This window comes from Escherichia sp. E2661 (genome assembly GCF_004745185.1).
Taxonomy (GTDB): Bacteria; Pseudomonadota; Gammaproteobacteria; order Enterobacterales; family Enterobacteriaceae; genus Escherichia.
Genome location: NZ_PDIG01000014.1, coordinates 1 through 207571, shown reverse-complemented (window position 1 = coordinate 207571; position 207571 = coordinate 1). Strand labels below are relative to the sequence as shown.

The 207571-nt window shown below is 51.7% G+C and carries 164 protein-coding genes, 3 tRNA genes and 37 pseudogenes; 102 read left to right on the top strand and 102 right to left on the bottom strand.

Features of this window, described 5'->3' with window-relative positions:
- Positions 1–222 precede the first annotated feature (222 nt).
- Positions 223–2180: pseudogene (gene acs / locus CRI63_RS08175) on the bottom strand (acetate--CoA ligase).
- A 393-nt stretch (positions 2181–2573) separates the two neighbouring features.
- Here acs and nrfA point away from each other — a divergent pair.
- The 8 genes and pseudogenes from nrfA to gltP all read left to right on the top strand — a co-directional run bounded on the left by nrfA (position 2574) and on the right by gltP (position 10606).
- On the top strand, positions 2574–4010 hold the full coding sequence (gene nrfA, locus CRI63_RS08165; RefSeq protein WP_135519176.1) for an ammonia-forming nitrite reductase cytochrome c552 subunit: 1437 nt from the start codon (positions 2574–2576) through the stop codon (positions 4008–4010).
- A 44-nt stretch (positions 4011–4054) separates the two neighbouring features.
- On the top strand, positions 4055–4621 hold the full coding sequence (nrfB, locus tag CRI63_RS08160; RefSeq protein ID WP_001296647.1) for a cytochrome c nitrite reductase pentaheme subunit: 567 nt from the start codon (positions 4055–4057) through the stop codon (positions 4619–4621).
- A complete protein-coding gene (gene nrfC / locus CRI63_RS08155) occupies positions 4618–5289 on the top strand; it encodes a cytochrome c nitrite reductase Fe-S protein (protein WP_000220281.1) in 672 nt (223 codons plus the stop codon). The genes nrfB and nrfC overlap by 4 nt, the downstream gene beginning before the upstream one ends.
- Positions 5286–6243: pseudogene (gene nrfD / locus CRI63_RS08150) on the top strand (cytochrome c nitrite reductase subunit NrfD). Before nrfC ends, nrfD begins: the two are co-directional and overlap by 4 nt.
- A 19-nt stretch (positions 6244–6262) precedes the next feature.
- Positions 6263–7982 (top strand): annotated as a pseudogene (locus CRI63_RS08145) (heme lyase CcmF/NrfE family subunit).
- Positions 7975–8358, top strand: coding sequence for a heme lyase NrfEFG subunit NrfF (gene nrfF / locus CRI63_RS08140; RefSeq protein ID WP_135519173.1), 384 nt, complete (start codon positions 7975–7977; stop codon positions 8356–8358). Before CRI63_RS08145 ends, nrfF begins: the two are co-directional and overlap by 8 nt.
- Complete coding sequence (nrfG, locus tag CRI63_RS08135; RefSeq protein ID WP_135519170.1) at positions 8355–8951, top strand: heme lyase NrfEFG subunit NrfG; 597 nt, start codon at positions 8355–8357, stop codon at positions 8949–8951. The genes nrfF and nrfG overlap by 4 nt, the downstream gene beginning before the upstream one ends.
- Before the next feature lie 341 nt (positions 8952–9292).
- Positions 9293–10606, top strand: a complete 1314-nt coding sequence (gene gltP / locus CRI63_RS08130; RefSeq protein ID WP_130218549.1) for a glutamate/aspartate:proton symporter GltP — start codon at positions 9293–9295, stop codon at positions 10604–10606.
- Positions 10607–11023: 417 nt separating this feature from the next.
- Here the strand turns inward: gltP and yjcO are convergent, their stop codons facing one another.
- The 7 genes and pseudogenes from yjcO to yjcS all read right to left on the bottom strand — a co-directional run bounded on the left by yjcO (position 11024) and on the right by yjcS (position 21186).
- Positions 11024–11713, bottom strand: coding sequence for a Sel1 family TPR-like repeat protein YjcO (yjcO, locus tag CRI63_RS08125; RefSeq protein ID WP_064525643.1), 690 nt, complete (start codon positions 11711–11713; stop codon positions 11024–11026).
- A gap of 93 nt (positions 11714–11806) precedes the next feature.
- A pseudogene (fdhF, locus tag CRI63_RS08120) lies at positions 11807–13955 on the bottom strand (formate dehydrogenase subunit alpha).
- A gap of 197 nt (positions 13956–14152) precedes the next feature.
- Positions 14153–15619: a multidrug efflux transporter outer membrane subunit MdtP gene (mdtP, locus tag CRI63_RS08115; RefSeq protein ID WP_135519167.1), complete on the bottom strand. Its 1467-nt coding sequence runs from the start codon at positions 15617–15619 to the stop codon at positions 14153–14155.
- Complete coding sequence (gene mdtO / locus CRI63_RS08110; protein WP_135519164.1) at positions 15616–17667, bottom strand: multidrug efflux transporter permease subunit MdtO; 2052 nt, start codon at positions 17665–17667, stop codon at positions 15616–15618. Before mdtO ends, mdtP begins: the two co-directional genes overlap by 4 nt.
- A complete protein-coding gene (gene mdtN / locus CRI63_RS08105; RefSeq protein WP_135519161.1) occupies positions 17667–18698 on the bottom strand; it encodes a multidrug efflux transporter periplasmic adaptor subunit MdtN in 1032 nt (343 codons plus the stop codon). Before mdtN ends, mdtO begins: the two co-directional genes overlap by 1 nt.
- A gap of 18 nt (positions 18699–18716) precedes the next feature.
- Entirely contained in the window at positions 18717–18992 is a 276-nt protein-coding gene (locus CRI63_RS08100) for a YtcA family lipoprotein (RefSeq protein WP_001308208.1), read from the bottom strand.
- 208 nt (positions 18993–19200) lie between these two features.
- Complete coding sequence (gene yjcS, locus CRI63_RS08095; RefSeq protein WP_130215622.1) at positions 19201–21186, bottom strand: alkyl sulfatase YjcS; 1986 nt, start codon at positions 21184–21186, stop codon at positions 19201–19203.
- Between the two features lie 290 nt (positions 21187–21476).
- Between yjcS and CRI63_RS08090 the strand changes: the two are divergent.
- Positions 21477–22183: pseudogene (locus tag CRI63_RS08090) on the top strand (response regulator transcription factor).
- On the opposite strand, the gene CRI63_RS08085 reads toward CRI63_RS08090, so the two are convergent.
- Genes CRI63_RS08085 through CRI63_RS08060 form a run of 6 tightly spaced genes read right to left on the bottom strand, consistent with a single transcriptional unit; the run spans position 22180 to position 28254 of the window.
- Positions 22180–23181 carry a carbohydrate kinase family protein gene (locus CRI63_RS08085; RefSeq protein WP_135519158.1) on the bottom strand — a complete coding sequence of 334 codons (1002 nt, stop codon included), beginning with the start codon at positions 23179–23181 and terminating at the stop codon, positions 22180–22182. The pseudogene CRI63_RS08090 and the gene CRI63_RS08085 sit on opposite strands and share 4 nt — an antisense overlap.
- A complete protein-coding gene (locus CRI63_RS08080) occupies positions 23178–24038 on the bottom strand; it encodes a ketose 1,6-bisphosphate aldolase (RefSeq protein WP_135486790.1) in 861 nt (286 codons plus the stop codon). The genes CRI63_RS08085 and CRI63_RS08080 overlap by 4 nt, the downstream gene beginning before the upstream one ends.
- A 14-nt stretch (positions 24039–24052) precedes the next feature.
- Positions 24053–24736, bottom strand: a complete 684-nt coding sequence (locus CRI63_RS08075) for a D-lyxose/D-mannose family sugar isomerase (RefSeq protein ID WP_130215628.1) — start codon at positions 24734–24736, stop codon at positions 24053–24055.
- Between the two features lie 54 nt (positions 24737–24790).
- Positions 24791–25732: an ABC transporter substrate-binding protein gene (locus CRI63_RS08070; protein WP_130205867.1), complete on the bottom strand. Its 942-nt coding sequence runs from the start codon at positions 25730–25732 to the stop codon at positions 24791–24793.
- A 30-nt stretch (positions 25733–25762) separates the two neighbouring features.
- The gene (locus tag CRI63_RS08065; RefSeq protein WP_021557441.1) at positions 25763–26737 is read right to left on the bottom strand and encodes a hypothetical protein; all 975 of its coding nucleotides are present in this window, start codon (positions 26735–26737) and stop codon (positions 25763–25765) included.
- Complete coding sequence (locus tag CRI63_RS08060; RefSeq protein ID WP_130215632.1) at positions 26734–28254, bottom strand: sugar ABC transporter ATP-binding protein; 1521 nt, start codon at positions 28252–28254, stop codon at positions 26734–26736. The genes CRI63_RS08065 and CRI63_RS08060 overlap by 4 nt, the downstream gene beginning before the upstream one ends.
- Before the next feature lie 113 nt (positions 28255–28367).
- Between CRI63_RS08060 and CRI63_RS08050 the strand changes: the two genes are divergently transcribed.
- From CRI63_RS08050 to yjdP, 3 genes and pseudogenes are all read left to right on the top strand, one after another.
- Positions 28368–30632 (top strand): hybrid sensor histidine kinase/response regulator, encoded by a 2265-nt coding sequence (locus CRI63_RS08050; RefSeq protein WP_135519155.1) that lies wholly within the window; start codon positions 28368–28370, stop codon positions 30630–30632.
- Positions 30633–30712: 80 nt separating this feature from the next.
- A pseudogene (locus CRI63_RS08045) lies at positions 30713–31346 on the top strand (N-acetyltransferase).
- 68 nt (positions 31347–31414) lie between these two features.
- A complete protein-coding gene (yjdP, locus tag CRI63_RS08040) occupies positions 31415–31744 on the top strand; it encodes a DDRRRQL repeat protein YjdP (RefSeq protein ID WP_130215636.1) in 330 nt (109 codons plus the stop codon).
- 30 nt (positions 31745–31774) lie between these two features.
- On the opposite strand, the gene phnP is transcribed toward yjdP, so the two are convergent.
- The 16 genes and pseudogenes from phnP to CRI63_RS07960 all read right to left on the bottom strand — a co-directional run bounded on the left by phnP (position 31775) and on the right by CRI63_RS07960 (position 43684).
- Positions 31775–32533, bottom strand: coding sequence for a phosphonate metabolism protein PhnP (phnP, locus tag CRI63_RS08035; protein ID WP_135519152.1), 759 nt, complete (start codon positions 32531–32533; stop codon positions 31775–31777).
- A gap of 1 nt (position 32534) precedes the next feature.
- Positions 32535–32969 carry an aminoalkylphosphonate N-acetyltransferase gene (phnO, locus tag CRI63_RS08030; RefSeq protein ID WP_001110490.1) on the bottom strand — a complete coding sequence of 145 codons (435 nt, stop codon included), beginning with the start codon at positions 32967–32969 and terminating at the stop codon, positions 32535–32537.
- Positions 32956–33512, bottom strand: a pseudogene (gene phnN / locus CRI63_RS08025) (ribose 1,5-bisphosphokinase). The gene phnO and the pseudogene phnN overlap by 14 nt, the downstream one beginning before the upstream one ends.
- A pseudogene (gene phnM, locus CRI63_RS08020) lies at positions 33512–34647 on the bottom strand (alpha-D-ribose 1-methylphosphonate 5-triphosphate diphosphatase). Before phnM ends, phnN begins: the two co-directional pseudogenes overlap by 1 nt.
- Complete coding sequence (phnL, locus tag CRI63_RS08015) at positions 34644–35324, bottom strand: phosphonate C-P lyase system protein PhnL (RefSeq protein WP_135519150.1); 681 nt, start codon at positions 35322–35324, stop codon at positions 34644–34646. Before phnL ends, phnM begins: the two are co-directional and overlap by 4 nt.
- Positions 35325–35434: 110 nt before the next feature.
- A complete protein-coding gene (phnK, locus tag CRI63_RS08010) occupies positions 35435–36193 on the bottom strand; it encodes a phosphonate C-P lyase system protein PhnK (RefSeq protein ID WP_135519147.1) in 759 nt (252 codons plus the stop codon).
- Positions 36190–37035, bottom strand: coding sequence for an alpha-D-ribose 1-methylphosphonate 5-phosphate C-P-lyase PhnJ (gene phnJ / locus CRI63_RS08005; RefSeq protein WP_000002284.1), 846 nt, complete (start codon positions 37033–37035; stop codon positions 36190–36192). The genes phnK and phnJ overlap by 4 nt, the downstream gene beginning before the upstream one ends.
- Positions 37028–38092, bottom strand: a complete 1065-nt coding sequence (gene phnI / locus CRI63_RS08000; RefSeq protein WP_135519145.1) for an alpha-D-ribose 1-methylphosphonate 5-triphosphate synthase subunit PhnI — start codon at positions 38090–38092, stop codon at positions 37028–37030. The genes phnJ and phnI overlap by 8 nt, the downstream gene beginning before the upstream one ends.
- The gene (gene phnH / locus CRI63_RS07995; RefSeq protein ID WP_107236291.1) at positions 38092–38676 is read right to left on the bottom strand and encodes a phosphonate C-P lyase system protein PhnH; all 585 of its coding nucleotides are present in this window, start codon (positions 38674–38676) and stop codon (positions 38092–38094) included. Before phnH ends, phnI begins: the two co-directional genes overlap by 1 nt.
- Positions 38673–39091 (bottom strand): annotated as a pseudogene (gene phnG / locus CRI63_RS07990) (phosphonate C-P lyase system protein PhnG). The gene phnH and the pseudogene phnG overlap by 4 nt, the downstream one beginning before the upstream one ends.
- Positions 39092–39124: 33 nt before the next feature.
- Complete coding sequence (gene phnF / locus CRI63_RS07985; protein WP_135519142.1) at positions 39125–39850, bottom strand: phosphonate metabolism transcriptional regulator PhnF; 726 nt, start codon at positions 39848–39850, stop codon at positions 39125–39127.
- A gap of 20 nt (positions 39851–39870) precedes the next feature.
- Entirely contained in the window at positions 39871–40650 is a 780-nt protein-coding gene (gene phnE / locus CRI63_RS07980; protein ID WP_001193500.1) for a phosphonate ABC transporter, permease protein PhnE, read from the bottom strand.
- Positions 40651–40755: 105 nt separating this feature from the next.
- Entirely contained in the window at positions 40756–41772 is a 1017-nt protein-coding gene (gene phnD, locus CRI63_RS07975; protein ID WP_135490061.1) for a phosphonate ABC transporter substrate-binding protein, read from the bottom strand.
- A gap of 24 nt (positions 41773–41796) precedes the next feature.
- Positions 41797–42585 (bottom strand): phosphonate ABC transporter ATP-binding protein, encoded by a 789-nt coding sequence (gene phnC, locus CRI63_RS07970; RefSeq protein WP_112043037.1) that lies wholly within the window; start codon positions 42583–42585, stop codon positions 41797–41799.
- Positions 42586–42717: 132 nt separating this feature from the next.
- The gene (gene yjdN, locus CRI63_RS07965) at positions 42718–43161 is read right to left on the bottom strand and encodes a VOC family metalloprotein YjdN (RefSeq protein WP_135519140.1); all 444 of its coding nucleotides are present in this window, start codon (positions 43159–43161) and stop codon (positions 42718–42720) included.
- Positions 43162–43348: 187 nt separating this feature from the next.
- Positions 43349–43684 carry a zinc ribbon domain-containing protein YjdM gene (locus CRI63_RS07960; RefSeq protein WP_001300891.1) on the bottom strand — a complete coding sequence of 112 codons (336 nt, stop codon included), beginning with the start codon at positions 43682–43684 and terminating at the stop codon, positions 43349–43351.
- Positions 43685–44080: 396 nt separating this feature from the next.
- Between CRI63_RS07960 and crfC the strand changes: the two are divergent.
- From crfC to pmrR, 4 genes and pseudogenes are all read left to right on the top strand, one after another.
- Positions 44081–46308: pseudogene (gene crfC, locus CRI63_RS07955) on the top strand (clamp-binding protein CrfC).
- Positions 46305–47183 (top strand): annotated as a pseudogene (locus CRI63_RS07950) (diguanylate cyclase regulator RdcB family protein). Before crfC ends, CRI63_RS07950 begins: the two co-directional pseudogenes overlap by 4 nt.
- A gap of 262 nt (positions 47184–47445) precedes the next feature.
- The gene (proP, locus tag CRI63_RS07945; protein WP_130216781.1) at positions 47446–48948 is read left to right on the top strand and encodes a glycine betaine/L-proline transporter ProP; all 1503 of its coding nucleotides are present in this window, start codon (positions 47446–47448) and stop codon (positions 48946–48948) included.
- Positions 48949–49062: 114 nt separating this feature from the next.
- Entirely contained in the window at positions 49063–49152 is a 90-nt protein-coding gene (gene pmrR, locus CRI63_RS07940; protein WP_074399408.1) for an LpxT activity modulator PmrR, read from the top strand.
- On the opposite strand, the pseudogene pmrB reads toward pmrR, so the two are convergent.
- From pmrB to melR, 7 genes and pseudogenes are all read right to left on the bottom strand, one after another.
- Positions 49128–50227, bottom strand: a pseudogene (gene pmrB, locus CRI63_RS07935) (two-component system sensor histidine kinase PmrB). The gene pmrR and the pseudogene pmrB sit on opposite strands and share 25 nt — an antisense overlap.
- On the bottom strand, positions 50228–50896 hold the full coding sequence (gene basR / locus CRI63_RS07930; RefSeq protein WP_064525700.1) for a two-component system response regulator BasR: 669 nt from the start codon (positions 50894–50896) through the stop codon (positions 50228–50230).
- Complete coding sequence (gene eptA, locus CRI63_RS07925) at positions 50893–52536, bottom strand: phosphoethanolamine transferase EptA (protein ID WP_135519133.1); 1644 nt, start codon at positions 52534–52536, stop codon at positions 50893–50895. Before eptA ends, basR begins: the two co-directional genes overlap by 4 nt.
- Positions 52537–52641: 105 nt before the next feature.
- Positions 52642–53978 (bottom strand): annotated as a pseudogene (adiC, locus tag CRI63_RS07920) (arginine/agmatine antiporter).
- A gap of 136 nt (positions 53979–54114) precedes the next feature.
- Positions 54115–54878: pseudogene (gene adiY, locus CRI63_RS23905) on the bottom strand (DNA-binding transcriptional activator AdiY).
- A gap of 335 nt (positions 54879–55213) precedes the next feature.
- Positions 55214–57482 (bottom strand): annotated as a pseudogene (adiA, locus tag CRI63_RS07905) (arginine decarboxylase).
- 197 nt (positions 57483–57679) lie between these two features.
- Positions 57680–58588: a transcriptional regulator MelR gene (gene melR, locus CRI63_RS07900; RefSeq protein WP_135519131.1), complete on the bottom strand. Its 909-nt coding sequence runs from the start codon at positions 58586–58588 to the stop codon at positions 57680–57682.
- A 282-nt stretch (positions 58589–58870) separates the two neighbouring features.
- Between melR and melA the strand changes: the two genes are divergently transcribed.
- Both melA and CRI63_RS24310 read left to right on the top strand, forming a co-directional pair.
- On the top strand, positions 58871–59830 hold the full coding sequence (melA, locus tag CRI63_RS07895) for an alpha-galactosidase (protein ID WP_240782732.1): 960 nt from the start codon (positions 58871–58873) through the stop codon (positions 59828–59830).
- Positions 59748–60227, top strand: a complete 480-nt coding sequence (locus CRI63_RS24310) for a hypothetical protein (RefSeq protein WP_240782731.1) — start codon at positions 59748–59750, stop codon at positions 60225–60227. The genes melA and CRI63_RS24310 overlap by 83 nt, the downstream gene beginning before the upstream one ends.
- On the opposite strand, the gene CRI63_RS07890 is transcribed toward CRI63_RS24310, so the two are convergent.
- The 5 genes from CRI63_RS07890 to CRI63_RS07870 all read right to left on the bottom strand — a co-directional run bounded on the left by CRI63_RS07890 (position 60224) and on the right by CRI63_RS07870 (position 66965).
- Positions 60224–60874, bottom strand: a complete 651-nt coding sequence (locus CRI63_RS07890; protein ID WP_131161354.1) for a DUF2238 domain-containing protein — start codon at positions 60872–60874, stop codon at positions 60224–60226. The two genes, CRI63_RS24310 and CRI63_RS07890, sit on opposite strands and share 4 nt — an antisense overlap.
- A 122-nt stretch (positions 60875–60996) precedes the next feature.
- A complete protein-coding gene (gene fumB, locus CRI63_RS07885) occupies positions 60997–62643 on the bottom strand; it encodes a class I fumarate hydratase (protein ID WP_130205921.1) in 1647 nt (548 codons plus the stop codon).
- 77 nt (positions 62644–62720) lie between these two features.
- Positions 62721–64061: an anaerobic C4-dicarboxylate transporter DcuB gene (gene dcuB / locus CRI63_RS07880; protein WP_000899528.1), complete on the bottom strand. Its 1341-nt coding sequence runs from the start codon at positions 64059–64061 to the stop codon at positions 62721–62723.
- A gap of 556 nt (positions 64062–64617) precedes the next feature.
- Positions 64618–65337, bottom strand: coding sequence for a two-component system response regulator DcuR (gene dcuR / locus CRI63_RS07875; RefSeq protein ID WP_073511157.1), 720 nt, complete (start codon positions 65335–65337; stop codon positions 64618–64620).
- Positions 65334–66965: a sensor histidine kinase gene (locus CRI63_RS07870; RefSeq protein ID WP_135519128.1), complete on the bottom strand. Its 1632-nt coding sequence runs from the start codon at positions 66963–66965 to the stop codon at positions 65334–65336. Before CRI63_RS07870 ends, dcuR begins: the two co-directional genes overlap by 4 nt.
- 179 nt (positions 66966–67144) lie before the next feature.
- Here CRI63_RS07870 and yjdI point away from each other — a divergent pair, with 179 nt between their 5' ends.
- The 4 genes and pseudogenes from yjdI to ghoT all read left to right on the top strand — a co-directional run bounded on the left by yjdI (position 67145) and on the right by ghoT (position 68374).
- A complete protein-coding gene (gene yjdI / locus CRI63_RS07865; RefSeq protein ID WP_130216765.1) occupies positions 67145–67375 on the top strand; it encodes a 4Fe-4S mono-cluster protein YjdI in 231 nt (76 codons plus the stop codon).
- Between the two features lie 11 nt (positions 67376–67386).
- Positions 67387–67659, top strand: coding sequence for a GNAT family N-acetyltransferase (locus CRI63_RS07860; RefSeq protein ID WP_000405647.1), 273 nt, complete (start codon positions 67387–67389; stop codon positions 67657–67659).
- A 216-nt stretch (positions 67660–67875) separates the two neighbouring features.
- The gene (gene ghoS / locus CRI63_RS07855; protein ID WP_130205929.1) at positions 67876–68172 is read left to right on the top strand and encodes a type V toxin-antitoxin system endoribonuclease antitoxin GhoS; all 297 of its coding nucleotides are present in this window, start codon (positions 67876–67878) and stop codon (positions 68170–68172) included.
- A gap of 27 nt (positions 68173–68199) precedes the next feature.
- Positions 68200–68374: pseudogene (gene ghoT / locus CRI63_RS07850) on the top strand (type V toxin-antitoxin system toxin GhoT).
- A gap of 118 nt (positions 68375–68492) precedes the next feature.
- On the opposite strand, the gene lysS reads toward ghoT, so the two are convergent.
- The 11 genes and pseudogenes from lysS to aspA form a co-directional block, all read right to left on the bottom strand.
- Positions 68493–70010, bottom strand: a complete 1518-nt coding sequence (gene lysS, locus CRI63_RS07845; RefSeq protein ID WP_130216763.1) for a lysine--tRNA ligase — start codon at positions 70008–70010, stop codon at positions 68493–68495.
- A 237-nt stretch (positions 70011–70247) separates the two neighbouring features.
- Complete coding sequence (dtpC, locus tag CRI63_RS07840) at positions 70248–71705, bottom strand: dipeptide/tripeptide permease DtpC (protein ID WP_135405679.1); 1458 nt, start codon at positions 71703–71705, stop codon at positions 70248–70250.
- A gap of 58 nt (positions 71706–71763) precedes the next feature.
- The gene (cadA, locus tag CRI63_RS07835) at positions 71764–73911 is read right to left on the bottom strand and encodes a lysine decarboxylase CadA (protein WP_135519126.1); all 2148 of its coding nucleotides are present in this window, start codon (positions 73909–73911) and stop codon (positions 71764–71766) included.
- 79 nt (positions 73912–73990) lie between these two features.
- Positions 73991–75325: a cadaverine/lysine antiporter gene (gene cadB / locus CRI63_RS07830; protein WP_130216759.1), complete on the bottom strand. Its 1335-nt coding sequence runs from the start codon at positions 75323–75325 to the stop codon at positions 73991–73993.
- A gap of 361 nt (positions 75326–75686) precedes the next feature.
- Positions 75687–77226: pseudogene (cadC, locus tag CRI63_RS07825) on the bottom strand (lysine decarboxylation/transport transcriptional activator CadC).
- Between the two features lie 602 nt (positions 77227–77828).
- Positions 77829–77904, bottom strand: a tRNA-Phe gene (locus tag CRI63_RS07820).
- Positions 77905–78010: 106 nt separating this feature from the next.
- Complete coding sequence (locus CRI63_RS07815) at positions 78011–78586, bottom strand: transcriptional regulator (RefSeq protein ID WP_001188520.1); 576 nt, start codon at positions 78584–78586, stop codon at positions 78011–78013.
- 35 nt (positions 78587–78621) lie between these two features.
- A pseudogene (gene dsbD / locus CRI63_RS07810) lies at positions 78622–80320 on the bottom strand (protein-disulfide reductase DsbD).
- Positions 80296–80628 (bottom strand): divalent cation tolerance protein CutA, encoded by a 333-nt coding sequence (cutA, locus tag CRI63_RS07805; protein WP_135408705.1) that lies wholly within the window; start codon positions 80626–80628, stop codon positions 80296–80298. Before cutA ends, dsbD begins: the two are co-directional and overlap by 25 nt.
- A gap of 122 nt (positions 80629–80750) precedes the next feature.
- Positions 80751–82052, bottom strand: a complete 1302-nt coding sequence (gene dcuA, locus CRI63_RS07800; protein ID WP_130216753.1) for an anaerobic C4-dicarboxylate transporter DcuA — start codon at positions 82050–82052, stop codon at positions 80751–80753.
- A 117-nt stretch (positions 82053–82169) separates the two neighbouring features.
- Positions 82170–83606: an aspartate ammonia-lyase gene (gene aspA / locus CRI63_RS07795; RefSeq protein WP_130205949.1), complete on the bottom strand. Its 1437-nt coding sequence runs from the start codon at positions 83604–83606 to the stop codon at positions 82170–82172.
- Positions 83607–83942: 336 nt separating this feature from the next.
- Here aspA and CRI63_RS07790 point away from each other — a divergent pair, with 336 nt between their 5' ends.
- Positions 83943–84419 (top strand): FxsA family protein, encoded by a 477-nt coding sequence (locus CRI63_RS07790; RefSeq protein WP_135385148.1) that lies wholly within the window; start codon positions 83943–83945, stop codon positions 84417–84419.
- Between the two features lie 15 nt (positions 84420–84434).
- Here the strand turns inward: CRI63_RS07790 and yjeH are convergent.
- Positions 84435–85690, bottom strand: a pseudogene (yjeH, locus tag CRI63_RS07785) (L-methionine/branched-chain amino acid transporter).
- A gap of 275 nt (positions 85691–85965) precedes the next feature.
- Between yjeH and CRI63_RS07780 the strand changes: the two are divergent.
- The 5 genes from CRI63_RS07780 to CRI63_RS07755 all read left to right on the top strand — a co-directional run bounded on the left by CRI63_RS07780 (position 85966) and on the right by CRI63_RS07755 (position 91618).
- Positions 85966–86259 (top strand): co-chaperone GroES, encoded by a 294-nt coding sequence (locus CRI63_RS07780; RefSeq protein ID WP_001026276.1) that lies wholly within the window; start codon positions 85966–85968, stop codon positions 86257–86259.
- 43 nt (positions 86260–86302) lie between these two features.
- Positions 86303–87949, top strand: a complete 1647-nt coding sequence (gene groL / locus CRI63_RS07775) for a chaperonin GroEL (RefSeq protein ID WP_000729132.1) — start codon at positions 86303–86305, stop codon at positions 87947–87949.
- A 1097-nt stretch (positions 87950–89046) separates the two neighbouring features.
- Positions 89047–90717 (top strand): group II intron reverse transcriptase/maturase, encoded by a 1671-nt coding sequence (gene ltrA / locus CRI63_RS07770; RefSeq protein ID WP_135519123.1) that lies wholly within the window; start codon positions 89047–89049, stop codon positions 90715–90717.
- 68 nt (positions 90718–90785) lie between these two features.
- Positions 90786–91007, top strand: a complete 222-nt coding sequence (locus tag CRI63_RS07765; protein ID WP_205713402.1) for a DUF2188 domain-containing protein — start codon at positions 90786–90788, stop codon at positions 91005–91007.
- 257 nt (positions 91008–91264) lie between these two features.
- Complete coding sequence (locus CRI63_RS07755) at positions 91265–91618, top strand: DUF4156 domain-containing protein (RefSeq protein ID WP_000558209.1); 354 nt, start codon at positions 91265–91267, stop codon at positions 91616–91618.
- A gap of 202 nt (positions 91619–91820) precedes the next feature.
- Here the strand turns inward: CRI63_RS07755 and CRI63_RS07750 are convergent, their stop codons facing one another.
- The gene (locus tag CRI63_RS07750) at positions 91821–92690 is read right to left on the bottom strand and encodes a YjeJ family protein (RefSeq protein WP_130258492.1); all 870 of its coding nucleotides are present in this window, start codon (positions 92688–92690) and stop codon (positions 91821–91823) included.
- A gap of 393 nt (positions 92691–93083) precedes the next feature.
- Positions 93084–94112, bottom strand: a complete 1029-nt coding sequence (gene epmB / locus CRI63_RS07745) for an EF-P beta-lysylation protein EpmB (RefSeq protein WP_130221786.1) — start codon at positions 94110–94112, stop codon at positions 93084–93086.
- A gap of 41 nt (positions 94113–94153) precedes the next feature.
- Between epmB and efp the strand changes: the two genes are divergently transcribed.
- The 4 genes from efp to sugE all read left to right on the top strand — a co-directional run bounded on the left by efp (position 94154) and on the right by sugE (position 95647).
- Positions 94154–94720 (top strand): elongation factor P, encoded by a 567-nt coding sequence (efp, locus tag CRI63_RS07740; protein WP_000257278.1) that lies wholly within the window; start codon positions 94154–94156, stop codon positions 94718–94720.
- A 51-nt stretch (positions 94721–94771) separates the two neighbouring features.
- Entirely contained in the window at positions 94772–94897 is a 126-nt protein-coding gene (ecnA, locus tag CRI63_RS07735; protein WP_064525758.1) for a lipoprotein antitoxin entericidin A, read from the top strand.
- A gap of 110 nt (positions 94898–95007) precedes the next feature.
- Complete coding sequence (ecnB, locus tag CRI63_RS07730; RefSeq protein WP_000239596.1) at positions 95008–95154, top strand: lipoprotein toxin entericidin B; 147 nt, start codon at positions 95008–95010, stop codon at positions 95152–95154.
- 175 nt (positions 95155–95329) lie between these two features.
- Positions 95330–95647 (top strand): quaternary ammonium compound efflux SMR transporter SugE, encoded by a 318-nt coding sequence (sugE, locus tag CRI63_RS07725; protein ID WP_130205961.1) that lies wholly within the window; start codon positions 95330–95332, stop codon positions 95645–95647.
- Here sugE and blc read toward each other — a convergent pair.
- From blc to frdA, 6 genes are all read right to left on the bottom strand, one after another.
- Entirely contained in the window at positions 95644–96177 is a 534-nt protein-coding gene (gene blc / locus CRI63_RS07720; RefSeq protein WP_130216743.1) for a lipocalin Blc, read from the bottom strand. The genes sugE and blc overlap by 4 nt on opposite strands.
- Before the next feature lie 87 nt (positions 96178–96264).
- A complete protein-coding gene (locus CRI63_RS07715) occupies positions 96265–97407 on the bottom strand; it encodes a BlaEC family class C beta-lactamase (RefSeq protein ID WP_135519120.1) in 1143 nt (380 codons plus the stop codon).
- Positions 97408–97469: 62 nt separating this feature from the next.
- The gene (gene frdD, locus CRI63_RS07710; RefSeq protein WP_000609663.1) at positions 97470–97829 is read right to left on the bottom strand and encodes a fumarate reductase subunit FrdD; all 360 of its coding nucleotides are present in this window, start codon (positions 97827–97829) and stop codon (positions 97470–97472) included.
- A 10-nt stretch (positions 97830–97839) separates the two neighbouring features.
- Complete coding sequence (gene frdC / locus CRI63_RS07705) at positions 97840–98235, bottom strand: fumarate reductase subunit FrdC (RefSeq protein ID WP_001568431.1); 396 nt, start codon at positions 98233–98235, stop codon at positions 97840–97842.
- Positions 98236–98245: 10 nt separating this feature from the next.
- A complete protein-coding gene (frdB, locus tag CRI63_RS07700; RefSeq protein ID WP_064525766.1) occupies positions 98246–98980 on the bottom strand; it encodes a fumarate reductase iron-sulfur protein in 735 nt (244 codons plus the stop codon).
- Positions 98973–100781: a fumarate reductase (quinol) flavoprotein subunit gene (gene frdA, locus CRI63_RS07695; RefSeq protein WP_130205969.1), complete on the bottom strand. Its 1809-nt coding sequence runs from the start codon at positions 100779–100781 to the stop codon at positions 98973–98975. Before frdA ends, frdB begins: the two co-directional genes overlap by 8 nt.
- A gap of 324 nt (positions 100782–101105) precedes the next feature.
- Here frdA and epmA point away from each other — a divergent pair, with 324 nt between their 5' ends.
- The 4 genes from epmA (at position 101106) to CRI63_RS07675 (ending at position 104481) form a co-directional block, all read left to right on the top strand.
- Positions 101106–102083, top strand: coding sequence for an elongation factor P--(R)-beta-lysine ligase (gene epmA, locus CRI63_RS07690; RefSeq protein ID WP_000004771.1), 978 nt, complete (start codon positions 101106–101108; stop codon positions 102081–102083).
- A 218-nt stretch (positions 102084–102301) separates the two neighbouring features.
- Entirely contained in the window at positions 102302–103804 is a 1503-nt protein-coding gene (gene yjeM / locus CRI63_RS07685) for a glutamate/gamma-aminobutyrate family transporter YjeM (protein WP_130205971.1), read from the top strand.
- 51 nt (positions 103805–103855) lie between these two features.
- Entirely contained in the window at positions 103856–104170 is a 315-nt protein-coding gene (gene yjeN, locus CRI63_RS07680) for a protein YjeN (RefSeq protein WP_135519117.1), read from the top strand.
- Complete coding sequence (locus CRI63_RS07675) at positions 104167–104481, top strand: YjeO family protein (RefSeq protein WP_135519114.1); 315 nt, start codon at positions 104167–104169, stop codon at positions 104479–104481. Before yjeN ends, CRI63_RS07675 begins: the two co-directional genes overlap by 4 nt.
- Before the next feature lie 30 nt (positions 104482–104511).
- Here CRI63_RS07675 and mscM read toward each other — a convergent pair whose 3' ends face one another.
- From mscM to rsgA, 3 genes are all read right to left on the bottom strand, one after another.
- Entirely contained in the window at positions 104512–107835 is a 3324-nt protein-coding gene (gene mscM, locus CRI63_RS07670; RefSeq protein ID WP_135486761.1) for a miniconductance mechanosensitive channel MscM, read from the bottom strand.
- A gap of 21 nt (positions 107836–107856) precedes the next feature.
- A complete protein-coding gene (asd, locus tag CRI63_RS07665) occupies positions 107857–108825 on the bottom strand; it encodes an archaetidylserine decarboxylase (RefSeq protein ID WP_130259511.1) in 969 nt (322 codons plus the stop codon).
- 96 nt (positions 108826–108921) lie between these two features.
- Positions 108922–109974, bottom strand: coding sequence for a small ribosomal subunit biogenesis GTPase RsgA (gene rsgA / locus CRI63_RS07660; protein WP_130205979.1), 1053 nt, complete (start codon positions 109972–109974; stop codon positions 108922–108924).
- A gap of 94 nt (positions 109975–110068) precedes the next feature.
- Here rsgA and orn point away from each other — a divergent pair, with 94 nt between their 5' ends.
- The 4 genes from orn to CRI63_RS07640 all read left to right on the top strand — a co-directional run bounded on the left by orn (position 110069) and on the right by CRI63_RS07640 (position 111298).
- Positions 110069–110614 carry an oligoribonuclease gene (gene orn / locus CRI63_RS07655; RefSeq protein ID WP_064525781.1) on the top strand — a complete coding sequence of 182 codons (546 nt, stop codon included), beginning with the start codon at positions 110069–110071 and terminating at the stop codon, positions 110612–110614.
- Positions 110615–110824: 210 nt separating this feature from the next.
- Positions 110825–110900: transfer RNA gene (locus CRI63_RS07650), tRNA-Gly, on the top strand.
- Positions 110901–110935: 35 nt separating this feature from the next.
- Positions 110936–111011, top strand: a tRNA-Gly gene (locus CRI63_RS07645).
- Between the two features lie 233 nt (positions 111012–111244).
- Positions 111245–111298, top strand: a complete 54-nt coding sequence (locus CRI63_RS07640; RefSeq protein WP_100699686.1) for a hypothetical protein — start codon at positions 111245–111247, stop codon at positions 111296–111298.
- Here CRI63_RS07640 and queG read toward each other — a convergent pair.
- The gene (queG, locus tag CRI63_RS07635) at positions 111281–112420 is read right to left on the bottom strand and encodes a tRNA epoxyqueuosine(34) reductase QueG (protein WP_135519112.1); all 1140 of its coding nucleotides are present in this window, start codon (positions 112418–112420) and stop codon (positions 111281–111283) included. The two genes, CRI63_RS07640 and queG, sit on opposite strands and share 18 nt — an antisense overlap.
- Here queG and nnr point away from each other — a divergent pair.
- The 21 genes and pseudogenes from nnr to CRI63_RS07530 all read left to right on the top strand — a co-directional run bounded on the left by nnr (position 112419) and on the right by CRI63_RS07530 (position 134277).
- Positions 112419–113967, top strand: a pseudogene (gene nnr / locus CRI63_RS07630) (bifunctional ADP-dependent NAD(P)H-hydrate dehydratase/NAD(P)H-hydrate epimerase). The gene queG and the pseudogene nnr sit on opposite strands and share 2 nt — an antisense overlap.
- Entirely contained in the window at positions 113939–114400 is a 462-nt protein-coding gene (gene tsaE / locus CRI63_RS07625) for a tRNA (adenosine(37)-N6)-threonylcarbamoyltransferase complex ATPase subunit type 1 TsaE (RefSeq protein ID WP_135490000.1), read from the top strand. Before nnr ends, tsaE begins: the two are co-directional and overlap by 29 nt.
- 18 nt (positions 114401–114418) lie before the next feature.
- Positions 114419–115756, top strand: a complete 1338-nt coding sequence (amiB, locus tag CRI63_RS07620) for an N-acetylmuramoyl-L-alanine amidase AmiB (RefSeq protein WP_135519106.1) — start codon at positions 114419–114421, stop codon at positions 115754–115756.
- Between the two features lie 9 nt (positions 115757–115765).
- Positions 115766–117631 carry a DNA mismatch repair endonuclease MutL gene (gene mutL / locus CRI63_RS07615; protein ID WP_135519103.1) on the top strand — a complete coding sequence of 622 codons (1866 nt, stop codon included), beginning with the start codon at positions 115766–115768 and terminating at the stop codon, positions 117629–117631.
- Positions 117624–118573 (top strand): annotated as a pseudogene (gene miaA, locus CRI63_RS07610) (tRNA (adenosine(37)-N6)-dimethylallyltransferase MiaA). Before mutL ends, miaA begins: the two are co-directional and overlap by 8 nt.
- An 85-nt stretch (positions 118574–118658) precedes the next feature.
- Positions 118659–118967, top strand: coding sequence for an RNA chaperone Hfq (hfq, locus tag CRI63_RS07605; RefSeq protein ID WP_001051883.1), 309 nt, complete (start codon positions 118659–118661; stop codon positions 118965–118967).
- Between the two features lie 76 nt (positions 118968–119043).
- On the top strand, positions 119044–120324 hold the full coding sequence (hflX, locus tag CRI63_RS07600) for a ribosome rescue GTPase HflX (protein WP_135519101.1): 1281 nt from the start codon (positions 119044–119046) through the stop codon (positions 120322–120324).
- An 85-nt stretch (positions 120325–120409) separates the two neighbouring features.
- Entirely contained in the window at positions 120410–121669 is a 1260-nt protein-coding gene (gene hflK, locus CRI63_RS07595) for an FtsH protease activity modulator HflK (RefSeq protein WP_000312488.1), read from the top strand.
- Between the two features lie 2 nt (positions 121670–121671).
- Positions 121672–122676: a protease modulator HflC gene (gene hflC / locus CRI63_RS07590; protein ID WP_001232411.1), complete on the top strand. Its 1005-nt coding sequence runs from the start codon at positions 121672–121674 to the stop codon at positions 122674–122676.
- A gap of 81 nt (positions 122677–122757) precedes the next feature.
- Positions 122758–122956 (top strand): annotated as a pseudogene (locus CRI63_RS07585) (DUF2065 domain-containing protein).
- A gap of 103 nt (positions 122957–123059) precedes the next feature.
- Positions 123060–124358, top strand: a complete 1299-nt coding sequence (purA, locus tag CRI63_RS07580; RefSeq protein WP_000527963.1) for an adenylosuccinate synthase — start codon at positions 123060–123062, stop codon at positions 124356–124358.
- Positions 124359–124564: 206 nt separating this feature from the next.
- Positions 124565–124989, top strand: a pseudogene (nsrR, locus tag CRI63_RS07575) (nitric oxide-sensing transcriptional repressor NsrR).
- A 38-nt stretch (positions 124990–125027) separates the two neighbouring features.
- Positions 125028–127457: pseudogene (gene rnr / locus CRI63_RS07570) on the top strand (ribonuclease R); the annotation flags it as partial.
- A 193-nt stretch (positions 127458–127650) separates the two neighbouring features.
- Positions 127651–128382 carry a 23S rRNA (guanosine(2251)-2'-O)-methyltransferase RlmB gene (rlmB, locus tag CRI63_RS07565; protein ID WP_001293282.1) on the top strand — a complete coding sequence of 244 codons (732 nt, stop codon included), beginning with the start codon at positions 127651–127653 and terminating at the stop codon, positions 128380–128382.
- 127 nt (positions 128383–128509) lie between these two features.
- A complete protein-coding gene (locus tag CRI63_RS07560; RefSeq protein WP_130205993.1) occupies positions 128510–128911 on the top strand; it encodes a DUF2170 family protein in 402 nt (133 codons plus the stop codon).
- Between the two features lie 18 nt (positions 128912–128929).
- Positions 128930–129628 carry a PspA/IM30 family protein gene (locus CRI63_RS07555; RefSeq protein WP_135519098.1) on the top strand — a complete coding sequence of 233 codons (699 nt, stop codon included), beginning with the start codon at positions 128930–128932 and terminating at the stop codon, positions 129626–129628.
- Positions 129629–129678: 50 nt separating this feature from the next.
- Positions 129679–130338 carry a YjfK family protein gene (locus tag CRI63_RS07550; protein WP_135519095.1) on the top strand — a complete coding sequence of 220 codons (660 nt, stop codon included), beginning with the start codon at positions 129679–129681 and terminating at the stop codon, positions 130336–130338.
- A 17-nt stretch (positions 130339–130355) separates the two neighbouring features.
- Positions 130356–130755: pseudogene (locus CRI63_RS07545) on the top strand (DUF350 domain-containing protein).
- A 9-nt stretch (positions 130756–130764) separates the two neighbouring features.
- Positions 130765–131402, top strand: a pseudogene (locus CRI63_RS07540) (DUF1190 domain-containing protein).
- 2 nt (positions 131403–131404) lie between these two features.
- Positions 131405–132568, top strand: coding sequence for a glutathionylspermidine synthase family protein (locus tag CRI63_RS07535; RefSeq protein WP_135519092.1), 1164 nt, complete (start codon positions 131405–131407; stop codon positions 132566–132568).
- 83 nt (positions 132569–132651) lie between these two features.
- Entirely contained in the window at positions 132652–134277 is a 1626-nt protein-coding gene (locus CRI63_RS07530; protein WP_135489983.1) for an isovaleryl-CoA dehydrogenase, read from the top strand.
- Between the two features lie 107 nt (positions 134278–134384).
- Here CRI63_RS07530 and yjfN read toward each other — a convergent pair whose 3' ends face one another.
- Together yjfN and bsmA are read right to left on the bottom strand one after the other, a co-directional pair.
- Positions 134385–134660: a DUF1471 family protease activator YjfN gene (gene yjfN / locus CRI63_RS07525; protein WP_001517630.1), complete on the bottom strand. Its 276-nt coding sequence runs from the start codon at positions 134658–134660 to the stop codon at positions 134385–134387.
- 273 nt (positions 134661–134933) lie between these two features.
- The gene (gene bsmA, locus CRI63_RS07520; RefSeq protein ID WP_064525807.1) at positions 134934–135263 is read right to left on the bottom strand and encodes a biofilm peroxide resistance protein BsmA; all 330 of its coding nucleotides are present in this window, start codon (positions 135261–135263) and stop codon (positions 134934–134936) included.
- 181 nt (positions 135264–135444) lie between these two features.
- On the opposite strand from bsmA, the gene yjfP reads away from it, so the two are divergent.
- Entirely contained in the window at positions 135445–136194 is a 750-nt protein-coding gene (gene yjfP / locus CRI63_RS07515; protein ID WP_135519089.1) for an esterase, read from the top strand.
- Here the strand turns inward: yjfP and ulaR are convergent.
- Both ulaR and ulaG read right to left on the bottom strand, forming a co-directional pair.
- Complete coding sequence (ulaR, locus tag CRI63_RS07510; RefSeq protein WP_000133631.1) at positions 136191–136946, bottom strand: HTH-type transcriptional regulator UlaR; 756 nt, start codon at positions 136944–136946, stop codon at positions 136191–136193. The genes yjfP and ulaR overlap by 4 nt on opposite strands.
- Before the next feature lie 107 nt (positions 136947–137053).
- Positions 137054–138118 carry an L-ascorbate 6-phosphate lactonase gene (gene ulaG, locus CRI63_RS07505; RefSeq protein ID WP_135519086.1) on the bottom strand — a complete coding sequence of 355 codons (1065 nt, stop codon included), beginning with the start codon at positions 138116–138118 and terminating at the stop codon, positions 137054–137056.
- A gap of 353 nt (positions 138119–138471) precedes the next feature.
- On the opposite strand from ulaG, the gene ulaA reads away from it, so the two are divergent.
- From ulaA to ulaF, 6 genes and pseudogenes are all read left to right on the top strand, one after another.
- Positions 138472–139869 carry a PTS ascorbate transporter subunit IIC gene (ulaA, locus tag CRI63_RS07500; protein WP_000404886.1) on the top strand — a complete coding sequence of 466 codons (1398 nt, stop codon included), beginning with the start codon at positions 138472–138474 and terminating at the stop codon, positions 139867–139869.
- A gap of 15 nt (positions 139870–139884) precedes the next feature.
- On the top strand, positions 139885–140190 hold the full coding sequence (gene ulaB, locus CRI63_RS07495; RefSeq protein WP_000218362.1) for a PTS ascorbate transporter subunit IIB: 306 nt from the start codon (positions 139885–139887) through the stop codon (positions 140188–140190).
- A 9-nt stretch (positions 140191–140199) separates the two neighbouring features.
- Entirely contained in the window at positions 140200–140664 is a 465-nt protein-coding gene (gene ulaC, locus CRI63_RS07490) for a PTS ascorbate transporter subunit IIA (RefSeq protein WP_135519083.1), read from the top strand.
- Between the two features lie 13 nt (positions 140665–140677).
- The gene (gene ulaD / locus CRI63_RS07485) at positions 140678–141328 is read left to right on the top strand and encodes a 3-keto-L-gulonate-6-phosphate decarboxylase UlaD (RefSeq protein ID WP_130257940.1); all 651 of its coding nucleotides are present in this window, start codon (positions 140678–140680) and stop codon (positions 141326–141328) included.
- A gap of 9 nt (positions 141329–141337) precedes the next feature.
- Positions 141338–142193, top strand: a pseudogene (ulaE, locus tag CRI63_RS07480) (L-ribulose-5-phosphate 3-epimerase UlaE).
- Positions 142193–142879 carry an L-ribulose-5-phosphate 4-epimerase UlaF gene (ulaF, locus tag CRI63_RS07475; RefSeq protein ID WP_130221762.1) on the top strand — a complete coding sequence of 229 codons (687 nt, stop codon included), beginning with the start codon at positions 142193–142195 and terminating at the stop codon, positions 142877–142879. The pseudogene ulaE and the gene ulaF overlap by 1 nt, the downstream one beginning before the upstream one ends.
- Positions 142880–143008: 129 nt before the next feature.
- On the opposite strand, the gene yjfY is transcribed toward ulaF, so the two are convergent.
- Positions 143009–143284: a DUF1471 family protein YjfY gene (gene yjfY / locus CRI63_RS07470; protein WP_000492914.1), complete on the bottom strand. Its 276-nt coding sequence runs from the start codon at positions 143282–143284 to the stop codon at positions 143009–143011.
- A gap of 326 nt (positions 143285–143610) precedes the next feature.
- Between yjfY and rpsF the strand changes: the two genes are divergently transcribed.
- From rpsF to CRI63_RS07435, 6 genes are all read left to right on the top strand, one after another.
- Complete coding sequence (rpsF, locus tag CRI63_RS07465) at positions 143611–144006, top strand: 30S ribosomal protein S6 (RefSeq protein WP_001216676.1); 396 nt, start codon at positions 143611–143613, stop codon at positions 144004–144006.
- A 6-nt stretch (positions 144007–144012) separates the two neighbouring features.
- Positions 144013–144327, top strand: coding sequence for a primosomal replication protein N (gene priB / locus CRI63_RS07460; protein WP_089615903.1), 315 nt, complete (start codon positions 144013–144015; stop codon positions 144325–144327).
- A 4-nt stretch (positions 144328–144331) separates the two neighbouring features.
- Positions 144332–144559 (top strand): 30S ribosomal protein S18, encoded by a 228-nt coding sequence (gene rpsR, locus CRI63_RS07455; protein WP_000135199.1) that lies wholly within the window; start codon positions 144332–144334, stop codon positions 144557–144559.
- Between the two features lie 41 nt (positions 144560–144600).
- Positions 144601–145050, top strand: coding sequence for a 50S ribosomal protein L9 (gene rplI / locus CRI63_RS07450; protein WP_001196062.1), 450 nt, complete (start codon positions 144601–144603; stop codon positions 145048–145050).
- A 409-nt stretch (positions 145051–145459) separates the two neighbouring features.
- Positions 145460–145951, top strand: a complete 492-nt coding sequence (locus CRI63_RS07440) for a helix-turn-helix transcriptional regulator (protein WP_021516697.1) — start codon at positions 145460–145462, stop codon at positions 145949–145951.
- A 2-nt stretch (positions 145952–145953) separates the two neighbouring features.
- Complete coding sequence (locus CRI63_RS07435) at positions 145954–147222, top strand: HipA domain-containing protein (RefSeq protein ID WP_135519080.1); 1269 nt, start codon at positions 145954–145956, stop codon at positions 147220–147222.
- A gap of 56 nt (positions 147223–147278) precedes the next feature.
- Here the strand turns inward: CRI63_RS07435 and CRI63_RS07430 are convergent, their stop codons facing one another.
- The 8 genes and pseudogenes from CRI63_RS07430 to CRI63_RS07395 form a co-directional block, all read right to left on the bottom strand.
- Positions 147279–148250, bottom strand: coding sequence for a TRAP transporter substrate-binding protein (locus tag CRI63_RS07430; RefSeq protein ID WP_135381107.1), 972 nt, complete (start codon positions 148248–148250; stop codon positions 147279–147281).
- Positions 148251–148302: 52 nt separating this feature from the next.
- Positions 148303–149604 (bottom strand): TRAP transporter large permease, encoded by a 1302-nt coding sequence (locus CRI63_RS07425; protein WP_130216703.1) that lies wholly within the window; start codon positions 149602–149604, stop codon positions 148303–148305.
- Between the two features lie 42 nt (positions 149605–149646).
- Complete coding sequence (locus tag CRI63_RS07420; protein WP_135519077.1) at positions 149647–150123, bottom strand: TRAP transporter small permease; 477 nt, start codon at positions 150121–150123, stop codon at positions 149647–149649.
- A 20-nt stretch (positions 150124–150143) separates the two neighbouring features.
- Entirely contained in the window at positions 150144–152225 is a 2082-nt protein-coding gene (locus CRI63_RS07415; RefSeq protein WP_135519075.1) for an FAD-binding protein, read from the bottom strand.
- Positions 152222–153763 (bottom strand): CoA-transferase, encoded by a 1542-nt coding sequence (locus CRI63_RS07410; protein WP_135519073.1) that lies wholly within the window; start codon positions 153761–153763, stop codon positions 152222–152224. Before CRI63_RS07410 ends, CRI63_RS07415 begins: the two co-directional genes overlap by 4 nt.
- Before the next feature lie 9 nt (positions 153764–153772).
- Positions 153773–154550 (bottom strand): annotated as a pseudogene (locus tag CRI63_RS07405) (enoyl-CoA hydratase/isomerase family protein).
- 9 nt (positions 154551–154559) lie between these two features.
- Positions 154560–155402: a sugar phosphate isomerase/epimerase family protein gene (locus CRI63_RS07400; RefSeq protein WP_130221759.1), complete on the bottom strand. Its 843-nt coding sequence runs from the start codon at positions 155400–155402 to the stop codon at positions 154560–154562.
- A gap of 9 nt (positions 155403–155411) precedes the next feature.
- Positions 155412–156204, bottom strand: a pseudogene (locus tag CRI63_RS07395) (3-ketoacyl-ACP reductase).
- A gap of 211 nt (positions 156205–156415) precedes the next feature.
- Between CRI63_RS07395 and CRI63_RS07390 the strand changes: the two are divergent.
- Positions 156416–157063, top strand: coding sequence for a TetR/AcrR family transcriptional regulator (locus CRI63_RS07390; protein ID WP_130216693.1), 648 nt, complete (start codon positions 156416–156418; stop codon positions 157061–157063).
- On the opposite strand, the gene ytfB is transcribed toward CRI63_RS07390, so the two are convergent.
- Positions 157047–157685: a cell division protein YtfB gene (gene ytfB, locus CRI63_RS07385; protein ID WP_130216691.1), complete on the bottom strand. Its 639-nt coding sequence runs from the start codon at positions 157683–157685 to the stop codon at positions 157047–157049. The genes CRI63_RS07390 and ytfB overlap by 17 nt on opposite strands.
- Positions 157686–157902: 217 nt before the next feature.
- On the opposite strand from ytfB, the gene fklB reads away from it, so the two are divergent.
- The 4 genes from fklB to CRI63_RS07365 all read left to right on the top strand — a co-directional run bounded on the left by fklB (position 157903) and on the right by CRI63_RS07365 (position 163187).
- On the top strand, positions 157903–158523 hold the full coding sequence (gene fklB, locus CRI63_RS07380) for an FKBP-type peptidyl-prolyl cis-trans isomerase (protein ID WP_064525832.1): 621 nt from the start codon (positions 157903–157905) through the stop codon (positions 158521–158523).
- Positions 158524–158826: 303 nt separating this feature from the next.
- A complete protein-coding gene (gene cycA / locus CRI63_RS07375) occupies positions 158827–160230 on the top strand; it encodes a D-serine/D-alanine/glycine transporter (protein WP_130216689.1) in 1404 nt (467 codons plus the stop codon).
- A gap of 266 nt (positions 160231–160496) precedes the next feature.
- A complete protein-coding gene (locus CRI63_RS07370) occupies positions 160497–161660 on the top strand; it encodes a hypothetical protein (protein WP_135519070.1) in 1164 nt (387 codons plus the stop codon).
- A gap of 33 nt (positions 161661–161693) precedes the next feature.
- On the top strand, positions 161694–163187 hold the full coding sequence (locus tag CRI63_RS07365) for a hypothetical protein (RefSeq protein WP_135519067.1): 1494 nt from the start codon (positions 161694–161696) through the stop codon (positions 163185–163187).
- Positions 163188–163239: 52 nt separating this feature from the next.
- Here CRI63_RS07365 and ytfE read toward each other — a convergent pair whose 3' ends face one another.
- A complete protein-coding gene (gene ytfE / locus CRI63_RS07360) occupies positions 163240–163902 on the bottom strand; it encodes an iron-sulfur cluster repair protein YtfE (protein ID WP_000331451.1) in 663 nt (220 codons plus the stop codon).
- Positions 163903–164009: 107 nt separating this feature from the next.
- Complete coding sequence (locus tag CRI63_RS07355; protein ID WP_135385165.1) at positions 164010–164975, bottom strand: DMT family transporter; 966 nt, start codon at positions 164973–164975, stop codon at positions 164010–164012.
- Positions 164976–165113: 138 nt separating this feature from the next.
- Here CRI63_RS07355 and CRI63_RS07350 point away from each other — a divergent pair.
- Positions 165114–165221: pseudogene (locus CRI63_RS07350) on the top strand (transcriptional regulator); the annotation flags it as partial.
- A gap of 128 nt (positions 165222–165349) precedes the next feature.
- Here CRI63_RS07350 and cpdB read toward each other — a convergent pair.
- Positions 165350–167293: a 2',3'-cyclic-nucleotide 2'-phosphodiesterase gene (gene cpdB, locus CRI63_RS07345; RefSeq protein WP_135519064.1), complete on the bottom strand. Its 1944-nt coding sequence runs from the start codon at positions 167291–167293 to the stop codon at positions 165350–165352.
- Between the two features lie 171 nt (positions 167294–167464).
- Here cpdB and cysQ point away from each other — a divergent pair, with 171 nt between their 5' ends.
- A complete protein-coding gene (gene cysQ / locus CRI63_RS07340; RefSeq protein ID WP_130206045.1) occupies positions 167465–168205 on the top strand; it encodes a 3'(2'),5'-bisphosphate nucleotidase CysQ in 741 nt (246 codons plus the stop codon).
- Here the strand turns inward: cysQ and CRI63_RS07335 are convergent.
- Entirely contained in the window at positions 168195–168752 is a 558-nt protein-coding gene (locus CRI63_RS07335; RefSeq protein ID WP_064525852.1) for a YtfJ family protein, read from the bottom strand. The genes cysQ and CRI63_RS07335 overlap by 11 nt on opposite strands.
- 324 nt (positions 168753–169076) lie before the next feature.
- On the opposite strand from CRI63_RS07335, the gene CRI63_RS07330 reads away from it, so the two are divergent.
- A complete protein-coding gene (locus CRI63_RS07330) occupies positions 169077–169283 on the top strand; it encodes a DUF1107 domain-containing protein (RefSeq protein ID WP_000689228.1) in 207 nt (68 codons plus the stop codon).
- A 60-nt stretch (positions 169284–169343) separates the two neighbouring features.
- On the opposite strand, the gene CRI63_RS07325 is transcribed toward CRI63_RS07330, so the two are convergent.
- Together CRI63_RS07325 and msrA are read right to left on the bottom strand one after the other, a co-directional pair.
- Positions 169344–170699: a hemolysin family protein gene (locus CRI63_RS07325; protein WP_130206047.1), complete on the bottom strand. Its 1356-nt coding sequence runs from the start codon at positions 170697–170699 to the stop codon at positions 169344–169346.
- Between the two features lie 187 nt (positions 170700–170886).
- Positions 170887–171525: a peptide-methionine (S)-S-oxide reductase MsrA gene (msrA, locus tag CRI63_RS07320; protein WP_130206049.1), complete on the bottom strand. Its 639-nt coding sequence runs from the start codon at positions 171523–171525 to the stop codon at positions 170887–170889.
- Between the two features lie 205 nt (positions 171526–171730).
- Between msrA and tamA the strand changes: the two genes are divergently transcribed.
- From tamA to CRI63_RS07305, 3 genes and pseudogenes are all read left to right on the top strand, one after another.
- Entirely contained in the window at positions 171731–173464 is a 1734-nt protein-coding gene (tamA, locus tag CRI63_RS07315) for an autotransporter assembly complex protein TamA (RefSeq protein ID WP_130221754.1), read from the top strand.
- A pseudogene (gene tamB, locus CRI63_RS07310) lies at positions 173461–177238 on the top strand (autotransporter assembly complex protein TamB). The gene tamA and the pseudogene tamB overlap by 4 nt, the downstream one beginning before the upstream one ends.
- Before the next feature lie 2 nt (positions 177239–177240).
- A complete protein-coding gene (locus tag CRI63_RS07305; RefSeq protein WP_130206055.1) occupies positions 177241–177585 on the top strand; it encodes a gamma-glutamylcyclotransferase in 345 nt (114 codons plus the stop codon).
- Between the two features lie 376 nt (positions 177586–177961).
- On the opposite strand, the gene ppa is transcribed toward CRI63_RS07305, so the two are convergent.
- Positions 177962–178492: an inorganic diphosphatase gene (ppa, locus tag CRI63_RS07300; protein ID WP_064525871.1), complete on the bottom strand. Its 531-nt coding sequence runs from the start codon at positions 178490–178492 to the stop codon at positions 177962–177964.
- A 308-nt stretch (positions 178493–178800) separates the two neighbouring features.
- Here ppa and ytfQ point away from each other — a divergent pair.
- The 5 genes and pseudogenes from ytfQ to CRI63_RS07275 all read left to right on the top strand — a co-directional run bounded on the left by ytfQ (position 178801) and on the right by CRI63_RS07275 (position 184177).
- Positions 178801–179758 (top strand): annotated as a pseudogene (gene ytfQ, locus CRI63_RS07295) (galactofuranose ABC transporter substrate-binding protein YtfQ).
- Positions 179759–180104: 346 nt separating this feature from the next.
- Positions 180105–181607: a galactofuranose ABC transporter, ATP-binding protein YtfR gene (gene ytfR / locus CRI63_RS07290; RefSeq protein ID WP_135519062.1), complete on the top strand. Its 1503-nt coding sequence runs from the start codon at positions 180105–180107 to the stop codon at positions 181605–181607.
- A 13-nt stretch (positions 181608–181620) separates the two neighbouring features.
- Positions 181621–182643, top strand: coding sequence for a galactofuranose ABC transporter, ATP-binding protein YtfT (ytfT, locus tag CRI63_RS07285; RefSeq protein ID WP_135519059.1), 1023 nt, complete (start codon positions 181621–181623; stop codon positions 182641–182643).
- Entirely contained in the window at positions 182630–183634 is a 1005-nt protein-coding gene (gene yjfF, locus CRI63_RS07280) for a galactofuranose ABC transporter, permease protein YjfF (protein ID WP_130216669.1), read from the top strand. The genes ytfT and yjfF overlap by 14 nt, the downstream gene beginning before the upstream one ends.
- A gap of 27 nt (positions 183635–183661) precedes the next feature.
- Positions 183662–184177: a DUF2569 domain-containing protein gene (locus CRI63_RS07275; protein WP_130221747.1), complete on the top strand. Its 516-nt coding sequence runs from the start codon at positions 183662–183664 to the stop codon at positions 184175–184177.
- Positions 184178–184217: 40 nt separating this feature from the next.
- Here CRI63_RS07275 and fbp read toward each other — a convergent pair whose 3' ends face one another.
- Positions 184218–185216, bottom strand: coding sequence for a class 1 fructose-bisphosphatase (gene fbp / locus CRI63_RS07270; protein WP_000853753.1), 999 nt, complete (start codon positions 185214–185216; stop codon positions 184218–184220).
- 175 nt (positions 185217–185391) lie between these two features.
- Here fbp and mpl point away from each other — a divergent pair, with 175 nt between their 5' ends.
- Positions 185392–186771, top strand: a complete 1380-nt coding sequence (gene mpl, locus CRI63_RS07265) for a UDP-N-acetylmuramate:L-alanyl-gamma-D-glutamyl-meso-diaminopimelate ligase (protein WP_135519025.1) — start codon at positions 185392–185394, stop codon at positions 186769–186771.
- 160 nt (positions 186772–186931) lie between these two features.
- Here mpl and yjgA read toward each other — a convergent pair whose 3' ends face one another.
- Positions 186932–187483, bottom strand: a complete 552-nt coding sequence (gene yjgA / locus CRI63_RS07260) for a ribosome biogenesis factor YjgA (protein ID WP_000166270.1) — start codon at positions 187481–187483, stop codon at positions 186932–186934.
- 94 nt (positions 187484–187577) lie between these two features.
- Here yjgA and pmbA point away from each other — a divergent pair, with 94 nt between their 5' ends.
- The 4 genes from pmbA to CRI63_RS07235 all read left to right on the top strand — a co-directional run bounded on the left by pmbA (position 187578) and on the right by CRI63_RS07235 (position 190216).
- On the top strand, positions 187578–188930 hold the full coding sequence (gene pmbA / locus CRI63_RS07255; protein WP_001162191.1) for a metalloprotease PmbA: 1353 nt from the start codon (positions 187578–187580) through the stop codon (positions 188928–188930).
- Between the two features lie 184 nt (positions 188931–189114).
- Complete coding sequence (gene cybC / locus CRI63_RS07250) at positions 189115–189501, top strand: cytochrome b562 (RefSeq protein ID WP_130206066.1); 387 nt, start codon at positions 189115–189117, stop codon at positions 189499–189501.
- A gap of 192 nt (positions 189502–189693) precedes the next feature.
- Positions 189694–189936: a type II toxin-antitoxin system RelB/DinJ family antitoxin gene (locus CRI63_RS07240; RefSeq protein ID WP_000212715.1), complete on the top strand. Its 243-nt coding sequence runs from the start codon at positions 189694–189696 to the stop codon at positions 189934–189936.
- Positions 189926–190216: a type II toxin-antitoxin system RelE/ParE family toxin gene (locus tag CRI63_RS07235; RefSeq protein WP_135519023.1), complete on the top strand. Its 291-nt coding sequence runs from the start codon at positions 189926–189928 to the stop codon at positions 190214–190216. Before CRI63_RS07240 ends, CRI63_RS07235 begins: the two co-directional genes overlap by 11 nt.
- On the opposite strand, the gene nrdG is transcribed toward CRI63_RS07235, so the two are convergent.
- From nrdG to treR, 4 genes and pseudogenes are all read right to left on the bottom strand, one after another.
- Positions 190217–190681: an anaerobic ribonucleoside-triphosphate reductase-activating protein gene (nrdG, locus tag CRI63_RS07230; protein ID WP_064530204.1), complete on the bottom strand. Its 465-nt coding sequence runs from the start codon at positions 190679–190681 to the stop codon at positions 190217–190219.
- A gap of 104 nt (positions 190682–190785) precedes the next feature.
- Positions 190786–192925 (bottom strand): annotated as a pseudogene (nrdD, locus tag CRI63_RS07225) (anaerobic ribonucleoside-triphosphate reductase).
- A 393-nt stretch (positions 192926–193318) separates the two neighbouring features.
- A pseudogene (locus tag CRI63_RS24305) lies at positions 193319–193414 on the bottom strand (hypothetical protein); the annotation flags it as partial.
- Between the two features lie 46 nt (positions 193415–193460).
- Positions 193461–194435: a trehalose operon repressor TreR gene (gene treR / locus CRI63_RS07220; protein ID WP_276606367.1), complete on the bottom strand. Its 975-nt coding sequence runs from the start codon at positions 194433–194435 to the stop codon at positions 193461–193463.
- A gap of 157 nt (positions 194436–194592) precedes the next feature.
- Here treR and mgtL point away from each other — a divergent pair, with 157 nt between their 5' ends.
- The 3 genes from mgtL to mgtA (CRI63_RS24295) all read left to right on the top strand — a co-directional run bounded on the left by mgtL (position 194593) and on the right by mgtA (CRI63_RS24295) (position 197486).
- Positions 194593–194646 carry a mgtA regulatory leader peptide MgtL gene (mgtL, locus tag CRI63_RS07215; protein ID WP_135519182.1) on the top strand — a complete coding sequence of 18 codons (54 nt, stop codon included), beginning with the start codon at positions 194593–194595 and terminating at the stop codon, positions 194644–194646.
- A 142-nt stretch (positions 194647–194788) separates the two neighbouring features.
- A complete protein-coding gene (gene mgtA, locus CRI63_RS24300) occupies positions 194789–196111 on the top strand; it encodes a magnesium-translocating P-type ATPase (protein ID WP_240782730.1) in 1323 nt (440 codons plus the stop codon).
- Complete coding sequence (mgtA, locus tag CRI63_RS24295; RefSeq protein ID WP_240782729.1) at positions 196065–197486, top strand: magnesium-translocating P-type ATPase; 1422 nt, start codon at positions 196065–196067, stop codon at positions 197484–197486. Before mgtA (CRI63_RS24300) ends, mgtA (CRI63_RS24295) begins: the two co-directional genes overlap by 47 nt.
- A gap of 205 nt (positions 197487–197691) precedes the next feature.
- On the opposite strand, the gene CRI63_RS07205 is transcribed toward mgtA (CRI63_RS24295), so the two are convergent.
- The 4 genes from CRI63_RS07205 to pyrL all read right to left on the bottom strand — a co-directional run bounded on the left by CRI63_RS07205 (position 197692) and on the right by pyrL (position 199698).
- The gene (locus tag CRI63_RS07205; RefSeq protein WP_000047542.1) at positions 197692–198078 is read right to left on the bottom strand and encodes an enamine/imine deaminase; all 387 of its coding nucleotides are present in this window, start codon (positions 198076–198078) and stop codon (positions 197692–197694) included.
- A gap of 72 nt (positions 198079–198150) precedes the next feature.
- Positions 198151–198612: an aspartate carbamoyltransferase regulatory subunit gene (gene pyrI / locus CRI63_RS07200; protein WP_097748119.1), complete on the bottom strand. Its 462-nt coding sequence runs from the start codon at positions 198610–198612 to the stop codon at positions 198151–198153.
- Between the two features lie 12 nt (positions 198613–198624).
- Positions 198625–199560, bottom strand: a complete 936-nt coding sequence (gene pyrB / locus CRI63_RS07195) for an aspartate carbamoyltransferase (protein WP_000013052.1) — start codon at positions 199558–199560, stop codon at positions 198625–198627.
- Positions 199561–199563: 3 nt separating this feature from the next.
- Positions 199564–199698 carry a pyr operon leader peptide gene (gene pyrL / locus CRI63_RS07190; protein WP_032341226.1) on the bottom strand — a complete coding sequence of 45 codons (135 nt, stop codon included), beginning with the start codon at positions 199696–199698 and terminating at the stop codon, positions 199564–199566.
- Here pyrL and CRI63_RS24290 point away from each other — a divergent pair.
- Positions 199678–199761, top strand: a pseudogene (locus CRI63_RS24290) (hypothetical protein); the annotation flags it as partial. The gene pyrL and the pseudogene CRI63_RS24290 sit on opposite strands and share 21 nt — an antisense overlap.
- 197 nt (positions 199762–199958) lie before the next feature.
- Positions 199959–200411 carry a toxin-antitoxin biofilm protein TabA gene (gene tabA, locus CRI63_RS07180; protein WP_130216649.1) on the top strand — a complete coding sequence of 151 codons (453 nt, stop codon included), beginning with the start codon at positions 199959–199961 and terminating at the stop codon, positions 200409–200411.
- A 46-nt stretch (positions 200412–200457) separates the two neighbouring features.
- Here tabA and argF read toward each other — a convergent pair.
- Positions 200458–201463 (bottom strand): annotated as a pseudogene (gene argF / locus CRI63_RS07175) (ornithine carbamoyltransferase).
- 161 nt (positions 201464–201624) lie between these two features.
- Between argF and rraB the strand changes: the two are divergent.
- Complete coding sequence (gene rraB / locus CRI63_RS07170; protein WP_000002947.1) at positions 201625–202041, top strand: ribonuclease E inhibitor RraB; 417 nt, start codon at positions 201625–201627, stop codon at positions 202039–202041.
- Between the two features lie 45 nt (positions 202042–202086).
- Here rraB and CRI63_RS07165 read toward each other — a convergent pair whose 3' ends face one another.
- The gene (locus CRI63_RS07165) at positions 202087–202590 is read right to left on the bottom strand and encodes a GNAT family N-acetyltransferase (protein WP_135408771.1); all 504 of its coding nucleotides are present in this window, start codon (positions 202588–202590) and stop codon (positions 202087–202089) included.
- A 192-nt stretch (positions 202591–202782) separates the two neighbouring features.
- On the opposite strand from CRI63_RS07165, the gene CRI63_RS07160 reads away from it, so the two are divergent.
- Positions 202783–203970: a DUF898 family protein gene (locus CRI63_RS07160; RefSeq protein ID WP_135519017.1), complete on the top strand. Its 1188-nt coding sequence runs from the start codon at positions 202783–202785 to the stop codon at positions 203968–203970.
- A 49-nt stretch (positions 203971–204019) separates the two neighbouring features.
- Here CRI63_RS07160 and valS read toward each other — a convergent pair.
- The 3 genes and pseudogenes from valS to CRI63_RS24090 all read right to left on the bottom strand — a co-directional run.
- Positions 204020–206874 (bottom strand): annotated as a pseudogene (valS, locus tag CRI63_RS07155) (valine--tRNA ligase).
- Positions 206874–207317: a DNA polymerase III subunit chi gene (holC, locus tag CRI63_RS07150; RefSeq protein WP_000786399.1), complete on the bottom strand. Its 444-nt coding sequence runs from the start codon at positions 207315–207317 to the stop codon at positions 206874–206876. Before holC ends, valS begins: the two are co-directional and overlap by 1 nt.
- A 23-nt stretch (positions 207318–207340) precedes the next feature.
- Positions 207341–207571: hypothetical protein (locus tag CRI63_RS24090; protein WP_205713400.1), on the bottom strand; the 231-nt coding region annotated here is incomplete at its 5' end.

The following is a 207571-nucleotide window of genomic DNA, read 5'->3' as shown; positions in this document are numbered from 1 at the left end:
GCCTACAACTGTTGCCGAATGTAGGCCGGATAAGGCGTTTACGCCGCATCCGGCAATCAACGCCTGATGCGTCGCTGTCGCGTCTTATCAGGCCTACAGCCGTTGCCGAATGTAGGCCGGATAAGGCGTTCACGCCGCATCCGGCAATCAACGCCTGATGCGCCGCTGTCGCGTCTTATCAGGCCTACAAACCGTTACCGACTCGCATCGGGCAATTGTGGGTTACGATGGCATCGCGATAGCCTGCTTCTCTTCAAGCAGCTTCTCGACCACGCCAGGATCGGCAAGCGTCGAGGTATCGCCCAGGTTGCTGGTATCGCCCGCCGCAATTTTGCGCAGAATACGGCGCATAATTTTGCCGGAGCGGGTTTAGGCAGGGAGTCGGTCCAGTGCAGCACGTCTGGCGTCGCCAGCGGGCCAATCTCTTTACGCACCCAGTTGCGGACTTCTGCGTACAGTTCTGGTGACGGTTCCTCCCCGTGATTAAGCGTGACGTAGGCGTAGATCGCCTGACCTTTAATATTGTGCGGAATACCCACCACGGCGGCTTCGGCAATCTTCGGATGCGCCACCAGCGCCGACTCAATCTCTGCCGTCCCCAGACGGTGACCAGAGACGTTCAGCACGTCGTCCACGCGCCCGGTGATCCAGTAATAGCCATCTTCATCGCGACGCGCGCCGTCGCCGCTGAAATACATATTTTTGAAGGTGGAGAAGTAGGTCTGCTCAAAACGTTCGTGATCGCCAAACAGCGTACGCGCCTGACCCGGCCAGGAATCGGTGATCACCAGACTGCCTTCAGCGGCACCTTCTTGTGGATTACCTTCGTTATCCACCAGCGCCGGTTGCACGCCGAAAAACGGACGCGTCGCCGAACCGGCTTTCAGCTCAGTAGCGCCAGGCAGCGGGGTGATCATGAAACCGCCGGTTTCGGTCTGCCACCAGGTGTCGACCACCGGGCATTTCTCGTTGCCGATCTTCTTCCAGTACCACTCCCACGCTTCCGGGTTAATTGGCTCGCCCACGGAACCGAGAATGCGTAGCGACGAACGGTCGGTGCCTTCAATCGCTTTATCGCCTTCCGCCATCAGCGCGCGAATCGCCGTGGGCGCGGTGTAAAGAATATTGACCTGATGCTTATCCACCACCTGCGCCATACGGGCAGGCGTCGGCCAGTTCGGTACACCTTCAAACATCAGCGTGGTCGCGCCGCAGGCCAGCGGGCCGTACAGCAAATAACTGTGTCCGGTAACCCAGCCCACATCAGCGGTACACCAGTAGATATCGCCCGGATGATAATCAAAGACATATTTAAAGGTCAGCGCCGCGTACACCAGATAACCGCCGGTAGTGTGCAGCACGCCTTTCGGCTTACCGGTAGAACCGGAGGTGTAGAGAATAAACAGCGGATCTTCGGCGTTTATCTCTTCCGCCTGATGCTGATCGCTGGCTTGCTCAACCAGGTCGTGCCACCACAGGTCGCGCCCTTCCTGCCAGTCGATTTTTCCGCCAGTACGCTTCAGTACCACCACATGTTCAATGCTGGTGACGTTCGGGTTTTTCAGCGCGTCATCAACGTTTTTCTTCAGCGGAATACTACGCCCGGCGCGCACACCTTCATCGGAAGTGATCACCAACCGTGAGTTAGAATCGATAATGCGTCCGGCAACGGCTTCCGGCGAGAAGCCGCCGAAAATTACCGAATGCACCGCGCCAATGCGGGCGCAGGCCAGCATCGCGACCGCAGCTTCCGGTACCATCGGCATATAAATCGCCACCACATCACCTTTTTTAATGCCCAGCTCGAGCAGGGTATTGGCGAAGCGGCAGACGTCGCGGTGCAGCTCTTTATAGCTGATATGTTTGCTCTGACTGGCGTCATCACCTTCCCAGATGATGGCGGTACGATCGCCGTTTTCTTGCAGATGGCGGTCAAGGCAGTTTGCCGCCAGATTCAGCGTGCCGTCCTCGTACCATTTAATGGACACATTACCGGGGGCAAAGGAGGTGTTTTTCACCTTCTGGTACGGTTTGATCCAGTCGAGAATTTTTCCCTGTTCGCCCCAAAAGGTATCTGGTGCGTTAATTGATTGTTGGTACATCGCCTCGTACTGCTGAGGGCTTATCAGGCAATGGTCTGCGATGTTGGCAGGAATGGTGTGTTTGTGTATTTGGCTCATGCTTTTGTTCTCCTTGTAGGATGTTAATAATATGTGTCATAAGCGTTAAATGTAGGGGTATTGGCAGTTTTGTTTAGTATTTGGGCGGCAGATCACGCAAAAGTAGAATTGTGCAAATAAACGACAGGATTATTTTTGAAGGACAGCAACAAAAGTTGGCATTTTCTTTCTGGAACATGCAGTTATGCATGTGTTTGAAATGGAGGAAATTACCAACTAACTCTAAAGTGGTATTTTACATGCACTTACAATTGATTAAAGACAACATTCCGCATGTGGTTATTTGTTACACATAGGGGCGAGCAATGTCATGACAGTGTATGTGCGGTTACTGTCATGAAAAAACAATAAAAACTGCCATTGCCTCAATGGCAAAATTTGGATAAAGCCCCTATGACAAGGATAAAAATAAACGCACGCCGTATCTTCAGCTTGTTGATTCCTTTTTTCTTTTTCACTTCTGTTCACGCTGAACAAACGGCCGCTCCCGCGAAACCTGTAACTGTGGAAGCGAAGAATGAAACCTTTGCCCCGCAGCATCCCGATCAATATATCTCCTGGAAAGCCACCTCGGAACAGTCAGAGCGTGTTGACGCCCTGGCGGAAGATCCACGACTGGTGATCCTGTGGGCGGGGTATCCCTTCTCGCGCGATTACAACAAGCCGCGTGGACATGCCTTTGCTGTGACCGATGTTCGTGAAACCCTGCGTACCGGTGCGCCGAAAAACGCCGAAGATGGTCCGCTACCGATGGCATGCTGGAGTTGTAAAAGCCCGGATGTGGCGCGTCTGATCCAGAAAGACGGCGAAGATGGCTACTTCCACGGTAAATGGGCGCGCGGCGGCCCGGAAATTGTCAACAACTTAGGTTGTGCCGATTGCCATAACACCGCCTCACCAGAGTTCGCCAAAGGCAAGCCGGAGTTAACCCTTTCCCGTCCGTATGCGGCTCGCGCGATGGAAGCCATTGGTAAACCTTTTGAGAAAGCCGGACGTTTCGACCAGCAATCGATGGTTTGCGGTCAGTGCCATGTGGAGTATTACTTCGACGGCAAAAACAAAGCGGTTAAATTCCCGTGGGATGACGGCATGAAAGTCGAAAATATGGAGCAGTATTACGACAAAATTGCCTTCTCTGACTGGACTAACTCCCTGTCAAAAACACCAATGCTGAAAGCGCAGCACCCGGAATATGAAACCTGGACAGCGGGCATTCACGGCAAAAACAACGTGACCTGTATCGACTGCCATATGCCAAAAGTGCAGAACGCCGAAGGCAAACTCTACACCGACCATAAAATTGGCAATCCGTTTGATAACTTCGCCCAGACTTGTGCGAACTGCCATACCCAGGACAAAGCCGCCTTGCAAAAAGTGGTCGCGGAACGTAAGCAGTCGATTAACGACCTGAAAATCAAGGTTGAAGATCAACTGGTTCACGCTCACTTCGAAGCGAAAGCGGCGCTGGATGCAGGCGCGACGGAAGCCGAAATGAAGCCGATTCAAGACGATATCCGTCATGCCCAGTGGCGTTGGGATCTGGCGATCGCTTCCCACGGTATTCATATGCACGCACCGGAAGAAGGTCTACGGATGCTCGGTACGGCGATGGATAAAGCGGCGGATGCGCGTACCAAACTGGCGCGTCTGCTGGCGACCAAAGGCATCACCCATGAAATCCAGATCCCGGATATCTCGACCAAAGAGAAAGCCCAGCAGGCCATTGGCCTGGACATGGAACAAATCAAGGCCGAGAAGCAGGACTTCATCAAAACGGTGATCCCGCAGTGGGAAGAACAGGCACGTAAAAACGGTCTGTTAAGCCAATAACCCCGTTCCGCCTCGCAAGGGGCGGAAAACACAATGGAGTGAATATGAGCGTATTACGTTCGTTATTAACTGCCGGGGTGCTGGCGTCGGGCCTGTTGTGGAGCCTGAACGGAATTACCGCTACCCCTGCGGCGCAGGCATCTGGTGATCGCTACGAAGTTACCCAGCAGCGTAACCCGGATGCCGCCTGTCTGGACTGTCATAAGCCAGATACCGAAGGTATGCATGGCAAACATGCTTCCGTTATCAACCCGAATAACAAACTGCCGGTCACCTGCACCAACTGTCACGGTCAGCCATCACCGCAACACCGTGAAGGGGTGAAAGATGTGATGCGCTTTAACGAGCCGATGTACAAGGTTGGTGAGCAGAACAGTGTTTGTATGTCCTGCCATCTGCCGGAACAGTTGCAAAAAGCGTTCTGGCCGCACGATGTTCACGTAACCAAAGTGGCGTGCGCCAGCTGCCATTCCCTGCATCCACAGCAAGATACGATGCAGACGTTAAGTGACAAAGGACGGATTAAGATTTGCGTCGATTGCCACAGCGATCAGCGCACCAATCCGAACTTTAACCCGGCGTCTGTTCCGTTGCTTAAGGAGCAGCCATGACCTGGTCACGTCGCCAGTTTCTCACCGGCGTCGGCGTGCTGGCAGCCGTCAGCGGCACCGCAGGGCGCGTGGTGGCGAAAACGTTGAATATCAATGGGGTGCGTTACGGCATGGTGCATGACGAGTCGTTATGTATCGGCTGTACCGCCTGTATGGATGCTTGTCGGGAAGTGAACAAGGTGCCGGAAGGTGTCTCGCGCCTGACGATTATTCGTAGCGAGCCGCAGGGCGAATTTCCTGATGTGAAATATCGCTTCTTCCGTAAGTCTTGCCAGCACTGCGATCATGCGCCGTGCGTTGACGTCTGCCCGACCGGTGCGTCTTTTCGCGATGCCGCCAGCGGGATTGTCGATGTTAACCCGGATCTCTGCGTCGGTTGTCAGTACTGCATCGCCGCCTGTCCGTACCGCGTGCGCTTTATCCATCCGGTCACGAAGACAGCGGACAAATGCGATTTCTGCCGCAAGACCAATTTGCAGGCCGGTAAGCTACCCGCGTGCGTTGAGGCTTGCCCGACGAAGGCGCTGACGTTTGGCAATCTGGACGATCCCAACAGTGAGATTTCGCAACTGCTGCGCCAGAAGCCCACTTACCGCTACAAGCTGGCGCTGGGAACCAAACCGAAGCTGTACCGCGTACCGTTTAAATACGGGGAGGTGAGCCAATGACGCAGACTTCCGCATTTCATTTTGAATCGCTGGTATGGGACTGGCCGATTGCCATCTACCTGTTTTTGATTGGTATTTCTGCCGGTCTGGTGACGCTGGCCGTGCTGTTACGTCGCGTCTACCCGCAGGCGGGTGGTGCAGACAGTACGTTGCTGCGCACCACGCTGATTGTCGGGCCTGGCGCGGTGATCCTCGGTCTGTTGATCCTCGTCTTCCACCTGACAAAGCCGTGGACCTTCTGGAAGCTGATGTTCCACTACAGTTTTACCTCGGTGATGTCGATGGGGGTGATGCTGTTTCAGCTCTACATGGTGGTGCTGGTGCTGTGGCTGGCGAAAATCTTTGAACATGATTTGCTTGCCCTGCAACAACGCTGGTTGCCGAAGCTGGGGATCGTGCAAAAGGTTCTGAGCCTGCTGACGCCCGTTCATCGCGGACTGGAAACATTGATGCTGGTGCTGGCGGTGCTGCTGGGGGCTTATACCGGCTTTCTGCTGTCGGCGCTGAAATCGTATCCGTTCCTCAATAATCCGATCCTGCCAGTGCTGTTCCTCTTCTCCGGCATCTCGTCCGGTGCGGCGGTGGCGCTGATCGCCATGGCGATACGCCAACGCAGTAACCCGCATTCCACGGAAGCGCACTTTGTACACCGTATGGAAATCCCCGTGGTATGGGGTGAAATCTTCCTGCTGGTGGCGTTTTTTTGTCGGTCTGGCGCTGGGCGATGACGGTAAAGTGCGTGCGCTGGTGGCGGCATTGGGCGGCGGTTTCTGGACGTGGTGGTTCTGGCTTGGTGTCGCCGGGCTGGGGCTGATTGTGCCAATGTTGCTCAAACCGTGGGTCAATCGCAGTTCCGGCATTCCTGCCGTGCTGGCGGCGTGTGGAGCCAGCCTGGTCGGTGTATTGATGCTGCGCTTTTTCATTCTCTACGCCGGACAGTTAACGGTGGCGTAAGCCAGAAAAGAGGTGGTTTCTGGACGTATTCCTTCCTGAAGTCGGTTTTCTGGCGTTGTTGTTAAGTCTCGGGGTCAACGTGTTGACCCCGTTGACGACCTTCGCGGGAGTGTGGTTGCGCTGGCCTGCCATGATGCGACTCACTTGCATCGGCATTCTGGCGCAGTTCGCGCTCCTGCTGCTCGGCTTTGGCGTACTGACGTATTGTTTTCTCATCAGCGATTTCTCGGTCATTTATGTCGCCCAACATAGCTACAGCCTGCTGTCGTGGGAACTCAAACTGGCGGCGGTATGGGGTGGTCATGAAGGTTCGCTGCTGCTTTGGGTGCTGCTGCTTTCCGCCTGGAGCGCGCTGTTTGCCTGGCATTATCGGCAGCAAACCGATCCGCTATTTCCGCTGACGCTAGCCGTTTTATCTCTCATGCTCGCCGCACTGCTACTGTTTGTAGTGCTGTGGTCCGATCCCTTCGTGCGGATATTTCCACCAGCAATCGAAGGCCGCGATCTCAATCCGATGCTGCAACATCCCGGTCTTATCTTCCATCCGCCGCTGCTTTATCTCGGCTATGGCGGTTTGATGGTAGCGGCGAGCGTGGCGCTGGCGAGTCTACTGCGCGGCGAGTTTGATGGTGCCAGCGCCCGAATTTGCTGGCGCTGGGCACTACCTGGCTGGAGTGCATTAACGGCGGGGATCATCCTCGGTTCCTGGTGGGCCTATTGCGAACTGGGCTGGGGCGGCTGGTGGTTCTGGGATCCGGTGGAAAACGCCTCTTTATTACCCTGGCTTTCTGCAACCGCGCTGCTGCACAGTTTGTCCCTGACTCGCCAGCGGGGGATTTTCCGTCACTGGTCGCTGCTGCTGGCGATAGTCACCCTGATGCTGTCGCTGCTGGGGACGTTGATTGTCCGTTCTGGCATTCTGGTTTCGGTTCATGCGTTCGCGCTGGATAACGTCCGCGCCGTGCCGTTGTTCAGCCTGTTTGCACTGATTAGCCTTGCGTCTCTGGCTCTGTATGGCTGGCGAGCGCGGGACGGTGGCCCGGCGGTGCGTTTTTCGGTGTTATCGCGGGAAATGTTAATCCTCGCTACGCTGTTGCTGTTTTGCGCGGTGCTACTGATCGTGCTGATGGGAACGCTTTATCCGATGATTTACGGCCTGCTGGGCTGGGGACGCCTCTCCGTTGGCGCACCGTATTTTAACCGCGCGACGTTACCGTTTGGTCTGTTGATGCTGGTGGTGATTGTGCTGGCGACGTTTGTCTCTGGCAAACGCGCGCGGCTTCCGGCGCTGTTGGCGCATGCGGGCGTGCTGTTATTTGCCGCGGGGATCGTGGTCTCCAGCATTAGCCGTCAGGAGATCAGCCTGAATTTACAGCCGGGTCAGCAGGTGACGCTGGCAGGATACACCTTCCGTTTTGAACGCCTCGATCTGCAAGCCAAAGGCAATTACACCAGCGAAAAAGCGATAGTGGCACTGTTTGACCATCAGCAACGCATTGGTGAACTGACGCCGGAGCGGCGTTTTTTACGAAGCACGCCGTCAGCAAATGATGGAGCCGTCAATTCGCTGGAACGGCATCCATGACTGGTATGCGGTCATGGGTGAAAAAAACGGAGCGGATCGTTACGCTTTTCGTTTGTATGTACAAAGCGGTGTGCGCTGGATCTGGGGGGGTGGATTGTTGATGATTGCGGGCGCGTTATTAAGCGGATGGCGGGGGAGGAAGCGCGATGAATAAAGGGCTTCTCATTTTGCTGCTGCTATTTACCTGTTTTGCGCGCGCTCAGGTCGTAGACACCTGGCAATTTGCCAATCCACAACAACAGGAACAGGCGTTAAATATTGCCAGCCAGTTACGCTGCCCGCAGTGCCAGAATCAAAACTTACTGGAATCCAACGCGCCGGTGGCGGTCAGTATGCGCCATCAGGTTTACAGCATGGTGGCGGAGGGGAAGAACGAAGCCGAAATCATTGGCTGGATGACCGAACGATACGGAGATTTTGTTCGCTATAACCCACCGTTAACGGGTCAGACGCTGGTGTTGTGGGCGCTGCCAGTGGTGTTGTTACTGCTGATGGCACTGATCCTCTGGCGAGTGAGGGCGAAGCGATGAAACAGCCTCAAATACCGGTGAAAATGCTGACAACACTCACGATATTGATGGTATTTCTCTGTGTCGGCAGTTATCTGTTAAGCCCAAAATGGCAGGCGGTACGTGCGGAGTATCAGCGTCAGCGCGATCCGCTACATCAGTTTGCCAGCCAGCAAACCCCGGAAGCGCAGCTTCAGGCATTGCAGGATAAAATCCGCGCTAATCCACAAAACAGCGAACAGTGGGCGTTACTGGGCGAGTACTATCTGTGGCAAAACGATTACAGCAATGCGCTGCTGGCGTACCGTCAGGCGTTGCAACTACGTGGTGAGAACGCTGAACTGTATGCGGCGCTGGCGACGGTGCTTTATTACCAGGCCAGCCAGCATATGACCGCCCAGACTCGCGCAATGATCGACAAAGCCCTCGCGCTGGACTCTAACGAAATCACCGCCCTGATGCTGCTGGCTTCAGATGCGTTTATGCAGGCGAACTACGCGCAAGCCATCGAACTATGGCAAAAAGTGATGGATCTCAACTCACCGCGAGTTAACCGAACACAGTTGGTTGAGTCGATTAATATGGCAAAACTGCTACAGCGGCGATCGGATTAATCATCCGGCGTTGGAGATTATGTCATTGAGCTGCATAAAAAATAATCGAATGAACATATGCCAAAAATAATCACTAATCAGTATTATTGCAGATTAAACAAATAAAAATCTTTCCATAACAAATGGTTATTCATTAATCCTGCCATAAACTCGCGTTATTATGCATTAATGCAGCGAAAAGCTCTGTTGTTAAAGGGTTGCGCAACATACCGCGCAAATGATACTGATCATAAGCGTTAAAAAAATCTACAAACCAACGCAACACAATTCATGCCCTGGCAGTATGTCACGTTCTCGCGTTTCTGAACGGGGAACGGCGCTCCATTGAGGAAGTCATTCATATGAAAAATATAAAATTCAGCCTGGCCTGGCAGATTCTGTTTGCTATGGTGCTGGGCATTCTCCTGGGAAGCTACCTGCACTACCATAGCGACAGCCGCGACTGGCTGGTCGTCAATTTGCTCTCTCCAGCGGGTGATATCTTCATCCACCTGATCAAAATGATTGTTGTGCCGATTGTAATTTCCACGCTGGTGGTCGGTATCGCAGGTGTCGGCGACGCCAAACAGCTCGGGCGAATTGGTGCGAAAACCATTATCTACTTCGAGGTGATCACCACCATCGCTATCATTTTGGGGATCACTCTGGCGAACGTCTTCCAGCCCGGTGCCGGGGTGGATATGTCGCAGCTGGCGACCGTCGATATCTCGAAATATCAGAGCACTACGGAAGCAGTCCAAAGCAGTTCCCACGGCATTATGGGCACGATTTTGTCGCTGGTGCCGACGAACATTGTGGCGTCGATGGCGAAAGGCGAAATGCTGCCAATTATCTTCTTCTCGGTACTGTTTGGTTTGGGGCTTTCCTCCCTGCCTGCGTTGCATCGTGAACCGCTGGTGACCGTGTTCCGCTCTATCTCTGAAACCATGTTTAAAGTGACGCACATGGTGATGCGCTATGCCCCAGTGGGTGTGTTTGCGTTGATTGCGGTGACAGTGGCTAACTTTGGTTTCTCTTCTCTGTGGCCACTGGCGAAACTGGTGCTGCTGGTGCATTTCGCCATTCTGTTCTTCGCGCTGGTAGTGCTGGGAATTGTGGCGCGCCTGTGCGGGTTAAGTGTCTGGATCCTGATTCGTATTCTGAAAGATGAGCTGATTCTGGCGTACTCCACTGCCAGCTCTGAAAGCGTGCTGCCGCGAATTATTGAGAAGATGGAAGCCTACGGCGCCCCGGCGTCGATCACCAGTTTCGTGGTGCCGACCGGTTACTCTTTTAACCTAGATGGTTCGACGCTGTATCAAAGTATTGCCGCTATCTTCATCGCGCAGTTGTATGGCATTGACCTGTCTATCTGGCAGGAAATCATTCTGGTGCTGACGCTGATGGTGACCTCGAAAGGGATTGCTGGCGTGCCGGGCGTGTCGTTTGTTGTGCTGCTGGCAACGCTGGGTAGCGTAGGTATTCCGCTGGAAGGTCTGGCGTTTATTGCCGGTGTTGACCGTATCCTCGACATGGCGCGTACCGCGCTGAACGTGGTAGGTAATGCGCTGGCGGTGCTGGTGATTGCCAAGTGGGAACACAAATTTGACCACAAAAAAGCGATGGCCTACGAGCGTGAAGTGCTGGGCAAATTTGATAAGACTGCGGATCAGTAATTGAAGATTGCCGGGGATATCCACCCGGCAATGTGTGGATGCCTGATGCGACGCTTACCGCGTCTTATCAGGCCTACGCAAGACTGCGCAATAGCCTGATTTAGCGTGATTTTGTAGGTCGGATAAGGCGTTTACGCCGCATCCGACATCAATGCCTGATGTGACGATTACCGCGTTTTATCAGGCCTACGCCAGACAGCGCAATAGCCTGATTTAGTGTGATTTTGTAGGTCGGATAAGGCGTTTACGCCGCATCCGACATCAGTGCCTGATGCGACGCTTACCGCGTTTTATTAGGCCTACGCCAGACAGCGCAATAGCCTGATTTAGCGTGATTTTGTAGGTCGGATAAGGCGTTTACGCCGCATCCGACATCAATGCCTGATGCGACGTTTAACGTGTTTTATCAGGGCTACCTTAACCATTGGTTAATTTTTCAAACTCTTCACACCCGGTATCAAACCCTTCCATACAGCTCAGGTTCAACCAGTGCAGCGCCTTCTGTTTGTTCTTCTCGATAAAACCTTCTTCACCGTTTAAGAACATCATTCCTGCCCAGTACTCGGAATAACCGGTACGGGAAATCGCAGAGCTACGCTTGAAATACCAGGTCGCTTTCTCATCATCGGCCTTAATGCCTATGCCGTTGGCGTAAATCAAACCAAGCAGCATCTGGGCATCGACGGCGGAGTCGTTCTCCAGATCTTCCGAGGCGTTTTCTAACAGCGAAATCGCCTTCGGATAATCCGGTTTACCTGCCTGAGTATTCACCAGAATATGTGCCAGCGTCACTTCACCTTCTTTACTGCCCGCTTGCGCTGCTTTTTCGGCGAGAATTTTTGCTTGTGGATAGTCCAGACTGACCGGATTGGTGATTTTAATCTGCGCCAGCAGCGCGCAGGCATCGGCATCACCACTGTCGGCGGCTTTCTGTGCCCAATATTCGGCTTTGCTCAAATCGCCGGAGCTAAACCAGCTGTCGGCAAGAAAATATTGTGCGCGTCTGTCTCCGGCTTCTGCCGCCTTTACATACTGGCTGCCAGGCTCAGAGTCATTCGCGTGGGCAAAGAATGTCAAAAACAACATCAATGCGATAATTTTTTTCATTTTGATAATACGATTGGGTAGGGTGTATCCAGTATAAAGAGTTCGAATGGATAAAAAAACAGCCTCCCAGAGGAGGCTGTAGGAGGGACTTATTTACGCCAGTGCCGCTTCGCGTAGGCGTAGTTTTCAACTTGTTGTACTCGTCAATCACGTACTGCTCGGCGGCGCGCTGATCGGCGATCGGCTCGACGCGCACGGCGCAGTATTTGTATTCCGGCGTTTTGGTAATTGGGCTTAAGTTTTCGGTAACCAGCTCGTTACAGGCGCCAATCCACCACTGGTAGGTCATGTAAATCGCCCCTTTGTTAGGACGATCGCTGACCTGCGCACGGGTGATAATTTTGCCTTTACGCGAGTGCACCCAAACCAATGCCTCATCTTCAATACCCAGACGTTTGGCGTCTTCGGTATTGATTTGTGCGTAGCCAGGTTCATCAGCCAGCGCCGCCAGTGCCGCACAGTTACCGGTCATCGAACGGCAAGAGTAGTGGCCAACTTCACGCACCGTTGACAGTACCATCGGGTACTCGTCGGTGAGTTTGTCGATTGGCGCAACCCAATCGCAGGTGAAGAACTGCGCCAGACCGTTCGGGGTATCAAACTTCTCTTTAAACAGATAAGAAGTCCCCTGATCGGCATCTGACGTATCGCGGCAAGGCCACTGAATGAAGCCCAGTTCGCCCATTTTCTCGTAAGTCGCACCGTAGAAATCCGGGCACAGATGACGCAACTCGTCCCAGATCTCCTGGGTGTTGTTGTAGTGCATCGGATAACCCATACGGGTGGCGATTTCACTGATAATCTGCCAGTCCGTTTTCAGATCCCACTTCGGTTCAACCGCCTTGAAGAAACGCTGGAAGCCACGGTCAGCCGCAGTATAGACACCTTCATGCTCGCCCCACGACGTTGACGGTAAAATGACATCCGCCGCCGACGCGGTTTTGGTCATAAAGATGTCCTGAACGATGACCAGTTCCAGATCTTCAAAGGCTTTACGGACTGCCGACAGTTCCGCATCCGTTTGCAGCGGATCTTCGCCCATAATGTACGCGGCACGCACTTCGCCATGCGCTGCGCGGTGCGGCAGCTCGCTGATGCGATAGCCGGTATGAGCAGGCAGGCTTTCTACGCCCCAGGCTTTGGCGAATTTCTCGCGGTTAGCCGGATCTTTCACGTACTGGTATCCCGGATACGTATCCGGCAGCGCGCCCATATCACAGGCGCCCTGCACGTTGTTCTGACCACGAACCGGGTTAACGCCCGCATGCGGCTTACCGAGGTTACCGGTCAGCATCGCGAGGCTGGTCAGAGAACGCACGGTTTCCACGCCCTGATAGAACTGGGTCACACCCATGCCCCACAGAATAGATGCGCTTTCCGCCTGGGCATACATCCGCGCCGCCTGACGAATCTCACTGGCGCTAACGCCAGTGATATCTTCAACCGACTCCGGCGTGTAGCCTTCAACGATTTTACGATATTCTTCAAAGCCTTCCGTACGGGAAGCGACGAACGCTTTGTCGTACAGATTTTCTTCAATAATGACGTGACCCATCGCATTCAACAGCGCGATGTTCGAGCCGTTTTTCAGTGCGATGTGCATGTCAGCAATGCGCGCGGTTTCAATTTTGCGCGGATCGCAGACGATAATTTTCGCCCCGTTACGTTTAGCGTTAATCACGTGATTCGCCACGATAGGGTGGGAATCCGCCGGGTTGTACCCGAAAACGAACACTAAATCGGTATTATCAATTTCGTTAATGGCATTGCTCATTGCGCCGTTACCGACCGATTGGTGCAGACCTGCAACCGATGGGCCGTGTCAGACGCGAGCGCAGCAGTCAACGTTATTGGTACCAATAACGGCGCGCGCAAATTTTTGCATTACATAGTTGGTTTCGTTACCCGTACCACGCGAGGAGCCTGTCGTCTGGATGGCATCCGGACCGTACTTCTCTTTGATGGCGCTCAGGCGCTCGGCAACGTAATTCAGTGCCTCATCCCAGGAAACAGGTTCGAGTTTGCCGCCACGCTGGCGACGGATCATGGGGGTTTTCAGGCGCGGGGTCAGGATCTGGGTATCGTTAATAAAATCCCAGCCATAATAGCCCTTCAGACACAGAGTACCCTGGTTGGTTTTCCCCTGTGCTGCCTCCGCCCGGACGATTTTGCCGTTATCGACGACCAGGTTGATTTTGCAACCTGATGCGCAATAGGGGCAAACCGTGACGACTTTTTTCATCAGTCTCGCTCCAGTTAATCAAATCACGCATACGCGCTCTCGACCACAGTATGCATCTTTTATGCCACATTTTATTTGAGGCTATTCCCTGATATTACGGGCACTATTTATTCAAAACTCTGACGAAAAACAGGCTGTCGTCAGTTTTGACGTGACGAAACGAAATACCGCGTGACAGCCATCACGCGGCAGACATTTTATTTTTTCTCAACGACGGGAGCCGCCTGATACCCGCCGCCCAGCGATTTCATCAACTGAATACTTTGAATCACCCGGCGGCTGTCCAGCATCAGTAATGACATCTCTTCGGAAAGCACCGGCAACTGAGCTTCGGTTGCCTGTAAGCGGCTGGTTAGACCGCGTTGGTAGGCGGCGTCGGCGGCGCGCTGGGTGAAGCGCGTTGCTTCCACGCGTTCTGCCTGCATCTCCCGCTCGTCGTTGAGCGTTTGCAGACGCGTGCCATTGACTGCAACGTCGCGCACCGCGTTCAGTACTGACTGGTTGTAACGTTCAATCATCATGTTGCTGGCGGCGCGAGTGCCTTCGAGATTGGCATTCAACCGTCCACCGTCAAACAGCGGCAATTTCAGACCCGGGATGAAGTTGAACTGGCGACTGGTTTTTTTGAATAAGGTATCCAGGTGGATGGAGTCCAGACCGAAAAACGCTTTGATATCAAAGCTCGGGTAGAACAGCGCCCGCGCGGAATCTACCTGATCTAATGACGCCTGAACATACCAGCGCATGGCTTGCAGATCCGGGCGTCTGGCGAGCAACTCATAAGAGAGCGTCGCCGGAATGCCGGTCTGTACTTGCGGTAATGCCACCGGCTTGATCTCCGGCATATCGCTGGCCCCCGCGCCAATCAATGCGCGCAGAGATTCTCGCGTTTCGGTGATTTGCCCTTTGACGGCAGCAATTTGTTTATCGACGGCCAGAATCTGCGCCCGCGCGCCGTGGAAAGGCACTTGCGCTTCCAGACCGTGCGCCACTTTACTCTGGTGCGCTTTCACCGCGTAATCAATCACATCGCGAGTTTGTTCTAACAGATCAAGCATCTGATAGCTGGCCTGCATACTGTAATAAAGCTGCGCTACGCCCGCGGTCAGCGATAACTCTACTGCTGCGGTTTCTGCCAGCGCGGCATTATGCGCGCCAATAGCGGCGGCAACCGCCGAGCGATGTACACCCCACAAATCGAGATCCAGTCCGGCAAACAAACCTACTGTGGCTTCCGTATAGTATGGCCCGTCCATACCCAGTGCTGGCGCATCCATTGAATAAGGGCTTAAAAAACCGTTCGCCGAGACACGTTGGCGGTTGAGCATCCCTAACGCCGCCACCTGTAATTGTGAACCGGCATCTAACAGGTCGGCCTGCGATTGCGCTTTTTCTTCCCGCAGTTTCGCTTCAGCAAGCGTGTGTGAACCTTGCAGTGTGCGCTGGATCAGGGCATCCAGTTGCGGATCGTTAAATTGTTTCCACCACTGCGCCTGCGGCCAGCCGGAACTGGCCAGATGAATATCATCGGCAAGTTTGATTTGTTCCGGTTTGAGCTGTTGATGAGGCGCAGAATCCTTACGTACCAGGGCACAGCCGGAAATCAGCGTCGTGCTGCCGAGAATGCTGCACAACAGCAGGCGTGAAAGTTGACGATTGATCATTGCGTGGCTCCTTGTGCCTGTTCCGTGGCGGGCGTTAATGCCGGGGCTGTCCAGTCTGGCAAGCGGGCGAAAAGCTGGCAGACGTGTTGCTCCTGTTTTAATAAGGTCGGCAGGATGGCCTGCGAGGCGGGTGTTTCTTCAAGCGTTATTTGAGGAGAACGGCTGAGTGCGGTTACCAGACCGGCGGCATATTTCTCCAGTGCGTCGGCAAACTGGCCTGCTCTGTCCGGCTGTAGTGCGTTATCCAGCGCCTGCGCCGAGTTCCAGGTCGCATCCCAGGCGTGAAGAATGTCGCGCCCCTGACGAATAACCGTTTGCGAACGTTCAATCAGTAATGCGCGTTCTTCGCTGTCCAGTTGACGCTCCAGCGCTACGCGTTGGCACATCTCTTCACAGGCATTAAACGCCGCATGCAGACCTATGCGAATTTGCAGATAAGTGCGCAGAGCCGTGGCTTCTTGCTGGCGTGGGATCCGCATTACTTTACTTAACATACCCAGCGCGCCAGCCAGTTTTTGCGGCAGTGTGCGCGCTTCACTTTCAGGCCAGACAAAGGTGTAAATCACCGCGGACACCACGGTACCAATGATGATACCCAGGGCGCGATCGCGAATTTCCACCAGGTCGTACACCGGGCCAAAAACGTTTTCGAGCGTGGCGAGCGCGAAGGTGACCACCATCTGTGTGCCGATATAAGAAGAACGTTCAGAGCTGGTGGCAATCCATGCGCCCAACAGGAAAATCGGTGCCAGCACAAACAGCAATTCGACAATATTGTCCAGCCAGGGCATGACCAGTAGCGTGAATAACAGCGCCAGAATCGCGCCGCAAAAAGCCCCGCCAAAACGCAGCACCATCTTCTGGTACGACGAACCGACGTTCGGGTTAGCGACGATCACGCAGGTCAGCATACAGGTATGAATACCTTCCCAGTCGACGCCGCTGTAGAAGGTGTAACAGATCAAACAGGCGAGCAGCGTTTTTACCGCGTAGCGAATATAGTCTGGATTGGTAAAAGCATCGGCGACCATTGACGGCGGTTTGGCGGCGGGCGTTGGCGGCGTATTCGGGTCCATCTGACCCAGTTGCAACAACGTCTGGCAGATATTCTCCAGGTTACATTCCCGTGCCGCCATCGCTTCATCTTCACTAAGTCGCCAGTCGCTTTGCCAGCACTGACCTTTGGCAATGGCATGTTGCAGCTTGTTGATTTCTGAGGCTAATTTTTGCCGAAATTCAATAATTGCCTGAGAATCAGCAAAAGAGGTGGGATCGTAGCGATTCAGCGTCGAGTAAATGTAGGTTACCGTTGCCACGCAGCTTTGCCACCATGCGCTCTGGGTTCGCCAGTTGGCATCGTCCGCGAGACAAAAGACATTGAGTTTTTGCAGCGCCAGCGCCTCTCTTTCAATCCGCGTTTCGGGTAGCGGTGCGAGGCTGTCTGTCAGGTGACTAATGGCATCATCAAGCCGATCATTAAGCGCCTGATGCATTTGCGTAATGGCACGACTGGGAAACCACAGCACGCCGATTAACGTCATCAATAACGTCGGGTAGAGGCCGACAACAATACACCACAGCGTTAAGCGCACGACCACTTCCGGATAGTCGAGCATGGCGGGGAAGGTTTGCCCGTAAATAGCGACAATGGCAACGGCGAAAAAGACCAGCCCCAGCCGATGGGTGCGCATCAAAAACATGCAGCCCATCAGGATCGGTCCGGCGATGATCAATCGGATCAACGGTTCGCCGTATGACCATTTGTAGATCAAAAACAGGCTGGCGATCTCCAGCACCGTGGCGACCACAAATAAGATCGCCACAAATTTGGTGTAAAACGCGTTCGACTGAATACCGTAAAACAGCACCGCTAGTGATAACGCCACGAAGGGGATCTCGAAGGTCATCGAGATCAGAATCACCAGCAGGCAGCCTACCCAGAGTTGCATGGTCTGCGGCACGCGGCCTGGTCGCCGCTCGCTTAACTCTTCATGAAAGAACGCCAGCAGCCTGACCACCGGTAATGGCAGGGAGTTGAGCGCGCTCATTATTGCGGCTCAAGATTAGCGACTGCCGAAGCACCGATGCGGAACATTTCCGGATCAGGTTTATCAACCATGATTTTGACCGGAAAACGCTGGGCGACGCGGACCCAGTTAATAGACCGTGACACTTTCGGCAGGCCGCCCAGCACCAGGCCGCCGTCATCCGGTAGCACGCCGTAGCCAATCGAATCCACTTTACCCTCGAAGGTTTTGCCGCTGTCGCTCATCAGGCGAATCGTTGCGGGTGTACCTGAGCGAATATTTTTCAGATCGGTTTCGCGGAAGTTGGCGATCACGTACCAGTGACGAGTGTCGATTAGGGTGAAAATAGGGCGCATGGCAGAAGCAAATTGCCCAACCGAGGTTTTGAGGGAAATGACCCGGCCATCAAACGGCGCGCGAACGGTCGCCATTTCCAGATGCAGTTTGGTCAGCGCGATATCCGCTTCGACCGCCGCACGTTGGGCGACCAGTGCATCGACGCCGCTGACGGCGCTGGCGGCTGACTGCGCCTGTAACAATACGGCATTAAGATCCGCTTCTGCGGCGCGCTGCGCCGTTCTTGCACGGTCAACTTCTTCCGCTGAGACAAAACCTTCTTTCAGTAATGGCTCGGTGCGGCGTAATGTATCGCTGGCCTGTTTTGCCGCGGCACGGGCTTTTTCTACCGTGGCATTAACCGAGTCGGCACCAAACTGTTGCGCGTCAACGCTACGCTGGGTGAGCATAATTTGCTTATCCAGCGCCGCGAGGGAGGCTTCGGCTTTCGCCAGATTGGCTTCGTACGGGCGCGGGTCAATGCGGAACAGCAAATCGCCCTGTTTCACCGCCTGGTTGTCGGCGACCGCCAGTTCTACAATGCGACCGCTGACTTCCGGCACCACATCAATGGTATCTGCTGACGCGTAAGCGTCATTAGTTGATGGCGCACTGTCTACGCGCCAGATAACGAAAACAAGGGCAACCAGCGCCAACGCAACCACTAACAGAGCAGGGAATTTACTGCGAGGAGCTTTTTTCGGCGTACTTTCCATGAGCGCGTCTCAAATAGATTAGAAAAATGCCAGCCAGAACAGCATGGCGTAGAGAGCAAAAAGGGCGGTATAAATAATTCCGACAAATGCCAGATTGATATTTGTCCGCTGAATAATTCGCCTCGTGATGAGCGTCAAAATAAGGCTGGCAATGGCGCAGAAAAACCAGCTGGGATAATAAGCGCCGATCACCGGGATTGCCGGAGATAATGAGCATCCCGAAACCATGAAGACGGGAATTATCCAGGCTGTTTTTTTGAGTTGCATCGCCATGCGAGAGAGAACTGTTGGCATATTAAATACATCCTGTCTGCTGCGAACAATATCTGTAGTGAATATCAATATCCATTGAAGGCGTCAGTATGGCTATTTTCTTGATGAATAAAAATAGCTTTATTCAGCCACCGCATTCATAACTTATATATTTTATGTATTAATTGGCTGTATATATATTTAAAATAAATGCTTTTGGGGGCTCACGCGCCCCCAAAAGCGAGTGGCATTAATTTGGAGTTACGATATTCACCCACAAATCGAAATTATCCAGACAGGCAATAATTTCTTCCAGTTTCGCGCCATTGCCAATAATTTTGGCTTTCTTCGCTTTTACCAGATCCGCCATTTTGGCTTGCCCGGTCAGCACGGCGTGAAGATCTTCACGGCTGATGTAGAAAGAGGCGTTGGCTTGCGGTTGCAGTGTTTTACGGTAGTTAAGCACGCTATCGTTCAGCGTCAGGTTGAGGTTATCGCCGTTGCTCATATTGAAGTTCAGGCTGATATTTTTACCCGCGGCTTTCGCGCTATCGAGGCGAACGGACATAAAGTCGAACAGCATTTCGACCGACATCCCGCGAATGGTGTCCGGGGAACCGGTGGTGCCGTGGCTGAACTTATGCACCCCTTCGCGCAGCTCCTTCGCGCCGGTCAGGTAGAAACCGCGCCAGGTGGCGGACTCGGCCTGATAGCCCAGCTGTTCAAAGTTATTCGCTTGCAGATTCTTCGCGACCTGGTCACCCGGGTTGGCGGCAATCACCTGTTTCAGCAACTCTGCGGACCAGCGATAATCACCTTGCTTGTTCGCTTCTTTCGCCAGGTTGATGACACGGGCAGAACCGCCCAGCGCCTGCACATAACGTTTACCCATCTCCACCTGACCATACGGATGTAGGTTAGCCGGGTTACCGTCGTAATAGCCAAGATAGAAGTTATACACCGCGCGGGCGTTGTGGCTGACAGAACCGTAATAGCCGCGGCTGGCCCAGTTATTGGCAAGCGCAGGCGGCAGCTTAATCATGTCGCCGATTTCATTCATGGTGTAGCCCTGGTTCGCCAGGTGCAGGGTCTGGTCGTGAATGTACTTGATAGTATCGCGATATTTACCAATATAATCATTGATATGCTTATTGCCCCAGACCGGCCAGGTGTGCGGCATAAACAGCACTTCCGCGTCATTACCCCACATATCCAGCGTTTCGTTCAGATACTCGGTCCACTTGCTGGTGTCGCGGGTTTTCGCGCCGCGCAGAGTGTAGAAGTTGTGCAGGGTATGTGTGGCGTTCTCGGCGGTACACAGGGCTTTCAGGGCCGGAATATAGAAGTGCATTTCGGCTGGCGCTTCGCTGCCTGGGGTCATCAGGAAGTCAAACTCCAGGCCGTCGATAATCATCTTCTCGCCAGTTCTGACGATAGTTTTAGTCGGTGCAATAATGCTCGGGTCGCCCGTTGCCAGCGTCACGCCAAGGCCATTACCCACGTTACCTTGCGCGTTGTGCGGCAGTAACAGACCGTAAGAGTAGAGCGCACGGCGGCTCATGATGTTACCCGCCAGCACGTTTTCACTGATGGCTTCGTCCATAAAGCCAGCCGGGGCGATCACCTGAACTTTGCCGGATTTAACATCAGCTTCAGAGATAATGCCTTTCACGCCGCCATAGTGGTCGGTGTGGCTGTGAGTGTAGATAACGGCAACAATCGGTTTTTGCGGACGATGCTGGAAGTAAAGGTCAAGTGCGGCTTTTGCGGCAGGCGGCGTTACCAGCGGGTCGATAACAATAATGCCTTTCTCACCCTCAACGAACGTAATGTTAGAGATATCCTGGCCGCGCACCTGATACATTTTATCGGTGACTTTGAACAGGCCAGAAATACCGTTGATTTGCGACTGACGCCACAGGCTGGGGTTTACGGTTTCCGGCGCAGCGGCATTAATATCAAATTTGTAATCGTCCGCGCGGTAGTAAACTTTACCGTTCGCATCACGCAGAATACCTTCATCCAGCAGCGGAGCGATAAATCCACGCTGGGCATCGTCAAAATCCTGACGATCGCTAAACGGTAATGATTTGGCGTAATTCTGATTAACCTGCTGGGTATATTGAGTGGCGCCTTTCGCTTCATCTGTTGCGTAAGCGGTATTTATCATCATGCCGCTGACGGCGGTTAAGGCAATAACAATCCTGCTCAAACGGAATAACCGAGAGTTATTCATATAAATCTCCATTTATCATTTATGTCGTAAATATGTAGTCCATGCAAAATACGTCATTTAAAGCTGGCGTTATCATAATTGGGAAACGACGAATTGAATAAGCAGAAGTGTGAACAGAATCGGCCATTTTATTAGGCATTTGTGCTGAAGAGGGAAAATTACGGCATATTTATTATTGTCATAAATAATGTGACCTGACTTATGTTTTTATTATATATATTGCTTTTCTCTTTCACTTCGGCAAGAAGTCCGCACAATGATTAATCAGGTGAATAATTCGGAGTATAACCATGAAACCTGTTGTGCTGGTGGTGGATGATGACACGGCTATCTGCGCACTGTTGCAGGACGTGTTAAGTGAACATGTCTTTACGGTTTCAGTCTGCCATACCGGGCAGGAGGCAATATCACGTGTTGAGGGCGATCCTGATATCGCGCTGGTGGTGCTGGATATGATGCTACCCGATACCAACGGCCTGAGGGTATTGCAACAATTACAGAAAATGCGTCCTGCACTGCCGGTGGTGATGCTGACCGGCCTGGGCAGTGAGTCTGATGTGGTGGTCGGGCTGGAAATGGGCGCAGATGATTACATCTGCAAGCCGTTTACCCCACGGGTCGTGGTCGCGCGACTAAAAGCGGTGCTACGGCGCGTTGGCGCGCTGGTGGTCAATGAGGAGAAAACGCCGGGCTGTCATTTAATGGCTGGTATCTCGATACCACGCGCTGCCAGTTGCACAATCCGCTACAACAACATGTCGAGCTGACCCAGGGCGAATATGGCTTGTTACTGGCCCTGGCGCAAAACGCTCGTCGGGTGTTAAGCCGCGAGCAGTTGCTGGAGTTCACCCACAGCGATAGCGTGGAGGTGTTTGATCGCACCATCGACGTATTAATCATGCGCTTACGCCGCAAAATCGAACTAAACCCGCATCAGCCGATGTTGATTAAAACTCTGCGCGGTCTGGGGTATGTCTTCGCTGCCGACGTGCACTAATCCGACAATTCTGTTTGTAGTTCTTCCAGCGTTTTTGCCCCGTCGATAGCATTGGCACATAACAGGCTTGCCCGCGCGCAGGCGTGTGCCAGTTTGATGCTCTCGGTAAGCGTCCAGCGTTCATGGCAGCCATATAAAAATCCGGCACAAAATGCATCGCCCGCGCCGACGCTGCCGATAATTTCCCGTTGTTCTAACTTTTGCGAAGGGATCCACACGCCGCCCTGTTCCGGTGTCTCTCCCCAGGCACCTTCCGGACAGTGGATCACCACTCGCTGGCGTACGCCCGCATCTAACAGTTCACGCGCGGCGGCAGCAATATGCACGATATGCGGTTCGCCGTTGGGTAAGCGAATTTCCAGCCCGCTAAACTCCCCGGCCTCCAGTTCGTTAATTACCAGATAATCCAGATGGCGCAATGCGGGCAGCACCATCGGCTGATAACGCGGATCGCCCTTGCGGGAGACAAGGTCGAGCGAGGTTTCAAAGCCATTATCACGCATTTGCGCCAGCAGGCGCGCGCTACGGGTGCCGTAAACATCGTCCGGCATATCCAGGCTATCGAGCAACAGTAAATAGCCGAGATGGAAAATCTTCATGCTGTTATCGAGCTGATCGAACGCCGGAAGATCAAGCAGTCGGTTAGCGCCCGGCGAATGGAAAAACGTCCGCTGCCCGCTTCGGTCGGTCATCACCTGCGACATCGACGTCGGGGCAAAGGTGGTGCGCTGCACATGCTGGCGATTGACGTGATATTGTTCAAGCATCGCCATGATGTAATCGCCGTCGCTGTCCTGACCGATTAGCCCGACCGCCTGTAACGGCAGCCCGGTGCGCATTTTCGCCAGCGTCAGCAGGACGTTAAGGGGCGCGCCTCCGGTAGAGCGTTCGCTGTGGGTGATCTCCGCCAGCCAGCCGCGCTCTGGCCACTGGATAATCTGATGGACGTGGTCAACCAGCATATTGCCTGCGGCGATAATCCCTTTACGTTCCATCATGCTTGCCCCGCACTGCCGAAAATACGCATCTGTTGTGCAACCGTATCGCTGATGGCGGCTTCCACTGCCAGCAGTAACTCGGCGAACTCGTCATACATCGGCTGACGGCGCGCCATTCGGGCCTCAACGGCTGCCAGCGCCGCTTGCGACATACCCGTGTAGAAATTGATTTTGTGGATACCCAGTTCTATGGCGCGGCGGAAATCGGCATCGCTAATCCCTGAGCCGCCGTGTAACACCAGCGGGATTGCCGCCTGCTGGCGGATAGCGTCGAGGCGCGGGAAATCGAGTTTCGGTTCGCCGCGATATTTGCCGTGTGCATTGCCAATCGCCACGGCCAGCGCGTCAATGCCGGTACGGTCGACAAAATCACGCGCCAGTTGCGGATCGGTAAACAGAGATTCATCGGCATGACCGTAAAGCGCACCGCCTTCGTCGCCACCTACCGCGCCCAGTTCAGCTTCTACCGATACGCCAACGGCATGGCACATTTTCACCACTTCCCGCGTCTGGCGGACATTTTCTTCATACTCCAGCGTGGAGCCGTCAAACATTACCGAGCTGAATCCCAGCCGCAACGCTTGCACCACCGATTCAAAATGCAGCCCGTGATCGAGATTTAACACCACCGGAATGGCATGGCGCGCCGCTTCAAATTTCACGGCTTCGACCAGGGAATCCAGCGAGATATATTTAAAATGTACTTCGGCAATGTTGATAATAAACGGCGAACGTTCTTGTCTGGCCGCAGCAAATAGCGCGCGTAAAAAGTGTGAGTCCAGCACATTAAACGCACCTAACGCATAGCGATGTTCGCGGGCATGAGCCAGCCCTTCAGCGAGAGAAATCAACGGCATAACGTTCTCCTTATTCAGCGGAACTGGCGGTATTCGTTACACAACACCAACTGGGCCGGTTCGTCTTCGTCAATCAGGTTGTAGCGGTCCAGCGGCTGTAAAAAGTGGTTATCGTGGTCGTCGTCATTAACAGAAGAGACTTCGCCAACCAGCACATCGCCAAAACCGGCTTCTGCCCAAAAGCTGTGATAAAGGCCTGGCGGCAGGCAGATACTTTCGCCGGGAGACAGGCGCAACTGACTGCCTGCGGTATGTTTCTGGCGGCAGCCGTCGATCACCACCGTAACGTCGCTATCAACCGTTTGCTCGTTGCTATCGGCATTCCATAGTTCAACAATCAAATTGCCGCCGCCGCGATTGATAATGTCCTCACGCTTACGCCAGTGAAAATGCATTGGCGTTACCTGCGCATCGCGCACATGCATGATCTTCTCGGCGTAACATTTCGCATACGGCATTCCTTTTGGCGAACCGTTACGCAGGGTAAACAGCGTCAGTCCCTGTGCAGCAAAGTCGTTGCCACCAAAAGCGGTAACATCCCAGCCGAGTTTGAGATCAAAAACTTCCTCCCACGCGGTGGTGTCGAGTTGTTGCCATTGGGCAGGCGTGAAACTGGCAAAGGGCGGAAGATGCACGTCATGTTGCGAAAAGAATTGCCGTGTATGGCCGAGAATGTCGTTTATAGCGGAGCGTTTCATCGAAAGCGTTCTCCTTAGCGGTGGCCGGGCAGCAGCGCCGCCCGGCGTGTGGACTTATTTCACCGTCCAGCCTTTGTAATTGCCGACGTTGTTTTTGTCGATCATCGTCACCGGGATCAGCACCGGCTCTTTCGGCGCGGGTTTGCCCTGCAAAATGTCGTAGCCAATTTCCACCGCTTTCGCTGCCATCACCTGGGGATCTTGCGCAGGGGTGGCGACAAACAACGAGTTCTCACGTTTCAGCGCCTCTTCGGCGTCCGGGCTTCCGTCAACGCCGACAATAAAGAACTCGCTACGTTGTGCCTGTTTGGCTGCCAGATCGGCACCGATCGCGGTGGGATCGTTAATGGCAAATACGCCGTCAATCTTCGGATTTGCCGCCAGCAGTCCGGTCATTACCTCCAGCCCGCCTTCACGACTGCCTTTGGCGTTCTGGTTGTCAGAGAGCACCTTGATGTCAGGATGGCGTTTAAATTCAGTCTGGCAGCCTTCAACGCGGTTTTGCACGGCGGACACCGGAGGCCCGTTGATGATCACCACGTTGCCTTTGCCTTTCAGGCGATCGGTGATGTATTTACAGGCCATTTCGCCCGCCTGGGTGTTATCGGAGGTGATGGTCGCATCGGCACCTTCTGCCGCTACGTCAACCGCGACGACCACTATCCCGGCATCTTTTGCCCGTTTCACCGCCGGGCCGATCCCTTTTGAATCGGCAGCGTTGAGGATGATCATATCGACGTTAGCGGCGATAAAGTTGTCGATCTGCGACACCTGCTGGCCCAGATCGTAGCCGCTGGACACCAGCGTCACTTTGACGTTATCGCCCGCCAGTTTGCGCGCTTCCAGCTCCGCGCCTTTGGTGATCTGCACGAAGAATGGGTTTGCCAGATCGCCTACCGTCACGCCTATCGACTTCAGTTCTTTTGCCTGGGCGAACGGTGCTGCGGCCAGCAGCGCGCCTGCACAGAGCGCGGTCACTAAGGGCTTCAATCTCATGCTTTATTCCTCATGTGTAGGGTATTGTTGTTATGCGCTTTGATGATGTCGGGTACGGTATTTATCGATCAGCACCGCAATGATGATCACCGCCCCTTTGATCACCAGTTGCCAGAAGTAAGAGACGCCCATTAGGGTCATGCCGTTGTTTAGCGTGGCGATAATCAGCGCCCCAACCAGCGTGCCGGTGATGGTGCCGATGCCGCCGACAAAACTGGTGCCGCCGAGGATCACCGCCGCAATGGCATCCAGTTCGTACCCCATGCCTAAGTTGCCGTTGGCGCTGTACAGCCGCGAGGCGCTCATAATCCCGCCAAGCCCTGAAAGCAGGCCGCTCATGCCATAAACAAACAGCAGCACCAGCCAGACCTTAATGCCGGTAAGACGCGCTGCCTGCATATTGCCGCCGACGGCGTAGATATGAACGCCAAGCGTGGTGCGGCGCAGAATAAACCAGCACAGCACAATCACTGCGAGGGCAATCACCACCAGCCACGGGACAGGCCCAAGATAGTTATTACCTATCCACTCGAAATTAATGTTGGAGTTGATGACCGTGGTGCCGTCCGCCAGCAGATACGCCGCCCCGCGTAGCGCCGTATAGGTGCCGAGCGTGACGATAAACGGTGGCAATCCGGCAAAGGCCACCAGCGCGCCGTTGAACAACCCCAGCAGCAGGCCGAGCATCAGCGCCGCTGGAATCGACAGCATGGCGAACTCCGGGCTAAGGGAGACGACCATCGCCGCCACCGCCGTGGTGCCGAGAATTGAACCTACAGAAAGATCGATTCCGCCAGTCAAAATGATGAAGGTCATTCCCGCCGCCAGAACAATGTTGATCGACGCCTGACGGGTAATATTCAGCAGGTTGCTTTCAGTAAAAAAGTTCGGTGCGATAAAGCCAAATACCGCCACGATCAGAATTAAAATGGGCAAAATGCCGACCGTTTGCATCAGATCGCTCATCAGCATTTTTTTGGCAGAGGTCTTTGCAGAGGTCGTCATGAGGGCACCGCCTGGGAATGGGCGTCGTTGACGCCAGTCGCTAAGGTCATAATGTTTTCCTGGGTGATGTTTTTGCCGTTTAACTCACCGGCAATGCTGCCTTCGCGCATCACATAAACGCGATCGCTCATGCCGACTATCTCCGGCAGTTCGCTGGAGATCATCAGGATCGCCACGCCCTTGCGCGCCATCTCGTTCATGATCCGGTAGATCTCGCTTTTTGCGCCGACGTCCACGCCGCGGGTGGGTTCGTCGAGCAGTAAAATGCGTGGGCCAATCGCCACCCAGCGGGAGATCAACAGTTTTTGCTGATTGCCGCCGGAAAGCCCGCCCGCTCGCACCTGGGCATGAGGCACGCGGATGTTGAGCAACTTGATGGCGTCATCGGAGATAGTTTGTGCTTTTTTGCGATTGAGCATTCCCCAGCTGGCATCGCGCTCCAGGGTTGCCATAGTGATGTTTTCGGCTGCCGCCATTTCAAGGAATAAGCCTTGTTCTTTGCGGTTTTCGGTGAGAAAACCAATGCCAAGATCGATAGCTTCGCGCGGGGAGTGGATCACCACCGGTTCACCATCGACTTCAATCATTCCGCCCGTCGCTTTGTGCACGCCGAAGATCAACTGCGCCAGTTCGGAACGTCCGGCGCCCACCAGCCCGGCGAGGCCGACAATTTCGCCGGAACGCACCAGCAGACTACTCGGCTGGACTTTGCCACCGTCGGTCAGGTGGTGAACATTCAGGCGGGCTTTGCCGAGTGGGATATCGCGCTCTTTATTGAACAGATCGCTCAGTGGCCTGCCGACCATCATCCGCACCAGTTCAGCGGCGTTGAGATTGTCGCGGGTCAGGCTGCCAACGTATTGCCCGTCGCGCAGCACGCTGACGCGATCGGAAAGCTCATACACTTCCGCCATGCGGTGGCTGATATAGATAATCGCCATCCCTTCATCGCGCAGCCGCATAATCAGTTCAAACAGGCGGTGAGTTTCACGCGAGGAGAGGGCAGCGGTAGGTTCGTCCATCACCAGAATGCGGCTGTTGCGATGCAGCGCGCGGGCGATTTCGACCTGTTGTTGCTCGGCAATGGTCAGCGTCATGACTTTATCGCTGGCGTTAAACTGCGCGCCGAGGCGGTCGATCACTTTTTGCGCCTGCACCAGCATCTCTTTACGCTGCACCAGCCCGCCGTGGGAAAGCTCGCTGCCGAGGAAAATATTTTCTGCCACAGTCAGATTCGGTGCCAGCTGCATCTCCTGATAAATCAGCGTAATACCGGCGCTTAAAGCATCTTTTGGCGTGCGAATGTGAAAGGGCTTGCCGTCAATCAGGATCTCGCCGCTGGTGGCGGTATACGCCCCCGCCAGCACCTTCATCAGCGTGCTTTTTCCGGCGCCGTTTTCCCCCATCAGGGCATGGATCTCGCCAGGGTAGACCGTCAAATCCACCCCCTTGAGCGCGTAAAATTTGCCGAAGGCTTTGGCAATATTGCGCATCTCCAGAACCGGCGTGCTGTTCATGGCGGACTCCTGCGAGGTTGTCGATATCAGCACTCCATCACAGGAAAGTAAATGCAAAATGTCAGAAGCCGTTCATATTTGTCATATTGCGATTTTTCTTTACGGAGCGTGATATGGCGCACCCCGGACGTCACTTTTTTGCCAGCGCGCGCGGGCGATTGCTGCTTTTGAATTTGCTGGTGGTGGCGGTGACGCTGATGGTCAGCGGCGTGGCGGTAATGGGCTTTCGCCATGCCAGCCAGATGCAGGAGCTGGTGCAGCAGCAAACGGTGGATGATATGACCGGCAGCCTGAATCTGGCGCGCGACACCGCAAACGTGGCGACGGCGGCGGTGCGATTGTCGCAGGTGGTGGGAGCGCTGGAATATAAAGGCGAGGCCGAGCGATTGCAGGAGACACAGCGGGCGTTAAAAATCTCGCTTGAGCAACTGGCGGACGCGCCTTTAGCGCAGCAGGACGCCGGGCTGGTGACGCGAATCATCACGCGTAGTAACGAACTGCAAACCAGCGTCGGCGGAATGCTGGAGCGCGGGCAAAGGCGGCATCTGGAGCGTAACGCGCTGTTAAGTTCGCTATATCAAAACTTAAGTTATCTGCGGCATTTGCAAAAAGTCACTCACGCGGAAGATGACATTTTGCTTAACGAGATGAACCGACTGATTGTTGCCGCTATTGCCACGCCCGCGCCGCAGGCGATTATTCATCAACTGGTCGGGGTGATGTCTGCGCTGCCGACCCACAGCGATACGCCATTGGTTAATACGCTACTCACTGATTTCAATGATGAACTGCGCAAGCTGGCGCCGCTTTCGGCAGCTCTCGAGCAAAGCGATCTGGCGATCAGCTGGTATATGTTCCACATCAAAGCGCTGGTGGCGATCCTCAATAGTGACATTAACCATTATGCCGAACAGGTAGCGACGCTCTCCGGTCAGCGGGTGGCGCAAAGTTACCAGGATCTGCGCTCTGGCGAGAGGGTGATCATGATTTTCGCCCTGTTAGCGGTGGTGATCACCGCGTTTGCAGGTTGGTATATCTATCGCAATCTCGGCTCTAACCTGACGGCGATTTCCCGCGCTATGAGCCGCCTGGCGCACGGCGAAGCGGACGTCACTTTTCCGGCGTTACAGCGGCGCGATGAGTTAGGTGAACTGGCGCGCGCCTTTAACGTTTTTGCCCGCAATACCGCATCACTCGAACGAACGTCACGGCTGTTGAAAGAGAAAACTACGCAGATGGAGATTGCCCAAACCGAGCGGCAGGGGCTGGAAGAGGCGCTATTGCACAGCCAGAAGTTGAAAGCGGTTGGGCAACTGACAGGCGGGCTGGCACATGATTTTAATAATCTGCTGGCGGTGATCATTGGCAGCCTGGAGCTGGTGAACACGGACTCGCCCGACGCGCCGCGAATACAGCGGGCGCTGCAAGCCGCCGAACGTGGGGCGCTACTGACCCAGCGACTGCTGGCGTTTTCCCGCAAGCAGTCCTTACACCCGCAAGCCGTTGAACTGAAAACACTGCTGGAAGAGTTAAGCGAATTAATGCGCCACTCCTTACCGACAACGCTGGCGCTGGAGATTGAAGCGCAGTCTCCGGCGTGGCCCGCGTGGATTGACGTCAGCCAGCTGGAAAACGCCATCATCAACCTGGTAGTGAACGCCCGCGATGCGATGGAAGGGCAGACGGGAATCATCAAAATTCGCACCTGGAATCAGCGCGTTACTCGCAGCAGTGGGCAGCGACAGGACATGGTGGCACTGGAGGTCATCGATCATGGCAGCGGTATGTCGCAGGCGGTGAAAAGCCAGGTATTTGAGCCGTTCTTTACCACCAAACAGACGGGCAGCGGCAGCGGGCTGGGCTTGTCGATGGTCTATGGTTTCGTGCGCCAGTCCGGCGGGCGCGTAGAAATTGAAAGCGCGCCGGGGCAGGGAACAACGGTCAGATTACAGCTTCCCCGCGCGCTGACGGCGGCGAAAAACCTATCGCCAGCGACGGTAGAGCAGACAGCTGTCAGCGGCGATAAACTGGTGTTAGTGCTGGAAGATGAAGCCGCGGTGCGCCAGACCATCTGCGAGCAGTTGCACCTGTTGGGCTATTTGACGCTGGAAGCGAGCAGCGGCGATCAGGCGCTGGACCTGCTGGCGGCATCAGCAGAAATCGATATCTTTATCAGTGATTTAATGCTCCCAGGCGGCATGAGCGGCGCAGAAGTGGTCAATGCAGCCCGCAAACTTTACCCGCACCTGACGCTGCTACTCATCAGCGGCCAGGATTTACGCCCCAGCCATAACCCCGCGCTGCCCGATGTGGCGCTACTGCGCAAACCTTTTACCCGCGCGCAGCTGGCGCAGGCGCTGGGGCAAATTGAGGGATGATTTTCAGAATTTATCAAGAGGCCTGAAGCAAACGTGCTGCTATTGTGAGCAATTCTGTTCTGAATTGAAGTGATTCACATATGATCGTGATGCCAACCACCTATAGCCCTATGACGGTTGCTCGTTCTTTTCGCGTGGTGGAAGAGATCGAGCTTTCTGGACGTCTGTTACAGGTAATTTATGACAACCAGACGCCAAGAGCGGCCATCATTGAAGCGGACATTGAAGTTTTTTGCAGGCGTGCCGCGTCATCGGGTACTTGCCGCTCTCGATCTGCAGCGTAAAAAAGAGTTCGGCAGCGATATCATTGCCGTTGAACGCTGGTGGGAAGACTCGGATCTGGTACAGGTGGAAGGTATTTGTGTCTCTCCAGGTGAGCGCGATAAGGGTCTGGCAACTCGGCTGTATGAAGCGCTAATTCTGCAATGCGGTATCACGCTAATCAGCGATTTTGATCAATATGATGGCGGGAAGATGCTCTGGCAGAAGATCGCGCGCGAGTCCGATCAGATTTCCGTGTTTGTATTAGACACTGAACAAGGGGCATTTTGGCCTTACGATGGCACGAAAGTGATCTACGATGGCGGTTGCATTCCGGAAGAGCGTATCTGGAGTATTTCACCGGATCAAAAATGTCATGGCATTGTGCTGGTGGCGGAAAATAAACAGCGAGCTAACCAGCTAATGGAAGAGTCTGCGCCTTACCGAATTTGAGATTACTCCGCTACTCCGGTCATTCACACTCAACTAACGTTAAGCCAGTCCATTGCAGAGACTGGCTTATGAAACCTTACTCCACGCTCTTTCTTTTCACCCTGCTCACGCTGTCCACCGTTCCGGCTCAGGCCGATATTATCGACGACACCATTGGCAATATTCAGCAGGCGATTAACGACGCTTATAACCCTGACCGTGGACGAGACTATGAAGATTCGCGCGACGACGGCTGGCAGCGTGAAGTGAGCGACGATCGGCGCAGACAATATGACGACCGCCACCGCCAGTTTGAAGATCGTCGCAGGCAGCTGGACGATCGCCAGCGCCAGCTTGATCAGGAGCGTCGGCAACTGGAAGATGAAGAGCGGAGAATGGAAGATGAGTATGAGCGGTGAGGGGGGCAGCGGCGCACATGACCAACCCTATCATGCTACCCCAATCTCCATCCCATCAAACCCGGCCTCAAACCCTGACGGCAGCGCGTTCTCCATCAGCCACGCATCAAATTGGTGGCTGATGTGCGTCAGAATCACGCGCGGCGAGCGGATAACCTCATTCAGCGCCAGCACGGTGTTTAAATCGCAGTGATTACGCGGCGCATCCTCGCGCGGCGGATGGCTGCAATCAATCACCATCACTTGCGGCTGGCTATTGCGTAAAAATTTCAGCGTTTTTTCCGGCAGGCCAGCGGTGTCAGACAGCCACGCCACCCGGCTATGCGCCGTTTCCAGTAAATAGCCGAAAGTGAGTTTTGAGTGGTTGAGCGGCAGGGGCGTGACCTGCAACCCCTGCAAATCAAACACCACAAACGGTTCCACCGTGTGGCTGAAATCAAGCAGCCCCGGATGTTTAAACAGATCGTCGCAGCCCTGTTCATCCGGCGGGCCGTAGACCGGGATCGAATCGCCCACGCCCCAGCGCAGCGGAAACAGCCCCTGGACGTGATCCATATGGTAGTGCGTCAGCAAAAACTGCTGGAACGATCCGGGCGACCAGCGATCGGTGAGATCGTGCCGCCCGGCGTCGATCAGGGTGATCGCCTCGTTAAACTTCACTACGCCGCTACATGGCTGGCGGCGATACTGCGGCGAGCGCCGCGCTCTGACGCAGGCCGCGCACTCGCAGCCCCATGCCGGAACGCCCTGTGCGCCGCCAGTGCCGGTGAGCGTGAGGGTCAGGCTCATGTTATAGCGCCTTCGTGAAGCGGAAGTGGCTCTGCTCGTAGCCTTCGCGCAGATAGAAACGGTGCGCGTCGTGGCGCTTGACGTTGGTGGAAAGCTCGGTCATTTCGGCCCCGGCCTGGCGGGCTTCTTCTTCTGCCCATGCCAGCAACTTGCTACCCACGTTCAAACCGCGCGCCTGCGGCATCACCACCAGTTCCTGAATTTCGCCGATCCAGTTGACATGATGCAGATGAAACTGCAAATGCAGGCCGATCATGCCGACAACTTCGCCATCCAGCAGCGCCAGATGGTAGCGCATGTTCGGGTCGCGCAGATTGGCGTTAAAGCCCACGCGAAACGCGTGATGGTCAAACTCCGCCTGTTTTAGCTCACATATCAGCGCGTAAACCGCGTCGGTATCGTACTGCGTGGCCGGGCGAAGCTCACAAGCAGGCATGGTGTTTCTCCTTCTGATGGATCAGCGTCAGCAGCGTGTCGACCGACTGGCGCAGGCTGCCGTCATTATTGAGCGTATGGCAATCCTGCGGAGTATAGCGGGCGGCGCGCGCCAGGCGGGCGTTAATTTCACCGGCGTTTTCACGGCCACGGTTTTCGAGGCGTTGGCGGAGGATCTCCGGCGAAACCTGTAAACAGATGGGCAGCAGCGCCGATTCATAGCGCGCCCGCGCCTGCGGCAAATGTGCACGTGAGCCGTTGACCACCACGTCGAATCCGGCGTGCAGCCAGAGGTCGATCTCCAGCCCGACACCGTAATAGTAGCTGTTGGCATGCCAGCTTAACGCGAAGAGTTGCTGCCCCGCGCGGGAAAAAACTCCTGCTCGCTCAGGGCGATATGATTTTCGCTTCCGGCGCTGGCATCGCGCGTGATGTAGCGATGCGCCACCAGTAACTGAGTTTGTTCCCGCAGGCGGAGTTCCGCCAGCAGGCTATCTTTCCCGGAGCCGGACGGCCCCATCAACCAAATCAGTTTTCCCATCATCAAAACACCCTTTTCCCCTGACGCCAGACGTGGTCGATGTGAATGTGATTGCCCTTGCGATGCGCCAGCACCAGGTCGGCGCGTTTGCCCTCGCCAATCACCCCGCGATCCTGAAGATTCAGCGCCTGGGCCGGTTTTTTGGTCACCAGCTTCACCGCCTGCGGCAACGTGAAGCGGTTGCTCTGGTCATCGGCGACGCGGAACGCCGCATCCAGCAGGCTGGCGGGGTAGTAGTCGGAAGAGAGGATATCCAGCAGGCCAAGCTGTGCCAGTTCACTGGCCGCCACGTTGCCGGAGTGCGAACCGCCGCGCACGATATTGGGCGCGCCCATCAGTACGTTCATGCCATGCTTGCGCGAAGCTTCCGCCGCTTCGAAGGTGGTGGGAAATTCGGCGATCACGCTGCCAAGCTGGTGGGATTCGGCAACGTGGGCTTGCGTGGCGTCATCGTGGCTGGCGAGCGCAATTTGTCGGGCGCGGCACAGGGCGGCGATGGTTTCGCGATTCGGCTGCGACCAGCGTGCGGCAAGCGCCAGCTGCTCCTCTTCATACTGCTGCATCTGCGCATCGGTGAGCGAGTATTTGCCCTGATAATATTCGCGATACTTCTCGCGGTTGGCGAACTGGCGCTGGCCCGGTGAGTGGTCCATCAGCGACACCAGCGTGACCGGCTCGCGCTGCACCAGTTTTTCAAACAGCGGCAGCGTAGTGTGATGCGGCAGTCGCAGCGCAGGTGCAGACGGTGCTCGGCGCGGTTGACGCCGCGTTTCTGCGTCTCTTCGATGGCGTTGATCATCTTCTCCAGATTCTCCAGCCGATCGCCGCCGTCGCGCACGTCGCCAATCGCCACGGCGTCCAGCACGGTAGTGATGCCGCTCGCCACCATCAGCGCGTCGTGGCTGCTCATCGCTGAATGGGCGGGCCAGTCAACTTTCGGGCGCGGGGTGAAGAATTTATCGAGGTTGTCGGTATGCAGCTCAATCAGCCCCGGCAGCAGCCAGCCGCCTTCGCCGTCCATCGCTTCTGGCAGGCGGCTCTGGCTTTCGGCAAAGGCGCGGATTTCGCCATCCTGTACTTCCAGCGAACCGTGCACCACTTCGTTTTCCAGCACCAGCTTAACGTTATTGATAATCATGAAGAGGCTCCCATTGGGTGCAGGCGGTCGGCGACGTCATTACGTACAGCTTCGTCATGGAAGATGCCGACGATGGCCGCGCCACGGGCTTTGGCTTCGCGGATCAGTTCCACTACGGCGGCGCTGTTTTTGGCGTCCAGCGAGGCGGTAGGTTCGTCGAGCAGCAGAATGGGGTAGTCGACGATAAAGCCGCGGGCGATGTTGACGCGCTGTTGTTCGCCGCCGGAGAAGGTCGATGGCGCAAGGTGCCACAGGCGTTCCGGCACGTTCAGGCGCGTGAGCAGACGCGCGGCTTTAGCGGCGCAGGCTTCACGCGGTACGCCGATATCGAGCAGCGGCTGCATCACCACTTCCAGCGCCGAAATACGCGGGATGACGCGCAGAAACTGGCTCACCCAGCCGACGGTGGTCTTGCGGATTTCCACCACTTTGCGTGCTGGCGCGGTGACCAGGTCAACCCATTCATCACCGTGTTTGATCTGAATTTGCCCTTCGTCGGGCAGATAGTTAGCGTACAGCGAGCGCAGCAGGGTTGATTTGCCGCTGCCGGAATGGCCGTGGAGCACCACGCATTCGCCTGCGTTGACGGTGAGTGAGGCGCGTTGTAGGACGGGCAGGCGCACGCCGTTTTGTTGGTGCAGGATGAAGGTTTTACTGACGTTTTGTACGTTAATCATTTTTCGCCTCGTGGTTCGGGTGTCGGATGCGACGCTGATGCGTCTTATCCGACCTATGGGGAATGCATTTGTAGGCCGGATAAGGCGTTTACGCCGCATCCGGCACCGGCTCAATTCTGCAAAACCGATGACACCAGCAATTGGGTATACGGGTGATGCGGGTCGTCGAGCACGCGGTCGGTTAACCCACTCTCCACCACTTGCCCCTGCTTCATCACCAGCAAACGGTCCGCCAGCAGGCGGGCAACGCCCAGATCATGGGTGACAATCACCACTGCCAGATTCAGCTCCACCACCAGACCGCGCAGCAGATCGAGCAGGCGCGCCTGCACCGACACATCCAGCCCGCCGGTCGGTTCATCCATAAACACCAGCTTCGGATGCGTCACCAGGTTGCGGGCAATCTGCAAACGCTGCTGCATGCCGCCGGAAAAGGTGGTTGGCAGGTCGTCGATACGGTTGGCGGGAATCTCCACCTCTTCCAGCCACTTCTGCGCGGTGGTGCGAATGTCGCCGTAATGACGCGCCCCGGTTGCCATCAGCCGCTCGCCGATATTGCCGCCTGCCGACACCTGGCGGCGCAGGCCGTCGAGCGGATGCTGATGCACCACGCCCCATTCGGTGCGCAGCAGGCGACGGCGGTCGGCTTCGCTCATGCCATAGAGGGAACGGTTCTCGTAGTAAATCTCCCCCTGTTGCGGCGTCAGGCGGGCGGAGATTGATTTCAGCAGCGTGGTCTTCCCGGAGCCGGACTCCCCGACAATGCCCAGCACTTCCCCCGGCCATAAATCAAAAGAGACATCGCTAAAGCCTTTGCCCGGCGCGTAAAGGTGGGTCAGGTTATTGACCGAAAGTAACGGTTGATTCATTGGCTTTTCGCCTCGCTCTGTTGGCGGCAATAATCGGTATCGGAGCAGACAAACATGCGGTTTCCGGCGTCATCCAGCACCACTTCATCAAGATAGCTGTGGGTCGATCCGCAGATGGCGCACGGCTCATCCCACTGCTGGACGGTGAACGGGTGATCGTCGAAATCGAGGCTTTCCACGCGGGTAAACGGCGGCACCGCATAGATACGCTTCTCACGCCCCGCGCCGAACAGCTGCAGGGCGGGCATCATGTCCATTTTCGGGTTATCGAATTTCGGGATCGGCGACGGGTCCATCACGTAGCGACCGTTTACTTTCACCGGATAGGCGTAGGTAGTGGCGATATGACCGAAGCGGGCGATATCTTCATACAGCTTCACCTGCATCACGCCGTACTCCTCCAGCGCGTGCATGGTGCGGGTTTCCGTTTCGCGCGGCTCGATAAAGCGCAGTGGTTCCGGGATTGGCACCTGGAAGATAATGATCTGATCTTCGGTCAGCGGCGTTTCGGGGATGCGGTGGCGCGTCTGGATAAGCGTCGCATCATCCGTGCGTTCGGTGGTATTTACCCCGGTCACGCGCTTAAAGAAGTTGCGAATCGACACGGCGTTGGTGGTGTCATCCGCGCCCTGGTCAATCACCTTCAACACGTCGCTTTCGCCAATCACGCTGGCTGTAAGCTGAATGCCGCCGGTTCCCCAGCCGTAGGGCATCGGCATTTCACGCCCGCCAAACGGCACCTGATAACCGGGGATCGCCACCGCTTTTAAGATGGCGCGGCGGATCATGCGTTTGGTCTGCTCGTCGAGGTACGCAAAGTTGTAGCCGCTCAGATTAGCCATGGTTCTGCTCCTGTTGCAGACGTTTGAGTAGCTCCAGTTCAGCCTGGAAATCGACGTAGTGCGGGAGTTTGAGGTGCGAGACAAAGCCTGCGGCTTCGACGTTGTCGGCATGCGCCAGCACGAACTCTTCATCCTGCGCCGGGCCTGTCGCGTGCTCGCCGTATTCCGGGGCTTGCAGAGCGCGGTCAACCAGCGCCATCGCCATCGCTTTACGTTCGCTCATGCCAAAAACCAGCCCGTAGCCGCGCGTGAAGTGCGGCGGCTCATCCGGCGGGTCGATAAAACCGTTGACCATTTCACATTCGGTCATCAGCAGTTCGCCGACGTTCACCGCAAATCCCAGCTCTTCCGGCACAATCGACACGTCGATATAGCCGCTGCGGATTTCGCCCGCGAACGGGTGATTGCGCCCGTAACCGCGCTGGGTGGAGTAGGCCAGCGCCAGCAAATAGCCTTCGTCGCCGCGCATTAACTGCTGCAAACGGGAAGAGCGTGAGCAGGGGTAAACCGGCGGCGTGCGGGTGATGTCGTCCGGCTGTGCGCCGCTATCTTCTTCAAACTTCGCCAGCCCCTGACGCGCCAGCAGGCTGAAAACGTGCGGCGACGGCTGTTGTTCGCTGTCGGCGGTGGTCAGCGTCGGCGTTTCACCGTTTGCCAGCAGGGTGAAATCGAGCAGGCGATGGGTGTAGTCGTAGGTCGGGCCAAGCAGCTGGCCGCCGGGAATGTCTTTATAAACTGCCGAAATACGTCGTTCGAGACGCATCCCGGTGGTGTCGAGCGGCTCGCTCACCGCCAGTTTCGCCAGCGTGGTGCGGTAGGCGCGCAGCAGGAAAATTGCTTCGACGTTATCGCCGCTGGCCTGTTTCAGCGCCAGCGCCGCCAGTTCGCGGTCGGCAACGCCGCCTTCGGTCATCACGCGATCTACCGCGAGATTAAGCTGCTGTTCAATCTGGGCGACGCTCAGTTCAGGCAAATCGGTATTGCCCCGGCGTCGGCTTTCCTGCAGGGCGTGGGCGGCGTCGATCGCCTTTTCGCCCCCTTTCACGGCAACGTACATCAGCACACCTCCACATGAGTGGTTCGCGGGATAGCCAGCAGGCGCTCGCCGCAGGTCAGGATCAGGTCGATGCCGAGCGGGAACGGGTGCGGGCGCTCGGTGAGTTCGTGCAGAATGCACTCTGGCAGCTGCGGGGCGATCATTCGTTCTTCGGCAATACCCGCGCCGGTAAGGCGCAGCATGCGCCCGCCGCTCAGGCTGGCGACTTGTAAAATCAGCGTCGCGCCCGCTTCCGGCGCAACGGCGGTGCCGCTGGAAAGAGCGTTGAGCTGTTCGCTGGAAATCGCCTCATCCGTCACCGCGAAGGTCGCCTGTTCCGGTTGATTGACCAGCGGCGCGTTGGTATGAAAACGCAGGCTCTGGCTGACGATATCGTTACTTAATGGCGCGGAAAGCCACACCGGCGTGTCGTTATCGGCCAGCGTCAGCAGCACGCTGGTGGTGGCGATATTCAGCGGCTGCCAGCCGCGCTTGAGCTGATGCAGGGCGACAATCACGCCCGGCTCGCTCATGGCCTTTAACAGGCGACGAAAACTGTGCTGGGCATCCTGCACGGGAAGCATAAAAGCGGTTTCCAGGGTCATGCGTTGTCTCCGCGAACCATCGTAAAGAAGTCGACTCGGCTGGCGTTCACTTCGGCCTGGCGTGCGGCAATGCGTGCCATACGGTCAGCATCCAGCGGGGCAATAAGGGTTTCTGATAAGTTTTGAAAGTGGCGAGATTGCTGCATCAGTGCGTCAATCAGCGCACAGCGTTCGGCGTGCTGTTTATCACGCCCCAGCACCCAGCTGTAGCCGAACGTGCCGTCAGTCAGGCGTACGGCGGCGCGGGTGAGCGTGGCGTCGCCGGCAAAAAACGATCGCCGGTGCCGCCCATCCGCGCCTGAATCTGCACCAGGCCGGTTTCGGCGGCGCGGATAACGTCATAGTCGGCGGTGATGTTCAGCGCGTTCAGGCGGGCTGCCAGTTCAGCCGGTTGGCTGTGCGCCAGTACGGACATCCAGTGCTGGCGGGTCGCGGTATCTGCGTGCATTCAGTGCTCCATAGTGAATTCAATCATGTCGGCGCGCGTCAGGCTGACGGAGTACTCCGCCGGGCTGCTTTCACCGTCACGGTGGTTAAGGGTGCGCACGCACAGCAGCGGCGACATATTCGGGATTTCAAGACGCTGGCACTCTTTGGCCTGGGCGCGGCGGGCGCTGATCCGCGTCTGGCAGCGGCGCAGCGCAATCCCCGTTTGCTCGCGCAGAAAATCGTGCAGCGAGCCGCTGTCGAAGCGTTGCAGCGTCGGCCAGAGGGTGAGGTCCGCAAAGTAGTGGTCGATTAAACAGAGCGCGACGCCGTTGACCCGACGCAGGGTACGCAGGTGGATGACGTTCTCCCCCTCGGTTATCCCCAGCGCGTCAGCGACGTGACCGGAGGCGGGGCGCAGCACCGACAGCAGTTTTTCGCTGGTGGGGTGGCTGCCCTGGTCCAGCAGGTTCTGGCTAAAACGCGCCTGGGCGTTGAGCGGGTAATCGAACGGGCGCATCAGCACCAGCACGCCGACGCCCTGACGGCGCTGTACCCAGCCTTTCTCCACCAGTTGGTCGATGGCGCGGCGCAGGGTGTGGCGATTCACCTCAAAGCGCGCCGCCAGTTGCTGCTCGGCGGGAAGATAGTCGCCGCAGCGGTAGTGTTGACGAAGCTCCTGCTCAAGTTTTGCGGCTATCTCCTGATAGCGTGTTGGGTAGCTGGTCGGATGTGTAGACAAGTGCATAGCTATCAATGCCTCGCTAATCAGATAAAGTGCTTACGCAACCGTTGAGAGAGGAAATCCAGCAGGCTGACCGTGACGATAATCAGCACCATCAGGGCGCAGGTTTGCTGGAACTGGAAACCGCGAATCGCTTCCCACAGGGTGACGCCAATCCCGCCAGCGCCGACCATGCCGACGACGGTCGCCGAGCGGACGTTGGATTCGAAGCGATAGAGGGAGTAGGAGATCAGCAGCGGCATCACCTGTGGCAGCACGCCGTAGAGGATCTCTTCCAGCTTGTTGGCACCGGTGGCGCGAATGCCTTCCACCGGGCCGGGTTCAATCGCTTCCACCGCTTCGGAAAGCAGTTTGGAGAGCACGCCGGTGGTGTGGATAAACAGCGCCAGCACGCCAGCGAACGGGCCGAGGCCGACGGCGACCACGAACAGCATGGCGAAGACCATTTCGTTAATGGCGCGGCAGGCGTCCATCAGGCGGCGAACGGGCTGGTAAACCCACCACGGCACCAGGTTTTCAGCGCTCATCAGGCCGAAGGGGATGGAGAGAACCACCGCCAGCGCGGTGCCCCAGACGGCGATTTGCAGCGTGACGGCCATTTCGGTGAGGTAATCTTGCCACTGGCTGAAATCGGGCGGGAAGAAGTCGGCGGCGAACGTCGCCATGTTGCCGCCGTCTTTAATCAGCGTGAGCGGTGCCATTTCCGCGCCCTGCCACGAGACGACCAGCACGGCGAGAACAACGGCCCAGCTCAGAAGCGAGAACCAGCTGCGCTTGGGTGGGGCGATGGTGATGGTTTGCATGTTTGGCTCCGGTCTATAGGCCGGATAAGGTGCTTGCACCGCATCCGGCATCAACGTCTGCACATTGTCGGATGCGACGCCGCGGCGTCTTATCCGACTTACGATTTATTGCACCGCTTTACTCACCGAACTCATCGCGCTTAACGCGTTGTTCAGGCGGTCCAGGTCATCCAGCTGCGCCTGAATGGCGGTGGTTTTTGCCAGCTTGTCCTGCTCATTCAACCCTTTATTGCCTTTCACGCTTTGCATCTCTTTAAACAGCGCGAGCTGGCGAATCGGCACCAGTTGCAGGTCGCTGGAGGCGCGAAACGGTGCCCAGCCCAGGCGCTCCAGCACCGCTTTCTCTTCCGGCGTTTTGCCGTAATTCATAAAGAAGTCGTAGATCTTGTCTTTGGTGGTTTCGGAAAGATTTTTGCGCCAGACGATCGGATCGCCTGGGATCAGTGGCGACTTCCAGATCACTTTCAGTTCTTTCAGCTTCTCCGGCGCGGAGGTTTTCAGCTTGTCGAGGTTTTCGGTGTTGTTTGTCGCCACATCCACCTGCTTGTTGGCGACGGCGAGAGCATTGGTTTCATGCCCGGCGTTGACGGTGCGCTTGAAGTCGCTGGCGGAGATATTGTTTTTGGCAAAGACGTAGTAACCGGGGACGAGGAAGCCAGAGGTGGAGTTAGGATCGCCATTGCCGAAGGTGAGATCTTTCCGCTTCGCCAGCAGATCGTTCAGGTTATTGATCGGGCTGTCTTTGTTGACGATCAACACGCTCCAGTAACCCGGCGATCCATCCGCCGCGACCGTCTGGGCGAAGACCTGGCCGTTGGCGCGATCCACCGCTTCCATTGCCGACAGGTTGCCGTACCAGGCGATATCCACTTTATTGAAGCGCATCCCCTGGATAATGCCCGCGTAGTCCGGGGCAAAGAAGGCGTTGACCTTCACGCCCAGCTTCTTCTCCATATCCTGTAAGAATGGCGTCCATTGCGGTTTCAGGTTTTGCTGTGATTCCGTTGAAATAATGCCGAAATTCAGCGCCTTTTCCTGCTCTTCGGCATGCGCCGGGCTTAACAGGGTGCTGAGGCTGAACATGCTGGTGAAGGCCAGCGAGGCAATTATCTTAGCGTTCATTCGTTTTCCTCAATGATGGGGATGTCAGGCAGCTTTCGCGTTCTCTTCGATGCGATTAATGCTGCGGTAGAGATGGTCAAAACGTTCGTTATCAAACTGTTGGCTGCTGCCGTCGTAGAAGACGTGCCCCTGGCGCAGCGCGACGATGCGTTCGCAGTAGCGCAGGGCGTAATCCACCTGATGCAGCGTGACGACCACGGTGATGCCGTCGTTCTGATTGATGTCGCGCAGGGTGTCCATCACGATGCGGGCGGATTCCGGGTCCAGCGAGGCGATCGGTTCGTCCGCCAGAATCACCTTCGCCTGCTGCATCAGCGCGCGGGCAATCGCCACACGCTGCTGCTGTCCGCCGGATAGGGTGGAAACGCGTTGATGGGCAAAATGCACCATGCCAACGCGGGTCAGCGCCTGTAACGCGCGTTGTTTCTGCTCGCGGGTGAACCAGCTAAAACAGGTGCGCCAGAACGGCGTGCTGCCGAGCGCGCCAATCAGCACGTTTTCCAGTACGCTCAGGCGATTCACGAGGTTGAATTGTTGGAAGATGTAGCCGGTATGGGCGCGGCTTTTGCGGATATCGCGGGCCAGACGGCCTTCGCGCTGGACAGTGCGGCCCAGCAGCTCGATATGGCTACCGACAGATTTATCGCCGGTAATCAAACCGCTTAAGTGACGTAAAAGGGTGGATTTGCCAGAACCGGACGGCCCAAGCAGAGCCACCATTTCACCATGATGAATGTTCAGATCAACCGCGTGCAGCGCCTGATGCTGATTGAAGGTTTTGGCGAGCTTCTCGACACGGATAATCGTTTGCATGATGCAGCCTCCCTAAAAAAGTGGCTCCATCGTGGCGGATTATTGTGACGATTTGGTTAATTAAAAGTGACTAACAGATGAAGAGTTAACGGGAATTCGATGACAGTGCGGGAGGGCGGGCCTCCCGGCGGGTTATTGCGTTGGTTGTTGTTTAACGACATTAATCATCCACGGCACGCCAAATTTATCGGTGACTTTGCCGAAGCCATGCGCCCAGAAAGTTTCCTGCCAGTCCATTTCGATTTTTCCGTTAGCTGCAAGGTTATCAAACCAGCGTTTTCCTTCTTCGACCTGTTGCGAATCGAGCACCAGCGTAAAGCCGGAGTAGCTGGCTTTTCCTGACGGCATGGCATCGCTCATCATGATATCGCTTCCGGCAATACGCACGTTAGCATGGGCGATGGCGGTATCGGGAAATTGCATCCCGGAAGGGCAGTTCTCGGCGCTGTCCTGCGCTGATTTCGGCATTTCGCCGAAGCTGATTTTATAGAGCAGTTCCGCGCCCAATGTGCGTTGATAATAAGCAATTGCGTCGGCACAGTTACCGGCAAAAGAGAGGTAGGGACTTAACGGCATGATGGTGACCTCAGTTAAGAGAAGCCAGTTAAGTGTAGTTCGAAATTTGTACAGATGAGAGGGAAGCCTGATAAGACGCGGTCAGCGTCGCATCAGGCATCTGGCACCGTTGCCGGATGCGGCGTAAACGCCTTATCCGGCCTACGGATCTACCGATCATGTGCCAACATTACATTGAGCAATACAATCAGTTCTTTTTCACAAACTCAGATTTCAGTTTCATCGGACCAAAACCGTCGATTTTGCAATCGATGTTATGGTCGCCTTCAACCAGGCGGATGTTTTTCACTTTGGTGCCGATCTTCAGCATCGAAGAGCTACCTTTCACCTTCAGATCTTTAATGATGGTAACGCTGTCGCCGTCAGCCAGCAGGTTGCCGTTAGCATCTTTAACGATCAGCTCGTCACTTTCCTGTGCAGGTTCTGCGTCGTTCCATTCGTAGGCACATTCCGGGCAGATGTACATGCCGTTATCTTCGTAAGTGTATTCGGAGTTGCATTTTGGGCAGTGTGGTAATGACATGTGGATTTCCTCAAAAGTCAGCGGGGCAAAAGCGCCAAAAAACGGCAGATTGCCGAAAAAGGCCGCAATTATACACAAAATCCCTGAGTTTGTCGGGGGTACTGCTGATTTTAGACGACGATCGTTTTCATTTGAAAGAGAAGGCAAAAAAAAATAATCTTTTTGCCTCAGTTTATTATTTGAGATAAGGTTAACTTTATTCTTGTTCTTTTTTTAATTTAATTGTTTTTTATCTTTCTGACTTTTAAACGTGTCGGAAGAGACTTCGTCATTCTAATAAAAACAACAAATTAAATATAAATTATTTCCCGCAGTAATTATAAAAGCCGAAAACAGAACTAAAAAACGATCTGGCTAAATAAAAGTAATAAAATTTGCTTTAAGGAAGAACTTTCCATGTGCACACAGACAATATATGAGTTAAGTCAGGAGGCGGAACGTCTGTTACTGCTTTCCCGACAACAGTTGCAGTTACTGGAAAAAATGCCTCTCACTGTACCTGGAGAAGTGGCGCCGCCTCTGACTTTACCCTGGAGTCAGCATAATATCGTCGAGCGCCACGCGATGCTGAATAATGAGCTGCGTAAAATTTCCCGTCTGGAAATGGTGCTGGCGATTGTCGGCACTATGAAAGCAGGGAAATCAACCACCATTAATGCCATTGTTGGCACAGAAGTTCTTCCTAATCGCAATCGCCCTATGACTGCGCTGCCAACGCTTATTCGCCATACGCCGGGGCAAAAAGAACCCGTGCTGCATTTTTCACATGTCGCGCCAATTGACCGTTTAATCCAACAATTACAACAGCGCCTGCGTGATTACGATATTAAGCATCTGACCGATCTGCTGGAAATAGATAAAGATATGCGTGCACTTATGCAGCGGATCGAAAATGGCGTCGCTTTCGAAAAATATTACCTGGGCGCCCAGCCTATTTTTCATTGTCTGAAAAGTTTGAATGATTTGGTGCGCATGGCGAAAGCGCTGGACGTTGATTTTCCTTTTTCTGCTTACGCCGCCATTGAACATATTCCGGTGATTGAAGTGGAGTTCGTCCATCTGGCGGGGCTGGAAAGTTATCCGGGGCAGTTAACATTACTGGATACTCCCGGGCCAAACGAAGCCGGGCAACCACATCTGCAAAAATGCTTAATGAGCAGCTGGCGCGTGCTTCTGCGGTGCTGGCGGTGATGGATTATACGCAACTGAAATCGATCTCCGATGAAGAGGTGCGCGCGGCGGTTATGGCCGTCGGCAAGTCAGTACCGCTGTATGTATTGGTCAATAAATTCGATCAGCAGGATCGTAACAGCGACGATGCCGAACAGGTGCGGGCGCTGATTTCCGGGACGTTGATGAAAGGCTGTGTTACGCCAGGGCAGATATTTCCGGTATCGTCGATGTGGGGCTATTTGGCGAATCGGGCGCGCCATGAGTTAGCTAGCAGCGGCAGGTTGCCCGATCCTCAACAGCAACGCTGGGTGGAGGATTTCGCTCATGCGGCGCTCGGCAGGCGCTGGTGTAACGCGGATCTGGAGGATATCGACCATATTCGCCATGCAGTTGAGCAATTGTGGGAAGACTCGTTATTCGAACAGCCGGTGCAGGCGTTGTTTCATGCCGCGTATGCCAACGCGTCGTTGTACGCTCTGCGTTCTGCCTCGCATAAATTGTTGAATTACGCCCAGCAGGCGCGGGAGTACCTTGATTTTCGCGCCCACGGCCTGACTGTCGCCTGCGAGCTATTGCGGCAAAATATCCACCAACTCGAAGAAAATTTGCAGCTATTGCAACTCAATCAGACGCAGGTGAGCGGTGAGATTCAACATGAAATAGAACTTGCTCTGGCATCAGCCAACGACTTTTTGCGTCAGCAGCAAGAGCAGGTGAATGCCCAGTTAGCCGTGCTGTTTCAACATGATTCGTGGCCATTAAGCGAGATTCGTACTCGCTGCGAGACACTGTTACAGACGGCACAGACCCAAATCAGCCGGGATTTCACGCTGCGTTTTGCTGAACTGGAATCAACCCTTTGCCGGGTACTAACCGATGTTATTCGTCCCATTGAACAACAGGTTAAAGTGGCATTGAGTGAGTCTGGGTTTCGCCCTGGATTTGAGTTTCCTGTTTTTCGCAGCGTGGTTCCCCACTTCAATACTCGCCAGCTATTCAGCGATGCAATATCACTCCAGGAAATACCGGATGAGCAGGTCACCCGTTTAGGTGTTGTACGTGAGACTTTCTCGCGCTGGTTGAATCAACCAGACTGGGGACGGAGTAGTGAGAAATCCCCGACGAAGACCGTTGATTACAGTGTGCTACAACGTACGTTAACCGAAGAAATTGACCTCTATTGCCAACAAATGGCTAAAGTTTTAGCGGTTCAGGTCGATGATTCTGTCACGGCAGGAATGAGCACATTTTTCGCTGATTTCGCTGTATGTTTGACGGAATTACACACGCGTTTACGCGAAAGTCTGGCTTTGCGACAGCAAAATGAATCCGTGGTGAAAATTATGCAGCAGCAATTGCAGCAGACTGCAACAACGCACGGCTGGATTTATACGGACTCTCAGTTGTTACGCGATGATATTCAAACTCTTTTCACGGCAGAACAGTTTTGACAAAGACGTTACTGGACGGCCCCGGTCGCGTGCTGGAGTCGGTTCATCCCCGCTTTTTAGTGGATCTGGCGCTGGGCGATGATACCCGTCATCCGCAAGCCCATCAGCAGCAGTTTCGTGAACGACTGATGCAGGAGATCCTTGCTCGCACACAGCTTCAGACGTGGGCGAATGCCGGAATGTTAAATGCGCCGCTTAGTCTACGCCTGGCATTGGTGGAAAAACTGGCGGCAATGCTTGACCCCGGTCATCTGGCGTTGACACAGATCGCACAATATCTGGCGTTACTGCAAAAAAGGGATCTCCGCCCACAATCCGCTTTCCCGGAACTCCAGCAGCAAATTACCGCTTTATATGAGTGGTTTTCAGCCCGTTGTCACTGGAAGGAAAAAGCCTTAACGCAACGAGGGTTGCTGGTGCAGGCGGGCGAACAGAGCGAGCAAATTTTTACTCGCTGGCATGCCGGTGCGTATGACAGTTGGTCGCTGCCTGGACGTTGTTTCATCGTTCTGGAAGACTGCGTTGGGGGGCGTTTGGCGATGCCTGCCGTCTGGGAAGTCCGCAAGCGGCAGCGTTGTTGCTTGGTGATTTGCGCGTATAAAGCGACGCAATATCTGGCTGAAAGTATCAACGCGGCACCGACTACTCGTCATTATTACCACCAGTGGTTCACATCACCCACAGCTCTAAGCGGTGGGGATCATGCTGACTTTTTAGGTTGGTTGGGTAAGTGGTCCGATGCAGATAAACAGCCCGTTTGCTGGTCGGTGACCCAACGTTGGCAAACTGTCGCGGTAGGGATGCCACGGCTCTGTTCAGCACAACGTCTGGTGGAGGCCATGGTCGAGGAAATCTTCTCTGTAAATCATGTGTAAATAATCAGTTACATTGATGAGTGTTTAACGAAATTCATATGTGAAGTTGATCACAAATTTAAACGCTGGTAGGGTAAAAAGGTCATTAACTGCCCAATTCAGGCGTCAACTGGTTTGGTTGTACAATTCTTAATCGGAACGTGTAAGTAAACCCGCTACGCTTGTTACAGAGATTGCACCCTGCAATTCCCGCTTCCCTTTTGCGGGCGCCACGTTATTTGCCTGACGTGTGCGGAAATGGGCTTACTCTGCGAGGAAAGCTATGCTGAAAAGGAAAAAAGTAAAACCGATTACCCTTCGTGACGTCACTATTATTGATGACGGTAAACTGCGCAAAGCCATTACCGCAGCATCGCTGGGTAATGCAATGGAATGGTTCGATTTTGGTGTTTATGGTTTTGTTGCCTACGCGTTAGGTAAGGTCTTTTTCCCGGGGGCTGACCCCAGCGTGCAGATGGTTGCTGCACTTGCCACCTTCTCCGTTCCCTTTCTGATTCGACCGCTTGGCGGGCTCTTCTTCGGTATGCTGGGCGATAAATATGGTCGCCAGAAGATCCTTGCGATCACCATTGTGATTATGTCGATCAGTACGTTCTGTATTGGCTTAATACCGTCCTATGCCTCTATTGGTATTTGGGCACCGATTCTGTTGTTGATCTGTAAGATGGCGCAAGGATTCTCGGTGGGGGGCGAATATACCGGGGCGTCGATATTTGTTGCGGAATACTCCCCTGACCGTAAACGCGGCTTTATGGGCAGCTGGCTGGATTTCGGCTCTATTGCCGGGTTTGTGCTGGGTGCGGGCGTGGTGGTGTTAATTTCGACCATCGTCGGTGAAGAAAACTTCCTCGACTGGGGCTGGCGTATTCCGTTCTTTATCGCTCTGCCTTTAGGGATTATCGGGCTTTACTTGCGCCATGCGCTGGAAGAGACGCCGGCTTTCCAGCAACATGTTGAGAAACTGGAGCAGGGCGACCGGGAAGGTCTGCAGGATGGTCCGAAAGTCTCGTTTAAAGAGATTGCTACCAAACACTGGCGCAGTCTGTTGACGTGTATTGGCCTGGTGATTGCCACCAACGTCACTTACTACATGCTGCTGACCTATATGCCGAGTTATTTGTCGCATAACCTGCACTACTCCGAAGACCACGGAGTGCTGATTATTATCGCCATTATGATCGGTATGCTGTTTGTGCAACCGGTGATGGGGCTGCTTAGTGACCGTTTTGGCCGTCGTCCGTTTGTGATCCTCGGTAGTGTTGCGTTGTTTGCGCTGGCGATCCCGGCGTTCATCCTGATTAACAGTAATATCATCGGCCTGATTTTCGCCGGGTTGTTGATGCTGGCAGTGATCCTTAACTGCTTTACGGGTGTTATGGCCTCAACGTTGCCAGCGATGTTCCCGACGCATATCCGTTACAGTGCGCTGGCGGCGGCATTTAATATTTCGGTGCTGATTGCCGGTCTGACGCCAACGCTGGCGGCCTGGCTGGTCGAAAGCTCGCAGGATCTGATGATGCCCGCCTATTATCTGATGGTCGTGGCGGTGGTTGGTTTAATCACCGGCGTAACCATGAAAGAGACGGCGAATCAGCCATTGAAAGGTGCGACGCCAGCAGCGTCAGATTTACAGGAAGCGAAGGAAATTCTTGTCGAGCATTACGATAATATTGAGCAAAAAATCGAGGATATTGACCACGAGATTGCCGATTTGCAGGCGAAACGTTCTCGCCTGGTGCAGCAACATCCGCGTATTGATGAGTAATCTGAAATGGATGGCCTGATGCGACGCTGTCTTATCAGGCCTACTACCGAACTCTTAAGGTTCACTTAATCTCTGGCGCGCATACTCTCCTCCAGGTTAACGGAGGAGAGTGCAATGAAAAACCGTATTTATGAACGTTTAACTACCGTGTTCAGCGTGCTGGTAGTCAGCAGCTTTCTTTATATCTGGTTTGCCACGTACTGATCTTTCTTCAGCCGTACCCAGCACGCGTGCCGGAGGTTTCTTCCCGGTTTTGCAGGAAAAACTGCCCGTGATGTAACTGCGTGATGCGGCTGACAATACTTAATCCCAGACCAATTCCGCCATAACGGCTGTCCATTCGTACAAACGCTTTGCTTAACTCCCCGCATTTACTCTCATCAATACCTGGCCCTTCATCTTCAACCGCCATTACCGCACCGCCATCTTCTTGCAGCTTAATCATAATGTTGCTGCCTTGTGGGCTGTAACGATGGGCGTTTTCCACCAGGTTTCGCAATAGCATCCGCAGCAGGGTAGCATCGCCCGGGACGGTGATGTCGGCGGCACTTTCTGGCAACAGCAAGGTTTGCTGACGCTGATCGAGCATGGTACTTAACTCGTCATACGAGGGCAGAATCACATCTTCCAGCAGTTTTACATGCTGATAATTACCGGATGAAAATGACTGACCCGCACGCGCCAGTTGTAACAACTGGGAGACGCTCTCCATCATCTGATCAAGCCGCGCCACTAACGGCGCTACATCAATGTGATGCGTTTTCGCCATCAACTCCAGATGCAAACGTACCCCCGCCAACGGCGTTCGCAGTTCGTGAGCGACGTCAGCGGTAAACAACCGTTCGTTATCCAGCGTGCTGGTCAGGCGAGATACCAGATCGTTCAAAGCCGAAACCACCGATTCGATTTCGAGGGTGGCACTGTGAATGGCAATGGGCGTTAAGTTGTCGGCGGTACGCGCTTCCAGCTCTTTTTGCAACTCCGCCAGCGGACGGGTGATGCGCCGTACCGCCTGATAGCAGATGAATAGCGTCAGGCTGACCATAAATACGCCGGGGACAATCAGGCTGGCAACCGCTTCGCGGATCTCACGCATGATGTGGCGGTCGTTGTTGCGATTGTCGCGTAACGCCTGCTCAAATAGCTGAATCTGCTCGGTACTTTCATGCCATAGCCAGAAGACGCTGATCAGTTCAAACACCAGCAGAATGGCCCCGATGGTCAATATCAGCCGCTGGCGCAGCGATATTGGCCGACGCAGAAAACGCATCAGATTCAATTAGTTCTCCTCATTTACGACCAGCATATAGCCAAAACCGCGTACGGTGCGGATGCGCGACTTGCCCACTTTGTCGCGCAGGTTGTGAATATGCACTTCCAGGGTGTTGGTCGAGGGTTCGTTGTCCCAGTTATAGATGTCGTTGTAGAGAATTTCCCGATGCACGGGGCTGCCTGCTTTGAGCATCAACCGCGACAGCAGAGCATATTCTTTCGGCGTCAGAATCAGTTCTTCACCGCCCATCCATACCTGACGGCGGCCCATATTCAGCGTCAGGTTGCCAACAATCAGCTCACTTTCGCCCTGATTATTATGGCGTCGCAGCAGGGCGCGGATGCGGGCGTGTAACTCTTCCAGCGCAAAAGGCTTCACCAGATAGTCGTCAGCCCCGACATCCAGCCCGGCGATTTTGTCGGTCAGAGTGTCGCGGGCGGTGAGGATCAGCACCGGCAGGGTGTATTTTTTCTGCCGGATACGGGCGAGAAAATGCAGTCCATCTTCGTCAGGTAACCCTAAATCCAGTACCACCAGGCTGTAATGACCGGCTTCAAGGCTTTGTTCCGCCATCCGCGCGGTCGTGACGCCATCACAGGCGTAGCCTTCCGTTTGCGCCGCCAGAATCAATCCCTGCAATAACAGTGTATCGTCTTCAACAATTAGAATTTTCATTCAGTCGTTCTCCTGCAAGTTTGCAGAATATCATCCGCGGCCTGGTAATACTTCGTCTCAACACCGGTTAATCCCAACAGCGTTGAGAATAAATTGTCTTGTGAATAGTGCTGCGTTTGCGCCTGTTTTTGCAGGCAGTTCTGGTCAACCTGATACCGCTTTTGATAATCCTCTGACAGCCACAGCAGCATTGGCACCTGTTTTTGGCTATCCGGGGCGATGGCATAAGGCAGGCCGTGCAGATAGATGCCATTTTCACCTAACGATTCACCGTGATCAGAAAGATAAACCAGGCTGGTGGTAAATTTATCCTGATGTTCTTTCAGCAGATTAATCGCTTTATCAACAATATAGTCGACGTAAACCAGCGTGTTGTCGTAAGTGTTCACCAGTTGCTCTTTGGTACAGGTCTGGATCTCATTGGTGTCGCAAGTGGGGGTAAATTTCCTGAACTGCGGCGGATAGCGGTTGTAATAGGTCGGGCCGTGGCTGCCGATGGTGTGTAATACAATCACGCCATCACCTTGCAGATTATTGATGTACTCTTCCAGCCCGTGGAACAGGACTTCGTCATAGCATTCGCCGTTGATGCACTGACCAGGCAAGTTCAGCGCAGTGACGTTCTGGTGAGGCACGCGGTCGCAGACGCCTTTACAGCCGCCATCGTTATCATTCCACAGTACATTAATGCCCGCCCGTTGGATGATATCCAGAACACCTTCCTGATGCTGCGCCAGTTCTTCCTTGTAATGCTCACGCGGCATATCCGAGAACATGCATGGCACTGAAACTGCCGTTGCCGTGCCGCAAGACGCGGTATTTGGGAAATAGACCACGTTATCTTTCGCCAGCCGTGGGTTAGTTTCACGCGGGTAACCGTTGAGCGAGAAGTTCTCCGCCCGCGAAGTTTCGCCGACGATCAAAATGGTCAGATTTTTACGTTTCTCGTTTTGCATTAACGGGTTGCGGTGAGCATCCTCACCAATGCGCACCAGCGGCAGATTTGCCAGTCGCTGGTGGGAATACCATGACCAGCTGGCGACAATGCTGTTAGACGGGCTTAAGGATTTCACCAGCTCTTTGTTGTTGCGAAACAGCGAGGCGTAGTCTTTATAAAACAGCGCGGCGACCAGCAGAATCAGCAGCACAGAAATCAGGATATTAGCCCCACGGAAAAGAACGCTGCGCAGGCGCGAGTTGGCGGGTTTAATTTTAATCCAGCAGGCTATCAGCGCCGCAAGTACGCCGCTTAACCCCAGCGTTAATAACATTTGTGGTGTCATCAGCGCATAACTTTCTGCCGGAGTGGTATCAATAATATTGGCAATCATCGAGCGGTCGATGACGATGCCATAGGTCATGATGAAATATTGCGCCGACGCGCCGACCAGAATAAACAGGCACGCCAGCGGGCGATTAAGCCATAAGAAAGAGCCTAGCGTCAGAACAATATTCATCACACTAAACGCGACGACTGGCATTGATAAGAAAACCAGTACGTTATGCAGCGAATCCAGCGGTAACGCCTGCAATACTTGTTTAAAAAAGGCAATATTCAGGCAGATAGAGATATAAAAAGCAGCCAGCAATAGCCAGGCGAGTAAATTCAAAGAGGGTCTTTTTAGAAGGCGCTTCAACATCACGGTGTTTCCATCGAACAAAGTGCGCATATGTTCGCAAAGCAAAGTTAAGCCAACCTTAAGTTCTTAAGGTTGGCTTATGCGTTTGCTGGATTAAGGGGGAACTTAATCTTTACTGATCGGTGCATCTAAAGGATAGGGGTTTTTATGCATCCGGTTGTAGTTCAGCGCATACATGGCTGTGATTACCATCAGAGTGACGAATGACCACATGACCTCTTGTGCGCCAGAACCGACCACCGCCCAGATACAGTAAAGGAAGGCGATAGTCGTGATGGTCAGGTACGCCGGGCGCGCTTTGCCAAAGTGACCGTGACCTAAAAGCAGTAAAGCGGCACAGGTGTAAAGATAAGGCACGAGGGTAAAGATTACCGATACGGAAGACACCAGACCAAACTCTTTGGTGGCGTTTGGCGAGATGCTACTGAACTGGAAGATAGTCATCAGAATACCAACGATAATCAACCCGGCAACCGGGGTACCCGCTTTGTTAACGCGGGCAAAATGGGGGGGAACAGGCCGTCATCGGCAGCTGCTTTCGCCGTTTGCCCGGCCAGTAGTGTCCAGCCGCCCAGCGAGCCTAAGCAACCTGCCGCTGCGCAGAAGGAGACAATGGCCCCAGCGGTATCACCCAGCGCCATCCGCGCTGCATCGCCAAAAGGTGAGGCGGAAACGCGCAGCGCGGCATTAGGGATCATCCCCATAATTGCCGTGGTCGAGAGTACATAGCAGACGGCGGCAATCAATACCCCACCTATGGTGGCGATAGGCACGTTGCGTTTCGGGTTTTTCACTACGCCCGCCGCAACGGAAGCACTTTCTACCCCGATAAACGACCACAACGTGACGTTTAAGGTACTTTGAATCGCACCGAAAGTACCCTGACCACTCACGTTCCAGGCTGCCATATACGTTTCACTGTGGAACCAGAACCAGCCGAATACTGCAATTCCGACAATGGGGATCAGCGCCAGCACAGTGGCGACAGCCTGCACGCGGGTGATCATTTTTGGACCGACGATATTAAGCAGAACGAAGATCCACAGCACCACCACGCAGGTGATGGTTAATACCAACGGATCTTTGAGGATAGGGAAGAAGTAGCTTAAATACCCCACGCCAATGACCACCATGGCAATATTGCCGATCCAGCAGGCCAGCCAGTAGAGAACGTTTGTTTGATACCCGAGGAAAGGGCCAAAGCAGCGGCGCGCGTAGGCATATGAACCGCCAGGGCTGGGATCAAGGAAAGACATTTTGGCGTAGACCATCGACAAAGCCAGCGCACCGATAATCGTCACCAACCAACCATATATGGCTATCCCGCCTGTCGAGGCCAGGTTTGCAGGTAACAGAAAAACCCCTGACCCCATAATATTCCCCGACACCATCAGGGTGACGGGGATTAAGCCCACTTTGTGAGCGTCAGCATCCGAAGACATAATTAAACTCCTGCGAAGGCGAGCTTCGTGACAATAAATTACGTCATATCATACGCCTACACTCGCGCGTTGAATTATCCTCAACCGGGTTATCGCTGATGCTGTTATTAATATAGCTCTTCGTTCAGGTTATAAATCAGGCGACAGAACGTTCTCTGTGCTGACTAACATAATGGAGAGGCGTCATACCATAGAAGTCTTTAAATACAGATATAAAATAGGAAGTGCTGTTGTAGCCGCAGGATTGTGATACCTGTGAGATATTTTTGCCGTCCATCATTAATTCATTTACGGCATAACGCATACGGCAGGTGGTGATTATTTGGCTATAACTGGTGTTTTCACTTTTTCAGTTTTTTCTTTAACAGGCTTGGGCTTAGACATAAACAGCTGGCTACCATACTAAGATTCCAGTCTTTATGAATATCGCTTTCAATTATTTGATAAACGCTATCACTTACACAATTACGTAACATATACATCATAAGAGAAAGGAATTTTTTACTGTCGAGAAAGCGTGATAGCACAGTGAATAATAATGCACGAGTGCGTTCTTTTTTCTGACTCTGTTTCTGCGGGCATCATGCTATGTTGAGCAGCGACGCGAAAGAGGTCCAGTGTCAGGCATGGTAAGGCCAGGACTGGGGTGGCGCTTCGTTGCCAGACGGGTATTTTTGAGAGATCTTTATTCAGAAAACGGAGGTAATCTTTGATGATGTTATGACTAATATGCGCAACCAAAGTGTTATTAAGTGAGGAGACATCAATAATATTATTTTCACAACTTAATAACGCCATGTGGTTAGCCTTCAGGCTTATAGGTTCTTTCCCATTCACCCTTAACCAGACATCTTTTTCAGTCAATAAAACAATACAAGGTTGGTCGCTGCAAATCCTCATACATGTACTCCTGAATGCAAATAAAAGACCCGTTTTCGCCAGGAAGAGCGATACGGGGAAATGGTTATATAATTGTATGACGAATCAAAACATGCATAAAAATAACGTGTTTTACTAATATTACAAATTTTTTATAGTAATTTCTCATGTACAAAAAAATTTTACATGCTGAAAAAGTGTAAATAACAGGCAAAAAAAAGCGCGGGGTGGGACCGCGCAAAAAGTATGGCATTTTTGTTTGCAGCAATTTTTATGAAAACGTTGCCATACTCAAAAGGCCTCAGGCCAGGCGGCGTAATGTTATTAAAACAATTACGCCTTCAGCGGAATAGTGGTTACGCTTTCACACACATCACATGGTAAATACCGTCAATAATTTCGGTACCTTCAGTTTCGTGTTCGAAACCAGGGAAATGATGATCCCAGGATTGTAGTGAGCGTAAATAGCTTACCTGCGGACTGTTTTTATCGCCGAAGTTTTCGCCAGAGAGCAGCATTGGGATTCCTGGCGGATACGGGATGACAGAGTTCGCCGCAATACGTCCCGGCAGGTTTTCAATGGATACCAGTTCGACGTTGTTATCGACAATCGCGTTGTAGGCTTCACGCGGGGTGATTTCAGCCACCGGCAGGCCAGAATAGGCTTCGTTCAACCGTGCGCCTGGGTTGTTTTCTTTCAGCCAGGCAAACATTTTGTCACCCAGATCGTGAATCCCCATATTCGCGTAAGTGTCAGGATATTGTTCAGCAAGTTCCGGCATCACCTGCGCCAGCGGTGTATTAGCGTCGTAGTGGCGTTTGAAAGAGCAAAGTGTGTTAACCAGAGTTCCCCATTTCCCACGGGTTACGCCCATAGAGAACAGGAACATAATCTGGAAGTCAGTGGTGCGGGTTGGCACAATGCCGTGACGACCAAGCCAGGCGGTGACCAGTGCGGCAGGTACGCCAGTCTCTTCCAGTTCGCCGTCTTCTCCCATCCCCGGTGCGAGGATGCTGACTTTAATCGGGTCGAGCATGCTCCAGTTGTCCGGGATATCTTTAAAGCCGTGCCAGCTTTCGCCTGGGTGCATTACCCAGCAGTCCTGAACGGTGGTCAGCAGTTTGCTCGGCGCGTCGGCAAAGTCATAGGTTTTGCCAGTTTCCGGGTCGGTAACCACTTCTTTATTCCACGGTTTGAAGAACCAGCTACCGTCAGCGGTGAACTCTTTATACAGCCGCGCCATCGCCTGACGGAAATCAACCGCTTCGTCGATCACTTCCTGCGTCAGTGACAGGCCGCTGTTGCCGTCCATCATCGATACTGCTACATCGTTTGATGCACAGATGGCATACAACGGGGGAAGTGGTGGCATGCATCATATATGCCTGATTAAAGCGGGAGAAGTTGATCGCGCCACGGCCTTCGCGCACATGAATGTAAGACGCCTGCGACAGCGCATTCAGCAGTTTGTGAGTGGAGTGGGTAGCGAACACTGTTGGGCCGTTATGATCGCCAGGTTCACCGCGCATGGCATAGTGATCGGCATAGATCGGATTAAAGCGCGCATAACCGTACCAGGCTTCGTCGAAGTGCAGACGATCGGAGGTTTTTTCCAGCAGATCCTGCGCTTCTTTGGCGTTGTAGCATACGCCGTCGTAGGTGCAGTTGGTGACCACGCAGTAAGAGGGTTTTTGCCCAACTTTATCTTTGGTCAGCGGGCTTTCGCTGATTTTCTTCTGTAAAGTTTCAGGCTGCATTTCTTGCGGGTAGATTGGCCCGATAATGCCGTAGCGGTTGCGACTTGGCACCATGTAGACGGGTTTCGCGCCAGTCAGCATTAAGCCTTGTTCGATGGATTTGTGGCAGTTACGGTCAACGACCACCACATCGTTATCGGTCATGCAAGCCTGCATGATGGTGCGGTTAGAGCCGGAAGTCCCGACGACGACTGACCAGGAACGATCGGCGCCAAATACGCGCGCGGCATATTTTTCACTTTCGCCAAATGCGCCAGTATGGTCAAGTAAAGAACCGAGGGAAGTTCTTTCGATGCCCATGTCGGTACGGAACAGATTTTCACCATAATAGTCATGGTAGAAACGCCCGGCTGGCGTTTTGGTGAAGCCAACGCCGCCCTGGTGGCCCGGTGCGGCCCAGGAATACTCGTGGATGTCGCTATATTTCATCAGCGCGCTGAACAGTGGCGGCAACAGTTGCTGGCGGTAGCGGGTCATCGCGGCAACGGCGCGTCCGGCGATAAAGTCGGCGGTATCTTCCAGAATCCAGGCGAATTCATCGACAAGCTCCAGCAGGTCGCGATCCATTGCGGCGAGGGCTTTTTCCCGATCGCCTAACAGGAATACCGGCACATTTTGCTGGCGTTCGTGAAGCTTACCGATCAATTCTCTGACGTTTTGATGTTCGTCCGGATGTTCCATTTGATAGCTGAACATCAGACAATCAATGGCCTCATTTGAAGAGAGAATGGCAAAGCCGTCATCAAATGAGGTTGATTTAATGACAGTGACATTTTGCTGGCTTAAGGCATTTGCCAGACGCTCAACGGCGTTACCGACCCAGGTGTCCTGATGGAGAAACTCGCTTTCAACAATTAATACTTTCATCATTGCTTACCCGGTTATGAAGGAATCTTCGTTGTGGGCAAGTATCTTCTGGGTATTTCAGGCTGTAAAGCGAGTAAAAAACAGTCGCTTTTGTTTTTTTATTTTTATAAACAAATAATTACATTGATTTCTAAAGTTGTTTTCACTGCTTATTATCGACAGCTAAACTATTTTTTTGGCTGATACTGATATCATCTTTATCCGGGAAGCGTCTGGCGGTGTTGTTGGCTAAGTTTGCGGTATTTTTGCGGCGACATGCCGACATATTTGCCGAACGTGCTGTAAAAGCGGCTGCTCGAACGAAAGCCTGCTATCAGGGCAATATCGAGAATACTTTTATCGGTATCGCTCAGTAACGCGCGAACGTGGTTGATGCGCATCGCCGTAATGTACTGTTTCATCGTCAATTGCATGACCCGCTGGAAGATCCCCATCGCATAGTTGGCGTTAAGTTTGACGTGCTCGGCCACGTCGTTGATGGTTAGCGCTTGATCATAGTTTTCTGCAATAAAGCCCAACATCTGGCTGACATAAAACTGTGCATGACGCGAGACGCTGTTTTTGTGCGTACGCGAGGTTTTATTGACCAGAATCGGCTCCCAGCCAGAGAGACTAAATCGCTTGAGCATCAGGCCAATTTCATCAATAGCGAGTTGGCGGATTTGCTCGTTTGGGCTGTTGAGCTCCTGCTGCCAGCGACGCACTTCAAACGGACTAAGCTGCTGTGTCGCCAGTGATTTGATCACCATACCGTGAGTGACGTGGTTTATAAGGTCTTTATCCAGCGGCCAGGAGAGAAACAGATGCATCGGCAGATTAAAAATCGCCATGCTCTGACAGGTTCCGGTATCTGTTAGTTGGTGCGGTGTACAGGCCCAGAACAGCGTGATATGCCCCTGGTTGATCTTCACTTTTTCATTGTTGATCAGGTATTCCACATCACCATCGAAAGGCACATTCACTTCGACCTGACCATGCCAGTGGCTGGTGGGCATGATATGCGGTGCGCGAAACTCAATCTCCATACGCTGATATTCTGAGTACAGTGATAGCGGGCTGCGGGTCTGCTTTTCATCGCTGCTACACATAAAGTTATCAGTATTCATGGATGGCTCTCTTTCCTGGATTATCAGAATTATGACATGAGTGGGTGAGGATGACTGCGAATGGGAGCACGGTTTTCACCCTCTTCCCCGAGGGGTGAAGGGACTGTCCGAGCATCATGAGGCTGAAAACTCTGCTTTTCAGGTAATTTATTCCCATAAACTCAGATTTACTGCTGCTTCACGCAGGATCTGAGTTTATGGGAATGCTCAACCTGGAAGCCGGAAGTTTTCTGCAGATTCGCCTGCCATGATGAAGTTATTCAAGCAAGCCAGGAGATCTGCATGATGTCTGCACCCAAAATTACATTTATCGGCGCTGGTTCGACGATTTTCGTTAAAAATATTCTTGGTGATGTATTCCATCGCGAGGCGCTGAAAACGGCGCATATTGCCCTGATGGACATTGATCCCACCCGCCTGGAAGAGTCGCATATTGTGGTGCGTAAGCTGATGGATTCAGCAGGAGCCAGCGGCAAAATCACCTGCCACACCCAACAGAAAGAAGCCTTACAGGATGCCGATTTTGTGGTGGTGGCATTTCAGATTGGCGGTTATGAACCTTGCACGGTGACTGATTTCGAGGTCTGTAAGCGGCATGGTCTGGAACAAACCATTGCCGATACGTTGGGGCCGGGCGGCATTATGCGTGCGCTACGTACCATTCCACATCTGTGGCAGATTTGCGAGGACATGACGGAAGTTTGCCCAGATGCCACCATGCTCAATTACGTTAACCCGATGGCGATGAATACCTGGGCGATGTATGCCCGCTATCCGCATATCAAACAGGTGGGGCTGTGCCATTCGGTGCAGGGAACGGCGGAAGAGCTGGCCCGCGACCTGAATGTCGATCCGTCCACGCTGCGTTATCGTTGCGCAGGTATCAACCATATGGCGTTCTACCTGGAGCTGGAGCGCAAAACCGCAGACGGCAGTTACGTGAATCTCTACCCGGAACTGCTGGCAGCGTATGACGCAGGCCAGGCACCGAAACCGAATATTCATGGTAATACTCGCTGCCAGAATATTGTGCGCTATGAAATGTTTAAAAAGCTGGGCTACTTCGTCACGGAGTCGTCAGAACATTTTGCCGAATATACGCCGTGGTTTATTAAGCCAGGTCGTGAGGATTTGATTGAGCGTTATAAAGTGCCGCTGGATGAGTACCCGAAACGCTGTGTTGAACAGTTGGCGAACTGGCATAAAGAGCTGGAGGAGTATAAAAAACGCCTCCCGGATTGATATTAAACCGTCGCGGGAATATGCCAGCACGATTATGAACGCTATCTGGACCGGTGAGCCGAGTGTGATTTACGGCAACGTCCGTAACGATGGTTTGATTGATAACCTGCCGCAAGGATGCTGTGTGGAAGTGGCCTGTCTGGTTGACGCCAATGGTATTCAGCCAACCAAAGTTGGTGCACTGCCTTCGCATCTGGCCGCCCTGATGCAAACCAACATCAACGTACAGACGCTGCTGACCGAAGCAATTCTCACCGAAAATCGTGACCGTGTTTACCACGCCGCAATGATGGACCCGCACACCGCCGCCGTGCTGGGCATTGACGAAATTTATGCTCTTGTTGACGACCTGATTACCGCTCACGGCGACTGGCTACCTGGCTGGTTGCACCGCTAAGGTGTAATCGCTTCCGGCGCTCTGGTGATTAAGCCATAGCGCCGTAACTGGCGGCAGTGAAGACGAGCGAGCAATATCACTGTCGTTAATGCGCCAAGCAACGCACAGAACATATCGGATTGCGTGTCCCACTGGTCGCCCTGCGTACCGAGAAAATCATCCGCTCCCTGGCCCATCGCCAGTGCCGCCCACCACTCGATCAACTCATACATGGCGCTTATCGCCAGCGCTACGCAGCAGACCAGGAACGCCACCATTTTACGTCCGCGCACGTACATCCCGCGCACGAGAATTTCTCGTGCCACCAGTGCAGGCACCAGCCCCTGGAAAAAATGCCCCAACTTGTCATACGGATTACGGCTCAACCCTAACCATTCCTGCACCTCAAAACCGATGGGGACTTTCGCGTAGGTGTACTGCCCGCCGACCATCAGGATGATGGCGTGAAAGAAGATGAGCGTATAGAGCAGCGGCGTTAACGGGTAACGTCTGGCGGTGGCAAGCAGTAGCGGCACCACAATAATCACCGGTGTCACTTCCATCAACCAGGTGAGTTTGTCATGGGCCGAAATGCCGGTATAAATCAGGATTAACGTGAGCGCCAGTGCGCCGGTGTTAAGAATTAACGGCTTGAGTGTGCGGGTCATGGTGAGTTCGCAAGTCAGGGAAAATACTGACTATTCACCAGCAAGCGTGAAATTACAACCGCAGAAGAGGTGGCCCGGGGGGATCACCTGGCAGCATGCCGCCAGGCGCCGGGCCGAAGAGGTTACTTAGTGCAGTTCGCGCACTGTTTGTTGACGATCTGCTGGAAGAAGTCGTTGCCTTTGTCATCGACCAGGATAAACGCCGGGAAATCTTCTACTTCGATTTTCCAGATAGCTTCCATACCCAGCTCCGGATAAGCGACACATTCCAGATGCTTGATGCTCTGCTGCGCCAGTACCGCCGCCGGACCACCGATGCTACCGAGGTAGAAGCCGCCGTGTTTATGGCACGCGTCGGTAACCTGCTGACTGCGGTTACCTTTCGCCAGCATGATCATGCTGCCGCCGTGGGATTGCAGCAGATCCACGTAGGAGTCCATACGACCTGCGGTGGTTGGGCCAAGTGAACCTGATGGATAACCGGCAGGGGTTTTCGCCGGACCCGCGTAGTAGATCGGGTGATCTTTGATGTACTGCGGCAGTTCTTTACCGGCGTCAATCAGCTCTTTCAGCTTGGCGTGCGCAATATCGCGACCCACGATAATGGTGCCGGTGAGCGACAAACGAGTGGAAACCGGATATTGCGAAAGCTGGGCGAGAATCTCTTTCATCGGGCGGTTGAGGTCAACTTTCACCGCTTCGCCTTCACCCGCCTGGCGCAGTTCTTCCGGAATGTACTGGCCTGGGTTGTGTTCCAGTTTTTCGATCCAGATACCTTCGCGGTTAATTTTCGCTTTGATGTTACGGTCAGCGGAACAGGAAACGCCCATACCGACCGGGCAGGAAGCGCCGTGACGCGGCAGGCGGATTACGCGGATATCGTGAGCAAAATATTTACCGCCAAACTGCGCGCCAAGACCGAGTTTCTGGGCCTCTTCCAGCAGTTCCTGTTCCAGCTGGACATCGCGGAACGCCTGACCATGTTCGTTCCCTTCCGTCGGCAGTTCATCGTAATAGTGAGCGCTTGCTAACTTGACGGTTTTCAGGTTGGTTTCCGCAGAAGTGCCGCCAATCACAAACGCGATATGGTACGGCGGGCAGGCTGCGGTACCGAGGGTGCGCATTTTCTCGACGAGGAAGTTTTTCAGTTTACCCGGAGTCAGCAGGGCTTTAGTTTCCTGATAGAGATACGTTTTGTTGGCAGAACCGCCGCCTTTGGCGACGCAGAGGAATTTATATTCATCGCCATCTACCGCGTACAGGTCGATTTGCGCAGGCAGGTTAGTGCCAGTGTTGACCTCTTTGTACATGTCCAGCGGCGCGTTCTGTGAATAGCGCAGGTTATCTTCGATATAGGTGTTATAGACGCCTTTCGACAGCGCTTCTTCATCACCACCGCCGGTCCATACGCGCTGACCTTTTTTACCAACAATGATCGCGGTGCCGGTATCCTGGCAGGTCGGTAGCACGCCTTTGGCGGCGATTTCGGAGTTTCTCAAGAATTGCAGCGCCACGTATTTATCGTTCTCGCTGGCTTCTGGGTCGTGAAGAATAGATGCAACCTGTTTCTGGTGTGCCGGGCGGAGCATGAAAGAGGCGTCGTGGAAGGCTTGCTGCGCCAGCAGGGTCAGGGCTTCTGGTTCCACTTTCAGGATGGTTTCGCCATTGAATTCGGCAACGCTAACGTAATCGGAAGTGAGCAGATAGTATTCGGTATTGTCTTTCCCCATCGGGAAAGGCGCCTGGTAGATAAATGGTTTGTTTGACATAGCTTCCAGCCTGTAACTCTGTATTTGTTATACGAAAATGGCGTGCCGCACAGCGACGGGCGGCACGCAAAGTGCATTTATAAGAACCCGTACATCGCGGCGAAGATCCAGCCAAAGACGCAAGATACGCTCACGCCAATCAACCCTGGCAGAATAAAGCTGTGGTTGATGACGAAGCGACCGATGTGGGTGGTGCCGGAACGGTCAAACTGAATCGCTGCCAGATCGCTTGGATAGGTCGGCAGGATGTAATAACCGTAGCAAGCCGGTGCTGAAGCCACGATGTAAGCCGGGTCAACGCCAATCGCCAGTGCGACAGGAACAATCGCCGCCAGCGCCGCGGCCTGGGAGTTTACAAACTTGGAAACCAGCAGCAGAACAATGGCATAGGCCCACGGATACTCTTTCACCATTTCGCCCAGTACGCCCTGAATTTCAGACATATGCGCACCGAACATGGTTTCTGCCATCCATGCGATACCGTACACCGCCACGATGGCGATCATACCGGAACGAAAGACTTCGTTTTTTGAGATAGACGCGGGATTGGTTTTGGTCAGGATAATAATCAGCGCCCCGGTCAGCAGCATAAACATCTGAATAACCAGCACCATCGACAGCGGTTTGCCGCCGAAGGACGGACGCAGGTCCGAATCAGCACCGAGAAGTGCGACCACGGCAATTGCCCCGAGGAAGATCCACATTGCCAGCCAGTTGCTTTTTGGCAGTTTTTTATCCAGCAGCGTCGCGGTGTCACCGTAAACGTACTCACGGTTTTCCGGTACGGAGATGAATTTCTGGAACTCTTCGTCTTTATCCAGATCTTTACCGCGGAACCAGCTGAAGATACCGATCGCCAGGATACCGAGTAACGTCGATGGAATGGTGATTGCCAGCAGGTCGAGGAACTCAAGGTGACGACCATCAAAGGTAACGTTACCCAGCATCGCGACCAGTGACACTACCGCAACCGACACCGGACTGGCGATGATCCCCATCTGTGCACCGATAGAACTTGCCGCCATCGGACGTTCCGGACGGATATTGTTCTTAATTGCCACGTCGTAGATGATTGGCAGGATGGTGTAAACCACGTGACCTGTACCGCAAAGAATGGTCAGCGTACAGGTAACAAACGGCGCGACAATGGAGACATATTTCGGATTGCGGCGCAGCAGTTTCTCGGCAATTTGCAGCATGACGTCAAGGCCGCCCGAGGCTTGCAACGTGGCCGATGCCGCCACCACCGCGATGATAACCAGCATAACATCAACCGGTGGTTTACCTGGCTGAAGATGGAAGACGAATACCAGAATGACGAGGCCGATACCGCCTAATAAACCTAGCGCGATACCGCCCTTTCTGGCGCCATAGAACAGACATATCAATATTATGATAAGTTGGATAGTAAATAACATTTGTGAACCCTCGCGATAATCCCATTTAAATTTCTACTGAATAGAACGCAGTCTCGTTCTGTTTGTATGAACTTTTTTCAGAGCCTGACTAATATCCTTTTGGTCGTTACTGGCCTGAGTAATTACTTCACAGTGAATATTGGCTGATTCAGGCAGCAATAAATTAATACACTGTGATAAGCGACTTTTTCAGAGAAAAATACTCTCTGGCGATGGGGTTATAGTTTGTGCTGCGCAGATGTTAATAATTTGTTTTCTACTATCTTATTGATATTTATTGGTATATTTTTTGTTCTAATGGCGGTTATAGATTATTCTGATCTACCCATTTGTGGGTAAAAATACACATAATGCGGGTGACATAATAGTTAATTAACTTTTGTTAGCGTTTTGAAATTAAAAACACTATTTATCCTAAAGAATATTAAATCGATGAAATGAGAAGGGGATAATTATATTTGATCTGGCACAAGTTTTACTGATGGACGATGTAACTTGTGCCAGTGCTCTTTTGCATTACTGCAATAATTGTTACTTGCGGATAACCAATGGTGCGTTATTGGCAATATTGTTTCAGCAATGAGTAATGTTCCGCTTGAATACGGTAACGGTAAACCGGACGACCCGTGACGCCATAATGGATGCTGGTAAATAAGATGTGGCAGTTGACCAGCCAGATCAGATACTTGCGGCAGGAAACGCGCGAGATGTTCACCTCGTTGGCCAACTCGTCGGTTGAAAACTCATAGTCCTGATGCGCGTCAATCCACTGGCACAGCGTGCGTAACGTCTGCGGCGTTAAGCCTTTTGGCAAGCGACGAGGATCCTGCTCGTTGGAGCTGCTGCCGTGGATTAGCTGATCCAGCTCGGCCTGGTCATAATACTGATGTTTTTCCAGCGCCATTTTCTTTTGTCGCCAGCCGGTGAGTGCCTCTTCAAAGCGTGATGCCTGGAAGGGTTTTATCAGGTAATCAACAACGCCATAATGCAGCGAATCTTTAATCGTCGCGGCATCGGCGGCAGAAGAGATGACTATCACATCGCTTTTGCAGCGAGCGTTATGCAGTACCGGAAGTAAATCGAGCCCGTTCTCCTTCTGCATATAGATATCGAGCAATATCAGGTCAATAGACGTGTCGCTGTTGAAAATTATCTCTTTGGCTTTTTCCAGTGTCGAGGCCGTTCCGCAGCATTGAAAGCCTGGGATCTGCGCCACGTATCGGCGATTCAGCTCCGCCACCATTGCGTCGTCATCGATAATTAATACATTGATCATTTGCTCGACTTCTCCCCGTCCCAGGGTATCTGGACAAAAAATTGTGTGAAAATCCCGGGTTCCGATTCTACGGCGATACTGCCGTCGAGATTTTCTACCTGTTGTTTGACAAGAGCTAAACCGACGCCTCGTTCGCTTCCTTTTGTCGAGACACCTTTGTCAAAAATGTGATCGATTTTGTCGGGTGCGATCCCCGGTCCATCATCGTTAACTTCACAGTGCAGCCAGCCGTGACGGTAGTGCAATGTTACGCTAATTTCGCCTCCAGGTTCCGGCCCTAAAGCCTCCAGCGCGTTTTCTATCAGATTTCCCAACGTGGTAATCAGCGTCGCGACCTGGTCTTCACTGCCGCTGTCGGGCAACTGGCTTTCGCTGTTTAAAATCAGCGTATGGCCTAAATCGGTCGCGCGGTTAATCTTGCTGATTAAAAAACCAGCGATAACCGGCGATTTGATCTTGCCCAACAGAGAGCCAATCTCTTCCTGATAGTTATTGGCTGTTTTGAGAATGTAATCTTCCAACTGCTTATAACTCTTCAGATGCAATAATCCGAGAATCACGTGCAATTTATTCATAAATTCGTGGGATCGTTCACGAAGTGCGTCAGCATAGTTGACCAGACCATCCAGTCGCTGCATCAGTTTACGTACTTCAGTTTTATCCCTGAAGGTTGAAATGGCACCGATGATAACGCCATTACTGCGCACCGGAACGGTGTTGATCAGTAATAGCCGATCTTTGACGGTAATCTCTTCGTCGCGGCGCGGCGTACCGTCGCGTAACACTTCCGAAACATCTACTACCTGTGACCACGAGTGGCTTAGCGTCGACAGTTTCTCATCGTCCTGCGACTTACGGTAATTCAGCAATTCTTGTGCGGCATCGTTGATCAGCGTGACCTCGCCGCGATCGTCCACGGCAACGACGCCTTCTTTGATAGACTGCAACATGGCCTGGCGTTGCTCAAACAGTGTGGATATTTCGTAGAGTTCCAGGCCGAAAAGGATTTTTTTCAGCACCTTAACCAGAATGCAGGTGCCGATGAGGCCGACCAGCATGCCAAATAACACCGACCAGATAATGCTCCAGCGACTGTCATTGATCTGTTGGGTCACGCGGCTTAACTCAAGGCCGATCGCCACCACGCCAATCTGTTTATTATTCTCATCATAGATGGGGGTAAATACGCGTAAAGCCTGCGCCAGAAAACCGCGATTGATAGCGACATTTTCTTCGCCATTCAGCGCTTTAAGGATGTCATCACCTTTAAATGGCTGACCAATACGCTGGGCTTCAGGATGCGAGTAGCGAAGACTTTGCATATCGGTAACGACAATAAACAGCAGATCGTTACGTTTGCGCACGGCTTCCGCGATGGCCTGGAGCCCGCTCTCCTGCGGTTTTTTCTGCAAGCCCTGACGGATTTCCGGCGAATCGGCAAGGGTACGCGCCACCGCCAGCGCCTTGTTGGCCAGTCCGTCACGCGTCATATCACTGATTTGCGAGAAGTAAATCAGATGCACCACCAACAGCACCGAGAACAGCACCGCGCTGACCATTAAGATCACTGTGGTACTCAATTTCATCGGACGTTTGCGTAACTTGCGGTAGGGCAATGGATGTCTCATCAGCTTCCTTGTGTGACAAATTTCTTAAGCATTATCTCTGATGAGGCAGGTAATTCAAAGGGAGTAAGAATAATTGGCTATATAGGGGAAGAGGCTCTGGAAACTGAAACTGCCGGTGCTGTATGAAGATTCCGGGCTATGCTTATTGCGAAAACCATACTGATGAGAGAGGGAAGGTCATGGATCAGGATCTACTGGACGGTGGTTATCGCTGCTATACCGGCGAAAAGATCGATGTCTGGTTCAACACTGCAATATGTCAGCATTCTGGCAATTGCGTACGTGGCAACGGCAAGTTATTTAATCTCAAACGTAAGCCGTGGATCATGCCGGATGAAGTGGACGTCGCCACTGTAGTGAAAGTGATTGATACGTGCCCGAGCGGCGCACTGAAATACCGTCATAAATAAGCGAGGGAAAAATGGAAATACGTGAAGGTCACAATAAATTTTACATCAATGACGAACAGGGTAAGCAAATCGCTGAAATTGTCTTTGTGCCGACTGGAGAGAATTTAGCGATTATCGAACATACCGATGTTGATGAAAGCCTGAAAGGGCAAGGGATTGGTAAACAGTTGGTTGCGAAAGTCGTGGAAAAAATGCGCCGGGAAAAACGAAAAATTATCCCACTGTGCCCATTTGCGAAACACGAATTTGATAAAACGCGTGAGTATGATGATATTCGCAGTTGATGGGGTAACGATATTTTTCATGCTCTGCGTAATGTGATGCGGGGGAGTATCTGAAAGGTAGGGGGATGCACAAAGAATGGTCAGAGAGAGCGTTTTCTTGTCCCAAGTCATCCCCTTTAGTGAGCAAAAAAAAGAATATCTCCTATATGAGAATCATCAATCGGGGTTAATAAACTTTGCATCCCCGGGGCATTTAATATTGATAGGAGTCTTATTATGGAAGGTAAGAAAAAGTTCAATACTTATGTCGTTTCTTTTGATTATCCATCATCTTATTCCTCAGTTTTCTTAAGGTTAAGATCATTGATGCATGATATGAACTTCTCCTCTATAGTGGCTGATGAATATGGAATACCACGACAATTGAATGAGAATTCTTTCGCAATAACGACATCATTAGCCGCAAGTGAAATTGAAGATTTAATCAGGATCAAATGCTTAGACTTGCCAGATATTGATTTTGACCTCAACATTATGATAGTTGATGACTATTTCCGTCAGTTTTACAAGTAGCCAGGAAGGATAAGAAGAACATAAAAAATGACACTATTCTCTAAAATATTAATTTTTTTATGTGATTGGTGTGAACATATCCTTTGTCATTATCTGGTTTATCTCACATGAGAAAACACATATTCGTTTACTTAGTGCATTCCTGGTAGGAATAACCTGGCCAATGAGTCTGCCTGTGGCATTACTTTTTTCTCTCTTTTAGGAGCTGTGGTTGAGTGGATCCGCTGGTTATCTTGAAACGAAGCGTCTCTCCTCAAAACTTGATTTGCGGAACGACGAACGAAGCAGTCGCCTGGCTGCTTCGTTCATTAAAGTGAAACTTATTTCTGTGGACGCATCGCCGGGAAGAGAATAACGTCGCGAATAGTATGACTGTTAGTAAACAGCATAATCATTCGGTCGATACCAATTCCCAGACCTGCGGTTGGCGGCAGACCATATTCCAACGCAGTCACGTAATCTTCGTCGTAGAACATCGCTTCGTCGTCACCTGCAGCTTTGGCGTTAACCTGTTCCTGGAAACGTTCAGCCTGATCTTCTGCGTCGTTTAATTCGCTAAAACCATTACCGATTTCACGACCACCGATGAAGAATTCAAAACGGTCAGTGATTTCCGGGTTAACATCATTACGGCGCGCCAGCGGTGACACTTCAGCCGGATACTCAGTAATAAAGGTTGGCTGAATCAGATGTGCTTCTGCAACTTCATCAAAGATTTCGGTGACAATACGTCCCAGCCCCCAGCTTTTCTCTACTGTAATACCGATAGATTCAGCTAATGCTTTAGCGGCATCAAAATTATCCAGGTCGGCCATCTCAGTTTCTGGACGATATTTTTTGATTGCTTCGCGCATGGTGAGTTTTTCAAACGGTTTGCCGAAATCAAACACATGCTCGCCATAAGTGACTTTAGTGGTACCCAGTACCTCTTGTGCCAGGGTGCGGAACAGTGACTCTGTCAGTTCAATCAAATCGTGGTAATCCGCATACGCCATGTAGAGTTCCATCATCGTGAACTCAGGATTATGACGAACAGAAATACCTTCATTACGGAAGTTACGGTTGATTTCGAATACCCGTTCAAAACCACCTACAACCAGACGTTTCAGATACAGCTCCGGCGCGATACGCAGATACATATCTAAATCCAGAGCATTATGATGGGTAATAAACGGGCGAGCAGATGCCCCACCTGGAATTACCTGCATCATCGGGGTTTCTACTTCCATAAAGCCGCGCGCGACCATGAACTGGCGGATAGCGGCCAGAATTTTTGAACGGACAACAAACGTTTGACGGGATTTATCGTTAGCGATGAGGTCCAGATAACGTTGACGATAACGGACTTCCTGATCCTGCAGACCATGGAATTTATCTGGTAAAGGACGTAGTGCTTTAGTCAGCAGGCGTAACTCAGTACAGTGAATGGAAAGCTCACCAGTTTGCGTCTTAAACAGCGTACCGCGGGCACCGATAATGTCACCCAGGTCCCATTTTTTAAACTGATCGTTATAAACACCTTCTGGCAGGCTATCTCGTGCAACGTACAGTTGAATACGGCCACCGACATCCTGCAATGTTACAAAGGAGGCTTTCCCCATGATTCGACGGGTCATCATTCGGCCAGCAATCGAGACTTCAATGTTTAAGGATTCCAGTTCCTGGTTATCCTTCGCATCAAACTCTTCGTGCAACTGGTCAGAAGTATGGTCGCGGCGAAAATCATTGGGAAACGCCACGCCTTGCTGACGCAGCGCTGCCAGTTTTTCGCGACGATTTCTCATTTCATCGTTAAAATCAATAGCCTCATTGGCTCCCTGTGTTTCTTGTTCAGACATTTTGGTTCCTCTTAATCCAGCTTTCAATTTAGCGTAGATAAAGAGACAGATCGGTACACTGTATTATCTGCCTCGACTATTAGTAACTCAGTTCATCTTATCTAAACCAACGCTTACCTCAAGTTGATATCACTAATAAATAACCATAAAAATGGTTTAAATATCTTATTAATCTGGGATTTGCTAGTGTGATTAACTGAAAGTAAATTGATTCATAACTAATTGTTTTTACGGAAGTTAATCGTTGCTTTCCTGTATCATATTCGTCGGAGTGCTAAACAGAAATCGGGTAGCAAAGGCCAATGCCACGATGATCGCGACACAAGCCAACGTCCACTCTCCCATCTGGGAAAAGAATCGCTGGTAAGCTGCAATTGCCATACCGCTAATTTGCGACTCTGTCGTCTGTTGTGCCACTACGCCTGCCAGCCAGTTGGCGACCGCGCCTGTTGCCAGCATATAAATACCGGTTAATACGCCAGACATTTTCAGACGCGTGATTTGCGCAATCGCCACCGGGTCAATAAAGAGTTCGGCAAAGCCCATTAGCGCCAGCCCGGATATCATCACACCCATTGACGCTTGACCGCCAGCCGCTGCATGTCGGGCATCAAATGCCAGCAACATAAAGCCACAAGCCATCAGCAGTAAGCCAAAGGCAAACTTCAGCCAGACGCGCAATGTTGAATTGCCGCGGCTTTCTGGCGACGCCAGCCAGGCCAGAACAACCCCAGCGAGCATCACCGCAATTGCATTCACCGACTGGAATAGTGCTGTAGGTACTTCAATATTGAATGCCTGACGATTTACAAAGCGATCGATAAACAAGCTGATGGTACTGCCGCCCTGTTGTGCCAGTACCCAGAACAACGTCCCGACAAACATCAACAATACAATTTGCCAAAGAGCACGGCGGTGTTCGGGGAATTTGATCATCATGCGGGCAATGATTTGTGCAGCAATAAGGCAAACAATCGCCAGCAAATATCCGGACCAGTCGTTCTCCAGCAGCAGGGTAAAAAATACTGGGGCTAAACAGAGCATCACCACTAACCAGCTCCATACCGGTAAGGCAAATTTGACGCGAGTGAGCGCTTTTTTATCCATACTACGCGTGGACTGGAAATGACGATGACCACTTAAGAAAATCAACAAACCGATAAACATGCCGCCACCCGCAAGGGCAAAGCCAACATGCCATCCATACCACTGAGCAGCCAGGCCGCAGGCGATGGGGGCTGCAATAGAACCGATATTGCCCGCGGCATACAGCAGCGAAAAACCGCCATCACGTCGATGATCGTTCTCGTCGTAGAGCTCGCCAAGCAAACAGCTGATGTTTGATTTGAATAAACCGTAGCCACAAATAATGATTGCCAGCGCCAGATACAGGCTAAAGGTTGAATTTGTATCAATGCCCAGCACCACATGGCCAAGGGTCATTAACAGCGCGCCGGCAATCACCGCAGTGCGGTTGCCGAGCAGGCGGTCGGCAAGCCAGCCGCCGAGAATAGGGGTAACGTAAACCAAAGAAGCGTATGCGCTGAACAGGCTGATGGCATGGTTATCATCAAAACCAAGCTGATGGGTGAGATAGAGAATGAGTAAGGCACGCATGCCGTAAAAACTGAAGTACTCCCAGATCTGGATCGCCACGATATAGTATATCGCGCGCGGCTGTGAGGGTGTTTTCATGTGTTCTCCTTATGAGCAAAAAAGGGAAGTGGCAAGCCACTTCCCTTGTACTAGCTAATTATTTTTTGCTTTCTTCTTTCAATACCTTAACGGTATAGCGGCCATCAGCCTGACGGTATGCACCGTGAATATCGGTTTCAAAGCCCGGATAGTGAGCGCCGATTTCACACAGCATCTGCAGGAACTCCAGAACCGGACGGCTTTCTTCGGTGATCATTTCACCCGGCATTACCAGAGGAACTCCCGGCGGATACGGAAGGATCATATTGGCGTTAATACGACCTACCATTTCGTCGAGGTAAACTTCTTCGGTCATACCGTGCAGCTCTTTCTGGAACGCAGCATACGGAGTCATTACCATTGTCGGCAGCACTTCAAATGCGCGATACATCAGATCCGGCAGATTGTGGTGAACAATCAGTTTGTGGATATTCTGAGCCAGTTCCTGAATACGCATGTTTTCATAGAATTCAGGATCTTCACGATACAGAGACGGCAGCATGTTTTTCACACGCAGGTTCAGGTCGAACGCACGTTTGAAGTCAGTCAGAGCACGCAGCAGGCTCAGTGCTTTGGTCTTATCAATACCGATGCTGAACAGGAACAGCAGGTTATACGGACCGGTTTTCTCAACAACGATGCCATGTTCGTCGAGGTATTTCGCCACGATGCTGGCCGGAATACCAAAGTCGCTCATGGTGCCGTCTTTTTCCATCCCCGGAGTCAGCAGAGTGACTTTGATCGGGTCAAGATACATGTGCTCGTTATCGATGTTTTTGAAGCCGTGCCAGGTGCTGTCAGAACGCAGCGGCCAGCATTCAGTAGTATCGATATGATCCGGCTGCCATACATCAAAGAACCAGCCATCAGATTCCGTTCTCAGACGTTTGATCTCTTTACGGAACTTGATCGCACGTTCAATGGAACCGTCGATCAGGCGTTTACCGGCATTACCTTTCATCATCGCCGCAGCGGTTTCAGTGGACGCCACGATACCGTAGTGCGGAGAAGTGGTGGTGTGCATCATGTAGGCTTCGTTAAAGGTTTCTTCGTTTACGTCACCTTTAACGTGGATCATGGAAGCCTGAGAGAATGCCGCCAGCAGTTTGTGAGTGGACTGGGTTTCGTAAATCACTTTCCCTTCGACACGGCCACCGCTCATACCGCATTTACCTTCGTAAATCGGTGAGAAGTTGGTGTAAGGCACCCACGCGGAGTCAAAGTGGATGGATTTCACATCCAGCGTTTTCTTGATGAAGTCGGTGTTGTACAGCAGACCATCATAGGTAGAGTTAGTAATTACGGCATGTACCGGCCAGGTCGCGTTTGGTGTTTCTTTCACGCGCTTAGCAATGGTTGCGTGCTGGAATTCACTCTGTGGGATACCGCCAAGAATACCGTAAGCGTTACGGGTCGGGCGGAAATAGATTGGCGTAACATCGCTCATCATCATCAGATGGGTCAGCGATTTGTGGCAGTTACGGTCAATCAGAATGGTGCTGCCTGCCGGAGCAGAGTACATACCAACAATTTTGTTCGCAGTGGAAGTACCGTTGGTCACCATGTAGCTGCGGTCTGCGTTAAAGACGCGAGCGATATACTGTTCTGCTTCTTTGTGTGGACCGCTGTGATCCAGCAGGGAACCCAGTTCAGATACTGAAATGGAAATATCAGATTTCATGGTGTTCGGACCAAAGAAATCATAGAACAGGCTACCTACCGGGCTTTTCTGGAATGCAGTACCGCCCATGTGACCAGGAGTACAGAAAGTATATTTACCTTCACGAACATATTTAAACAGCGCTTTGGTCAGCGGAGGCAGAATAGTGTTGATATATTCGTCAGTGGTCTGCTTGATCTTGTTAGCAATATCATCAGCAGCACCCAGCGCATATTCAAAGAAGCTAATCTGTAAACGCAGATCGTTCAGGCTTACATCGAGTGTGGAATATGTATTAGCGAACGCGTACAACGGCAGGTTCTCGTTCATTTTGCTAATTTCTTCGCACAACTCGAGATTATATTTATCCCAGTCAAAAATAACGCCGCACAGACGCGCATTGTTTTCGATCAGTTTTAATAAGTCGTCACGGTCGTTCGGGTAAACAATCTGGAAGTTCAGACGTTCAAGCGCGCGATGAAGTTCACGGATGGGTTCTTCTTTAAAATAAACCCCCATGTGATTCAATATTGCAATAACGTTCATAGTCATATCTCCAGGTAAAAAAGGCCCCTCCCAACACATGGGACAAAATGAAAGGAGGAGCCTCGGAAAATACTTTTAATTAATGTGCGTTAGATGCTGTGTGGTTATCCATTGAGTGGCTCTGGCGCTCGTGCATTTTGCGAGCGTAGAACATCAGGATAATCAGGCTGACGATGAAGGTACCTGCCAGCTCGAAGGAGCTTGCGCCCATCAGAGCGATGAAGCAGAACACGCAACCCAGTACAGAGCAGATCAGGCTGACAAAGTTGCGGATGTTAACGCCTTCAAAACGAATCAGGTCAACGCAAGAGTAGAAGTACGGCAGCATAGTCAGCAGTACTGCGATACCGGTCAGTTCACCGAACAGGTCAGATGCTTTACCACCGGCAGAGTTCATCAGAGTGATGAGGATCATCAGGGCAGTCATTTTCACTGCAGCCAGCAGCAGACCTTTTTTCGGAATACCGTTGCTGTCGACTTCACCATAAATTTTCGGGAAGTTACCGTCGTTAGCGGCACGTACACCTGCCTGGCCTACCAGCATCATCCAGGAGCCCAGAGAAGTCAGGCACGCAAAGGCGGTGAATGCAGAAACCAGCGGCGCAGCCCAGTTACCGAGGATAGTTGAAGCACTGATTGCAAACGGAGCACCGGAAGCTGCCATTACAGAAGACGGATACATACCGGAAAGCACCTGAGTCGCAGCAATGTAAACAATACCTGCTAAACCAGTACCCAGCATGGTTGCCAGTGGAACGGTACGTTTCGGGTTTTTAACCATACCAGTACTTACAGCTGCGGATTCAACACCCACGAAGGCCCACAGGCAGAGCAGAATACTTTTAATGATCGCATGACCATCAGTGGTACCCGCAGTATTCCAGTTAGCTGCATAAGTTGCAGCATCAAACCAATGCCAGCCAACAATAGCAGTCATAACCACAGGAATAAGAACCAGCACCAGGCCAATAGTGGTTAAACGGCTTACCCAGGTACCGCCGAGCATATTTACAAAGGTAAATACCCAGACGATAGCAATACAAGCGATACCCGCCGGAACAGGATCATTTAATACTGGGAAGAAGGTGGAAAGATAAGATACAGCGGTAATACCAATCGCCAGGTTACCAATCCAGTTAGCATGGTAATAAAGAACACCTGTCTGAAAACCAAATGCAGGGGAAATTTCTCCAGCATAAGCAATTGGGCCACCTTGTTGCGGGTTCTTTGTTGCCAGTCGGGCATATACATAAGCCAGCGACATTGCACCAATAATAGAGATGATCCAACCCCAGATAGCAATACCACCGATACTTGCAAGGTTCGCAGGTAATAATGCAATACCGCTCCCCATCATATTACCGGCAACAACACCGGTACAGGCAAATAGCCCAATCTTCTTGGCAGAACTCATGCTCTTCTCCTAATTTCATTTTAGAATTTGGAGTCCGGGTCATGATGTATAACTATTTACTGACCAGACCAAACTGGCGACAAGACTACTCAAAAAAAAGATTAATCCTAAAGATTAGGTGAAATAATACAAAAGTTTATGTCAGTGAGGATTTTAGCTCTTCATTAACAGATCAGAATCGCAAGTTGATATCATGAAAAGATAAACATTCAATATTTACAATGAATTACGAGAAGGTTGCTGGTTAAGTTTATGTAATAAAAAATTATGCAGCAAATAAATTGCTGCAACATGTTATGTCAATAAATATACAAGCGTTTAACGCTAAAAATCCCCGCGAATGAATCAACCCAGGATTCGTTTATTCTGAAGCGAGAAATTTGTCGAGATAAGGGACAACATAAGAAACAGAAGTCTGGAATATGCCATTTTCAATCCAGTAAAGGGTGTTTGCTCCAGGGCGTAAATTAAAGGCGGTGAGATATGCATCAGCAGCTTCTCGGTTCATCCCCTTCATCTCATAAACTTTTCCAAGCAACACATAATTTAGCCAGGACATTTCAAGGTCAATACCAGTATTTATCGCCTGATAAGATTCGTCTGTTTTTCCTTTTGTCAGAGCACTGACCGCTTTTATTTGATAGAGAATGGCCAGATTATTCATTCCTGGCAGTGTAGCAATGTTATCAATTTCTGTGTTCAGTGCTGCTAATTGTTTTTCATCTAAAGGATGCTGAGAATGACGTACTATATCAACTAATGCTTTCTCTGCTCTCGCGTAGGTAAATTCGGGAGATGATTGAACAATCTCACCTAATAACTCACTGGCACGGTTCAATGATTTATCATCACCATGCATTAAATAATCATGTGCCTGATAAAAATTAGTTAATAACGCACCACGATTAGGCAAAATTTGTTGGAGCATCTCCTGCATTCGTTGTGGCCACGGTTGATTTAACGCTTTTGACAAACTCTCCAGTAAATCATTTTGAATCGCCAGCTGATTACCGTTAGTGATGACATAACGTTTATCCAGCATGGTTGAACCATCTGCATTATCTACCAATTTCACCGACATAAAGCACTGTTGAGCGCGGTATTGGCGCTGATTAACAAACGCAATAGATAATGTTTTACCGGAACTGCTCGGTTCATCAATGTTGTAGTTGATTTTGTCATGAACCATAAAAGTGGAGAAGGTATTAAGTGATGTCGCCACCAAATCACCCACGCCTATCGCGTAAGAGAGCTGATACGGGGAAGTCCAGCTGTTACAACTCTTATTCACCATATTAATGTCAATATCGCGTGGATTGAGCAAAATCCGCGATTTACTCATAGGAAGACGCGTTTCAAGACTGGAAAAACGCCACCAGTGCTACACAGATACCTAACGACAACAGGAAAAAAAACCATACCCAAAAGGTAGTGAATCGTTTGCTTTTAACTGGGGATTGTTCAGGTGGCGTTGCGGTGTTTTGAATGTTAAGACTGTGGGAAGGGGAATCTGTGTCAGGAATCGCCTCTGGTATAGGGGGAGGCGAAGATTGCATTATTTCTTCTCCCTCCTCTTCGCTGTACCAGATAACCGGCACCATTAATTTATAACCGCGCTTTGGTACAGTAGCGATATAGACAAGACTATCTTCATCATTATCTTTTAATGACTTACGCAGTTCTGAGATACTCTGCGTTACAACGTGATTGGTAACAATACTTCTCTTCCAGACATTATCGATAAGTTCATCTCTGCTAAGTACTTCACCACTGTGTTGAGCAAAGAAAACCAGAAGATCGATTAGTCTCGGCTCAAGGGTAAGTTGACGCCCATTGCGACTAATTTGGTTTATGGACGGAGTAACAAGCCACTCGCCAACGCGAACTACAGGTTGTTGCATAATAAAAACTCATTCGAAAAGGGAATGGTGCAATGATAATTGCCATAACCTATTTTTACCATCTATAGATGGATGCGTTTACATATTACAGGTGAATGTGAGACGTTATTTTTACCACCCGTAAACCTCTTGATTACATCGCCTTACGAAATGACTTTAATGAGAATCAGAAGTAATTTGCCTTACCACCAGGATTGATTATCTTTGCCAAAGAAAACGTTCAGAAAATAATCCCCGGAAAATTGCCTGGAACGCTTACTATTTTTATGGATTGTTAGTCTTTGCATGATCAAACGGAGTTATACATTTCTCTTTGTTCGCATCCAGGAAATCTCATCAGTCGGCGTTCTGTTTATGGATGCGTTACGCTCCTGATGACGTCATTTGACGTTCAACAGCATCACGGGGCCGCACGACATTTTGCGTCAGTCAGTGTCATAGCTCCGGGACAAATTTTCTCAAACAGGGGGATACCCGCAAAATGCTGGTGATGTGGGGAGAATTTGGTTGAGTTTGGTGGGAGTGATTTGGAGGAAGAACGGTTAAATCGTCGCGTCCTGAAACGAAAAACGGACCTCCGTGGAGGTCCGTTTATATGAATTTGGTGCCCGGACTCGGAATCGAACCAAGGACACGGGGATTTTCAATCCCCTGCTCTACCGACTGAGCTATCCGGGCAACGGGGCGCATTAAACCGTAATCTGCACATCTCGTCAACCTAATTTCAGTAAAAGCGATTCAACTGCTTAAGATTGCGGCAAATCGCTTCTTTTCTGTGTTTCTGTCAGGTCAGTGCGCCACCCTGGCGGCAGCGGGCGAAGCGCAGGATATCTTCCGCCAGCCGATGTGCGGTATCGACATCCGCCTGGCTACGATTCACCAGCATTCGGCTTAAACAACCTTCCAGCACCAGTTCCATCTGCTTTGCTACCATCGCCGGATCGTCCACTTCCAGCGTGGTTAACAGTTCGTGGGTAAAGTCGTAGGCCGCGCTTTTTTGCTGATCGGCCAATTGATGAATAGGGTGGCCAGGATCGGGATAAAACGTACAGGCAGCGATAAACAGACAACCCGGATAGCGGTTGTTTTTAACGCACTCCGATAGCGCCTGATAACGTGCCAGCAGCTTTTGTTCGGCGGTTTGCGTTTCGTCCAGCATCAGCTGACGACGCCAGACATCTATCTGTTGGCTAAGATAACGCAGCGCATCGTAGAGGATTGCCTCTTTGTCTGGCCAGAAGCGGCGCAGCTCGTCCAGTGGATAATCCACACGTTCAGCAACCATCTCCAGCGTGGTGTTGGCAATCCCTTGTAATTCTAATAATTTCAGGGCTTCTCCCAGTACATCTTCACGTTGCACGCTATTTTCCTCCGTCTTTCCCACTGAAGTGTCGTTCACGGTTGGCGATCGCGCAAATGTGCGCTGAAGGTTTCAGCATCCATAAAGCCCGTGACGCGTGCTTGTGGATGCTCCTGGGCTTGTCCGTCAAAAAAGAGAATTGTCGGTAGGCCAAGGACATTAAGATGCTTTAACAGCGCCACATCTTGTGCGTCGTTGGCTGTGACGTTGGCCTGAAGTAACACCGTGTCTGCTAACGCTTTTTGCACCTGCGGGTCGCTGAAGGTGTATTTCTCAAACTCTTTACAGGCGACGCACCAGTCGGCATAGAGATCTAACATCACCGGTTTGCCTTTGGCTTCAGCGAGCGCCTGATTTAACTCATCTACCGTTTTGATTTGTGTAAAGTTGAGATGCGCTTGAGTTTGCGTGGTATGTGTTGCACCAAATGCCCAATCCTGAAGTGGGCGCACGCTAACCAATGCCGCTGCCAGCAGGATAATTTGCACAATACGCATCCAGCCGCGTTTGGCCTGTAAGCTGGTGATAAAGGCCCAGCCAAAGAACGCGACACCCAGCGCCGACCACAAGCGTAATCCCCATATATCACCAATCACTCGCTCCAGCAGGAAGACCGGCAGTGCGAGGATCACAAAACCAAATGCGGTTTTGACCTGTTCCATCCACGGGCCGCTTTTCGGCAGCAGGCGGTTACCAAAGACGGTAATTAGCATCAGCGGCAGGCCCATGCCCAGTGCATAGAGATAAAGCGTGCCGCCGCCCAGCCACATGTTTCCGCTTTGGGCGATATACAGCAGAATCGCGCTAAGCGGTGCGGTGGTGCATGGTGAACAGATCAGCCCGGCAATTGCCCCCATAACAAACACACCGCCGGGCGAGCCACCTTGTTGGCGATTGCTCATTAGCGTGAGGCGCGTTTGCAGCGAAGAGGGGAGTTGCAGGGTAAACAAGCCAAACATCGACATTGCCAGCAAGGTAAAGACGATAGCGAGGCCGATAAGTACGTAAGGATGCTGTAGCGCTGCCTGGAACTGTAACCCTGCGGCGGCAACCACCAGACCCAGCGCCGTGTAGGTGAGCGCCCATCCCCTGCACATAAATAAAAGTCAGCAACAATGCTCTGGCGGTGGATAGCCGCTGTTTACCACCCAGCACGATACCGGAAATTAGAGGGTACATCGGCAGTACACATGGCGTGAAGGCGATACCGATACCAATCAACAACGCCCAGAGCGCGGAAAAGGGCAATTGCGCGACGGGCTGCTCTTGCTGCGGAACTGATGCAGACGGTGGCGTCGCGTTGTTAGTAACCACTTCGCTTAACGGAACGGTTTTGGTTTCTGGCGGATAACAAAAACCGGCGTCAGCACAGCCCTGGTAGGTGACAGTCAATGTCGCACCCGCACTTGCCTGGTTGATGGTCACAGGAAGCGTCAGCCGCTCGCGGTAAATCTCGCTTTTGCCGTAAAATTCATCTTCATGCCAGACGCCCTGGGGCAGCTGCACGTCGGCAATTTTCGCTTGTTCCGGCGTAATGCGGATCTGTTTACGGTAAAGATAGTAACCGTCTTTGATCTGCCAGCTCAGATTAAGCTCATGTTGGTTTTGCTGAAAATCAAAAGCAAAGGCTTGATCCGCGGGGACAAATTGTGAGCGTCCCGGCGCGTCGAATAATCCGGCAAAAACGGAAGTGCTGCAAAGTAGCAGGATCAGCGTAAAGATGCGTTGAGCCATGAGAGGTAATCTGTGTCTCCGTGTGTAACAGGTAAAACCAGAAGCTCCGGGGTTTGATACGGATGATGAGACTTCAGGCATTCCAGCAGTGCCTGCTGGTGAGATACGGTGGTTTTTAAAATCATCTGCACTTCGTATTCCTGTTCCAGTTTACCTTCCCAGTAATAGAGAGAGGTAGCGCCAGGAATCAAGGTCGCGCAGGCCGCCAGTTTTTCCGCCAACACTTTGGCGGCTAATTCCTGGGCCGTCGCTTCATCCGGCGCGGTGCACAACACCACGACGGACGCGGTATTCGAACTTTTTTTCATCAAGCATAAACACCTCGCAAGAACAGATGGAACCGCAAGAGAGAGGTCACTATACAACGGACGGGGAAAGGATGTTAGTCGGCGGGAAAGAAAGCGGGGCGTGAACGCCCCGCGATTTGTCATTACAGCATCACGCTGCCCAGCAAGAAGCCGAAGCAAACGGCCAGGGCAACACCCAGAGTACCTGGGATAAAGAACGGATGGTTGAAGACGAATTTACCGATACGAGTGGTACCCGTGTCATCCATCTGTACCGCAGCAACCAGCGTCGGGTAGGTCGGCAGAATGAACAGACCAGACACGGCTGCGAAAGAAGCTACAGCGGTCAGTGGAGAAACGTTCAGCGCCAGAGCCATCGGCATCAGTGCTTTTGCAGTTGCAGCCTGAGAGTACAGCAGAGCAGAAGCAAAGAAGAAGATAACAGCCAGCAGCCACGGATGGCCCTGAATGACTTCACCAGCGGTATCTTTGATCCAGTCGATGTTGTTGGAAACGAAAGTATCGCCCAGCCATGCAACACCCAGGATACAAATACAGGCGCTCATACCTGCTTTGAAGGTGCTGGAGTTGAGGATGTTGTCGGTGTCCACTTTGCAAAGAACAGTGGTCAGGGTTGCAACGCTCAACATGATAATCAGGATAGCGTTAGTGGTGTTCATCAGCGGTTTTTCAACCAGGCCCATGCTCGGGCTGTTGATAATCGCATAGATAACCACGCCAACTACGCCCAGCAGGAACAGCCAGACGGACGTTTTTGCACCGGATTTGATTTCAATCTGCTTCTCACCGCGCAGTTCAACCAGACCTTCTTCCAGACGCTTGCGATAAATCGGATCGTCAGACAGTTTGGAGTTGAAAAGCATGGTTACCAGGAAGGACATCACCAGAACTGCCAGCAGGGTAGACGGGATGACCACAGAGAGCAGATGCAGGTAGCTTATGCCATGACCTTCCATCACGGAAGACATGTAAACCACCGCCGCAGAGATTGGCGATGCGGTGATCGCAATCTGCGCGGATACCACTGCAGTAGAAAGCGGACGGCAAGGTTTAACGCCTTGTTCCTTCGCAACTTCAGCGATAACTGGCAGTGTTGCCAGAGAGATGTTGCCGGTACCAGCAAAGATGGTCAGGAAATAGGTTACGATCGGTGCAAGGATCGTGATGTATTTCGGGTTACGGCGCAGCAGCTTTTCTGTCTGGTGAACCAGATAGTCCAGACCGCCAGCAACCTGCATAGCAGAAATAGCAGCGATAACCGCCATGATAATGGAAATGACATCGAATGGGATGTTACCAGGCTTGACGCCGATAGCGGCAAGAACCAGCACCCCCAATCCACCTGCAAAACCAATACCAATTCCCCCTAATCTGGCGCCCAAGAAGATCGCCAGCAAAACGATGATGAGTTCTACAACTAGCATATTAGCCTTCCTTGTTTTTTAACAAGTTGATATCAGGTTGTTGTTTTTAAGTTACTGCTCACAAGAAAAAAGGCACGTCGTCTGACGTGCCTCTTTTATTTGTACTACCCTGTACGATTACTGTTCGCTTTCATCAGTATAGCGTTTTGCTTTGTAAGCCGGATGCATCAGGTTCTGTACGGAGAAAATATCGTCTAGTTCTGCTTCAGTCAACAGACCGCGCTCCAGAACGACTTCACGTACGCTCTTGCCGGTTTCGGCACAGATTTTACCCACGATGTCACCGTTGTGGTGGCCGATGAATGGGTTCAGGTAAGTGACGATACCGATAGAGTTGTAAACGTAACCTTCGCACACTTCTTTGTTAGCAGTGATGCCGTTAACGCATTTTTCCAGCAGGTTATAGCAAGCGTTGGTCAGAATGTGAACGGATTCAAACATGGCCTGGCCAATGACCGGCTCCATAACGTTCAGCTGCAGCTGACCCGCTTCTGCTGCCATGGTAACAGTGATGTCGTTACCGATGACTTTGAAGCAAACCTGGTTAACCACTTCCGGAACAACTGGGTTTACTTTAGCTGGCATGATGGAAGAGCCCGCCTGCAGTTCCGGCAGGTTGATCTCGTTCAGGCCGGCACGTGGGCCAGAAGAGAGCAAGCGCAGGTCGTTACAGATTTTGGACATCTTCACAGCCATGCGTTTCAGCGCGCCATGAACCATAACGTAAGCGCCGCAGTCAGAGGTCGCTTCGATCAGGTCTTCAGCAGGTACGCATGGGAAGCCAGTAACTTCTGCCAGTTTTTTCACTGCCAGCGGAGAGTACTCTTTCGGCGTGTTCAGGCCAGTACCGATTGCAGTTGCGCCGAGGTTAACTTCCAGCAGCAGTTCAGCGGTACGTTCGATGTTTTTCACTTCTTCTTTCAGCAGGATGCTGAAAGCGCGGAATTCCTGACCGAGGGTCATCGGTACTGCGTCCTGCAGCTGGGTACGACCCATTTTCAGGATGTCCTGGAATTCGACAGCTTTACGTTCAAAGCCTTCACGCAGTTGGTTAATAGCATCTACCAGTTTAATCAGAGAAGAGTAAACTGCGATGCGGAAACCGGTCGGGTAGGCGTCGTTAGTGGACTGGCATTTGTTAACGTGGTCGTTCGGGTTCAGGTACTGATATTCACCTTTCTGGTGACCCATCAGTTCCAGACCGATATTGGCCAGCACTTCGTTGGTGTTCATGTTTACGGAAGTACCTGCGCCGCCCTGGTAGACGTCTACCGGGAACTGATCCATGCATTTTCCGTTGTTCAGGACTTCATCACATGCGGCAATGATTGCATTCGCTACACTTTTAGGAATGGTTTGCAGCTCTTTGTTTGCCATAGCTGCGGCTTTTTTAACCATTACCATACCGCGAACAAATTCAGGAATATCGCTGATTTTGTTGTTGCTGATATAGAAGTTTTCAATCGCTCTCAGAGTGTGAACACCATAGTAGGCATCAGCTGGAACTTCCCTGGTACCCAACAGATCTTCTTCGATACGAATGTTGTTTGACATGTGAACCTTCTTTTTCAAGCTGCCAATGATTTGCTGTAAACACACAGAATATATGTGGTTTCGAATGTTTTTCGACCGACGATTATCCCCTGCATCGGCCGAATACCTGGGATCATATGCTGCTTGAGGATTTCTACCGTAATCTGGATCACTTTAAGTGTCGGTTTTTACCCCTTAATTATTAATTTGTGAAATAGATCACCGCTTTGGGATTACTACCAAAAATAGTTGCGCAAACATCTTGAAATTTTGCTAATGACCACAATATAAGCTGAACGCGATTCGCAACCCATTCAGGCGACCAGATTTAACTGGTTGCTATTACAGGAGAAACCTTTGCGCTGGTTACCTTTAATTGCCGTTTTCCTTTATGTCTATATTGAGATTTCAATCTTTATTCAGGTTGCTCATGTCCTGGGGGTATTGCTGACCCTCGTGCTGGTTATATTCACCTCAGTTATTGGTATGTCACTGGTACGTAATCAGGGCTTTAAGAATTTTGTGCTGATGCAACAAAAAATGGCGGCGGGAGAAAACCCAGCGGCGGAAATGATTAAAAGTGTTTCGTTGATCATTGCCGGTTTGCTGCTTTTATTACCGGGCTTTTTCACCGATTTCCTCGGTCTTCTTCTTTTATTACCGCCAGTGCAAAAGCACCTGACGGTGAAGCTGATGCCGCATTTGCGCTTTTCCCGTATGCCGGGCGGCGGATTTAGCGCCGGGACTGGTGGCGGTAATACTTTTGATGGTGAGTATCAACGAAAGGATGATGACCGCGACCGCCTTGATCATAAAGACGATCGCCAGGATTAATGACGAAACGCCGGATTATGTGGTTATGCCATTTTCCGGCGTTTTTCGTTTTGGCAGAAATAGCCATAACCCCGCCAGCATGATCAGGCATATAAACTTTTCCAGCCGACCATCGCCAGTAACAGAACACATAACAGCCCGCCAATTACCGCCAGTAGTCGATAACGTCCTTGCAATAATTTACAGCCTGCCAGCATGCATAACAGGTAAATCATAATAAAGATGCCATTGGCATAGATGATAAGTGCGTCCAGATTGATCTCTAACATATGGATCGCCAACGTGCTCACCACGCAACAGCCGAGTACGGCATTAAGGGCATTAGTCGGGATATGACGAGAAGAGAGGCGTGCCAGGCAGTGGTCAGGATTGTGTTGCGCCTGCGACCAGACTAATCGGGCGAAGCTCTGTATATAAATGTTGAGACTGGCAAAGCAGGCCAGATAGCCAATCACGCAGGCAATCCACAACGCTCCTACACCGAACAGCTGCACCACAATTTTTGGAAGCGATGCTGCCGCCGCCATTTTTTCACCATAGGCGTCGAAGTGTAAGACGACAACCGTACAGCCCCAATAGACTAATCCTGCCAGCAACAGACCAATCATCAGAGCGCGGGGAAAATCACGCTCTGGATTTTTAAATTCCGAGGCGAGATGGGCAAATGCCTCCAGACCGACAAAACACCAGAACATCACCGATAACGCAGCAAACAACCCGGAAAGTTCGATATTACCAGGTGCCGGGAAGGGGATATTCGCAGGTTTGATATCGCCCGCCCACCAGATAGCGACAATCAGCGCGACGATAAGCCCGGCAATCACCGTTTGTAGATTGGCACTGGAACTGGCTCCGCGAGTGCCGATGTACCACACCAGCGCCAGCGTACCAAGTTCTGCCAACAACAGTTGCCAACTATGCCAGCCAAACATTGCCTGGCCAAAGCCGGCGGCAATTTGTAGTGCAGCGGGCAGGCCTACGGGAATGACCGATAAAAATAGCCAGCCAGTGACTCGCTCAAGCCGCGAGCCAAACGCTATGCCAACGAAGTGTGCGACGCCGCCCGCACTGGGATAGTGGCGTCCCAGCAGCGCAAAGACGATTGCAATCGGGAACACTAAGATAATCAAAACGGGCCACGCCCACAGGCTGGTATTGCCCGCTACCAGTGCAGCTAACGCAGGAACGGCAAACACGCCAGTGCCTAATAATGAGGTTGATAACAGGCCGATCCCCTGGGCCAGTCCCAGTTCTTGTTTGAGTCCACTCATGGGTTAATGTCCAATTGTGCCCAAAATTTGGGCAACTGCGCAGGATCTCGATGGTAGCACAATCAGATTCGCGTATGGCGGCGATGGAGAAATTGCGATGAAATGTGATGTGAATCAGGATTTTTACCCGATTTTGTACTGATCAGAATTTTTTTTCATTTGCCCCCTTGAAGGGGGAGAAGCCCATCCCCATTTCACTGGTCACCAGCCGGGAAACCACGTAAGGTCCGGCGTCACCCATAACAGATACGGACTTTCTCAAAGGAGAGTTATCAATGAATATTCGTCCATTGCATGATCGCGTGATCGTCAAGCGTAAAGAAGTTGAAACTAAATCTGCTGGCGGCATCGTTCTGACCGGCTCTGCAGCGGCTAAATCTACCCGTGGCGAAGTGCTGGCTGTTGGCAATGGCCGTATCCTTGAAAATGGCGAAGTGAAGCCGCTGGATGTGAAAGTTGGCGACATCGTAATTTTCAATGATGGCTACGGTGTGAAGTCTGAGAAGATCGACAATGAAGAAGTGTTGATCATGTCCGAAAGCGACATTCTGGCAATTGTTGAAGCGTAATCCGCGCACGACACTGAACATACGAATTTAAGGAATAAAGATAATGGCAGCTAAAGACGTAAAATTCGGTAACGACGCTCGTGTGAAAATGCTGCGCGGCGTAAACGTACTGGCAGATGCAGTGAAAGTTACCCTCGGTCCGAAAGGCCGTAACGTAGTTCTGGATAAATCTTTCGGTGCACCGACCATCACCAAAGATGGTGTTTCCGTTGCTCGTGAAATCGAACTGGAAGACAAGTTCGAAAACATGGGTGCGCAGATGGTGAAAGAAGTTGCCTCTAAAGCGAACGACACTGCAGGCGACGGTACCACCACCGCAACCGTACTGGCTCAGGCTATCATCACTGAAGGTCTGAAAGCTGTTGCTGCGGGCATGAACCCGATGGACCTGAAACGTGGTATCGACAAAGCCGTTACTGCTGCAGTTGAAGAACTGAAAGCGCTGTCCGTACCGTGCTCCGACTCTAAAGCGATTGCTCAGGTTGGTACTATCTCCGCTAACTCCGACGAAACCGTAGGTAAACTGATCGCTGAAGCGATGGACAAAGTCGGTAAAGAAGGCGTTATCACCGTTGAAGACGGTACTGGTCTGCAGGACGAACTGGACGTGGTTGAAGGTATGCAGTTCGACCGTGGCTACCTGTCTCCTTACTTCATCAACAAGCCGGAAACTGGCGCAGTAGAACTGGAAAGCCCGTTCATCCTGCTGGCTGACAAGAAAATCTCCAACATCCGCGAAATGCTGCCGGTTCTGGAAGCCGTTGCAAAAGCAGGCAAACCGCTGCTGATCATCGCTGAAGATGTTGAAGGCGAAGCGCTGGCAACTCTGGTTGTTAACACCATGCGTGGCATTGTGAAAGTCGCTGCGGTTAAAGCTCCGGGCTTCGGCGATCGCCGTAAAGCTATGCTGCAGGATATCGCAACCCTGACTGGCGGTACCGTAATCTCTGAAGAGATTGGTATGGAGCTGGAAAAAGCAACCCTGGAAGACCTGGGCCAGGCTAAACGTGTTGTGATCAACAAAGACACCACCACCATCATCGATGGCGTGGGTGAAGAAGCTGCGATTCAGGGCCGTGTTGCTCAGATCCGTCAGCAGATTGAAGAAGCAACTTCTGACTACGACCGTGAAAAACTGCAGGAGCGCGTAGCGAAACTGGCAGGCGGCGTTGCAGTTATCAAAGTTGGTGCTGCTACCGAAGTTGAAATGAAAGAGAAAAAAGCACGCGTTGAAGACGCCCTGCACGCGACCCGTGCTGCGGTAGAAGAAGGCGTGGTTGCTGGTGGTGGTGTTGCGCTGATCCGCGTAGCGTCTAAACTGGCTGACCTGCGTGGTCAGAACGAAGAGCAGAACGTGGGTATCAAAGTTGCACTGCGTGCAATGGAAGCTCCGCTGCGTCAGATCGTACTGAACTGCGGTGAAGAACCGTCTGTTGTTGCTAACACCGTTAAAGCTGGCGACGGCAACTACGGCTACAACGCAGCAACCGAAGAATACGGCAACATGATCGACATGGGTATCCTGGATCCAACCAAAGTAACTCGTTCTGCTCTGCAGTACGCAGCTTCTGTGGCTGGCCTGATGATCACCACCGAGTGCATGGTTACCGACCTGCCGAAAAACGATGCAGCTGACTTAGGCGCTGCTGGCGGTATGGGCGGCATGGGTGGCATGGGCGGCATGATGTAATGCGACGAGAGTCGCATTCCTCTGCGTAACTGGCTGAATAAACTAGAGAAAATCTTCTCTTGCAGTTAGCTTATGCGCCCCGTGAGAGCGGGTCAAGTACCCGCTCTCACAAAATCCCTAGCGTAGCATAAGGTGGAACCGTTTCGACGGTGGAATACGCACCCGCAGTTTGGGTTACCTTTCAGTAATGGACAGTAACGTGCCCATTACTTTCACTCCGTTATCTGTAGCAGTTTATTCTGCACAGAGTGCCCATCAGGGCAGACGTCGATCATTCCCGATTGACGTTACATCATCAACGATTATGGCGCGGTTTGCCATACATCATCACTTCATCCTTTCATGGATTCATGAACGGGGCGGGATCGTTTTGCTCGCGATCTTCACAAGAGGAATGCAGCGCAAGCTGTACCGATGATCGTTCTGTCGCTATTTTCTGAGCAGAAACAGCGAAGAAGAACCCGTTGTTCAGCCAACGGTAGCCTAGGGATAGTGCGTCACTGGTAACGGTGGGGTGCGGAGCTTCCTGACAACGTACTCCCGCGCAAGCGGCGGCTGGTATCCGCGAGGACGCCATCTGGATTGGTCTAACGACATGACCATGAGAGGCTAGGCTGTATCGTAAGGTTAACGTACGTGAACTGCTGTTAAACACCGTCAGCCGCATTGAGCGTAAGTCGTTGATACGCTCTGACCAAAAAGGTGGGTGGACAGGTTATCCCTTTTACATCTGGGGATACGCTGATATGAGCGCCACCGGTGGATAGGCAGAACCTAACCGATACGTGTCATCTGTACGGAACTCGGTAAGCCCGTATATTCGCCTCAAAGAGGCAGGGGAGTCGTAAGGCGAACTGTTGGGTATGCGGGTAAGGGAGACTGGAGAAAGCAAACGCCGCGCTGTAATGGCGTGGATAGAGGCATGAAACAGGGCTTCACCGGAAACGGGGCAGACTTCCAGTTGGTCTTAAATCGTAATAAGGCTTGTAAAGCTTATTGAATGTAAACCCCGAGGGGCGAAACGTGATTTCTCCCTCGGGGGAAATCCACGTTCGTCCTCAGGGTGCTCTCCACAGAGCATTCAGGAGGATAGCAAGGTGAATACCGAAACGCGAGTTGAATCGCAGGTGGTATCTGCATCTTCCCGCCCGGAAAGGTGGCACGCCATTGACTGGCGTAAAACCTCAGAAGCGGTGAGAAAGCTACAGGTACGCATTGCGAAGGCAGCACTTCGGCAGGAGTGGCGGCGGGTAAAAGCGCTGCAACGAATGCTGACCCGTTCGCTGGCGGCTAAGGCATTAGCGGTCAGACGAGTCACGGAAAACCGGGGCAAGAATACCCCCGGTGTGGATGGAAAGTTATGGAGTACCCCGAAAACCAAATGGGAGGCTATCTTCGATATGAAGAGAACCGGATATCACCCTAAACCGCTGCGGCGGGTGTATATCCCGAAGTCGAACGGCAAGTTGCGTCCGCTCGGGATACCGACCATGAGAGACAGGGCTATGCAGGCGTTATACCTGCTGGCGCTGGAACCCGTGTCGGAAACCACCGCTGACCGCAACAGTTATGGTTTTCGTCCGATGCGTTCAACGGCAGACGCCATTGAACAGTGCTTTGTGGCGCTCAGTCGGGGCAACTCGGCGCAGTGGGTGCTGGAGGGCGACATCAAAGGGTGCTTCGATAACATCCGCCATGACTGGTTACTGACGCATATCCCGATGGATAAGCAGGTGCTGGGTAAGTGGCTGAAGGCAGGCTACATGGAGTCCGGTCATTACCACGCAACCGGTGCGGGAACGCCTCAGGGCGGCATTATCTCGCCGGTATTGGCCAATATGGCGCTTGATGGTCTGGAGGCGGTGCTTGAATCCCGGTTTGGGATGAAGAACACCAAAGCCAGCTACAAGACCAAGGTCAACTATGTGCGCTATGCGGATGATTTCATTATTACCGGCATTTCGAAAGAATTGCTGGAGAACGAAGTCAAACCTCTCGTTGAAGCCTTTATGGCGGAGCGGGGGCTGCAATTGTCGCCGGAGAAAACGGTGATAACGCACATTGAGCAGGGTTTTGACTTCCTCGGTCAGAACGTGCGCAAGTATCGCGGGAAAATGCTGATAAAGCCTTCCCGTAAGAACCTGCGAACGTTTCTGGCGAAAGTGAGGGACATTGTGAAGCGTCATCCGACGCAGCCGCAGAACTGGTTGATACGCCAGCTCAATCCCGCATTACGGGGCTGGGCAAACTATCACCGGCATGTGGTGGCGAAGGAGACATTCAGCTATGTGGATTACCGTGTCTGGAAGTTGCTCTGGCGCTGGTGTTGCAGGCGGCATAAAAACCGCTACAAACGCTGGGTGAAGGCGAAATACTTTCACACGGTGGGCAACCGGCTCTGGACGTTTCAATGGCGGGAGGATAAGGAAAATCCGGTGACTTTAGTTTATGCAAAAGACACCGTCATTAAACGGCACATCAAGATAAAGGCGGAGGCTAACCCTTATCTGCCTGAATGGGAACTGTACTTCGAACAGCGCCTTGAGCGTCACTGGAAGGAAACCATGCAGGGCAGGAAGAAGTTGCTGGCGCTCTGGCTCAGGCAGGAAAAACACTGTCCGTTCTGTAACCAGTTAATTACAAAGGGAACAGGCTGGCACGTTCATCATATCCACCCGAAGCATCTGGGAGGTGGTGACGAGCTTGAGAATCTGGTGATGTTGCATCCAGGTTGCCACATTCAGTTGCATGTAAATTTCAATATGTAGTATTGAAATTGGGTTTGTTGTCCATATATATAGTATGCCTCTGTGCTATTAACGATAAGGTAAATATAATGGGTAAAAATCAACATGTAGTGAAGCGGGATGATGGTTGGGCTGTTTTGGGAGAAGGTAATTCTCGAGATACGTCGCATCACCGTACTCAGCAGGAAGCTATTGATGCTGCTCGCGGTATTGCGATAAATCAACAGAGTGAGGTTCTCATCCATGGAGAAAATGGAAAGATTCGTGAGAGAAATTCTTACGGAAATGACCCATATCCTCCAAAAGGCTAACCATTGCTGCTGGTTCAACTCGTAGGTTGAACTTATTAAGGCTTGAGCCGTATGCGGGGAAACTCGCTCGTACGGTTCTTAGGGGGCGGCGGCGCAGTAATGCGCTGCTGCTACCCGACATTGCCCTGCACCTCGCAGAAATAAAGAAACCCCCGGGCAGAAATGTCTGGGGGTTTTTCTTTTGGTCATCTTTCTAGTATAAGATTCAGACACGGACGACGCGAGTTGCGTCCAGCTCATTGATTATGGGGAATAACATGCACGTAAAATACTTAGCAGGGATTGTCGGTGCCGCGCTACTGATGGCGGGTTGTAGCTCCAGCAACGAATTGAGCGCTGCCGGACAGAGCGTTCGCATCGTGGACGAGCAACCAGGCGCAGAGTGCCAGCTGATTGGTACTGCTACCGGTAAGCAAAGTAACTGGCTTTCCGGGCAACACGGTGAAGAGGGCGGTTCTATGCGCGGTGCGGCAAACGATCTGCGCAACCAGGCGGCAGCAATGGGCGGTAACGTGATTTATGGTATCAGCAGCCCGTCGCAGGGCATGTTGTCCAGCTTTGTCCCGACTGACAGCCAGATTATCGGTCAGGTATATAAGTGCCCGAACTGATGGGATTCAGAGGCTGGGTGACAAACGTATAATTGCCTGATGCGCTTCGCTTATCAGGCCTACATCAGGCATTGCAACTGATTGAATACTTGAGAATTTGTAGGCCGGATAAGGCGTTTACGCCGCATCCGGCATGATCAACGATCACGTTATCAGTCATTTCAGGCTGGATGGCTCCAGCCTCGCATTAGCAAAGATGGGATTATTTCGCCTGTGGTGCAGTTTTGCTGATGGATTGAACGCGTAGGTGATGTAGTGCGCGTAGGCATTGATCCTGGGTTAGTGGTTGGGCGTTATTGGCTGCCACAGTACGAACGTAGACCTGACACGGCACTCCAGCGAGCTTTTTCAGTCGAGGACTGAAATCAAGCATCCGGCGAGTGATAGCCTCCACTTCTTTACCCGGTGTTGCTTCACGCGTTTTCACTACTGCACCGCTAAATTGCTCTTTGCCACCTTCATCTTTAAAGCGATAAAGTACGGCCAGATAATGACTAAACAGATTATGTTTCCATTCTGGTTGGGAATAGGTGTCATATTCCAGATTACCATCATCCTGGCAGTCGACATCATATAACGGCAGGAAATCTAACAACGATGTAATACGTAACGCCAGTTCACGCATTTCTGCATTATTAATTGCATGAATGATTGCTCGCGCCAGCATTTCAATCTGCAACTCATTGACCACTAATTCGCATTTGCTGCCATCATGTAGCGTTAATGCGAAATTAAGATTTTCGCCCTGATTATCGGTAAGTTCCAGCGTGTTAACCCGGCGATTAATATCGGCATTTTTAAGCTCATCAACCAGAATTTCCGGGATGTTTTCTGCCATTTTCTTAATGACTTTATCGCGAGCTTGCTCATACTGAAGGCGTGCATCAGCATCCAGTTTATGCTTTTGATGCAGACGACTTTCCAGCGCAATCAGAAGGTCGCGCAGTTCCATCACAGACATAAAGAACAACGATTCTTTATTGCGAGGCTCTTTAATTTTCAGCGCCAGTGCAATGAAATTATTACTCTTGCGAATAACACCGGTATTAACACCCTTGATGCTTATGGCCATGTAGGTTCTCCCTAACCATTTCTCAATTAAATAATTAATTTTAATTTATAAGCCAGATAAATGGGCTTGGTAGTAATAGTTGTTAAAATAACATAAATAGCCGTGCTCACTCTATATAAACAGAAAAGAAAGGTTAATTATTGGTGTTGGCTATATAAAGAGTAAAAATAGCAATGTATATGAATAATTAAAGGTTATGCAACGGGCAAAGATTAAACTTCCCTGTAAAATGACAGGTCGCTGTACTGCGTTTGTTGCTCTTGCCGGATGCGGCGTAAACGCCTTATCCGGCCTACAGTTCATTGAAAATTCATTTAATTTCAATGCACGATGTAGGCCTGATAAGCGTAGCGCATCAGGCAATTTTAATGTTTAACTTCCCTGTTTAATCAGTTACTGCTGGCGTAGTTGGAGATCCAGCGGCGTTTTGCTGGGTTCGCCACCAATCTCGCGCGCCAGTTTTGGCACCAGATATCCCGATACTAACGTCAGCAACTCACGCATAATCTGCCGCGCTTCATCATCGCTCACCATGAAATGCGCCGCGCCCTGCACTTTATCGAGCACATGCAGGTAATAGGGCATCACACCGGCGTCAAACAATGCATTACTCAGATTTGCCAGCGTTTGCGCGTTATCGTTCACGCCACGTAACAGAACGCTTTGGTTAAGCAGGGTGACGCCGACACGGCGCAATTTAGCCATCGCCTGACGGAATGTTTCATCTACCTCATTGGCATGGTTGATGTGATTCACCAGCAAGATTTGCAGCGTAGAACGGGCAAAGCGTTCAACCAGCGCCTCGGTGATGCGTGCCGGGATCACAATCGGCAGACGGCTGTGAATCCGCAGACGTTTGATATGTGGGATCGCTTCCAGTTGCGTTAATAACCAGTCCAGTTCGTGATCTTTCGCCATCAGCGGATCGCCGCCGGAGAAAATAATCTCGTCCAGTTCCGGATGCGCAGCAACATACTCAAGTGCCGTCTTCCAGTTTCGCTTGTTGCCCTGATTTTCGGCATACGGGAAGTGGCGACGGAAGCAATAGCGGCAATTTACCGCGCAGCCGCCTTTGACCAGCAAAAGCGCCCGGTTGTGGTATTTATGCAACAAACCAGGCACTACGCTGTGCTGTTCTTCCAACGGGTCGGTGGAGAATCCGGGCGCGACGACAAACTCATCTTGCGAGGTAAGTACCTGACGCAAAAGTGGATCGTCTGGATTGCCTTTCTCCATGCGATCGATAAATGAGCGGGGCACGCGCAGGGCAAACAGCTTTTTGGCGCTGCGTCCGGCCAACAGTTTTTCGTCCGCGTCTATATTCAAAAGACGCAGAAGTTCATCAGGATCGGTCACAACATCGGCAAGTTGCGCTAACCAATCTTCTCTGGATGGGGTATTTAGGGTTACAATATGCGCCATTTTGTGGCTTAGCTACCAATTAACAAATTTCAGAGGGCCTTATGGCAACGTACTATAGCAACGATTTTCGTGCTGGTCTTAAAATCATGTTAGATGGCGAACCTTACGCGGTTGAAGCCAGTGAATTCGTGAAACCGGGTAAAGGTCAGGCATTCGCTCGCGTTAAACTGCGCCGTCTACTGACTGGCACTCGCGTAGAAAAAACCTTCAAATCTACCGATTCCGCTGAAGGCGCTGATGTTGTCGATATGAACCTGACTTACCTGTACAACGACGGTGAGTTCTGGCACTTCATGAACAACGAAACTTTCGAGCAGCTGTCTGCTGATGCAAAAGCAATTGGCGACAACGCTAAGTGGCTGCTGGATCAGGCAGAGTGCATCGTAACTCTGTGGAATGGTCAGCCGATCTCCGTTACTCCGCCGAACTTCGTTGAACTGGAAATCGTTGATACCGATCCGGGTCTGAAAGGTGATACCGCAGGTACTGGCGGCAAACCGGCTACCCTGTCTACTGGCGCTGTGGTTAAAGTTCCGCTGTTCGTACAGATCGGCGAAGTCATCAAAGTGGATACCCGCTCTGGTGAATACGTATCTCGCGTGAAGTAATGCGGTTGTGGTGCGGCCTGTGGGCTGCACCATCACTTTCTCAGGCCAGAGATGATGAAACGCCTTATCCTTCTTGTTTTGCTTGCCAGTGCGCTGCTCACGGGCTGTAACACCGCACGCGGTTTTGGTGAAGACATTAAACATCTCGGTAATTCCATCTCTCGCGCAGCCAGCTAATTTTTCTTCTCTTCGTAAAAATCATCAGATTTCCGTCATTTTCGGTGGTGTTGTCTATTATTAATTTGCTATAGGCAAACACAAATAACATTACCTAAAAGGAAGACGTTATGGTGAAGAAGACAATTGCAGCGATCTTTTCTGTTCTGGTGCTTTCAACTGTATTGACTGCCTGCAACACCACGCGTGGCGTTGGTGAAGATATCTCCGACGGCGGTAACGCGATTTCTGGCGCAGCGACGAAAGCGCAGCAATAAGCAATAACGGTACGGCAGGTTTGTCGTGCCGTTTATTTTTTCAGCGATAGTCACTAAGGTAATAGTTGAAATTCCCCTGCCACCTGGCAAAATATCCGTTCAACCATCAGCTTTGCAGGACGACCTGCAAACGCTTCTTTTCACCGGGGACGGCCCCATTTCTCCGGAGTTTTATATGTCCTGGATTATTTTATTTATTGCTGGTTTGCTGGAAGTCGTCTGGGCTGTTGGCCTGAAATATACCCACGGCTTTAGTCGTTTGACGCCAAGTGTTATTACCGTGACGGCGATGATTGTCAGTATGGCGCTGCTCGCCTGGGCGATGAAGTCATTACCTGTAGGGACGGCTTATGCTGTCTGGACGGGGATTGGCGCAGTCGGCGCGGCTATCACCGGCATTGTGCTGCTCGGCGAGTCCGCTAACCCGATGCGCCTGGCAAGTCTGGCGTTAATTGTGGTGGGAATTATTGGTCTGAAGCTCAGTACTCACTAACTACCGGGCTGCTGTATCCAAATAAACTTACTAACATCAAACCCTTCCCGGGTTGCGACTGCCAGCATCTCCTGTTTAACTTCGTCAGAAATGGTTGGCGTGCGAGAGAGTATCCACAGGTAGTCGCGGTCCGGGCCGCAAACCAGCGCGTGGCGGTACTCCCGGTCGAGCGCGATGACATTATAACCGCCGTAGAATGGCCCAAAGAACGACACTTTCAGGGCTGCGCGACGCGGATCTCCAGTAAAGTAGGCTTTTCCTTCACTCTGCTGCCACATCTCTCTGTCTGGGTTATAGCCTTTATTAATGACATTCAGGCCGCCGTCATCCCGCAGGCTATACGTCGCGGTCACTTTCTCCAGCCCGCGTTCAAAACGGTGATCAAAACGGGCAATCTCATACCACGTACCCAAATAGCGTTTGGTATCGAAATTATTTACCACAGTCACGCCACGCGGCGGTGTGGGAGAACTACAGGCAACCACCAGAAATGCAGCTGTCGCTGCGGCAACGAGAGGGAGCAGGCGCATAAATGTTTCCTTACTGGTTTTTTCTAAGTGTAGATGACAGCAAGGAAATGCGAAGAAAAGGTCCGAAAATTCGGACCCGATGAAATTTTACTGTAGAGCGTTGAGAATCTGCCAGGCGGCGGTAACTCTCGCTGGATTGGGATAATTTTTGTTAGCCAGCATCACAATACCCAGCTCTTTTTCTGGGATAAACGCGACATAGCTACCAAATCCGCCGGTCGCACCTGTTTTATGCACCCATGATGACCGCACAGCAGGAGCAGGGGGCGTAATCGCTTTTACTGGGCTTGTCGCCAGCGCAATTTTACTGTCGCTGCCATTGATGATGCTGTCAGGATTTACCGGCCAGTCCAGCATTTCCCAGCCCAGGCCCTGATACATATCGCCGGTTTGCCAGTAGCGAGATTGCGCCAGTTGTATCCCTTGCTGAAGTGTTTTGTCGTTGATATCACGGGGATTCATATTGCTTCGTACCCAGCAGGCCATATCTTCAATCGTCGATTTTACACCGTAAGCTTCAGCATCCAGCGCCCCTGGCGAAACATGCACCGCCTTGCCCTCACGATATCCCCAGGCGTAATTCTTTTCTTCCGCTGATGGCACATTAATCCACGTATGGTTGAGTTTGAGTGGCTGGAAAACACGATTTTGCATCGCCTGTTCAAAGCTCAAACCAGACGGCTTCACAGCCAGTGCGCCGAACAAACCGATACTGGAGTTTGCATACAGACGTTGTGTTCCTGGCGCCCATTCAGGCTGCCAGTTTTTATAGAAGCGCAGCAAGTCGCTTGAGGATTTCACCTCATCCGGCACCTGTAACGGCAGGCCGCCAGCGGTGTAGGTTGCGAGATGTAATAGCGTGATCCCATTCCACTGTTTAGCGGTAAGTTCAGGCCAGTATTTTGTGACGGGATCGTTTAGATTGATTTCCCCTCGAGCAATAGCGTCACCACCAAGCACGCCAGTAAATGTTTTACTGACCGAGCCTAACTCAAACAACGTTTGCTGCGTGACGGGCCGCTTTTTTGCCACATCCGCGTAGCCCCAGGTAAAGTAATAAGGCTTACCCTGATAAATCACTGCAACGGCCATGCCGGGGATGTTTTGTTGCTCAACAAGTGGGGTAATTGTGTGATGCACAATATCGTTGATTTGTTGTTCGCTGTGGGGCGCGGCAAGAGTGGAGCAAGAGACGGTAATCAGTAAGGCGCAAAGCGTCGTTTTGAGCATAAGGTCTGGTTTCCATACAAAACGGCCCGCCATAGGCGGGCCGGATTTACATTGGCGATGCGTTAGATTGTAACGACACCAATCAGCGTGACAACTGTCAGGATAGCAGCCAGACCGTAGAAAACCCATTTGCCCGCAGGTACGTGGATTTTCAGATCGTGCATCGCGTGGTGCATACGGTGTAAACCACACCACAGCGGCAGAACGATCATCAGGAACAGGAATACGCGACCAATGAAGCTCTGCGCGAACGCCAGAACGCGCTCGTAGCTCAGTGCATCACCCGGAAACAGCCCCAGCGGCAGCAGAATACCCACCAGCAGGATCATCACCGGCGCAATAATTGCGCTCCACATACCACCGGCCCCGAAGAGGCCCCAGAATACCGGTTCGTCAGAACGCTTTGGATTTGGATTAATCATCTCAGGCTCCTTACCAGTACAGGGCAACAAACAGGATTACGATGGTGGCAACCACGGTTACCGCCCAGAGACTTTTGATAATTGGCTCTGGTCCCATTTTTTCGTCTTTTACAATGATATTGGCCGCTTTCGGTGCCAGTTCAAACCAGGTTTTGGTGTGCAGCAGGGCTGCCGCCAGAGTAATCAGGTTAATGATCACGATAACCGGGTTTTGTAAAAAGTCGACGAATCCCGCCCAGGTTTCCGGGCCATTTTTCAGGGCAAACAGCCCGAAAATCAGTTCAATGCTGAACCACACAGCCGGAACCGCTGTGCCTTCGCGCAGCATGTAAAAGCGATAAAACGGCAATTTTTTCCACCAGGTGGACGTCATTGGCCGTACATACGGTTTACGTTTAGTCGTCATGTTGCACTCCTTAGCGTGGTTTCAGGGTCGCGATAAGAAAGTCTTTTGAACTTTCTACTTTGCCCTGCTGAATGGCCGCAGCCGGATCGACGTGTTTCGGGCAGACTTCGGAGCAGTAGCCCACGAAAGTACAGCTCCATACGCCGTTCTGGCTGTTTAACTGCGCCATACGCTCCTTCTTACCGTGGTCGCGGCTATCTTCGTTATAACGATGTGCCAGCGTAATGGCAGCCGGACCGATGAACTCTGGGTTCAGGCCGAACTGCGGGCATGCGGCATAGCACAGACCACAGTTGATGCAACCGGAGAACTGGTGATACTTCGCCATCTGCGCCGGGGTCTGGATGTTAGTGCCCTGATCCGCGGTGCGGGAGTTGCCGATGATGTACGGTTTGATCGCTTCCAGACTTTCGATGAAGTGGGTCATATCGACCACCAGATCGCGTTCAATCGGGAAGTTAGCTAACGCTTCAACCTTCATGCCGTTGGTGTAGTCACGCAGGAAGGTTTTACATGCCAGTTTCGGCACGTTGTTAACCATCATGCCGCAGGAGCCACAAATCGCCATACGGCAGGACCAGCGGTAGCTCAGGTCCGGCGCAAGGTTGTCTTTGATATAGCCCAGCGCATCCAGCAATGAGGTGGTTTCATCATAAGGCACTTCATAGAATGCGCTATGCGGTGCGGTATCGACTTCCGGGTTATAACGCACCACCTCAATTTTCAGGTTTTTCATCTCAGCCATTCGCCTTCTCCTTCTTATTGGCTGCTTCCGCCTTATCAGCTGCATCCGCTTCGCCACCGTACATGCGTTTGGCCGGCGGCAGCTTAGTAATTTTCACGTCGCTGTACTCCAGGCGAGTAGTGCCATCAGCATCGCGGAAGGCGAGGGTGTGTTTGAGGAAGTTGATGTCGTCACGTTCAGTGCAACCTTCGTCCAGACGCTGGTGTGCGCCGCGGGACTCTTTACGTGCCATTGCGGAGTGCGCCATACATTCGGCAACGTTCAGACCGTGGCCCAACTCAATGGTGTAAAGCAGGTCGGTGTTGAACACGCTGGAAGTGTCGGTGATGCGAACGCGCTTGAAGCGTTCCTGCAGTTCCGCCAGCTTGTCGATGGTTTTCTGCATCAGTTCCGGCGTACGGTAGATACCGCAGCCTTCTTCCATGGCCAGGCCCATTTCGTCGCGGATCTTCGCCCAGTTTTCGCCGCCGTCCTGGTTAACCAGATCTTTCAGACGCTGTTCAACGCCAGCAACCTGGGCATTGATCGCTGCATCGTTGCCATTACCGGCAGTAGATGCGCGCTCCATTGCTTGCTCACCAGCCAGACGACCAAAGACCACCAGTTCCGCTAGGGAGTTGGAGCCCAGACGGTTTGCGCCGTGCAGACCTACAGAGGAACATTCGCCCACGGCGAACAGGCCCTTAATGCGGGTTTCGCAGTTCTGATCGGTTTCGATACCACCCATGGTGTAGTGCGCGGTCGGACGTACCGGAATCGGCTCTTTAACCGGATCGACGCCAACATAAGCTTTCGCCAGCTCACAGATGAACGGCAGACGTTCGTGCAGTTTTTTCTCGCCCAGGTGACGCAGGTCGAGGTAAACCACATCGCCACGCGGCGTGGAGATGGTGTTGCCTTTACGCCATTCGTGCCAGAAGGCCTGAGAAACTTTGTCGCGTGGACCCAGCTCCATGTATTTGTTTTTCGGCTCGCCCAGCGGAGTTTCCGGGCCCATGCCGTAGTCTTGCAGATAACGGTAGCCATTTTTGTTGACCAGAATACCGCCTTCGCCACGGCAACCTTCGGTCATCAGGATACCGGAACCCGGTAGGCCAGTCGGGTGATACTGAACGAACTCCATATCACGCAGCGGAACACCGTGGCTCAGCGCCATACCCATACCGTCGCCAGTAACGATGCCGCCGTTGGTGTTGTAACGATAAACACGGCCAGCGCCGCCGGTTGCCATCACCACTGCGTTGGCACGGATCTGCACCAGCGTACCTTCCATCATGTTCATTGCCACCAGGCCGCGAACATGACCATCATCAACCAGAATATCCAGCACGAAATGTTCGTCAAAACGCTGGATCTGCGGGAATTGCAGAGAGGTCTGGAACAGAGTGTGAAGCATATGGAAGCCGGTCTTATCTGCGGCGAACCAGGTACGCTCGATTTTCATGCCGCCGAAGCGACGTACGTTCACGCTACCATCCGGGCGACGGCTCCATGGGCATCCCCACAGTTCCAGTTGGGTCATTTCGGTTGGGCAGTGGTGGACGAAATAATCCACAACATCCTGCTCACATAACCAGTCGCCACCCGCTACTGTATCGTTAAAGTGATAATCGAAGCTGTCATGATCCTGCGCGACAGCGGCGGAGCCCCCTTCTGCAGCAACGGTATGGCTGCGCATTGGGTATACTTTTGAGATTAGTGCGATTTTTGCATTCGGATTTGCCTGCGCGGCAGCAATTGCAGCACGTAATCCCGCGCCACCGGCACCTACAATGGCAAGATCGGCTTGAAAGGTTTGCACGACATTCCTCCAGATTGTTTTTATCCCACATCCACGTACTTCAGGGTAAGTGCCTGAAAGTTACGGTCTGCGAACGCTATTCCACTGCTCCTTTATAGGTACAACAGTATAGTCTGATGGATAAGTCTGAAATTTGACGAGATCGATTTTTTTAGTGCGCAAGCGGGCTAAATTATCACTGAAGATGATTAATTTAATTACTAAACCATCAGATTGTGGTTTTTTTAGCCACCCCCTCTCGCTGAATGATTCCTGCGTAAAATTTGTCTCGCCGTCGCGTTGCGAGTAGACTTCGTGCCCTTGTTAAAAACTGGAGATTTCACTATGAGCGAAACGGCATCCTGGCAGCCGAGCGCATCCATTCCTAACTTATTAAAACGCGCGGCGATTATGGCGGAGATCCGTCGTTTCTTTGCCGATCGTGGAGTGCTGGAGGTGGAGACGCCTTGTATGAGCCAGGCGACGGTAACCGATATTCATTTGGTCCCGTTTGAGACACGTTTCGTTGGCCCCGGACACTCTCAGGGGATGAATCTCTGGTTAATGACCAGCCCTGAATATCACATGAAACGCCTGCTGGTTGCCGGTTGTGGCCCAGTATTCCAGCTGTGCCGCAGCTTCCGTAATGAAGAGATGGGGCGTTATCACAACCCTGAGTTCACGATGCTGGAGTGGTATCGGCCGCATTATGATATGTACCGGTTGATGAACGAAGTTGACGATCTTCTGCAGCAAGTACTGGATTGCCCGGCTGCAGAAAGCCTTTCTTATCAGCAAGCCTTCTTACGTTATCTGGAAATTGATCCGCTCTCAGCTGATAAAACGCAGCTGCGGGAAGTGGCGGCGAAACTGGATCTGAGCAACGTTGCCGATACCGAAGAAGATCGCGATACACTGTTGCAGTTGCTGTTTACCTTTGGTGTGGAACCGAACATTGGTAAAGAAAAACCGACCTTTGTTTATCATTTCCCTGCCAGTCAGGCATCACTGGCGCAAATCAGTACCGAAGATCATCGGGTCGCAGAGCGCTTCGAGGTCTACTACAAAGGTATTGAGCTGGCGAATGGTTTCCACGAATTAACGGACGCCCGTGAACAGCAACAACGCTTTGAGCAGGATAACCGCAAACGTGCGGCGCGTGGTTTACCGCAGCATCCAATTGACCAAAACCTCATAGAAGCTCTGAAAGTCGGTATGCCTGACTGCTCCGGCGTGGCTCTGGGCGTTGATCGTCTGGTGATGTTGGCGCTGGGCGCGGAGACGCTTGCGGAAGTGATTGCCTTTAGCGTTGACCGGGCATAATTCTGAAAAATCATCTAATTAACCGCACAGAATGGCGTTGTAACGCCATTCTGTAGCAGATGTTTTCATTTTTCTGCTGAAGGCCACAATTTAAGACTGGATATTTGCTATCATCCAGGTATCAATTCTGTATGGTTTTTTATTGCGGCCCGTCAATCGATGGGTAGTGCAGTTCAGTGCGCGCGTTTTATACATGTGCTAACACGAAGGATAATTTCATGCCTCACACGATAAAAAAGATGAGTCTGATAGGGCTCATATTGATGATCTTTACTTCAGTATTTGGGTTTGCCAATAGCCCGGCAGCTTATTATTTAATGGGGTATAGTGCGATTCCCTTTTATATATTTTCTGCATTATTATTTTTTATACCATTTGCCTTAATGATGGCAGAGATGGGCGCGGCGTATCGCAAAGAAGAAGGCGGCATCTATTCCTGGATGAATAATAGTGTCGGACCACGTTTCGCCTTTATCGGCACATTTATGTGGTTTTCCTCTTATATCATCTGGATGGTGAGTACCTCAGCTAAAGTCTGGGTACCATTTTCTACGTTCCTCTACGGTACCGACATGACTCAGCACTGGCGCATTGCTGGCCTGGAGCCAACGCAGGTAGTGGGTCTGCTGGCGGTGGCATGGATGATCCTGGTTACCGTGGTTGCTTCAAAAGGGATTAATAAAATTGCTCGTATTACTGCAGTAGGTGGTATTGCAGTAATGTGTCTTAATTTAGTATTACTGTTAGTGAGCATTGCCATTTTGTTATTAAATGGTGGCCATTTTGCACAGGATATTAATTTCGTGGTATCGCCGAATCCAGGATATCAATCCGGTCTGGCGATGTTATCGTTTGTGGTATTTGCCATTTTCGCTTACGGCGGAATTGAAGCGGTTGGTGGTCTGGTAGATAAAACAGAAAACCCAGAAAAGAACTTTGCCAAAGGTATTGTTTTTGCCGCTATTGTTATTTCAATCGGTTATTCGCTGGCGATATTTTTATGGGGCGTCAGCACTAACTGGCAGCAGGTATTAAGTAATGGTTCCGTTAACCTTGGCAATATCACCTATGTACTGATGAAAAGCCTGGGGATGACGCTGGGTAACGTGCTGCATTTGTCACCTGAAGCGTCATTGTCGCTGGGCGTATGGTTTGCGCGTATTACCGGGCTTTCGATGTTCCTGGCTTACACCGGCGCGTTCTTTACACTTTGCTACTCGCCACTAAAAGCGATCATCCAGGGTACGCCGAAAGCGTTATGGCCGGAACCGATGACGCGCCTGAACGCCATGGGCATGCCGTCTATCGCCATGTGGATGCAGTGCGGGCTGGTTACTGTCTTCATCCTGCTGGTTTCGTTTGGCGGTGGTACCGCATCAGCGTTCTTTAACAAGCTGACGCTGATGGCGAACGTTTCCATGACGCTTCCCTATCTGTTCCTTGCGCTGGCTTTCCCATTCTTTAAAGCACGTCAGGATCTCGACAGACCATTTGTGATTTTCAAAACACACATGTCGGCAACGATCGCGACAGTGGTGGTGGTACTGGTGGTGACGTTTGCGAACGTTTTCACCATTATCCAGCCAGTGGTTGAAGCCGGAGACTGGGATAGCACATTGTGGATGGTTGGCGGCCCTGTCTTCTTTTCGCTGTTAGCGATGGCGATTTACCAGAACTATTGCAGCAGAGTGGCAAAAAATCCGCAGTGGGCGGCTGAGTAATCAGATGCCCTATCGTCGGCCTGACGATAGGGCATAAATACAGGGAATGTTTTGGATGACAACAGCCGGGACCCGGCAATAACCGAAGATGAAATCAGGGCGCTGCAATTTTCTGCGCAGGACGTTGCAGAAATAGAGCACGTTATCCTTTCTTTTGCCGATGTTCGCTACACCCGTAAAGTGGCGATGGTGGTCGGTAATACCATTAATACCCTCAAAGATCGCGACGGGAATCGGTGGGGAAACCTGCCGGATATCTATTGCGCTTATCTTATTAGATGTCTGGTTTTTCGCGGAGAATTAGTGGGATACGGCGATTTGTTTCGTATGCGTTTTAGCGAAATTAAGCGACCGATTACCTCATGAGTGCGCGCATGTTTGTTTTGTGCTGCATCTGGTTCATTGTGGCGTTCCTCTGGATAACCATCACTTCCACACTGGACAAAGAGTGGATGATTGATGAAGGCGGGGTTAAAAACATCTGCGATGTGCTGGAGTATCTGGAAAATGACGATACCCGTGATGTCGGTGTGATATTGACGTTGCCGCTCTTTTTCCCTTTTCTCTGGTTCGCGCTGCGGCGAAAAAAAGGCGGCTGGTTTATGTACGTCACCGCGCTGGTTATTTTCGGCTATTGGCTGTGGCAGTTTTTCCTGCGCTATCAGTTTTGTTTGTGAGCCGGATGGGTTCATCCGGCCACAAAGACCTTACAAACTTCCCGCCTGGCGACCTTTGCCCGCAGAAGTTAGTGTTCTCCCCGTTTGTTTACCATTCAGGCTTTCCAGACGCATCTGGAAGGGCGGGAATGGCATATCAATACCGTGGGCGTGGAAGCCCGCCAGAATCAGTTGATGGATTTCATGGCGCAGCGGCATGCGGTGACCCATTTCTGCGGCGTAAATACGCAGCTCGAAAATCTGAATCCCTTGCTGTAGATCCACCAGGAAGACTTCCGGCGCCGGGTTGTCGATCACCAGCGAGCAGCGGCGCGCTGCGGTGAGCAGGATTTCCGTCACTTCTTCACTGTTGGCATCAGCAGGGGCCGGAATCGTCAACACCACGCGCGTGACCGAGTCAGAGAGCGACCAGTTGATAAACTGCTCAGTAATAAACGCCTTGTTCGGCACGATAATCTCTTTGCGGTCCCAGTCGCTGATGGTGGTGGCGCGGGTGTTAATTTTCGTCACGCTGCCGGTAAGATCGCGGATCGTTACCGTATCGCCAATGCGAATCGGTTTTTCGAACAGGATAATCAGGCCAGAGATAAAGTTGGCGAAAATCTCCTGCAAACCAAAACCGAGACCAACACCGAGCGCGGCGACCAGCCACTGCAATTTCGACCACTCAATACCAATCATTGAGAAGCCGACCAACCCGCCAATCAGCATCAGCAGATATTTGGTGATGGTGGTGATGGCGTAGCCCGTACCCGGCGTTAAATCCAGATGCTGCAAAATCGCCAGTTCCAGCAGCGCGGGCAGGTTGCGCACCAGCTGCGTGGTGATGATAAACACCAGAATGGCAATCAGCACCGCGCCGAGGGTGATCGGCTCCAGGCTTTCTACGCCCTGTACCGTGGACGTAACATCCCACAGCGAAATATTTTCGAGGAAGCCGAAAGCGGAATGGATTTCTGACCACAGCACAATGACCGAAAGCAAGGCGATCAACATCAAAATTGAGCGCACCAGCCGCAAGGATTGCGCACTGATGGCATCGAGATCGACTTCGCTTTCATCGACTTCAATTGCTCCTTCCGGGCTACTGTGATGATGCGCTTCCTCTTCGCCACGCGCGCGCTGCGCTAACATCTCTGCCCGGCGATGCTTCGCCCGGTCAAACGCCAGCCTGCGGCGCTGGATCAGCATCCAGCGGCGGATAACGTGGTAAACCACCAACAGCAGGAACCAGATGGCGACCGAGGTTTCAAGCCTTGCTAACAGCGCCTGTGCCGTTGCCAGGTAACCGACTGCCGCTGCCAGAATAGCGACCAGCGGCGCGCCAATCATCATGTTCCATAACATATGGTTGGTAATGTTATCGCCGCTTCCCTCTTTGTTGAGGTACAGCGGGATCCCCGCTTTTTTCAAACTGAGGGTGACCACTGCCAGTGCACCGCAAATGAGGATGAAGCAAAGACGTCCCAGCGAACCGGAAAACTCGCGGTCGTCGAGATTATCGAACATCATCAGCGCCATAATCAGCGGCACGATAAGCCCGATGCTCATCAGGTAGTAGCGCATCCCGCGGGAAACACGTTCGCGCGGCCAGCCAAAATGGGCAATAAACAAGCCGTTAGGGCGGGCAAAGGTGGCGCAAATCATTACTACCCACAGCAGCGGCACGGTGGCCGTTACGCCATCGCCAATCGCTACCGCTAGCGGATAAGGCCACGCCTCGCGCAAGCCATAACCCAGCGTCATCCACAGCACCGGTAGCGGTGACGCGACGAGAATCGACCAGAAAAGAGTGCGTAATGTCAGCCAGAAGTGATCCTGAGTCACTTTGCCGACTTTCGCTGCCGAACGTTCGAGAAAACGGGTGAAATAGCGACGCGAGTAAATACTGCAACCGACCAGAATCAACGCGCCAAACAGCGGCAAAATCGTCTCTTTGCTGGTCAGCATCATGATGCTGGCTTTACCTAACTGACTGAAGGTGTCCAGCGAAATGAGACGACGCAGATCCTGGGCGATTTCCAGTGGCCAGGCGATGGTCATCGGGCGCACGTCAGAGGTCCAGAACAGATAGCGGTGCGTCGCTTCGTTCACCTCTTTCAGCGCATCTTCCAGTTGCCCGTTGGAGACTTTCAGCTTGGTCAGTTCCAGTAGTAGCGTGTCGCCACCCTGCAACAATGAGTTCAGCAACTCACGCTGAGTGCGCAGTTGTGCTTCGAGAATACGGTTTTGCTCGGCGGTCAGCGGCTGACCGTCAGCCTGAAGGATTTGTCGCAGTTGCGGTTGTTTATTGAGTAGATCCTCATAGTGCAACCGTTGCACGCGCAACTGCGCCATTTCGGTATCAAGTTGTTGCGGTTTCGGCATTTCCGGCAGTCGTGCCACCTGCGCTCGCAACGCTTCGCCGAGCAGGTTGGACGCTCCCAACCATTGTGACTGCTCGCGCAGGGTATTCAGCGCCTGCCGGACCTGTAATGTCTGGCTGGCAGCCTGACGCTGTTGCGAAGCGACGAGATCCATTCGCTGCGCCTGCTGATTCAGCGCCGCCGAAAGCTCGCGGTTAATTTTGAATTGCGCGACGATATCTTTCGGTAAATCGGCACTGCTTTCTGCCAGCAGTTCGGTGCTTTCCAGCGCCCGCTCCGCCTCAAGCTGGCGTTGGCTGTTCAACTGATTACGTAAGGCCTGCAAATACGCATCCAGCTGCTGGCTCTCTTTTTCCGCCAGCTCAGAGCGCAAGCGCGCTAATTCCTGGCGGTTATTGGCAGACAGCTGCGCCAGCTCCAGTTCATCAACGAGCGCTTTCAGGCGTGCGGAGTCAGACTGTAACGCGAAATTTTGTGCCTGATTAAGCGGGGTATTGCCGGTAAGCGTTCCCAGGCGGCGCTCGATTTCATTTAACTGACGACGGGCATCGGTTTGCTGTTGCGGCAGTTGATTCAATGAATCCGCTATCTCGCGGGCGCGTTCCTGCTCTTGTTGGGCCTGACGGCTTTTATCCAGCAACTGACTGCTGACCTGGAGAATTTCCTGATTCAGCGCGTCGGTAGACATTCCCGGCGACACGCTGCGCGGCTCGTCACGCATGTTGTTTAATTGTGCGCGCAGAGTAGCAGAGAGTTTCGGATAATTATCAATGACTTCTTGGTATTGCTTGATGCGCTCAAGGGAACTTTTTCGTTCCTCAAGCGCATTTAAGGCAGACTGGAGCGCCTCTACGACTTCCGGCTGCACGGGTTTCGCCGCTTTTGCCTGCTCCAGTTCCTGGGTGATTTGTTTGCTATCGGGGGCCGTCGCGGCGTACGCCCCCCAACTGAGGCACCAGGCCATCAGAAAAGTGATAATCAGGCGCACGTCAGCGTTTCCTTTGATGGATTAGACCTGGTCTTTTTTATCGTCAACCAATGGGCTGGCGTCGTGTTCTGCTTCGATCTCTTCAGCAGGAAGCGGGGCTGGTTCAGCGTCTGGCGTAACAAAGGTTTCGGTAGATACTGCCAGCGGCTGGCCAATTTTCGTGACAGACAGGCTTTCCAGTTGCTCAACCAGGTTTACTTTACCCGGTGCAAACAGGTTGATAACGGTAGAGCCAAGTTTAAAGCGACCCATTTCCTGGCCTTTCAGCAGCGCCACAGAACCGTCGTTTTCCCCGGCAGGCCAGGTCCAGCGTTTGATGATGCCTTCGCGCGGCGGCGTAATGGTGCCCGCCCAGACCGTCTCAATGCTGCCTACAATCGTCGCCCCGACCAGAATCTGCGCCATCGGGCCAAATTCGGTATCGAACAGGCAGATCACGCGTTCGTTACGGGCAAACAGATTTGGCACGTTCTGAGCAGTGAGATGGTTAACGGAGAAGAGATCGCCCGGTACGTAGATCATCTCACGCAAAATACCGTTGCACGGCATGTGTACGCGGTGATAGTCACGCGGGGAGAGGTAAGTGGTCACAAACGTACCATTGCGGAAAAGATCCGCCATCAGATAGTTGCCCGCCAGCAGGGCTTCGAGGCTGTAATTGTGGCCTTTGGCTTGCAGGATTTTATCTTCTTCGATTTTACCTAACTGGCTGATAACGCCATCGGCAGGCATGACCAGTACATTCGGATCGGTATTGATTGGGCGTACTTCGTCACGCAGCGGACGGACAAAAAATTCGTTAAAGGAGCGGTAGCTGGCAGTATCCGGCTTCTGCGCCTCTTGCATGTCGACTTTGTAGTATTTAACGAACAGATCGATAACCAGTTTTGTCAGCCATCCTGCTCGCTTGCTTGCGCCCCAACCCGCCAGGCGAGTAAGCCATAGTTTCGGCAGAATGTACTGTAGCGAAAGTTTAAATGAATTTAACAAAGTAGCCTCCAGGCCATTGTTTTGTCGTTCCTGATCCGGCGTACATGCCGGATCCTGAAAAAAAGGGGACGATTCTAACGACGGTTAGCTTAATTGTCAGTCATCCGTATCAGAAAAGTTTTTACGCGTTTTTACCTGCGCCATGCTTTCCAGAATACGGTGATAGTTTTCGAAACGGGTTTCCGCGATTTTCCCTTCGTCAACGGCTTCACGGATAGCGCAGCCCGGATCGGTATCGTGTTTGCAATCGCGGTATTTGCACAGACCTAAGTAGTCATGGAATTCGACAAAACCGTGAGTGATTTGTTCCGGCTCGAGATGCCAGAGTCCGAATTCGCGTACCCCAGGAGAATCAATCACATCTCCGCCGTGCGGGAAGTGATACAACCGAGCGGCAGTAGTGGTGTGCTGGCCCAGACCTGAGTTGTCAGAGACATCGTTGGTCAGGATCTCTTTTTGCAGCCCCAGCAACGCGTTCAGCAGGCTGGATTTGCCGACGCCAGATTGCCCGGCAAAAATGCTGATGCGTCCGGTCAATGCCTCTTCCAGCGGTTTCAGCCCATCCTGAGTATGGCTGGAAACCATCAATACGCGATAACCGATGTTGCGGTAGATATCCATCTGTTCGTTGACGAACGCCATGCCTTCGTCGTCCAACAGGTCTATCTTATTGAGCACAATAATCGGCTCAATCTGCAAGGTTTCGCAGGCTACCAGGTAACGGTCGATAATATTGAGCGACAGCTCCGGCAAAATGGCGGAGACAATAACAATCTGATCGATGTTGGCGGCGATGGGTTTCACGCCGTCGTAGAAATCCGGGCGTGTTAACACCGAGGTGCGCTCATGCACCGCTTCCACGATCCCTTTGACATTTACGCCTTCCGCCGCCGGTTTACCCGGACGCCAGACTACGCGGTCGCCGGTTACCAGTGAACGGATGGTGCGGCGAATATTGCAGCGGTGAACGTCGCCATCGGCGGACTCCACATCAGCGTGCATGCCAAAGCGGCTGATGACGATACCTTCATCAGGCTCGCCAAACAGATTGTCGTCGTAATCGGGCTTCTCCTTAGACGTTTTAAGACGACGCTGGTGATTGGCGTTCACGCGGCGCTGCTGGCCTTTGGAGAGTTTATTTTTACTCAATCGTACAGACTCCTGGTCGCCCCTGATGGGCAAAACATCTATGATACACGCAATTGTGGATCAATATAGTCACTGTGAATGGGTGGAAAATAGCATGAGTGCCAATGAAAACAACCTGATTTGGATCGATCTTGAGATGACCGGTCTGGATCCCGAGCGTGATCGCATTATTGAGATTGCCACGCTGGTGACCGATGCCAACCTGAATATTCTGGCAGAAGGGCCGACCATTGCAGTACATCAGTCTGACGAACAGCTGGCGCTGATGGATGACTGGAACGTCCGTACCCATACTGCCAGCGGGCTGGTGGAGCGCGTGAAAGCGAGCACGATGGGCGATCGTGAAGCAGAACTGGCGACGCTCGAATTTTTAAAACAGTGGGTGCCTGCGGGTAAATCGCCTATCTGCGGTAACAGCATCGGTCAGGATCGCCGCTTCCTTTTCAAATACATGCCGGAACTGGAATCGTACTTCCACTACCGCTATCTCGATGTCAGCACGCTGAAAGAGCTGGCGCGCCGCTGGAAGCCGGAAATTCTCGACGGTTTTACCAAGCAGGGGACGCATCAGGCGATGGATGATATCCGCGAATCAGTTGCGGAACTGGCTTACTACCGCGAGCATTTCATCAAGCTGTAAAATTCTTCCTGGTCACGTAACCGCCGGAATCCACTTGCGGTGGCGTGATTTTGACGCTAAATTGAACGCCTTGCTGATAATTTCAGCACTTGAGATAAAAATTCGAAAAATTTTTTTTAGGGGGGTTGCAGAGGGAAAGATTTCTCGTATAATGCGCCTCCCGTAACGACGCAGAAATGCGAAATTACGAAAGCAAAAATTAAGTAGTACGCGGGAATAGCTCAGTTGGTAGAGCACGACCTTGCCAAGGTCGGGGTCGCGAGTTCGAGTCTCGTTTCCCGCTCCAAAATTTGAAAGTGCTGCAGAGCACAGACCACCCAAGCGGGAATAGCTCAGTTGGTAGAGCACGACCTTGCCAAGGTCGGGGTCGCGAGTTCGAGTCTCGTTTCCCGCTCCAAATTCTTCTCCCAATAAAATATCCACAGCGACGCGATGCGTTATTGCTGGTTTTTGTTGCCTCTGACAAACTCTTGTAAACAGAGTTATCCACAGGTCCGGGCTGTAATCTTAATTTCAGAAAAACTTCGCACGGTGAATAGTATTTTTTTAACTTGTTGATATATAAATTGAAAATTAAGATTGTATTTTGTCGTATCGATCACTTGACGATGATATTCGTCTTGAATTGCAATGCGTTTTTATTTTTATTCACAAGCTGTGGATGAATCAGGCGTCACGTGGTAGTCCCTTTTCAATTACACGAACCAGACGCTGTTTTTTCGGCAATTGCACTTCAACCACGCACGCATTTCGTCTCTCGATTTGCTGCGCAATCGCCCACGCTATATGCTCATCAAGAAGTGGGTGCTCACCTTTACGACTTTCCAGCGCCGTCAGAATCGCTTCATCCCAGGGCGCATTGCCTAATGCTACGGCGATATTACGCAGCCAACGCAGGTGACCTATACGGCGAATCGCCGATCCTTCCGTGACTTTTAAGAATTTCTCTTCGCTCCATGCAAAAAGCTCAATGAGTTCCGGTGCGTGTAGTGGTTTGCGCGGGCTGAAATCGTCTTCAGTTGTCAGTTGTGAATAGCGATTCCACGGACAAATAAGCTGACAGTCATCACAGCCGTAAATACGGTTTCCCATTAACGGTCGCAACTCTTCCGGGATAGCCCCTTCCAGCTCAATCGTCAGATAAGAAATACAACGGCGAGCATCGACGGTATATGGCTCGACGATGGCGCCGGTCGGGCAAATCGTCATACAGGCCACGCATTTACCGCATCCATCCTCGACCGGTTGATCCACGGGCAGAGGAATATCGACCAGCAATTCACCTAAAAAGAAGAACGAACCGGCCTCGCGATTGAGGATAAGTGAGTGCTTACCTGTCCAGCCAAGTCCAGCTTTTTCAGCTAACGGGCGCTCGAGAATAGGCGCAGAATCGACAAACGGTCTAAAATTCAGCGAAACACAATGTTGCTGAATCATCTCGCCCAGCTTTTTGAGTCGGTTGCGCAGAAGCTTGTGATAGTCACGGCCCAGCGCATAACGGCTAACATAGCCGAGTTTGGGATTTTTCAGCGTGCTGGCAAATGCGGCGTTGGCAGGAAGATAATTCATCCGCACGCTGATCACGCGCAGCGTACCGGGCAATAATTCGTGAGGGCGAGCGCGCAGCATACCGTGACGCGCCATCCAGTCCATTTCGCCGTGGTACTGTTTGTCCAGCCATGCTTGCAGTTTGGGCTCGGACTCGCTGAGATCGGTATCGGTAATACCTACCTGCTGAAAGCCCAGTTCCAGCCCCCACTGTTTAATTTTTTGCGCTAACTGATTGAGATCGAGGGGCTCTGACATGACGGACCATACAATGAAGAAAAACCCCGTAAGTATACCACACACCGTCTGGCACGCCGACGATATCCGCCGCGGAGAACGTGAGGCGGCAGATGCGCTGGGGCGTCACACTCTATGAGCTGATGCTTCGCGCTGGCGAAGCCGCATTCCAGGTGTGTCGTTCGGCTTATCCTGACGCCCGCCACTGGCTGGTGCTGTGCGGTCATGGTAATAACGGCGGCGATGGCTACGTGGTCGCGCGGCTGGCCAAAGCGATCGGTATTGATGTCACGCTGCTGGCCCAGGAAAGTGACAAACCGTTGCCGGAAGAGGCCGCGCTGGCACGCGAGGCATGGTTAAACGCGGGAGGCGAAATCCATGCGACGAATATTGTCTGGCCCGAATCGGTGGATCTGATTGTTGATGCGCTGCTCGGCACCGGATTGCAGCAAGCGCCGCGCAAATCCATTAGCCAGTTAATCGACCACGCTAATTCCCATCCTGCGCCGATTGTGGCGGTTGATATTCCTTCCGGCCTGTTGGCGGAAACCGGCGCCACGCCAGGCGCGGTGATCAACGCCGATCACATCATCACCTTTATTGCGCTGAAACCTGGCTTGCTCACCGGGAAAGCGCGGGATGTTACCGGACAACTGCATTTTGATTCGCTGGGGCTGGATAGCTGGCTGGCAGGTCAGAAGACGAAAATTCAGCGGTTTTCGGCAGAACAACTTTCTCACTGGCTGAAACCGCGTCGCCCGACTTCGCATAAAGGCGATCACGGGCGGCTGGTGATTATCGGTGGCGATCACGGCACGGCAGGAGCTATTCGTATGACAGGAGAAGCGGCGCTGCGTGCTGGCGCTGGTTTGGTCAGAGTGCTGACCCGCAGTGAAAACATTGCGCCGCTGCTGACCGCACGACCGGAATTGATGGTGCATGAACTGACTATGGACTCTCTTACCGAAAGCCTGGAATGGGCCGATGTGGTGGTGATTGGTCCCGGTCTGGGCCAGCAAGAGTGGGGGAAAAAAGCCCTGCAAAAAGTTGAGAATTTTCGCAAACCGATGTTGTGGGATGCCGATGCATTGAACCTGCTGGCAATCAATCCCGATAAGCGTCACAATCGCGTGATCACGCCGCATCCTGGCGAGGCCGCGCGGTTGTTGGGCTGTTCCGTAGCAGAAATTGAAAGTGACCGCTTACATTGCGCCCAACGTCTGGTACAACGTTATGGCGGCGTAGCGGTGCTGAAAGGTGCCGGAACCGTGGTCGCCGCCCATCCTGACGCTTTAGGCATTATTGATGCCGGAAATGCAGGCATGGCGAGCGGCGGCATGGGCGATGTGCTCTCTGGTATTATTGGCGCATTGCTTGGGCAAAAACTGTCGCCGTATGATGCAGCCTGTGCAGGCTGTGTCGCACACGGCGCGGCAGCTGACGTACTGGCGGCGCGTTTTGGTACGCGCGGGATGCTGGCAACCGATCTCTTTTCCACGCTACAGCGTATTGTTAACCCGGAAGTGACTGATAAAAAACATGATGAATCGAGTAATTCCGCTCCCTGATGAGCAGGCAACATTAGACCTGGGCGAGCGGGTAGCGAAAGCCTGCGAAGGTGCAACCGTAATCTATCTGTATGGCGATTTAGGCGCAGGTAAAACCACCTTTAGCCGGGGTTTTTTACAGGCTCTGGGTCATCAGGGTAATGTCAAAAGCCCCACTTATACGCTGGTCGAACCCTATACGCTCGACAACATAATGGTTTATCACTTTGATTTGTACCGCCTTGCCGATCCCGAGGAGCTGGAGTTTATGGGGATCCGCGATTATTTTGCCAACGATGCCATCTGCCTGGTGGAGTGGCCACAACAAGGTACAGGTGTTCTTCCTGACCCGGATGTCGAAATACACATTGATTATCAGGCACAAGGCCGTGAGGCGCGCGTGAGTGCGGTTTCCTCTGCGGGTGAATTGTTGCTGGCGCGTTTAGCCGGTTAACCTTTGAAAGGTGGCGGGATGATGTATCGCATCAGAAATTGGTTGGTTGCGACGTTGGTGCTGCTGTGCGCGCAGGCTGGCGCCGCGACGCTCTCTGATATTCAGGTTTCTAACGGCAACCAACAGGCGCGGATAACGTTGAGTTTTATTGGCGAGCCTGACTATGCGTTTAGCCATCAAGGTAAACGCACCGTGGCACTCGATATCAAACAATCGGGCGTGATTCAGGGGCTGCCGTTGTTGTTCAGCGGTAATAATCTGGTGAAGGCAATTCGCTCTGGAACGCCTAAAGATGCACAAACGTTGCGGCTGGTGGTCGATCTTACCGAAAACGGTAAAACCGAAGCGGTGAAGCGGCAGAATGGCAGCAATTACACCGTCGTCTTTACGATTAACGCCGATGCGCCACCGCCGCCTCCGCCGCCGCCAGTGGTTGCGAAACGCGTTGAAACGCCTGCGGTTGTCGCACCGCGCGTTAGCGAACCGGCGCGCAATCCGTTTAAAACAGAAAGCAACCGTACCACGGGGGTTATCAGCAGCAATACGGTAACGCGTCCGGCAGCGCGCGCGACGGCTAACACTGGCGATAAAATTGTCATCGCTATTGATGCTGGACACGGCGGTCAGGACCCTGGCGCTATCGGCCCTGGTGGTACACGGGAGAAAAATGTCACCATCGCCATTGCGCGTAAATTACGTACCTTGCTCAATAACGATCCGATGTTTAAGGGCGTTTTAACCCGTGACGGGGATTACTTTATCTCGGTGATGGGGCGCAGTGATGTGGCACGTAAGCAAAACGCCAATTTCCTTGTGTCGATTCATGCCGATGCCGCACCAAACCGTAGTGCCACCGGTGCCTCTGTATGGGTGCTCTCAAACCGTCGCGCCAACAGCGAAATGGCAAGCTGGCTGGAACAGCATGAGAAGCAGTCGGAGCTGCTGGGCGGGGCGGGTGATGTGCTGGCGAACAGTCAGGCCGACCCGTACCTAAGCCAGGCGGTGCTGGATTTACAATTCGGTCATTCCCAGCGGGTAGGGTATGATGTGGCGACCAATATGATCAGTCAGTTGCAACGCATTGGCGAAATTCATAAACGCCGACCAGAACACGCCAGTCTCGGCGTTCTGCGTTCGCCGGATATCCCGTCAGTACTGGTCGAAACTGGTTTTATCAGCAATAACAGCGAAGAACGTTTGCTGGCGAGCGACGATTACCAACAACAACTGGCAGAAGCCATTTACAACGGCCTGCGCAACTACTTCCTTGCGCATCCAATGCAGTCTGCGCCGCAGGGTGCAACGGCACAAACTGCCAGTACGGTGACGACGCCAGATCGCACGCTGCCAAACTAAGGATTATTGATGCCAATTCAGGTCTTACCGCCACAACTGGCGAACCAGATTGCCGCAGGTGAGGTGGTCGAGCGACCTGCGTCGGTAGTCAAAGAACTGGTGGAAAACAGCCTCGATGCCGGCGCGACGCGTATCGATATTGATATCGAACGCGGTGGGGCGAAACTTATCCGCATTCGTGATAACGGCTGCGGTATCAAAAAAGATGAGCTGGCGCTGGCGCTGGCTCGTCATGCCACCAGTAAAATCGCCTCTCTGGACGATCTCGAAGCTATTATCAGCCTGGGCTTTCGCGGTGAGGCGCTGGCGAGTATCAGTTCGGTTTCCCGTCTGACGCTCACTTCGCGTACCGCGGAGCAGCAGGAGGCCTGGCAGGCTTATGCCGAAGGGCGCGATATGGACGTGACGGTTAAACCGGCGGCGCATCCGGTGGGTACGACGCTGGAAGTGCTGGACCTGTTCTACAACACCCCGGCGCGGCGCAAATTCTTGCGCACCGAGAAAACCGAATTTAACCATATCGATGAAATCATCCGTCGCATCGCGCTGGCGCGTTTCGACGTCACTATCAACCTGTCGCATAACGGCAAAATCGTACGCCAGTACCGCGCAGTGCCGGAAGGCGGGCAAAAAGAGCGGCGCTTAGGCGCGATTTGCGGCACCGCTTTTCTCGAACATGCGCTGGCGATCGAATGGCAACACGGCGATCTCACGCTGCGTGGCTGGGTGGCTGATCCGAATCACATCACGCCCGCACTGGCAGAAATTCAGTATTGCTACGTAAATGGGCGCATGATGCGCGATCGCCTGATTAATCACGCGATCCGCCAGGCCTGCGAAGACAAACTGGGCGCCGATCAGCAACCGGCGTTTGTGCTGTATCTGGAGATTGACCCGCATCAGGTGGACGTCAACGTGCACCCCGCCAAACACGAAGTGCGTTTCCATCAGTCGCGTCTGGTGCATGACTTTATCTATCAGGGCGTGCTGAGCGTGCTACAACAGCAGCTGGAAACGCCTTTGCCGTTGGAAGATAACGCCCAGTCAGCACCGCGCCATATACCTGAAAACCGCGTGGCAGCAGGGCGTAATCACTTTGCTGAACCGGCAGTTCGTGAGCCAGTGGCTCCGCGTTACTCTCCGTCTTCATCTCCTGCGCCTGCAACAAGTAGCGGTAGCCGTCAGGCTGCCCCGTGGCCGAACGCGCAACCGGGCTACCAGAAACAGCAAGGCGATGTGTATCGCCAGCTTTTGCAAACGCCTGCAGCGATGCACAAACCAAAAGTGCAAGAATCGCAGGAACTTACGCTGGCTGCGAATGGTCAAAGCTTTGGTCGGGTGTTGACTATCGTCCATTCGGACTGTGCGCTGCTGGAACGTGACGGCAATATTTCACTTTTAGCCCTGCCGGTGGCGGAGCGCTGGTTACGTCAGGCGCAGTTAACGCCGGGAGATGCGCCGGTCTGCGCTCAGCCGCTGCTTATTCCGCTGCGGCTAAAAGTCTCTGGTGAAGAAAGAGCGGCCTTAGAAAAAGCGCAGTCTGCACTGGCGGAATTGGGTATTGAATTTCAGTCCGATGCGCAGCATGTGACCATCAGGGCCGTGCCTTTACCCTTACGCCAACAAAATTTACAAATCTTGATTCCTGAACTGATAGGCTACCTGGCGAAGCAGTCCGTATTCGAACCTGGCAATATTGCGCAGTGGATTGCACGAAATCTGATGAGCGAACATGCGCAGTGGCCAATGGCACAGGCCATTACCCTGCTGACGGACGTAGAACGGTTATGTCCGCAGCTTGTGAAAACGCCGCCGGGTGGTCTGTTACAATCTGTTGATTTACATCCGGCGATAAAAGCCCTGAAAGATGAGTGATATCAGTAAGGCGAGCTGCCTAAGGCGATTTTTTTAATGGGGCCGACGGCCTCCGGTAAAACGGCGTTAGCTATTGAGCTGCGTAAAATTTTACCAGTAGAGTTGATAAGCGTTGATTCTGCCCTTATTTACAAAGGGATGGATATCGGGACGGCGAAGCCGAACGCTGAAGAATTACTCGCTGCGCCGCACCGATTGCTGGATATTCGCGATCCGTCGCAGGCTTATTCGGCCGCTGATTTTCGCCGCGATGCGCTGGCGGAGATGGCCGATATCACGGCGGCGGGGCGGATCCCACTGTTAGTGGGCGGTACGATGTTGTATTTCAAGGCATTGCTGGAAGGGTTGTCGCCGCTACCGTCGGCGGACCCGGAAGTACGGGCCAGAATTGAGCAACAGGCGGCAGAGCAAGGTTGGGAGTCATTGCATCGTCAACTTCAGGAGGTAGATCCGGTTGCGGCAGCAAGGATTCATCCAAATGATCCACAAAGGCTTTCCCGAGCACTGGAAGTTTTTTTCATTTCGGGTAAAACTTTAACGGAACTGACGCAAACGTCAGGAGACGCTCTACCGTATCAGGTGCATCAGTTCGCCATCGCCCCGGCGAGCCGTGAACTGCTCCATCAACGAATTGAGCAGCGTTTTCATCAGATGTTGGCTTCAGGTTTTGAAGCAGAAGTCCGGGCGCTTTTTGCCCGAGGAGATTTGCATACGGATTTGCCTTCCATTCGTTGCGTGGGTTATCGCCAGATGTGGTCTTACCTTGAAGGCGAAATCTCATACGATGAAATGGTTTATCGAGGTGTTTGCGCCACGAGACAGTTGGCGAAGCGGCAGATAACCTGGCTGCGTGGTTGGGAAGGGGTTCACTGGCTTGACAGTGAAAAACCAGAACAGGCGCGTGACGAAGTATTACAGGTTGTTGGTGCTATCGCAGGCTGAATGTGTACAATTGAGACGTATCGTGCGCAATTTTTTCAGAATCGAAAGGTTCAAAGTACAAATAAGCATATAAGGAAAAGAGAGAATGGCTAAGGGGCAATCTTTACAAGATCCGTTCCTGAACGCACTGCGTCGGGAACGTGTTCCAGTTTCTATTTATTTGGTGAATGGTATTAAGCTGCAAGGACAAATCGAGTCTTTTGATCAGTTCGTGATCCTGTTGAAAAACACGGTCAGCCAGATGGTTTATAAGCACGCGATTTCTACTGTTGTCCCGTCTCGCCCGGTTTCTCATCACAGTAACAACGCCGGTGGCGGTACCAGCAGTAACTACCATCATGGTAGCAGCGCGCAGAATACTTCCGCGCAACAGGACAGCGAAGAAACCGAATAAGGTTTCGGGCTGTTTTTTTTACACGGGGAGCCAGCGATCCTGCGTTCCCCGCTGATCTATTTAGAGGGTTATACGCTTGTTTGACCGTTATGATGCTGGTGAGCAGGCGGTACTGGTACACATCTATTTTACGCAAGACAAAGATATGGAAGACCTCCAGGAGTTTGAATCTCTGGTTTCTTCCGCCGGTGTCGAAGCATTGCAGGTGATTACCGGTAGCCGTAAAGCGCCGCACCCAAAGTATTTTGTAGGTGAAGGTAAAGCAGTTGAAATTGCGGAAGCCGTAAAAGCGACGGGTGCTTCGGTCGTTCTTTTTGACCATGCCCTGAGCCCGGCGCAGGAGCGTAACCTGGAGCGTTTGTGCGAGTGTCGTGTTATCGACCGCACCGGCCTTATTTTAGATATTTTCGCCCAACGTGCGCGTACCCATGAGGGTAAGTTGCAGGTTGAGCTGGCGCAGCTGCGCCATCTGGCTACGCGCCTGGTGCGTGGCTGGACCCACCTTGAAAGACAGAAAGGCGGGATCGGTTTGCGTGGTCCGGGTGAAACCCAGCTCGAAACCGACCGTCGTTTGTTGCGTAATCGCATCGTACAGATACAGTCGCGCCTGGAAAGAGTTGAAAAGCAGCGTGAGCAGGGGCGGCAATCACGTATCAAAGCCGACGTCCCTACTGTTTCGCTGGTGGGATATACCAACGCCGGTAAATCTACCCTTTTCAATCGCATCACCGAAGCGCGGGTCTACGCGGCAGACCAGTTGTTTGCCACCCTCGACCCGACGTTGCGGCGTATTGACGTCGCGGATGTCGGTGAAACCGTGCTGGCAGATACCGTAGGGTTTATTCGCCACCTGCCGCACGATCTGGTGGCGGCGTTTAAAGCCACGTTGCAAGAGACGCGGCAAGCCACATTGCTGCTGCATGTGATTGATGCGGCGGATGTGCGTGTACAAGAAAACATCGAAGCGGTGAATACGGTTCTTGAAGAGATCGATGCTCACGAGATCCCAACTCTGCTGGTGATGAACAAGATCGATATGCTGGAAGATTCCGAACCGCGTATTGATCGGGACGAAGAGAACAAACCGATCCGTGTCTGGCTTTCCGCACAGACCGGAGCGGGGATACCACAGCTTTTTCAGGCTTTGACGGAGCGGCTTTCCGGCGAGGTGGCGCAGCATACATTGCGTCTGCCACCGCAGGAAGGGCGTCTGAGAAGTCGTTTTTATCAGCTTCAGGCAATAGAAAAAGAGTGGATGGAGGAAGACGGCAGCGTAAGTCTGCAAGTTCGTATGCCGATCGTTGACTGGCGTCGCCTCTGTAAACAAGAACCGACGTTGATCGATTACCTGATCTAACGGCGTAGCGTCTGAAGCGTGGAGTCATATCCTCTGGCGTCGAAAGACAACAGGGATCACCGCATAACAAATATGGAGCACAAACATGGCGTGGAATCAGCCCGGTAATAACGGACAAGACCGCGACCCGTGGGGAAGCAGCAAACCTGGCGGCAACTCTGAGGGAAATGGAAACAAAGGCGGTCGCGATCAAGGGCCACCTGATTTAGATGATATCTTCCGCAAACTGAGCAAAAAGCTCGGTGGTCTGGGCGGCGGTAAAGGCACCGGATCTGGCGGTGGCAGTTCATCGCAAGGCCCGCGCCCGCAGCTTGGCGGTCGTGTCGTTACCATCGCAGCGGCAGCGATTGTCATTATCTGGGCGGCCAGTGGTTTCTACACCATTAAAGAAGCCGAACGCGGCGTGGTAACACGCTTTGGCAAATTCAGCCATCTGGTTGAGCCGGGTCTGAACTGGAAACCGACGTTTATCGACGAAGTCAAACCGGTGAACGTGGAAGCCGTGCGTGAACTGGCCGCTTCTGGTGTGATGCTGACGTCGGACGAGAACGTGGTGCGCGTTGAGATGAACGTGCAGTACCGCGTCACTAATCCGGAAAAATACCTGTATAGCGTGACCAGCCCGGATGACAGCCTGCGTCAGGCTACCGACAGCGCCCTGCGTGGGGTTATCGGTAAATACACTATGGACCGCATTCTGACGGAAGGTCGTACCGTGATTCGTAGCGATACTCAGCGCGAACTGGAAGAGACTATCCGCCCGTATGACATGGGTATCACGCTACTGGACGTCAACTTCCAGGCTGCTCGTCCGCCGGAAGAAGTAAAAGCGGCGTTTGATGATGCGATTGCCGCGCGTGAAAACGAACAGCAATACATTCGTGAAGCAGAAGCGTATACCAACGAAGTTCAGCCGCGTGCGAACGGTCAGGCGCAACGTATCCTCGAAGAGGCGCGTGCGTACAAGGCCCAGACCATCCTGGAAGCTCAGGGTGAAGTGGCGCGCTTTGCTAAACTTCTGCCGGAATATAAAGCCGCGCCGGAAATTACTCGCGAGCGTCTGTATATCGAGACGATGGAAAAAGTGTTGGGCAACACCCGCAAAGTGCTGGTTAACGATAAAGGTGGCAACCTGATGGTTCTGCCGTTAGACCAGATGCTGAAAGGTGGTAACGCCCCTGCGGCGAAGAGCGATAACGGTGCCAGCAATCTGCTGCGTCTGCCGCCAGCCTCTTCCTCCACAACCAGTGGAGCAAGCAACACGTCGTCCACCAGTCAGGGCGATATTATGGACCAACGCCGCGCCAACGCGCAGCGTAACGACTACCAGCGTCAGGGGGAATAACGATGCGTAAGTCAGTTATCGCGATTATCATCATCGTGCTGGTAGTGCTTTACATGTCTGTCTTTGTCGTCAAAGAAGGTGAGCGCGGTATTACGCTGCGTTTTGGTAAGGTACTGCGTGACGATGACAACAAACCTCTGGTTTATGAGCCGGGTCTGCATTTCAAGATACCGTTCATTGAAACGGTGAAAATGCTCGACGCGCGTATTCAGACCATGGACAACCAGGCCGACCGCTTTGTGACCAAAGAGAAGAAAGACCTGATCGTCGACTCTTACATCAAATGGCGCATCAGCGATTTCAGCCGTTACTACCTGGCAACGGGCGGTGGCGACATTTCGCAAGCGGAAGTGCTGTTGAAACGTAAGTTCTCTGACCGTCTGCGTTCTGAAATTGGTCGCCTGGATGTGAAAGACATCGTCACCGATTCCCGTGGTCGTCTGACCCTCGAAGTGCGTGACGCGCTGAACTCTGGTTCTGCGGGTACAGAAGATGAAGTTACTACCCCGGCAGCAGATAACGCCATTGCCGAAGCGGCAGAGCGCGTAACGGCTGAGACGAAGGGCAAAGTTCCGGTCATTAACCCGAACAGTATGGCGGCGCTGGGTATTGAAGTTGTCGATGTGCGTATCAAGCAGATCAACCTGCCGACCGAAGTGTCTGAAGCGATCTACAACCGTATGCGCGCCGAGCGTGAAGCGGTAGCGCGTCGTCATCGTTCACAAGGTCAGGAAGAAGCAGAAAAACTGCGTGCGACTGCTGACTATGAAGTCACCAGAACGCTGGCAGAAGCAGAACGTCAGGGCCGTATCATGCGCGGTGAAGGTGATGCCGAAGCTGCCAAGCTGTTTGCAGACGCATTCAGCAAGGATCCAGACTTCTACGCGTTCATTCGTAGCCTGCGTGCTTATGAGAACAGCTTCTCTGGCAATCAGGACGTGATGGTCATGAGCCCGGACAGCGATTTCTTCCGCTATATGAAGACGCCGAGCTCCGCGACGCGTTAATATAACGACCGCGGTACAGGTCAATAAAGCCACCGCATCCTCAGGGATGTCGGTGGTTTTCTTTTTCTATAAGGATAATGAATGAATTCGACAATCTGGCTGGCGCTTGCCCTGGTTTTAGTGTTGGAAGGTTTAGGGCCGATGCTTTACCCGAAGGCATGGAAGAAGATGATCTCCGCAATGACTAATTTACCCGATAATATTTTACGTCGTTTTTGGCGGTGGACTTGTGGTTGCGGGCGTTGTGGTCTACTACATGTTGAGGAAAACGATTGGCTGAGCAAAAAATAGGCTGACTAAGGTCATTTTTGGATGCAAAAAGTGCTGTAACTCTGAAAAAGCGATGGTAGAATCCATTTTTAAGCAAACGGTGATTTTGAAAAATGGGTAACAACGTCGTCGTACTGGGCACCCAATGGGGTGACGAAGGTAAAGGTAAGATCGTCGATCTTCTGACTGAACGGGCTAAATATGTTGTACGCTACCAGGGCGGTCACAACGCAGGCCATACTCTCGTAATCAACGGTGAAAAAACCGTTCTCCATCTTATTCCATCAGGTATTCTCCGCGAGAATGTAACCAGCATCATCGGTAACGGTGTTGTGCTGTCTCCGGCCGCGCTGATGAAAGAGATGAAAGAACTGGAAGACCGTGGCATCCCCGTTCGTGAGCGTCTGCTACTGTCCGAAGCATGTCCGCTGATCCTTGATTATCACGTTGCGCTGGATAACGCGCGTGAGAAAGCGCGTGGCGCGAAAGCGATCGGCACCACCGGTCGTGGTATCGGGCCTGCTTATGAAGATAAAGTGGCACGTCGCGGTCTGCGTGTTGGCGACCTTTTCGACAAAGAAACCTTCGCTGAAAAACTGAAAGAAGTGATGGAATATCACAACTTCCAGTTGGTTAACTATTACAAAGTTGAAGCAGTTGATTACCAGAAAGTTCTGGATGATACGATGGCTGTTGCCGACATCCTGACTTCTATGGTGGTTGACGTTTCTGACCTGCTCGACCAGGCGCGTCAGCGTGGCGATTTCGTCATGTTCGAAGGTGCGCAGGGTACGCTGCTGGATATCGACCACGGTACTTATCCGTACGTAACTTCTTCCAACACCACTGCTGGTGGCGTGGCGACCGGTTCCGGCCTGGGCCCGCGTTATGTTGATTACGTTCTGGGTATCCTCAAAGCTTACTCAACTCGTGTAGGTGCAGGTCCGTTCCCGACCGAACTGTTTGATGAAACTGGCGAGTTCCTCTGCAAGCAGGGTAACGAATTCGGCGCAACTACGGGTCGTCGTCGTCGTACCGGCTGGCTGGACACCGTTGCCGTTCGTCGTGCGGTACAGCTGAACTCTCTGTCTGGCTTCTGCCTGACCAAACTGGACGTTCTGGATGGCCTGAAAGAGGTGAAACTCTGCGTGGCTTACCGTATGCCGGATGGTCGCGAAGTGACTACCACTCCGCTGGCAGCTGACGACTGGAAAGGTGTAGAGCCGATTTACGAAACCATGCCGGGCTGGTCTGAATCCACCTTCGGCGTGAAAGATCGTAGCGGCCTGCCGCAGGCGGCGCTGAACTACATCAAGCGCATTGAAGAGCTGACCGGTGTACCGATCGATATCATCTCTACCGGCCCGGATCGTACTGAAACCATGATTCTGCGCGACCCGTTCGACGCGTAATTCTGTGACGCCCGGCAGATATTTTGCCTGCTGGGCTAACAGTGTGATACATTGCTGTGTCGGGTAAGCCATTACGCTATCCGACACAGTGTTAAATCCTCGCTTTTTTCCTTCCCCAAACTGAAATAAATTAGCGACACAGCTTGTGGCTGGTTTATCATCAATATAAATGTATTTTTTCCCGATTTCCCTTTTTTGAGGTTGATGTGCAGTTAACGAGTTTCACTGATTACGGATTACGCGCGCTGATCTACATGGCATCATTGCCAGAAGGGCGGATGACCAGTATTTCTGAAGTGACTGACGTCTACGGCGTCTCCCGTAATCATATGGTCAAAATAATCAATCAACTTAGTCGTGCCGGCTACGTGACTGCTGTTCGTGGAAAAAATGGCGGCATTCGCTGGGTAAACCGGCGAGTGCGATACGTATTGGTGATGTGGTGCGCGAGCTGGAACCTTTATCGCTGGTGAATTGCAGTAGTGAGTTTTGCCACATTACACCTGCCTGTCGGTTGAAACAGGCACTTTCTAAGGCCGTGCAAAGTTTTCTTACGGAACTGGATAACTACACGCTTGCCGATTTGGTTGAAGAGAATCAACCGCTTTATAAATTATTGCTGGTGGAGTGACGAAAATCTTCATCAGAGATGACAACGGAGGAACCGAGATGTCACAAGATCCTTTCCAGGAACGCGAAGCTGAAAAATACGCGAATCCCATCCCTAGTCGGGAATTTATCCTCGAACATTTAACCAAACGAGAAAAACCGGCCAGCCGTGATGAGCTGGCGGTAGAACTGCACATTGAAGGCGAAGAGCAGCTTGAAGGCCTGCGTCGCCGCCTGCGCGCGATGGAGCGCGATGGTCAACTGGTCTTCACTCGCCGTCAGTGCTATGCGCTGCCGGAACGCCTCGACCTGGTGAAAGGTACCGTTATTGGCCACCGTGATGGCTACGGCTTTCTGCGGGTTGAAGGACGTAAAGATGATTTGTATCTCTCCAGCGAGCAGATGAAAACCTGCATTCATGGCGATCAGGTGCTGGCGCAGCCGCTGGGCGCTGACCGTAAAGGTCGTCGTGAAGCGCGTATTGTTCGCGTACTGGTGCCAAAAACCAGCCAGATTGTTGGTCGCTACTTTACCGAAGCGGGCGTGGGCTTTGTGGTTCCTGACGACAGCCGTCTGAGCTTCGATATCTTAATCCCGCCCGATCAGATCATGGGCGCGCGGATGGGCTTTGTGGTGGTTGTTGAACTGACCCAACGCCCGACTCGTCGTACCAAAGCGGTGGGTAAAATCGTCGAAGTCCTTGGCGATAATATGGGTACCGGCATGGCGGTTGATATCGCTCTGCGTACTCATGAAATTCCGTACATCTGGCCGCAGGCTGTTGAGCAACAGGTTGCCGGGCTGAAAGAAGAAGTGCCGGAAGAAGCAAAAGCGGGTCGTGTCGATCTGCGCGATTTACCGCTGGTCACCATTGATGGCGAAGATGCCCGTGACTTTGACGATGCAGTTTACTGCGAGAAAAAACGCGGCGGCGGTTGGCGTTTATGGGTCGCGATTGCCGACGTCAGCTACTATGTGCGTCCGCCAACACCGCTGGACAGCGAAGCGCGTAACCGTGGTACGTCTGTGTATTTCCCTTCGCAGGTTATCCCGATGCTGCCGGAAGTGCTCTCTAACGGCCTGTGCTCGCTCAACCCGCAGGTAGACCGCCTGTGTATGGTGTGCGAGATGACCATTTCGTCGAAAGGCCGCCTGACTGGCTACAAATTCTATGAAGCGGTGATGAGCTCTCACGCGCGTCTGACCTACACCAAAGTCTGGCATATTCTGCAGGGCGATCAGGATCTGCGCGAGCAGTACGCGCCGCTGGTTAAGCATCTCGAAGAGTTGCATAACCTCTATAAAGTGCTAGATAAAGCCCGTGAAGAACGCGGTGGGATCTCATTTGAGAGCGAAGAAGCGAAGTTCATTTTCAACGCTGAACGCCGTATTGAGCGTATCGAACAGACCCAACGGAACGACGCACACAAGTTAATTGAAGAGTGCATGATTCTGGCGAATATCTCGGCGGCGCGTTTCGTTGAGAAAGCCAAAGAACCGGCATTGTTCCGTATTCACGACAAGCCGAGCACCGAAGCGATTACCTCTTTCCGTTCAGTGCTGGCGGAGTTGGGGCTGGAACTGCCGGGCGGTAACAAGCCGGAACCGCGTGACTACGCGGAACTGCTGGAGTCGGTTGCCGATCGTCCTGATGCAGAAATGCTGCAAACCATGCTGCTACGCTCGATGAAACAGGCGATTTACGATCCGGAAAACCGTGGTCACTTCGGTCTGGCATTGCAGTCCTATGCGCACTTCACTTCGCCGATTCGTCGTTATCCTGACCTGACGCTGCACCGCGCCATTAAGTATCTGCTGGCGAAAGAGCAGGGGCATCAGGGCAACACCACTGAAACCGGCGGCTACCATTATTCGATGGAAGAGATGCTGCAACTGGGTCAGCACTGTTCGATGGCGGAACGTCGTGCCGACGAAGCAACGCGCGATGTGGCTGACTGGCTGAAGTGTGACTTCATGCTCGACCAGGTGGGCAACGTCTTTAAAGGCGTTATTGCCAGCGTCACCGGCTTTGGCTTCTTTGTTCGTCTCGACGACCTGTTCATTGATGGTCTGGTCCACGTCTCTTCGCTGGACAATGACTACTATCGCTTTGATCAGGTGGGTCAACGGCTGATGGGCGAATCCAGCGGCCAGACTTATCGCCTGGGCGATCGCGTGGAAGTTCGCGTCGAAGCGGTTAATATGGACGAGCGCAAAATCGACTTTAGCCTGATCTCCAGCGAACGCGCTCCGCGCAACGTCGGTAAAACGGCGCGCGAGAAAGCGAAAAAAGGCGATGCAGTCAAAAAAGGCGGCAAGCGTCGTCAGGTCGGTAAAAAGGTAAACTTTGAGCCAGACAGTGCCTTCCGCGGCGAGAAAAAACCGAAGCCGAAAGCGGCGAAGAAAGACGCGAGAAAAGCGAAAAAGCCATCGGCGAAAACGCAGAAAATAGCCGCAGCGACCAAAGCGAAGCGTGCGGCGAAAGAAAAAAGTGGCAGAGTGATCAATATCCTCTTCAAACAGAAGAGGGTTAGATTGCTGACAAAATGCGCTTTGTTCATGCCGGATGCGGCGTGAACGCCTTATCCGGCCTACATAATCACGCAAATTCAATATATTGCAGAGATCATGTAGGCCGGATAAACGTAGTGCATCAGGCAAAACGTAAACAACGAGTACATTAATGAGCGAAATGATTTACGGCATCCACGCAGTGCAGGCCCTGCTGGAGCGCGCCCCTGAACGTTTTCAGGAAGTCTTTATTTTAAAAGGCCGTGAAGATAAACGTCTGTTACCGCTGATCCACGCCCTTGAGTCCCAGGGCGTGGTTATCCAGTTGGCAAACCGCCAATATCTCGACGAGAAAAGCGACGGTGCCGTGCATCAGGGCATTATCGCCCGTGTGAAGCCAGGACGGCAGTATCAGGAAAACGATCTGCCAGATCTGATCGCTTCGCTCGATCAACCGTTCCTGCTGATCCTCGACGGTGTAACCGATCCGCACAACCTCGGCGCGTGCCTGCGTAGCGCGGACGCTGCTGGCGTTCACGCGGTGATTGTGCCGAAAGATCGCTCCGCACAGCTCAACGCCACGGCGAAAAAAGTAGCCTGCGGCGCGGCAGAAAGCGTTCCGCTGATTCGGGTGACTAACCTTGCGCGCACCATGCGTATGTTGCAGGAAGAGAATATCTGGATCGTCGGTACGGCAGGCGAGGCGGATCATACACTCTATCAGAGCAAAATGACCGGACGCTTGGCGCTGGTGATGGGCGCGGAAGGTGAAGGTATGCGTCGCCTGACCCGTGAACATTGCGACGAGTTGATCAGCATCCCAATGGCAGGAAGTGTTTCTTCGCTGAACGTTTCGGTTGCGACCGGAATTTGCTTATTTGAAGCGGTTCGCCAGCGCAGCTAATCCCTCTGATTTAAGAAAAACCATCCAGATTTGGATGGTTTTTTTTTTATCTATAGCTGGTAAGATAATTACGATCTATAAATATTCACCTTACTAATAATTAAATTTAATATATATGGAATAATATATGATATGGAATCCGTTGGCGCTGGCGACTGCGTTACAAGCTGTACCTAAACAAAATATTGATGTAACAAATAGTGAAAATGCATTAATTATTAAAATGAATGATTACGGCGATTTGCAAATCAATGTTCTTTTTACTTCTCGCCAGATGATTATCGAAACATTTATTTGTCCGGTAAGCTATATCAATAATCCAAATGAATTTAATACATTCCTTTTAAGAAATCAGAAAATTATGCCGCTATCATCGGTGGGGATCTCCAGCGTGCAACAGGAAGAGTATTACATTGTTTTTGGGGCGTTATCGCTTAAATCTTCTCTTGAAGATATCCTGCTTGAGATAACCTCGCTGGTAGATAATGCATTGGATCTGGCTGAAATTACAGAAGAATATTCACACTAATTACAAGGACGGGTATTTATGGGAATTTTAAAAAGTTTATTTACGCTGGGGAAATCGTTTATCTCCCAGGCGGAAGAATCCATTGAAGAAACCCAGGGCGTGCGCATGCTGGAACAACATATTCGGGACGCCAAAGCTGAACTGGATAAAGCCGGAAAATCTCGCGTCGATCTGCTGGCGCGGGTGAAATTAAGTAACGATAAGCTGAAAGATTTACGCGAGCGTAAAACCAGTCTGGAAGCCCGTGCGCTGGAAGCATTAAGTAAGAACGTTAACCCATCGTTAATTAACGAAGTCGCCGAAGAAATTGCGCGCCTTGAGAATCTTATTACCGCTGAAGAACAGGTGTTGTCGAATCTGGAAGTTTCTCGTGATGGCGTGGAAAAAGCCGTTACGGCAACGGCACAGCGTATTGCCCAATTTGAGCAACAAATGGAAGTCGTTAAAGCGACTGAAGCCATGCAGCGTGCGCAGCAGGCCGTAACGACCTCGACCGTTGGCGCCTCTTCCAGCGTTTCGACAGCGGCAGAGTCATTAAAACGCCTGCAAACGCGTCAGGCTGAACGTCAGGCTCGACTGGATGCCGCCGCACAGCTGGAAAAAGTCGCAGACGGTCGCGACCTTGACGAGAAGCTGGCGGAAGCCGGAATTGGCGGCACCAATAAAAGCAGCGCCCAGGATGTGCTGGCAAGACTGCAACGCCAACAGGGCGAGTAATTTTTTTGCCAGCCTCACTAAAAGGCTGGCTGCTAATTTAAGGATAAAATATGTCTGGTTTTTTCCAGCGCCTGTTTGGTCAGGTTGATAAGCCTGCTATTACTCGCGGTCCGCTGGGACTCCATCTCAATAGTGGCTTTACGCTCGACACATTAGCGTTTCGTTTACTGGAAGATGAATTGCTGATTGCGTTGCCAGGGGAAGAATACACAGTGGCCGCCGTCAGCCACATCGATCTGGGCGGCGGTAGCCAGATTTTCCGCTACTACACTTCGGGCGATGAATTTCTGCAAATCAATACTACTGGCGGCGAAGATATTGATGACATTGATGATATCAAGCTCTTTGTCTACGAAGAGAGCTACGGCATCAGCAAAGAGAGTTACTGGCGCGAGGCGATCAACGCCAAAGCGATGGGGGCGGTGACCTTAAACTGGCAGGAAAAACGCTGGCAGCGATTTTTTAACAGCGAAGAACCGGGAAATATTGAACCCGTCTACATGCTGGAAAAAGTAGAAAATCAAAACCATGCCAAATGGGAGGTCCATAATTTTACCATGGGCTACCAACGGCAAGTGACCGAAGATACTTACGAATATTTGCTGTTAAATGGTGAGGAATCTTTTAACGATCTCGGCGAGCCGGAGTGGTTATTTTCGCGCGCGCTGGGCGTCGATATCCCGCTGACATCACTTAATATTATTGGTTAATTACAGGGACGTTTACGATGCATATACTGGATTCACTTCTTGCTTTTAGCGCCTATTTTTTTATTGGCGTGGCGATGATAATTATTTTTCTGTTTATCTACTCCAAAATTACACCGCACAACGAATGGCAATTAATCAAAAACAATAATACCGCGGCGTCACTGGCATTCAGCGGTACATTGTTGGGTTACGTGATCCCCTTATCCAGTGCGGCAATCAATGCGGTGAGCATTCCGGATTATTTCGCCTGGGGCGGGGATTGCACTGGTGATTCAGTTACTCGTTTTTGCTGGTGTCAGACTTTATATGCCCGCATTAAGTGAAAAAATTATTAATCACAATACCGCAGCAGGAATGTTTATGGGAACCGCCGCGCTGGCTGGCGGTATTTTTAACGCAGCTTGTATGACATGGTAATGGACGATCATGGCCAGAAAACGCAAATCAAGAAATAACAGTAAAATTGGTCACGGAGCGATCAGTCGCATTGGTAGACCCAATAATCCTTTTGAGCCGCGTCGCAATCGCTACGCACAAAAATATCTGACCCTGGCGATTATGGGCGGCGCAGTTTTTTAGTGATCAAAGGATGGAGTGAAAGTAGCGATGTCGATAACGACGGTGACGGAACGTTTTATTCGACAGTGCAGGATTGTATTGATGACGGTAATAATGCAGACATTTGCGCGCGTGGCTGGAATAACGCCAAAGCGGCATTTTATGCCGATGTTCCGAAGAATATGACTCAGCAGAATTGTCAGTCTAAGTACGAAAATTGCTACTACGACAATGTTGAACAGAGTTGGATCCCGGTAATATCTGGATTTTTGTTAAGCCGGGTTATTCGTAAAGATCGCGATGAGCAGTTTGTTTATAACAGCGGTGGATCCTCATTTGCTTCCCGCCCCGTCTGGCGCAACACTTCCGGTGATTACTCCTGGCGCTCCGGTTCTGGCAAAAAAGAGTCTTATTCCACGGGCGGCTTTACCACCAAAAAAGCGTCTACCGTTTCGCGCGGCGGCTATGGTCGTTCTTCCAGCGCCCGTGGGCATTGGGGAGGCTAATCATGCTGAGACACAACGTTCCTGTGCGGCGGGATCTGGACCGGATTGCCGCCGATAACGGATTTGACTTTCATATCATCGACAATGAAATCTATTGGGATGAGAGTCGGGCTTACCGTTTTACTCTGCGCCAGATTGAAGAGCAGATCGAAAAACCGACTGCGGAACTGCATCAGATGTGCCTTGAGGTGGTGGATCGCGCGGTTAAAGATGAAGAGATCCTGACGCAACTGGCGATCCCGCCGTTGTACTGGGATGTGATCGCTGAAAGCTGGCGCGCCCGCGATCCTTCGCTGTATGGGCGGATGGATTTTGCCTGGTGTGGCAATGCACCGGCGAAGCTGCTGGAGTACAACGCTGATACGCCCACCTCGTTGTATGAATCGGCTTATTTCCAGTGGTTGTGGCTGGAAGATGCCCGGAGCAGCGGCGTTATTCCGCGCGATGCCGATCAGTACAATGCCATTCAGGAGCGCCTGATTTCACGCTTTAGCGAGCTTTATAGCCGGGAGCCGTTTTATTTTTGCTGCTGTCAGGACACCGACGAAGACAGGAGTACCGTGCTGTACTTGCAGGACTGCGCTCAGCAGGCAGGACAGGAGTCGCGGTTTATCTACATTGAAGATCTCGGTTTGGGCGTCGGCGGTGTACTGACCGATCTTGATGATAATGTCATCCAGCGTGCATTTAAGCTGTATCCGCTGGAGTGGATGATGCGTGACGATAACGGTCCGCTGCTGCGCAAGCGTCGTGAGCAGTGGGTGGAGCCGTTATGGAAAAGTATCTTGAGTAACAAAGGGCTAATGCCGCTGCTTTGGCGCTTCTTTCCTGGTCATCCTAATCTTCTGGCGTCCTGGTTTGAGGGCGAAAAACCGCAGATCGCCGCTGGCGAAAGCTATGTGCGTAAACCGATCTACTCACGCGAGGGCGGTAACGTCACCATTTTCGACGGTCAGAATAACGTCGTTGACCACGCTGATGGTGATTACGCCGATGAACCGATGATCTATCAGGCGTTTCAACCGCTACCGCGATTTGGCGATAGTTACACGCTGATTGGTAGCTGGATTGTCGATGATGAAGCGTGTGGTATGGGGATTCGTGAAGATAACACGCTGATCACTAAAGACACTTCGCGTTTTGTTCCGCACTACATTGCGGGTTAAGAATGTTTTAGCAATCTCTTTCTGTCAGGAATCCGTGGCAGTGACCATACTAATGGTGACTGCCATTGATGGAGGGAGACACAGTGCACTGGCAAACTCACACTGTTTTTAATCAACCTATACCCTTAAATAACAGCAATTTATACCTGTCTGATGGCGCGCTCTGCGAAGCGGTAACGCGCGAAGGCGCTGGTTGGGATAGCGATTTTCTCGCCAGTATTGGTCAGCAACTCGGAACGGCAGAATCCCTTGAACTGGGGCGGCTGGCGAATGTAAACCCACCTGAACTGTTGCGCTACGATGCCCAGGGGCGACGTCTGGACGATGTCCGTTTCCATCCCGCATGGCACCTGCTGATGCAGGCGTTATGTACCAATCGGGTACACAACCTGGCCTGGGAAGAAGATGCTCGCTCCGGCGCATTTGTGGCGCGGGCGGCGCGTTTTATGTTGCACGCGCAGGTTGAGGCCGGGTCGTTATGCCCGATAACGATGACCTTCGCCGCTACGCCATTGCTGTTACAGATGCTACCCGCGCCGTTTCAGGACTGGACCACGCCGCTGTTGAGCGATCGCTACGATTCTCACTTATTGCCAGGTGGGCAAAAACGCGGTTTGTTGATTGGCATGGGAATGACGGAAAAGCAGGGCGGTTCCGATGTGATGAGCAACACCACTCGCGCCGAACGTCTGGACGATGGGTCTTATCGGCTGGTGGGGCATAAATGGTTTTTCTCGGTGCCACAAAGCGACGCGCATCTGGTGCTGGCACAGACCTCGGGCGGTTTGTCCTGCTTTTTTGTGCCGCGATTTTTGCCTGACGGGCAACGCAACGCGATTCGCCTGGAGCGTCTGAAAGATAAGTTAGGTAATCGTTCCAATGCCAGTTGCGAAGTGGAGTTTCAGGATGCCATTGGCTGGTTGCTGGGTCAGGAAGGGGAAGGGATTCGCCTGATCCTGAAAATGGGCGGGATGACGCGTTTTGATTGTGCTCTGGGTAGCCATGCCATGATGCGCCGAGCGTTCTCGCTGGCGATATATCACGCTCATCAACGCCATGTATTTGGTAATCCGTTAATCGAACAGCCTCTGATGCGCCATGTCTTAAGTCGCATGGCGCTTCAGCTTGAAGGGCAAACAGCGTTGTTGTTTCGTCTGGCGCGGGCGTGGGATCGACGTGCCGATGCCAAAGAAGCTCTGTGGGCGCGTTTATTTACGCCTGCGGCGAAATTTGTTACCTGCAAACGTGGCATTCCGTTTGTGGCTGAAGCGATGGAGGTGCTGGGCGGTATTGGCTATTGCGAAGAGAGCGAACTACCGCGACTTTATCGGGAGATGCCGGTAAACAGTATTTGGGAAGGCTCTGGCAATATTATGTGCCTCGATGTGCTGCGCGTTCTTAATAAGCAAGCGGGCGTCTACGATTTGCTGTCGGAAGCGTTTATGGAAGTGAAAGGGCAAGATCGTTATTTTGATCGCGCGGTTCGTCGTTTACAGCAGCAGTTGCGTAAGCCAGCTGAAGAACTGGGGCGAGAGATTACTCATCAGCTATTCCTGCTGGGCTGCGGTGCGCAAATGTTGAAATATGCCTCTCCGCCAATGGCACAGGCGTGGTGTCAGGTGATGTTAAATACGCGCGGTGGCGTGCGGTTGTCAGAGCAGATCCAGAATGATTTATTGCTGCGGGCGACGGGGGGAGTGTGTTTGTAAGCGTATACGACGCTGGTTTCGATTAACTAAATGAAATATGTGAAAATTGTAGGCCGGACAAGGCGCTCGCGCCGTATCCGGCATTGTTCATTCGCTGCAGATGACACTCACGCATACAGTATCGCCTGTACACGCCAGTTATCAGGCTGTTGGTCTTCGTACATGGTAATAATGCGGTACCATGACGCACCTTGTTCATCGGCCTTTAACGCCACGATACGTTCCACGTCCTGCGGATCCCCTGAAATATTGCTAACCGAGATCTGACCTATTTCATTCAGGCCCGTCACGCAGTCAGCACTGGCGAATTCTGCAGACTGTGCCGTGGCGCTCGCAGGGCAAGTCACTAATTGCAGCGAGGGTGAGGCAAGTAATTGTTTCATCGTCAGCTCCATTTTTCGTTTCCCCACATGTGGCAGGGCATTCCATCGCGGTAATAAACGCCCGAGCTTCCCGCCGGTAATTTATTGTGCACAGGTAAACGCATAGGGACGCAAAGCAATGTAAAGCTGGCTGTATAAGTTGTCTGATTTATTTACGGTATATACTCGTCATACTTCAAGTTGCATGTGCTGCGTCTGCGTTCACTCACCCCAGTCACTTACTTATGTAAGCTCCTGGGGATTCACTCGCTTGTCGCCTTCCTGCAACTCGAATTATTTAGAGTACAAAATGGCTTGTGAATACCACTGTCCTGTCACGATGGTTTCATCCACCATTACGACAACGTAATAATCAGCTTTTGCAGCGACAGCTTTCGCTCTGATTTCTGCTAATGCGTCATCCGGAGAGCCCCGTACCATCGTGCTTACGCTACCTATTCGCTGTAACCCTTGTGTCTGGTCGCGGCGAATCTCTTGCGGATGGTCCGTTACTGGCGGTGCTGGCTGTGGCGTACCTTGCAGTGCGCTACAGGCGCTTAGCATCAACACCAATAATAAACTGGCAAACCGATAAATAACGCTATTACGTTTCCTGCTAACCATAGTGTAGTGCCTTATTTATTTAACTTGAGGGGAATGTTCCCGAATTGTTACCTGGTACGCGATTTTCGAATGAAAACGTTGTGAAAGCGTAATCCACATCTCAACATTATGAACTAATACGGTCAGCAGAAACTTGTGCTAAGGATTTCTTCATGTCATACCAGACTCAAAGGAGAAAAAAATGATTGAATTAGAATCACGCGTGCTGGCTGATATTCCCGTTCTTCACGCTTATCCCGTAGGGCAAAAAGAAATCCCGTTACCGTGTGTGATTTTTTATCACGGATTTACTTCATCCAGCCTGGTTTATAGTTATTTTGCCGTCGCGCTGGCGCAGGCGGGTTTGCGGGTGATCATGCCGGATGCGCCCAATCACGGTAGCCGTTTTAGTGGCGACGCAGCGCGGCGTTTAAATCAATTCTGGCAAATCTTGCTACAAAGTATGCAGGAATTCACTACTTTACGTGCGGCAATAGCCGAAGAAAACTGGCTGCTTGATGAACGCCTGGCGGTTGGTGGCGCGTCAATGGGCGCAATGACCGCGCTGGGGATTACCGCTCGCCACCCCACGGTGAAATGTACCGCCAGCATGATGGGGTCTGGCTATTTCACATCGCTTGCCCGTTCACTGTTTCCACCGTTGAAGCCTGAAACGCCAGCACAGCAAAACGAATTTAATAACATTATTGCTCCACTGGCAGAGTGGGAAGCGACAAACCACCTGGACGAACTGGGAAGCAGGCCACTGCTGTTGTGGCATGGCCTTGACGATGATGTTGTGCCTGCCGAGGAATCACTACGTTTGCAGCAGGCATTAAGAGAAACGGGACGAGATAAACAGTTAACCTGTTTATGGCAGCCTGGCGTGCGCCACCGTATTACACCCGAGGCGTTAGATGCTGCGGTGACATTTTTCCACCAGCATCTTTAAACACGCAGAATGCTGACCCCTTGCGCTTCCAGCTGTTGCAGGATCTCTGGGTTAGCATTTTTGCCGGTGATCAGCATATCGATTTGATCGGCGCGGCTAAAGAGCATCCCCGCGCGTTCACCAATCTTACTGCTATCGACCAGCACTACCAGTTTCCCTACCACGCTCAACATCTTCTGCTCTGCCATTGCCGTCAGCATATCGGTTTTATATAACCCTTCTGCGGTCAGCCCTTTGCCGCTGGTAAACATCCAGTGCCCGGCATAGAGACTGTTTTCGCTGCCCTGTGGGCTTAAGGTGATGGACTGACTTTTGTTGTACTGCCCGCCCATGATGATCACGCTGTCATGTTCCTGATCGATCAGATAGTTTGCCAGCGGGAGATAATTAGTGATGATTTGCACCGGTTTGCCACACATTTCCCGGCCGAGCAGAAATGCGGTAGAGCCGCAGTTGATGACCACGCTTTCGCCCGGGTTGACCAACTGCGAGGCCGCTTTAGCGATACGTACTTTTTCATCGTGATTCTGCGCCTGATGCAGATTCATCGGCGTCCATCGCGGGCGCTGCTGGGTAATCGCTTCGGCGCCGTTGCGCACTTTTTTCAGTTTGCCGCTTTCGTCGAGTTTATTGATATCGCGTCGCGCGGTTGCAGGCGAAATTCCCAGACGCTCAACGACTTTCTCCACGGTCACAAAGCCCAATTGTGCGAGCATTTCCAGGAGGATTTGATGTCTTTGTGCTTCAGTCATGAGCTATTCCGATAAAATTTGATTTTTTTAGATGATATTTGAAATAGCCAGGAAATACTACGCCGGATAGCGCGAACAGATCCACGCTACCCGGTATAAACGACAGATTACAGGAACGATTTGAACGGCAGATCCGGTTCAATGGTGAAGCAATCGTCAAAACCACGCGGATAGTGATACTCGAAGTTATCTTTATCCAACGGCCAGGTAAACTTGCCACCGACCTGCCAGATAAACGGCTTAAAGCCATACTTCAGACGATCTTTTTTCATCTCCCACAGTACGCGGATTTCCTGCGGATCGGCCTGGAAGTTTGACCAGATATCATGGTGGAACGGGATAACTACTTTCGCATTCAACGCTTCGCCCATACGCAGCATATCGGCGCTGGTCATTTTGTCGGTAATACCGCGTGGGTTCTCACCGTACGATCCTAACGCCACGTCGATCTGATGCTCGTTGCCATGTTTTGCATAGTAGTTAGAGTAGTGGGAATCGCCGCTGTGATACAGAGAACCGCCCGGTGTTTTGAACAGATAGTTTACTGCGCGATCGTCCATACCATCTGGCAGCACGCCAGCCGCTTTTTGATCCGCTGGTAGGGTGATCAGTGCCGTACGGTCGAACGCGTCAAGGGCATGAATTTCAATGTCTTTCACTTTTACCACATCGCCTGGTTTGACCACGATGCAGCGTTCTTTCGGTACTCCCCAGCCAATCCATAAATCCACGCAGGTTTTCGGTCCGATAAATGGTACATCATCAGCGCAGTTTTGCATCACGGCGGCGGCCACGTTGACGTCGATGTGATCGTTATGATCGTGAGTAGCCAGTACGGCGTCGATCTGGCGAATCGCAAACGGATCAAGAACAAACGGGGTAGTACGCAGGTTTGGCTGCAGTTTTTTCACGCCAGCCATACGCTGCATCTGGTGACCCTGTTTCATCAGCGGGTTACCGTGACTTTGTTTGCCAGTACCGCACCAGAAATCAACGCAAACGTTGGTGTCACCTTCCGATTTCAGCCAGATCCCAGTACAACCGAGCCACCACATCGCGAATGTACCAGGAGCTACCTGCTCTTGTTCAATTTCTTCATTCAGCCAGCTACCCCACTCCGGGAAAGTGCTCAGGATCCAGGATTCACGGGTGATACTTTTCACTTTACTCATCGCCATTTACCTTCATGATGTTCAATTTGAATCAATATGTGATTGGTTTTGATTAATCCTGACACTATTTTTTCAGGAAGGCAATGACCATTTTTTGACTTTTTGCCAGGGGAGTTGTTGTGGATTTTGAGTGTGGAAAGATTTAATGGAATGTGTAATTCATTTAACTGAATGAATTTAAATGAGTAATTGTTTCTTTGCATGAATCCCACTCTATCAATGTGGAATTATTTGCGTGCCGCGTCACATTTAATCATAAATAATCTTGTTGTGATTACTTTTGAAAATTAGAGTGAATGCACAACATTCCGGGTGTGCGGAATACCCGGTTACCTCTTCTTCAGGAGATCGTTATGGAGATCCTCTACAACATCTTTACCGTTTTTTTTAATCAGGTAATGACCAATGCCCCGCTGTTACTGGGTATCGTGACCTGCCTGGGCTACATCCTGCTGCGTAAAAGCGTCAGCGTGATTATCAAAGGCACCATCAAAACGATTATCGGTTTTATGCTGCTGCAGGCCGGGTCCGGCATCCTGACCAGCACCTTCAAACCGGTGGTGGCGAAAATGTCGGAAGTCTACGGTATCAACGGTGCTATTTCAGATACTTACGCTTCGATGATGGCCACTATCGAGCGCATGGGCGATGCCTATAGCTGGGTAGGGTACGCGGTGCTGCTGGCACTGGCGCTGAACATTTGTTACGTGCTGCTGCGTCGCATTACCGGTATTCGCACCATCATGCTGACCGGCCACATCATGTTCCAGCAGGCCGGGCTGATTGCCGTTACGCTGTTCATCTTTGGCTACTCCATGTGGACCACCATTATCTGCACGGCGATTCTGGTTTCGCTCTACTGGGGCATTACCTCCAACATGATGTACAAGCCGACTCAGGAAGTGACGGACGGCTGCGGTTTCTCCATCGGTCACCAGCAACAGTTTGCATCATGGATTGCTTATAAAGTCGCGCCGTTCCTGGGCAAAAAAGAGGAGAGCGTTGAAGATCTCAAACTGCCTGGCTGGCTGAACATTTTCCACGACAACATCGTCTCCACGGCGATTGTCATGACCATCTTCTTTGGCGCCATTCTGCTCTCCTTCGGTATCGACACCGTGCAGGCGATGGCAGGCAAAGTGAACTGGACGGTCTACATCCTGCAAACCGGTTTCTCTTTTGCGGTGGCGATCTTCATCATCACTCAGGGCGTGCGCATGTTTGTGGCGGAACTCTCTGAAGCATTTAACGGTATCTCCCAGCGTCTGATCCCAGGTGCGGTTCTGGCGATTGACTGTGCGGCTATCTATAGCTTCGCGCCGAACGCCGTGGTCTGGGGCTTTATGTGGGGCACCATCGGTCAGCTGATTGCGGTTGGCATTCTGGTCGCCTGCGGTTCCTCGATCCTGATTATCCCTGGCTTTATCCCGATGTTCTTCTCCAACGCCACCATCGGCGTGTTCGCTAACCACTTCGGCGGCTGGCGTGCGGCGCTGAAAATTTGTCTGGTGATGGGAATGATCGAAATCTTTGGTTGCGTCTGGGCGGTGAAACTCACCGGTATGAGTGCCTGGATGGGTATGGCGGACTGGTCAATTCTGGCACCACCGATGATGCAGGGCTTCTTCTCCATCGGTATCGCCTTTATGGCCGTCATCATTGTAATTGCACTGGCTTATATGTTCTTCGCTGGCCGCGCGCTGCGCGCAGAAGAAGATGCAGAAAAACAACTGGCAGAACAGTCTGCTTAATAAGGAGTTTTGATTATGACCGTACGTATTCTGGCTGTGTGTGGCAACGGACAAGGCAGTTCCATGATCATGAAGATGAAAGTGGACCAGTTTTTAACCCAGTCGAACATCGACCACACGGTAAATAGCTGCGCGGTTGGCGAATATAAAAGTGAGTTGAGCGGCGCGGATATCATCATCGCTTCTACGCACATTGCGGGCGAAATCACCGTGACCGGCAACAAATACGTGGTTGGCGTGCGCAACATGCTCTCTCCTGCCGACTTTGGCCCGAAATTGCTGGAAGTGATCAAAGAACATTTCCCGCAGGACGTGAAGTAAGGACGCGCCATGAAACTACGTGATTCGCTGGCGGAGAATAAATCTATCCGTCTGCAGGCTGAAGCTGAGACATGGCAGGACGCAGTGAAAATCGGCGTTGACCTGCTGGTGGCGGCGGACATTGTCGAGCCGCGTTACTACCAGGCGATTCTGGATGCGGTTGAACAGCACGGCCCGTACTTTGTGCTCGCTCCAGGCCTGGCAATGCCGCACGGACGCCCGGAAGAGGGCGTTAAGAAAACCGGTTTTGCACTGGTGACGCTGAAAAAGCCGCTGGAGTTCAACCACGAAGATAACGACCCGGTGGATATCCTCATCACCATGGCGGCGGTTGATGCCAACACGCACCAGGAAGTGGGCATCATGCAGATCGTCAACCTGTTTGAAGATGAAGAGAATTTCGACCGTTTACGTGCCTGCCGTACCGAGCAGGAAGTACTGGATCTCATTGACCGCACCAACGCGGCAGCTTAAGAAGGAATTGAAGATGTCATTACCGATGTTGCAAGTCGCGCTGGACAACCAGACTATGGATAGCGCCTACGAAACCACTCGCCTGATTGCCGAAGAAGTCGACATTATCGAAGTGGGCACCATTCTGTGCGTGGGCGAAGGCGTGCGTGCGGTTCGTGACCTGAAAGCGCTTTACCCGCACAAAATCGTACTGGCTGACGCCAAAATTGCCGATGCGGGCAAAATTCTTTCTCGCATGTGCTTCGAAGCCAACGCTGACTGGGTGACCGTGATTTGCTGTGCGGATATCAACACCGCCAAAGGCGCGCTGGACGTAGCAAAAGAGTTTAACGGCGACGTACAGATCGAACTGACCGGCTACTGGACCTGGGAACAGGCGCAGCAGTGGCGCGATGCAGGTATTGGGCAGGTGGTTTATCACCGCAGCCGTGACGCGCAGGCCGCAGGCGTGGCGTGGAGCGAAGCAGATATCACCGCGATCAAACGTCTTTCCGATATGGGCTTTAAAGTCACCGTCACTGGTGGCCTGGCGCTGGAAGATCTGCCGCTGTTCAAAGGTATTCCGATTCATGTGTTTATCGCGGGTCGCAGCATCCGTGATGCCGCTTCTCCAGTGGAAGCCGCGCGTCAGTTCAAACGTTCCATCGCCGAACTGTGGGGCTAAGGAGCGGATATGTTGTCCAAACAGATCCCGCTTGGCATCTATGAGAAAGCGCTCCCCGCCGGGGAGTGCTGGCTGGAACGGCTGCAACTGGCAAAAACGCTGGGCTTCGATTTTGTCGAGATGTCGGTAGATGAAACGGACGATCGCCTGTCGCGCCTCGACTGGAGCCGCGAGCAGCGTCTGGAGCTGGTGAATGCGATTGTTGAAACCGGCGTGCGCGTGCCGTCCATGTGCCTTTCGGCCCATCGTCGTTTCCCGCTGGGCAGCGAAGATGACGCGGTGCGGGCGCAGGGGCTGGAGATTATGCGCAAAGCTATCCAGTTCGCCCAGGACGTTGGCATTCGCGTGATCCAGCTGGCGGGCTATGACGTTTACTATCAGGAAGCCAATAACGAAACGCGTCGTCGTTTCCGTGACGGGCTGAAAGAGAGTGTTGAGATGGCAAGCCGCGCGCAGGTGACGCTGGCAATGGAGATCATGGATTACCCATTGATGAACTCCATCAGCAAGGCGCTGGGCTACGCGCACTATCTCAACAACCCGTGGTTCCAGCTCTACCCGGATATCGGCAACCTGTCGGCGTGGGACAACGATGTGCAGATGGAGTTGCAGGCCGGAATCGGGCATATCGTCGCGGTGCATGTTAAAGACACCAAACCGGGCGTCTTCAAAAAATGTGCCGTTTGGCGAAGGTGTAGTGGATTTCGAACGTTGTTTCGAAACTCTCAAACAGAGTGGCTATTGCGGGCCGTACCTGATTGAGATGTGGAGCGAAACGGCGGAAGACCCGGCGGCAGAAGTGGCGAAAGCGCGTGATTGGGTGAAAGCGCGCATGGCCAAAGCTGGCATGGTGGAGGCGGCATAATGCAAAAGCTAAAACAGCAGGTGTTTGAAGCCAACATGGATCTGCCGCGCTACGGGCTGGTGACCTTTACCTGGGGCAACGTCAGCGCCATTGACCGCGAACGCGGGCTGGTGGTGATCAAGCCCAGCGGCGTCGCCTACGAAACCATGAAAGCAGACGATATGGTGGTGGTCGATATGAGCGGTAAGGTGGTGGAAGGGGAATATCGTCCGTCTTCCGACACCGCGACGCATCTCGAACTCTACCATCGTTACCCGTCGCTTGGCGGCATTGTGCATACCCACTCCACTCATGCCACCGCATGGGCGCAGGCGGGGCTGGCGATCCCGGCGTTAGGCACCACGCACGCCGATTACTTCTTTGGCGACATCCCGTGCACGCGCGGATTAAGCGAAGAAGAGGTGCAGGGTGAGTACGAACTGAACACCGGCAAAGTGATTATCGAAACGCTGGGCAACGCCGAGCCGCTGCATACGCCGGGAATTGTGGTGTATCAGCACGGACCGTTCGCCTGGGGGAAAGATGCCCACGACGCGGTGCATAACGCGGTAGTGATGGAAGAAGTGGCGAAAATGGCGTGGATTGCGCGCAGTATTAATCCACAACTCAATCACATCGACAGCTTCCTGATGAATAAACACTTCATGCGTAAGCACGGTCCCAACGCCTATTACGGGCAGAAGTAAAACACGCGCTGCGGAAATTTCCTTCTTCGGGAGATAACTGGTCTGATTCCGCAGCCGTTTTTCAAAAAAATGCCCCCGGAGAAGGGGGCAAAGCAAACTATGGCAATGTTTCGTTGGTTATACCTGGTGCTAGCGATAAATATCCGCGCTGGCGTGCATATTGCCGTTACTCCCCGGTTCTCGCATCAGAATCACGTGGTAGTACGTTGCGCCTTGCGCATCTGTCTCTTCATTCAGTGCCTGGCGAGCTTCACTTTCAGTGGCGAAGTTATGGTTGATATAAATCACGCCTAAGCTCTGTACGTCGTCCATATTTCTGGCCTGGTGGTTATTAATTTCAATGGCTGCCCATGTATTTGCACTTAGCAAAAGCACAGCCAGAAGGGCTAAAACACGGCTGAACATAGATACCTCCTCAACGGCTGACTTTGTGTGCTCTCCTCTGTGATGATCTTCTGATTTAATTTTAATCAATGATAAAGAAGTTGATGGTGACCATTTCTGATGCAGTTGTTCGAAAAAACACTGTGACGGAATGTGATGAACTTCAAATCAGCGAGTTAGTTCTTTTGAGCGAAAGATGAGATTTATTTGTCGGCTGGCCTTGAGTTTAGCGGGGCATACAAGTACTATAACGCGTCATTTTTCAGCCGACCTTTAACACGTTCCTTGCCTCCCCGGGATTCGGCTGACCCAGACAGGAGGCTGAATAATCCGTAAGGAGCAATTCGATGCGTCATTACGAAATCGTTTTTATGGTCCATCCTGACCAGAGCGAACAGGTTCCGGGCATGATCGAGCGCTACACTGCTGCCATCACTGGTGCAGAAGGCAAGATCCACCGTCTGGAAGACTGGGGCCGCCGTCAGCTGGCTTACCCGATCAACAAACTGCACAAAGCACACTACGTTCTGATGAACGTTGAAGCTCCGCAGGAAGTGATCGATGAGCTGGAAACTACCTTCCGCTTCAACGATGCCGTTATCCGCAGCATGGTTATGCGTACCAAGCACGCTGTTACCGAAGCATCTCCGATGGTTAAAGCGAAAGACGAGCGCCGTGAGCGTCGCGATGATTTCGCAAACGAAACCGCAGATGATGCTGAAGCTGGGGATTCTGAAGAGTAATTTCTGATGACCAACCGTCTGGTGTTGTCCGGCACCGTGTGCAGGACTCCCCTTCGAAAGGTCAGTCCATCAGGAATTCCTCACTGCCAGTTCGTGCTTGAGCATCGTTCTGTGCAGGAGGAAGCCGGTTTTCACCGGCAGGCGTGGTGCCAAATGCCCGTTATTGTTAGCGGATACGAAAACCAGGCCATTACTCACAGTATAACGGTCGGCAGTCGCATAACCGTTCAGGGGTTCATTTCATGCCACAAGGCAAAGAACGGACTGAGCAAAATGGTTTTGCATGCCGAGCAGATTGAATTGATAGATTCTGGAGACTAGCCATATGGCACGTTATTTCCGTCGTCGCAAGTTCTGCCGTTTCACCGCGGAAGGCGTTCAAGAGATCGACTATAAAGATATCGCTACGCTGAAAAACTACATCACCGAAAGCGGTAAGATTGTCCCAAGCCGTATCACCGGTACCCGTGCAAAATACCAGCGTCAGCTGGCTCGCGCTATCAAACGCGCTCGCTACCTGTCCCTGCTGCCGTACACTGATCGCCATCAGTAATCGGTCACGGTCCATTAATACGACTTTGAGAGGATAAGGTAATGCAAGTTATTCTGCTTGATAAAGTAGCAAACCTGGGTAGCCTGGGTGATCAGGTAAATGTTAAAGCGGGCTATGCTCGTAACTTCCTGGTACCGCAGGGTAAAGCTGTTCCAGCTACCAAGAAAAACATTGAATTCTTCGAAGCACGTCGCGCTGAACTGGAAGCTAAACTGGCTGAAGTTCTGGCAGCAGCTAATGCTCGCGCTGAGAAAATCAATGCACTGGAAACTGTTACCATCGCGTCTAAAGCTGGCGACGAAGGTAAACTGTTCGGTTCCATCGGTACTCGCGACATCGCTGACGCTGTAACTGCAGCTGGCGTTGAAGTGGCTAAGAGCGAAGTTCGTCTGCCGAACGGCGTTCTGCGTACCACTGGCGAACACGAAGTGAGCTTCCAGGTTCACAGCGAAGTATTCGCGAAAGTGATCGTAAACGTAGTAGCTGAATAATTCGTTATTCAACGAGACGTAAAAAACGCCGACCTTGTGTCGGCGTTTTGCTTTTAGTGATAAAAACCTCAGAAACAGCTGTTCCCTTCATAAAGTTCTCTTACTATTCCTTTTATAAAAAATCCTCAGGACCAATACCTGGCCCCAGCCTCGCCGCTGGTAGCTCGTGTCATGTTTTTTTACGCGGAAAACATGACAAAAGCATCAATACAGCGTCTCCCTTGTAAGATAATAAAAACAATAAGTTATGTGATAATGCGCTGTTATTTTATTGTTTTTTTAGATAAAAAGATAAAATATTATCGCTTCTATGGGGCTGATTGCTTGATGTGCAAAGTAAAAGATCGTTTAGCCGAAAAATGCTAATATTATGGTTATTACGGTCGTAAAAAGATAAAATATTATCACTATGGGTAAAAAAACAGCACCGTTACTCCCTTATACGAATCAGATGCTTAGTGAATTTGGTGAGCGGCTGAAACTTGCTCGTTTACGACGCAGGCTTACCGCAAAGCAAGTTGCTGAACGTGCCGGGATGTCGCCAATAACATTGCGCTCTCTGGAGTCAGGAAGTGCAGGGGTCACTATAGGGGCATATTTGTCTGTGATGCAGGTTTTAGGTCTGGAAACGGATTTAAATAAGCTTGCAGCTGAAGACGACTTAGGGCGTCAGCTCCAGGATTCCCGTTTGATTAAAAAAAGAGGGCTTTCTCGTTCATCCGGTAAGAGTGAAGAAGAGATTCAGACAGCCTCATTTCAGACGAAACGCGAGAAAGAAGGTCATCTCACCACGGATTTAACAGCACTGGCAAAAGACTCAACGCCAACTATTCCAGGGGAAACGTCCACCTCTCTTGCTGCACTATTACAACCGATAAAAAAACCGATAAAAGGAAATTAATTATGGCATTAATCGGAGTGTATGCGGATTGGGAAGGCCTGGATGGTCCGGAGCGGATTGGTTATTTACACAGTCGTCGCACCCGGGCGCGTGAGATATTTGAGTTTGAGTACGATAAAAAGGCGCTTGCAGATCCTGCACTTAATTTTATTCAGTTAGATCCTGAAATAATGTTGTATGAGGGAGCACAGTACCCAATTCCTCCTAAGGATAAATTTGGTGCATTTAGTGATTCCTGCCCGGATCGTTGGGGGCGTATGCTAATGAAGCGTCGTTTTGAGAGGGATATTCGAGACGGGTTATTTGATAAAGACTCCCACCTTTATGAGTCCGACTATCTATTAGGTGTTCATGATCTTTATCGGGTTGGGGCTCTTCGATATAAACTTGAAGACACTGGAGAGTTTCTTGATAACCGCATTGATGTTGCAGCCCCACCATTTACCGAAATAGCGAGTCTGGAAAGAGCTAGCCGGGCAATTGAAGAAGATCCTGATAATAGAGAACTCATGGGGCAAAAATGGTTAAGAATGCTAATCGCTCCGGGGGGATCATTAGGGGGTGCACGTCCGAAAGCCAGTGTTGTTGATGAAGCCGGACATCTCTACATCGCTAAATTTCCCAGTGCAAAAGATGAGTATGATGTTGGTGGATGGGAAATGGTCGTTAATGCACTTGCTGTTGGCTGTGGACTGAATGTTGCACCTGCTCAGGCGCATAAATTTGCCAGCAATTACCATTGTTTTATGGTTCGTCGTTTTGACCGCACTAATGCGGGAAGGCGTCTGCATTTTGCTTCGGCTATGACACTAACCAGGCATCAGGATGGTGAAGATGCCTCTACAGGTGTAAGTTATCTGGAATTAGCAGATATTCTTATCAGGCATGGCGCGCAGACTAATACTGATCTTAAGGAACTCTGGTCCAGGATTGTTTTTAATATTCTTGTTTCTAATACCGATGACCATTTACGTAATCATGGATATATTTTGATACCGGGAAAAGGTTGGCGGCTTTCTGAGGCATATGATTTGAATCCTGTTGCCAGGTCTGACGGTCTAAAACTCAATATTACGGAAAATGATAACGCACTTGATTTGGAATTAGCTCGAGAAGTTGCGGAGTATTTTCGACTTGGTTTGACAGAAGCAGATGACATTATTGCTAATTTTAGAGGGATTGTCAGTCAGTGGCGAACCATTGCCGAGCGTCTTAGATTACCTGGTCGTGAACAAGAGTTAATGGCAGAGGCGTTCAGGGCGTCAATCTAGAACAATTATTTCGATATATACGGTAAGGGCCGCAATAAGCAGCCCTATTAAGATAATTACTTAGCCGCCTGAATGTCAGCCAGCATTGGGGCAAGGGCAGGGTTATCCTTAGCAAAGGCTGCGTACATCGGCTGCACTTTCTCGATAAACGGTGCCTTATCAACCTGATAGACTTTCACGCCCATTTTATCCAGTTTAGCGAATTCTTTTTTCTCTTCCTCGCTCCACAAGTCTTTCATGTAGCTCATTGATTCTTTCGCTGCTTTTAATATAACTGACTGATTTTCTGGGCTAAGTTTATCAAACGCAGCATTGCTCATCAGAACCACATCGGGAACCATAGTGTGTTCGTCAAGGCTGAAGGATTTTGCCACTTCACCGTGACGCATGGTGGTCAGCGCCATCACACTGTTTTCTGCCATATCAACCACACCTTGCTGTAAGGCTGTATACAGCTCGCCGTAATCCAGTGGCGTCGGGTTACCGCCCATGACTTTGATCATTTCAACTGCGCCAGGACTTGGCTGAACACGGACTTTCATGCCTTTCAGATCGTCTGGTTTCAGCACAGGTTTATTGCCGTAGAAGCTGCGGGCGCCTCCATCATAGAACGTCAGACCGAAATAACCTTTGTTTTTTGTTGAGTCGAGGATTTTCCTTCCGATATCGCCCTGCATGACCTGATAATAATGATCACGATCGCGGAACAAATAAGGCAGGCTAAATAATTTATAAGAATTTTCAAATGCTTCCATTTCTGCCGCATTGGTTTTTACCAGTGGAATTGCGCCAGAACGAATCAGCTCCATTGTTTCTCGTTGAGTACCCAATGTTCCATTTGGATAAATACGAATAGTAATATCACCGTTAGAGTACTCTTTGCTCTTTTTCGCAAAGAACTCCATCGCTTTATGAACAGGGTGAGACTTATCCTGATTATGGCTAAGTTTTAATGTCACTGCCCAGGACTGGCTTGCGGATAACATAAGAACAGCACCGATAATGCCAGCGGATACTTTTATTTTCATAGATGTTCCTTTTCTAATAAATATGGCGGCAGGTGCCGCCAGTGAATGCATATCAGTAGCCCAGTGCTCTTGGCAATGCCATACTGATTTGCGGAATATAGGTCACCATTGCCAGCACCAATACCATCACGGCATAGAATGGCAGCATAGGTTTGATAATTTTATTAATCGGTAATTTAGATACACTACAACCGACAAATAACACACTGCCTACAGGCGGAGTACAAATACCGATACACATGTTCAGTACCATGACAATACCAAAGTGAATCGGGTCCATGCCCAGTTCGGTGACAACCGGTAAAAATATCGGGGTGAAAATCAGTACCGCTGGCGTCATATCCATAAATGTGCCAATGATCAACAAGATAATATTGATAATAAGCAGGATTACTATTGGATTATCAGAAATGGTATTGAGCAAATCGAGGATCAGGAAGGGGACGTCAGCGTTGGACATAGCCCATGACATGCCCATTGAAGAGCCGATCAATAACAAAACAATTGCTGTGGTAATCACTGATTCCAGAAATATTTTAGGTAAATCCTTAACTGATATTTCACGATAGAGAACCAGCGCGAGGAAAAGAGTATAAATTACCGCAATTGCCGAAGCTTCGGTTGGGGTAAAAATACCGCTTAGTACGCCACCCATAATTAACACAATCAGGAAAATGCTGGGGATCGCCATCCATATAGCCACTCCAGCCTGGCGCAAAGTCGGACGTTCTGGTTTTGGATAACCGCGACGTACCGCGATAATACCGGCGACGACCATCAGCGCCAGGCCCAGTAAAATTCCCGGAACATACCCTGCCAGGAACAGTGCAGCAATAGACGTACCGCCGCTGACCAGTGAATAGACGATCAACGTATTGCTTGGTGGAATAAGTAAACCAGTAGGAGCAGAAGCAACGTTAACCGCAGTGCTGAATGCCGGGTCGTAGCCTTCTTTAACCTGTTGCGGATGCATGACACCGCCCATCGCCGCCGCCGAAGCAACAGCCGAACCAGAAATTGCCCCGAACAGCATATTGGCAAGAATATTACAGTGAGCAAGTGAGCCTGGCAGACGACCGCCAAGAATTCGGGCAAAGTTAATTAGCCTTCGCGCTATTCCTCCGTGATTCATAATGTTGCCAGACAAGATAAAAAATGGGATTGCCAACAACGTAAAACTATCTAACCCGGAGGCTAACTTTTGGGAAACCACACTCAATGCTGAGTTGAAATCGAGTTGTGTGGAAATTGATGCCAGTGTCGATAAACCAATGGCATAAACAATAGGTACACCTAATGCCAACATAAAAAAGAAGGCACCAAATAACACAATAATAGGTAACCAGTAATCCATAATTTCTCCATTCCTACTATGGTTGGTTGTTGTTTGTTATCTTTAGAGTGGTTGTTTAAGTTCGGTTAAAACCATATCTATGGTGTATATGATAATAAGTACACCACTAATCGGGATGCTCATATAGATATATCCCATCTGCCAGCCTAAAGCGGGTGAGGTTTGACCTGAATCGAATGTGTCCATCGTTAATTGCCCACCACCATATACCATAATGATGGTAGCGAAGATAATAACGATAATCTGAATACACAAAAATAAATGACGTCGGGCTTTTCCTTTCAGCATCATAGGTAGCAGGTCAATCGCCAGATGCCGGTTTTGCCCTGCGGTGTACGCACCACCAAAAAGTCCAAGACAAATAAAGAGCAAACGGCTGAGTTCATCTGTAAAAATACTGGGACTATTAAATATAAATCGTGCAGCCACCTGCCATGTCACACATGCCACAATGATCGCCAAAATGGTAATATTCAATGTTGCAAGCAGAGCATTAATAGATCTAATTATATTTCGCATAGTGATTAACCTTTGCAATATCATTCATCCTGTGGCTGGTAAATTGTCCCATTAAGAAAGTCAGGCCAATTTTTTTCAAACCAGATGCTGTGGATAATGGGAAACTCACGAACAGTAGTATTTCTGACTTGAAATGCACCGTTGCAATAATGAATGAGTAACTTATTCTTTTTATCCTCTATACGCTCTGAACGAAAGCGCCATGCATCACAAAAACCATTTCGTGTTTGTGGGATAGAATTACCGGCTTCATCCATAACCATCCGCGCCCCGCGACTACCGCCACCTGCATCAATATAATGCGTCAACTGTGTCAATACCGCGGCAGAGGTCAGTGCCATATGCCGCCACATAAATAGCTCGGCAATTTCGCCTACGTGGTTGATGGTCAAACCGTGTTGCTGCACAAATTCACTCAACAGCAGGGCGTCACGGGTGGCGTGGCGAACTTTATCGGCATGACAAATAAATCCAGCGTAATCAGACATTCGTGCCTGGATTTTTTCTTTCGCCGTTGTCAGCGTCATTCCGTTCTCGTTTGCCAGCGCCTGAGTGATGATCTCTCTGACAGTAGACAACGGCGAGGCTGCCAGCTTTGCAATATCTCCATTAACAGACCGCTTTTGGGAGCAACCAATAAAACGCGCCAGGCGCACGGCAAAAACCTGTCCGGCATTCAGTGCCGCGCCGCCAGGCCGGGTAACGCCGTGAGTTCCGGCAACTTCTCCCACCGCGAAGCAACCGGGCAGGGAGGTTTGCCCCCAGATATCCACTTCTATACCGCCATTCATATGCTGATTATTCATGGCAAACTGCAGAGGCTGCGCGGTGAGATCGTAACCGTGCATCTTATACAGCGAGATAGACAGCGGATTCATTCGTTGCAGGCGTTCGATGGGCGATTGCGCCAGGGCGCCATTATTTTCCAGATACGCATGAACGTCGGCATCCAGCCGCTCTAATGAGAACGGCAAATCACCAGGTACGGCTTCAGGATTGCGATTGAAATCCATAAAAACCTGGCGACCACGTTGCTGTTCCTGCGCCACCGCCATATCCAGCAAGCTTGAACCAAAATCCATCACCCGCGTGGCATGGAACGGCCACTGATAGCCCTTACGGAAGATGTTTGAAGCCAGTTCCTGGGTAGTGCGATAGTAATCTGCAAGGAAGTTATACTCGTTGCCCTCAGCATCCACAGAATAGATATACGGGATCACCTGTACATAGGTGCCAGACAAATTCCACGGAAAGGTGCAGCGCGGCGTGCCAATACCAAACTGGCTTTCTGTCAGATTGGTTAGCGTCAAACCTTCTTCCAGTGCCAGTCCCAGCGAGCCGAAGCATTTATGTGGATAAACACTGTCGCGATAAAGTTCGCCCGGTCCGCCCGTTGCCAGTACCACATTGGGCGTAGTCACAATGGCCAGCCCCCAGGGGTTATGGGCGCGGGAACCGGTTGCGAGAATAGCCCCCGCAACGCGATCTTCGCCATTCTCTCCGCACTGATGCAGGAGCTTAATCACCGTTGCACTGGTCAACATTGGGATGGCGAGGCGCTGCACTTCCTCCAGCAATACTTTCACCATCAGGCGAGAAGTGCGCGGTCCACAGGAGGTTGCGCGTCCGGCTTCGTCATGGTCGGTTTGATAACGGAGAATTGCGCCATAGCGATCTTCCGGTAATTCCAGACCAAGATATTGCAGACCGCCGAGGGTATGCAGGGAACCGACCGCCTCGACATAAGCGGTGTCGTGATCCATTGCGCCGCCGCTCGCCAGTGCTTCCGCCAGTTTGGCGAAGTTGTCACCGTTGCCCGCAGTAGCGGCGGTAAACAGTGTCTGTTTATCGGAACCAGAGCATGCCGACGTTCCCATATATAACCCGGCGGTGGCGATCAGCACATTTTGCTGACGACGTTTTAGCTCTACTGCCGCACGTAATCCTGCTGCGCCGCTACCAACGACCAGCGCATCAACTTGCCAGATCGGGTAATCAACATCCTCAACGGTGACAATTGACGTTGGTTCTGCTGACACAAACCCCTTCGGGAAAGTGACGTGCGTCAGCGCATCGAGGATGGTGTCATCAAGCTGACTCATGCATCCTCCATTGGCGTAAACAGGCTGCTTTCCATCAGGCGCGGCTGATTGATAATCGGGCGGAAGGCCATGAACGGCAGAATGTCGCGCTCAATCTCCACACCCGGCGCGATCTCAATTAATTCAACGCCTTCTGCCGTTAACTGGAATACCGCGCGTTCGGTGATATACAGCACCTCCTGACCGCTTTGCTGTGCGTACGCGGCGCTAAAGGTAATTTTTTCCACCTGGGTAACCAGTTTAGGGATTTGACCTGACTGGGCGATATGCAAGCCATCTGGCGTTACATCGATCTTGCTGCCTTTGGCGTCAAACGTGCCGCAGAACACCACTTTACGGGCGTTTTGTGCAATTTCGAGGAAGCCGCCGGGGCCGATCAGATTGCCATTGAGATGCGAGACGTTGACGTTACCGTGCTGATCCATCTCTCCCATACCGAGGAAGGTGATATCGATGCCGCCGCCACTGTAGAACTCAAATTGATCGAGTGATGGAATAATGGCGTCGGCGTTACGGGCACAGCCGAAAAACGCATCATCCAGCATCATACCGTTATGCACGCCTTGCTCGACGCTTAGCCATAAACTTTGGTAAGGAACGCCTTCGCGCAGCGCAACCCCAGGAATGCCGCCGGGAATGCCAAAGCCAAAGTTGGTTGAAGCGCCAGCCACCAGTTCGCGAGCTGCCCGACGGGCAATCAGGCGACGTACCGGATGACTAACCAGTTCAATAGCGTCGTTAGAACTCAGACGGCGATGTTGGCCGCTAATGGTCAGGTCGTAACCGCCAAGATAGGTTTGCGGTTGTTCGCGGTGTTCAACGATGCCATCGACCAGAATCCCCGGAAGCTTGACTCTACGTGGTTCAAGCGCGCCTGCTTCCAGTACATCGCGCACCTGTACGAACACTTTGCCGCCGCTGTTGTGTGCTGCCAGCGCCATCGAATAGCTATCCATATCAATCGCTTCTTCTTCGAGGCTGACGTTGCCACGCGGATCGGCATAAGTGCCGCGCAAAATGGCATAGTCCACTTTGAAAGGGCGATAGCGGAGTTTGGTTTCACCATCAATTTCAATCAGTTCTACCAGATCATCGGTGGTGCAAGCGTTTGACTTCCCGCCGCCATTACGCGGATCAACAAACGATCCCAACCCTACGTGGGTAAAAAGTCCCGGACGTCCGGCGCCGATCTCCCGCAGCAGAGCCTGAATTACGCCGCCCGGGAAGCAGTAGGCTTCAATGGCATTGTTTTTCACCAGTTCCTGCATTTTGGGCGACCAGGTAAAGTGTCCGGCAATTATGCGTTTGAGCATTTCGGCATGAGCGAAGCGATTGGTACCTTTGCTGTCGCGATCGCCAATACCCAGCGAGTGGATTAATGTCAGATCGCGCGGGTGTCCGGTTTGCAGAAAACGAGCTTCAATGGCTGCCATAATATGGTCGGCTTCCACCATGCCGCCGCCGTTACCGCTAATGGCAATGGTTGCGCCGTCCTGAATTTGCGCCGCCAGTGCCTCGGCGGTTGTTATCTTACGCATACAATTTCCTTATTGATTGTGGAAGCTCACGCTACTTTTTTCGGCAAACGCGCGCGTCGCCTGCTGGCAATCCTGAGTAGCAGACATTAACCCTGCCAGTAACTGGTGCGAGTAATCGGCGTGTTTATTTTCCAGCGCCAGAATCAGCTGCTTAATATGCGCCAGCGCCACCGGCCCACATTTTTCCAGCTGCGCTAACTGATTCGCCATCCAGCTTTCTACCTGTTCTTTTTCCACCACTTCATCAATTAAATTCGCCGCCTGGGCTTCATGTGCCGTCAGACGTTTCCCCAGCATCAGCATCTGGCGACCGACCACCGGACCGACCTGATTAAGCACGCGTTCAATGCCCATCCAGCCAGGCACCATACCGAGCATCACTTCCGGGTTAGAGAATTTCGCGCTGGGGCGAGCAATACGAATATCGCAGCACAAAGCAAGTTCAATCCCACCGCCGATGGTATGACCGTTGAGATTCGCAACGGTTAATTGGGGTAAATTGCGCAGACGATTAAAAAACGTCATTACCGCGTTTAATCCATTTTCTGCCCATATCTAATGGCGAATAGGCTGACCACGATTTAATATCGCCGCCTGCACAAAAGAATTTATCGCCGGTAGCAGTTAATTCGACTAATCGTAATGTGGTGTCGTTTTCAATTTCATTTAAATAATGGTCGAGAGATTCAATCATCTCTTCGTTAATAGCATGACATTTATCTTCACGATTCAATGTCAGGCGGCAGGAAGCTGCCGCTCTGCTGAACAGAACGGGTTGGTCACTCATGATCATTCCTTAACAATAATGCGCGATGCGATCGACGCTAATATCCAACGTGCTGTTAATATCTTGCTGCCACCAGTAGGGGGAGAATATTTCCAGTTCAATAGCGCCATTAAATCCGGCGTTTTCAACCAGCCGACGGATTGACGGAATATTGATGACGCCATCTCCCGGCATTCCCCGATCATTGACCAGATCGGTGGTTGGTACTAACCAGTCGGAAACATGAAACGCGAGAATGCGTTTTCCGGCACGCAGGATTTGGCTGGCGAGCTCCGGATCCCACCAAACGTGGTAGACATCTACCGCGACGCCGAGGCCAAATTCGCCATCGGGATCGAGTTCATCACACCAGTCCAGCGCCTGGCGTAACGTGCACAAACAGGAACGATCGGCTGCGGTCATCGGGTGCAGCGGTTCCAGCGCAATCGGCACGCCGACCTCTTTCGAATGCGGTAGTAACTGGCGAATCCCTTGTTTCACCTGTTCCCGCGCCTCATACAGATCTTTTGTACCCGTTGGCAGTCCACCAACCACCTGCATATAACAGGCGGCGTTAAGCACGGCGGCGTCGTCCAGCGCCCGGCGGTTATCATCAATCGCCAGTTTGCGTTCCGCCAGCGTCGGTGCGGTGTAGTAAGTGCTACGGCACAAACCGGAAACGCTCATGTTACTGGCGGCGAGTTGGCGGGCGATCTGCTGGAGATCTTCGCCCTGCAATTCTCTGCGCCAGGGGGCGATTGCACCAATACCGCGCGCGGCGCAAGCGTCAATAATGGCGGGCAGCGGCGTTTTATAACCCAGCGTCGCGGTATTAATGCTGAATAAATCAGGGCGTTGTAACAGATCTCTCATGATTCAGCCTCAGAAGCGCGGCATACTTAAGCCGCCGTCGATGGCGACCGCCTGACCACAGGTGTAAATCAGTTTGCCTTCCGCCATCGCGCGGACAGTGGAGGCGATATCAGCCGGATAACCCCAACGTCCCCACGGCACCAGACCTTTGGCAATCAATTCGTCGTAATAGGCGGTTGCCGGAATGGTCATATCGGTTTTTATTAGGCCAGGGCGCACTTCATAAACGCCAATTTGTTCATTGCAAAGGCGAGCAGCAAACAGACGAGCAGCGGCAGAAACGGCGGTTTTGGCAATGGTGTATTCGCCGCGATTCATCGCCAGCATGATGGCGTTGATTGAACTGACAAAAATAATCGAGCGGTGCGGCAGCTCCGCTTCCGGCTTCGGCTGTGCGAGCAGACGTTTACTGAATGCCTGAGCGAGGAAGAACGGCGCGCGGGTATTGATGGCAATGTTTTGATCGAAGCTGTCTGGTTCGAGGTCGAGGAGGTCACCGCGTTTTTTCACTGAAATTCCTGCGTTATTGAGCAGGCAGTCCAGACGCCCCCACCTGGTTTTGCGCCGCGTCGAGCATCTCTTCATGCAGAGAGAGATCGCCAACATCGGCAGGGAAGCAAATGACTTCCACGCCTTCTGCCAAACATTCTTGTTGTGTGATATGCAGTTTTTCTACGCTGTCGGCATCGGGACGATCGTTAATCAGCAGGTTAAACCCGCCACGAGCAAGTTCCAGCGCACAACCCTTTCCAATACCACGTGCAGCGCCAGTGATGACAGCAACAGGACGAGTGGATTTCATAGGTTAATCCTCTTTTTCTGAATATTGTTTCCTTAAGTGATGGTTAGCTTGCGACTAGTCAGTAAAAAGATCAACCATCTGGTTGGTTGATCTGCGATAATGATCACAGGACATTTGATAACTCGATGAAAGACAATGTTTTGCCTTTTTGCTGTCGCTGAGATCAAATACGGTTATGATAGCCATCACGAAGAAGACGTGGGGAAGCGTTATGTATCTTGATACCAGCAACGTACAAAGCCTGAAGGAAAAGCTGCTGTTATGCGCGGTTAATGAATTTGCCGAATATGGTTACGAAGGCGCCAGGGTCGATAATATTGTTAAGGCTGCGGGGTGTAGTAAGCAGACGGTTTATCACCACTTTGGAAATAAAGAAAATTTATTTATCGAAGTGCTGGAATATACCTGGAACGATATTCGACAAAAAGAAAAGGCCCTTGATTTCTCAGGTCTTCCGCCACAAAAAGCGATTGAAAAAATCATTGATTTTACTTGGGACTATTATGTTTCAAACCCTTGGTTTTTAAAAATTGTACATAGTGAAAACCAAAGTAAAGGCGTGCATTATGCAAAATCACAACGTCTCTTAGAAATTAACCATGCGCATTTGCAGTTAATGGAATCTTTATTGGATGAAGGGAAGAAACTCAATATATTTAAGCCAGATATCGACCCGTTGCAGGTGAATATTAATATTGCTGCGCTTGGGGGATATTATTTGATCAACCAGCATACGCTTGGTCTGGTTTATCACATCAGTATGGTTTCACCGCAGGCACTGGAAGCCAGACGTAAGGTCATCAAAGATACGATCCTTAGCTGGCTTCTGGTTGAACGGTCATCTACCGCGCGCGAATAAAACTGCCATCCGGCTGGCGGGTAAACAAGACTTGTTGATTATTCCCCGTATCAATGGTTAAGCCCGTCACCACGCCGCTGGCGTTCTGGCGGATTTTCACCATCTGCCCATTTTGCAAATTACTTAATGGTTTACCTGCGCCTTCTACCTGTGCCATTGCGTATACATCGGTAGGAGGCAGACCGTGGTCGCGGAACAGTTGTGCCATCGTTTTGCCGGCTTCGACACGATAAGAGCGCCATTGATTGTCAATGCCGCTATCTGGCTGGAAAGGTTGCGTTTGCGTAGCTTGCGGCGGCTCTTCCGGTTGACCTTCCTGTATTGGTTCTGGAGCGACCGGGGCAACTTGATCCGGATCGTTTTGCGGCGTAACTAGCTGCGCCCGAAGTTGTTCTTCTGTCGGCGGCTGAGATTGCGACTGAATATCCAGCTGCGCTTCACGCGTCACGACGGGGGAGTCGGGCGCATCCTCAGACGGAAGCAGAAAACCGACCACCAAAATAATGGCGGCAATAATAATCCCCCGACGATGCATCGGAGGTAGCGGATCCATGAAGCGAAAGTTGTCCGGCGCGTGCCAGACCTTCTCCAGGGTTGGTTTTAGTTCAAAGCGCCCGGGCATGGTTTCCTCCTGCTCCGCGTCTTGTTCCTCAATCATAGCCTATGAATAAGCTAACGCTATGATGTCCGTGGTAAACCCGCCTTTATTATATTCATACGGGATATTGCTATTGTTTCTTTTTCCCCGGGATTTGTCATCACTCTCGCGACAAAGTTTTACCCAAGGAAGTGTGGCTGATATGCTGCCCGTTACTTTATACCCTGAGGAAGGAAATACGATGACCACCCCAACTTTTGACACCATCGAAGCGCAAGCAAGCTACGGCATTGGTTTGCAGGTAGGGCAACAACTGAGTGAATCTGGTCTGGAAGGGCTGCTGCCAGAAGCGCTGGTTGCAGGTATTGCCGACGCGCTGGAAGGCAAACATCCGGCAGTTCCGGTTGATGTGGTGCACCGCGCGTTGCGTGAAATCCATGAACGTGCCGATGCTGTTCGTCGTCAGCGTTTCCAGTCGATGGCTGCTGAAGGTGTGAAATATCTTGAAGAAAACGCTAAAAAAGAAGGCGTGAACAGCACCGAATCCGGCCTGCAATTCCGCGTGATCAACCAGGGCGAAGGCGCAATTCCTGCCCGTACCGACCGCGTCCGCGTTCATTACACCGGTAAATTGATCGACGGCACTGTATTTGACAGCTCTGTTGCCCGTGGCGAACCGGCTGAATTCCCGGTGAACGGCGTGATTCCTGGCTGGATTGAAGCACTGACTCTGATGCCAGTAGGTTCTAAGTGGGAACTGACTATCCCGCAGGAACTGGCCTATGGCGAGCGCGGCGCTGGCGCGTCCATCCCTCCGTTCAGCACCCTGGTGTTTGAAGTCGAGCTGCTGGAAATCCTCTAAGCAGCGTATTCTGTTCCCCTCGAGCCAGGAGGGGAGCAGGCATTTAGCAATAAACCCTTCAGTTTGCCAATCGGCGATATTTTGTGTTGCAAACGCTCCGTAAGCGTGTATTTTTGTGAGCTGTTTCGCGTTATCACCGTGATATGACACTCACTTTAAACATAAAATTAACATTAGATCTAAATCTTAGTATTCATCCCACGTATTGTTTCCTAATATCGATGAGTCCCGATACAGATTCGTCGTATCATAGACTGACTAAAGGCCGCAGAGCCTGAACAACACAGACAGGAAGAAAAAAACATGGTAGATCAGGTAAAAGTCGTTGCCGATGATCAGGCTCCGGCTGAACAGTCGCTACGGCGCAATCTCACAAACCGGCATATTCAGCTTATTGCCATTGGCGGCGCCATTGGTACGGGGTTGTTTATGGGATCCGGTAAAACAATCAGTCTTGCCGGGCCGTCGATCATTTTCGTTTATATGATCATCGGTTTTATGCTCTTTTTCGTGATGCGGGCAATGGGGGAATTGCTGCTTTCGAATCTGGAATACAAATCTTTTAGTGACTTCGCTTCCGATTTATTAGGGCCGTGGGCAGGATATTTCACTGGCTGGACTTATTGGTTCTGCTGGGTGGTTACCGGTATGGCGGATGTTGTCGCTATTACCGCTTACGCGCAGTTCTGGTTTCCAGGGCTATCTGACTGGGTCGCCTCGCTGGCGGTGATAGTGCTGTTGCTGACCCTGAACCTCGCCACCGTGAAAATGTTCGGTGAGATGGAGTTCTGGTTTGCGATGATCAAAATCGTCGCCATTGTGTCGCTGATTGTCGTCGGCCTGGTCATGGTGGCGATGCACTTTCAGTCACCGACCGGTGTGGAAGCGTCATTTGCGCATTTGTGGAATGACGGCGGCTGGTTCCCGAAAGGCTTAAGCGGCTTCTTTGCCGGATTCCAGATAGCGGTTTTCGCTTTCGTGGGGATTGAGCTGGTAGGTACTACTGCTGCGGAAACCAAAGATCCAGAGAAATCACTGCCGCGTGCAATTAACTCTATTCCGATCCGCATCATTATGTTCTACGTCTTCGCGCTGATTGTAATTATGTCCGTGACGCCGTGGAGTTCGGTAGTCCCGGATAAAAGCCCGTTTGTTGAACTGTTCGTGTTGGTGGGGCTGCCTGCTGCTGCCAGCGTGATCAACTTTGTGGTGCTGACGTCTGCGGCTTCTTCTGCTAACAGTGGCGTCTTCTCTACTAGTCGCATGCTGTTTGGTCTGGCGCAGGAAGGTGTTGCGCCGAAAGCGTTCGCTAAACTCTCTAAACGTGCAGTCCCAGCGAAAGGGCTGACCTTCTCTTGTATCTGTCTGCTCGGCGGCGTGGTGATGTTGTACGTGAATCCTAGCGTGATTGGCGCGTTCACGATGATTACAACCGTTTCCGCGATTCTGTTTATGTTCGTCTGGACGATTATCCTTTGCTCGTACCTGGTGTATCGCAAACAGCGTCCGCACCTGCATGAGAAGTCAATCTACAAGATGCCGCTCGGCAAGCTGATGTGCTGGGTATGCATGGCATTCTTTGTGTTCGTCATCGTGCTGCTGACGCTGGAAGATGACACCCGCCAGGCGCTGCTGGTTACCCCACTGTGGTTTATCGCGCTGGGGCTGGGCTGGTTGTTTATTGGTAAAAAACGCATGGCGAAGTAATACCGCTAAGGCACCTGCGGGTGCCTTTCAGGCTGCAAAATTGCCTGATGCGCTACGCTTATCAGGCCTACAGAACCTCTGCAATATATTGAATTTGCGTGCTTTTGTAGGCCGGATAAGGCGTTTACGTCGCATCCGGCATGAACACAGCTCACTTTGTCAGCAATCTCCTTTGTCTTTATACATTCCTAAAAATACTTCCCGTCATCGACAGCTCTCAGGCGCGGGCTTACCGTGGATCTTTGCCACTCATTGCAGAGTTCACTATGGCTAAGCACAGTTGGTTATTAATCGCCGCATTACCTCTCTCCATTTCACCTTCCTGGGGCGCAGATTTTTATTACCGCCAGCAGGAGAAAAGCACGGTTTATGTTGCCGAACAGAAGGGAGAAAAAGATGAGATCCTCTCCGAACTGCCGGACGTTAATTTTTCCCGCCTCTGGCGTATTGCCAATTTAGCCAATAACCAAGAAACCCGCTTACTGTCCGATTTTAATCCCGATAAGTTCGATTGCGATGATGAGGGGGATTGCCAGCATACCTGGCTCACCGATGGACGCTCTGTTCTTTGGGCAGGCAAAGTCCTGAAAAATCCATCCGGTGAACCTAAAGTCGACGCCGCCAGTTTCCAGGCATTCGGTGCTTTCGCTGCTGATAAACGCAGTATCTATTTTGACGGTCAGCGTACCGATGATAATAGCGGTGATAAGCAGGTGGATATGTCAACGCTGGAAGAGACGGACATCTGGAATTTACTGCGTGATAAAAATAGCCTCTGGCATAAAGGTCGCTGGCTGGGCCATGCCGATGGATTTCAAATCATGCGGCATGATTCAGCTCTGCAATTTGTTGTGCTGACAAATTCGCAGGTGATTGTTAATGGCAAGCCGCTGCCTGCCGATCGCAAAACCTTTCAGATTAAACGTTGGATGCCTGGCGAACGGTTGGTTTATCGCGATAAAAGCGGTGAACATGACTATGAGCTGGAGGATATTGGTCACAGCTGTGCGTCATTTAAAATTGGTTTGAAGACTGTGTCCTGGCTTAAACAAGAAGCAACGCCAGCGGGGAGTGATTGTGTTTATGAAACGCTGGCGGGGGTAGAACCGGAAAAATTTACCTTATTAACCTGGTCGGTAGGCTATTACAAAGCTCAATTCTATAAGGTTAAAACCAATACATTAGGTGAAGGTGAACTGATAATGCCTAGGCCAGAGGATGTTTCTGAACTATTGGAGAGGGGAAGCATGGTAACTGGCTACATGTATATCACCACAGACGGGCAACTCTACAGTCACCAACTTGGTGGATTAACCACAATTGACGGAAAACACTACGAGCAAACTAAATGGCTGCGTTACAACCCCATTTCAGCAGAATGGTCAACGGTGAAGCAACCTCTGAGCGGTCTGAAACCCTTATTTAAATAACCTATTACACGCTAACAGCTTCAGGATGATGCTATGTTGCCAATTAAACCCGTTTGTCTCGCACTGGCTTTATTTTCAACCGCTTCAATAGCCTGCTCCGGCGTGCCTTATGCCGCTTTTTACTACCAGCCGTGGGGCCAGGGCACAAAATATATCGTTGAAGATAGTGACGGTTACGGTATCGATTTTCCGGATATTCATTTGCCGCAGGTGAAGTTCAAACAGTTACGCCGCGTAGCTGACGGCACTGATGGAAAATATGATTCACCTGATGATATCAATAATGATTTTGTGCGGGTGGCTCCCTTCTCTGGCTATCGCTCAAATGGCGGCTGGCGTTTCGACTGGTTGACTGATGGCCGCCATATTTTATGGGCTGGGAAAATAGTTCAGAACCCGCCGGGAATACCGAAAGTCGATGCCGCAACATTCCGCGCATGGGGGCGTTTTGCTGCCGATAAAGACAGCCTCTATTTTGATGGCGAACGCACGGATGATAATCACGGCGAAAAGCAGGTCGATATGGATTCGCTGCAACAGGTGGGAGGGAGGATGAATTCAATTGATTCCGCGGATGTGCTGAAAGATCGTCGCAATCTTTACTTTCAGGGGCGCTGGTTAGGTAGTGCGCAAGGGTATTCTATTCTTGACATTAAACCCTGGACACGTCGTCCCATTATTTATTCACCTAATAGCTGCGAAAGCAAAAGTAATCCGGGACCCTGGGATACAATCTGGCGGACTAAATCGCAGGTCTTTGTGAATGGAGATGCCATCAACGCCGATCCGGATACCTTTCATATTGTGCGCTGGATAGCCGGTTCACTGCTGATTTATCGCGATAAAGACGGGGAGAAACGTTATGCGTTCGGTAAAAATTGCCGGAGTACGTTTGACCTGCAGCGGGATAAAGTAACATGGTTGACGCGTGATGCTTCCCGGCACGCTAATGATTGCCGGGTTGCGACTATTCCTGATGTTGATCCGGAATATTTTCGCCCGCTGACGGAGAATGTGGCGCAATATAAAGATTCGCTCTATCTGGTGAAATATATATCTGCAGTCGAAAAAACGCTGTCGGTCATACATTTACCAGGCCCACAACAAGAATTACAGGAAGGTGCTAATGTTGTAGGGAACAAAGTTTATTTCATTGCGAGCGATGATGTGACTATTTTTGATATCAATGGGCAATGGCAGTGGTATAAAAGCTCCGATGGCACACCATTAAATTATTTAGCACATGACGATCGCTATACGTATTTTATTAATGGAGACACGGTTGAGCATTTTGAACTGAAAGGCCAATGGACCTGGTTTAAAGACGCTAATGGTCGATTATCAGATACCTTTGCTCATGATGACCATTATATTTATTACGTAGGCGATGGGCTGGTTCGTGATGCGAAGCGGCGTAATGAGACTCGACAACTCAATGCGGCGCATCTTGATAAAAATGGCAGTCTGCTTACCGTTGAAGGCAGATACACCAGTTACAACAATGAATTACTTCCATTGAATGACTGAATCACTTAATAATCAACGATCCTGCTCATGTCAGGATCGTTGATCGAACAAATCACTCACCCGCCAGCGCGCGCGGGAACAGCACATTGTTTTCCAGACTGATGTGCTCCATCAGGTCATCAATCAGTTCATTAATGCCGTTATACATCGCTTTCCAGGTGGTGCAGGCTTCCGGCGGCGGTGTGACGTTATTGGTGGTGTGTTTAATCACTTCCAGCAGTTCACCCGCTTCATCGTGCTCGCTTTCCATCACGCTGATTGGCCCCATTGCCTGGCTGCCCATGCCTTGTTTGATCATCGGGAAGAGGATCTGCTCTTCTTTCATCATGTGGCTGGAAAGCTCTTCATGCAGCATAGTCAGATATTTTGTCAGCCCTTTTGGAACGCTCGGTTTGTCGGCGTGAACGCGCTCTACTTTGGTAGCTTGCAGGATCAGCTCCGGCAGCTGCTCGCGGTGACGATCGTGGTAGCGCACGATGATATGGTCGATGATTTCCGCCAGTGGGGCGCTACGCCAGTCTTTCTCAATCGGTTGTTCAGCAAGCTTTGCCAGCTCGGCCTCAATGACGTCAACATCCAGCTCTTTACGTGCCGCCGCACGCGCCAGCGTTTGCTTACCGCCACAGCAGTAATCCATATCATATTTACGAAACAGAGCCGAAGCGCGAGGAATAGAGAGCGCCAGTTCACCTAAAGGTTGGTCGCGATAAGCCATAGCTGATACCTCATTCTTAATAATATAAGATGTATTTTAAATGCATCTTTAAGGCAAAAGCTATAACCCTTACGTAGCAGAGGCTTATTTAACTCACTGCCAGCATGTCAACTTTCTGAGACAGATTCAGTTAAAGGTTTTTCTGGTTTTGCTCTGACTGCAATGACCACGCCAACCACTAACAGCGCGATACCGCTCAACGTCATCAGCGGTGGTATTTGCTGACGGAGTAAAAAGGTGTACAGCAAACCTGCCAGCGTTTCGAAAACAATCAGCGGCCCGAGAATCACTGTCGGTAATCGCTGGCTGGCGACGTTCCAGCAGAGTGCACCGACCCATGAGCAAAGCACGGCAATCGCAATCATCAGGCTAATAAACACCAGCGGACGGGGGCCAAAGGGTAGGGAGAATTGCGGCGTTTGGGTATTCAGCCAGTAACAAGCGACGAGATAGCCGATGAGAGAAACCGGCAGCGTGACCAGCGCCTGCGCCGTCGCCCACATCATCGGATGTTTGTCGGGGTTTTCCCGCAGCCAGCGGGCGTTGCGCAGGGCATACCACGCCCAACAGACTACAGAGACTGACGCCAGCACGATGCCTGAGGTATAACGTGCCCAGTCAAAATCGGGGAGTCCGTGGTTTAACTCAGCAATATTCACACACGCCAGGCCGATGCCAATACAAACCAGCGCCGGGGCGAGTTTCCCCCATGCGAGTTTGCCGTCGCGCTGGCTGTACAGCAGATTGGCGAAGACGGGAATCACCACCGGCAGAGTGCCGATAATCATCGTGGAAACAGGTGCGCCGGTACGCTGAATGGCGCTGGCGAGGCAGAAGTAATAGATAAGGTTGCCCATCATGGTGAGCATCAAGGCGGTAAGCCAGTCGCGACGCGCCAACTGACGCAGACGCACGCGCCCCAGCCAGGCAATGGGAAGTGCAATTAAACCTAACGCCAGATAACGCCCCATCGACTGCAACATCGCCGGGTATTCCGGTACGATCAACGGCCCGACAAAAATAAGCCCCCACATCAACCCTGCTAACAGGGCGTACAGCACGCCGCTAATCATTACTGGCATCCATTGGTCTGTCAGAAGAAATATTCAGGGAACAGACATGATTGCTCCCGGCATCCCGTCATTATCAGAGAGGATGCGGGAGGATGCCACTTTAATTAACTAGTTATTAACATTAACCGGACGTCGCGAGTAACGCCGCTGGGCGAGCAGGTGAGCGAAAAGGTTGCTGTACTGGCGGACTGGATTGAGTTGAATTTGCCCGAGGTGTTGGCGGTGCGAGATGAACGAGCGACATAACTGCCGGATGCGCAGCGCTTATCCGGTCTACGGTTCATGGCTTGTAGGGCGGATAAGATGCGTCAGCATCGCATCCGCCAATAAATGCCGGATGCGGTTGATCATTTATAGGCCGAAAAAGAAGTGTTTTACTTACTCAAATCCACCTGATAAATCGCAAAGCCGATATCATCGGTCGCGACTTTATTCATCGGATACTGCCCTTTCTCTTTAATAAATGCTGCGGCTTTATCTGACGGGGAAGTTTCGAAACGGATATCCAGTTTCTTATCGCCAGCAATCGGCGCTAGGCGCCAGTTGTTATCTGCCGCCGGGTGGATTTCTCCCGCACGTTTCGACTCATCAGCAATCCACGCTGCCAGTACCGAGCGGTTCTCATCCGGTGAAGCAAAGGCAATATGGCTATCACCTGTTCCGGCAAATTTGCCGCCGTAAGCGCGATAGTTATTGGTGGCAACGAGGAACATGGCGTTCGGATCAATCGGCTTGCCATTAAAGGTCAGGTTCTTAATCCTTTCCGCATTGGCATTAACCACCTGACATTCGCCGTCATAGCGGGCGGGCTGGGTAACATCAATCTGATAATTCACGCCATCAATCACATCAAAGTTATAGGTACGGAAACCATCCCAGTTGATCAACGACTGTGGTTGAGTGCTGTTAGGATCAATCTGGTTAAACTGCCCGGCGGAGCACTCCAGCCACTCTTTCACCTCTTTACCGCTGGCTTTCACCACGATAAGCGTATTGGGATAGAGATAGAGATCGGCGGCATTACGGAAGGTCAACTGGCCTTTTTCCACTTCGACATAGCTGGCAGGGTCGTTCTTACGCCCACCGACTTTAAATGGCGCGGCAGCAGAGAGCACGGGCAGTTTTGCCAGGTCCGGATCGCCCTGGATGTAATGTTCGACATACGCTTTTTGCGCGTTGTTCACCACCTGCACGGTCGGATCATCCTGCACCAGCGCCAGATAGCTATACATATTGTCGGCAGATTTACCGATCGGTTTGCTGACAAACTGGCGTGTGGCGTCGTGATCGGCTTTGAGTGTTTCTACCAGCTTGCTGTCTTCTGCGGCGAGAGATTTTTTATTGGTGATATCGTAAATAGGCCGTGCTTCGGCTTTGGCCTGCGTCACCTGCCATTTCCCGCTGTCATTATTGAGTTGCAGATCAACCACGCCCAGATGATCGCCCCACATGCCAGGCATTACCGCCGGAACGCCGTTCAGCGTACCTTTGGCAATATCCGCGCCTTTAATATCGGCAAAATCTTTACTCGGGAAGACGGCGTGAGCATGGCCAAACATAATGGCGTCAACGCCCGGAATTTCACTGAGATAATAAACCGAGTTTTCCGCCATCACTTTATACGGATCGGCAGACAAACCAGAATGAGCCAGAACGACAACAATATCGGCCCCTTTCTCGCGCATTTCTGGTACGTACTTGCGCACTGTTTCAGTAATATCGTTAACGGTGACTTTGCCGGATAAATTGGCTTTATCCCAGCTCATAATCTGCGGTGGCACGACGCCGATGTAGCCAATCTTCAGCGTCTGTTTTTTCCCGTCTTTATCGACCACTTCGGTGTCGTTAATTAAATACGGCGTAAACATGGGCTGTTTGGTCTTAGCGTCAATGACGTTGGCGTTTATATAAGGGAATTTCGCCCCTGCCAGCGCATTTTTCAGGTAATCCAGACCGTAGTTAAATTCATGATTGCCGAGTGTGCCGACGGTATAATCCAGCGTATTCAGCGCCTTATAAACCGGATGAACATCACCTGCTTTTAATCCTTTCGCCGACATGTAATCTGCCAGCGGACTCCCCTGAATCAAATCGCCGTTATCGACCAGTACGCTGTTTTTCACTTCATTACGCGCGTCATTAATCAGACTCGCAGTACGAACCAGTCCGAATTTTTCTGTGGCGGAGTCTTTGTAATAATCGAAATCCATCATATTGCTATGCAAATCAGAGGTTTCCATTATGCGGAGATCGACTGTTGCCGCATTCACGCTGGCGGCAATCAGCGTAGCAAGGAGCGTTGCACTAAACTTAACCATCTGGGCATCCTTTTATGAATGAGTAGATGAAACGTCTTTCATACAGAGCGTTGAAGGATGCCATAAATAATAAATCAGGAAACGATGACGCCATCACAGTTGGCGGATTCTTTAACGATAGGGTATAAGTAAAACAACGAGTTAACACCACTGAAACAAAAGAGGTGGAGAATGTTAGAACAAGTATGTCAACTCGCACGGATTGCGGGCGATGCCATTATGCAGGTCTACGACGGGACGAAACCGATGGACGTCGTCAGCAAAGCGGATAACTCACCGGTGACAGCGGCGGACATTGCCGCGCATACCGTAATCATGGACGGTTTACGTACGCTGACGCCGGATATTCCGGTTCTGTCTGAAGAAGATCCTCCCGGCTGGGAAGTTCGTCAGCACTGGCAGCGTTACTGGCTGGTGGACCCGCTGGATGGCACTAAAGAGTTTATTAAACGTAACGGCGAATTCACCGTTAATATTGCGCTCATCGACCACGGAAAACCGATTTTAGGTGTGGTGTATGCGCCAGTAATGAACGTAATGTACAGTGCGGCAGAAGGCAAAGCCTGGAAAGAAGAGTGCGGCGTGCGCAAGCAGATTCAGGTACGCGATGCGCGGCCGCCGCTGGTGGTCATCAGCCGATCCCATGCGGATGCAGAGCTGAAAGAGTATCTGCAACAGCTTGGCGAACATCAGACGACGTCCATTGGCTCTTCGCTGAAATTCTGTCTGGTGGCGGAAGGGCAGGCGCAGCTCTACCCACGTTTCGGACCAACCAATATTTGGGACACTGCCGCCGGCCACGCTGTTGCTGCCGCAGCCGGAGCGCACGTACACGATTGGCAGGGTAAACCGCTGGATTATACCCCGCGTGAATCGTTCCTGAATCCAGGATTCAGAGTTTCTATTTATTGAGCAACTTATGCAGCAAGTCCATCACTTGCTGCACCTCTTCCTGGGTGAGCGCTCCGTCCTTTGCCCATTGCACACGGCCGTCTTTATCGAGCACGGCAATGGCAGAACTCTCTTCATCCAACTGCCAGGCGCCGCGCGCGACGCCGTTGCTATCGACAATAAACTGCGACCACGGATAAAGCTTTTTATTACTTTCCAGACTGCTGCGCACAAACATGCCGGAACCCGGAATTGCGTCATCTGTGTTGACAATGGTGGTGGTCTGGTAGCGATCGTGCGGCAACTTCGCCGATTTAATCGCTTCTATCAGCGTCGCGTTTTTCTCTTTGGCTGACGTACGACCAGCAATATGTTGTAGCACTCGCACTTTTCCCGCTAACTGCGCGCTGTTCCAGGTTTTGTAGCTAAACTGATCTTTATCAAGCACCAACTCGCCACGATCGGTAATGCCAATCGGCGGTACTCGCTGGCCGGTTTCGAACTGATGTGCGGAGGCCATCATCGGCAGCAGCAGGCAGGTGAGGGCCAGAATCTTGCGTAGAGTCATGGTGTTTCCTTCTTATGATATGCAGGTGATCCGACCACTTGGGTCTGACTTTTAATCATATGTGCTATTTATCGAAAATCCCGCAAGTGTGATGCCAGTTTGCGGACAAGCGCACAAATCATATGAAAAATGAATGCTTATACTAAAGATTCTGATTAGGCGAAAAGATAATTCTGAATAATTGTAACGTTACGGTAAAAAAACTCATACAGGCTGGAAACATTACCGCAGTAGTCTATAGTCATTAGGCATTAAAATTTGCGCCTCATAATAGTTGGACCGATTGTGGTACCGCAAAGGCGTAATACTCAGCAGGAGACAACAATGAAAATTTTCCAACGGTACAACCCACTGCAAGTGGCGAAGTACGTGAAGATCCTGTTTCGTGGACGGTTATACATCAAGGATGTTGGCGCTTTTGAATTTGATAAGGGTAAAATTCTTATCCCAAAAGTGAAGGATAAACTGCATTTATCAGTGATGTCCGAAGTAAACCGTCAGGTTATGCGTCTGCAAACAGAGATGGCTTAACCAAAGTGCTATGCAGTAATAAGACGGCTCCTGATTCAGGAGCCGTTGATGTTTCTGAGGTTATGCGACGTTTTCTTCTTTATCTTTGTCTTTATCTTTAGCGTCAGTCAGTTTTGGCGAAAGGACGGTGGCTTTGCTGTCGATCCGCGTTACCAGCAGCTGGTCGATGCGGTAGTTATCGATATCCACCACTTCAAATTTGTAGCCGGCGAATTTCACCGAATCAGTGCGTTTGGGGATCTTACGCAGCATAAACATCATAAAGCCGCCAATGGTTTCGTAATTGCCTGACTGCGGGAACTCGTCAATATCCAGTACACGCATCACGTCATCAATCGGTGTTCCACCATCGATTAGCCATGAGTTCTCATCACGCGCCACAATCTGCTCTTCCAGACCCTGACCAACCAGATCGCCCATCAGTGTGGTCATCACGTCGTTGAGGGTGATTATCCCCACAACCAGCGCGTATTCATTCATGATTACTGCAAAGTCTTCGCCCGCAGTTTTAAAACTTTCCAGCGCCTCAGAAAGGGTCAGCGTATCTGGCACGATCAGCGTGTTGCGAATTTGTACGCCACTGTTCAGCGCCAGGCTTTGATTGGCCAGCACGCGGTTAAGCAGATCTTTCGAATCCACATAGCCGATGATGTGGTCGATATCTTCAGTACAGACGAGGAATTTTGAGTGCGGATGTTCCGCCACTTTATTCTTCAGACTTTGCTCGTCTTCGTGGAGATCGAACCAGATGACGTTCTCACGCGGAGTCATAGACGACGGGACAGTACGGGATTCAAGCTCGAACACGTTTTCAATCAGTTCATGCTCTTGTTTACGTAATACCCCCGCCAGCGCCCCCGCTTCTACTACCGCGTAAATATCATCAGAAGTGATGTCATCCTTGCGCACCATCGGCAGTTTAAAGATACGGAAGATCATGTTCGCCAGGCCGTTGAAGAACCACACCAGCGGGGTGCAGACGTACAGGCAGAAGCGCATCGGGTTGATGATACGCAAAGCCACAGCTTCTGGCGCAATCATACCGATGCGTTTCGGGGTTAAATCCGCAAACAGGATAAACATGCCAGTCACTAACGAGAAAGAGAGAATAAAGCTCAGTTGCTCAGAGAGCTCTGCCGACATATAGCGGGAGAACAGGCTGTTAAAAGCCGGGGAAAACGCCGCATCACCGACGATACCGCCGAGAATCGCCACTGCGTTCAGACCGATTTGTACCACGGTAAAGAACATGCCGGGATTTTCCTGCATATTCATAACGCGTTGGGCATTTATATTGCCTTCATCAGCCAGCAGTTTAAGTTTGATTTTGCGTGAGGCGGCAAGCGAGATCTCAGACATCGAGAAGAACGCACTTACAGCGATCAAGCAGAGTATGACTAAAATACTGTTTAACATATCTTATCTAACCGTTCAGGTCAGATCCTCGGAAGGGGAAGTTGATTAATTTGTGTGAAATACACATTGAAAGCCGATTCGAAGAGAGTGAACCGGCATTTTCAGAGGCTAGTATAGCGTAAGGTACTGTAAAGTCGCCAGAGGGTTAAATTTTTGTCTCATTTCACTTTGGGGCCACCTTTTAATACTACACTTCAGGCGGCAGACAAACGCCTATTCCGCCAATTCCGCAATAGCCATAAGGGTTTTTATGTAGATACTGTTGGTGGTCATCTTCGGCATAATAGAACGGTGTGGCGTTAGCAATCTCGGTGGTTATCTGGCGATCGTCATCGGCGGTGAGCATTGCGGCCTGAAAACGTTCCAGACTGGCGCGGGCGGCGGCATCCTGTTCTGGCGTCAGCGGGTAAATCGCGGAACGGTACTGCGTGCCGTGATCATTACCTTGACGCATCCCTTGTGCAGGATCGTGGTTTTCCCAGAAAACCTGCAACAGTTGTTCATAGCTGATTACCGACGGATCGTAAACCACTCGCACCGCTTCGGCGTGGCCGGTCTCACCGGAACACACTTCCCGATAAGTCGGGTTTGGCGTGTAACCGCCAGTGTAGCCTGCGGCAGTGCTGTAAACACCGGGAAGTTGCCAGAAAAGGCGTTCAACGCCCCAGAAACAGCCCATCGCAAAAATGGCGATCTCCATTCCGTCAGGCACATTTGTCATTGAGTGACCGTTGACCGCATGCAGCGTAGCTACGGGCATCGGGGTATTCCGTCCAGGAAGGGCATCGGTGGGGGAAACCAGATGCTTTTTATCAAATAAACTCATGGTGTCGTTCTCCCGAAAGTCGGTCATAGGGGTTTAGGTTGTAACAAGGGACGTATTTGCACACAATAACCCCCGTGAATGGGTCTAAAGTAAAACATAAGTAATATTTTGGGTTTAGTCTGCTTTTTAATCCATATTGCTGGATTATTGTTAAGCCGTTTAACGGAGTTCCAGGGGCAGGAATAAAGGATATTCAGGAGAAAATGTGCGCTATATCCGACAGTTATGCTGTGTAAGCTTACTCTGCTTTAGTGGTTCTGCCATCGCCGCGAATGTCCGTCTACAGGTGGAAGGGTTATCGGGACAGCTGGAAAAAAACGTTCGTGCACAGCTTTCTACGATTCAAAGTGATGAAGTGACGCCAGACCGGCGCTTTCGCGCACGTGTTGATGATGCCATTCGGGAAGGTCTAAAAGCACTGGGCTATTACCAGCCAACAATTGAATTTGATCTCCAGCCACCGCCAAAGAAAGGACGGCAGGTGCTGGTTGCTAAAGTTACACCGGGTGTACCCGTGTTGATTGGCGGCACCGATGTTGTCTTGCGCGGCGGTGCGCGAACCGATAAAGACTATTTGAAGTTGCTGGATACTCGCCCGGCTATAGGTACGGTGCTAAACCAGGGCGATTATGAAAATTTCAAAAAGTCCTTAACCAGCATTGCGTTGCGTAAAGGTTATTTCGATAGCGAATTTACCAAAGCGCAGCTGGGCATTGCGCTCGGCCTGCATAAAGCCTTCTGGGATATTGATTACAACAGTGGCGAACGTTACCGCTTTGGGCATGTCACTTTTGAAGGTTCGCAAATTCGCGACGAGTACCTGCAAAACCTGGTACCGTTCAAAGAAGGCGATGAATACGAGTCAAAAGATCTGGCGGAACTGAACCGTCGCCTTTCCGCGACTGGCTGGTTTAATTCGGTAGTAGTGGCACCGCAATTTGATAAAGCGCGCGAAACGAAAGTATTACCGTTGACGGGCGTGGTTTCGCCGCGAACAGAAAACACCATCGAAACCGGGGTCGGTTACTCTACGGACGTGGGACCGCGCGTGAAAGCGACGTGGAAAAAGCCGTGGATGAACTCATACGGTCACAGTCTGACTACCAGTACCAGTATTTCCGCGCCGGAACAGACCCTCGACTTCAGCTATAAAATGCCGCTGCTGAAGAATCCGCTGGAACAATATTATTTGGTGCAGGGCGGTTTTAAGCGTACTGACCTGAATGACACAGAATCCGATTCCACTACCCTGGTCGCTTCCCGCTACTGGGATCTTTCCAGCGGCTGGCAGCGCGCCATTAACCTACGCTGGAGTCTCGACCACTTTACTCAGGGTGAAATTACTAACACCACAATGCTGTTTTATCCAGGTGTGATGATTAGCCGGACGCGATCACGCGGCGGCCTGATGCCGACCTGGGGCGACTCGCAACGCTACTCTATCGACTATTCCAACACAGCCTGGGGATCGGATGTCGATTTCTCCGTTTTCCAGGCACAGAACGTCTGGATCCGCACACTGTACGATCGCCATCGCTTTGTTACGCGCGGCACGTTGGGCTGGATTGAAACCGGTGACTTCGACAAAGTACCGCCGGATCTGCGTTTCTTCGCCGGGGGCGACCGCAGTATTCGCGGCTATAAATACAAATCTATTGCGCCGAAATATGACAATGGTGACCTGAAAGGGGCATCAAAGCTAATTACCGGATCACTGGAGTACCAGTACAACGTGACCGGAAAATGGTGGGGCGCGGTGTTTGTCGATAGCGGTGAAGCGGTGAGTGATATCCGCCGCAGCGACTTCAAAACCGGCACCGGGGTTGGCGTGCGCTGGGAATCGCCGGTCGGGCCGATCAAGCTCGATTTTGCCGTACCGGTCGCGGATAAAGACGAGCACGGGTTACAGTTTTACATCGGTCTGGGGCCAGAATTATGAGTTTATGGAAAAAAATCAGCCTCGGCGCGGTTATCGTCATCTTACTACTGCTGGGCTCGGTGGCATTTCTGGTCGCACCACCAGCGGCCTGCATCTGGTATTTAAAGCGGCGGACCGCTGGGTGCCAGGGCTGGACATTGGCAAGGTCACTGGCGGCTGGCGTGCCTTACCCTGTCTGACGTTCGTTATGAGCAGCCAGGTGTGGCGGTAAAAGCGGGCAATCTGCATCTGGCCGTTGGGCTGGATTGTCTGTGGAACAGCAGCGTTTGTGTTAACGATCTGGCGCTGAAAGATATTCAGGTCAACATCGACAGCAAAAAAATGCCTCCTTCTGAGCAGGTTGAAGAAGAGGAAGATAGCGGGCCGCTGGATCTCTCCACGCCGTATCCCATCACTCTGACGCGTGTGGCGCTGGATAACGTCAACATCAAAATTGATGACACCACGGTGTCGGTGATGGACTTCACCTCCGGCCTGAACTGGCAGGAGAAAACCCTGACCCTGAAACCGACGTCGCTGAAAGGCTTGCTGATTGCCTTGCCGAAAGTGGCGGACGTGGCGCAGGAAGAAGTGGTCGAACCGAAGATTGAAAATCCGCAGCCGGAGGAAAAACCGCTCGGCGAAACGCTGAAAGATCTCTTTTCTCGCCCGGTATTGCCGGAAATGACCGACGTGCATTTGCCGCTCAACCTGAACATTGAAGAGTTTAAAGGCGAGCAACTGCGCGTGACAGGCGACACGGATATCACCGTGAGCACCATGCTGCTGAAAGTGAGCAGCATCGACGGCAATACCAAACTGGATGCGCTGGATATTGACTCTAACCAGGGGATTGTCAATGCCAGCGGTACGGCACAATTGTCCAACAACTGGCCGGTGGATATCACCCTCAACAGCACTTTGAATGTGGAGCCGTTGAAAGGTGAAAAGGTGAAGCTGAAAGTGGGCGGCGCGCTGCGCGAACAGCTGGAGATAGGCGTTAACCTTTCCGGCCCGGTGGATATGGATTTACGCGCCCAGACGCGGCTGGCGGAAGCTGGACTGCCGCTCAACGTGGAAGTGAACAGCAAACAACTTTACTGGCCGTTCACTGGTGAGAAGCAATATCAGGCGGATGACCTGAAACTGAAACTCACCGGCAAAATGACCGATTACACGCTGTCTATGCGTACGGCGGTGAAAGGGCAGGAGATCCCGCCAGCGACCATTACCCTTGATGCGAAAGGGAATGAACAGCAGGTCAATCTCGATAAACTCACCGTTGCGGCGCTGGAAGGAAAAACCGAGCTGAAGGCGCTGCTCGACTGGCAGCAGGCCATTAGTTGGCGCGGTGAATTGACGTTCAACGGCATTAATACGGCGAAAGAGTTCCCGGATTGGCCATCGAAACTCAATGGTTTGATCAAAACGCGCGGTAGCCTGTACGGCGGCACCTGGCAGATGGACGTGCCGGAGTTGAAGCTGACCGGCAACGTCAAACAGAACAAAGTGAACGTTGAGGGAACGCTGAAAGGCAATAGTTATATGCAGTGGATGATCCCAGGTCTGCATCTGGAACTGGGGCCAAACAGTGCCGAAGTGAAAGGCGAGCTTGGGGTGAAAGATCTCAATCTTGACGCCACGATCAACGCGCCTGGTCTGGATAACGCGCTGCCAGGACTTGGCGGTACAGCGAAAGGGCTGGTGAAAGTTCGCGGTACGGTGGAAGCGCCGCAGTTGCTGGCGGATATCACCGCGCGCGGCTTGCGCTGGCAGGAACTTTCTGTGTCGCAGGTTCGCGTGGAAGGCGACATCAAATCCACCGATCAGATTGCGGGTAAACTCGACGTGCGCGTTGAGCAAATCTCGCAACCGGATGTGAATATCAACCTTGTCACTCTGAATGCGAAAGGCAGCGAAAAGCAGCACGAGTTACAACTGCGGATTCAGGGCGAGCCGGTTTCCGGTCAACTGAACCTGGCGGGTAGCTTTGATCGCAAAGAAGAACGCTGGAAGGGAACACTTAGCAATACGCGCTTCCAGACGCCGGTCGGACCGTGGTCGCTGACGCGTGATATCGCGCTGGACTACCGCAATCAGGAGCAAAAAATCAGCATTGGGCCACACTGCTGGCTTAACCCGAATGCGGAACTGTGCGTGCCGCAAACCATTGATGCCGGGGCTGAAGGGCGTGCGGTGGTGAATCTCAACCGCTTCGACCTGGCCATGCTGAAACCGTTTATGCCGGAAACTACTCAGGCCAGCGGTATCTTCACGGGTAAAGCGGACGTTGCCTGGGACACCACCAAAGAGGGGCTGCCACAGGGCAGTATCACTCTTTCGGGGCGTAACGTGCAGGTGACGCAAACCGTCAACGATGCGGCGCTACCGGTGGCGTTTCAGACGCTGAACCTATCGGCAGAGCTGCGGAATAATCGCGCTGAGCTGGGCTGGACCATCCGTCTGACCAATAACGGCCAGTTTGATGGTCAGGTGCAGGTGACCGATCCGCAAGGCCGCAGGAATCTTGGCGGCAACGTCAACATCCGCAATTTTAACCTCGCAATGGTGAACCCCATCTTTACGCGTGGTGAAAAAGCCGCGGGTATGGTGAGCGCTAACCTACGTCTGGGCGGTGATGTGCAAAGCCCGCAGCTGTTTGGTCAGCTACAGGTCACGGGCGTGGATATCGACGGCAACTTTATGCCATTTGATATGCAGCCGAGTCAGCTTGCGGTCAATTTTAACGGTATGCGCTCGACGCTTGCGGGGACCGTGAGGACTCAGCAGGGTGACATCTACCTGAACGGTGATGCTGACTGGAGCCAGATTGAAAACTGGCGGGCGCGGGTAACGGCGAAAGGCAGTAAAGTGCGGATCACCGTACCGCCGATGGTGCGAATGGATGTGTCGCCTGACATCGTATTCGAAGCGACACCAAGCCTGTTTACCCTTGATGGTCGCGTGGATGTACCGTGGGCGCGCATTGTGGTGCACGATCTGCCGGAAAGTGCGGTGGGTGTCTCAAGCGATGTGGTGATGCTCAACGATAACCTGCAACCGGAGGAGACGAAAACCGCGTCAATTCCGATCAACAGCAACCTGATTGTCCACGTCGGCAATAACGTGCGCATTGATGCCTTTGGCCTGAAGGCGCGGCTGACGGGCGATCTCAACGTCGTACAGGACAAACAAGGGCTGGGCCTGAACGGGCAAATTAACATCCCTGAAGGGCGCTTCCATGCATATGGCCAGGATCTGATTGTGCGCAAAGGCGAGCTGCTGTTCTCTGGTCCACCGGATCAACCGTATCTCAATATCGAAGCCATTCGTAACCCGGATGCTACAGAAGATGACGTAATCGCTGGTGTTCGTGTCACCGGGCTGGCGGATGAGCCGAAAGCGGAGATCTTCTCTGACCCGGCGATGTCACAACAGGCTGCATTGTCTTACTTGTTGCGTGGACAAGGGCTGGAGAGCGATCAGAGCGACAGCGCGGCGATGACTTCGATGCTGATTGGTCTGGGGGTTGCGCAAAGTGGTCAGATTGTGGGTAAAATCGGCGAGACATTTGGTGTAAGTAATTTAGCGCTCGACACCGAAGGGGTAGGTGATTCTTCCCAGGTGGTGGTCAGCGGCTATGTATTACCAGGCTTACAAGTGAAATACGGCGTGGGGATATTTGACTCTATAGCAACACTCACGTTACGTTATCGCCTGATGCCGAAGCTATATCTGGAAGCCGTGTCTGGTGTAGATCAGGCACTGGATTTGCTCTATCAGTTCGAGTTTTAGCTATGCGAATATTTGTCTACGGCAGTTTACGTCACAAACAAGGCAACAGCCACTGGATGACAAATGCCCAGTTGCTGGGCGATTTCAGTATCGATAACTACCAGTTGTATAGCCTGGGCCACTATCCAGGCGCAGTTCCGGGAAACGGAACGGTACATGGTGAAGTTTATCGTATTGACAACGCCACGCTGGCCGAACTTGATGCCTTGCGCACCAGGGGCGGTGAATACGCGCGCCAGTTGATTCAGACGCCGTACGGGAGTGCATGGATGTACGTTTATCAACGACCCGTCGATGGATTAACGCTGATTGAAAGCGGCGACTGGTTAGACAGGGATCAGTCATAATATAAACACGCCACCTTCGGGTGGCGTTGTTTTTTGCGATGCCCCTCGCAATCAGTTTTGTAACTTTCCCACCAGTTTCTTTTCTCTCCGAGTCGCTTTCCAGATCTGCAATCGCATAAAAAACTCTGCTGGCGTTCACAAATGTGCAGGGGTAAAACGGGGGCACGCTTTGAACGGTGAGTATGAGTGAGGTCGGCTAACTTCCAGCAAGTGGCTATGAACAGCAAAATGGTGGTCGAGTTTAGCTTGTTCTTACCGTTCAAGCCTTTCAACTGCTGAAAATAATAATAGTGGAGTAGATAGTTTATAAATTGCGGGCATAAAAAAACCCTTACTAACCGAAGCCCGGCGTTCAGGGTTATTGCGCTAGAAGAACTTATTTATTCTTAGCGCGTTCGAAGGAAGCAACGATTTCAGCTTTAGCGGCTTCAGCGTTTTCCCAACCTTCAACTTTCACCCACTTGCCTTTTTCGAGGTCTTTGTAGTGCTCGAAGAAGTGAGCGATCTGAGCTTTCAGCAGCTCCGGCAGATCGTTAACGTCTTTGATGTGATCGTATTCTTTGCTCAGTTTGGTGTGCGGAACAGCAACCAGTTTCGCATCTTCACCGGCTTCGTCGGTCATTTTCAGAACGCCAACCGGACGGCAACGGATCACAGAACCCGGCTGCAGCGGGTACGGAGTCGGGACCAGAACGTCAACCGGGTCACCGTCCAGAGACAGAGTGTGGTTGATGTAGCCATAGTTGCACGGATAGAACATCGCGGTGGACATGAAGCGGTCAACGAACAGTGCGCCGCTCTCTTTGTCGATTTCGTATTTGATCGGATCAGCGTTAGCCGGGATTTCGATAACAACGTAGATGTCTTCCGGCAGATCTTTACCCGCAGGGACGTTGAGTAAGCTCATGTCTGTTTCCTTTAAAATATGTGGCAAACAAGTGCCGAGTATTATAGCCAACTCGCGCCGAATGTCTTCGCTTGTTTTCGCCCTCATTTTCCTTTTTCGCCAGTTTTAAGACGGTTCGCAGAGCTGGAAAATCCATAACCGTAGCCGCATTTTTCATAGTGATATGAAAGCGATTACAAACTTGTGATTAACGATGTATTTACTTTTTTGAAGTGTGATGTAACGCAATCTGTTACAGAACCAATTGTCTATAGTTTTTTCGCGAACATCTTTTCACCAATAATAATCACCCCGACGAGGACAACCCTATGTGGAAACGCTTACTTGTAGTCTCTGCAGTCTCGGCAGCCATGTCGTCTATGGCGTTGGCCGCTCCTTTAACCGTAGGATTTTCGCAGGTCGGATCCGAATCCGGCTGGCGCGCAGCAGAAACTAATGTGGCGAAAAGTGAGGCCGAAAAACGCGGTATCACACTGAAAATTGCCGATGGTCAGCAAAAGCAGGAAAACCAGATTAAAGCAGTGCGTTCCTTTGTCGCGCAGGGGGTAGATGCCATCTTTATCGCCCCGGTGGTTGCAACGGGTTGGGAACCTGTTTTGAAAGAAGCAAAGGAAGCCGAAATTCCGGTCTTTTTGCTTGACCGTTCCATCGACGTGAAAGACAAATCTCTCTATATGACCACCGTCACCGCCGACAACATCCTCGAAGGCAAGTTGATCGGTGACTGGCTGGTCAAAGAGGTCAATGGCAAACCGTGTAACGTGGTTGAGTTACAGGGCACCGTTGGGGCCAGCGTCGCCATTGACCGTAAGAAAGGCTTTGCCGAAGCCATTAAGAATGCGCCAAATATTAAAATCATCCGCTCGCAGTCCGGTGATTTCACCCGTAGTAAAGGCAAAGAAGTCATGGAGAGCTTTATCAAAGCGGAAAACAACGGCAAAAACATCTGCATGGTTTACGCCCATAACGACGACATGGTGATTGGTGCAATTCAGGCAATTAAAGAAGCGGGCCTGAAACCAGGCAAAGATATCCTGACAGGCTCTATCGACGGCGTGCCGGATATCTACAAAGCGATGATGGATGGCGAGGCGAACGCCAGCGTTGAACTGACGCCGAACATGGCGGGACCCGCCTTTGACGCGCTGGAGAAATATAAAAAAAGACGGCACCATGCCTGAAAAGCTGACGCTGACCAAGTCCACCCTTTATCTGCCAGATACCGCAAAAGAAGAGTTAGAGAAGAAGAAAAACATGGGGTATTGAGACGTATCAGGCATCAATGTCTGATACCGACTCGTAGGCCGGATAAGGCATTTACGCCGCATCCGGCAGTTGTGCACTGGTGGCTGATGCGACGCTGGCGCGTCTTATCATGCCTACGAGCTCGATGCGCAGTGTAGGCCGGATAAGGCGTTTACGCCGCATCCGGCAGTTGTGCGCTGATGCCTGATGCGACGCTGGCGCGTTTTATCAGGCCTACGAACTCGACGCGCAGTGTAGGCCGGATAAGGCGTTTACGACGCATCCGGCGGTTGTGCACTGGCGCCTGATGCGACGCTGGCGCGTCTTATCAGGCCTGGCTGGAGCACGCTTTACTTCGGGGGAAACCATGACGACCGACCAACACCAGGAAATCCTCCGCACCGAAGGATTAAGCAAATTTTTCCCTGGCGTCAAAGCGTTAGATAACGTTGATTTCAGCCTGCGCCGTGGTGAAATCATGGCGCTACTCGGTGAAAACGGAGCTGGTAAATCAACGTTAATCAAAGCACTTACCGGCGTTTACCATGCCGATCGCGGCACCATCTGGCTGGAAGGTCAGGCTATTTCACCGAAAAACACCGCCGACGCACAGCAGCTCGGCATCGGCACTGTCTATCAGGAAGTTAACCTGCTACCCAATATGTCGGTCGCTGATAATCTATTCATCGGCCGCGAACCTAAGCGTTTCGGCCTGCTACGACGTAAAGAGATGGAAAAGCGCGCCACCGAACTGATGGCATCTTACGGTTTCTCCCTCGACGTGCGCGAACCGCTCAACCGCTTTTCAGTCGCGATGCAGCAAATCGTCGCCATTTGTCGGGCCATCGATCTCTCCGCCAAAGTGCTAATCCTCGATGAACCCACCGCCAGTCTCGACACTCAGGAAGTAGAGTTGCTGTTTGGCCTGATGCGCCAGCTGCGCGATCGCGGCGTCAGCCTGATCTTCGTTACTCACTTTCTCGATCAGGTCTATCAGGTCAGCGATCGGATCACCGTCTTACGTAACGGCAACTTTGTTGGCTGTCGGGAAACCCGCGAGCTGCCACAAATCGAACTGGTGAAAATGATGCTGGGGCGTGAGCTGGATACTCATGCGCTACAGCGTGCCGGAAGAACATTGCTTAGTGACAATCCTGTTGCAGCGTTTAAAGATTACGGCAAGAAAGGAACGATCGCGCCGTTTGATCTGGAAGTACGTCCAGGTGAGATCGTCGGGCTGGCAGGCTTGCTGGGATCAGGACGTACCGAAACCGCCGAAGTGATCTTCGGCATCAAACCAGCCGATAGCGGCACGGCGCTGATCAAAGGTAAACAGCAAACCCTGCGATCGCCACATCAGGCTTCGGTACTGGGCATCGGCTTTTGCCCGGAAGACAGGAAAACCGATGGCATTATCGCCGCCGCCTCGGTGCGGGAAAATATCATCCTTGCTCTCCAGGCCCAGCGCGGCTGGCTACGGCCGATTTCCCGTAAAGAACAGCAAGAGATTGCCGAACGCTTTATCCGCCAGCTGGGCATTCGTACGCCTTCCAGCGAACAACCGATTGAATTTCTCTCCGGCGGCAATCAGCAAAAAGTGTTGCTCTCACGCTGGCTGCTGACTCGTCCGCAATTTCTGATCCTCGATGAGCCAACGCGTGGCATTGACGTTGGCGCCCATGCCGAGATCATTCGCCTGATTGAAACGCTGTGCGCTGACGGTCTGGCGCTGCTGGTGATCTCCTCCGAACTGGAAGAACTGGTGGGCTATGCCGATCGGGTGATTATCATGCGCGATCGCAAACAGGTGGCGGAGATCCCGCTGGCAGAGCTTTCCGTTCCGGCGATCATGAACGCCATTGCGGCTTAAGGAGAACAGTGTGATGCCTCAATCTCTCCCGGACACCGCGTCGTCGAAAAAGCGCTTTCGCTGGCCGACGGGGATGCCGCAGTTGGTGGCGCTATTGTTGGTGCTGGTGGTCGATAGCCTGGTGGCCCCGCATTTCTGGCAGGTGGTGCTTCAGGATGGGCGTTTGTTCGGTAGCCCTATCGACATTCTTAATCGCGCCGCCCCGGTTGCGTTACTGGCGATTGGCATGACGCTGGTGATCGCTACGGGGGGGATTGATCTCTCCGTAGGGGCGGTGATGGCCATCGCCGGAGCCACAACGGCTGCGATGACGGTAGCGGGATTTAGCGTACCGATTGTGCTGCTTAGTGCGTTAGGTACTGGCATTCTGGCCGGAATGTGGAACGGCATTCTGGTAGCGATCCTCAAAATTCAGCCGTTTGTCGCCACTTTAATCCTGATGGTCGCCGGACGTGGTGTTGCGCAATTGATCACCTCTGGGCAGATCGTCACCTTCAACTCGCCGGATCTCTCGTGGTTCGGCAGCGGATCGCTGTTGTTCTTTCCAACACCAGTCATTATCGCTGTACTGACGTTATTCTTCTTCTGGCTGTTGACCCGCAAAACGGCGCTGGGGATGTTTATTGAAGCCGTTGGCATCAACATTCGGGCGGCAAAAAATGCCGGAGTCAACACACGAATCATCGTCATGCTCACCTACGTATTGAGCGGGCTGTGTGCGGCGATTGCGGGCATTATCGTGGCGGCGGATATTCGCGGTGCCGACGCCAATAACGCCGGGTTATGGCTGGAGCTGGATGCCATTCTTGCGGTGGTCATCGGTGGCGGATCGCTGATGGGCGGGCGCTTTAACCTGCTGCTCTCAGTGGTGGGGGCGCTGATTATTCAGGGAATGAACACCGGAATTTTACTTTCGGGCTTCCCGCCGGAGATGAACCAGGTGGTAAAAGCGGTGGTGGTGCTTTGCGTGCTGATTGTCCAGTCGCAACGCTTTATCAGTCTGATTAAAGGAGTGCGTAGCCGTGATAAAACGTAACTTGCCACTGATGATCACCATCGGCGTCTTTGTGCTGGGCTATCTCTACTGCCTGACGCAGTTTCCCGGCTTTGCTTCCACGCGCGTGATCTGCAATATCCTGACCGATAATGCCTTTCTTGGGATCATCGCCGTCGGCATGACCTTTGTGATCCTCTCCGGCGGAATCGATCTCTCCGTCGGTTCGGTGATCGCCTTTACCGGCGTGTTTCTGGCAAAAGTGATTGGCGATTTCGGCCTCTCGCCGCTGCTGGCGTTTCCACTGGTGCTGGTGATGGGCTGTGCCTTCGGCGCATTTATGGGGCTTCTGATCGACGCCCTGAAGATCCCGGCGTTCATCATTACCCTTGCGGGAATGTTCTTTTTGCGCGGCGTCAGCTATCTCGTTTCGGAAGAGTCGATCCCGATAAACCATCCAATTTATGACACGCTTTCAAGCCTGGCGTGGAAAATCCCCGGCGGTGGTCGCTTAAGCGCGATGGGGCTGCTGATGCTGGCGGTGGTGGTTATCGGCATATTCCTCGCGCATCGTACGCGTTTTGGTAATCAGGTATACGCCATTGGCGGCAACGCAACGTCGGCGAACCTGATGGGGATTTCCACTCGCAGCACCACTATTCGCATTTATATGCTCTCTACCGGACTGGCGACACTGGCAGGAATTGTCTTCTCGATTTATACCCAGGCCGGATACGCCCTGGCGGGTGTAGGTGTGGAACTGGACGCTATCGCGTCGGTGGTGATTGGCGGTACACTTTTGAGCGGTGGCGTTGGAACGGTATTAGGGACGCTTTTTGGTGTGGCGATTCAGGGACTGATCCAGACTTACATAAACTTTGACGGCACGCTGAGCTCATGGTGGACGAAAATCGCCATCGGCATTTTGTTATTCATTTTTATTGCCTTACAGCGTGGGTTAACGGTGTTGTGGGAGAATCGTCAGAGTTCGCCAGTAATGAGAGTGAGTCCGGAAATTAGACTAAAAGAATAAATTTAACTGATATATAAGGATATTTTTATGTGGGCAAAGGAAGGCGAGGATTTAAGTACAACATGCAAAAACTGTGGTGTGGCTGTTTTACCACCTGACGATTATTGTAAAAGTTGTGCGGATAAAAAACTTACGGGAATTGGTGGCTGGTTGTATTTACCTGCTATTTCTTTAGTGCTGGTGATTATTTCGAGCATCTATTCTTTTATACAAACATGGGGGCTTGTTCAGGGCAATCAGGAAGAACCGCTCAGAACTCTGCTGTATCTGGAAGTAGTTGGATTTGCCATGGTATTTCTGTTGGTAAGTTATACTACTTTTTTGTTTTTTAAAAAGAAACGCCAGCTTCCGCACTACTATATTGCCCTTCTTCTGTCGCTCTTCGTATTTAATGTTGCTGATATTTGGGGAGCAGTACAGTTTCTTCATGCCACAATTGAGCCTTTAGACGCATGGGGGGTGCTGAAAAATATCATTCATATGGCGATCTGGATTCCCTATTTCCGTGTCTCTAAACGAGTCAAATTAACTTTTGTTAATTAAAACGCAAAAACGCCGGAACCATCCGGCGTTTTTTAGACCATTACGCGTCCGGGAACTCACGGATAAAGCGTTCGACATCTTCAACCATATGGTCGTTGCCGACGAAGAACGAACGGCGCTGGTGCAGGGTTTCCGGGATGATATCCAGAATACGCTCTTTGCCATCGCTCGCTTTACCGCCCGCTTGTTCCGCCAGGAATGCCATCGGGTTGCACTCATACAGCAAACGCAGTTTGCCGTCCGGGTGGCTGGCAGTGCTTGGGTAGAGATAAATACCGCCTTTCAGCAGATTACGGTGGAAATCCGCGACCAGCGAGCCGATATAACGTGAGGTATACGGACGGTTGGTAGATTTATCTTCTTCCTGGCAGAATTTAATGTACTTCTTCACCCCGTTCGGAAACTTAATGTAGTTCCCTTCGTTGATAGAGTAGGTTTTTCCTTTCTCCGGGAAGCGCATCCGTTCCTGGCACAGGCAGAAAACCCCGAGCGAAGGATCGTAAGTAAAGGCGTGAACACCGCATCCGGTGGTGTAAACCAGCATGGTAGAGGAGCCGTATACCACGTAACCTGCAGCAACCTGTTTGTTACCAGGCTGGAGGAAATCTTCTTCCGTTACCGGCGTGCCGACCGGTGTAACGCGGCGGTAAATGGAGAAAATGGTACCGACAGAGACGTTAACATCGATGTTGGACGAGCCATCCAGCGGATCCATCAGCACAACGTATTTTGCGTGTTCACAACCTTCAAAGACGACAATCTCATCTTCTTCTTCGGATGCAATGCCCGCAACAATATCGCGTGCTTTCAGTGCGGCTTTCAGTTTTTCATTAGCGAACAAGTCGAGTTTTTGTTGAACCTCGCCCTGCACGTTCTCAGCACCGCTGGCACCCAGGATATCAACCAGTCCAGCTTTGTTGATATCGCGATGAATAATCTTGGCGCCCAGTTTTATTGCCGATAGCAAAGCAGTGAGCTCACCGGTAGCATGAGAAAACTCGTGCTGCTTTTCGACAATAAATTCACCTAACGTTTTCATAAAACTTTCCCTGCAATGTTTATGGAGTAAAGCGACCGCAATAATCTTAACAAATAATCTCAATGTTGCGCTCAGGTGAATCGCGCCAGCAAATTACGGATTATCCTGAAATGCGTTTCTCTGTTGCCCGACATATGCGTAAAATGAACGGTAGATTAAAAAAGGATAGTGACGTATGCGCATTCATATATTAGGAATTTGTGGCACGTTTATGGGCGGTCTGGCGATTCTGGCGCGTCAGTTGGGCCATGAAGTAACGGGGTCGGACGCCAATGTGTATCCGCCGATGAGCACCTTACTTGAGAAGCAAGGCATTGAACTGATTCAGGGTTATGATGCCAACCAGCTCGATCCTCAGCCAGATCTGGTGATTATTGGCAACGCCATGACCCGTGGAAATCCGTGTGTGGAAGCGGTACTGGAAAAAAACATTCCATATATGTCAGGTCCGCAGTGGTTGCACGATTTTGTGCTGCGCGACCGCTGGGTGCTGGCCGTTGCTGGTACACACGGTAAAACCACCACGGCAGGAATGGCGACCTGGATTCTGGAACAGTGCGGCTATAAACCAGGTTTTGTGATCGGTGGAGTACCGGGGAACTTTGACGTTTCTGCACGCCTGGGCGAAAGCGACTTCTTTGTTATCGAAGCAGACGAGTATGACTGCGCCTTCTTCGACAAACGCTCTAAGTTTGTTCATTACTGCCCGCGAACGCTGATCCTCAATAACCTTGAGTTCGACCACGCCGATATCTTCGACGACCTGAAAGCGATTCAGAAACAATTCCACCATCTGGTGCGTATTGTTCCTGGTCAGGGGCGTATTATCTGGCCGGAAAACGACATCAACCTGAAACAAACCCTGGCGATGGGTTGCTGGAGTGAACAGGAGCTGGTGGGCGAGCAAGGTCACTGGCAGGCGAAAAAGCTGACCACTGACGCTTCCGAATGGGAAGTCTTGCTGGATGGCGAAAAAGTGGGCGAAGTGAAATGGTCGCTGGTGGGCGAACATAATATGCACAATGGTTTGATGGCGATTGCTGCGGCCCGTCATGTTGGCATCGCACCGACTGATGCTGCTAACGCGCTGGGATTGTTTATCAATGCCCGTCGCCGCCTGGAACTGCGTGGCGAAGCTAACGGCGTGACGGTGTATGACGATTTTGCCCATCACCCAACGGCAATTCTGGCAACGCTGGCGGCGCTGCGCGGCAAAGTTGGCGGTACGGCGCGTATTATTGCCGTGCTTGAGCCGCGTTCCAACACCATGAAGATGGGAGTCTGCAAAGATGATTTGGCACCGTCACTAGGTCGTGCCGATGAAGTCTTCCTGCTGCAACCGTCACATATTCCGTGGCAGGTAGCAGAAGTGGCAGAAGCATGTATTCAGCCTGCGCACTGGAGTGGAGATGTTGATGCGCTGGCAGAAATGGTGGTGAAAACCGCTCAGCCTGGCGACCATATTCTGGTGATGAGCAACGGCGGTTTTGGTGGGATCCATCAGAAACTGCTGGATGGTCTGGCGAAGAAAGCGGAAGTTGCGCAGCAATCCTGAGACGTTTTATCAGGCCTACTTTTGTAGGCCGGATAAGGCGTTCATGCCGCATCCGGCATTTGAGCATAGCGCCTGATGCGACGCTTGACGCGTCTTATCAGGCCTACAGATCTGGCGGTGCTCTGCATCCGGCAAACCCTACTCACATCAACAACGAAAATTACCCTTCGTTCTCTGCCAGCTCGCGCAGATACTGGAAAATCTGGCGTGCGGATTTCGGCGGCTTATTCCCTTCTTTCTCTTTCTTCGCGTTGCGGATCAGAGTTCGCAGCTGCTGACGATCGGCATCTGGCCACAGATTCAATACTTCAGCGATAGCATCATCCCCTTGATCGATCAGACGATCGCGCAGGTTTTCCAGTTTATGGAACAACACCACCTGCTGGTTGTGGCGGTTTTTCAGCTTATCCAGCGCCTGACGGATAGGCTCTACATCGCGTTGGCGCAGCATTTTACCAATGAGCTGCAACTGGCGGCGGCGACCTTCCATCTTAATACGCTGGGCTAACTCAATAGCCGCACGCAGATCCGCATCTAACGGGATCTTATCCAGCGCGTTTTTCCCCAGATCAACAATTTCTGCGCCCAGGCGTTTTAGCTCCTCGGCGTCACGTTTAATTTCACTTTTACTGACCCAGATAATTTCATCGTCTTCGTCTTCGATGTCATCACCGGGAACGTCGTCGAGCCAGTCTTCGGGCTGCTTAGTCATGTCAGGCTCCTTAAAAAAAAGAGGCTAATGTTACCAGTTAAGATGCGCACTGAAAAACGGTTCTCTGTTAGACTTCAGAGAAACTCTCTACATTATGGCACTTGCAATGAAAGTAATCTCTCAAGTTGAAGCGCAGCGCAAGATTCTGGAAGAAGCAGTTTCGACTGCGCTGGAGTTGGCCTCAGGCAAATCGGACGGTGCGGAAGTTGCCGTCAGCAAGACCACCGGCATTAGCGTTAGCACGCGCTATGGTGAAGTGGAGAATGTCGAATTCAATAGCGATGGCGCGCTGGGGATAACCGTTTATCACCAGAACCGCAAAGGTAGCGCATCATCCACCGATTTAAGCCCGCAGGCCATTGCCCGCACCGTACAGGCGGCGCTGGATATTGCGCGTTACACTTCGCCAGATCCGTATGCAGGCGTGGCAGACAAAGAACTGCTGGCTTTCGACGCGCCGGATCTTGACTTGTTCCACCCCGCAGAAGTTTCTCCGGACGAAGCCATTGAACTGGCGGCCCGTGCTGAACAGGCGGCATTACAGGCGGATAAACGCATTACCAATACCGAAGGCGGCAGTTTTAACAGCCACTACGGTGTCAAAGTTTTCGGTAATAGCCACGGTATGTTGCAAGGCTACTGCTCAACGCGTCATTCGCTCTCCAGTTGCGTGATTGCCGAAGAAAATGGCGATATGGAGCGTGATTATGCCTACACCATTGGCCGCGCGATGAGCGATCTACAAACGCCAGAGTGGGTCGGGGCCGACTGCGCTCGCCGTACTTTATCGCGTCTGTCGCCGCGTAAACTCTCCACCATGAAAGCGCCGGTAATTTTTGCCAATGAAGTTGCCACGGGGCTGTTTGGTCATTTGGTTGGCGCGATTGCCGGTGGTGCGGTCTACCGTAAATCCACCTTCCTGCTCGACTCGCTGGGTAAACAAATTCTGCCAGACTGGCTGACCATTGAAGAGCATCCGCATCTGCTGAAAGGGCTGGCGTCGACGCCATTCGACAGCGAAGGTGTTCGTACCGAACGTCGCGACATTATTAAAGATGGCATCCTGACTCAGTGGCTGCTGACCAGCTACTCGGCGCGCAAACTGGGGCTGAAAAGCACCGGACATGCGGGCGGTATTCACAACTGGCGCATTGCCGGACAAGGTCTAAGCTTCGAGCAGATGCTCAAAGAGATGGGCACTGGGCTGGTGGTGACGGAATTGATGGGCCAGGGCGTGAGTGCAATTACCGGTGATTATTCCCGTGGTGCGGCGGGCTTCTGGGTAGAAAACGGCGAAATTCAGTATCCGGTTAGCGAAATCACCATCGCAGGTAATTTAAAAGATATGTGGCGCAATATTGTCACCGTCGGTAACGATATTGAAACACGCAGTAATATACAGTGTGGTTCTGTGCTGTTGCCGGAGATGAAAATCGCCGGACAGTAAAAAAACTGGCGCGACCTGCCGCGCTATAAACTAAAAAAATTACACAAAATCATTCGCACTGCATCGAGACGGAAAGTGAATGAGGGCCGGGGAGTGTACTCGTAGTACGTGACTCGGGCGAATGAGCGTAGCCGTCGATGAGGCAGTGTGAAGGATGAAGTGTAAATAAAAAAGGAAGTGAGCAATGCGTAAAAGCCTGTTAGCTATTCTTGCAGTCTCCTCGTTGGTATTCAGTTCGGTGTCGTTTGCCGCTGAGCTGGAAGACAATATGGAAACCCTCAACGACAATTTAAAAGTGGTCGAAAAAGCGGATAACGCGGCGCAAGTCAAAGACGCGTTAACCAAAATGCGTGCCGCGGCGCTGGATGCGCAAAAAGCAACGCCGCCGAAGCTGGAAGGAAAATCGCCAGACAGCCCGGAAATGAAAGACTTCCGCCACGGTTTCGACATTCTGGTTGGCCAGATTGACGACGCGCTGAAGCTGGCTAATGAAGGTAAAGTAAAAGAAGCGCAGGCCGCCGCAGAGCAACTGAAAACGACCCGCAATTCATATCACAAGAAGTATCGTTAATTCCTCATTGGGCGGTGAAACGTCGCCGCCCAATGCTCTCCTCTCCCTTCGTAAAATCACCACCAAATCTCTCTTCACTACGGCATATTTCTGCGTGTCGCCGCCATTTTTGCGAGGCGTTTTTCCAGAAATGAATGTAATGCATATGTAATGCTATAATGCATTACAATTTTCATAATTACCGGAGGCATAATGGCCACACTTAACGTCCGTCTGGATGACAAATTGAAAAATGAGGCTTATGCGGTGCTGGAAAAATTAAATATCACGCCTACCGAAGCCGTACGGCTGCTGTTTCAGTACGTTGCGGAAAATGGGCGAATGCCGGTAAAAACGCTCACTGTCAGTGATAGTGAAGAAGCCTTGTTACGCACTGTCAGGGAACGACTGGCCAACCCACAAGAGGCCATTAAGGTCCGACTGGATGAACTATGAGCTGGCCTTTGATCCGCGAGCGCTGAAAGAGTGGCAAAAACTGGGCGTGACAGTCCGGGAACAATTTAAAAAAAAGCTTGAGGATGTGCTGAAAAGACCGCGCAATCCATCGGCTAAACTGCGGGATTTACCGGACAGCTACAAAATTAAGCTTCGCACTCTGGGATATCGCCTGGTTTATCAGGTTAACGATAAAGAGTTGCTCGTGTTGGTGATAGCTATTGGTGAGAGAGAGAACTCAGCCGTTTATGAAGATGCGGATAAACGGCTGGAAGAGTGATTAACGCAAATGGTGTACCACCTGGTTGCTGCTGCCGCGCCAGATCAGGGAAGGGTCTTTTAAATCCTGCATAAATTTGCCATCAACCAGCACGTTGATCAAATCAACAACCTGCATTTGTGCAGCGTTGAGTTCGTCGAGTTTATACCCTGTCCACACCCAGATGTCTTTACCCGGACATTCGGCACGGATGCGTTGTACCAGTTTCAGAATATCCGGCACGTTTTGCGGATGCAGCGGATCGCCACCGGAGAGGGAAATGCCCTGGCGTTTGATGCGAGTGTCGTTCAGATCGTTGATGATCTGGTCTTCCATTTCTTTGGTAAATGGCTGACCGGAATTTACCCGCCAGGTGCTTTTGTTATAGCAACCGGGGCATTCATGAACACACCCGGAGACAAACAGGGTGCAACGAGTGCCGGGGCCGTTGACGATGTCGACAGGATAGTATTGATGGAAGTTCATATTTCGCCTGGCTTATCAGTCCGCGTTTACGCCGCATCCGGCAATCAATGCCTGATGCGACGCTTTCACATCACATCCGGCATTTGCTTAACGCAGCGTGGAGATCAACCGATCTGCCCATTTCCTAAATGTTTAACGCGGCGCTTAACTTCTTCCTGCTTGCCAGCGTTAAACGGACGCGCATCCGGACTACCTAAATATCCGCACACGCGGCGAGTTACCGACACACGGGAGGTGTCATGGTTACCACATTTCGGACAAGTGAAGCCTTTGCTGGTGCACTCAAACTCGCCGGTAAAGCCACATTCGTAGCATTCATCGATCGGCGTGTTGGTGCCGTAATACGGCACATGCTGATAGCTGTAATCCCAGACATCTTCCAGCGCCTTCAGGTTGTGCTGAATGTTTGGATACTCGCCGTAGCAAATGAAACCACCGTTCGCCAGCGGCGGGTAAGGCGCTTCAAAGTCGATCTTGTCGTACGGGTTCACCTTCTTCTCCACATCAAGGTGGAAACTGTTGGTGTAGTAACCTTTATCGGTCACGCCCGGCACCACGCCAAACTCGGCGGTATCGAGACGGCAGAAGCGGTCGCACAGGTTCTCACTCGGCGTACTGTAGAGACTGAAACCGTAGCCGGTTTCTTCTTTCCACTGATCCACCGCCTGACGCAGACGTTCAACAATCGCAATACCTTTCGCACGCAGCTGCTCGTTGTCGTAAACATGCTCGCCGCCGAACAGCGCGTTAATGGTTTCGTGGATACCGATGTAACCCAGCGAGATAGACGCTCGACCATTTTTGAAGATTTCAGACACGTCATCGTCTGCATTCAGACGTACGCCGCAGGCACCTTCCATATAGAGGATCGGCGCTACGCGCGCTTTCACGCCTTCCAGGCGGGCGATACGGGTCATCAGTGCCTTACGCGCCAGCACCAGACGTTCATCCAGCAGCTTCCAGAAGGTGGCTTCATCGCCTTTCGCTTCCAGAGCAATGCGCGGCAGGTTCAGGCTGATCACGCCGAGGTTGTTACGACCATCGTGGATCTGCTCACCGTTTTCGTCTTCCCACACGCCGAGGAAGCTGCGGCAGCCCATCGGAGTTTTAAACGAACCGGTGACTTTCACTACCTGATCGTAGTTCAGGATATCCGGATACATGCGCTTGCTCGCGCACTCCAGCGCCAGCTGTTTGATGTCGTAGTTCGGATCGCCCACTTTATGGTTCAGGCCATCGCGAATTGCGAACACCAGTTTCGGGAACACGGCGGTTTTACGGTTTTTACCCAGGCCCGCGATACGGTTACGCAGGATAGATTCCTGAATCAGGCGCGATTCCCAGCTGGTACCCAGACCAAAGCCAAAGGTCACAAACGGCGTCTGACCGTTGGCGGTGTGCAGGGTATTTACTTCATATTCCAGCGACTGGAATGCGTCGTAGCACTCTTTGATGGTACGAGAGTTAGCGTAACCGTCGACGTCAGGAATGCTCCACTCTTCCGCAGTTTTACGGTGTTTGTTGTAGCTGGCGGTGACAAACGGCGCCAGAACTTCGTCGATACGGTTAATGGTGGTGCCACCATAAATATGGCTGGCGACCTGAGCAATAATTTGCGCAGTTACTGCGGTAGCTGTAGAGATCGACTTCGGTGGTTCAATCTCGGCATTCCCCATCTTAAAGCCTTGCGTCAGCATGCCTTTCAGGTCGATCAACATGCAGTTGAACATTGGGAAGAACGGCGAGTAATCGAGATCGTGGTAGTGGATATCACCACGTTCATGTGCCTGCACCACGTCACGCGGCAGCAGGTGCTGACGTGCATAGTGTTTAGCAACAATCCCGGCCAGCAGGTCACGCTGGGTCGGAATGACTTTACTGTCTTTATTCGCGTTTTCATTGAGCAGCGAGGAATTAGTCTGCTCGACCAGACCACGGATCTCCTGGTTCAGACGACCGCGTTTTTTCACGTTCAATGTCGCGATCGTGACGGTACTCAATATATGCACGGGCCAGTTGTTTGTACGGGCCAGACATCAGTTGGTTTTCAACAGCGGTCTGGATTTCGTTGATATCTACCTGGTTACGCCCCTGCATTTGCTCGCTGACGATAGCGGCAACAGTGGCACAATAATCTGCATCATCGACTTCCGCTGCTTTAGCTGCACGCAGAATAGCTTCTTTGATGCGCTCTGATTTAAACGGCACTTTGCAGCCGTCTCGTTTCATCACATGCGGTGTCATGATCGCTCCATATTTTTAAGAACAGGTTATCCACAGAAAGTTGGGAAGTGCGCCCCGGTTTATTCAGCTCTTGTTACGGGGATTTACTGCAATCCCAATTCGCTTTATCCACAATTGTGTCGGCTTCGTTGACGTGTATCTTGTTGCAAGTTTAGACGATGGATACAACATATTGGGTTGAGATGCATTTTAAAGTCTATATATAGTGCTTTGCATTAAGGATGTTTGCGTTTTTTTTGATTTAGCTCAAAGTAAAAAGCAGAGAGTACGGATGGCGGGCGCTAGAGCGATGTGTAAATTTTTTGATGATTTTCTGGTTATAAAATCAACAAAAACAATATACTACCCGGTAAGTCCCCGGAAATACTCGCTTTAGCATGGTCTGGAGAAGGATTATCTCTGAAACCACCAGACAGCCTCAAAAGACCGTAATGTCGTGGCGCAGAGTTGCGGTGAGGCTTCTTCAAAGCTATACATCAGAAGCTGCCAGTAGTGTTCTGAACACTCTTTGGATAAATCTGGTAGAAGGTAACTCTCAGAAAAGGGCTGCTGGAATGACGATTTGTTGAGGTTCGCTGCGTCCGGTTACCTGGTCGATCAACTGGCTGGCAGCCTGACGTCCGGCTTCGGCGTAGCCTGGATCAACGGTGACGATCTCCGGATGGAGAAACTTCATTAACGGCGTATTACCAACGCTCGCCAGTTGCAGGGTGTCGATGTGTTGCTCTTGCAGGTACTTACATGCCCCGAGCGCCAGCGTGTCGGTTGCGCACAGCAACGCAGTGGTTTCTGGCGTAATCACTTTTGCCACGTTCTCGTAACCTTGCTTCATGGCCAGGCCGGGCAGGGCGGCGACGGGACGTAGTTTATGTGCTTTGCAGAATGCCAGATAAGCCTCATGACGCCGCTTACCAGTGGTAATGTCGCTGTGCGGTACGCCAAGATAACTAATATTGCGATGCCCCCGATCGTAGAGGCATTGCATCAGAATCTTAATCGCCCCTTCGTCGTCATAACAGACCGAAGCAAAACCTTTTGCGTCATGCGCCAGCAGTACCAGAGATGATTGCCAGTGAGCTAACATTTCTTCCGTTATGCCGGTAAAACCGAACAGCACCACTCCGTCAATATTGCGACGTTTCAGAACGCCTAAATGTTCAGTAACCAGCTGTGGCGAAAACTGGCTTTCCATCATGATCGGATCGTAACCCTGTTCATAGAATGCCGGCAGCATCGTCTGAACGGCGAGATTTTCTGATAACGAATCCAGACGGGTGACGATAATAGCAACCACTTTATCGCTTTGCCCACGCATAGCACGCGCGGATCGGGAAGGGGAAAATCTATGCTGATTCATCACTGCTTCCACGCGCTCGCGCGTGTGCTGACTCACGCCACTTTCGTTATTCAGCACTCGGGAAACCGTGGATTTCCCCACGCCGCTTAAACGAGCAATGTCTTTGATGGTCAGCCGATTTTGCATCCTGTTGTCCCGTAATTTGCGTTTAATTATTTGAGCCTAACTTTACCCACGCATTCAGCAATGGGTAAAGTCTGGTTTATCGTTGGTTTAGTTGCTTGCAGATATTATATCGGCATAAATGCTACGAATATTATTGGATTCTCCTTATTATTTGCGGCGCTTTTTTTCACTTACCGGAGGTTATATGGAACCTGATCCCACGCCTCTCCCTCGACGGAGATTAAAACTTTTCTGGTAAGCCTGTCTTTTCACGGCATTACCGGATGTGTAAGGCCGTGACGTTTTAACGTCCCAGCTCATGTTTATTACCTTCAGGTAAGGCTTTGCGACGCCTGAAGATATTTTCTGCACCATGCTTACAGGGTGCGGAGGGACTTCCTATGTTTAAAGAAATTTTTACCCGGCTCATTCGCCATTTACCTTCTCGTCTGGTCCATCGCGATCCGTTGCCTGGCGCGCAACAGACAACGAATATTCCGATCCCGCCTTCCTTAAGCGCGCATTGCCTGAAAATGGCGGTGATGCCAGAAAAGGAATTATGGAAAACCTTCGGCACGCATCCAGAAGGGTTAAATCAGGCGGAAGTGGAATTAGCCCGCGAACAACACGGTGAAAATAAACTACCCGCGCAACAACCGTCGCCGTGGTGGGTACATTTGTGGGTCTGTTATCGCAACCCTTTTAATATTTTGCTCACGATCCTCGGCGGCATTTCTTACGCCACGGAAGATTTATTTGCCGCGGGCGTTATTGCGTTAATGGTCGCTATTTCTACGTTGCTGAACTTTATTCAGGAAGCGCGCTCCACCAAAGCAGCAGATGCTCTGAAAGCGATGGTCAGTAATACCGCGACGGTGCTGCGCGTAATTAACGACAAAGGCGAAAATGGCTGGCTGGAGATCCCGATCGACCAGCTGGTGCCTGGCGATATTATTAAATTGGCGGCGGGGGATATGATCCCGGCAGATTTACGTATTTTGCAGGCGCGGGATCTGTTCGTCGCTCAGGCGTCATTAACCGGTGAGTCTCTGCCCGTGGAAAAAGCCGCAACCACTCGCCAGCCAGAGCACAGCAATCCGCTGGAGTGCGATACCCTGTGTTTTATGGGCACCACCGTGGTGAGCGGTACGGCACAAGCAATGGTGATTGCCACAGGTGCCAACACCTGGTTTGGTCAACTGGCGGGGCGTGTCAGCGAGCAGGAAAGCGAGCCGAATGCGTTTCAGCAAGGGATCAGCCGCGTCAGTATGCTGCTGATTCGCTTTATGCTGGTGATGGCGCCCGTAGTGCTGTTGATCAACGGTTACACCAAAGGCGACTGGTGGGAAGCGGCGCTATTCGCGCTTTCGGTAGCGGTAGGCTTAACGCCGGAAATGTTGCCGATGATTGTCACCTCGACGCTGGCGCGTGGTGCGGTAAAACTGTCGAAACAGAAAGTGATCGTCAAACATCTGGATGCGATTCAGAACTTTGGTGCAATGGATATTCTGTGCACTGATAAAACAGGCACCCTGACGCAAGATAAAATTGTGCTGGAGAATCATACCGATATCTCCGGTAAAACCAGTGAGCGCGTGCTGCATAGCGCGTGGTTGAACAGTCATTACCAGACCGGACTTAAAAACCTGCTTGATACAGCGGTGCTCGAAGGTACGGATGAAGAGTCAGCGCGCTCGCTGGCCAGTCGTTGGCAAAAAAATTGATGAGATTCCGTTTGATTTTGAGCGTCGCCGGATGTCGGTGGTAGTGGCAGAAAATGCCGAATACCATCAACTGGTGTGCAAAGGCGCATTGCAGGAAATCCTCAATGTGTGTTCGCAGGTGCGTCACAATGGCGCTATTGTTCCGCTCGATGACACCATGCTGCGTAAGATTAAGCGGGTAACCGATACGCTGAATCGTCAGGGGCTGCGCGTGGTTGCGGTGGCGACGAAATACCTGCCAGCACGTGAAGGAGATTACCAGCGGGCGGATGAATCCGACCTGATCCTCGAAGGATATATTGCTTTCCTTGATCCGCCAAAAGAGACAACCGCTCCGGCACTGAAGGCATTAAAAGCGAGTGGAATTACCGTCAAAATCCTTACTGGCGACAGTGAATTAGTGGCGGCGAAAGTGTGCCATGAAGTGGGACTAGATGCGGGAGAGGTGGTAATTGGTAGTGATATTGAAACGCTATCTGACGACGAACTGGCAAATCTCGCGCAGCGTACCACGTTGTTTGCCCGCCTGACGCCGATGCATAAGGAACGCATCGTGACCTTACTGAAGCGCGAAGGGCATGTGGTTGGCTTTATGGGCGATGGTATTAATGATGCGCCCGCCTTACGTGCTGCGGATATCGGTATTTCTGTGGACGGGGCGGTAGATATTGCCCGTGAAGCGGCTGATATCATTCTGCTGGAAAAAAGCCTGATGGTACTGGAAGAGGGGGTTATTGAAGGACGCCGAACTTTTGCCAACATGCTGAAATACATCAAAATGACGGCAAGTTCTAACTTCGGTAATGTGTTCAGCGTGCTGGTGGCGAGTGCTTTCTTGCCCTTCCTGCCGATGTTGCCATTGCACTTACTGATCCAGAACTTACTGTACGATGTATCGCAGGTAGCGATCCCGTTTGATAACGTTGATGACGAGCAAATTCAAAAGCCGCAGCGTTGGAATCCGGCGGATCTGGGGCGTTTTATGATCTTCTTCGGACCGATCAGCTCGATCTTCGATATTCTGACGTTTTGCCTGATGTGGTGGGTATTTCATGCGAATACGCCGGAAACGCAAACGCTGTTCCAGTCGGGCTGGTTTGTGGTGGGATTACTGTCGCAAACGCTGATTGTGCATATGATCCGCACCCGCCGTGTGCCGTTTATTCAGAGTTGTGCGTCGTGGCCATTAATGGCGATGACCGCGATCGTGATAGTCGTGGGGATCGCGTTGCCGTTTTCACCGCTGGCCAGTTATCTGCAATTGCAGGCGCTGCCGTTAAGTTACTTCCCGTGGCTGATTGCGATTCTGGCAGGGTATATGGTGTTAACGCAGTTGGTTAAAGGGATTTATAGTCGTCGTTACGGCTGGCAGTAAAGAATTAACTGGGCATGGTGGCCCGGATTCAGATTGCAGACAAAGTGAGCTTTGTTCATGCCGGATGCGGCGTAAACGCCTTATCCGGCCTACAAATTCAATAAATTGCAGGAATCACGTAGGCCTGATAAGCGTAGCGCATCAGGCGATTTTGCTTTTGTCATCAGACTTAATCCGGGCATGATAGCCCGGATTTCCCTCAAGATTAGCGACGAACAGCGATCGCTTCGATCTCAATCTTCACGTCTTTCGGCAGACGTGCAACTTCAACGCAAGAACGTGCCGGGAAGGTGGCATTGTGCTCGGTGAAGAACGCTTCGTAAGTGGCGTTTACGGTTGCGAAGTCGTTCAAATCTTTCACAAATACAGTGGTTTTAACGATATCGCCCACTTTCAGACCTGCCGCTTCCACGATCGCTTTTACGTTATCCAGCGACTGACGCGCCTGTGCAGCGACGTCTGCCGGTACTTCGCCCGTTTTCGGGTTTACCGGGATCTGACCGGAAGTGATGATCATACTGCCCAGATCAACGCCCTGAACATACGGACCGATAGCTGCGGGTGCATTTTCCGTCGCGATAGTTTTGCTCATGATTTCTCCTTTATTACAGCGGTAAAAAGTCTGGCTCATTATAGGGAGCCTGACATTTATTACCAACCGCAATTAATTGGCCAGCACCACATTATGCGAAAACTCTTTTTCACAATATTTGCATTTGAGCGCAATATCATTGGCGCGTTTTCTCACGGCAAAGCTGGAAGAAACCGGTTCTGCATGGCTGATACAGTTGCTGTTCGGGCAGACCAGCACATTATCAATACGTTCCGGCAGGCTGGGGCGTGATTTGCCGACCACTTCATAGTTGTCGATACGGTTTACCGTGGCCTGCGGCGCATACAGTGCCAGTTGGTCTACTTGATCTTCATTTAAAAAGGTATTTTCGATTTTGATCAGATCCTTGCGGCCCATCTCGCCGGAAGGTAGGTTCAGACCGATGGTGATGCGCTGATCGGTTTCGGTTAACTTGAACAAGCTCAACAGCTTAAAACCGATCTGGGCGGGGATATGGTCAATTACCGTGCCGCGTTTAATAGCTTCAACCTGCAATTTATTATCGTGTGTCATCTCTATTTCCCCTTACAGTACCAGATCGCGATTCAGAACCAGTGCCAGTAACGCCTGGCGAGCGAAAATCCCATTGCCTGCTTGCTGGAAGTACCAGGCGTGCGGCGTTTTATCGACATCCGTCGCAATTTCATCAATACGCGGCAGCGGATGCAGCACTTTCATATTGGCTTTGGCGTTGTGGAGATCGCTGGCGCGCAGGACAAACTGCGCTTTTACGTTGGCGTATTCGGACGGGTCCAGACGCTCTTTTTGCACGCGAGTCATATACAGAATGTCCACTTCCGCCATCACTTCTTCAATGGAACTATGCAGACTCCAGGCGATACCTTTTTCATCGAGCATATCCAGAATGTACTGCGGCATTGCCAGCGCATCCGGGGCGATGAAGTAAAAACGGTTGCCGTCGAACTTCGCCAGCGCCTGGGTCAGGGAGTGAACGGTGCGACCATATTTCAGGTCGCCGACCATTGCGACGCGAAGATTGTCAAGACGTCCCTGAGTTTCCTGAATGGTGAACAGATCCAGCAAGGTTTGCGTCGGATGTTGGTTGGAGCCATCACCGGCATTCAGTACCGGTACATTGCCGGAAAATTCGGTTGCCAGGCGTGCCGCACCTTCCTGTGGATGGCGCATCACAATCGCATCGACGTAAGTGCTGATAACCGAGATGGTATCAGCCAGCGTTTCACCTTTTTTTCCCAGTGAGGTGTTTGCGCTGTCAGAGAATCCCACCACACTAGCGCCCAGGCGGTGCATCGAGGTTTCGAAAGAGAGGCGAGTGCGGGTTGATGCTTCGAAGAAGCAACTGGCAATCACTTTATGTTTCAACAGTTCTGGTTGCGGGTTCGCTTTCAGTTTCGCCGCTGTCGCCAGCACCAGATTAAGGTCATCGCGACTAAGGTCGTTTATGGAAATGATATGTTTCTGATATAGCGGATTAGCCATCTTTTATCTCCTGACGCCTGGGCAAAAAAAAGCCCCTCGATTGAGGGGCTGGGAATAGGTGAACAACGGGAAGAAAAACGGCAGGCCAGCGTCTTTTTTCAGACGCGGTAAGACAAAATGTCGAACACACTGAACCATACATCCTCCCGGCAAATTGTCCGGCATTATACTCAGCCAGAAAGTGGGATCAAGCGATTGATGCAAAAAATTACGCAGGTAAACGATTGTAGTGAATTTATATGCTTTAAAATTGAGTTTTTAACAATGCTTGTTTTTGTGGTAAGCGGGCAGGAAAACATGCTTTGGCGCAATCGGACAGCAAAAAATGCTGGTATGGCAGTAAGGAATTACGTATAACGAGAGAAATGAAACATTGTTTTAATTGAGGAATGAAAAAGATGATCATCGGAAATATTCATAATCTCCAGCCGTGGTTGCCAGAAGAGTTACGCCAGGCCATTGAACATATCAAAATGCACGTTACGGCAGAAACGCCAAAAGGTAAGCATGATATCGAAGGCAACCGTCTGTTTTATCTTATCTCTGAAGATATGACTGAGCCGTATGAAGCGCGTCGCGCGGAGTATCATGCCCGCTATCTCGACATCCAGATTGTGTTAAAAGGGCAGGAAGGAATGACTTTTAGCACACAGCCTGCGGGTACGCCGGATACTGACTGGTTAGCTGATAAAGACATCGCCTTTTTGCCTGAAGGTATTGAAGAGAAAACAGTTATCCTTAATGAAGGCGATTTTGTTGTGTTTTATCCGGGTGAAGTGCACAAACCGCTGTGCGCAGTGGGTGAGCCTGCTCAGGTTCGCAAAGCGGTTGTTAAGATGCTGATGGCTTAAGCGAGTACCTGCCGGTGGCGACGTGAAGCCGCCTCCGGTACTGAAATTATTTGGCAAGCGTAGCGACCATTACCGCTTTGATAGTATGCATACGGTTTTCCGCCTGATCAAAAACAATGCTGGCAGGAGATTCGAAAACCTCGTCCGTTACTTCCATCCCACCATGCAGGCCAAATTCTTCAGCCATCTTTTTGCCAAGCGTTGTTTGGTCATCATGAAACGCGGGCAGGCAGTGGAGGAATTTGACCTCCGGGTTACCAGTTAACTGCATCATCTTACTATTCACCTGATAACCACGCAGCAATGCAATCCTTTCAGCCCATTTCTCTTTTGCTTCACCCATCGACACCCATACATCGGTATAGATAAAGTCAGCACCTTTAACGCCAGTCGCGACATCTTCTGTCAGGGTAATATTCCCGCCATTTTGTTGTGCCAGGGCGCGGCATTCCATAACCAGCGAAGATTCCGGCCAGCATGCCTGTGGCGCCACCAGACGCAAATCCAGACCGGTCAGCGCCGCAGCTTCGAGCATCGAATTGCCCATGTTATTGCGGGCATCTCCGGCATAGACCAGCGTCATCTCATTAAACGCTTTACCCGGTAAATGTTCTTGCATGGTCAGCAGATCTGCCAGCAGTTGCGTGGGGTGGAACTCATTGGTCAGCCCATTCCATACCGGGACGCCAGCGTATTCCGCCAGTGTTTCGACAATCTCCTGACCATAGCCACGATACTGAATACCGTCATACATGCGGCCAAGCACGCGGGCGGTATCTTTAATTGACTCTTTATGGCCAATCTGGCTGCCGCTTGGGCCGAGATAAGTGACGCGAGCGCCCTGGTCATATGCGGCAACTTCGAAAGAGCATCGGGTACGAGTCGAGTCTTTTTCGAAGATGAGCGCGATGTTTTTACCAGTGAGTCTGGCTTCTTCTTTACCGCTTTTTTTTATCTGCTTTTAGTTTAGCGGCTAGCTGGAGCAAGGTGTTGAGTTCAGCTGGCGTGAAATCAAGTAATTTCAGGAAATGCTTATGATAAAACCCGGACATAGATCCCTCCTGTGGCTTACGCCGTAATGAATTAAAATTCAATTTATATGTATGAATATTCATTTGCAAGCCTAAAGCATAAAACTTTCTCACAAAGGTGGAGGCAATGTCAGTGGTGTGTGACAATAAGAGTATCAGCAGGACATTAAGAGGAATAAGTCATGGCAAACCCGGAACAACTCGAAGAACAGCGTGAAGAAACACGTTTGATTATTGAAGAATTACTGGAAGATGGCAGCGATCCGGACGCGCTGTACACCATCGAACATCACCTTTCCGCAGACGATCTGGAAACCCTGGAAAAAGCAGCGGTTGAAGCGTTTAAACTCGGCTACGAAGTGACCGATCCGGAAGAGCTGGAAGTGGAAGATGGCGATATCGTAATTTGCTGTGACATCCTCAGCGAATGCGCGTTGAATGCCGATCTGATCGATGCCCAGGTTGAGCAATTGATGAACCTGGCAGAGAAATTCGACGTTGAATACGACGGTTGGGGGACTTATTTTGAAGATCCTAACGGCGAAGATGGCGACGATGAAGATTATGTCGACGAAGACGATGACGGTGTTCGCCATTAATTAATTGATTAAAATGCCCGATAGCACACACTAGCGGGCATTTTTTTAGAGTTCGCGCAACATCCGCACTTCACAATCAACATGGCCCGTGCAGCCAAGTGCATAGTCGATATGTTGAAAACCTAAATGTTCATACAAACCAATCGCTTCTTTCAAAAAAGCAGTCGTTTCCAGATAGCAGCGTTTGAAGCCCATTTCTCGTGCCTGCTCCATCGCCATTAAGGCCAGTTTTTTCGCCAGCCCTTTGCCGCGAATGGCGGGAAGAAAATACATTTTCTGCAGTTCGCAAATGTCCGATTCACTACCTGCTAATGGCGCAATCCCGCCGCCGCCCACCACTTCGCCATTGTGTTCAACTACCCAATAGGCATGACCGGGCTGACTATACACTTGATACAATTCGTCGAGATTGGGATCGGCGACGGTATAGCCTTTATCAGCGGTAAGACCGTACTCTGCGGACACCTGGCGGATGACGCTGGCAATAGCAGCATTATCGGCGGCGGTAAGTTTGCGCAAACGGAGCGCGGGCGAAACGACAACATTCATAGCATAGCTCAATTTCAAATGTATGATTTATAGCTCCCTTTAATACCACCCTCGCTTATGTGGTGCAAGAAGAAGATAAATCAGAAAATATTAAGCATATATCGCTTAGATAAAGCGTATTCTAGATGGTCCAGTATTAATTGACTGGAATTATTATCTATATGAATGGAATTTATTTTAGGGATATAGTTCATGAATGGTGTAAACGTAGGGAAAGATAATCCTCGTCACGCATTTGTTTTTACAGGCAAGGGTGGTGAGTATTTTCTTATTTGTCTTGTGAATTTTTTACTGACAATTATTACTCTGGGAATATATGGGCCGTGGGCATTAGTGAAATGCCGTCGTTATATTTATCAACATGTGACACTCAAGGGGCAACCATTTAGTTATAAGGGAACAGGTGGTGCCATTTTTGTTAGCATGTTACTTATTATGATCGTTTATTTTTTCAGTATTTCTTGTTTTGCAGGCCAACACTTTGTTCTTGCTTTTCTCCTGTTTGCTCTCTTGATCTGCGGTATTCCTTGCATGGCAGTGAAGAGTCTGCAGTATCAGGCGAACATGACCTCACTGAATGGTATTCGCTTTGGCTTTAACTGCTCAATGCTTCGTGCATGGTGGGTTATGTTAGGTCTGCCTGTTCTGTTGGCATTAGCTTTTTGGCTCGTACTGTACCTTATTGCGCAAGTGACGACATCGATAGGTGGGTTATTCTTTAACTTAGTGGTCTTAAGTTTGCTTTCCGTCATCGGACTGGGTGTTATCAACGGTATTACCTATAGCAAGTGGATGCCATTACTGGGTAATAACGCGACTTTTGGTGTCCATCAATTTTCCATTAAGGTCAACGTAAAAGAATGCATTAAAGGTTGTATGCTCGCAATATTAACCATGGTTCCTTTCATCATTGTGATTGGTATTATGATTGCGCCAGTATTTCAGCAGTTAATGATGATGACCATGTTGGGTAGGTCTGATGCGGGCAGGGAGCTAGTATTGCAATATTACCCGCAGATTACGGCTTCTTATTTCCTGTATTTTGTCGCGATTCTTGTTTTTGCCAGTTATCTCTATGTCACGTTACGCAATCTGTTTTTGAATAACCTGACGCTGGCAAATGGCACTATTCGTTTTCATTCATCTGTTACCGCGATCGGTATGCTTCTGCGCATGTTGGCGGTATTAATGGGGGCCTCAATTACGTGTGGTCTGGCTTATCCCTGGCTGAAAATGTGGATGGTTAGCTGGATTGCTAACAATACCCATGTCCAGGGCGACCTTGATTCGCTGGAGTTAACCAATGATGACAAACCGCAGGATAGCGGTCCGTTAATGTGGATATCTCGCGGTATTATGCCGTATGTTCCGTTTATCTAAATAAAAAGGCCGGAGCATGCTCCGGCCTTCGTTTTCTTCACTGTGTTGATTACAGCGCGGCGATAACAGCCTGCTGTTCAATCAGCTTCGCTTTCGCTTCCGCATAACCTTCCAGCTTCTCACGCTCTTTCGCGATGACCGCTTCCGGTGCGCGCGCTACAAAGCCTTCGTTCGCCAGCTTGTTCTCGATGCGGCTGATTTCACCTTCAATCTTCGCCACTTCTTTCGCCAGACGCGCCAGCTCATCGTCTTTGTTAATGAGGCCAGCCATCGGGATCAGCAGCTCTGCACCGTCGACGATCTTGGTAACGGAAACCGGACCTTTGTCATCGGCTGGCAGCACGGTGATGCTTTCCAGACGCGCCAGCGTTTGCAGGAAACCACGGTTTTCATTTACGCGACGTTCTGCATCCGCGCTGCAACCACGCAGCAGCAGCTCCAGCGGTTTGCCCGGGGCGATGTTCATTTCTGCACGGATGTTACGTACCGCAACGATCGCCTGCTTCAGCCACTCGGTGTCGGCCAGTGCGGCTTCATCGACCTGAGATGCATCGTACTGCGGGAACGGCTGCAGCATGATGGTGTCGGCAGTGATGCCGCAAAGTACTTTCACACGCTGCCAGATGGTTTCGGTGATGAACGGAATGATCGGATGCGCCAGGCGCAGCAGACCTTCCAGCACGGTCACCAGCGTATGGCGAGTACCACGCAGTTCGGCTTCGGTGCCACCGTTCATTACCGGCTTGGTCAGCTCCAGATACCAGTCGCAGAACTGGTTCCAGGTGAATTCATACAGAATGCCTGCGGCGATATCGAAGCGGAAGCTGTCCAGCGCTTCGCGGTACGCTTTGATGGTCCGGTTGAACTCAGCCAGAATCCAGCGATCCGCCAGCGACAGCGTCATTTCGCCGCCGTTGAAGCCGCAATCCTGACCTTCCGTGTTCATCAGCACAAAGCGGCTGGCGTTCCACAGCTTGTTACAGAAGTTACGGTAGCCTTCCAGACGCTTCATATCCCAGTTGATGTCACGACCAGTAGAAGCCAGCGCCGCCAGGGTGAAGCGCAGCGCGTCAGTACCGTGCGGCTCAATGCCGTTCGGGAACTGCTTCTCGGTGCGCTTACGGATTTGTCCGCCAACTGCGGCTGCATCATATTGCCGGTACGTTTTTCCAGCAGTTCTGGCAGCGAAATACCGTCAACCATATCCAGCGGGTCGATAACGTTACCCTTGGATTTAGACATCTTCTGGCCTTCGTCATCACGAATCAGACCGGTCATGTAAACGGTGTGGAACGGCACCTGCGGTTTGCCATTTTCATCTTTGATGAAGTGCATGGTCATCATGATCATGCGGGCAATCCAGAAGAAGATGATGTCGAAACCAGATACCATCACGCTGGTTGGGTGGAACTGACGCAGGGCGTCGGTGTTTTCCGGCCAGCCAAGGGTAGAGAAGGTCCACAGCGCAGAAGAGAACCAGGTGTCGAGAACGTCTTCGTCCTGACGCAAGGCAACGTCGGCACCGAGGTTATTTTCCTTGCGCACTTCTTCTTCGTTGCGGCCAACATAAACGTTACCTGCTTCGTCGTACCATGCAGGGATACGGTGACCCCACCACAGCTGACGAGAGATACACCAGTCCTGAATATCGCGCATCCAGGAGAAGTACATGTTTTCATACTGCTTCGGTACGAACTGAATGTCGCCGTTCTCAACCGCTTCAACCGCCGGCTTCGCCAGGACATCGGCACGCACGTACCACTGGTCGGTCAGCATCGGTTCGATGACCACGCCACCACGGTCGCCATAAGGAACGGTCAGGTCGTGTGGTTTAATTTCTTCCAGCAGGCCGAGCGCGTCAACCGCAGCAACGACGGCTTTACGTGCAGCAAAACGCTCCAGTTTCTGGAATTCTGCGGGGATCTCGCTGGAATAAACGTCAGATTCGTTACCTTTGGTATCGAACACCTGGGCGCTTTCACGGATATCGCCGTCAAAGGTCAGGATGTTGATCATCGGCAGGGCGTGACGTTTACCGACTTCATAGTCGTTAAAATCGTGTGCCGGGGTGATCTTCACGCAGCCGGTGCCTTTTTCCATGTCGGCGTGTTCGTCGCCAACGATCGGAATACGACGGTTAACCAGCGGCAGAATGACATATTTGCCAATCAGATCTTTGTAACGCGGATCTTCCGGGTTAACGGCTACGCCGGTATCGCCCAGCAGGGTTTCCGGACGGGTAGTCGCGACCACCAGATAATCTTTACCGTCTGCGGTTTTCGCACCATCAGCCAGCGGATAGCGGATGTGCCACATCGAACCTTTCGATTCGCGGTTTTCCACTTCCAGGTCAGAAATAGCGGTACGCAGTTTCGGGTCCCAGTTTACCAGACGCTTGCCACGGTAAATCAGGTCTTCTTTATACAGACGAACGAAAACTTCTTTCACCGCATTGGACAGGCCTTCGTCCATGGTGAAGCGTTCGCGCTCCCAGTCGACGGAGTTGCCGAGACGGCGCATCTGACGGGTAATGGTGCCGCCGGATTCCGCTTTCCATTCCCAGATTTTGTCGATGAAAGCTTCGCGGCCGTAATCGTGACGGGTTTTACCTTCTTCTGCGGCAATCTTGCGCTCAACGACCATCTGGGTAGCGATCCCGGCGTGGTCAGTACCGACCTGCCACAGGGTGTTTTTGCCCTGCATGCGCTGATAGCGGATCATGGTATCCATGATGGTTTGCTGGAAGGCGTGACCCATATGCAAACTGCCGGTGACGTTCGGCGGCGGGATCATGATGCAGAAACTTTCCTGGCTTTCATCGCCATTAGGCTTAAAGTAGCCCTGCTTTTCCCAGTGCTCGTAAAGCGGCTGTTCGATATCTTGTGGGTTATATGTCTTTTCCATTATTTCCAGGTTGCCGTATTCAGGTTGAAACCAGCCACGCGGTAGGCTTTATAGCGTTCGCGCGCCAGTTGTTTCAGAGAATCTTCATAAGGGACGAAGTCTACCACTTCTGTGAAAGCGGTGGCAAAATCTGCAAAGCTTGTTCGCAGACTAATCAATATATCGCGCGGGCTGCTGCTACGTTTTTGCGGCCAGGCGATCTCCACCGGCGCACCGCCGCGCGGTCCTTCTCCCGCTAAATTATGCGGAACAAAGCTTTCTGCCGGACGCGCCCACAGGGCTTCATCCAGCCGGTAAGCCTGCTTTTCATCTTCACAGGCGATGAGCACGCGCTTACCACTGCGCCAACGTTCTGCGGCAATTTCACACACCAGCTGCTCAACGGCGCTTAAGCCATCGACGGTGGTGTCATTGTCCAGAAGGTAGAACGTTGCGTTTTTCATATATGGGGCTTCTTGTGGTGGATTTAAATATGCATCTGGTAATACACAGCATTGCCTGATGCGACGCTGCTACGTCTTATCAGGCCTGCGAGTTCAGTGCTGTGTAGGTCGGATAAAGCGTTCACGCCGCATCCGATAATAACAGCATTGCCTGATGCGACGCTGCCGCGTCTTATCAGGCCTACGAGTTCGGTGCTGTGTAGGTCGGATAAGGCGTTCATGCCGCATCCTACAATAACAGCATTGCCTGATGC

Coding starts and splice junctions, on each gene's coding strand:
- nrfA (WP_135519176.1), top strand. CDS start 2,574: ATGACAAGGATAAAAATAAACGCACGCCGTATCTTCAGCTTGTTGATT.
- nrfB (WP_001296647.1), top strand. CDS start 4,055: ATGAGCGTATTACGTTCGTTATTAACTGCCGGGGTGCTGGCGTCGGGC.
- nrfC (WP_000220281.1), top strand. CDS start 4,618: ATGACCTGGTCACGTCGCCAGTTTCTCACCGGCGTCGGCGTGCTGGCA.
- nrfF (WP_135519173.1), top strand. CDS start 7,975: ATGAATAAAGGGCTTCTCATTTTGCTGCTGCTATTTACCTGTTTTGCG.
- nrfG (WP_135519170.1), top strand. CDS start 8,355: ATGAAACAGCCTCAAATACCGGTGAAAATGCTGACAACACTCACGATA.
- gltP (WP_130218549.1), top strand. CDS start 9,293: ATGAAAAATATAAAATTCAGCCTGGCCTGGCAGATTCTGTTTGCTATG.
- yjcO (WP_064525643.1), bottom strand. CDS start 11,713: ATGAAAAAAATTATCGCATTGATGTTGTTTTTGACATTCTTTGCCCAC.
- mdtP (WP_135519167.1), bottom strand. CDS start 15,619: ATGATCAATCGTCAACTTTCACGCCTGCTGTTGTGCAGCATTCTCGGC.
- mdtO (WP_135519164.1), bottom strand. CDS start 17,667: ATGAGCGCGCTCAACTCCCTGCCATTACCGGTGGTCAGGCTGCTGGCG.
- mdtN (WP_135519161.1), bottom strand. CDS start 18,698: ATGGAAAGTACGCCGAAAAAAGCTCCTCGCAGTAAATTCCCTGCTCTG.
- CRI63_RS08100 (WP_001308208.1), bottom strand. CDS start 18,992: ATGCCAACAGTTCTCTCTCGCATGGCGATGCAACTCAAAAAAACAGCC.
- yjcS (WP_130215622.1), bottom strand. CDS start 21,186: ATGAATAACTCTCGGTTATTCCGTTTGAGCAGGATTGTTATTGCCTTA.
- CRI63_RS08085 (WP_135519158.1), bottom strand. CDS start 23,181: ATGATGGAACGTAAAGGGATTATCGCCGCAGGCAATATGCTGGTTGAC.
- CRI63_RS08080 (WP_135486790.1), bottom strand. CDS start 24,038: ATGCCGTTGATTTCTCTCGCTGAAGGGCTGGCTCATGCCCGCGAACAT.
- CRI63_RS08075 (WP_130215628.1), bottom strand. CDS start 24,736: ATGAAACGCTCCGCTATAAACGACATTCTCGGCCATACACGGCAATTC.
- CRI63_RS08070 (WP_130205867.1), bottom strand. CDS start 25,732: ATGAGATTGAAGCCCTTAGTGACCGCGCTCTGTGCAGGCGCGCTGCTG.
- CRI63_RS08065 (WP_021557441.1), bottom strand. CDS start 26,737: ATGACGACCTCTGCAAAGACCTCTGCCAAAAAAATGCTGATGAGCGAT.
- CRI63_RS08060 (WP_130215632.1), bottom strand. CDS start 28,254: ATGAACAGCACGCCGGTTCTGGAGATGCGCAATATTGCCAAAGCCTTC.
- CRI63_RS08050 (WP_135519155.1), top strand. CDS start 28,368: ATGGCGCACCCCGGACGTCACTTTTTTGCCAGCGCGCGCGGGCGATTG.
- yjdP (WP_130215636.1), top strand. CDS start 31,415: ATGAAACCTTACTCCACGCTCTTTCTTTTCACCCTGCTCACGCTGTCC.
- phnP (WP_135519152.1), bottom strand. CDS start 32,533: ATGAGCCTGACCCTCACGCTCACCGGCACTGGCGGCGCACAGGGCGTT.
- phnO (WP_001110490.1), bottom strand. CDS start 32,969: ATGCCTGCTTGTGAGCTTCGCCCGGCCACGCAGTACGATACCGACGCG.
- phnL (WP_135519150.1), bottom strand. CDS start 35,324: ATGATTAACGTACAAAACGTCAGTAAAACCTTCATCCTGCACCAACAA.
- phnK (WP_135519147.1), bottom strand. CDS start 36,193: ATGAATCAACCGTTACTTTCGGTCAATAACCTGACCCACCTTTACGCG.
- phnJ (WP_000002284.1), bottom strand. CDS start 37,035: ATGGCTAATCTGAGCGGCTACAACTTTGCGTACCTCGACGAGCAGACC.
- phnI (WP_135519145.1), bottom strand. CDS start 38,092: ATGTACGTTGCCGTGAAAGGGGGCGAAAAGGCGATCGACGCCGCCCAC.
- phnH (WP_107236291.1), bottom strand. CDS start 38,676: ATGACCCTGGAAACCGCTTTTATGCTTCCCGTGCAGGATGCCCAGCAC.
- phnF (WP_135519142.1), bottom strand. CDS start 39,850: ATGCACTTGTCTACACATCCGACCAGCTACCCAACACGCTATCAGGAG.
- phnE (WP_001193500.1), bottom strand. CDS start 40,650: ATGCAAACCATCACCATCGCCCCACCCAAGCGCAGCTGGTTCTCGCTT.
- phnD (WP_135490061.1), bottom strand. CDS start 41,772: ATGAACGCTAAGATAATTGCCTCGCTGGCCTTCACCAGCATGTTCAGC.
- phnC (WP_112043037.1), bottom strand. CDS start 42,585: ATGCAAACGATTATCCGTGTCGAGAAGCTCGCCAAAACCTTCAATCAG.
- yjdN (WP_135519140.1), bottom strand. CDS start 43,161: ATGCCGTTAAGTCCCTACCTCTCTTTTGCCGGTAACTGTGCCGACGCA.
- CRI63_RS07960 (WP_001300891.1), bottom strand. CDS start 43,684: ATGTCATTACCACACTGCCCAAAATGCAACTCCGAATACACTTACGAA.
- proP (WP_130216781.1), top strand. CDS start 47,446: ATGCTGAAAAGGAAAAAAGTAAAACCGATTACCCTTCGTGACGTCACT.
- pmrR (WP_074399408.1), top strand. CDS start 49,063: ATGAAAAACCGTATTTATGAACGTTTAACTACCGTGTTCAGCGTGCTG.
- basR (WP_064525700.1), bottom strand. CDS start 50,896: ATGAAAATTCTAATTGTTGAAGACGATACACTGTTATTGCAGGGATTG.
- eptA (WP_135519133.1), bottom strand. CDS start 52,536: ATGTTGAAGCGCCTTCTAAAAAGACCCTCTTTGAATTTACTCGCCTGG.
- melR (WP_135519131.1), bottom strand. CDS start 58,588: ATGAATACTGATAACTTTATGTGTAGCAGCGATGAAAAGCAGACCCGC.
- melA (WP_240782732.1), top strand. CDS start 58,871: ATGATGTCTGCACCCAAAATTACATTTATCGGCGCTGGTTCGACGATT.
- CRI63_RS24310 (WP_240782731.1), top strand. CDS start 59,748: ATGAGTACCCGAAACGCTGTGTTGAACAGTTGGCGAACTGGCATAAAG.
- CRI63_RS07890 (WP_131161354.1), bottom strand. CDS start 60,874: ATGACCCGCACACTCAAGCCGTTAATTCTTAACACCGGCGCACTGGCG.
- fumB (WP_130205921.1), bottom strand. CDS start 62,643: ATGTCAAACAAACCATTTATCTACCAGGCGCCTTTCCCGATGGGGAAA.
- dcuB (WP_000899528.1), bottom strand. CDS start 64,061: ATGTTATTTACTATCCAACTTATCATAATATTGATATGTCTGTTCTAT.
- dcuR (WP_073511157.1), bottom strand. CDS start 65,337: ATGATCAATGTATTAATTATCGATGACGACGCAATGGTGGCGGAGCTG.
- CRI63_RS07870 (WP_135519128.1), bottom strand. CDS start 66,965: ATGAGACATCCATTGCCCTACCGCAAGTTACGCAAACGTCCGATGAAA.
- yjdI (WP_130216765.1), top strand. CDS start 67,145: ATGGATCAGGATCTACTGGACGGTGGTTATCGCTGCTATACCGGCGAA.
- CRI63_RS07860 (WP_000405647.1), top strand. CDS start 67,387: ATGGAAATACGTGAAGGTCACAATAAATTTTACATCAATGACGAACAG.
- ghoS (WP_130205929.1), top strand. CDS start 67,876: ATGGAAGGTAAGAAAAAGTTCAATACTTATGTCGTTTCTTTTGATTAT.
- lysS (WP_130216763.1), bottom strand. CDS start 70,010: ATGTCTGAACAAGAAACACAGGGAGCCAATGAGGCTATTGATTTTAAC.
- dtpC (WP_135405679.1), bottom strand. CDS start 71,705: ATGAAAACACCCTCACAGCCGCGCGCGATATACTATATCGTGGCGATC.
- cadA (WP_135519126.1), bottom strand. CDS start 73,911: ATGAACGTTATTGCAATATTGAATCACATGGGGGTTTATTTTAAAGAA.
- cadB (WP_130216759.1), bottom strand. CDS start 75,325: ATGAGTTCTGCCAAGAAGATTGGGCTATTTGCCTGTACCGGTGTTGTT.
- cutA (WP_135408705.1), bottom strand. CDS start 80,628: ATGAAAAAAAGTTCGAATACCGCGTCCGTCGTGGTGTTGTGCACCGCG.
- dcuA (WP_130216753.1), bottom strand. CDS start 82,052: ATGCTAGTTGTAGAACTCATCATCGTTTTGCTGGCGATCTTCTTGGGC.
- aspA (WP_130205949.1), bottom strand. CDS start 83,606: ATGTCAAACAACATTCGTATCGAAGAAGATCTGTTGGGTACCAGGGAA.
- CRI63_RS07780 (WP_001026276.1), top strand. CDS start 85,966: ATGAATATTCGTCCATTGCATGATCGCGTGATCGTCAAGCGTAAAGAA.
- groL (WP_000729132.1), top strand. CDS start 86,303: ATGGCAGCTAAAGACGTAAAATTCGGTAACGACGCTCGTGTGAAAATG.
- CRI63_RS07765 (WP_205713402.1), top strand. CDS start 90,786: ATGGGTAAAAATCAACATGTAGTGAAGCGGGATGATGGTTGGGCTGTT.
- CRI63_RS07755 (WP_000558209.1), top strand. CDS start 91,265: ATGCACGTAAAATACTTAGCAGGGATTGTCGGTGCCGCGCTACTGATG.
- CRI63_RS07750 (WP_130258492.1), bottom strand. CDS start 92,690: ATGGCCATAAGCATCAAGGGTGTTAATACCGGTGTTATTCGCAAGAGT.
- epmB (WP_130221786.1), bottom strand. CDS start 94,112: ATGGCGCATATTGTAACCCTAAATACCCCATCCAGAGAAGATTGGTTA.
- efp (WP_000257278.1), top strand. CDS start 94,154: ATGGCAACGTACTATAGCAACGATTTTCGTGCTGGTCTTAAAATCATG.
- ecnA (WP_064525758.1), top strand. CDS start 94,772: ATGATGAAACGCCTTATCCTTCTTGTTTTGCTTGCCAGTGCGCTGCTC.
- ecnB (WP_000239596.1), top strand. CDS start 95,008: ATGGTGAAGAAGACAATTGCAGCGATCTTTTCTGTTCTGGTGCTTTCA.
- sugE (WP_130205961.1), top strand. CDS start 95,330: ATGTCCTGGATTATTTTATTTATTGCTGGTTTGCTGGAAGTCGTCTGG.
- blc (WP_130216743.1), bottom strand. CDS start 96,177: ATGCGCCTGCTCCCTCTCGTTGCCGCAGCGACAGCTGCATTTCTGGTG.
- CRI63_RS07715 (WP_135519120.1), bottom strand. CDS start 97,407: ATGCTCAAAACGACGCTTTGCGCCTTACTGATTACCGTCTCTTGCTCC.
- frdD (WP_000609663.1), bottom strand. CDS start 97,829: ATGATTAATCCAAATCCAAAGCGTTCTGACGAACCGGTATTCTGGGGC.
- frdC (WP_001568431.1), bottom strand. CDS start 98,235: ATGACGACTAAACGTAAACCGTATGTACGGCCAATGACGTCCACCTGG.
- frdB (WP_064525766.1), bottom strand. CDS start 98,980: ATGGCTGAGATGAAAAACCTGAAAATTGAGGTGGTGCGTTATAACCCG.
- epmA (WP_000004771.1), top strand. CDS start 101,106: ATGAGCGAAACGGCATCCTGGCAGCCGAGCGCATCCATTCCTAACTTA.
- yjeM (WP_130205971.1), top strand. CDS start 102,302: ATGCCTCACACGATAAAAAAGATGAGTCTGATAGGGCTCATATTGATG.
- CRI63_RS07675 (WP_135519114.1), top strand. CDS start 104,167: ATGAGTGCGCGCATGTTTGTTTTGTGCTGCATCTGGTTCATTGTGGCG.
- orn (WP_064525781.1), top strand. CDS start 110,069: ATGAGTGCCAATGAAAACAACCTGATTTGGATCGATCTTGAGATGACC.
- queG (WP_135519112.1), bottom strand. CDS start 112,420: ATGTCAGAGCCCCTCGATCTCAATCAGTTAGCGCAAAAAATTAAACAG.
- tsaE (WP_135490000.1), top strand. CDS start 113,939: ATGATGAATCGAGTAATTCCGCTCCCTGATGAGCAGGCAACATTAGAC.
- amiB (WP_135519106.1), top strand. CDS start 114,419: ATGATGTATCGCATCAGAAATTGGTTGGTTGCGACGTTGGTGCTGCTG.
- mutL (WP_135519103.1), top strand. CDS start 115,766: ATGCCAATTCAGGTCTTACCGCCACAACTGGCGAACCAGATTGCCGCA.
- hfq (WP_001051883.1), top strand. CDS start 118,659: ATGGCTAAGGGGCAATCTTTACAAGATCCGTTCCTGAACGCACTGCGT.
- hflK (WP_000312488.1), top strand. CDS start 120,410: ATGGCGTGGAATCAGCCCGGTAATAACGGACAAGACCGCGACCCGTGG.
- hflC (WP_001232411.1), top strand. CDS start 121,672: ATGCGTAAGTCAGTTATCGCGATTATCATCATCGTGCTGGTAGTGCTT.
- purA (WP_000527963.1), top strand. CDS start 123,060: ATGGGTAACAACGTCGTCGTACTGGGCACCCAATGGGGTGACGAAGGT.
- rlmB (WP_001293282.1), top strand. CDS start 127,651: ATGAGCGAAATGATTTACGGCATCCACGCAGTGCAGGCCCTGCTGGAG.
- CRI63_RS07560 (WP_130205993.1), top strand. CDS start 128,510: ATGATATGGAATCCGTTGGCGCTGGCGACTGCGTTACAAGCTGTACCT.
- CRI63_RS07555 (WP_135519098.1), top strand. CDS start 128,930: ATGGGAATTTTAAAAAGTTTATTTACGCTGGGGAAATCGTTTATCTCC.
- CRI63_RS07550 (WP_135519095.1), top strand. CDS start 129,679: ATGTCTGGTTTTTTCCAGCGCCTGTTTGGTCAGGTTGATAAGCCTGCT.
- CRI63_RS07535 (WP_135519092.1), top strand. CDS start 131,405: ATGCTGAGACACAACGTTCCTGTGCGGCGGGATCTGGACCGGATTGCC.
- yjfN (WP_001517630.1), bottom strand. CDS start 134,660: ATGAAACAATTACTTGCCTCACCCTCGCTGCAATTAGTGACTTGCCCT.
- bsmA (WP_064525807.1), bottom strand. CDS start 135,263: ATGGTTAGCAGGAAACGTAATAGCGTTATTTATCGGTTTGCCAGTTTA.
- yjfP (WP_135519089.1), top strand. CDS start 135,445: ATGATTGAATTAGAATCACGCGTGCTGGCTGATATTCCCGTTCTTCAC.
- ulaR (WP_000133631.1), bottom strand. CDS start 136,946: ATGACTGAAGCACAAAGACATCAAATCCTCCTGGAAATGCTCGCACAA.
- ulaG (WP_135519086.1), bottom strand. CDS start 138,118: ATGAGTAAAGTGAAAAGTATCACCCGTGAATCCTGGATCCTGAGCACT.
- ulaA (WP_000404886.1), top strand. CDS start 138,472: ATGGAGATCCTCTACAACATCTTTACCGTTTTTTTTAATCAGGTAATG.
- ulaB (WP_000218362.1), top strand. CDS start 139,885: ATGACCGTACGTATTCTGGCTGTGTGTGGCAACGGACAAGGCAGTTCC.
- ulaC (WP_135519083.1), top strand. CDS start 140,200: ATGAAACTACGTGATTCGCTGGCGGAGAATAAATCTATCCGTCTGCAG.
- ulaD (WP_130257940.1), top strand. CDS start 140,678: ATGTCATTACCGATGTTGCAAGTCGCGCTGGACAACCAGACTATGGAT.
- ulaF (WP_130221762.1), top strand. CDS start 142,193: ATGCAAAAGCTAAAACAGCAGGTGTTTGAAGCCAACATGGATCTGCCG.
- yjfY (WP_000492914.1), bottom strand. CDS start 143,284: ATGTTCAGCCGTGTTTTAGCCCTTCTGGCTGTGCTTTTGCTAAGTGCA.
- rpsF (WP_001216676.1), top strand. CDS start 143,611: ATGCGTCATTACGAAATCGTTTTTATGGTCCATCCTGACCAGAGCGAA.
- priB (WP_089615903.1), top strand. CDS start 144,013: ATGACCAACCGTCTGGTGTTGTCCGGCACCGTGTGCAGGACTCCCCTT.
- rpsR (WP_000135199.1), top strand. CDS start 144,332: ATGGCACGTTATTTCCGTCGTCGCAAGTTCTGCCGTTTCACCGCGGAA.
- rplI (WP_001196062.1), top strand. CDS start 144,601: ATGCAAGTTATTCTGCTTGATAAAGTAGCAAACCTGGGTAGCCTGGGT.
- CRI63_RS07440 (WP_021516697.1), top strand. CDS start 145,460: ATGGGTAAAAAAACAGCACCGTTACTCCCTTATACGAATCAGATGCTT.
- CRI63_RS07435 (WP_135519080.1), top strand. CDS start 145,954: ATGGCATTAATCGGAGTGTATGCGGATTGGGAAGGCCTGGATGGTCCG.
- CRI63_RS07430 (WP_135381107.1), bottom strand. CDS start 148,250: ATGAAAATAAAAGTATCCGCTGGCATTATCGGTGCTGTTCTTATGTTA.
- CRI63_RS07425 (WP_130216703.1), bottom strand. CDS start 149,604: ATGGATTACTGGTTACCTATTATTGTGTTATTTGGTGCCTTCTTTTTT.
- CRI63_RS07420 (WP_135519077.1), bottom strand. CDS start 150,123: ATGCGAAATATAATTAGATCTATTAATGCTCTGCTTGCAACATTGAAT.
- CRI63_RS07415 (WP_135519075.1), bottom strand. CDS start 152,225: ATGAGTCAGCTTGATGACACCATCCTCGATGCGCTGACGCACGTCACT.
- CRI63_RS07410 (WP_135519073.1), bottom strand. CDS start 153,763: ATGCGTAAGATAACAACCGCCGAGGCACTGGCGGCGCAAATTCAGGAC.
- CRI63_RS07400 (WP_130221759.1), bottom strand. CDS start 155,402: ATGAGAGATCTGTTACAACGCCCTGATTTATTCAGCATTAATACCGCG.
- CRI63_RS07390 (WP_130216693.1), top strand. CDS start 156,416: ATGTATCTTGATACCAGCAACGTACAAAGCCTGAAGGAAAAGCTGCTG.
- ytfB (WP_130216691.1), bottom strand. CDS start 157,685: ATGCCCGGGCGCTTTGAACTAAAACCAACCCTGGAGAAGGTCTGGCAC.
- fklB (WP_064525832.1), top strand. CDS start 157,903: ATGACCACCCCAACTTTTGACACCATCGAAGCGCAAGCAAGCTACGGC.
- cycA (WP_130216689.1), top strand. CDS start 158,827: ATGGTAGATCAGGTAAAAGTCGTTGCCGATGATCAGGCTCCGGCTGAA.
- CRI63_RS07370 (WP_135519070.1), top strand. CDS start 160,497: ATGGCTAAGCACAGTTGGTTATTAATCGCCGCATTACCTCTCTCCATT.
- CRI63_RS07365 (WP_135519067.1), top strand. CDS start 161,694: ATGTTGCCAATTAAACCCGTTTGTCTCGCACTGGCTTTATTTTCAACC.
- ytfE (WP_000331451.1), bottom strand. CDS start 163,902: ATGGCTTATCGCGACCAACCTTTAGGTGAACTGGCGCTCTCTATTCCT.
- CRI63_RS07355 (WP_135385165.1), bottom strand. CDS start 164,975: ATGATTAGCGGCGTGCTGTACGCCCTGTTAGCAGGGTTGATGTGGGGG.
- cpdB (WP_135519064.1), bottom strand. CDS start 167,293: ATGGTTAAGTTTAGTGCAACGCTCCTTGCTACGCTGATTGCCGCCAGC.
- cysQ (WP_130206045.1), top strand. CDS start 167,465: ATGTTAGAACAAGTATGTCAACTCGCACGGATTGCGGGCGATGCCATT.
- CRI63_RS07335 (WP_064525852.1), bottom strand. CDS start 168,752: ATGACTCTACGCAAGATTCTGGCCCTCACCTGCCTGCTGCTGCCGATG.
- CRI63_RS07330 (WP_000689228.1), top strand. CDS start 169,077: ATGAAAATTTTCCAACGGTACAACCCACTGCAAGTGGCGAAGTACGTG.
- CRI63_RS07325 (WP_130206047.1), bottom strand. CDS start 170,699: ATGTTAAACAGTATTTTAGTCATACTCTGCTTGATCGCTGTAAGTGCG.
- msrA (WP_130206049.1), bottom strand. CDS start 171,525: ATGAGTTTATTTGATAAAAAGCATCTGGTTTCCCCCACCGATGCCCTT.
- CRI63_RS07305 (WP_130206055.1), top strand. CDS start 177,241: ATGCGAATATTTGTCTACGGCAGTTTACGTCACAAACAAGGCAACAGC.
- ppa (WP_064525871.1), bottom strand. CDS start 178,492: ATGAGCTTACTCAACGTCCCTGCGGGTAAAGATCTGCCGGAAGACATC.
- ytfR (WP_135519062.1), top strand. CDS start 180,105: ATGACGACCGACCAACACCAGGAAATCCTCCGCACCGAAGGATTAAGC.
- ytfT (WP_135519059.1), top strand. CDS start 181,621: ATGCCTCAATCTCTCCCGGACACCGCGTCGTCGAAAAAGCGCTTTCGC.
- CRI63_RS07275 (WP_130221747.1), top strand. CDS start 183,662: ATGTGGGCAAAGGAAGGCGAGGATTTAAGTACAACATGCAAAAACTGT.
- fbp (WP_000853753.1), bottom strand. CDS start 185,216: ATGAAAACGTTAGGTGAATTTATTGTCGAAAAGCAGCACGAGTTTTCT.
- mpl (WP_135519025.1), top strand. CDS start 185,392: ATGCGCATTCATATATTAGGAATTTGTGGCACGTTTATGGGCGGTCTG.
- yjgA (WP_000166270.1), bottom strand. CDS start 187,483: ATGACTAAGCAGCCCGAAGACTGGCTCGACGACGTTCCCGGTGATGAC.
- pmbA (WP_001162191.1), top strand. CDS start 187,578: ATGGCACTTGCAATGAAAGTAATCTCTCAAGTTGAAGCGCAGCGCAAG.
- cybC (WP_130206066.1), top strand. CDS start 189,115: ATGCGTAAAAGCCTGTTAGCTATTCTTGCAGTCTCCTCGTTGGTATTC.
- CRI63_RS07240 (WP_000212715.1), top strand. CDS start 189,694: ATGGCCACACTTAACGTCCGTCTGGATGACAAATTGAAAAATGAGGCT.
- CRI63_RS07235 (WP_135519023.1), top strand. CDS start 189,926: ATGAACTATGAGCTGGCCTTTGATCCGCGAGCGCTGAAAGAGTGGCAA.
- nrdG (WP_064530204.1), bottom strand. CDS start 190,681: ATGAACTTCCATCAATACTATCCTGTCGACATCGTCAACGGCCCCGGC.
- mgtA (WP_240782730.1), top strand. CDS start 194,789: ATGTTTAAAGAAATTTTTACCCGGCTCATTCGCCATTTACCTTCTCGT.
- mgtA (WP_240782729.1), top strand. CDS start 196,065: ATGAAGAGTCAGCGCGCTCGCTGGCCAGTCGTTGGCAAAAAAATTGAT.
- CRI63_RS07205 (WP_000047542.1), bottom strand. CDS start 198,078: ATGAGCAAAACTATCGCGACGGAAAATGCACCCGCAGCTATCGGTCCG.
- pyrI (WP_097748119.1), bottom strand. CDS start 198,612: ATGACACACGATAATAAATTGCAGGTTGAAGCTATTAAACGCGGCACG.
- pyrB (WP_000013052.1), bottom strand. CDS start 199,560: ATGGCTAATCCGCTATATCAGAAACATATCATTTCCATAAACGACCTT.
- pyrL (WP_032341226.1), bottom strand. CDS start 199,698: ATGGTTCAGTGTGTTCGACATTTTGTCTTACCGCGTCTGAAAAAAGAC.
- tabA (WP_130216649.1), top strand. CDS start 199,959: ATGATCATCGGAAATATTCATAATCTCCAGCCGTGGTTGCCAGAAGAG.
- rraB (WP_000002947.1), top strand. CDS start 201,625: ATGGCAAACCCGGAACAACTCGAAGAACAGCGTGAAGAAACACGTTTG.
- CRI63_RS07165 (WP_135408771.1), bottom strand. CDS start 202,590: ATGAATGTTGTCGTTTCGCCCGCGCTCCGTTTGCGCAAACTTACCGCC.
- CRI63_RS07160 (WP_135519017.1), top strand. CDS start 202,783: ATGAATGGTGTAAACGTAGGGAAAGATAATCCTCGTCACGCATTTGTT.
- holC (WP_000786399.1), bottom strand. CDS start 207,317: ATGAAAAACGCAACGTTCTACCTTCTGGACAATGACACCACCGTCGAT.